We start from the raw sequence: 220,718 nt of genomic DNA, 5'->3' as shown, positions 1-220,718 counted from the left end.
CTTGAGAGCGGGTCTCGGCCGGGTCGGCGGCCCAATCGGTTTCCAGCATCTCGCGGCGTCGGGCGCGCAGGTAGAACCACAGCGACCCGTAGACCACCGTGAGCACGACTGCCGCCATGATCAGGAACCGCGCCAGTGCGAACATACCCACCCTCCTGAAAATGAGGTGATACGGGTGGCGTGAAAAATCAACGGGGAATGCGGTGAAACGCGGTGTCACAACGGGAAAAGGCCGCGGGTGTCACCAGACCGCCGTCTTCCAGCGGCGGGGGGCGGTGCTGACGACCAGCAGCAGGACAGGTCCCCATATCAGCACCGCGCTGGCGCCCAACCGCAGGAAATACCCCAGAGAGGCGCTGGGGGCCTGTCCCAGCAGGTCCCATACCCGCGCGTCCTCGATCGTGTAGAGAAGCGCGAATCCGGCCGAGGTCAGCAGCCAGACCAGCAACCCCGAGATCACGGTTGTCGCGGCCAGGGCGCCCAGGCTTTCGGGCAGGACAGCCTCGACCGCACGTGTGACAAGCGCGGCGACAAGCATGAGGCCCAGCACGGGCAGGAGAAGCTGCAGGATCATGTGGACAAGGATGGGGGCGAAGCGCCGCGTATTCAACGGGCAGGATATTCCCGACCTTGCCTGCTCCGGCGCCCGGCGTCAGGGTGTGGCCAGGAATTGACAGGGAGAATTACCGTGACCCGGACCTTTGCCGTATTGATGCTGACCGCCTTTGCCCTGCCCGCGCAGGCCGACGATGTCTCGGACCTGATGGAATCGGCGCTGAAAGCCTACGAGGACGGAGATATTCAATACGCCCTCGACGAACTGGACATGGCGCGGGCCAAGCTGCTGGAAATGAAGACCGCCAGCCTTGGCAGCTTTCTGCCAGAGGCGCCCGATGGCTGGACGCGTGAAATCAACACCGAGATGAACAAGGGGCTGGCCATGATGGGTGGCGGCGTGGGCGCTGAGGCGACCTATACCGATCCCGATGGCGAGCGGATCAAGATCACGCTGATGGCCGACAACCCGATGGTCATGAGCATGTCGGGCATGATCGCCAATGCCGCGATGATGGGCATGAAGACAGAGCGCATCCAGCGTCAGAAATTTGCCATTCAGGATCGGCAGATGATGGCGCTGATCGCCAATCGCATCCTGGTCCAGACCGATGGCGACCCGGAAAAGACCCGCCCCCTGCTGGACATGATGGATTTCGCCGAGATGTCCCGGTTCGGGCTCTGACCGGTGCCAGAGGAAAGGATGGGTTGAATCAACCCATCCTGCCGGCGTTTCAGCCCACCACGTTGAATTCCGGACCGTAGGGATAGCCGGTGATGTTCTCGGCGCCGTCCTCGGTGATGACAAGGATATCGTGTTCGCGATATCCGCCGGCGCCGGGCTGGCCTTCGGGGATCGTCAGCATCGGCTCCATCGAGATCACCATGCCCGGTTCCAGCACCGTGTCGATGTCCTCGCGCAGTTCCAGGCCGGCCTCGCGCCCGTAGTAGTGCGACAGCACGCCGAAGGAGTGGCCGTAACCGAACGTCCGGTACTGCAAGAGGTCGCGTTCTGCAAAGAAGGCGTTGATCTTGTGGGTCACCTCGGCACAGGACACGCCCGGTTCGAGCAGGCTCATGCCGTATTCATGCGCGCCGACATTGGCCTCCCAGACCTTCAGGCTGGCGGCGTCGACCTCACCCACGAACAGCGTGCGTTCCAGCGCCGTGTAATAGCCCGAGATCATCGGGAAGGTGTTGAGCGACAGGATATCGCCGCGTTCCAGCACCCGCCCGGTGACCGGGTTGTGCGCGCCATCGGTGTTTATCCCGGACTGGAACCAGACCCAGGTGTCGCGGTACTCGGCCTCGGGGAACCTCTTGGCGATTTCCAGTTCCATCGCGTCGCGACCGGCCATTGCCACGTCGATCTCTCTTGTGCCCGGCTTGATCGCGTCCCGGATGGCGTAGCCGCCGACATCGGCCACCTGGGCGCCGTGGCGGATCAGCGCGATTTCGGCAGGTGACTTGTGCATCCGCTGGCGCATCGTGGCGGGGGCGATGTCGCTGGTAAGGGCCGGGGCAAGAAAGCCGTCCATCAGCGCCTTTTGCGCCAGGGTCATGTGATCGCCCTCATAGCCCAGCCTTTTGCCGGTGCCGGTGACAGAGGCGATGGCACGCCAGTAGTTGTTCCGCTCCCAGTCGGTGTAGGTGATGTTGTCGCCGTGGCAGCGTCGCCAGGGCTGGGCGGCGTCGATCCCGGCGCTGATCGTCACGCTTTCGGTCGGGGTCACGACAAGGCCGTAGGGACGGCCGAAGCTGCAGTAGAGAAAGCCCGAGTAGTAGGCGATGTTGTGCATCGAGGTGAAGATGGCGGCATCAAGCCCGGCCTCCGCCAGTGCCGCGCGCAGACCGGCAAGCCGGGCCTCGTATTCCTCGGGTGCGAACGGCAGGCACTTCTGGCCCTGGTGAAAACGATAGTGTTGGGGACGTTCCATGAAACCCTCCTGAGGCGCGGCGGAGCCTTCCTCTACCGCGCTGGCAAAGCAAGGTCCCGGCGTTCAGGACGGGTGGGGGGCTGAAAGTGGCGACGCCATCGCCTGCCCAGGTTCAGGATGCTGCGTTGCGGCGGCACTGGCAAGCCCCAATTTTCAGGAAAGCCCTCGGCCGGTTGGTTGCTTCAGAAACGCACGCCAGACGTTTGCACGTGATTCAAGCGCGGGAGGGTGCGAGGGGCCAGCCCCTCGCGCTCCCCGGAGTATTTTGGGAGAGAAGAAACGGGGGCCGCTTTGCGGCGCGTGGTCAGACCTCGCCCCAGATCTCCTCTGCGCAGCGTACCACCAGTTCCAGCTTGCGCCGTTGGTCGTCAGGTGTGATCGCGTTGCCATGTTCGGTGGAGGCAAAACCGCATTGCGGGGCAATTCCCAACTGGTCGATGTCGGCGTATTGCGACACTTCGTCGATCTTCGATTTCACCCAGTCCACCGTTTCAAGTTCCGGCGATTTTGTCGTGATGAAACCCGGCATGACGCGCTGCTTGCCCTTGGGCAGAAGGCGCAGCGGCTCCAACCCGCCGGCGCGCTCGGTGTCGTATTCCATGAAGAAGATGTCGACCCCGGTGGAAAAGATCGCCTCGGCGGCCAGGTCGTAGGCGCCGGCCGCGGCATGTGTCGACTGGAAGTTGCCCCGGCACATGTGCATCCCGATCACCATGTCCGTGGGCCGGTTGGCGATGGCGTTGCGCAACATCTCGGCGTATTTGCCGATAAGCCAGTCCGGGTCCAGACCGGCCCGTTCCTTCTCGGCCCGGTGTTTCGGATCGCAGAGATAGGCGAAAAAGATGTCATCCATCTGCAGGTAGCGGCAGCCCGCGGCGTGAAAGGCCATGACCGCCTTCCGGTAGGTGCGGGTGATGTCGGCAAAGAGCACCTCGAGATCTTCGTAGGGGTCGTGCCGCACGCGCGCCGGGTCCAGCCGGAAATGCAGGCAGGACGGCCCGGGGATCGAGATCTTGGGGCAGACAGCGCTGTGATCGGCGACAAAGCGGAAATGGTCCAGCATCGGGTGATCGTCGGGGAAATCCAGCGGGCCGGTGATGGCCGGGAAGACGCCGGGTGTCTTGACTCCCTGAAAGCTGAAGCCTTCGCCCTTGCCTTCTTCGATCTCGTAGTTGGTCAGCATTCCCATGAAATCATAGTGCCAGAAGGCGCGTCGCGCCTCGCCGTCCGTCACCGCCTTCAGGCCCAGGTCTTCCTGCATGGCGATCAGCTTGGGGATCTCGGCGTCCTCGACGGCCTTCAGGTCCGCGCCGGTGATTCCCTTGGCACGCGCCTCGGCCACCGCCTGTGGGCGCAAGAGGCTGCCGACATGATCGGCGCGGAAGGGGGGTATCGGTCTGTCGGTCATGCTCTGTCCTCCCGGAATGTCCGGACAAAGAGTGCCCGGGATCTGCCATCATTGAAACAGGGACGGCGGGGGTCAGCTCCCGGCGGGTTTCAGCCAAATCTTGTATTCCAGCACCGCACCGGCGCCGCGGGCCGTGCGCAGCTTGTCCCGCATCAGGGCATAGGCGCGCTGCGGATCGCGGTGGTCTTCCCAGTTCTGGCCATCGACATCGGCGCCGATGATTTCCCAGCCGACCTCGCGCACCGGTTCGCGGAACCGGGTCGCCACGGCCTCCATCATGTGAACGCCTTCGCCGAATTTGAGCGCGTAGCGCGCCAGCGCATCGGCACGGGCGGCGTCCAGCCAGGGCGTGCCCTTGCCCGATTGCGCGGCCCGGCGCCAGGCCTTGAGGTCTGCCTCCGAGGGGCCGCCGGACGGAGAGAGGAAATCGGGGGCAAAGGCCCGGGGATCACGCGGTCCGATCATTCGGGAAACAACTCGAAAATGGTGGAATGCAACAGCTGTGGGCGGGCGCCGAATCGCACCGCGGCGCTGTCCGTGGCAGGCAGGAGTTGGACCTCCTGACTGCCAGTATCTTCGGGTTCGCGGAAAGCGTGATATGCGCCGCGGGTCTCACACGCTCAAGCAGATGTATTTCAGCTCAAGGAAATCCTCGATCCCGTGGTGGCTGCCCTCACGGCCAAGACCCGACTGCTTGACCCCGCCAAAGGGCGCGACCTCGGTCGAGATGATGCCCGTGTTGACGCCGACGATGCCGTATTCCAACGCCTCGGCCACCTTGTAGACCCGGCTGAGATCCTTCGCGTAGAAATAGGAGGCTAGGCCAAAGATCGTGTCGTTGGCCATCTCGATCACCTCGTCCTCGTCCTTGAACCGGAACAGCGGCGCCATCGGGCCGAACGTCTCCTCTTGCGCGACCTTCATGTCCTGGGTGACGCCGGTCAGGACCGCCGGAGTGATGAAGGTGCCGTCCTGCACCTCTCCGCCCTGCAAGAGGGTGCCGCCGTGGTTGGTGACATCCGCGATATGCTCGCGGACCTTGTCGACGGCGGCCTGGTTGATCAGTGGGCCAAGATCGGTTCCTTCTTCCAGCCCGTCTCCGACCTTCAGCTTCGCGACCGCCGCGGCCAGTTTCTCGGCAAAGGCGTCATAGACACCGTCCTGGACATAGATCCGGTTGGCGCAGACACAGGTCTGGCCGTTGTTGCGGAACTTGCAGAGGATCGCGCCCTCGACCGCCGCGTCCAGGTCGGCGTCGTCGAAAACGATGAAGGGCGCGTTTCCGCCCAGTTCCATCGAGCATTTCAGCACCTGGTCCGCCGCCTGTTTCATCAGGATGCGCCCCACCTCGGTCGACCCGGTAAAGGTCAGCTTGCGCACCTTGGGGTTCTCGCAGAATTCCTTGCCCACGTCGGACGACCGCGAGGAAGTGACGATATTGAAGACCCCCGCCGGAATGCCCGCGCGCTCTGCAAGCACCGCCAGCGCGGTGGCCGAAAGCGGCGTTTCGGCCGCGGGCCGCCCGACAAAGGCACAGCCGGCGGCCAGGGCGGGCGCGGCCTTGCGGGTGATCATGGCGTTGGGGAAATTCCACGGCGTGATCGAGGCCGCGACGCCGACGGGTTGTTTCAAGACAGTGATGCGCTTGTCGCGCTGGTGGCCGGGAATGGTCTCGCCATAGATCCGCTTGGCCTCTTCACCAAAGAACTCGATGAACGCCGCGCCATAGGCGACCTCGCCCTTGGCCTCGGCCAGCGGCTTGCCCTGTTCCGCGGTCATGATCAGGCCAAGGTCATGCTGGTTTTCGATCAGCAGGTCGAACCACTTGCGCAGGACGGCGGCGCGTTCCTTGCCGGTCCATTTCGCCCATTCCTTCTGGGCGGCAAATGCGGCCTCGATGGCCTCACCCACCTGCGCACGGGTCAGGTCCGCGACCTCTGCGATTACATCGCCGCGCGCCGGGTTGGTGACGTCGAAAGTGGCATCTCCGTCGATCCAGCGGCCATTCACATAGGCGCGGGCCTCCAGAAGGCCGGGATCGGACAGAAGGCTCTTCAGATTGGTGGCATCGTCGCGCATTCTCAGTATCCTCCGTTCAGGTCTGGCATAGGCTGAACACCCTGTGCGCGGGAAGTATAGGGCCAAAATGGAGAAAGACATGGACCTCGACGACGCATACGCCAATGCCGCCCACATCGCAGGGGCCGAGTCCTACCCGCCGCGCTGGGCCGCCGAGGCCGAGGCCTATCGCAAGCGGCTGGCCGTCACGGGCAAGGCGCGGCTGGGGCTGATGTACGGGCATGGGCCGCGCCAGGCGCTGGATCTCTTCCTGCCGGAGAGGCCCCCCGAAGGTCTGGTGGTCTTCGTTCATGGCGGTTACTGGCTGCGCTTCGACCGCTCCAGTTGGTCGCACTTCGCAGAAGGCGCGCGGGCGCGGGGCTGGGCGGTGGCCATGCCGTCCTACGATCTCTGTCCCAGGGTGCGGATTTCCGACATCACCCGCCAGGTGGCGCAGGCTGTCGCCGTCGCTGCGGCCGAGGTCCCGGGGCCGATCCGGCTGGGCGGGCATTCCGCCGGCGGGCACCTTGTGGCGCGCATGGGTGCGGTTCTGGCGCCCGACCTGCTGTCACGGGTGGCCCATGTCATGCCGATCTCGCCGCTCTCGGACCTGCGTCCGCTGATGCAGACCTCGATGAATGTGGATCTGCGCATCGACGCGGGCGAGGCGCGTGCCGAAAGCCCGATCTACGCCCCGCCGCCACCCATGCCGGTGACGGTCTGGGTCGGGGGCGACGAACGGCCCGCCTTCCTCGACCAGGCTAAAAAACTGTCGCAGGTCTGGGATTGCGGCCTGGTGGTGGACGAGGGCAAACATCATTTTGACGTCATCGACGGGTTGGCGGATCCCGATAGCCGAATGGTGGCGCGCCTGCTCGACATTTAACGTGGCCAAGGTGTCGGCACGGGGTATTTCAGCAGAGAGCAAGCCAAGAGCGCGCGCCTGTGGCTTCTTCTCTGCGAAAATACTCCGGGGGTGAGGCCAAAGGCCGAGGGGGCGGAGCCCCCTTTCAGCATCCTCTCCGCGGCGCGACGAAAAACTCATGAAAAAACGGGTAAGGTATCCAAGGATTGCGTCTCGCCCTGCGTCTCACTCATGTGATGCGCATGAATGTCAGCGATGAATCCCTTGCCCGTGCGGCGGCAGACGGTGACCGGCAGGCCTTTGCGCTGCTGGTCGAACGGGTTTACGACCGGGTCTATGGCTACGCCGTGAAACTGACCGGCAGCCGGACCGAGGCCGAGGACCTGGCGCAGGATCTCTGCGCCGCGCTGCCCGCAAAGCTGCAGAGCTTTCGGGGCGAGGCCAAGCTGACGACCTGGCTGTATCGCATCACGGTGAATGCCGCCCGGGACCGGTTCCGGCGCGCGGCCACCCGCGCCCGGGCCGCCGATGGCTGGGGCGACTGGGAACTGGCGCGCCAGGCCGAAATGGCCGAGACGGCAGAGCGCGTGGATTGGTTGATGCAGGCCATGACCTGCCTCACCGTCGATCTGCGCGAAACCCTTGCGCTCGTCCTGGACGGGGTGACCCACAAGGAGGCGGCGCAGATCCTCGAGGTCTCCGAAGGTACCGTCAGCTGGCGGATCTCGGAGGCAAAGAAGAAACTGAAGGCGATGCAGGAGGCCGAGGCATGAGCGACGATCTGGACGATCTGAAACGCGCATTCGACGCAGGCCTGCCCAAGGCCGACCCCGACAAGCGCGCCGAGGCGATCGCCTTGGCGATGAAAAACTTCGACCGCGTCCAAGAAAGCGAAGCGCTGGCGCGTCAGACCTCTGAACCCACCCGAGAGGGGGGCTTTTTCAGAGGAGCCAGACAGATGCTTGCCAATATTTCGAACCGTGGATTTCTGACCGCCACCACCGCCATTGCCGCCATTGCGATGGTGGCCCTGATCCCTGTCCTCCGTGACAGTCAGCCGCCCGAACCGGAATTGTTCATACCGGGCGAAGATGCGCGGACCGTGCTCGAGACCGGCCCCGTGGCCGATCCGGCCCCGGTGGTCGAAGAGATCCCGGACACCGCGGATGTCCTGACCCGCGATGCGCCGGTCGTCTCGACCAACCGAAAGTTCGACCCCTCGGTGCGCCAGTCCGGGCCGGTCACGAAAGGCCGCCCGATGGCGGAACCCTCGCCGCAACCACCGGCGCCGGCCGCAGGCGCCGCGCGAAACCGGACCATCGCCCCGGCATCGCCCGGGGCGGGTGGCGGGATCAGCCTGGAAACCGGGGTTCTCAACTTCAAGCGCAGCGCTCCGGCGCGGCTGCCGACCCGGTGATCGTACAGCCCGCCCCGAATACCGAAACCTTCCCCGAGGCCGATGACAACCCGATCAAGGTCACCGCGGAAACACCTGTCTCGACCTTCTCGATCGACGTCGACACGGCCTCTTGGGCCTTTATCCGCAATGCGCTGAACCGGGGGCAGTTGCCGCCGAAGGACGCGGTGCGGATCGAGGAGATGGTCAACTATTTCTCCTACGATTACCCGGCCCCCGAGGGGGATGCGCCCTTTGCGACCCATGTCGGTGTCAGCGACAGCCCCTGGGTTGAGGGTACACAAATTGTACACATCGGGTTGCAAGGGGTCCTGCCGGAGGCGCGGCCGCCGATGAACCTGGTGTTCCTGGTGGACACGTCCGGTTCGATGAACAGCGCCGACAAGCTGCCGCTGCTCAAGCAGAGCTTTCGCCTCATGCTGGGCCAGCTGGGAGAGAATGACACCATCGCCATCGTCACCTATGCGGGCAGCGCGGGCCTTGCGCTGGAACCCACCAAGGCGACGGAGCGCGAGACGATCCTTGCCGCGCTGGACCGGATGCACGCGGGTGGCAGCACCGCCGGGCAGGCGGGCCTGCAACAGGCCTATGCCACTGCCGCGCAGATGGCCAAGGACGGGGCCGAGGATGCGGTCAGCCGGGTGATCCTGGCCACGGATGGCGATTTCAACGTCGGCATCAGCGATCCCGACGCCCTCAAGGACTTCATCGCCGACAAGCGCGACGCGGGCACCTACCTGTCGGTGCTGGGCTTTGGCCGCGGCAACCTTGACGATGCGACGATGCAGGCGCTGGCGCAGACCGGCAACGGCATCGCCTCCTACATCGATACGCTGGCCGAGGCGCAGAAGGTGCTGGTGGACCAGTTGACCGGCGCGCTGGTGCCCATCGCCGATGACGTCAAGATCCAGGTCGAGTGGAACCCCGCGCTGGTCTCCGAATACCGCCTGATCGGCTACGAGACCCGCGCGCTGAATCGCGAGGATTTCAACAATGACAAGGTGGACGCGGGTGAGATCGGTGCCGGGCACCAGGTGACGGCGCTCTACGCGATCACCCCCGTAGGCTCGCCCGCCCGCATGACCGATCCGCTGCGGTACGCGGCGGGGGACGCGGCGCCGGTGGCGGATGACACGGGCGAACTGGGCTTTCTGCGGTTGCGCTACAAGGCGCCCGGCGAGGACGAGAGCCGCCTGATCGAAACGCCGATCATGGCCGATGCAGCCCCGCTGGCCGAGGCGGACTGGGCGCTGGCCATCGCCGGCTTTGGCCAGGTCCTGCGCGGGTCCGACCTGATCGGAGACTGGAGCATGGGTGATGCCATCGCGCTGGCGCAGGGCGCCCGTGGCGAGGATCCCTTTGGCTACCGGCAGGAGGCGATCACCTTGATGCGTCTGGCCGATAGCCTGAACCGCTGAGGCCGCGCAGGCCGAACAATGCCCGCCGGCCAATTCTGGTCGGCGGGTTTCAATTGATCGCCCTGCCTTGCGGTCCTCATTCGGCGGTGCGGATTCCCCAGGTCTGATAGGCTGCCAGGGCCTCGTCGCAGGGTTCCAGCGACAGGACCTTGATCTGATTGGCATCACTGCGACCGGACCGTGTGGCCTCGGCGACGGTGAAACACATGTCCGGTGCCGACTGCGGCGTGATCGTGCCCTCTCCGGAAAACACGAAGTTCTGCTTTGCGACGTCGTCGCAGGCGGTCAGTTCCAACGCGCTGCCTGCGGTGACCGAAGGCGCCACCACACAGACGTCAAAGGTCGGCATATGCAATTTGCCGTCCGCGAACCGATCGCTTTCAAAGGTTTGATCATAGCCCAAGGCTCCGCCCGGACTGTAGCAGGTGTGCCCCTGCAAACCATCATCGGGATTCGCATCGCGCTCGCGGCCCTTGGCGATATCCAGGCAATAGCCGTTCTGTTTGTTGTCCAGCTTGTCGATAAGATAGATTTCGACAGGCTCGGCCCATGCCGTTGTCGTTGCGGCAATCGCAAGGCTGAAGCCGGTCAGTAGCGCGGTTTTCATCATCGTCTTTCCTCATCAAAACGGCGGAAGCGTGAACGCTTTCTGCGTTCACGCTTCATGGACGACTTAAACGTAACAGCCGGTCGGTTCCGTCGAAAAAAATTCAAAAGATTTCGCGACACAGGAAATGCGGGTTCGGACAGGAAATCGGTTTCATGGCTTTGTCAAAGAACCGTCACGCCCTTGTTACCTCTCGACGCCTATCCCCCCGAGTACCTATCAACAGGGGGACACCATGCATTTCCGCGCCCTCTGCCTGACGAGCGTTCTGGCCCTTGCCGCCAGCGCCGCCACGGCAGACATGAATTTCAATCGCATCGCCTCGTTTGGCACCTACCTGAACATGGCCGATGGCGAAGACCTTTCCCGCACAACCTCGGCAGAGATCATTGCTGCCACCGCAGACGGCATGACGCTGGTCTACACCGACAGCCCGCTGGGCGTGATCGGCCGCATCGACATCACCGATCCCGCCAACCCGGCGCCGCTGGGCAACGTGGCGCTGGACGGTGAACCGACCGCCGTGGGCATCGTGGGCAGCACCGCCTTTGTTGGCGTCAACACCTCCGCCAGCTTCACCGACCCTTCGGGCCACCTGGCCGTCATCGACGTGATGTCTGGTAAGATCTCCGCCACTTGCGACCTCGGCGGTCAGCCGGATTCGGTTGCCGTGTCCAATGACGGCACCCGCATCTCCGTGGCGATCGAGAATGAGCGGGACGAGGACCTGGGAGACGGCCGCGTCGGCCAGTTGCCCGCCGGTTTCCTGGTCATCGGTGAGATCAAGGACGGCGCGCTGGCCTGTGACGACCTGGTCAAGGTCGAGCTGACGGGCCTTGCCGATGTCGCCCCCGAAGACCCGGAGCCCGAATTCGTCGATATCAACGACCTTGGCGAAACCATCGTCACGCTGCAGGAAAACAACTATCTGGTCGTGGTAGGCGCCGACGGTTCCATCATCAGCCATTTCTCTGCCGGTGCCGTCGATCTGGACATGATTGATACGCTGGACGAACGTGGCTCTCTGAACTTCGACAAGTCGCAGAAAGGCCGCAAGCGGGAACCCGATGCCGTCAAGTGGATCGACAGCGATCATTTCGCCATCGCCAACGAAGGCGACATGGACGGCGGCTCGCGCGGCTGGACCATCTTCTCGAAAACCGGCGAAGTCGTCTATGAATCCGGCGTGTCCTTCGAACACGCGCTGATCCAGATCGGCCACTACCCGGACAAGCGGTCCGACGCCAAAGGCGTCGAGCCCGAGTCGATCGAAACCGCTGTCTTCGACGGCACGCCGATGGTCTTCGTCGGATCCGAGCGCGGCTCTGCCGTGGGCGTTTACGACGTGACCGACCCGGCCAACCCGGTTCTGAAACAGATCCTGCCTTCGGGCATCGGGCCGGAGGGCTATGTCGCCATCCCCGAACGCAATCTTCTGATCTCGGCCAACGAGGAAGACCTGATCGAGGACGGCGGCGTGCGCGCGCATGTCATGATCTTCGAATACCAGGACGCCGACGCGATGTACCCGACGCTGACCTCCGAAGGTGCAGAGCAGCTGATCGGTTGGGGCGCGATCTCTGGCATGGTGGCAGATGCGGACGGCATCGTCTGGGCCGTGAACGACAGTTTCTACGGCTTCCAGCCCTCGATCTTCAAGATCGACACCACGCAGACCCCGGCGCGCATCGTGGACGTGATCCGCATCCACCGCGCCAACGGCGACGCCGCGCAAAAGCTGGACCTCGAAGGCATCACGCTGGACGGCAATGGCGGTTTCTGGGTCGCCTCCGAAGGCCGGACCGAACGCGGCATCCCGCACGCAATCTACCATGTCACCGCCGATGGGCTGATCAAGACCAACTCGGCCGAGATCATGATCCCCGCGGAACTGACCGCCGTCGAGAAACGCTTTGGTTTCGAGGGGATCACCCGCGTCGGTGACACTCTGTGGATGGCCGTGCAGCGTGAATGGGCCGACGATCCCAAGAACCACGTCAAGCTGGTCTCGTACAACATCGAGAGCGGTGAATGGGGCGCGGTTCTCTATCCCAAGGCCGAGCCGGACACCGGTTGGGTCGGCCTGTCCGAGATCGTGGCGCATGGCGACTTCATGTATGTGGTCGAGCGTGACAACCAGATCGGCGCCAACGCCGTCACGAAAAAGGTCTACCGCATCCCGATGGGTGACATGGAACCCGCCGCGCTGGGCGGAGAACTGCCGGTCGTGTCCAAGGAAGAAGTCCGCGACCTGATCCCCGACCTTGCCAGCTACGGCGGCTATATCGTGGACAAGGTCGAGGGCCTGGCGATCTTCCCCGATGGCACGGCCTGGCTCTCCACCGACAATGACGGCGTGGATGACAGCTCGGGCGAGACCTTCTTCTGGATGTTCAAGCTCTGAGAGCAGGCTCCGTCCTGACTAGGAACGCCCTGCAGGAGACTGCGGGGCGTTTTCGCATGGATAGGGCGGGGTGCTCCTCCCTTTCATCGCGCCTTTGCGCATATTGATTGAGAGGTTCCGTGTCTTTCCGCTACGCGTCAGTAGGTCTGGCGCTTTCGGGTGGAGAAGACATTTTCCGCGAAACCCTCACGACACTCGTCGCGGGTGATGTTCTGAATGCACGCGACCTCGCGCCCGTCCGTGGCAGGATCGGTACCGAAAGGATCATGGTGGTCGAGGGAGGGTTTGTCGTCGATGCTTCGGTCCTGCCCCGCGTGGCCACAGGTTACCTCAAGGCACCCACGATGAGGGTCGGCGACCGCGCCGCCGTCATCCTGCTGGACGCGCATCCGCTACGATGCCCTGCGCCCCCGGTTTCTTCTTGGCAAAAAATCTGGGGCGAAGGACCGAAGCTTACCCCGGATGAGACAGCAATTCCGGCAGGGCTTCTGCCAGCAGGTCCCAGACGATGCGCACCCGCGGGCTGGTCCGCAGCTCGCGATGTGCAACCAGCCAGATCGGAAAGCGAAAGGTCACGTCCGGGAGAACGCGCCGCATCTCGGGCGCGGCGTCGCCCAGCCCACATGGCACTGTGCCCAGCCCGACGCCCCTGCGCGCCATTTCCCAATGGACCGTGTGCGAAGAGGTCAGGACGGGGAACTGCGCGGGTGTCACCGGGATCCCCCGCTTTTGCAGGGCTTCCATGAACTGGGTGTTGTCGGCAAAACCGATGAACTCCGCGCGGGCGAGGTCGGTGGGATCGTGAATTGGCCCCACCCGTTCCAGGTAGTCGACGGAGCCGTAGAACGTGCCCTCGTCATCGCCCACGCGCTTGGCGATCAGGTCCGGTTCCTCGGGGCGGGCGTTGCGGATGGCGATATCGGCCTCGCGCCGGCGCAGGTCGCGGATCTCGTTCGAGGCGACAACCTCCAGCGTGATCCCCGGGGCCAGGTCACGCAACCGGCGTGCAATGCGGGGCATCAGCCAACTGGAATAGACCTCTGACGCGGTGACGGCCACATGCCCGGAGGCCGCCTGCGCCTGGCCCGACGCGGCCAGGGACACGCCCACTGCCGCCTCACCCATGGCGCGTACATGGCCCATCAATTGCGTGCCGGCCTGGGTCAACACCAGCCCCCGCCCGACCCGTTCGAACAGCACCAGCCCCAGTTCTTCTTCCAGCGCCGTGACCTGCCGTCCCAGCGTCGGCTGGGTCATGCCCAGCGCCCGCGCAGCAGCAGAGAGCGACCCCTCCTCGGCGGTTACGAGAAAGGCCCGTGCGCGGTTCCAGTCAAAGGTGACAGAGCGCCAATCCATGCAGGATTGCATGGCGATGGTGGCCGAATTGTCAATAGCCAGCCCGTCGGGCATCAAAAAACGCCCCGGACACATGCCCGGGGCGCACTACTCACACGAGGGTCTTGGGATCAGTTGACGGCTTCTGCGTCAACGACATCCTTCTCTACCATTTGGGCCTCCGGCTTGGCGATTGCAATGCGCCGGGGCTTCAGCGCTTCGGGGATCTCGCGCTTCAGGTCGATGTGCAGCATGCCGTTTTCATGCGTCGCCCCCTGGACCCGGACGTGGTCGGCCAGGTGGAAGCGGCGTTCAAAAGCGCGGGTCGCGATGCCACGATGCAGGAAGGACTTGCCTTCGTCGTTGTCGGCCTTGCGGGCCGAGACCACCAGCGCCTGCTCCTTCACCTCGACCGACAGGTCCTCGTCGGCGAAACCGGCCACGGCAATCGAGATGCGGTAGGCATCATCGGCAGTCTTTTCGATGTTGTAGGGGGGATAGCCCGGCTGCGCGTTGTCGCTGGCCAGAACGCGGTCCATCAGGTCGGCAATCTGGTCGAAACCGACAGTGGCACGGTAGAGCGGGGCAAAATCGAAATGTCGCATGGAATCCTCCGTTTGAGCGATACCTGTCTGTGGTGCGCCTTCCCTCTTGGGACAGGCGTCGTAAGCACCGGAACCCTGTCATAGGCGTCCCGGTGCAATTGAAATTGGGAAGCGTTCGGAGCGGTTTCAAGACCCTCAGGGCCGGATGAAACGCGCCCCTGTTTCGCGACGGTCGCCTGCGGCCAGGCGGTCGACACCCGCGCCGGGATTGCGGTCCGCGGCAAGCGCGGTCTTCAGCGCGTCCAGCGGCGCGCCCAGGCCGCTGGCCAGGGCAACGGGCCTGCCATTGGCCTGCGCCTTGGACGAGACCACGGAAACGATCTGCGTTACCCCGTCCTGCAAGCGAAAGACCGGAGAGCCGGAGGCGCCGAAATCCACCACGCAGGACAGCACCAGCATCCCGTCCTGTCGTGCCAGAACCTCGCAGGTTTCCTGCAAAGACGGGGCTTCTGACCTGTCGCGGGCATAGGACACCACGCCCACCTCTTCGCCCCTGGATGGACCGGGGCCGACGCTGAACGGGGAAATGGTGGTGTTGCGGATCGGGTGCTGCAGCTCGATCAGCGCCAGGTCGTGACGGACACGATCCGTGCTGGCCTGCGCGCCATAAACGAAATCCGGATGCGGCACCGCCTTGCGCACCAACCGGTAGGCCGCCGCGCGCCCGTTGCGCCACCCGGCGAGGAACTGCATGTCCTCGACCGAGACGCGGTTGCCGGTATCGGGATCATAAAGGCAATGCGCCGCCGTCAACACCAGGTGGGGCGCGATGAGCGCACCGGTGCAAAAGGCACTGCCGGCGATTTCGATTCGGCCGACCGCCTCCCATCCGCGGCCGTCCTCGGCCGACTCCATGCTGAACAGGCCCTGCGCGCTTGCCGCGTTGCCCAATACCCAAAGAAAGAAAACCAGAAAAAGCCGCACTGCACCGTTATCCTATACCTTTGGTTATAAATTCGCATCGGATCTGGGCAAAATTGAGGCAATGTCGACCTGAATTCAGACTGTTCTTGTCAGGTCAACGACCGCGGCTTCGGTCCCCCGGTGGCCCAGTCCAACAGCTCGACGGTGTGCACGACGGGCAGGTCGGTTCCGCTGCCGATCTGCATCATGCAGCCGATGTTCCCGGCGGCGATGACCTCCGGTTTCCTGGCTTCCAGCGTGCGCACCTTGCGGGCTTTGAGCTTGGCCGAAATCTCGGGCTGCATCAGGTTGTAGGTGCCCGCGCTGCCGCAGCAAAGGTGGCTGTCCGTGGGTTCCACAACCTCAAATCCCGCGCGTTTCAGCAGGTCCTTGGGCGCCGTCTTGACCTTTTGCCCGTGCTGCAGGGAACAGGCGGCATGGTAGGCGACACGCAGCCCCTTGGCCGCGCCTTCGGGGATGTCCAGCCGGGTCAGCAACTCGCTGATGTCCATCGCGATCCCGGCGACCCGCGCCGCGTCATCGGCCAGGTCGTCCTGGGCGAACATATGGCCGTAGTCCTTGACCGTGGTGCCGCAACCCGAGGTGTTGATGACAATGGCGTCCAGGCCCTCGCCATTCATCTCGACCGTCCAGGCGCGGATATTCCTTGCGGCGGTTGCGTGGCTCTCGCCGGTCTTGCCCATATGATGGGTCAGCGCCCCGCAACAGCCCGCGCCTTTCGCAACCACCACTTCGCAACCCAGCCGGGTGAGCAGGCGGATCGTGGCATCGTTGATGTCGGTGTTCAGCGCCTTTTGCGCGCACCCGGTCATCAGCGCCACGCGCATCTTCCTTTCGACCTTGGGCTGGAAGCTCTGCGGATCGTCATTGCGGCTGACCGGCGGGATCTTGTCGGGCGCCATGTCCAGCATCGCCCGCAGCCGTGCGTCCGGGACCAACCCGCGGAAAGGCTTGCCCATCTTGGCGGCCAGCAGTGCCATCCGGAATCGTCCGGGATAGGGCAGGATCCGCGCCAGCAGCCAGCGCAGGGCCTTGTCGTGCCAGGGGCGGTCATAGTGCTTCTCGATATAGTCGCGGGCATGATCGACAAGATGCATGTAATGCACCCCCGAGGGGCAGGTCGTCATGCAGGCCAGACAGGACAGGCAGCGATCGATATGCTTGACGGTGTTCTCGTCCGGCACACGCTCGTTTTCCAGCATGTCCTTGATCAGGTAGATGCGACCACGGGGGGAATCCAGTTCGTCGCCCAGCACTTGGTAGGTAGGGCAGGTCGCGGTGCAAAACCCGCAATGCACGCAGCTGCGCAGGATCTGGTTTGCGCGCGCCGTGCCCGCGTCCTTCAGTTGCTCTTCGGTGAAATTCGTCTGCATGTCAGTCCATCACTTGGGCCAGGGCGAGGCCAAACCAGGGGAGCGCGCAGGCCAGCAGCGCGCCGCGTTTCGTCCATCGGCTGTTCGCCGCACCGGCCAACCGTCGCCGCAGGGCCTGCGCCACCATGACCACCGCCAGCACCCAACCGGTCCAGAGCGCGGCAAGCGAGGCCAGCGCCGATCTCTCTTGCAGGTACAGCGCCAGTCCAGAGGCCAGGAAGACCGCCAGCGCAAGCCCGATCAGCGCGCCCGGAGTGTCGGGCAGTTGCAGCAGCACCGCACCCAGCAAGGGCGCCGCGACAAAGCCCATGACAAATAGGATCAGGGCCGGATTGGCCATCAGGTCATGATCCCGGGGTTCAGCATGCCGCGCGGATCGAACCGGGCGCGGATGCCCGCGCTGAGCGTTGCCAGCGCAGGCGGTTCCGGCTGGAACACCGGCAGGTTCAGCCGCGTCTGTTCCGAGGCCCGGATCAGCGTCGCGTGCCCTTTCAACTCTTTGGGACGCAGATCGGTGCCCGGTGCGCATTCCACCCAGATCAACCCGCCCCCCCAGTCGTAGAGCACCCGTTCGACCGGATGCGCCGCGCGCAACCGGGCCAACAGCCCCGGCGCCTCGCTGGGCCTGACGGAAAACTTCCATACATCGCCGCCGGTGCCCTGCATGATCTCCACGTCCCGCACCCAGCGCCAGAGCGCGCCAACCCGGTCCGGGTCCGTCTCCACCCGTATGGAAAGGTCGGAAAACATGTCCTGCAACCGCCCGGTGCGGTAGGCGACGGACCCGGCAAATCCTTCGAGCCGCAAGAGCGTCAGCGGCTGCTCACCCGGTCCACCCGGCGCATGGGCCGCACCCGTCACCTCAAAGGGCGAAGTCAGCGCCCGGCTCATCACCTCTTGCGCGTCCGCCTCGTCCAGACCGTCGATCAACAGGGTGGCGGCGGTTTCCGGCACCGGCAACACCTTAAGGCTGACTTCCGTCAAGACACCCAGGGTGCCCCAGCTGCCGCACATCAGTTTGACCAGATCGTAGCCGGTGACATTCTTCATCACGCGCCCGCCGTTCTTGATCACCTGCCCCGCGCCATCTACGAACCGCACGCCCAACAGGAAATCCCGCGCCGCCCCGGCCTGTACCCGGCGCGGTCCGCTGACATTGCCGGCCACCACGCCACCGATGGTCGGTTCGCCAAGGGTCCCCAGCAGCCCGCGATGATCCATCGGCTCAAAGGCCAGCCGCTGTCCCTCCGCCGCCAGCGTCGCCTCGATCTCGGCCAGCGGGGTGCCCGCCTGCGCCACCAGCGTCAGTGCACCCGGTTCATAAAGCGAGATACCCGACAGGCCGCTCGTCTCCAGAACCTCCGCCGCGGTGGTCACGCCGATAGCCCGCGTCCCGCCTCCACGGATGTGAAAGGGCGCGCTGGCGCCGGTGATCACCTCGGCCAGTTCCGCTTCGCTCTCAGGTCTCATGCGCCACGCTCCTGGCTACTTCTCTGCAAAAATACTCCGGGGTGTGGGGCTGGCCCCACTCCCTCACTCCGCCGCCAGCGCGAGGCTCCGGCGTCCTTCCGACGCGGCCAAGGGGAAAACCTTGGCCGGGTTCAAGAGCCACGCCGGGTCAATGACGTCCTTGACCGCCATCTGCGCCTCCAGGTCGGCCGGATCGTACTGGTCCACCATCAGGTCCCGTTTCTCGATGCCCACGCCATGTTCACCGGTCAGACAGCCGCCTACCTCGACACAAAGCTTCAGGATCTCGGCGCCGAAGGCCTCGCAGGTTTCCAATTGTCCCGGCTCATTGGCATTGAACAGGATCAGCGGGTGCATGTTGCCGTCGCCGGCGTGGAACACGTTGGCCACGTCCAGTCCGAATTCCCTGGACATCTCGCCGATGCGGCGCAGGACGTAGGGCAGCGCGCTGACCGGGATCGTCCCGTCCAGGCACATGTAGTCGTTGATGTTGCCCATCGCGCCAAAGGCCGATTTCCGGCCCAGCCAGATCCGCGCCGCCTCGTCGGCGCTCTGTGCCTCGCGCAGCTCCACCGGGTCGTGGCGCCGGGCGATCTCAAGGATCAGGCCCAGCTGTTCGTCGATTTCTGCCGGGCTGCCTTCGACCTCGACGATCAGCAGCGCCTCGCAGTCCGGGTATCCCGCCTTGGCGAAATCCTCGGTCGCGCGGATGCAGGGCCGGTCCATGAACTCGATCGCCACCGGCAGAACGCCCGCCTTGATGATGTCAGAGACGCATTCCCCCGCGACCTCGTTCGAATCAAAGCCCATCAGCACCGGCCGCGCGCCCTCGGGCTTGCGCAGGATGCGCAGGGTTGCCTCTGTCACGACGCCCAACTGCCCCTCGGAGCCGCAGATCAGCCCCAGCAGATCCAGTCCGCCCGCATCCAGATGTGCGCCGCCGATCTCGACCACGGTGCCGTCCATCTGCACCATCGTCACGCCCAGCAGGTTGTTCGTCGTCACGCCGTATTTCAGGCAATGCGCCCCGCCCGAGTTCATCGCGATGTTGCCGGCAATCGCGCAGGCCAGCTGCGACGAGGGGTCGGGGGCGTAAAAGAAATCCTCTTCCTCGACGGCGCCGGTCACGCTCAGGTTGGTGCGCCCGGTCTGCACGCGGATGACGCGGTCGGCGTAATCCACCTCCAGCACCTCGTTCATGCGCGCCACGCCCAGGATCACCGAATCCGCCGTCGGCAAAGCGCCCCCTGCCAACGAGGTGCCCGAGCCGCGTGGCACCACCGGTACGCCCTCTTCGTGGCAGACCTTCAGCACCGCGGCGACCTCTTCGGTCGAGGAGGGCAGCACGGCCGCCAGCGGCGGGCAGCGATAGGCGGTCAGGGCGTCGCATTCATAGGCGCGCGTCTCCATCTCGTCCTCGATCACCGCGTCGGCGGGCAGGACGCTGCGCAATCGCTCGACGATCCGCGCCTTGCGGGCCAGGATGGCGGGGTTCGGGTCGGGCATCTGCATTTCAGGTCTCCTCGGCCACCGCGGCATCGGGGCAATTGGTAAGAAGATATAACCAAAATCGCCATTGCGCTACAGTGAATCGCGCTGCGGTGGCGCGGCATCTTGCCATTTATCCGGCTACAGGGTCAGGTGCGCGCATGAGTTGGGTCAAGATCATTCATCTTTTGTGCGTCATGGGCTGGATGACCTCCATCTTTGCCGTGCCGCGCGCGATCATCTACTGGAAGCGTGAGCACGCACGCCTTGGCGAAAACGGACCGTTGGGTGATCTGACGTTCCGGCTCTACCGGTTTTCCTTCGGGCTTGGCGTGATCGCCATCATCACCGGCGTCTGGTACGGGCTCTGGCTGGGCTGGCCCGCCTGGTTGCACCTCAAGGCCACGCTGGTCGTGTTGCTGGCGGCGCATTACCTCTGGACCGGGCGGCTGGTGCGGCGGGCACAGCGCGGCGTCTTTACCGAAAGCGACATGTACCTGCGCATCTTCAACGAGATCAGCGTGATCGGCACCATCGCGATCCTCTGGGTCGTCGTGGCCCAACCCTTCTGATGACCTGGGAGACTCTGCGCGCCGGGTTTACCCTGTGGGACGTCGCCGCGCTGACGCTGCTGGCGCTTGCGTGGCAAGGCGCGGGCTGGATCATCGAACATCCGCCCCGGCGTCGGCCCTCGACCTCGGTGATCATGGCGGACTATCGGCGCGCCTGGATGGAGGTCTTTGTCACCCGCGATCCGCGTATCTTCGATTCGCAGATCGTGAGCAATCTGCGGCAAGGCACGGCGTTTTTTGCCTCGGCCAGCATGATCGCGATCGGTGGCGGCTTTGCCCTGATCGGCAATGCCGATCGGCTGCGCGGCGTGGCGCAGGACCTGGCGCCCTCGGTTGATCCGGTGGTGGTGCTGGAAATCAAGGTCATGGCGATGATGCTCTTCGCCGCCACCGCCTTTCTGAAATTCGTCTGGTCACACCGGCTGTTCGGCTATGCCTCCGTGCTGATGGCGGCGGTGCCGAACGAACCGGATCACCCGGCGGCCTACCCCCGCGCCCGCAAGGCGGCCGAGATCAACGTGACCGCCGCGCGCAGCTACAATCGCGGCCTTCGGTCGGTCTATTTCGGGATCGCGGCTTCGGCCTGGCTGGTGGGGGCCTGGCCGCTGATCGTGGCGACGCTCATTGCCCTTGCGGTGATCCTGCGGCGAGAGTTCACCTCGGCGTCGCGCGAGGTCCTGCTGGAAGACACCGACAAGATGGAATGACCTCTCCCTCCGCGCTTCGTGATCCACAGCGCGGCACAAGGCTGCTAGGCTGATCGCATGAAACACGTTGCAGCCTTTCTCCTTTTCACCACCCCCGCTCTGGCCGATCCGCCCCGGATCGAGGCCGTCGAGGCCAGCCAGGGCAATGGCACCTGGCGTTTTTCCGTCACGCTTTTCCACCCGGACACGGGGTGGGACCATTATGCCGATGGCTGGCGTGTGGAACTGCCCGATGGCACCGTTCTTGGCACGCGGGAGTTGTTGCACCCGCATGTGAACGAACAGCCCTTTACCCGATCGCAGTCCGGCATCGTGATCCCCGAGGGCACGTCCCAGGTCATGATCCGGGCAAAATGCTCGGTCGATGGCTGGTCCGCCGAGCCGGTTCCCTATTCGCTGCCGTAGGGCGAGGCTCGCCCCGCCCGTCGCTTTGGCAAGGTCTCAGCTGCGGCCCTCGCGCATCCAGGCCCCGACGATCAGCCCGGCGGCCAGCAGCAGCACCAGCCACTCCGGCGCCAGCGGAGTCTGTCGCACGTCCAGCGTCTCGTAGGCCTCGCGCGGGGTCAGCCCGATCCAGCCGCGCCCGGCGGCGGGCCGCCCGGCGCGGACCTCGCGGATCGATGGCAGCCCCTCTTCCAGGCGCATGACACCGCCGCGCATCTCGTCGATGATCGGCGCCAAGGCCGCGCCAGATGCGATGGTCTGGACAAACTCACGCGGGGCCGAGGGGCCAAGGCCCACCACCGCCGACAGCGCGTTTTCCTCCAGCCGGTAGAGGCCGATCTGGGGGCCGTCGTAGATCGCCTCGTAGCGACCCGGGCTGACCTCTTCCAGCGGCACCTGAACCTCGTCGCCATCGGGCGTGGTCACGATCACGTCGCCGACAAATTCGTTCAGGGTGCGGCGCACGATCCGCATCGTCTGTCCGGCAGGTTCCGCCCAGAGTGCCTCTTCCTCCAGCTCGGGTTCCTTCATCATCCAGTGCGCCAGCCGCCGCAGCAGGTCCAGTTGCGGCCCGCCACCCTCGTAGCCCCGGCTCCACAGCCAGGCCTGGTCCGAGGCCAGCAGCGCCACGCGCCCCTCTCCTACGCGGTCCAGCACCAGCAAGGGACGGTCGTCGACGCCGGACATGACCACGTCGCCCTTGATCGGCTGCACCTCGATCTGGCGCAGCCAGCGGCCCCAGTCATCCGCGCCCGAAAGGCCCGATGTCACCGGGTGGCGCTGGCCCAGGTCGGTCACGGCTGGCTTGTACCCCTGGTCGACCACCCGCGCCGTCGGTTCCGCAGGCAGGATGTCCGCCAGCGGCGAGCGGTAGATCGAATCCGCCGAGGCGAAATCCGGCCCGGCGGCGACCAGCACGGCGCCGCCCTTCTCGACATAGTTGCGCACGTTGTCGAGGTAGATCGCCGGCAGGATGCCGCGCCGCTTGTAGCGGTCGAAGATGATCAGATCGAAATCGTCGATCTTGTCGAGAAACAACTCGCGCGTCGGAAAGGCGATCAGCGACAATTCGTTGACCGGCACGCCATCCTGCTTTTCCGGCGGGCGCAGGATGGTGAAATGCACCAGGTCGACCGAGGAATCCGATTTCAGCAGGTTGCGCCAGGTGCGTCCGCCCGCGTGCGGCTCTCCCGAGACCAGCAGAACGCGCAGCCGGTCGCGCACGCCGTTGATCTGGATCAGTGCCTTGTTGTTGCGATCCGTCAGTTCTCCATCCGCCTCGGGCACTGTGAACTCGATCACGTTCAGTCCGCCGTGGGGCAGGGTGATCGGAAGGGTCAGGTCCTCGTCGATGGGGACGGTGAAACGCTCGGCCTCGTCGCCATCGACAGAGATCAGGATATCGGTCCGGGTATCGCCGGGGGCGGCGCCGTTGTCCTCGATCCGCAGGGTCAGTTCGACCTCCTCGCCGAGGATGGCAAAGGACGGGGCGTTGCGCACGATCAGGCGGCGGTCCCAGTCATCCTCCTTGCCGGTCATCAGCAGGTGCATCGGCGCGGGAAGGTCCGGCGCGCGTTCGAGGTCATGCAATCGCCCGTCCGACAGCAGCAGGATACCGGCGATGCGCCCGCGCGGTTCCTCGGCCAGGGCATTGGACAGGGCCGTCATCAACAGCGTGCCGGCGTCGCCTTCTCCGTCCGGGACGGGAATGCGGCGCACCTCGGTGTTGGGACGCGCGTCAAGCTGTGCCTCCAGCCGTGCGGCGGCCTCGGTGGTGATGTCGGCGCGTTCGGCCAGTTGCTGCGAGGCGGTCTCGTCCACCAGCATCAGCACGATGTCCGAGAGCGGTGCGCGGTCCTCGACCTGGTACGACGGCTGCGCCAGCGCGCCCACCAGCACCACGCCCGCCAGAAAGCGCAGGGCCCAGCCCGACAGCCCGCGCCACAGCGCCAGGCCCGTGCCCAGCAGCGCCAGCGCCGCCAGTACGGCAATCGCCGCCCAGGGCAGCAGCGGGTCGAATACGATCTGTCCGTTCATGTCTGCTCTCGCTTATTGGCCCAGGCGGTCCAGCAGGGCGGGGACATGGACCTGGTCGGATTTGTAGTTGCCCGTCAGGACGTGCATCACGAGGTTCACGCCGAACCGATAGGCGATCTCGCGCTGGCGTTCCCCGGCAAAGCCGCTGCCGATGGGCACCAGGGGATTGCCGTTGCCGTCCATCGCCCAGGCGGCGGCCCAGTCGTTGCCGCCGATGACCACCGGTGTCACGTTGTCGTTGAGATCGCGAAAGGGCATGCCCTCGATCAGTTCCGCATCCGGCGGTGCGGCCTCGACCCAGACCTCGCGGCCCGCATGACGACCGGGAAAGGCGTTCAGCAGGTAGAAAGTGCGGGTCAGGACGTGGTCCTCGGGGACGGGCTCCAGCGGGGGAATGTCCAGCGGCGCGGCCAGTTGTTGCAGCTTGCGGCCCTCTGGCGTCGCGCTGCCAAAACCCGAGATATCGGCATCCCGCGTGTCGAACACGATCATGCCGCCCGTGCGCAGGTAGGTGTTCAGCTTGGCATAGGCCTCACGCGATGGCGTCGGCTGGCCGGCGGTTATCGGCCAGTACAGCATCGGGTAAAAGGCCAGTTCGTCGGATTCCAGATCGACGCCGACCGGCGGGTTCGGTTCGACCGAGGTGCGAAAGAACAACGTGTCGGACAGGCCCTGCAGCCCGGCCTTTGACAGGTCGTCCACCGTGCTGTCGCCGGTGATCACATAGGCCAGCACCACCTCGCTTGCGGCGGCGATGGCGGCGCGATCTTCCGGCGTCTGGGCCTGCCCGTGCTGCGGTGCCAGCATCAGTGCGCCCAGAACCACCCCGGCGGACACCGCGCCGCGCAGCCGCCCCGAAAGCGCCAGGGAAGCGATCACATCCGCCAGCAACAGCGCGATGGCCGCGGCCAGCAGCCAGCCTGCCAGCGGTTTTTCCTGCGGCTGAAGGATGCCCTCGACCGGGATACGTTCGGGCCAGACCATCGGGGTCATGTCCATGTCGGCGGTGACGACGTTGCGCGCCAGGCTGCGGTCCTCGCCCTGGTAGACGCCGGGACGCAGCTCCGGCCCCAGCGGCGCGGTGACAAGATCGGGGCCGTCGACACCGGGCAGGGTGCTGGCCTCGCGCGGGCGGCCAAAGGCATCCAGAACGCGGATCGGCTGCCAGACGGTGCCCTCCATGTCCTCGATCTCTGGCTGGGCGGCGGCAGAGGAGACCGCCAGCCGTTCCAGCATCTGAACGAACAGACCCGACAGCGGCAGGCTGGACCATTCCGCATTTGCGGTGACATGGAACAGCACAACCTGCCCCTGGCCCACGGATTTGCGCGTCACCAACGGCGTGCCGTCCGACAGTTGCGCGACCACGCGCGTCGCCAGCGTCGGGTCGGGCTGGGCCATGACCTGGCTGTTCACGGTCACGTCGTCGGGGATGTCCAACCCGAAGAACGGGCTTTCGTCCGGGAAGGGCGCCAGCGCCTTGGGCTCGCCCCAGCTCATGGCGCCGCCCACTGTCCGGCCCCCGGCGCGAAGGCGCACGGGCATCAGGGGGTCCTCGAGGTCGCGGCTGATGTCGGAGGCCGCCAGCTTTGGCCCGGCAAAGCGCAGCAGCATCCCGCCCTTGTCCAGCCACTCCAGCACGGCCTCTTCCTCGGCGGGCGACAGGGTGGCGACGTCGGCCAGTATGATGACGTCCGGGTTGGCGGGCAGGATGTCCAGCAAGGCGCCGTCCAGCAGGTCGGCGGTCGGCTCCAACGCCTTTTCAAGGTAGTGCAGCGGCGACAGCAGCTCCAGCCCTTCGCGGTCGGTCGCGCCGGCGATCAGGGCGACCTCGCGGCGGCGCAGGCTGTCGTCCGGCAGGGTGACGGCCCCGGCACTACGCGCGCCCTCGATTTCGAACCGTTCGATGCGGGCGCGCAACTCGGCGGGCAGGGCGATCTCGGTGATCGATTCCATCATCCCGGCCTCGAAGGTCAGCGTGTTGCGGGTCAGCACGGCGGGATTGCCCGCCGGGTCCTTGCCATGCCCGGCCAAGGTCACCTCGGCCTCCGGGCCTTCGCGCAGGCGGCGCGCGGTGATCAGCAGGTTGCCCTCGGACACCTGCGCGGGCTCCAGCGCATAGAGCGTGCGCGGCGCTTCGAAGACGGTCACGCGGCCCCGGGATTCCAGCGCCGTCAGCAGGTCCTCGCGCCCCTCGCGGGCGAGGGCATCCGACATCCAGTAGGTGTCGAACCCATCCTCGGGCAGCAGTTCGATGGCGCGGGCGATGTTGTCAGCGCTGGGTTGCCAGGGTTCCGGCAGGATGCCCGACAGCCGCGTGCGCAGCACGTCGGCGCTGAGGAACTGGACCTGTTCGGGATCGGTCAGCCGCATCACGGCCACGGGCCGCGTATTGCGCCCGGCCTCGGCCAGCAAGCCATCCAGCGCGATCATCCGCCCGCGCCAGTCGGCGGCAGAGGCCCAGCTGGCGTCCATCACCACCAGCAGCGGCCCGTCGCCGGCTGCCTCGGTGTCGTTGTCGGGGTTCAGCACCGGCCCGGAGAGGCCCACGATCACCGCGGCCACCGCCAGCATCCGCAGCAGCAAGAGCCACCAGGGCGTGCGGTCGGTCACCTGTTCCTCGTCCTTGAGGCCCAGCAGCAGGACAACGCCCGGGAACAACCGCCGGATCGGTGCCGGCGGCACCGCCCGGAGAATGATCCAGAGGATGGGCAGGGCAAGCAGGCCCAGCAAGAGCCAGGGTGTCGTGAAACCGATCAGGCCGAAAAGCGTCATCCGTGGCTCCCGTCCAGCGCGCGGTATACCCATAGCAGGGCGGATTGCGCGGTCTGGTCCGTGTGATGGGTCAAGTGCTGCCAGCCCGTCAGCCGACAGATCGCGTCCAGCCGCGCCTTGCGCTCGGCCAGCCGCTGCAAATAGGTCTCGCGCAGGTCACCGGCCTTGAGCGTTTCATGCCGCATGGTCTGGTTCACGCTTTCGAAAATCGTGCGCCCGTCAAAGGGAAAGGCCTCCTCGGACGGGTCCAGAACCTGCAAAAGCACGCCCCGAACGCCGCGGTCGGCGGCCTTGGTCAGGGCTGCTTCGACCGGTTCGACGTCGCTCAGGAAATCCGACACGAACAGCGCCTTTGCGTTCGGCAGCATGCCGCGTGCCTCGGGTTCGGCGTAGTCGTCCTCGCCGTCCTCGGAAAACATCTCGGCCAGTCGCAGGGTCTGCATGTCGCCCCGGCGCGGCGGCAGGCGCCAGCCGGTCAGGCCGACACGTTCGCCGCCGCGGATCAGCAGGATCGAGGTGGCCAGTGCCACCAGCCGCGCGCGGTCGGCCTTGGTCGGCAGGTTCTTGTGGCTGGAAAAGCGCATCGAGGCGCCGGGATCGACCCAGACCTGCACGCTTTGCGCGATCTGCCATTCGCGTTCGCGCACGAATTGTTCGTCCCCGCGCGCCGACCGGCGCCAGTCGATGGAACGATAGCTGTCGCCGGGCTGCAGCGTGCGGTATTGCCAGAAATCATCGCCAAGCCCGGCGCGCCGCCTGCCGTGGTCGCCCAGAAGGACGGTGCCGGCAAGGTGTTCGGCGCGGGCCAGCAGGGCCGGGAAACGCCCGGCCTCTTCCTGGGCGCGGGTGCGCAGATGGGCAACGGTGGCTGTCACGCCGCGGCCTCGGTCCGGCGCAGCCCCTCGGCGACCTCGTCGATCAGTGCGCCCAGATCCTCACCCCGCGCGCGGGCCGAGAAGCTCAGCGCCATGCGGTGCACCAGAACCGGCTTGGCCATGTCCAGGACATCCTCGGGCGACGGCGCAAGGCGGCCCTGCAACAGGGCACGGGCCCGAACGGTCAGCATCAGCGCCTGCGCGGCGCGCGGGCCGGGGCCCCAGGCGACGATATCCTTGACGCGCTCCGGCGAGGACGGATCAGAGGGGCGGAACGCCCGCACGAGGTCGAGGATCATCTCGACCACCGCATCGCCCACCGGCATCCGGCGCAGCAGCGTCTGTGCGGCGATCAGTTCCGCGGCGGTGAACACCTGGTGCGACTGTGCCTCTTCGGTGCCGGTGGTGGCCAGCAGGATGTCCTTTTCCGTGCCGCGATCCGGGTAGGCCACGTCGATCTGGACAAGGAAACGGTCAAGCTGCGCCTCGGGCAGCGGATAGGTGCCTTCCTGTTCGATCGGGTTCTGCGTGGCGAGAACATGGAACGGCGCCTCCAGCGCGCGGGTCTGCCCGGCCACCGTGACCTGCTTTTCCTGCATCGCCTGCAACAGGGCCGACTGCGTCCGGGGGGAGGCGCGGTTGATCTCGTCCGCCATCAGCAACTGGCAGAAGATCGGGCCTTCGATGAACTTGAACGTGCGCTCGCCATTCGCGCCGGTTTCCAGCACCTCGGAGCCGAGGATGTCGGCGGGCATCAGGTCCGGCGTGAACTGCACCCGGTTGCCGTTCAGCCCCATGACCGTCGACAGGGTTTCCACCAGCCGCGTCTTGCCAAGGCCCGGCAGGCCGATCAGCAGCGCGTGCCCCCCGCACAGGAGCGACGACAGCGTCAGGTCCACGACCCGTTCCTGTCCGATGAAGCGCGCGGTGATCGACTTCTTGGCCTCGGCCAGCTTGTCCTCGAGCGCCTCGATCTCGGCGACCAGATCCTCGGCCGCGTCTGCGTGATCGGACATGTCATCTCTCCATTGCATACTATCTCTTTGCGCAAGTATGTATCGACTGGGAAGGGAATGGCAAAAACTATGAGCGGACAAAATCTCGTGACCCCGTCTGCCGACGGCCTTGCCGCCTCGGCCAGAGAGGCCCGCAAAGGCAAGGGCCTGCCGCCCGTGCACAAGTGGAATCCGCCCTTCTGCGGCGATCTCGACATGCGTATCGCGCGTGACGGGACGTGGTTCTACCTCGGCACACCCATCGGCAGATTCGAGCTGGTGCGCCTGTTTTCCTCGATTCTGCGCAAGGACGGGGATGATTATTTTCTGGTCACTCCGGTCGAGAAAGTGGGGATCACCGTCGATGACGCGCCCTTCGTGGCCGTCGATTTCGAGGCGGAGGGCGAGGGCGAGTCGCAGGTGCTGACCTTCGAGACCCATGTGGGCGATTTCGCCGCGGCGGGTCCGGAGCACCCGATCCGGGTGGAACGCGATCCCGAGACGGGCGAGCCGTCGCCCTACGTCCTGATCCGGGCCAACCTCGAAGCGCTGATAGACCGCAAGAGCTTTTACCGGCTGGTGGATCGGGGCGCACATCACGATGGCTGGTTCGGGGTCTGGTCGTCCGGGCGGTTCTTCCCGATCATTCCCTCGGGCGAACTGGGCTGACACCGCGCCCCTGCGGCGTCTTTCGGCAGGACAGCAGGCGGGCAGCGTGGTAGAGGCTGCCGCGAACCCCTGGATATCCCCCGGAAACGGAACACAGACGCCATGACCGACAGCAAACGCATCGTTCTTTCCAGCGACCACGCCGCCATCGACCTGCGCCAGGCCATCGCCCGGCACATCGAGGCGAAGGGCTGGGAGGCGGTGGACATCGGCCCGACATCGCCCGAAAGCACCCATTACCCCGAACATGGTGCCGCCGCGGCGTGCAAGGTGGCCTCGGGCGATTGCGCCCTCGGCATCATCCTCTGCGGGACCGGGCAGGGCATCATGATGGCGGCAAACAAGGTGCCGGGCATCCGCTGCGGGGTCTGCGCCGATCCGTTTTCCGCCCGCATGATCCGTGCGCACAACGACGCGCAGATCCTGTCGCTGGGCGCCCGCGTCGTGGGGGAGGGGCTGGCGCTGGAAATCGTGGATGCCTTCCTGGAAACCGAATTCGAAGGCGGCCGCCACGGCACCCGGGTCGACATGATCAAGGCATTGGAAGCCTGAGCCCAAGCGCCGGGCCGGGCGGTCAGTCGCCCAGTTTGGCGTGCACCTCGTCCAGGTCGATTTCACCCACGGGCAGCTTGTTGCCCGGGTTGTCGAAATCGTATTTGAACAGGTCGAAATCCCGGCCATAGATTTCCTTGACCAGGTGCATCGACAGATCGTCGAAGTAATCCTCGACCGGATGCGTGCGTTTCGGCCCGTGGCCCTCGGATTCGTTGAACCGGGGAATGGCGGTCAGGTCGATCGGGTGGGGCGTCTGGATGTGGTCCAGCACGTCCTGCATCCCCTCGTTGAACTTTTCCGTCCAGATGATGCTGTCATAGCGCCCGCCGTTCACGATGAAGGTGCCGACATGGCCTGAGATGGCCGACCAGTGGATGTCCGGCTCCATCGGGCGGCGCCAGCGGATTGTGTCGCGCGCAAACAGCAGGAAACGTCGGAAACTGCGCACCTGGTCGAATTGGAACCCGTTTTCAGGATCGCCCACCTCGACCCCGTATTTCTGCATGAGCAGCGGGACCATGTTGCCGCGATAGCGTTTGCCATTGCGCTGGATGCCGCAGATCTTGTCGAAAAAGCTGGACAGGACGCGGCTATAGGGGTTCCGCACGCAGGTGAAGGCGTAGGCGCTGCGCGTTTTCACGTTGGCGCTGATGATCGGCTGACTGTGGTCCTGCGCCCATTTGTGCAGGCCCTGCCTGGCGTCGTGGATGTCACCGTCGAAAAAAGCGCCGTGGTCCGAATAGTAGAGGATCTGCCCGATCGTCGAGCAGGCGCATTTGGGCACGACGCGATACAAGACGCTTTCGCTCTCGGTCATCCATGTGCCGGGAAACCCCATCCGTCTTGCCTCCTTGCCGCCTGCCGTGGCGCATCCCGGCGGAAAATCCGCGCAAAGCAGGTTTATTCAACAGAAATTCACCTCTATCAACATAAACAATCGGGCGAAATTGGGGCGATTGGTTCTCTGGATGGCGAAAATTGCCTTCATCCTTTTGTGTCACAAGGATCCTGACGCCATCATCAAGCAGGCGCAGAGCCTGACGGCCGTGGGCGACTACATTTCGATCCATTTCGACGCCCGCGCCGGGGCCGAGGCGTTTGCCCGCATCAAGTCGGCGCTCAAGGGCAATCCCAACGTGACCTTTGCGCGACGGATCAGGTGCGGCTGGGGGGAATGGAGCCTTGTGCGCGCCACGCTGAACGCGGTCGAGGCGGCCGTGGGCGCCTTTCCGCGTGCGACGCATTTCTACATGGTCTCGGGCGATTGCATGGCGATCAAGTCCGCCGAATATGCCCATGCCTTTCTGGACCGGCGCGAATGCGACTACATCGAGAGCTTCGATTTCTTTCGGTCGGACTGGATCAAGACCGGCTGGAAGGAAGAGCGCCTGATCTACCGCCACTGGTTCAACGAACGCACCCAGAAGCGCCTGTTCTACGCGATGTTCGAGGTGCAGAAACGGCTGCGCCTGACGCGAAAGATCCCGGACGATATCGAGGTCATGATCGGCAGCCAGTGGTGGTGCCTGCGCCGTCGCACGATCGAATGGATCCTGGATTTCGTGAAGACGCGCCGCGACGTGGTGCACTTTTTCGCAAGCACTTGGATCCCGGATGAAACCTTCTTTCAGACCCTCGTGCGCCATCTCGTGCCCGAGCAAGAGATCGAAAGCCGCACGCTGACCTTCCTGCTGTTCACCGACTACGGGATGCCGGTGAATTTCTACAACGATCACTACGACCTGTTGATGAGCCAGGATTACCTGTTCGCACGCAAGATCAGCCCCGAGGCAACCGAGTTGCGCCGCCGGCTGGGCGTGCTCTATGCCGCCGAAACGGCGCGGTTCCAGATCTCGAACGAGGGTCCGTCGCTGTACCGTTTCCTGACCGAACGCGGCCGGACGGGGCGCCGCTTCGCGCCACGCTTCTGGGAGACCGAAAGCAGCCTGGGGCGCGAACGCGAATTGCTGATCGTGATCTGCAAGAAATGGCACGTCGCCAAGCGGCTGACCGACCGTATCCGCCAGATGACGAACATTCCCTGCATCGAGTACCTGTTCAACGAAGACAACTGCCCCCTGCCGGACCTCGGCGGCATCCAGTCCACCATGGCCAAGCGGCATCGCCACCGCCGGGCCCTGATGCGTATGCTGTACGACTACTACGAGAGCGACCGGCTGGTGATCTGCATGGATCCGGCCAACCTCGATCTGCTGGAGGATTTCGGCCGCGACCGGGCGCAGACGCGGATGCTGGAGATCGAGTGTCACTTTTCGGACGCCGACCTGGCCGGTCATGCCATGCGTTCGGGGCTTGCCGGTGAGCGGACCCCGCCGGAAGCATTGGCGCGTTTGCTGCCCACCGTCCGCAATGATCTGCTGCACGAAAGCGACCGCATCCGGGACGCCAAGTTCGACAACCACCTGCGCCTGCGCGAAACAGACCCGCGCGAGGCCCATGCCCGGGCGGTGGCCGGCTTTCTTTCGGTGCCGGCAAGTGTCGCGCAGGAGATCGTGGCACTGGATCGGTTTTTCGCGGATTGAGCCACCGCGGCCCAAGAAAGCGGTGGCGTTCTCTGCTGCAGGAGCTATGCCAAGAGCAAGATCCGTCCCGGCGGCCGGGGCAGGGCTTCCACCCGACACTACAGCAGCAGGACGCGCGGCATGGCCTATACCTACGACCCGAAAAACATCTTCGCCAAGATCCTGACCGGCGAGATCCCCAACAAGACGGTGCTGGAGACAGAGCACACGCTGGCTTTTCGCGACATCTATCCGCAGGCGCCGGTGCATGTGTTGGTGATCCCCAAGGGCGCCTACGTTTGCTACGACCATTTCGTGCAAGAGGCGACGGATGCCGAGATCCTGGATTTCAACCGGGTGATCGGCGAGGTTTGCCGGATGGAAGGTCTGGAGGCCGGAGGCTACCGGCTGATTTCCAACGCGGGCAGAGACGGCGTGCAGGAAGTGCCGCATCTGCACGTTCATATCCTGGCGGGGCGTCCGCTGGGCCGGATGCTGGCAAAGTCGTAATCCAAAGGCGCGCCTTTCGGCGCACAGGACGTCTTGCCCGTCGGTCTCCGGCCTGCGGGCTCGGGGTGTGTGGGGAGCCGCCGCCTCTGGCAAATGGCTGGCAGACGGATGACGCATGCCAGGAGTATTTTCCGGAGAGAAGAAGCAGCGGGGTTTCTTCTCTCTGAAAATACTCAAAAATGATCCGGCGCGTTCAGGCCGCCGTGCTGCCGGTGAGGGCGAGGAAGACATCCTCGAGGTCCGGCTCCTCGGTCCTCAGCTCGCGGATGCGGATCCCGGCGGATTGGACCGCGGCCAGCACCTCTTCGGCGCGGGTCTGGGTCGACCGATAGGTGAGGGCGAGACTGCCGTCGGAGCGGGTCTCGGCTTCGATGCCTTCGGCCTGCGGCAGTTTCTCCGGCGTTTCTTCGGGCTGGATCACCATGGTGCGGGCGTCGAGCCGCCCCAGCAGGTTCGAGGTGCTGTCCTGCGCCACCAGCTGTCCGTGGTTGATGATGGCGATCTCGTCGCACATCTCCTCGGCCTCTTCGAGGTAGTGGGTTGTCAGGATGATGGTCATGCCGCGTTCGCGGTTGAGCTTGCGGACGTTGGTCCAGAGCATCTGGCGCAGCTCGATGTCGACGCCCGCCGTGGGTTCGTCCAGCACCAGCACCTGCGGTGAATGCACCAGCGCCTTGGCCAGCAGGAGGCGACGCCGCATGCCGCCCGACAAGGTGCGGGCATAGGCCTCTGCCTTGTCGCTGAGACCGACCATCTCCAGGATCTCATCGGTCCGGCGCTGCGATTTCGGCACGCCGTAGAGCCCCGCCTGCACCGCCAGCGCGCCGCGCGGGGTAAAGAACGGATCGAGGTTGAGTTCCTGCGGCATGACGCCGATGGCGGCGCGGCTTTGTCGTGGGTTGCGGTCCTGGTCCCAGCCCCAGATCTGCACCTGGCCGGCGGTCTTGATGACCAGCCCGGCCAGAATGTTGATCAGCGTCGATTTTCCTGCGCCGTTCGGTCCCAGCAGGCCGAAAACCGAGCCCGCAGGCACGTTCAGGTCGACGCCTTTCAGCGCCTGTTTGCCGCCTGCATAGGTCTTGGTCAGGCCCTCGATGCGGATTGCGGCGTCATTCTGCCCCTTGTCCAACGGCTTGCTCCCCTTCTCCGCTTTGGTCATAAGGCAAATAGGCCAGAGCATCGCGAAAGGGAACCAGATGACGACCCAAGCGCCCGAGACCAAGATTGTCGAGAGCTATCGCATCGCCTGTGACGGCGGTGAAGGGGCCCTGGGCCATCCCCGGGTCTGGTTGCAGATCCCGCTTGAGACCGGTTTTGTCGAGTGTCCCTACTGCGACGCGAAATACGTCCACAAGGATTTCGAGGGCAAGGCCTGAGCGCCAGTGTGACGCGCGTCACAGGATCTGTGCGCGGGTGGTGATTGGGGCGGCGCGCCGCGCGCCTTATGTAGTGGCAAACCGATGAGGAGTTTGCCATGACTTTCCGACCTGTCACCTCTCAATCCGCCGCGCAGCCCACGATGGAGGGAGCCGGCGTGCACCTGCACCGCGTCTTCGGCTTTGGCGATACAAGCGAAAGCGATCCCTTCCTGTTGCTCGACGATTTCCGCAACGAGGATCCGGCGCATTACCTGAAAGGCTTTCCCTGGCACCCGCACCGGGGGATCGAGACCATCACCTATGTGCTGGAAGGCGAGGTGACGCACGGCGATTCCCTGGGCAACGAGGGGGTGCTGGGCGCGGGTTCCGTGCAATGGATGACCGCAGGGTCGGGCATCCTGCACCAGGAAATGCCGCGCGGGAACGCCAAGGGGCAGATGCACGGCTTTCAGCTATGGGCGAATCTGCCCTCCTCGCTGAAGATGACGGCGCCGCGCTACCAGGACATCCAGGGCGCGGATATCCCCGAGATCATCGACGATGACGGCACCCGGGTGAAGGTTGTCACGGGCTCTTTCTGGGGCAAGCGCGGGCCGGTCGACGGAATCGCCGCCGATCCGCTGTACCTCGATGTATCGGTGCCGCCGAACGTGACCAAGGTGCTGCCCATCGACACGCGGGCGAATGCCTTTGCCTATGTCTTTGCCGGGGCCGGACGTTTTGCCGAGGCCGCGGATCCGATCGGCGTGCGCGTCGAGAAGGAGTTCGGCGGGCAAGAGGTCAACATCCGCGACATGTCGGGCAACCGCACGCTGGTGCGCTTTGGCAACGGCGACGAGGTCAAGGTGAGCGCGGGACCGGAGGGGGTGCGCTTTCTGCTGGTCGCGGGCAAGCCTATTCAGGAGCCGGTGGCCTGGCACGGGCCCATCGTGATGAACACCCAAGGCGAGTTGCGCAAGGCCATGCAGGACCTGCACAACGGCACCTTCATCAAGCCCGCGCATTGATCCGGGGCGAGGGGCGTGTATCGCGCCCCTCACCGTCGGTCACGAAGCGCTTACCCTTTCGTGCCAAGGTATTTGCATTCGATCGTGGTGCGGATACCCTGACCTCATGATGGCGAAACGGGACATTTCCAACGCCCTGCCTGACCGGGTAGAGCGGGACTACAGCCCGGCGGAGCGGGCCAGTGACATGGCCGTGCACATGGTTGCGCTGGTGCTTGCGCTGGCGGCGGTGCCGGTTCTGATCACGCTGACCGCGGTCTGGCGCGGGGACGCGGCGGGGATCGTCGGTGTTTCGATCTACGGCGGCACGCTGATCGTGATGCTGACCGCCTCTCTGCTGTACAACCATGTCGGGCGCCCGCACCTGACGGATCTGTTCCGGCGGCTCGACATGTCGGCCATCCACCTGAAAATCGCTGGCACCTATACGCCTTTCGCGCTGTTGTCCGGCACCGGGTCCGGCCTGCTCGCCGCGGTCTGGAGCGCGGCGGCCGGGGCGGCGGCCGTGACGTTGTTCAAACGCCGTCTGCCCGCCGGGCTGGCGGTGCTGATGTGCCTCGGCACTGGCTGGGCGGTGGTGATCGGCGGCTGGGACCTGCTGGCGGCGCTGCCGCTGTCGGTCTGCGTACTGATGGTGGTGGGTGGCGTGCTCTATTCCATCGGGACGCCTTTCCTGATGGCCTCGCGCCTGCGGTTTCACAACACGATCTGGCACGGCATGGTGGTCGCGGCCTCCATCGTCTTTTTCGTGGCCGTCTTCCTGGCTGCCGCCGTGCCGCATCCTGTGGTGGCGGTGCGCTAGGGCTGAAATCCGCTGCTGGCACCCCGCCGCGGTTCGTGGCACATCATGCGTGACATGACCTGAGCGGGAGACGACACATGGCCAGCACTTTCGGCAAGGGATGCCACCTGCATCTGATCGACGGTTCGGCCTATATCTTTCGGGCCTTCCACGCCCTGCCGCCCCTGACCCGCAAAAGCGACGGCCTGCCGATCGGTGCGGTCAGCGGGTTCTGCAACATGCTGCACCGCTACGTCGAAGGGAACACGGGCCCCGATGCGCCGACCCATGTTGCGGTGGTGTTCGACAAGGGCAGCCACACCTTCCGCAATGACCTGTACGATCAGTACAAGGCAAACCGCGACGAGATGCCAGAGGATCTGCGCCCGCAGATTCCGCTGACCCGCCGGGCCACCGAGGCCTTCAACATCGCCTGCAAGGAGATCGAGGGATTCGAGGCCGACGACATCATGGCCACGCTGGCCTGCCGCGCGCGGGAGGCCGGCGGGCGGGTCACGATCCTGTCGTCGGACAAGGACCTGATGCAGCTTGTCGGCGACGGCGTCGAAATGCTGGACCCGATGAAGAACAAGCTCATCGACCGCGAAGGCGTGATGGAAAAATTCGGCGTTCCGCCGGAACGGGTGGTCGACGTGCAGGCGCTGGCGGGCGATTCCGTGGACAATGTGCCCGGGGCACCGGGCATCGGAATCAAGACGGCGGCCCTGCTGATCAACGAATATGGCAGCCTCGAAGACCTGCTCGACCGGGCCGAGGAGATCAAGCAGCCCAAGCGCCGCCAGACCCTGATCGAGAAACGCGACCAGATCGAGCTGTCCAAGAAACTGGTCCAGCTGGACGAGGGCATGGACCTGCCGTTCACGCTGGACGATCTCGAGGTGCGCGACCCGGAACCCGAGGTGCTGCTGGGCTTTCTCAAGGAGATGGAGTTCCGCACCCTGACCAAGCGTATCGCCGACGGTTTGGGGGTCGAGGCGCCGGTGATCCCAGACACCACGCCAGAGGGGGCCAACCCCAGGGACGAAGACCCCGACTGGCCTGCCATCGACCCCGAACGGTATGAAACCGTGGCCGATATGGAGGCGCTGCAAAAATGGATCGACCGCGCGAACGAGCGCGGCACCGTGGCCTTCGACACGGAAACCACGGGCCTGAACGAGATGACCTGCGACCTTGTCGGCATCTCGCTTTGCGTCGACCCCGGCCATGCCTGCTACATCCCGCTGACCCATCGCGGCGAAAGCGGCGAGGGTCTGTTCGAGTCGAAGGACCTGACAGAGGGGCAGATCCCGCTGGAGCAGGCCCTTGAGGCGCTGAAGCCGCTGCTGGAGGACCCGGCGGTGATGAAGATCGGCCAGAACATGAAATACGACGCCAAGGTCATGGCGCGCTACGGTGTGCAGATCGCGCCGATCGACGACACCATGTTGATGTCCTACGCGATGAACGCGGGGCTGCACGGGCACGGGATGGATGCGCTGGCGGAACGCTACCTGTCGCACACCCCGATCCCGATCAAGGAGATCATCGGCAGCGGCAAGAGCCAGATCACCTTCGACCAGGTGCCGATCGACAAGGCCACGCGCTATGCCGCCGAGGACGCGGACATCACCCTGCGGCTGGCAAAGGTCTTCAAGCCGCAGTTGCACCGCGCCAGGGTCACGCGCGTCTACGAGGGGCTGGAACGCCCGATGGTGCCTGTGCTGGCCCAGATGGAGATGACCGGTATCAAGGTCGACCGCGAGGTGCTGCGCAACATGTCCAGCGCCTTTGCCCAGAAGATGGCGCAGCTGGAAGAGGAAATTCACGAGCTGGCCGGCGAGAAGTTCAACGTCGGCAGCCCTGCGCAACTTGGTGAGATCCTCTTCGACAAGATGGGGCTCGAGGGCGGCAAGCGCGGCAAGACCGGCAAGTATTCCACCGGGGCCGACATCCTCGAAGACCTGGCGACGGAACACGAATTGCCCCGCCGCGTGCTGGACTGGCGGCAGGTCAGCAAGCTGAAATCGACCTACACCGACGCCCTGCAGGAACACATCAACGCCGATACGGGGCGGGTGCACACGTCCTATTCCATCGCGGGCGCGAACACCGGGCGGCTGGCCTCGAACGATCCCAACCTGCAGAACATCCCGGTGAGGTCAGAGGAAGGGCGCCGCATACGCACCGCGTTCATCGCGCCCGAAGGGCAGGTTCTGGTCAGCCTCGACTATTCCCAGATCGAACTGCGCATCCTTGCCCACATGGCCGGGATCGACGCGTTGAAACAGGCGTTCCGCGAAGGGCAGGACATCCACGCCATGACGGCGTCGGAAATGTTCAACGTGCCGCTGGACGAGATGACGCCGGACATTCGCCGTCAGGCCAAGGCGATCAACTTTGGCGTGATCTACGGAATTTCCGGCTTTGGTCTCGCGCGGAACCTGCGCATCCCGCGGGGTGAGGCGCAAGGGTTCATCGACCGCTATTTCGAACGCTTCCCCGGCATCCGCAAGTACATGGACGCGACGGTGGAATTCGCCAAGGAACACAAACGGGTGGAAACCCTGTTCGGCCGCCAGATCCACACGCCAGAGATCGCCGCCAAGGGGCCGCGTGCGGGCTTTGCCAAGCGCGCGGCGATCAACGCACCGATCCAGGGCACGGCGGCGGATATCATCCGGCGCGCGATGATCCGGATGCCGGATGCCATCAAGGGTCTGCCCGCCAAGATGCTGCTACAGGTGCACGACGAACTGCTGTTCGAGGTCGAAAAAGACGCGGTCGATGACCTGATCGGTGTGGCCAAGGAGGTCATGGAAGGTGCCTGCGACCCGGTTGTGAAGCTGGACGTGCCGCTGGTGGTGGATGCCGGGCAGGGCGACAACTGGGCCGACGCGCACTGATGCCGGCGCGTTACCTCTGCGCGATCCATTGCCCCTCCACGGCGCGCACGATGCCCTGCGCATCCACCGTCAGGTTTGAGGTCGCGCCGCTCGCTTGATCGACCGTCGCGTACCTGTCCTTCGCCACCCGCCGGAGGGCGAGGCGCAGAGGTGTCAGACGCGCCAGTTCCAGGTCCAGATTGGCGAGATCGACGGCGGCCTCTTCCCCGATGCCCAGCGCGAGACGGCGGATCGGCAGGGTCAGCGCAGCGGGGGTAAAGCCAAGGTGGATATCCTTGGCGCCGGCGACCTCCGGGGCATGTGCCCCGTTCAGCAGCCAGTCATCCGCTGCATTGCGCTGGATGAAGATGCGGGAGCGGGCGCCGATACGGACACGGTGCGTCGTCCCGTCGCTGCGGGCGCGGATGCGATAGCGCAACGCGGTCCAGTCCGCATCCGTTGACGACCCGTCGATCAAAAAGCCGCCTTCGGCCTCTGCGAAACGGCATGCGTCGTTTCCCGGTCCGTCCTGGCGGACCCACAAGACGGCGAACGCTCCTGCGATCATGGCTGTGCCTCCCCTTGGGAGCAGAGTCTAGCACGTTGCGCTTGCCATGGCGCCAATCAGTCCAGCGATCCCTCGGGGGCCTGGATCAACCCCCTGCCGCAATCGATGTAAGAGGCTGCCGGGCACATCGGCTCGAAGGTGGCAGAGCGGACCAGGCGGGTGGCCAGCGTCCGTGCCGTCACGGCCTCGTTCTCGGCACGCATCTTTTCGACCCAGAGCGCGGCGATCCCCACCGCATGGGCCAACGCCATCGAGGTGCCGTTGAGCGGGCGCAGGCCTTCGGCCGGGCCGGCCGAGATGATGCCCACGCCCGGTGCCACCACGGCCGCGCCCGCGTTGGTAAAGGGCGCGGGGCAAAACCCCGCTTCGCCCGGCCCGCAGGCGCCGACGGCCAGCACGCCCGAAGCCGCTGCCGGGGCAACCGGGCCGGTCTCGAAATCGGTTGCGATGGTGCGGAGAGAGTCGTTGCCGACGGCGCCCAGCATCAGCGGAACCTGTCCGCCGCCGATCATCTGCAACAGCATTTCACAAATGCGCAGGTTGCCGCGATAGGCATGGATGGCGGCCGCAGTGGCCAGCGGTACCGGATAGCCTTCCTCGACAAGGGACTCGATCTGGGCAGCAGTATCGAAGGCCAGTGCAAAGCCGACGATCTCCGCCTTTTTCTGCAAGGCCCAGAGCAGCGCGTTCAGGAAATCCTCGGACCGGCCGCGCCCGCTGTCTGTCAGCACCTTGCCGACCAGCAATTCGCTGATCCCGCGCGCCACGCCGATGCGCGTGCCGCCCAGGTCGCGGCCCAGCACCGTCCCCGCCATATGGGTGCCGTGGCCGTTGGCATCCGCGATGCCGGTTCCGGCGAAATCCCGTGCTGTCACCGCGACCCCGGCAAAGCAGGCGTGCCCGGCGTCGATCCCCGTGTCCAGCAGCGCCACACGCGCCCCGGCGCCCGACATCGGGGTCCAGTCCGCCCGGGTGGCCCGCAGTCCCCAGCCCGGAACCATGTCGCAGGCACGCAACTCGTCCATCGGTTCGGGCGTCAGCAGGCGGGTTGGCATGGCGGGCTGGATGGTCAGAAGATCGCGGTCGCCGGCGGTCTCGCGCAGGTCGGAGGGCGTCAGTTCTTTCACCTCGATCTGCGGGTCGGCGGGGGCGTCGGGATCCTCCGGCGCGATACCGGAGCCAAGCGGCACGCGTGCCCTGCGCCAGTTCCGGGTCTTGTCTCGCAAAAGGATATATCGCGTCATGTACCGCGCCCCGGACAATCCAACCCTTGTGGATTAGGCTAGCGATACGGGATGCGTGGCGGAACGGCACTTGCGTGAATGCCGCGTGAAATCGCCATGAAATCAGACGGGCGCCGGCCAAAGTCGACCAGTCAGGCGCCCGAAACGTCTTGACCGGGTCAGATCAGGCCATGCTGGCGGAAGAGGTCCAGCAGGCTGGTTTCCGGGCGCGGTCCCATGTGGCTGATGACCTCGCGTGCGGCGACGCTGCCCATGCGGGCCGCCTTTTCCATGTCCGCGCCGGTGGCCAGTCCGAACAGGAACCCGGCGGCAAACTGGTCGCCTGCGCCGGTTGCGTCCACGGGCACGATCTTTTCCACGCTGACATCGGTGCGTGTGCCTTCGTGCAGGATCGAGACACCGTCACCGGAGCGGGTGCAGACCACCAGCGGGCAAATCTCGCCCACGGCGCGCAGGTCTGCGTCCAGGTCGTCGTTCTGATAGAGCGAGCGAATTTCGTCTTCGTTGCCGATGACAAAATCCATGTCGTGTTCGATCAGCTTCAGGAAGTCCGCGCGGTGACGTTCGACGCAGAAGGGATCGGAAATCGCGATCCCGGGCTTGCCGCCCGCCGCCTTGCAGGCACGCGCAGCCTTGAGAAAGGCCTCTTTCCCCTTGTCCTTGTCGAACAGGTAGCCTTCGAGGAACAGGATCTCGGCCTGGCCCGCCACATCCTCGGATACGTCATCCGGGCCCAGTTCGGCGGAAATCCCGAGGTAGGTGTTCATCGAGCGTTCGCCATCGGGCGAAACGAAGATCATCGACCGCGACGAGGGCAATTCGCCACCCGGAACCGGATCGTTTACAAAGTCGATGCCCTCGTTCTTCATCGCCGAGGCATAGAATGCGCCAAGGTCGTCATCCGCGACACGTCCGATAAAGGCGGTGCGCGCTTCCAGGTTCCCCAGGCCCGCGATCGTGTTGGCCACCGATCCGCCCGGTGTCTGCACGCGGTTGCCCATCGCCTCGTAAAGCGTTTCGGCGCGGTCGCGCTCGATCAGCTGCATGATGCCTTTCTCGATGCCCATGTCGGCCAGAAAGGCGTCCTCGGTGCGGGCGATCACGTCGACGACGGCGTTGCCGATGCCGACGACCTGGTATTTCTTCATGTCGTCTTTTCCTCGAATGGACAGAGGTCGTTGATGAGGCAGGCCTTGCACTTGGGCTTGCGCGCGACGCAGATGTACCGCCCGTGCAGGATCAGCCAGTGATGGGCGTGTTGCTGGAAATCGACCGGGATGTTGTCCTCGATCGCGCGTTCCACGGCGACCACGTCCTTGCCCGGGCAGATGCCGGTGCGGTTGCCGACGCGAAAAATATGTGTATCCACGGCCTGCGCCGGGTACTGCCACCACATGTTCAGCACCACGTTGGCGGTCTTGCGGCCGACACCCGGCAGGCTTTCCAGCGCGGCGCGGCTGTTGGGCACCTCGCCGCCGTAGTCCTCGACCAGGATCCTGGCCATCTTGATGACGTTCTTGGCCTTGTTGCGATACAGGCCGATGGTCTTGATATGGTCTGTCACGCCCTCTTCGCCCAGAGCCAGCATCTTTTCCGGTGTATCGGCGATCTGGAACAGCTTTTCGGTGGCCTTGTTGACTCCCGCATCCGTCGCCTGTGCCGATAGCGCCACCGCCACGACCAGCGTGTAGGCATTGACGTGGTTCAGCTCGCCCTTGGGTTCCGGTTCGGACTCCTGAAAGCGGGAAAAGATCTGCCGGATCGTATGATAGTCAAGCTGCTTGGCCATGCGTTCCCCTATGCCCGCAATGCCCCCGTGCCGCAAGTCGCCCCGCTCACCAAGGTGTGAGGCATTTTTTCGCCCGCGTTATTGATAATGAATATTCATTATCATACTTGAGCGTCATCGAACCGGAAGGACTCGCCATGCCCCGCCTGACCAAGGACCAGACTCGTCGGAAACTGCGCAATGCCGTGGTGTATGAGGCGGTGGACAAGGGCTTTGCCGCCTTGTCCGTGGCGGACGTTGTGAAACGCGCGCAAGTCTCTGCCGGGACGATCTATGTGCATTTCGAGAACAAGACCGACATGCTGCAACAGGTCTACATGGAGCTGAAAGAGGAGTTCCACGAGACCATCACCCGACGGCGGGACACCACGCCGACCGCCGCGATGATCCGTGCGATGTGGTTCGACATGTTCGACTGGATCGCCGATCACCCGCGCGAGTTCCTGTTCCTCGACTTTGGCGCCGCGGCGCATCTGCTGACCAAAGACCAGCAGGCCAAAGCGGACAGCTATGCCGAGGATATCGCGGCGCTTCTGCGGCGCGGGGTGCAGGATGGCACCCTGGCCCCGCTGGATACAAAACTGCTGTCCCTGTTGCTGACCGCGCCTGCCATGCAAATGGCGCGCGGGGCGGTGATGCGGGGCCAGCCAATACCGCGCGACAGCATCGAGCAGACCTTTGAGCGGGTCTGGCTGTCGATCGCGGCCTGAATTCCAAAGGACATGAAAATGAGCAAGATCATCCTCGTCACCGGCACCTCCACCGGGCTGGGCATTTCCATCGCCGTGCAGGCCGCGCAGGCGGGCCATACGGTCTATGCCACCATGCGCAACCTCGGAAAACGCGCGTCGCTGGATCAGGCGGCCGCAGAGGCGGGCGTCACGCTGAACGTGCTGCCGCTGGACGTGCAGGACATGGCCAGCATCGAGGCCGCGGTCTCGCAGATCATCGCGGATCACGGGCGCATCGACGTGCTGGTGAACAACGCCGGGCAGGGGTTCGTTCGTACCGTCGAACAGGCGTCAGAGGCGGACATCACCCGCGTGACCGACATCAACTATATGGGCGTCGTGCGCACCACAAAGGCGGTGATCCCGCACATGCGGCATGCACGCGCCGGGCACATCGTGAATGTCACCTCTGTCGGCGGACTTGTCGGGCAACCTTTCAACGAGATCTACTGCGCCGCGAAATTTGCGGTCGAAGGGCTGACAGAGGCGATGGCCGCCTATCTGACCCCGGCTTTCGGCATCCGTTTCAGCGCTGTCGAGCCCGGCGGAATCCAGTCCGAATTTGCCGCAACCGTGTTGAAACAGGTCGAGGAGACCGGCGGCATGCTGGAGGATGAATACCTGCCGATCCTGCAAACCTATATCTCTGGCGCGCAGTCCCGCATGGGGGCAGACGCCTACCAGACACCGGACCAGGTGGCAGAGGTGATCATGGGCGTCATCGCGGCAGAGACACCGCCGATCCGCGTCCGTACCTCTGAGTGGGCAGAGGACCTGACCCGGTTCAAGACCGCAGCCGATCCCGACGGTCTGACACAGCAGGAGATGGTGGTCGGCCGCTTCCTTGCGGCCCTCTGACATCAAGACCACCGGCGCCGAGCGGAGCCGATGTCGGTGTCTTCACCGCCAGTGACATCCTCGTCGCCGGGGAATGGCCCCTCGCTCCAAGGTTGGTTCATATGCACCGCCGCTCTATCGCCTTTCCGCAATATTCGGATCGCTTGCCCGCGGCGACAGGGCTAATCTGCGGCGCAAGGAGAGACAGCCATGCCCAAGGACGACGATCAGAGCTATCACTACCAGGTCATGCGCCGCGCCATCGAGGCGGTTGACCTTCTGGGTCCGCAGGCCACGCTGGACCAGATTGCAGGCGAGGTCGGCATGAGCCCGGCGCATTTCCAGCGCCTGTTCAGCCAATGGGCGGGGGTGTCTCCCAAACGCTACCAGCAATACCTGACGCTGGGCCATGCAAAGACCTTGCTGGCCAGTCGCTTCACCACGCTGGAAACCGCCCATGCCACGGGCCTGTCCGGCGGCGGGCGGCTGCACGATCTGTTCCTTCGGTGGGAGGCAATGAGCCCCGGCGACTATGCGCGCGCGGGCGCCGGCCTGACAATCTACTGGGGCTGGTTCGAAAGCCCCTTTGGTCCGGCCCTGGTCATGGGCACCGACAAGGGCATTTGCGGCATCGCCTTTTCCGCCGAGACGACAGAGGCAGAGGCGATGGAGGACATGCTGGCGCGCTGGCCCCGGGCGGATTTCGTCGAGGATCCTATGCGCCTGCGACCCTGGGCGCTGGCCGCCTTCGGCGTCAAGGCGGACGGGCCGGTGCCGCTCTACCTGATCGGGGCGCCTTTCCAGATCAAGGTCTGGGAGGCGCTGCTGCAGATCCCCTCGGGCCATGTCACCACCTATTCCGAAATCGCCGAGGCCATCGCGCACCCCAAGGCGGTGCGCGCGGTCGGGACGGCCGTGGGGCGCAACCCGATCAGCTACCTGATCCCCTGCCATCGCGCCCTGCGCAAATCCGGCGGTCTGGGCGGTTATCACTGGGGGCTGCCGGTCAAGCGGGCCATCCTTGCCTGGGAAGCGGCAAGATTGGAGGCTTGAGGTCTTAACATGCTGTAAAGAAATGATGTTTCGCGCGCGAAACACGCGCGCGCCGGGGCCATGCGCGGAGCCTTGCCGATTTTCCCGGTGACAGGGCTGGGGTTTTGGCGGATGTTATTGCATATCGACAGTGAAAGACCCCATTCAAGTGGGGCAAACCTGAAAAGAGGCTACACATGATCCGGGCGAAATCCGCGATTCTCATCTCTGCCGTGGCGGTCATCGGCCTGTCGGCCTGCACCACGGGCAACCCGAACGATCCCAACCGCCAGACCAAACAGGGTGCCCTCGTGGGTGCCGGTGTGGGCGCGGTTGCAGGCCGCCTGCTGGGCGGTGGCGACAAGGGCGAGCGTAACCGGGCGACCGTCGCGGGTGCCCTGGTGGGTGCCGCCGCGGGGGCCGCCATCGGCAACCAGCTGGACAAGCAGGAAGCCGAACTGCGCCAGCAGATGGGCGACAACGTCAGCATTCGCAACACCGGCGACCGGCTGATCGTGACCATGCCGCAGGACATCCTGTTCCCCACCGACAGCGCCAACCTGCGCCCGACGCTGGTGTCGGATCTGCGTGACGTGGGTCAGTCGCTGCTCGCCTATCCGAACACCACCGCCCAGGTGATCGGCCACACCGACAGCGACGGTGACGCCGCCTACAACCTCGACCTGTCGCAGCGTCGCGCGCGCTCGGTCGCCAACGTGCTGATCTCCGAAGGCGTGCCCTCGTCGCGCATCTCGGTCATTGGCCGCGGTGAGGATCAGCCGGTGGCATCGAACCTGACGCCCGAAGGCAAGGCCCAGAACCGCCGGGTCGAGATCGTGATCCTGCCCAACGCGTGACTGCACAGGGGCTGTGCCCCACCTTTGAGAGACAAAAGAGCGCCGCGGCTTGCCGCGGCGCTTTTGCGTGGTAGGTCAGGGTCAGACAAACAGGAGACCGATCATGCCCGAACCCACCCTTGTCGGCCTGTGTGGCGTTCTGCGCGCCGACAGCAGCAACCGCAAGCTGATGTTCGAGGCCGCCCGCCTCTTTGAACCTGCCAGTTTCACCGAGCTTGACCTGCGGTTCCCGCTGTTCGACGAGGATATTCAGAACGGTGAGGGCATTCCCGCCGCCGTGCAGGCCGCCGCCGATGCCATCGCGGGTGCGGACGCGGTTCTTGTGGTGACGCCGGAGTACAACAAGGGCCTGTCAGGGGTGCTCAAGAACGCGCTGGACTGGATCAGCCGGACCGAGGGCACGCCCTGGCGGGACAAGCCGGTCGCGCTGATGTCGGCGGCGGCGGGCCGTGCCGGGGGCGAGCGGGCCCAGAACATGGCCCGGCTCTGCCTCAATCCCTTTCGCCCGCGCCTGCTCACGGGACCGGAGTTCATGCTGGCGCAAAGCCGCAAGCAGTTCGACGAAGACGGGCGGCTGACCGACGAACGCGCGCTGAAATTGCTGAACGACCAGATGCAGGAACTGCGCCGCGAGGTCGTGCGAATGCGGGGCTGAGGGCCTCAGCCCGGATCGGGGGCAGGGTTGGAAATCTCGATCAGGTTGCCATCCGGATCGCGGATGTAGATCGACCGGATCGGGCCGGTGGCGCCGGTGCGCGTCAGCGGTCCTTCCTCGATCGTCACGCCCCGGGCTGCAAGATGCGCCTGCCACGCCGCCAACGGCGTTTCGCTGAGAAAGCACAGGTCTGCGGTTCCGGGGCCTGGCGCGCGGGCCTTGGGATCGAATTCCTGCCCGGCGGTGTGCAGGTTGATCTTTTGCCGGCCGAATTTCAGCGCCCATCGGGTGCTGCCATCGGCGGGGGTGAACCGCTCTGCCTGCATCCCCAGGACGGCTTCGTAGAACCGACGGGTTGCGGCGGGATCGGCGACGGTCAGCACGAGGTGGTCGAGCGACTGGACGACAGGTGGCATGGCTGGAATAACCCCGGCAAAATCAAGGAGCGTGACCCATGAAGACTGGCCCGGCGGCCGAGCGCCGTCAAACAGACGTGATGGATCCGGACCGCGCCCGCGCCCTGCAAGCGGCACTGGACCTGCCCGTGACCATCGACGCGGGCACCCCTCTGCCGGCCTTCTTTCACCAGATCTATTTCTGGGATGCGCAGCCGCCCGGCGTGCTGGGCCGCGACGGTCATCCACGCGTCGGCACCGGCCTGATCCCCGACCTGGGACTGCCGCGCCGGATGTGGGCCGGGGGAGCGTTGCAGTTCCATGCGACGTTGCGCGCCGGGCAGATGGCGGAAAAGGTCTCTCGGGTGGTGGACGTGACCCGCAAGGACGGGCGCAGCGGTCCGCTGGGCTTTGTCACGCTGGCGCATGAGATCTGGCAGGGCGGGCAGCTATGCGTGACGGAACGGCAGGACCTCGTCTACCGCGAGGATCCAGACCCGTCAGCGCCGCGCCCGGTGCCGCCGGAGGCCCCGACCGGAGAGGAGGCCAGCCGCGAGATGGGGTTTTCCGAGACGCTGCTGTTCCGGTACTCGGCGCTGACCTTCAACGGCCATCGCATCCACTACGACGTGGAATACGCGCGGGCGGTCGAGGGCTATGGCGGATTGGTGGTGCATGGCCCGCTGCTGGCGCAGGGGCTGTTGCTGTTCGCGCAGGACAAGGCGCCCGTGCGTGGCTTCAGCTTTCGGGCGACCGCGCCCCTGATGCACGACGAGCGCGCCACCCTGTGCCGCACCGGAGACGACCTGTGGGTGCGCGGCCCGGATGGACGGCAGTGCATGCGGGCGACGGTGGAACACTGATCGGCACGACCGGGGCGACGCCCCGGCCAGGGCGGCTTAGCAGCCGGTGCCGTGCAGGACGACGCGCATCGTCTTGACCAGAACGCGCAGGTCGTTGATCAGCGAAAGCTGGGCGAGGTAGGCGGTGTCGAAACCGGCGCGTTGGGCAAAGGAGCTTTCGTTGCGCACCGAAATCTGCCAGTAGCCGGTGATCCCCGGGCGCAGCGCGTAATAGGCGGTGCCGGGATAGATGTCCTGCTGGCAGGGCATCATCGGGCGCGGCCCGACCAGAGACATGTCCCCGCGCAGCACGTTGAACATCTGCGGCAGTTCGTCGATCGAGGTCTTGCGGATCAACCGCCCGATGGCGGTGATGCGCGGATCGTTGCGCAGTTTCTGCGTCCGGTCCCATTCCGCGCGGGCGGCGGGTGTCTTGTCCAGGTATGCGCTGAGCCGGGCTTCGGCGTCAGGCACCATGCTGCGCAGCTTCCAGATGTTGAACACCCGTCCGTTCCGGCCCAGGCGTTTCTGCGCGTAAAAGGGAGAGTGCCCGTCGCGTGCGATGAGCAGGGCAAATACCCCGACGATCAAGAGGATAGGCAGGGCGCCCAGTATCACCAGCGCCACGTCGAGCGCCCGTTTGAAGACGTCGCGATAAAGTGCGGGGCCGTTTTCGGCGTGCAGCGCCTCATCGATCAGCTTTTCGAACCTGGCCGTTGGTAGCGGCTGGCGCAGTTGTAGTGTCAAGATGACCTCCCGAGTCATGCATCGACGAGAGCACAGCGAATTGGTCCGCGTTCATCGCTGGTTCACGCATAGCTCCGCCATGACACGCCAAGGCGTGTTTCCCCGGGCAGAGGGGCTGATCGCCCCCGCTATGTCATTGAATGGCGATGCGCCGAAGGCGCAGCAAACCTATCGAGATACCCCCATTGCGGAAGCACCAACCCCCAAGTGCCGTTCATTTAAATTGCGACGAAAGTTTGTCCCAATCGTTCGACGAAATTCTTATGACTTTACCCCGTTGTTCCGTCAATCTGCGCCAGAGAGTGCAACCAAGAGGTGAATGGGGTGTTTGCGGAGGTATCTGAAATGCGGGGAAAAAACCGGCCGCGAGCTCAAAAATGACGCGGGGCCTAGCGGTGTTTTCGGTGGAGGCAGTCAGGATTGTTTCCCTTTGGTGAAACATGCGCAGTGAAACAATCTCATGGCGTTTTTCCAGCCTGTGTTTCCGGGTCGCGAACAGTCTCGGAAAATAGCGGGATAGGGCCGGTGAAACCGCAAAATTGACGCTGCGCAAATCCGGCAGAGGCGGACATGTTCATTCTGCTGGAAACAATATCGATAACTTGCCCTTACGGAAGGCGGCGGCCCGCGGTTTTTGATCCGGATTCTGCTGCATCGGATATATTCGACAATTATAAGGTGAGTTGTGAAACTCACGGATTGTTACAAAAGTGGGGAAATCGAGAGGCCGGGGTCTTGACCTTGCCCGAATCACACCCCGGCGGCGCCACTGATTCGCCCGGATTGGTCACAAAGTTGCCGAATTTTGGCCCCGGGCCGGGGAAATATGGCGCGACAATCCAATCGTCGAGAGCCGCGGTGGAGAGGCCAGAGTTGAAAGCCCGTCAGGGCGCGGATATGTCGATCCGGCAAGCGGATCGGGACGAAAGGGCGCACTGTGACCAACCATCTCTACAAGGGTGATCTGCCGGATGACCTGGACCTTGGCCCGGTCGTGGCCATCGATTGCGAGACGATGGGGCTGAACCCGCACCGTGACCGCTTGTGTGTCGTGCAGTTGTCGAGCGGCGACGGCAATGCCCACCTGGTGCAGATCGCCAAGGGGCAGACCGAGGCGCCCAACCTCGCGCGCCTGCTGACCGATCCGCAGGTCCTGAAACTGTTTCACTTTGGCCGTTTCGACATCGCCGCGATGTACAATGCATTCGGCGCGCTAGCCGCGCCCGTCTATTGCACCAAGATCGCCAGCCGCCTTGTGCGCACCTATACCGACCGTCACGGCCTCAAGGCGCTGACACAGGAACTGCTGTCCGTCGACATCTCGAAACAGCAGCAGTCCAGCGACTGGGGCGCGGCCGAGCTGACCGAGGCGCAAAAGGACTATGCCGCATCGGACGTGCTGCATCTTCACCGGCTGCGCGATGCGCTGGATGCGATGCTGGACCGCGAAGGGCGGACAGGGATCGCCCAGTCCTGTTTCGATTTCCTGCCGACCCGGGCGATCCTCGACCTGCAAGGATGGCCGGACACCGATATCTTTGCCCATGCCTAAGAGGGGATGAACATGCGCCGGGGAGACGGGCTTTACTCGCGAGTGATCGCCTGGCTGAAGATCCTTCTTCCCCTGGTGGCGCTGGCCATGCTGTCGACACTCTTTTTTCTGTCGCGCTCGACCGAGACGTTGCAGGACGTGCCCTTTGTCGAGGCGCTGCAACGTGATGTGGCGCGGGAGCAGGTGAGCGCACCGTATTTTGCGGGAACCACCCCCCAAGGCGACGTGTTGACCATGACCGCGCGCAGCGTACGGCCCGAAGGTGACGGCCAGATCATTGCCGACGAGCTGGAGGCGCTGATGCGCCTGACCGATGGCAGCGAGTTGAGACTGGACGCCGTGGAGGCAATTCTGCGTGACAAAAGCCAGTCGGCGTACTTGCAAGGCGGTGTTCGCATCGAAAGCTCGCAGGGCTATATCCTGCGCACAGAGGGGCTGATGTCGCGGCTGGATGAGATCGAGGCGGAAAGCATCGGCCCGGTCGAAGGTGAGGGCCCGGTGGGTCGGTTCGAGGCCGGCCATCTGAGGATCGCGCCCAGCGGAGAAGAGGGAGCGGTGCAAATGGTGTTTTCCGGCGGCGTGAAACTGGTATATCAACCGCCGAAAGAAGAAAGTGCTGCCGAATGATCCGTCACCTGCTTGCCGTCATGCTTTTCCTCGCGCCACTCGGCGCAGCTGCGCAGGGGGCCCAGGTGGCTTTTGGCGGAATGCAGCAAGACACCCGTGCCCCGGTCGAGGTGACCGCCGACACGCTGCAGGTGAACCAGGCTGACGGAACCGCCCTGTATACCGGCAACGTGGTGATCGCCCAGGGGCAGATGCGGCTGGCGGCCCCCCGGGTGCTGGTCGTCTACTCGAACGAGGCGGGGCGGATCCGGCGAATGGAGGCCACGCGCGGCGTGACTCTGGTCAGCGGCTCCGAGGCGGCCGAGGCGCAGCGCGCGGATTATGACATCGAGGCAGGGCAGGTCGTCATGACCGGCAATGTCCTGCTGACCCAAGGGCCCAGCGCGCTGACCGCCGAACGCATGGTCGTCAACCTCAGCGATGGCACCGCGCAGCTTTCCGGCCGGGTGCGCACCGTGTTGCAGCAGGCGCCCGACGGCGAAGGACAGCCCTGATATGACCCGCCCCGACCTGAGCGTGACCGAAGGCGACAGTGGCCTTCGCGTCGAACACCTGCGCAAGAGCTATCGCAAGCGCGTCGTCATCCGCGACGTCAGCCTGCGCGTCGACCGGGGCGAGGTGGCGGCGCTGCTGGGGCCGAACGGTTCTGGCAAGACGACATCCTTCTATGCCATCGCCGGTCTGGTGAATCCCGAGGGAGGGCAGGTGCTGATCGACGGGCGTGATGCCACCTACCTGCCGATGTACCGCCGGGCGCGGCTGGGCATCGGTTATCTGCCGCAGGAAATGTCGATCTTTCGCGGCATGAGCGTCGAGGACAACATCGGCGCGGTTCTGGACATCGCCGAACGCAATGCCCACCGCCGCCGCGAGCGGCTGGAGGAACTGCTGGGCGAGTTTTCGATCGAGCATCTGCGCCGGGCCCCCGCGCTGGCCCTGTCCGGGGGCGAAAGGCGGCGGGTGGAAATCGCGCGCTGCCTGGCGGCGAACCCCAAGTACCTTCTGCTGGACGAACCCTTTGCCGGGGTCGATCCGATCAGCGTCGGCGACATCCGCCACCTTGTCGCGGATCTCAAGACGCGCGGCATCGGCGTGTTGATCACCGATCACAACGTGCGTGAGACGCTCGAGATCGTGGATCGGGCCTATATCCTGCATGATGGCAAGGTCCTGATGTCGGGCACGCCGCAGGAAGTGGTGCAGAATGAAAACGTCAGGCGTGTCTACCTGGGTGAAAATTTTCGCTTTGGTTGAAAAGGCGGTCATCTCCGCTTGACAGCCGCCGTGGACAGATTGTCGCTGCATCGGGCACGCTCTGCCTCCGGTTTCCATTGACAGACCCGCCGGTTTCCTCGTCAAATATGGGAATGGTGCTATCGATCACGGCATTGCGTGTTGGCGGGCTCCTCGGTTCCGAGGCGGTCCGCGTGCATTCCGCGATCCGGTACTACCTTCCCTGAACCTTGTGACGCCGTGACGGGGGCTTGTCCTCCGTGTGGCGTACGGGTGCATAAGAAAAGGACAGATCATGCGCTATCAGATCACGGGAAAACACATCGATATCGGCGATGCGCTTCAGGTTCATGTCACGAATGAACTGGGCAGCGTGCTGGACAAGTACGGCCAGCGTCCGACCGACGCGACCGTTGTTTTCTCAAAGGCGGCCCATGAATATGTCTGCGAAGCGATCGTTCACCTGTCGAGCGGGCTGAACGCTGCCGCCAAGGGACATGCGACGGAAATCTATGCAGCTTTCGAGGCCTGCGCGGAAAAGATGGACAAGCAGCTTCGTCGCTACAAGCGCCGGTTGAAAGACCATCACAAGGACCGGGCCGAGCCTGTTGAAACTTTCGGGGCAGCCTCGTATATCCTCGCCACCGAAGCGGAATCGGGGGAAGACGAACCCGAAACGCTGCAGCCGATCATCGTGGCGGAGATGCAGACCAAGATCCCGTCGCTCTCGGTTGGAGAGGCCGTGATGCAGATGGAATTGGCCGGTGCGCCTGTTCTGGTGTTTCGCAACGAAAAGAAGGATGGCGTGAACGTCGTGTATCGCCGGGAGGATGGCAACATCGGCTGGATCGATCCGTAAAGATCAGCCAAACGCCGCCAGACCGGACCGTTCGGTGTTCGCACCTTAGCTACAGGCATTGCTCATGAAATTTGTCGATCTCATCTCGCCGTCTGCTGTCAAAGTCGTTTCCTCGACTTCCAGCAAAAAGCGACTGATGCATGACATTTCGGACCTCGCGGAGAGCGCCTATGGCGTCAATGCGCCTCGTATCCTCGAGGCGCTGATGGAGCGTGAGGCCCTGGGGCCGACGGGTGTCGGCCACGGGGTGGCGCTGCCCCATGCGCGGATTCCGGGCATCGACAAGGTCGCGGGCGCCTTTATCCTGCTGGACAAACCCGTCGATTTCGACGCGGTCGACCGGCAACCCGTGGACATCGTCTTTGCGATCTTCGCTCCCGAGGAAGCCGGGGTCGAACATCTCAAGGCGCTGGCGCTCGTCTCGCGCAGCCTTAGGGACCAGGGGCTGTGCGCCAAGCTGCGCGCAAACCCCGAGCCCTCCACGCTTTACACCATCCTGACAGAGGCCGAGGCCTCCAAGGCCGCCTGAGACATTTCCGCGACAGCCGCGTTAGGTCAGGAATTCCCCCGTTGGCGCCGATGCGCCGGCGGGGTATCTGATCTGTATCCATCACCCCGACAACAGAGGAGGGCCGCACATGACCGGATCTATCGTCACCGCTTCCTCCTTGGATCGTTCGGGCCGCTGATTTCCTGCGCCTGCGGGCGCGCCTCCATCCCCCCTTGGACGATCCGCCTTTGCGGCCCCCTAGCGGGCCGCCTCTCATGATTTGAGAAAGACGGACCTATGGGCAATTCCCCCATCGCGGCACGCGCGCGTGTCTGCGAATTCTATTCTGACGGCGCCTGGATCGAAGGACGCGCCGTCGATCAACTGAACGAGGTTGCCGGCTGGCCCGGCATGGCCGCCGTGGCCGGCTTCCCCGACCTGCATCCGGGCCGTCATGGTCCGGTCGGTGGCGCCTTTCTGGCCGACCGCATCTATCCGCAACTGATCGGCCCGGACATCGGTTGCGGCATGGCGCTGTACCGGCTCGACCTGCCGCGCCGCAAGCTGAAGCTGGACAAGGCGGCACGACGGCTGGAGGTGCTGGAAGATGGCGCCGAAGCCGACGAGGCCCGCGCCGCGCTGGCCGGAACGCCGGCCGAAACCCTGGGGCCGCAGGGGCTGGGCACGCTGGGCTGTGGCAACCATTTCTGCGAGTTGCAAGTGGTGCAGGAGGTGCACGACACGACAGCGGGCCTTGCGCCGGGTGATCTCTGCCTGCTGGTGCAAACCGGCTCTCGCGGGCATGGGGCCGGGGTCTTCACCGGGATCGAAGACAGCTGGAAAACCGGCTTTCTGCCCGGCAGAGCGGCGGCGGAAAGCTATGTTTCCCTGCATGATGCCGCGCAGGTCTGGGCGCGGATCAACCGGGCTTTGCTGGCGCAGGCGGCGGCAGCGGCGCTGCGCTGCTCGGCCGACCTGATCTGCGATGCGCCGCACAACCACCTCGAAGCGCGCGATGACGGCTGGCTGCACCGCAAGGGCGCGGCGGCGCCAGATCGCGGTCTGGCCCCTCTGGCCGGCTCGCGCGATAGCCTGAGCTACCTCATGGCGGTGCCCGACGGGCCGGCAGAGGCGCTGGGTTCGGTCTCGCACGGGGCGGGGCGTCGCTATGACCGCGCCGCCATGCATGGCCGTATCCGCCGGGTGAAATCGGAACTGGAGGCAATGCGCCAGACCCGGTTCGGCGGGCGCGTGATCTGCGCCGACCGAGACCTGCTGATCGAAGAGGCGGGCACGGCCTACAAGGACGCGGCTGCGGTGCTCGGCGATCTTGAGGCTTTCGGCCTTGCGCTGGGGGCGGCGTCGCTGGCGCCGCTCATCACCTTCAAGACCTGCAAGGGAGGCCGCTGATGGTGACGCTGTTGATTTCCAGCGGCAACGGGCCGGGCGAATGCCAGCAGGCGGTGGGCCATGTCCTGACCCGCCTGGCGGACGAGGCAGAGGCGCATCGCGTGACGCTGGACGTGGCCGAACGCGCAGGGCGCCACGGCCCGGTCTCGGCCATTGCCGTGCTCACCGGCCCGGGGGCCGAGGCGCTGGCGGCGCGCTGAAAAGGTGTGCTGCTTTGGCGGTGCCCCAGCACCCTGCGTCCCCGTCACAAGCGCAAGAACTGGTTCGTGCAGGTGTTTCGCCTGCCGGGCGCGGCGCGCGGTGAGAACATCGACCCGCGCGACGTCGAGATGACCGCGATCCGTGCCGGTGGCCCCGGCGGCCAGCACCAGAACAAGACCTCCAGCGCCATCCGTGCGCGTTGGGGTGCATATGCGGTGGTGGTGCGTGATCAGCGCTCGCAGCACCAGAACCGGCGTCTGGCGCTGGAGCGGCTGCAGGCACTGGCCGATGCGGACGCCGCCGAGGCGCAGGCGGCGCGGGACGGCAAGGCGCACTGGCTGCATCACCAGTTGCAACGAGGCGACCCGGCGCGCGTTTTCGAGGGGCCGGGATTTTGCGAACGGTGAGGCAACGACCCCCGCATGATACCCCTCTTCGGTTATACCTCGGGGGTGAGGCCGAAGGCCGGGCGGCAGCGCTCCCTTCACGCCCAGTCGTCGAAGCCGAACATGGTATAGTCGCGCTGGTAGGCCTCGCGCCCCAGCGTCTCGATCCGGTCGTCGTAGATCTGGGCCAGGGAAAACGGTGCGCGGTTTGGCACCGGCTGTGGATCCGGAGGGGTGCCGTGACCCACCTGCAGCGCAAGCGCAGGCAGGTAGGCCTGCATCTCGTCCTCGCGCACGATCATGTCGGGGAGAGTGAATTCGGCCATGCCCTGCAGGCATTGTGCCTGCGTTGCCCAGTGGCCGTCCACACGCACCGCCGTCTGGCCGTTGAGGTTCGCCTTGACCCATGCCAGCCAGGCGGTGAACGCTTCGCGATGGGCGTCTACATCGTAGTCCGGCCCGGGCTCCCCCTCGGGGATGGGAAGGTTGTGCGCCCGGCGCAGCACCTTGCGGATGCCCTGGAACCCGCCCTTTTCCGTGGTCAGGATCTTGGAGCAAAAGGCGTCATGTGCACGCGCTAGCGGATGCCGGATCACGGTAAAGCTGCGGTGGCCCGGTCGGTCGCGTTTCCAGGCGCGCAAGCTGCTCTGCGTGAACTTGTCCACCAGTTTGCCCGTGCCGACACCGTCCAGGGCCGCCAGCCAGTCCTTGATCGCGCGTTCGGGGCCGGAGCGGATCGGCATGTACAGCAGGGGTGTCTCGGCTGCGGCGATGTAACTGGGCACCACCGGCCCGCGGCGTGGCTCGAAATTGGGTGTCCGGGCCAGGTTGAAACGGTCCAGCCGGGCAAGGCTCTCGGCCATCTCCTCATAGTTTTCGACCTTCTCGGCGGTGGGCTGCGGGTTCTGCCGCTTTAGTGCGGTGTTGAGGCTGTCGAGCCGCGCCTCCACCCCCAGCCATCGTGCCAGCCCGTTCATGACGGCGACGTCCTGCAGATCCTCGTAGGCGACGTAAAAGGCCGTCTGACCGGTGGTTTGCAGAGCGTTCAGCAGCCTGATCTGAAACTCCTGCAACTCGGCCAGATGGGCCTCGAACTCCTCGGCGTCAAATCGCGCCAACCCATCCTTGCGTTTCTTGACGTTGGTCAGTTTCCATTGGCCGGTGGCCTGGGCGATCTTCTTGGAGACATAACTGTCGGCGGGGTTGCGCGTCAGCACGATCTTGGCCACGCGCGGATCGGCCAGCAGCCTGTCCAGCACGCGTGGATCGTGATCGTGGAAAAAGCGGAAGCCCCCTAGGCCGTCGCTGCCGGTGCGGATGCGGTCGACCAGGCCATGAGGATCGCGGTCACGCTCTTGCTGCGTGATGTCCAGGATGTCCGAGGCGTTGGGATAGCCGATGAAATGCGGGTTGAACGCCTCTCCGTGACAGGTCAGCCCGTCAAAGGCGTTCAGGTTCGCCTCCAGGAAATTCGACCCTGTCCGCATCTCGGCGAAGATCACGAAACAGTCGAAAGGCCGGGGCATAGGGCGTTATTTCCTGACAAGATAGGGTTTGCGGGTCTTGCCGCGATGCCGCCGGGGCAGGGGATCGACCGGGAAATCGCCCATGAGATAGGGGTGCATCCCTTCGTTCTTGAGGTCCTGCAAGAACTGGCCAAAGCCATTGAGCCGGACCAGGCGCGGGGCTGCGGCCAGGCCGCGGTTGTTCCTTTGCCCGATCTCGTCGATCAGTGTCTGCAGGGGTTCCATCGGGGCCTCGATGAAATCGGCCATCGTCCATGTGCGGATGCGGGCCTTGACGTCCGGCTGACGCAGTTCGTCCAGCATCTGTGCCTCGATCTTTTGCAGGCGCGCGGCCTCGGCCCTCACTTCGGCGAAATCGCCGCCCGACTGGAACAGGGGCACCGCCCATGCGCCAGTAATCACGCTGATCTGGGCGTTGGGGTCACGCGCCATGTGCCACAGGATCTTGGGGTTGTCGCGCGGCCCGTACTGGAAACACTGGCGTTCGCCGCGCGTGTTCCACAGCAGGTTGGTCAGAAAGGCCTTTGGGTTGGCATCCCGCAGGTTCGCATTGTCCGACAGGGCCCCGGCGATGACGGTTTCGCCGCCGGCAAAGTCCGCCCGGTCCGGTGCAAAGAGATGCCCGTGCACCTGCGCGCCGGTGGCCTTGGCGAGCCAGCTCTCGAAGCCGTCGAAAAGCTCTGCAAACCCTTGGAAGACAGAGTATTTCCCGGAAGTCACGCCGTTTTCCCAACCCCGGTTGGGAAACCGGCTTTGCATGTAGAGGCCGGGGCGGCCACGGGTCCGGCGATCGACCGCCTTGGCAAAGATCCGGTCGATCTTGCCCGGGTTCGGTTCCTGCCGCTGGTGGTCGCGGTTCGGCTGGGTGAGAAAGGACTGGTACAGGCGGTCCGCATGCGGCCAGATCTTGCGCGCGACGAAACAGTCGGACCGGCGCAAAAGCTGCAGGTGGTCATCGTAGAAGATGTGCGGCTTGCCCTGGAAATCGAACTTGGACAGGGTCAACGACCGGCTCTCGATCCGCGTGGAATACAGTCGCGCCAGCGTCTGGAAATAGCTTTCGTCCGGAATCCAGACGCGGCGGAAATACCGGTCATACCGGGGGCGCTGCGGGTCCTGAAGGATCGCTGTCAGGGTCTGCCGCGTCAGGCACCACCACTGGCTGCCCATGTGCGGCACCAGCCCCGCCGGGATTCGGCGGGCATATCCTGTCGCCCGTTGCAGTTCGACGAACTTGTCGAAGAGATAGCGGTTGTTGCGCCAGGAAAACGGGAACAGCAGCGTGAAGCGTTCATGATCCAGCCCGCCGACCGTCCAGGGCACATCCGCCGTGGTGGCGCTTTCGATGAAGTCGGTGCGCGGGCGGTCTGCCAGATAGGTGCGCAGGTCGGCCACGGGGCGCAGCGGCAGGCAGGAGCCGGACGAGAGGTAGACGTGCTGGACCTCGGGAAAGCTGTCCAGCATCAGCTGGGCGGCGTCCTGGCTGGCGGCGACAAGGCCCCAAGTGCCCCATTCACATCGGTGGCGCCTGGAAAAGCGCACGTCGGGCATATCGGCCAGCGCTTTCCGGAACGCCTCGAGCGCGGGCTTGCTGACCTTGGCGTCGACATGGATCACCACCGGGCAGCCGCCCGCCGCCCAGTGCCGTGCCACCTGTTCCGCCCGGTCAAAGGCGGTGTGGACCAGCATGACGATACCGACGCTCACGCCCAGTTGCCCTTGGACATGAGGCCGAGGATCTCAAGCTGGCGCCAGTTGATGTAGCGTTCCGACCACTTGCACCAGAGCTCCGGATTGTCGCGCACGCCTTCGGCATAGGCGATGTATTCTCGGCTGGCGCCGTAGTGCTGGCCGCGCGTCAGCTCTTCTTCGGCCTTGTCGGCGAAGGTGGACAGGAATTTCGTGTGCAGCAGGATGCCGCTGGCCTTTTCCCCACCCCATTCGTCGTAGACCTGGTTCAGACCGCGCGGCAAAAGGTTGTGCGTGGAGGAGACATAGGCATAGCGCCGGTCCCATTTCACCAGCGGGATCTTGTTCAGCGCCGGTGCCAGCGCGGGCTTGTCGGCAAAGAACATCCGCGCGCGTGGGCCGCCCTGGATCCAGAGATTGCCGAACTTCGGGTTCTTGCTGATCGTGTAGTTCCCGGCATCGAACCAGTTTGCGATTTCCAGCGGGTCCTGCCCGGCCTCGTAGGGGTGCTGGTCGATCCGGCCCTTGGGGTACATGTCCAGCAGCATGGCCGAGAACGACTTGATCGAAGAGGCATCCAGCCAGTCGGTCAGCGCGCGCAGCGGGCGCGTGTCACAGAAGGGGTAGAGAAAGAATTCGTCCGGATCGACGGTCAGCGCCCAGTGGCCGTGCGCGTGCTTCAGCAGCAGCCAGTTGAGCCAGTCCATGCCGAAACGGGCCCGCTTGTAGCTGGCGCGCGTGGTCCAGACAGAGACATCCGGCTGTTCGGCGAGGTAGTCCGCAGAGCCGTCGGTCGAGTCGTTGTCGACAAAGAAGAAATGACCCACCCCCATCTCGCGGTAGTAGCGCAGGAACCAGGGCAGGCGGACAGCTTCGTTCCGCTGGGTCGAGAACAGCAGAATGTCCGAGGGCCGGATTTGATCGGTACGGTCGGACAGCGGGCGCAGTTCCCGCCGCTTGCGGAAGGCGCGGATACGCCAGCGTTTTCGCTGCAGCCGCAGCCGGTATGCCTGCAATGCGCCCAAATTCGTGCCTCTTCAACCGCGCCGATGGGGCGCCCTGGGATCGGCTGCTATCAGGTCAGGGTTAAGACCGTTTTGAAATGCGCCTCCCATGTCGGGGGCGCAAAGCGCGGCGCCTTTACGGCGCGGGTCCGTCCTGCCTGATGATCTGCTGCCATCCGGCTTATCTCGTTGAGCCATAGATAGTGATCGGCAACATCTGCGTAAACGGGAATGTCGCCCAGGACTTCCCAGTAGACCGGGAGGTTGTTCAGCAGCAACGGTACGCCAAGCGCCGCCGCCTCGACCGGGGGCAGGCCATAGCCTTCGGCCAGGCTGGGAAAGAGCAGGCCGGCGCTGCCTTGCAGTAGCGCGCCTACCTGCCCGTCATCCAGCCCGGGCAGTTCGTGTACACGGGGCGGATGCGCGTCAAGGCGCTGAAAAACCGCGTGGTTTTCCCAGCCCCGACTGCCGCAGATCAACAGGTGAGCCCCGGGCATGTCTTCCCAGAGGTCCAGCAGCAGGGCGTGGTTCTTGCGCGGTTCGATGGTACCGAGGGTGACGAAATAGGGCGCGGTCCACGGACCATCGGGCGCCTGTGTCGGCTCTGTCAGGTCGAGGCCCAGGGGGGCCGAGATCGTCTGCGGCAGGCGCTGTGCCGGCAGGTGCCGGGCCAGGTCTTCCTCTGTCCGGCGCGAATTGCAGACCAGCAGATCGGCCCGCGCGGCGCGGTTCAGGAACAGGCGGAACCGGTGAGCCGCCCCGGGGCGCTGGTACTGCGGCACGTCCAGCGGGATCGTGTCGTGGATGAACACGGTCACCCGGGCGTCGATACCCTGCAGCGCCGACAGGACGCGATCCGTCAGGTTCGTATGGCCGGTGTTCACGTAGGTGATCCCGCGCGGCAGGTGGCGGCGCAGCATGGTCGACAGTCGCAGCGGCAGGCAGCGCGCCACGCAAAGGCGTCGCAGGTCGGATTCTGCCCGCGCGCGCATCGGGTCCAGCCCGCGTTTGATCCGTGACAGCCGGTCGGTCTCACCCCAGTTGCCTGTCGCGATCCGGACGCGCAGGGCGGCACAGCCCTGCGCATCCAGCAGCACATAGCCTAGAGATGTGCGTATCAGTCCCCAGAGAGGGCCATGCCGCAAGAGATGGGTGAGATAGGCAAATTCAACGCGGTCGACGCCGGTCATGGGGCGGCCCGCCCGGCTGATCAGACGGGTCAGGTCCAGCAGGCGGTCAGTTTCTGTAGTGGCCATGTTTGTGCCAGTACCACGCGTCGGCGATCATCTGCGGCATGGTCGAGCGGTGCGGCTCCCATCCCAGGTCCTCGCTGGCGCGGGTCGAGCCGGAGACGAGCTTGGTCGCATCCCCCGCACGGCGCGGCCCGTCGGTGCAGGGGACGGGCATGTTCGTCACCTGTCCCGCCGCCTCGATCACCTCGCGCACGGAAAAGCCGCGCCCGGTGCCCAGGTTGAAGGCCCGGCTGCCCTTGCCGTCGCGCAGCCAGCGCAGGCCCAGCACATGCGCATCGACCAGGTCCATGACGTGAACATAATCGCGGATGCAGGTGCCGTCCGGGGTATCATAGTCCGTGCCATGCACGGTCAGGCCGGGGCGCTTGCCATCCACCGCCTCCAGCATGACCGGGATCAGGTGCGTCTCGGGGCGGTGATGCTCGCCGACCTCGCCCTCGGGGTCGGCGCCGGCTACATTGAAATAGCGAAAGATCACCGATTTCAGGCCGTGCGAGGTCTCGAAATCGCGCAGGATGTTTTCTACCGCCCGTTTCGACGCGCCATAGGCGTTCAGCGGGTCCTGCGGGGTGTTTTCGTCCAGAACGACGTTGTCATGTTCGCCGTAGGTCGCGCAGGTCGAGGAAAAGACGAAATCCAGGCATCCGGCTGCGCAGGCGGCCTCGATCAGGGTCAGCGAGCCTTCGACGTTGTTGCGCCAGTACAGGCCCGGCTTGGCCATCGCCTCGCCGACCTGTGACAGGGCGGCGAAATGCATGACGGCGATGGGCTGCCACTTGGCGAATACCTCGTCCAGGCGGGCACGGTCCGACAGGTCGCCCTTTTCGAAAGGCCCGAACTTGACCGCGTCCTTCCAGCCGGTGACGAGGTTGTCGTAGGTGACGGGCGTGTAGCCCGCCGCTCGCAATGCCTTGCAGGCGTGGCTGCCGACATAGCCTGCCCCGCCTGTCACCAGTACCTGCGTCACGAAGTTATTCCGCCGCCTTGCGGGTTACGGCCAGTTCGTCGAGATAGGCGCCCAGGTCATCCTTGAGGTCGTCGCGGGCCAGGCCAAAGGCGACGGTCGCCTGCAGGAAGCCGGCCTTCGAGCCGCAATCGAATCGCTGGCCGTTGAATCGGTAGCCGTAGACACCGCCGCCGTTGATTTCCTTGGCGATGGCATCGGTCAACTGGATCTCGCCCCCGGCGCCGGTTTTCGGGTTTTCAAGATGCTTGAACACTTCCGGAGACAGGATGTAGCGCCCGATCACGGCCAGGTTCGACGGAGCCTCGTCGGCCTTGGGTTTCTCGACCATACCCTGCACCTTGACGATGTGGCCCATGTCCTCGGAACAATCGAGCACGCCGTAGGCGTTGACCTTGTCGCGCGGCACTTCCATCGCGGCGACCATGTTGCCGCCGGTCTCGGCATAGGCTTCGACCATCTGCTGCAGGCAGGGCTTTTCCGCAGCGATCACGTCATCGGGCAGCATCACGGCAAAGGGCTGGTTGCCGATGAGCCGACGGGCGCACCAGATCGCGTGACCGAGGCCCAGGGCCTTGTGCTGTCGGATATAGGCGATCTCGCCAGAGTCCATGTTGGTCGACAGCAGGATATCCAGCAGCTTGTCCTTGCCCTTTTGGCGCAATTGCTCTTCGAGCTGGGGCGCCACGTCGAAATAATCCTCCAGCGCGCCCTTGCCGCGCGAGGTGACAAAGATGAATTCCTCGATTCCGGCGGCGCGGGCCTCGTCGATGGCGTATTGCACCAGGGGCCGGTCCACCAGGGTCATGATTTCCTTGGGAACGGATTTGGTGGCCGGGAGGAAACGGGTGCCAAGCCCCGCCACGGGAAAGATCGCCTTGGTGACTTTCGTGTTCATTACAGTCTCCATATGTCCTTGCCTTCGGGCCGATCAGAGCCTGGCCTTGCGGCTTTCATACCTTAGGGCAGGGCAAAAACCTTGGTAAAGTTGTGTTCGCAATATGTCATTGAGGGCCTTTCGGACCTACGATGGCGCATTAGCTTCGCGCTTTCTGAATTCGCATAATCTCTGACGAGACGCGAGAAGAAAAGAACCACGGCCGAATGGCGGGGCCCTCGCGCACGCTTTGACCGAAGGTGCCGCCCGATTGCAGCCATATCCCCTCGGGGGTGAAAGTTACCCGGTGGCGCCGCGCCGTGGGCGAAAACACGAACAGGCTGACGATCGTGCCGCCTTCCACGGCTTTCGCCGCCTCGGCACGCAGACGGGCGGACTGCCAGGGGCGCCCCGAAAGGTGCAGCCGCGGTGCATCGGGGTGACCGGGATAGGACAGGAAAGGACGTGCCGGCGGAGGCATGGGCGGGGTGCTGCCGAAGAGGCGGGTCGCGCCCTCCTTTCCGCCCCGCCGCAGCCCCCGCATCAGCCGTATCACGTCTCCCGGATCCAGCGGCCCGCGCTGCATGAAACGCAACAGCCTTTGGCGCTGGGCGCGGACAAAAGCCCTCCAGGCGGGTTTGCGCGCCTTCTCGGGGCAATGCTTGCGCAGAAAGATCATCTGAGACGCGCCGATCTGGGTCAGGTCGCGCGGGCTGCGGTCCCTGGCGCGGCGCGGACTTTCGGCAAAGCCGTGATGCACCTGCGCCAGCGGCACCAGCGGTCAGGTGTCCCCGGGCGGCAAGACGCAGGTTCGCGCCTTCTCGGGGCAGGTCCGTCAGGTCCCCGTCCAGGTAGAACCGAAAAGCCGGGTCGAATCCGCCCATCTCTGCAAGCACGGACCGGCGCACCGCCATGTTGGTGCCTTCGGTCTTGATGGCCTGGCCTTCGGGCGGGGTGGGGACAACGGCGTCGTCGCCGGGCAGGTCCAGGTCATGGGCGGTGCCGGTCACGTCGACCGTCCGCGCCCGCCACTGGTACGAGATGCCGTTGCGCCCGATCACATAGCCGCCGGCGCAGGCCACGCGGGTGTCCGCAAAGGGCGCCACGAGGTGCCGGAGCCAGAGCGGTTCCGGTACTGCGTCATCGTCGACAAAGGCGACAATTTCACCGCTCGCCGCACCGATGCCCAGATTTCGGGCGCTGGAGATATTGGCCTCGTCGTATGGAACCAGCTTGATCCAGGGGGCATCCGGGCGGCTGGTCACCGCCTCTGCCCCGGCGGGGCAGGCGATGACGACCACCTCGAACGGGGCATAGTCCAGTTGCGCCACGCCGGTCAGGCACCGCATCAGCGCCGCCGGGCGGTCCCGGCTGACGATGACGATGCTGACCGGCGGGGTCACTTTGGCTCAGGCCTCTTTCAAGTCCACCCCCGGGGCGTAGGCGATGAAGAAGGGGTTGGCGAACCCATCCTTGCCGTAGGCCAGCGGGGTGTGGTCGTCGAACCGGACCACCCGGCCGCCCGCGCCATGCAGGACGGCATGACCGGCGGCGGTGTCCCATTCCATCGTGCGGCCCAGGCGCGGGTAGAGATCGGCCTCGCCGGTGGCGACAAGGCAGAATTTCAGAGAGGAACCGGCGCTGGTCATGTCCTTGACGTCATACTTGGCGATGTAGTCGTCGGTGGCCTGGTCGCGGTGCGATTTCGACGCCACCACCATCAGCTTGGAGTTGTCGGGGTCGGTGACGCTGATCGGCGTGGTCTCACCGGTTGTTTCCAGGTCGAAGGGGCCGGTTTCCTCGACCGACTTGCCGACGCTGTCGGTGAAGAACATGCGGCCCTTGGCGGGGGCATAGACGACACCCCGCGTCGGCACGCCATCCTCGACCAGGGCGATGTTCACGGTAAAGTCGCCGCGGCGTTTGATGAATTCCTTGGTGCCGTCCAGCGGGTCGACGATCAGGAAGGTCATCGCTGAGACATCGTGGCTGTCGGCCTGTTCCTCGGTCACCAGCGCCACGTCCGGGAAGGCCGCGCGCAGGCCTTCGGAGATCAGCGCGTCGGCGGCCTCGTCCGCGACGGTGACGGGGCTGTTGTCCGACTTCACCATGACCTCGAAGTCGTCGGAGTTGTAGATCTCCATGATCTTTTCGCCCGCCTGCAGGGCCAGTCGGCGCATCACGGTGGTCAGTTCGGAATAGTTCATGACAAGGCTCCAGACCGCGCGGGCCCCGCGCGGGTTTATTGATTTGAAAGCTTGCGGGTCTTATGCTGCCCACAACCAAGAACGACAAGTGTGCGCTCGATTGCAAGGACGCACCCGGAGCAGGCAAGATGTTTCAGGCTTCAAGACCGCGCTCCCGGTTGGGATCATTCATCTACATCCTTGAACTGATCTACCACAATTCCGTGCGCGCGGTGCGCAAGACGCATGGAAATGCCTTCATCGCGATCTTCATGAACATGCTGCAGACGATCATCTTCGTTCTGGCGTTCTATTTCATGTTCCAGATCCTCGGGATGCGCAGCGCGGCCCTGCGCGGCGATTTCCTCGTCTACATCATGACCGGCGTCTTTCTCTTCATGACGCACACCAAGACGCTGGGCGCCGTCGCCGGCTCCGAAGGGCCCGCCAGCCCGATGATGCAGCATGCGCCGATGAACACGGCCATCGCCATCGCCTCGGCGATGATCTCGACGCTCTACATCCAGATCCTGTCGCTGATGGTGATTCTCTTCGTCTACGACGTGGCTTTCAACCCGGGCGTCATGCAGGAGATCCACGATCCCATCGGCTGCATGGCGATGATCCTGCTGTCGTGGTTCTCGGGCGGGGCGATCGGGCTGGTTTTCCTGGCGGCCAAGCCCTGGTTCCCGACGCCGGTCAGCATCATCTCGACCGTGTACCAGCGCGCCAACATGATCGCGAGCGGCAAGATGTTCGTGGCCAATACCCTGCCCAGCTACATGCTGGTGATGTTCGACTGGAATCCCCTTTTCCACACCATCGACCAGTCGCGGGGGTACGCTTTCGTGGATTACAACCCCCGGAATTCCGACTCGGAATATGCTTTGTACCTGAGTATCATCCTCGTAATGATTGGTCTCATGGGTGAGTTCTACACCCGCAAACACGCTTCGGCCTCGTGGAGCGCGCGCCGCTGACGCACTCTCTCTTCCGGGCCGGGGCGCGGCTATAAGGACGAGAGTAATGAATAGATTTGCAGCCATTTTCATTTGCCTTGCAGGGGCAGCTTCGGCGCAGGATTTCCCGGCGCTCTACAATGTCACGGGGGTCGATGACGGCGATGTGCTGAACATGCGCACCCGCCCCACCGAGAACGGCACCGTGATCGGCGCGCTGGATCATGATGCCCGGCTGGTCGAGGTGATCGAGGAAGACGACGGCTGGGGCCGGGTCAACGTCGCTGGCCTGTCCGGCTGGGTACCGCTGGAGTCGATGGAGCGCCAGGAGGGCACCGAGCTGCCCGCGGGTTACCAGTTCAAGTGTTTCGGCACCGAACCGTTCTGGAGCGCGACCGTGGTTCAGGACGACAAGCTGACCTTCACCCGACCGGATGACGACGACAAGGTGTTCAGCGCCTCGAACCTGACCACCGCCACCAGCCGCGATCACCCCTTTGCCCTGCTGGGCGCCAAGATGGGCGAACATGTGACCTTGGTCATGACGCATGAAATCTGCACCGACGGCATGTCCGACTACAAGTTCGGCTATTCCGGCGCGGTGGTGATCGGCGGCTATGAAACGCAGGTCTACACCGGCTGCTGTTCGCTGGACGTGAACTGAGGCGGGGGCGGCGATGCTTAGGGGTCTGCTTGCACTGCTGGTCCTTGGCACCGCCGCCGCGGCCCAGGACAGCTATCCGCGCCTGCATGACGTCGTGGGCGTGGCCTCTGACGACGTGCTGAACCTGCGAGCCGGGCCGAGTGCGGGGCACGACAAGGTCGGCGAACTGGCCTTTGACGCCCGCGCGGTCGAGGTGGTCCGGGCCGAGGGCAACTGGGGCCTCGTGAATACCGGAGAACAGCCCGGCTGGGCCTCGCTGCGCTATCTCTCTCCGCGTGCAGACGGCGATCTGCCCAATGTCCGCCGCGTGACCTGCGGCGGTACGGAACCCTTCTGGGATGTCGAGGTGTTCGCGGGACAGGACGCCTTGGTCCGGACACCGATGAACTACGAATCCGGCGACAGGTTTTCCGTCGGCCTGTTCCAGAGGGCCTACAACCCGTTGGAAAAGTACGTCCTGCAGGGCACGGACGGCAGCCGCGACCTGGCGCTTGTCGTGGCGGGGGCCTATTGCGACGACGGCATGTCCGACAATGAATTCGGGCTGGATGCGACATTGATCGTCACTGGCGCGGATGGATATGTCTATTCCGGCTGCTGCGCGCTGTCAGACTAGGACCGCGGCCCGAATGCTCAGGTCACCACCCGCAGCGTCAGGTTGATGCGCCCGCCGTTCGGCAACAGCGTGGACGAGCCGAAGCGGATCCGGTCCACCCCGTGAAATGCCAGCCGGGCCTCACCCCCCATCACCACCACGTCCCCGGATTTCAGCCAGATCGACGAGGTCTTGCCGCCGCGGTCCACGTTGCCCATGCGAAACAGCCCCTCGTCCCCCAGCGAGACAGAGATCACCGGGCAGGAGAAATCGGCCTCGTCCTCGTCGCGGTGCAATCCCATGCGGGCGCCCTCGCTGTACCAGTTGATCAGGCAGCATTCCGGCAGCCGCGCACAGCCCGAGACACCGCGCCAGATTGTCAGCACCTCTTCGGGGATCGGCGGCCAGTCCATGCCGTCCGGGTGGCGCCGTTCATAGCGATAGCCCTTGCTGTCGCTGTACCAGCCAAATGTGCCCGCGGCGCTCATCCGCACCGACATCGGCCCGCGCCGCGTGCGTGGCGTGAACAGCGGCGCCCGTGCCAGAACCTCGCGCAGGCGGTCCACGAGGGCCTCCTGCGCCGGGCGGTCGAGAAAGCCGGGATGTATGACAAAGCCTTTTTGCGTGATCGCATCGGTCATGTGGCGGTTGTCAAGGAAAGCGGGCCGGATGCCAACCGATGTTAACGAGAAAGCCGTCAAATGCAGTCATCAGGACGCTTGCAGGCCCTCATGGCCCTCCTTATATGTCCTCCGAACGCCGGGCACGCCCCTTGCAGCGTGCCCGGCGACCACCATACGGGGCTGGATGCCGTAGCGGGTCCGTCGCCTCGTGACATCGCCTTGAGAATGAAAGGGATCGAAACATGGGTAAAGTGATCGGTATCGACCTCGGCACCACCAACTCCTGCGTGGCCATCATGGATGGTTCCCAGGCCCGCGTGATCGAGAACGCCGAAGGTGCACGCACCACCCCCTCCATTGTCGCCTTCACCGAAGATGAGCGACTCGTCGGCCAGCCCGCAAAGCGGCAGGCCGTGACCAACCCGGAAAACACCGTTTTCGCGGTCAAGCGCCTGATCGGCCGCCGCGTCGGTGACCCCGAGGTCACCAAGGACAAGGACATTGTCCCCTACAAGATCATCGACGGCGGCAACGGCGACGCCTGGGTTGAAACCCGTGGCGAGAAATACTCGCCCTCGCAGGTTTCGGCCTTCACGCTGCAGAAGATGAAGGAAACCGCCGAGAGCTATCTTGGCGAGGAAGTGACACAGGCGGTCATCACCGTCCCGGCCTACTTCAACGACGCCCAGCGTCAGGCCACCAAGGACGCCGGCAAGATCGCCGGTCTGGAAGTGCTGCGCATCATCAACGAGCCGACGGCCGCCGCGCTGGCCTATGGTCTCGACAAGAAGGATTCGAAAACCATCGCGGTCTATGACCTTGGCGGCGGTACCTTCGACGTGACCATCCTGGAAATCGACGACGGCCTGTTCGAGGTGAAGTCGACCAACGGTGACACCTTCCTGGGTGGTGAAGACTTCGACATGCGGATCGTCAACTATCTGGCGGACGAGTTCAAGAAAGAGCACCAGGTCGACCTGACCAAGGACAAGATGGCCCTGCAGCGCCTGAAAGAGGCGGCGGAAAAGGCCAAGATCGAACTGTCCTCGGCGACCCAGACCGAGATCAACCAGCCGTTCATCTCGATGGGCTCCAACGGCCAGCCGTTGCACATGGTGATGAAGCTGACCCGCGCCAAGCTGGAAAGCCTCGTCGGCGACCTGATCAAGAACTCGATCAAGCCCTGCCAGGCCGCGCTCAAGGATGCCGGCATCTCCAAGGACGAGATCGACGAGATCGTTCTGGTCGGCGGTCAGACCCGTATGCCCAAGGTCATCGAGGAAGTGACCAAGTTCTTCGGCAAGGAGCCCCACAAGGGCGTGAACCCGGACGAGGTCGTCGCGATGGGCGCCGCCATCCAGGCCGGCGTGCTGCAGGGTGACGTCAAGGATGTGGTTCTGCTGGACGTGACCCCGCTGAGCCTCGGCATCGAGACACTGGGCGGTGTCTTTACCCGCCTGATCGACCGCAACACCACCATCCCGACCAAGAAGTCGCAGATCTTCTCCACCGCCGAGGACAACCAGTCGGCCGTGACGATCCGCGTCTTCCAGGGTGAGCGCGAGATGGCCGCGGACAACAAGATGCTGGGCCAATTCAACCTCGAGGAAATCCCGCCGGCGCCGCGTGGCATGCCGCAGATCGAGGTGACCTTCGACATCGATGCCAACGGCATCGTCTCTGTCGGTGCCAAGGACAAGGGCACCAACAAGGAGCAGAAGATCACCATCCAGGCCTCGGGCGGTCTGTCGGATGACGACATCGAGCGCATGGTCAAGGAAGCGGAAGAGAACGCCGACGCCGACAAGGCCCGCAAGGAGCTGGTCGAGGCGCGCAACCAGGCCGAAAGCCTCATCCACTCGACCGAGAAGTCGATCGAGGAACATGGCGACAAGGTCGATCCCTCGACCGTCGAGGCGATCGAACTGGCCGTGGCCGCGCTCAAGGACGATCTCGAAAAGGACGACGTCACTGCCGAGAAGCTCAAGGGCGGGATCCAGAACGTGACCGAAGCGGCCATGAAGCTGGGCGAGGCGATCTACAAGGCCCAGGCCGAGGAGGGCACTGACGCCCCCGAGGCCGCCGATGACGCCGCGGGTCCGGGCGACGACGACATCGTCGACGCCGATTTCGAGGATCTCGACGACAACAAGCGGGCCTGAGGCCAGCGCCCTCGGAACCAATCTGGGGCCGGTCCGGACACCGGGCCGGCCCCATGACGTTCCGCAACGAGGAGGACGACCATGTCCAAACGAGACTATTACGACGTACTCGGCCTCGCGCGCGGTGCATCGGCAGACGAGATCAAGAAAGCCTACCGCAAGAAGGCCAAGGAACTGCACCCGGACCGCAACGCCGACAACCCGGACGCCGAGTCGCAGTTCAAGGAGGCCAACGAGGCCTATGACGTCCTGAAGGATGCCGACAAGAAGGCGGCCTACGACCGCTTCGGCCACGCGGCCTTCGAAGGCGGCATGGGCGGCGGCCCGCGTCCCGGCGGTGGCATGGGTGGCGGCAACGCCGATTTCGCCAGCGCCTTTTCGGACGTCTTCGACGATCTCTTCGGCGATTTCATGGGGGGCCGCCAGGGGGGGCGCCAGCGTGCGGCCCGCGGGGCTGACCTGCGCTACAACCTGCGCGTGACGCTGGAAGAGGCTTACAACGGCCTGCAAAAGACGATCAAGGTGCCGACCTCGATCCAGTGTGATGAATGCAATGGTTCGGGCGCCGAAGGCGGGGCAGAACCGACCACCTGCCCGACCTGTTCGGGCCTGGGCAAGGTCCGCGCGACGCAAGGGTTCTTTACCGTGGAACGGACCTGTCCGACCTGTTCGGGCCTGGGCCAGATCATCAAGAACCCCTGCAACAACTGCGGCGGCGCGGGCCGGGTGCAGAAGGAACGCGCCCTGTCGGTGAACATCCCCGCGGGCGTGGAAACGGGCACCCGCATTCGCCTTGCGGGCGAAGGTGAGGCCGGGATGCGGGGTGGCCCTCCGGGCGATCTTTACATCTTCATCGAGGTCGAGCCGCACAAGATCTTTGAACGTGACGGCGCCGAACTGCACTGCCGCGTGCCGGTTTCGATGACCGTGGCCGCGCTGGGCGGTGACATCGAGGTGCCGACGATCGACGGCGGACGCTCGCGCGTCAAGATCCCCTCGGGGAGCCAGTCCGGCCGCCAGATGCGCCTGCGCGGCAAGGGCATGCCGGCGCTGCGCGGCGGGGCCGCCGGTGACATGTTCATCGAGCTTGCGGTGGAAACCCCGGTCAACTTGACGTCGAAACAGAAGGAACTCCTGCGTGAGTTCGAATCCCTGGCCGAAGACAACAACCCGGAATCGCACAGTTTCTTCACCTCGGTGAAGAATTTCTGGGACTCCATGAAGGGGTGATCTGACGCACCGCGCTCCGCGCGGCGAAGCCTCCAGTGGAGGGTTCGGTCAGATCACGGGGCGCTCCCGACGTGACAGGCGCCATGCACGGGCCGTGCGTGGCGCCTTTGCGTTCGCAGATTGTTCAGGTTCGTTAACCAACTGTTCACTTCGGTGTACCACCATCGCAGGCATGACCCGAGGACCGCATTTCTCCGACTCACAGGCTGCTCTCTTCGATCATGACGAGGCACCCGCCCGGCCCGGACCGGGGGCGCAGAAATTGCCGTCCTACATCCGGGATCACCGTGCGCGCCTGCGCGAGAGGTTCCTGATCGGCGGCGCCGAGGCACTGCCGGACTACGAATTGATGGAACTGGTCCTGTTCCGGGCCATCCCGCGGCGGGACGTCAAGCCACTGGCGCGCCTGCTGCTGGAAACCTTCGGGGATTTCAACGGTGTCGTCTCGGCCCCCCTGCATCGCCTGAAAGAGGTCAATGGCGTCGGAGAGGCCGTCGTGACGGAGCTCAAGATCGTCGAGGCGGCCGCGCACCGTCTGGCGCGGTCGCGGGTCCTGCGCAAACAGGTGGTCAGCAGCTGGGACGCGCTGATCGACTATTGCCAGACCACCATGTCCCACCGCGACACCGAACAGTTCCGGATCCTGTTTCTCGACCGCAAGAACGTGCTGATCGCCGACGAGCCGCAGGCGCGCGGCACAGTCGATCATGTGCCCGTCTACCCGCGTGAGGTGGTGAAACGGGCGCTGGAGCTCAACGCCTCGGCGCTCATCCTGGTGCATAACCACCCGTCCGGCGATCCGACACCCAGCCAGGCAGATATCGACATGACGGCACAGATCCAGGTGGCGGCCGATGCCTTGGGCATCACGCTGCACGATCACCTGGTGATCGGGAAATCACGAGAGCTGAGCTTCCGCAGCGAGGGGCTTCTCTGACGGTCCCCTAGCGGACCCAGACCTCGACCCGCCGGTTTACCTGGCGCCCCCAGGCGCTGTCGTCGCAGGCCATCGGCAGGGCCTCGCCAAAGGCCCGGGCGCTGATCTGCACCCGGTCCAGGTCAGCCGTTTCGGCCGCGTCCTCGACCGCTGTGCGCACGGCCTCGGCCCGTCGCCGCGCGATGTCCAGATTGGCCGCCGCCGGTCCCACCCCGTCCGAGAAGCCGACAAAGACAAGCTCACGTCCGTCATGGTTCCCGGCCTCCAGCGCGCGGGCCAGGGCCAGGACGTTGGAGCGGGACTGCGCGTCCAGCTTTGTCGATCCGGTTTCGAACCGGAAGGTGGTTGTCAGGCGTTGCATCGGCCCAAGCGTAGCCACCATGTCCTGCAGGGCCGCCAGCCCTTCTTCGCCCTCTGCGACGGCGATGGCATTGGCCAGGCGGTTGCCCTGCAGATCCAACGCAACTTCCTCGGGGGCCTGGTCGATGAAACCGGCCTTGCGGATCGTGATCTGGGCCGACGACCCGTGCGAATAGGCCAGGAAATCGCGCGCCAGCTTGGGCAGGCGCCGCGCGGGGATATACAGGAACATCGGCGCCGTCAGCGGATAGTCCTCGGTCTTGATGCTGCGCCGCGCCGCCCGCAGGGTAAAGCCGCAGGCCCCGGCCAGCACCAGCGGCCGGGTCACGCCCGTCTCGGCATAGCTGGCCAATCCCAACCCGAAGGGATCGACCGCCACCGCGCGGACAAGCGCGGTGTTGCTGTCGTGGCGTCGTGCGCCGTCAACCAGTTCCAGGCGTGCGGGGCGCAACAGGCGGTCCTGCAAGCCCTGCACCATGCCAGAGCCTTCGCCCCGCAGGTGCAGCGTGATCGGCGCATCCGGGCCGCCCAGATCGGACCAGTTGGTGATCCGACCCGATAGCACATCGACCAGTTGCGCGATCGACAACCGGTCAACCGGATTGCGCGGCGACACGATCGGTACCGCCGCATCCAGCGCCAGCACGCGAGAGCGGTTGGGCGCCGTCAGGTTCCCAAGTCCCGCCGCGCGGGCGCGGGCCGCCTCCTCGGGGCGGATTTCGCGCAGGGCCATGACGATATCGGCCTCGTCCGCCAGCAGGTCGGCAAAGCCGTTGTCGGTGTTGGTGACGCGAAAGGTGAACCGGCCAAGGACACGCCCGCCCGGTTTGCGCAGGGCATAGACGGTCCCGCTGGACGTTCCGATACGCTCTGCCTGCAACCCGCTGCGGGCGGCAAAACCCTCGACCAGGGCAGGCATCAGCCCGTGGCCGACACTGGCAGAGCCGGAAATCGTCACTTCCGCGACATAGTCGGTCAGGGAAGGGCAGCCGACACCGGTGCAGGTCACGCCCGAGCCGTCGACGGTCAACTCGCCAAAACGCGTTTCGATTCGGTAGAACTCGCCGTCGAACCCCAGCAGGTTGCCGGACAAGGCGATGCTGCCATCCCGCGATTTCAGCGTGATGTCCTGTGCCAGGGCGCAACCGGCCTGTATGAAAAGGAAAAGTGCGGCGAATACCGCCGCACGACTGATCGACATGAAGTCACCGTTACCCGACTGTCATCTGGCGGCGATAGTCATGTCTTCGACAAGGTTTTTCAACACCAGAAAGTCGCCCAGGGCCTCGCAAGAGGGCATCTGCAGCGTCAGGTCGCGGGCGCGAAGATCGCCGCCTTGGCGGATGTCCAGCGTCTGGGCCTCGACCTGGGTCTCGCAATTGCCTGCCGTCACTTCGGCCTCGACCGACAGCAGGATCTCCCCGCCGCGCCTGGCGGTGCCGGCGGGGAATGAATAGACCTCGGCGAACAGGGCTTCGGGTATGTCAGCGCTCCCCAGGCGGGACAGGAAACCGCCTTCGCCCTTGGCCGCGGCGGTCAGGTTGCCGGCATGGGCGGCCCAGATGTGGCCATCGGTAAAATAGCCCGCATCGAATTCTCGTGCATGCAGTTGCAGCCCGGCGTCGCCTTTCCATTGAACGACGACGCGATCATAGAACGGCAGAGAGCTCACGGCGGTTGTGGCCAGCGCGGCCTCGCCGTTGGCAAAGCTGGCGATAAAGACGGCTTGCTCGGCCAGGGCGGGCACAGACACGGAGAGCGATCCGTCTGGCTGTAACACGTCGGTGAACATCATGCCCTGATGGTGGATCGTCACCCGTTCGCTGGCGCGACAAGGAGCGATCAGCTCGACGTCGACAAGCGCGCCAGCGATGGGTGTCGCGCTCATCGTGATGTCGCAGGAAAACCCGGCCGCCGCCGACGCCTCGGGGAGGTCAGCCTCGGGCAGATCCCCCTCTGCGGCGGCCTTGATCACCACCGGGGCCTCGGGCAGGTGCGCCTCGGGCGGCCTGTCGGCAGGGATCATGGGCAGGGCAAGGGCCGCTGACGTCTGCTTGATTTCCGAGATTTCCAGCCTGGTATCAGCCGCCTTGCCGCCCTGCTGTGGCAGGGAAAAGCCGTATTGCATCACGTAACCGGTCCCAAGCGCGCAAACCAGGGTTGCGCCGCCGAGGAGATAGCTGGAAAGCCGGACCATGATGAAGACTCCTGTCCCTTGTTCTCAGTCTTTAACATGAGAGGCAAACATGGCGCGCATTGGGCACGCAGGCGGAGTCATTGAGGCGTAAATCGGGCGGGCGGCCCGCCGGGGGCCGCCGCGTGGGGTCAGCTGAACCGACCGTGGCAGTGCTTGAACTTCTTTCCCGACCCGCAGGGGCAGGGATCGTTGCGACCGGGGTTCCCCCAGGTTTCGGGGTTGTTCTCGTCAAAGCCCTCGGCCACGGCCTCGGGGGCCGGCGCATCGCCTGCCGGCACGGCGGCAGAGGGCGCCGGGGCCGCGCTTGCGGCGGCGCGGTCCATCTGGCGCTGCATCTCATCCTGCTGGCGGCGCATTTCGGCGATCATCGCCTGCTGTTCCTCTTCGGACATCGGGCGCACCTTGCTGAGCTGCTCGGTCACCGTCTCGCGCAGCCCGTCCAGCATGTTCTGGAACAGCTGGAAGGATTCGTTCTTGTACTCGTTCAGCGGGTCACGTTGCGCATACCCGCGGAAGCCCACGACCGACCGCAGGTGTTCCAGCGTCAGCAGGTGTTCGCGCCACTTGCCATCGATGGTTTGCAGCAGCACCTGCTTTTCGATCTGGCGCATGGTGTCCGGGCCAAAGGCCTCGGTCTTCTCGGCCATCATCTCGTCGCTGGCTTCTTCCAGACGCTCGCGGATCACCTCCTGGTCGACGCCGTCCTCCTCGGCCCAGCCGATGATGGGCAGGTCCATGCCCAGCTTTTCCAGCACGGCGGCGTAAAGCCCCTGCGTGTTCCACTGGTCGGCGTAGGCCTTGGGCGGGGCATAGGCATCCACCAGTTCCTCGATCACCTCGTGGCGCATGTCCGAGGTGATCTCGCTGACGTCCTGCGATTCCATGATCTCGCGTCGCTGGCTGAAGATGACCTTCCGCTGGTCGTTCATCACGTCGTCGAACTTCAACAGCTGCTTGCGGATGTCGAAGTTGCGCCCCTCGACCTTGGCCTGCGCGCGCTCCAGAGACTTGTTCACCCAGGGGTGAACGATGGCCTCGCCTTCCTTCATGCCCAGGCCCGACAGCACCTTTTCCAGCCGTTCCGAGCCGAAGATGCGCATCAGGTCATCTTCGAGGCTGAGGAAGAAGGAGGACCGCCCCGGGTCGCCCTGACGGCCTGAGCGGCCGCGCAGTTGGTTGTCGATGCGGCGCGATTCGTGGCGTTCGGTGGCAAGAACGAACAGGCCGCCCGCCTCCTTGACCGCCTGTTCGTCGGCCTCGTGCTGGGCCGCGATCTCGGCGCGGATCTCGTCGGGGTGGCGGTCGGGGTTGGCGGCGATGGCTTCCATGATCTGGAATTCCACGTTGCCGCCCAGCTTGATGTCGGTGCCGCGGCCCGCCATGTTCGTGGCGATGGTGATCGCGCCCAGCTTGCCCGCGTCGGCGACGATCTGTGCCTCCTGCTCGTGCTGGCGCGCGTTCAGGACGTTGTGCTTAAGCCCCGCCTGCGTCAGCATCTGGCTCAGCATCTCGGATTTCTCGATCGAGGTGGTGCCGACGAGGACCGGCTGGCCCTTTTCATGGGCTTTCTTGATCTCTTCGACGATGGCGGCGTATTTCTCGGCGCCGGTGCGATAGACGGCGTCGTCCTCGTCGATCCTTGCAATCGGCAGGTTGGTCGGCACCTCGACCACGCCCAGACCGTAGATCTGGCTGAATTCCTCGGCCTCGGTGGCCGCCGTCCCGGTCATGCCGGACAGCTTCTCGTACAGGCGGAAATAATTCTGGAAGGTCACGCTGGCCAGCGTCACGTTCTCGGGCTGGATGTCGCAGCCTTCCTTGGCCTCGATCGCCTGGTGCAGACCGTCCGACAGGCGGCGGCCGGCCATCATCCGGCCGGTGAACTCGTCGATCAGAACGACCTCGCCGTCGCGGACGATGTAATCCTTGTCCTTGGTGAACAGCTTGTGCGCCCGGATCGCCTGGTTGACGTGGTGCACGACGGTGGTGCTTTCCGGGTCATAGAGGCTCTGTCCCTCCTCAAGCAGGTCATGCGCCTGAAGCATCTGCTCGAGGTACTCGTTGCCCTCGTCGGTAAAGGTGACGTTCCGGGTCTTTTCATCGACGGTATAGTGATCCTCGGCCAGTTCCGGGATCAGCTTGTCGATGGACAGGTACAGCTCGGACCGGTCGTCGGATGGCCCCGAGATGATCAGCGGCGTGCGCGCCTCGTCGATCAGGATCGAGTCGACCTCGTCGACGACAGCAAAATAGTGGTCGCGCTGGAACATCTGGTCCAGCTCTGACTTCATGTTGTCGCGCAGATAGTCGAAGCCCAGCTCGTTGTTCGTCGCGTAGGTGATGTCGCAGGCATAGGCCTGTTTCTTTTCCTCGTCCGGCTGGCGCGGGTAGACGACGCCGGTCGTCAGACCTAGCGCGCCGTAGACGTTGCTCATCCACTCGGCGTCCCGCTTGGCGAGATAGTCGTTGACGGTGACGATATGCACGCCCTTGCCGGTCAGGGCGTTCAAGTAGGCGGGGAAGGTTGCGACCAATGTCTTGCCCTCGCCGGTCTTCATCTCGGCGATGTTGCCCTGGTGCAGAAAGATCCCGCCCATAAGCTGCACGTCGAAGGCGCGCAGGCCCAGGGCCCGCTTGGCGGCTTCGCGGCAGTTGGCAAAGGCCTCCGGCAGCAGCGAGTCCAGGCTTTCGCCCTTTTCGATACGCTCCTTGAACTCTTCGCTCTTGGCGATCAGACCGGCATCGTCGAGTTTCTCGAACTCCGGTTCCAGCGCGTTGATCTTTTCCACCAGCGGACGTGTGGCCTTGATCTTACGGTCGTTCGGCGTGCCGAACACCTTGCGCGCGATTTTTCCCAGCATGGTCTGATGTACCTGTTTCCAGCGTCAAGTGCGGCATCTGCTTGCCCGCCTCGCACATGAGCCATATGACGGAACGAAAAGACCGGCCTCGCAGAGCCTTTCGGGCATGTAAGGGGACGGCTGTAGAGTGTCAACGCCGCCCAGGGACGCGGCACCGAATCAAGAGGAAGAACCGATGTCGAAAACCCTCATGAAACTCTCGGCTGCGGCGGTCGCCCTGACCCTTGCCTTGCCGGCCCTCGCGCAGGACGCCGAGGCCGACAAGCCGGCCGAGATCACCATCGACACCGTCGTCGCCACCGTCAACGGCAAGGACATCACCTTTGGCCACATGCTGATGGCGCGCGTCGGGCTGCCCGAGCAGTTCCAGCAGGCGCCGACCGACCAGCTCTGGGAAGGGCTGCTGGAACGGTTGATCCAGTACGAGACCATGGCTCAGTCCGACAAGAGCGAGGAAACTCACCGGGTCAAGCTGGCGTTGGACAACGAAGAGCGCGAGCTGCTGGCCGCCGAGGCGATGCGGGCCGTGGCCGAAGGTTCGGTGACCGAAGAGGCCGTCGAGGCCGCCTACAAGGCCGATTACGTCGATGCCGACCTGGGGGTCGAATACAATGCCTCGCACATCCTGGTCGAGACCGAGGAAAAGGCCAAGGAACTGATCCAGGAACTGGCCGACGGCGCCGATTTCGCGGAACTGGCGCGTGCCAACTCCACCGGTCCGACCGGTCCCAACGGCGGCTCGCTGGGCTGGTTCGGCAAGGGCCGGATGCTCAAGGCCTTCGAAGACGCGGTGGCCGCGATGGAGCCGGGCGCCGTCTCCGACCCGGTGCAGACGCGTTATGGCTGGCATGTCATCACCCTGAACGAGACCCGGACGATGGATGCCCCGCCGCTGGAACAGGTTCGCCCCGCGATCGAGCAGAAGCTCAAGCAGGACGCGGTCCAGGCCTATATCGAGGAACAGACCGAGGCCGGTGAGGTGACGCGGCTCGATTTCACGGACATCGACACGTCGATCCTGAACAACTTCGACCTGCTGGGGGACTGACCCGATGCCTCCCCGGTCTCCGCTTGCTCCCGCAGACTTTCCCGCGCTCCCGGTCATCGGGGGCGCAAGGTTCGCTATCGCCGAGGCCGGGGTGCGCTACACGGGGCGCCCGGACGTGATGCTGGCACTGCTCGATCCGGGCAGCGTCGTGGCCGGGGTGTTCACCCGCTCGGCCACGCGGTCGGCCAACGTGCTGGACTGCCAGGCCAAGATCGGCGCCGACAGCGCCGAAGGCGCGGCCATCATCGTCAACTCGGGCAATTCCAACGCCTTTACCGGCAAGGCCGGTGAAGGCTCCGTCTCGGCCATCTGCGCGGCAGTGGCGGCGCAAACCGGCCTGCCGGCATCGCGTGTCTTCACCTCCTCGACCGGGGTGATCGGCGAACGCCTGCCGCATGACCGCATCACCGCCAAGCTGGACGAACTGCACGGCGCCCTCTCGCCCGCGGGGCTGGCAGATGCCGCCCGTGCCATCATGACCACCGACACCTTTCCCAAGGCGGCGACGGCGGAAATCGACGTCGATGGCAAACCGGTGCGAATCGCCGGGATCGCCAAGGGCTCGGGCATGATTGCGCCCGACATGGCGACCATGCTGGTGTACATCTTCACCGACGCGCGCATCGGCCGCGCCGATTTGCAGGGACTGGTGTCGGAACTCAACGCCAAGACCTTCAACAACATCACCGTGGACAGCGACACCTCGACCTCGGACACGCTGCTGATGGCGGCGACCGGTGCGTCCGGCGTCGACGTGACCTGGAACGCAGACTTCACCCAGGCGCTGTACAACGTGATGCTGGACCTGGCGCACCAGGTCGTGCGCGACGGCGAGGGGGCGACGAAATTCGTCACCGTGCATGTCTCCGGCGCGGCCTCGGATGCCGATGCCCGGACCCATGCGCTGGCCATCGCCAACTCGCCGCTGGTCAAGACCGCCCTTGCCGGAGAGGACCCGAACTGGGGCCGCATCGTCATGGCCGTCGGCAAGAGCGGCGCCGCGGCCGACCGGGACAAGCTGTCGATCCGCTTTGGCGACACCCTTGTCGCCAGCGAAGGCTGGGTCGCCGAAAGCTACCGCGAGGAGGATGGCGCCACCTATTTCAAGGGGCAGGAAATCGACATCAACGTCGATATCGGCCTTGGCGCCGGACAGGCCACCGTCTGGACTTGCGACCTGACCCACGGCTACATCCAGATCAACGCGGACTACCGGTCCTGACCAATCCGTTGCGGCCCCTGTTTCTTCTCTCCATAAATACTCCGGGGAGCGCGAGGGGCTGGCCCCTCGCTCCCTCCCTCGCCAGCCAGAGCAGGTTTCCATGAAGATCATTCTCGTCTCCGCCGTCGCCCTGATCGACGCCGACGGCCGCGTCCTCCTCGCCCAGCGGCCCGAGGGCAAGAGCATGGCCGGCCTCTGGGAATTCCCGGGCGGCAAGGTCGAAACGGGGGAAACGCCCGAGGCCGCACTGATTCGCGAGTTGCACGAGGAACTGGGGATCGAGACCTGGTCCAGCTGCCTCGCGCCCCTGACCTTTGCCTCGCATGGCTACGATGACTTCCACCTGCTGATGCCGCTGTTCGCCTGCCGCAAGTGGGGCGGGATTCCGCAGTCGAAAGAGGGGCAGGCGCTGAAATGGGTGCGCATGCAAGAGTTGCGCGACTACCCCATGCCGCCGGCCGATATTCCCTTGATCCCGATCCTGAGGGACTGGCTTTAGGCAAGCCTCGTTGACCTTTTTTCCATCACTTTGTAGCGGGCAATTGCCGGTTGCCCGCGATTTCCGCGCCGATGCCTGTTTTTCGGGCTAAGTATCGCGAAACATAGACAAAGGGACTATGGCATTGTTGCCGCGACCGTTGTAATTTGCCCACAACTCAAACAACCGGAGGTGCGTCATGCTCAAGACAATCGTTATCGGAAGTTGTGTTTCGGTTCAGGGCCTCGTGGAAAAGACATTCCCCGATGGCCGCATATCGGTGCGCGTCGGCGACAACCTGTTCGTCGGCAAACCTGCCTGAAAGGTCCTCCGGGTGCCTTCACCCGGGTCGTAGTCAGTTCGCGGGGGCAGAGGGCGACTCGGCCCCTTTTTTCATGCGCATCGCTTCGATTTCACAGGCCATGTCCTCCGAGAGATCGGACAGAGCGTCGGCCTCGAGGCCGCGCTGCGCCTCGATCCGCAGGGCCGTCAGGTTGGCCTGATAGCGGCGGGCCAGCCGCGCTGTATCCGCGTCCTCCGGCAGCTCTCCGGCCGCTTTCGCGGCGTCGAAGATCGCCCGGAACTCGCCTGTCATCTTGTCGAGATAGTGACGTGACTGCACGGCCAGCGCAGCCTCGCCCTCTGTTGCGTCCAGCATCGTGCGGACCACCATGCAGGCGCGCCGCTTGGGATCGTCCGCCTCTGCCTTGGCAAACGAGCGAAGGAACTCCGCCAAAGCGGTCAGAGGCGATGCATGGGCCGTCTGCAGGTCCGCAAGGGTCTGCCTGTTGCGCTGGTAGTAGCGATCAAGCGCCAGCAGGAACAAGGCCTCCTTGCTCTTGAACGCGGCGTAGATGCTGCCGGGCTTCATCTGCAGGGCAGCCTCCAGGTCCTTCAGGGACGTCGCGTGATAGCCCTTTTTCCAGAACAGGGTCAGCGCCGCATCAAGCGCGGTATCGCGATCATATGGCCGTGCTCGTGTCATGGGCGACACATATAGGCGGTCCTGCTCCCTTTGTCCTGCGTTTGTCATGCTCGCTCACGTTTGAGTGAACACTCAAAGCCAGCATTGAGTGATCGCTCAAGTCAACTATGTTCCCTGCACAGACGGCACATCAAGCCAATCCAAAGGAGACAAAGATGACCGAATTCACCCTGCACGACGAAACCTCCGCACCCGAAGAGTCCAAGCCCCTGCTGGAAAACTCCAAGGCTGCCTTCGGCCGTCTGCCCGGCCTGCATCGGGTGATGGCAGAATCGCCGGCCTTGCTGGAGGGCTACCAAACCCTGCACCGGCTGTTTCAGAACAGCAGCTTTGACAAGGATGAGCTGACCGTCGTCTGGCAGGCGATCAACGTCGAGAACGAATGCCACTACTGCGTGCCAGCTCACACCGGCATCGCCAAGCAGATGGGCGTCGACGACGAGATCACCAACGCCCTGCGCGACGAAACGCCCTTGCCCACGGCCAAGCTGGAAGCGCTGCGGACCTTCACCCTGAAACTGGTGCGCCAGAACGGCTTCGTGGCGGACGAGGACGTGCAAGCCTTCCTTGATGCCGGCTACACCCACCAGAACATCCTGGATGTGATCCTGGGCTACAGCCAGAAGATCATGTCGAACTACACCAACCACCTCGCCCGGACGCCGGTCGACAAGGTGTTCGAAAAGTTCGCCTGGTCCAAGACCGACAAGGCGGCCTGAAACGGGCCAAGCCTCACAAGGCGACCAACGAAAAAGGCCGGCGAATTTCGCCGGCCTTTCCATGTGGTGCTATCAGCGGGATCAGTCCAGCGACCGTTCGATCTCTTGGCGTTCGAAGATCTCGATCACGTCGCCCGGACGGATGTCGTCGTAGTTCTCGAAGGCCATGCCGCATTCCTGGCCGGACTGCACCTCGGCAACCTCGTCCTTGAAACGCTTGAGCGTTTTCAGCGTACCTTCGTGGATCACCACGTCGTCGCGCAGCAGGCGCACGCCGGCGGAGCGGCGGGCAATGCCCTCGGTGACGAGACAGCCGGCCACCTTGCCGACGTTCGACACCTTGAAGACTTCCTTGATCTCGGCATACCCGATGAAGTTCTCGCGGATCTCGTTCGACAGCAGGCCCGAGGCCGCCGCCTTCACGTCGTCCACGAGGTCGTAGATCACCGAGTAATAGCGGATCTCGACGCCCTTCTGGTTGGCCGCGTTGCGGGCGGGCGCATTGGCCCGCACGTTGAAGCCGATCACCGGACAGCCGGAGGCCTCTGCAAGGCCCACGTCGGTTTCGGTGATGGCGCCCACGCCATAGTGGATGACCCGTACGCGGACCTCGTCGTTGCCGACCTTCTCCAGCGCCTGAACGATGGCCTCGGAAGAACCCTGCACGTCCGCCTTGACGATGACCGGCAGCTCGCTGACGTTCTCGTCTTCCTTGGCCTTCTGCAGCAGTTGGTCCAGCGTGGTGGCGGCACCTGCCGCGGCACGCTTTTCCTTGGCCAGGTTGGCACGATACTCGGCGATTTCACGCGCTTGCGCCTCGGTCTCGGTGACGTTCAGAACGTCGCCGGCCTCGGGTGTGCCGTTCAGGCCCAGCACCTCGACAGGCACCGAGGGACCGGCTTCCTTGACGCGGTCGCCCTTGTCGTTGATCAGCGCACGGACCTTGCCGTACTGCTCGCCGACGACAAAGACATCGCCCTGACGCAGGGTGCCGCGCTGAACCAGCACGGTCGCCACGGGGCCACGGCCCACGTCCAGCTGCGCCTCGATCACGGCACCTTCGGCGGCCCGGTTCGGGTTCGCCTTCAGTTCCAGGATCTCGGCCTGCAGCGCGATGGCTTCCAGCAGTTCATCCAGGCCCTGGCCAGTATGGGCCGAGACCTCGACGTCCTGCACGTCACCGGACAGTTCCTCGACGATCACCTCGTGCTGCAACAGATCGGTGCGCACCTTGGTGGGGTTGGCCGACGGCTTGTCGATCTTGTTGATCGCCACGATCATCGGCACCTTCGCCGCCTTGGCGTGGTTGATGGCCTCGACGGTCTGCGGCATCACCGCGTCATCCGCGGCAACCACCAGCACGACGATATCCGTCACCTGTGCCCCGCGCGAGCGCATCGAGGTAAAGGCCGCGTGGCCCGGCGTATCGAGGAAGCTCAGCACCGCACCGCTGTCGGTCGTCACCTGGTAGGCGCCGATGTGCTGCGTGATGCCGCCCGCTTCGCCGGCCGTCACCTTGGCATCCCGGATCGCGTCCAGAAGCGAGGTCTTGCCGTGGTCGACGTGGCCCATGATCGTGATGACCGGGGGACGCGGGTGCAGGTCTTCGGGCTTGTCCTCGACCTCCTTGATGACGTCCTCGACATCGGCGTCCGACACGCGCTGCACGCGGTGACCGAATTCCTCGATGATCAATTCCGCGGTATCGGCGTCGATCGACTGGTTCTGGGTCGCCATGATGCCGTTGTTCATCAGCGACTTGACGACATCGCCCACGCGTTCGGCCATGCGGTTGGCCAGTTCGGCCACCGTGATCGCCTCGGGCAGCTTGACGTCGCGCGTCACCTTCTCGCGCGCCTGTTGGCCGCCCATCGCCTTCTGGCGTGCGCGTTCCTGTTTCCGTTTCATCGCGGCCAGGGATTTCTGCCGGCCGCCTTCGCCGCCCGACAGGGCCTGGTTCAGGGTCAGCTTGCCCGAACGGCGTCCGCCGTCGCCACGGCCACGTCCACCACGACCGCTCTTCTGGTCGTCGCGGTCGGGGGTCCGGCGCGGGGCCTCGTCCTTCTTGGGCTTGGCGCGGGCCTGTTCGTCGGCCTTGGGCGCAGGCTGGGCGGCGGCAGCGGCAGCGGCCTTGGCCGCGTCCTCCGCCTCGCGCTTCTTGCGCTCTTCTTCCTCGGCCTTGCGCTTCAGCGCTTCCTCGGCTTCGCGCTGTTCGCGCTCTTTCTGTTCCTTTTCGGCGCGGAGGCGCTCGCGCTCTTCGGCGCGGGCCTTTTCCTCGGCCTCGCGCTTGGCGGCTTCCTCGGCCTCGCGTGCCTTGGCGGCTTGCAGCGCCTTCAGGCGGCGCTCCATCTCTGCGTCCGAGATGCCGGCCGGGCGCTTGCCACCCGAACCGCCGACCTGGCCGCCCTTGCCGCCACCCGCGCCGCTACCGGCGCCGGGCTTCGGGACGACGACCCGCTTACGCTTGGTCTCCACCACGACGTTCTTTGTGCGTCCGTGGCTGAAGCTCTGCTTCACACTGCCCGAACGGGCCCCGCCGCCACGCACGCCCAATGTCTTTTTGCCGTCGTTATCGCTCATAAAGCTTCTTCATCCTTTCCGGTGGCCCCTGCCACCGCGATCCGCGTCTGACGTGACGCGTACACCCTTCAAGCGCTGGGCTTCCTCTACAATACGCGGCACGAGTCCGCCAGAGCCAAGCGCGGCATGTATCACAGTTTGTCGGCCAAAGGCCATGCCCAGTTCATCTGCCGTCAGCCAGCCGATGTAATCGCCGCCATACGGCGTCGACAGTTTCGACTTGCCCCGACCCGAGCCGTCCTCCGCCTGGATCAGCACCGAGGCCTCTTCCATCTGCAACCAGGACTTGACCTTCTCGTAGCCCGAGATGGCCTGTCCCGACTTCCGCGCCAGCGAGATCAGGTCGATGACCCGCTTCGCCAGCATCTGTTCGATCAGATCGGACAGCCCGTCGGGGAGTTTCACGGGCTGTTTCATTGCCCGTGAGAAAAGCCCCTTTGCGGCTGCCTTGTCGATCGCCGCCCGGTTGGCCGATATATATACGCCTCGTCCGGGCAATTTACCAGCCAGATCCGGAACCATCCGTCCGTCCGGGCCCAGAACGAACCGGATCAGCCCGTCGCGGGGCTGCACATCGCCGGTGGCGATGCACTTCCGCTCTGGTCCGTCGTCGTGCGTCTTGGCCCGTCCGCCTCTCGTCATGCCGGTATCAGGCCTCCTGCTCTTCGGTCTCGCCGGTGTCGTCGGACAGGTCTGCGTCACCTTCCTCGGCCTCGGCCTCCAGCTCGGTGGGATCGACCCAGCCCAGCAGGACGCGCGCGGTCATGACCATGTTCTGCGCCTCTTCGAGATCGACCTCGAATTTCTCCAGCAGGCCGTCGTCCTTGACGCGCTGGCCGTCCACGGTGGTCCAGCCGCCGGCCAGTTCCCAGTCGGCGCAGGTGGCAAAGTCTTCCAGCGTCTTGATGCCGTCCTCGGCCAGCGCCTCGACCATCTGGGGCGTCAGGCCCTCGAAGTTCACAAGGCTGTCGTCGACGCCCAGTTCGCGGGCGTGTTCCAGCGCCTTGCGCGCCTGTTCTTCCAGAACGTCGCGGGCACGGGCCTGCAACTCGTTGGCGGTGTCCTCGTCCACGCCGTCGATCACCAGCAGTTCGTCGATCTCGACATAGGCCACTTCCTCGAGGTTGGTGAAGCCTTCGGAGACCAGGAGCTGGGCAAAGAACTCGTCCAGGTCCAGCGTGTCCATGAACAGCTTGGTGCGTTCCTCGAACTCGGCCTGGCGGCGCTTCGATTCTTCCTCTTCTGTCATGATGTCGATGTCGAGCGCGGTCAGCTGCGAAGCCAGGCGCACGTTCTGACCGCGACGACCGATCGCCAGCGACAGCTGCTCGTCCGGCACGACCACCTCGATGCGCTCGGCCTCTTCGTCCAGGACCACCTTGCTGACCTCGGCGGGCTGCAGGGCGTTCACCAGGAAGGTCGGCACATCCTCGTTCCACGGAATGATGTCGATCTTTTCGCCCTGAAGCTCGTTCACCACGGCCTGCACACGGCTGCCGCGCATACCCACGCAGGCGCCGACCGGGTCGATGCCGCTGTCATAGGAAATCACGGCGATCTTGGCGCGCGAACCGGGGTCGCGGGCGACGGCCTTGATCTCGATGATGCCGTCGTAGATTTCCGGCACTTCCATCTTGAACAGCTCGGCCATGAACTGCGGGTCGGTCCGCGACAGGAAGATCTGCGGGCCGCGGGTCTCGCGCCGCACGTCCTTGATGTAGCAGCGGATGCGGTCGCCGGGGCGATACGATTCGCGACCGATCTTCTCGTTGCGGCGCAGGATCGCCTCGCCACGGCCCACGTCGACGATGACGTTGCCGTATTCCTCGCGCTTGACGACGCCGTTGATGATGGTGCCGGCGCGGTCCTTGAATTCGTCGTACTGGCGGTCGCGCTCGGCCTCGCGGACCTTTTGCAGGATCACCTGCTTGGCCGACTGCGCCGCGATCCGGCCCAGTTCCACCGGCGGCACCTCTTCCGAGTAGACGTCACCCACCTGCGGGTCGGCCATGTACTGCTTGGCCTGCTCGACGGTCATCTCTGCCTGGTAGTTTTCCAGTTCCTCGTCCTCGACCACGGTGCGGACGCGGGTAAAGGTCGCCTTGCCGGTGCGCCGGTCGATCGACACGCGGATGTCCATCTCGGCGCCGTAGCGGGACTTGGCCGCCCGGGCGAGGCTTTCTTCCATCGCTTCGACGACCAGACCGGGGTCGATCATCTTCTCGCGCGCCACCGCCTCGGCGGTCTGCAGGAGTTCCAGCTGGTTTGCAGAGGTGATTGCCATTGTTATTGCTCCTCGTCCCGAGACTGTTCGGTCTCGATCTCGTCAAACTTGGTCTCGTCCAGTGTCGTGCCTGCGCCCTGGGCATCCGCCTTCTTGCGGGCCTTCAGCATGAGGCGGATCAGTTCGTCGGTCATCACCAGCTTGGCGTCGGTCAGCCAGTCGAATTCCAGCCCGATGGTGCCCTCGTCGAGGTTGATCAGGACCTCGCCGTCCTCGACCCCGGCCAGCACGCCGCGAAACCGCTTGCGGCCCTCGATCATCTCCGAGGTTTCAAGCCGGGCTTCGTAGCCCTCGTAGGTCTCGAAATCCTTCAGCCGGGTCAGGTGGCGGTCGATGCCGGGGCTGGACACTTCCAGCGTATAGGCGTCGATGATCGGGTCCTCGACGTCCAGCACGGCGCTGACGGCGGTCGAGATCTCGCCGCATTCATCCACCTCGATTCCGCCCTGGGGGCGTTCGGCCATGATCTGCAGCGTCGGCACCTGTCCACCCATCAGTCGGATGCGGACCAGTTCGAAACCCATGTCCTCGATCACGGGCTGCACGATTTCCGCAAGACGCTTGTCCATGCCGGTCTTTGCGATCAGGTCGGTCATTGGTCATTTGCCTTTCGGGCACAAAAAAACGGGCCAGCGGCCCGTTTGCGAAAGAACGATGGGCGCCGGGGCTGAACCTCGGCGCGCCGCTGTTGAAGCGCATATAGGCGAGCGCCGGACCGGACGCAAGCAGATTCGCGAAGGGAGGGCGCCGGGGCGGATGTCCTCCCCCGCGAAGGCGCCCCGGCGGTCAGGGTTAACAAAACCCTGCGCCTTTGTACGAAATGCAGGAATCGCCGTACGTTTTGTACAAAACGTACACAGGCGCGGGCTCAGGTCATGACGTCCGGGGCCGTTCGCCCGGTGCGTTCCGGCAGGCCGGTCAGCGCGTTCACCGCCGCCGCCAGGTCGCGCAGCGCCGCCTGAGTCTCGACGTTCAGATCACCCCCGGCGGGCTCGTAGCGTTCCAGGTAGACGCGGATCGTCGCGCCCTCGGTGCCGGTGCCCGACAGGCGGATCACCGCCCGGCTGTCGTCCTCGAAAAAGATCCGCAAGCCTTGGTTTTTGCTGACAGATCCGTCCACCGGATCGGTGTAGGAGAACTGGTCCGCGCGGGCGATCACCTTGGGCGGATTGCCGACCTCGGTGCCGGGAAGATCGTCCAGCCGGGCGTTCATGTCGCCCATCAGCCCCTCGGCGGCGGCGGCATCCACCGCCTCGTAATCGTGCCGCGAATAGTAGTCGCGCCCATAGCTGCGCCAGTGGTCCTGGAGGATCTCCGACACGGGAATCTTGCGTGCGGCCAATATGTTAAGCCACAAAAGCACCGCCCACAGCCCGTCCTTTTCGCGGACGTGATCGCTCCCGGTGCCGGCGCTTTCCTCGCCGCAAAGCGTGGCGCGGCCCGCGTCCAGCAGGTTGCCGAAGAACTTCCAGCCGGTCGGCGTCTCAAAGCTTTCGATGCCCAGTTTTTCCGCCACACGGTCGGCGGCACGGCTCGTCGGCATCGACCGCGCGACACCTGCCAGCCCGCTGGCGTACCCCGGCGCAAGATGGGCATTTGCGGCCAGCACGGCCAGGCTGTCCGAGGGCGTGACATAGACGCCCTTGCCCAGGATCATGTTGCGATCGCCGTCCCCGTCCGAAGCGGCGGCAAAGTCCGGCCCGTCGTCGCGCATCACCATGTCGACCAGCGGCTTGGCCCAGATCGGGTTCGGGTCCGGATGCCCCTTGCCGAAATCGACCGAAGGCACGCCGTTCAGCACCGTCCCCTTGGGGGCGCCCAGCATTCCTTCAATGATCGCAGTGGCATAAGGGCCGGTCACCGCGTGCATCGCGTCGAATTTCAGGGTAAAGCCCCCGGCGATCAGCGCCCGGATGGCGTCGAAATCGAACAGTTCCTGCATCAGCGAGGCGTAATCCGCCACCGGGTCCAGGATCTCGACCGTCATCTTGCCCAGCCCGGTTTCGCCCAGGATTCCCAGGTCCACGTCCGGCGTTTCCAGCGTGGTGTATTCGGAAATGCCCTGCGTCTGCTCGTGGATCGCCGCGGTCACGCTCTCCGGCGCGGGGCCACCGTTGGAGATGTTGTATTTCAGGCCGAAATCCGCCTCGATGCCGCCCGGGTTATGGCTCGCCGACAGGACAAGCCCGCCATCGGCACCGCGCTTGCGGATCAGGTTCGAGGCAGCCGGCGTCGACAACAGGCCTTCGCGTCCGACGATGCAGCGCGCGGCACCCTGTGCGGCGGCCATGCGAAGGATGATCTGGATCGCCTCGGCGTTGTAGTAACGCCCGTCCCCGCCGACGACGAATGTCCTATCCTCAACCCCGCCGATGGCGTTGAAGATCGACTGCACGAAGGCCTCGACATAGCCGTCCTGCATGAAGACGCGCGTCTTCTTGCGCAGGCCGGACGTGCCGGGTTTCTGGCCGTCAAAGGGCGTCAGCGGGCGGGTGATGGGCGTCATGGAAATGGTCCTTTCTAATCGGTCCCTCTGCGGTCCTTGGGCATGAAAGCGCGAATGCGGCTCTCGGGCAATGCTTCCTTGAGGCCATCGACCGCCACGGGCAGGCGGCGGCGCCAGTTCGGATGCTCGGCGATGGTGCCGGGCAGGTTCTGCGCCTCGAGGCAACCCAGCAGGTCGTCCAGTTGCAATGCCACCAGCGCGGATGGCGCGGTGCAAAGCCGGGCTTGCACCGCTTCGGTGATCCTGTCGATACGGGCCGCAGGCGGCAGGCCGCACAAGTCGCGCAGGCCCGCACGCTGCCGGGCGCGTTCATCGTGTCGCGCCCGGGTCTGGCTGCTGTTCAACCAGCCCATGCGTTGCCACCAGTCGATGTCCTGCCCGTACCAGAAGCCGCGTAGCGTCGGCGTGTCGTGGGTGCCGAAACAAGCCAGAGAGAAAGCGCGCAGGTCCTTGGGATCGCACAGTGTTCCGTCTTGCGCCGTCTCGTATTGCCAGACGGCATAACTCAGCAGCCCGGCGCGGTTCAGGGTCTCGCGGAAGCCGTCGGGCACAAGGCCAAGGTCCTCCCCCACGACCAGGCAGCGGGTCCGTGCCGCCTCGATGGCGATCACGGCAAGCAGGCTTTCGAATGGCTGCGAGACATAGCCGCCCGGGCTGCCGTCGTCGGGAATCCAGAAGCTGCGCAACAGGCCCAGCGCGTGATCCACCCGCAGGATGCCCGCCTTGGCCATCAGCTTGCGCAGCATGGCGCGCAGCGGACGGTATTGTGCGGCGCGCAGACGGGCCGGCGCATGGGCGGCCAGGTTCCAGGACTGGCCCTCGGGGTTCAGGTGATCGGGCGGAGCACCGATGGTGACGCCTTGGGCGATGGTGTCGCGATGCATCCAGACTTCGGCGCCGCCGGGCCGCGCGCCCACGGCCAGGTCAAGGTACAGCCCGAAGTCCATCCCGGCCTCGCGCGCGGTGGCCTGCGCGGCGTCGATCTGTGTCTCGGCCCGCCATTGCAGCCACTGGTGGAATTCCACGCCCTCGGCGGCGGCACGCGCGGCCTCGGGGCCGGGGCGGCGCAGGGCGTCGGGCCAGCTGCGGAAATCCTCGCCGTAAAGGGCGCTCAGTGCTTCGAACTGGGCAAAGGTATCCAACCGGGCACCGCCCTCGGCCCGGAAGCTCTGAAAGGCGCGGCGCTCGGGTTCCGGGGCGGCCTCGAATCGCTGGTATTCGCTGTGCAGCGCGCCGCGCTGGCGTCGGCGGTAGGTGACATAGTCGATCAGCTCATCCCGTGGTGTCGGCCCCAGTCCGGCGCGCGGCGCGATGTGATCGGTGCTGAAAAATCCCCGGTGCGTCGGGGAATAGGGGCTGGTCATCTCCTCGGCGGTCCAGCCCAAGGCGTGGATCGGGTTCAGCCCGAAGAATTGCGCCCCCGCCTGCGCCAGCGCCCGCAGGGCGGCGGGCAGGTCGCCATAGCTGCCCAACCCGCCGTTGTGCGCGGAACGCAGGCCATAAAGCGCGCCGCAAACGCCCCATCCCTTGGCCCGCCCGGTGAGATCCTGAACGGTTGGCGCATGGGCGGGGGCCGCCAGCACCAGCGATTCGGAATGTCGGTCCGGCGCGGCAACATGCAGAGTGAAATACCCCATGCCCAGCGGCGCCATGTCGATGCTGTCGCCGGCCCTCCCCGCCTGCACCTCGGCGCCACTTTCGTCCAGCAGCATCCAGTCGCAGGGCGACGGGACGGGCAGGGACAGCGGCTTGCCTGCGCGGGCCAGGATCTCGGTCGGCACGGGATTCTCGTCCTGCCGGGCGCGCAGATGGTCCAGCGCTTCGGTCACCGCGGCGGGCGTATCGGCCGCGACACCCATGCCCCCGAGAAGCGCGCGCAATGTCTCCGGGGCGGCGGCGTGTTCATGACCTTGCAGATCGTGAAAGCCGAGATGAACGCCATAGGCCTTCGCCAGGTCGCGCAGGTCCTCATCGGCTCCGGTCATGTCGTCTTCTCCGGATGGCGGACAAAGCCCGCGACGCTGAATGCGGCGACACTGACGGTCGCCTCGGTGATGTCCTGCGGGGTCTGGCGGGACGTCGAACTGTCGATCTCGCGCCGCCAGATACCGGCGGTCCGGGGCAGTTCCAGCACTTGATCGCTGCCCTCGCGGTTGAAGGCCAGCAGGACTTGCTCGGTGTCGGCGCAGCCTGACGGACTTTCGGCACAGCCGCGCAGCAGCAGGCAGAGCGAGGTCAGCCCCGGATCGCGCCAGTTGAGCGCGCTGCCGTCAAAGGCCCGCCACTCCACGTCCGGTTTTCCGTCCTTGCGCTGGACACCGTGCAGGAACCTTCCCTGCCGCAACACGCCGTGCGCCTTGCGGAAAGCGATCAGTGCGGCGGTGAAATTGACCAGGTCCTCGTCCATTGCCGCCCAGTCCAGCCAACTGGTCTCGTTGTCCTGGCAATAGGCGTTGTTGTTGCCGCCCTGCGAGTTGCCGCCTTCATCACCTGCCAGGATCATCGGCGTGCCCTGAGACAACATCACCGTGGCCAGCATGTTGCGCACGCGCTGTCGGCGGGCCGAGAGAATCGCCTTGTCCTCCGTCTCGCCTTCTTCGCCCAGGTTGTCCGAGTGGTTGGCGTGGTGGCCGTCGCGGTTGCCCTCGCCGTTGGCCTCGTTGTGGCGCTTTGAGTAGGCGGTGACATCGGCCAGGGTGAACCCGTCGTGGGCGGCGGCGAAATTGACAGAGGCCCAGGTGCGTCGCCCACGCGTATCGAACAGGTCGGCCGTGCCCAGCAGGGCCGAACCAAGGTCCTGCGCCGCGTGTCCGTCACCGCGCCAGAAACGCCGGACGGTGTCGCGAAAGCGGTCGTTCCACTCGGCGAATTCCGGTGGGAACTCGCCCAGCCGATAGCCGCCATGCCCCAGGTCCCACGGCTCGGCGATCAGCTTGACCTCTGCCAGCAGCGGGTCCTGCCTGAGCGCGTCCATGAACCCGCCATTCCGGTCGAAGCCCTGTCGTTCGCGCCCCAGCGTGGTGGCAAGGTCAAAGCGGAACCCGTCCACGCCCATGCAATCGACCCAGAAACGCAGGGAATCCAGGATCAGGCGCAGGACAAAGGGATGATCCGTGTTCAGCGTGTTCCCGGTGCCGGTGTCGTTGACGTAGAACCGCGGCTGGCCCTCGACCAGCCGGTAGTAAGAGGCATTGTCGAGCCCGCGAAACGAGAAGGTCGGCCCAAGCTGATCGCCCTCGGCAGAGTGGTTGTAGACCACGTCCAAGATCACCTCGATCCCGGCCGCGTGGAACTTGTCGACCATCCGGCGAAAGCCCGCCACGCCAGCAGGGCCAAGATAGCGCGGTTCGGGGACAAAGAACCCGGCGGTATTGTAGCCCCAGTAATTAATCAGCCCGCGCCCGGTCAGCGCGTTTTCCGACCGGATCGCCTGCACCGGCAACAGTTCGACCGTAGTGATGCCCAGCCGGGTCAGGTGGTCCAGCATCGGGTCCGATGCCAGCCCCTCGACCGTGCCGCGCAAGGCCTCGGGCACTTTCGGGTGGCGCATCGTACTCCCGCGGACATGGGTTTCGTAGATGACCGTGTTGCTCCATCCGCGCCGCAGTCGCTTGCTGCCGGTGGGATAGTCCGCCGGGTCCCAGACCACGGATTTCGGCGTATGGGGTGCGCTGTCGGACGAGTTGAACGACAGATCGGCATCTGCCGAACCGGTGCTGTAGCCGAAGGTGGCAGGATGCGTGCTGAACGCACCGTGCAGGGCGCGGGTATAGGGATCGACCAGCAGCTTGTTTGCATTGAATCGATGGCCGCGTTCTGGGGCAAAGGGGCCGTGGACGCGATAGCCATAGAGCGTCCCGGGCTTAAGCCCGGCCACATACCCGTGCCAGACCGGGCCGCGCCGTTCAGGCAGCGACAGCCGCTGCACCTCGGTTTTGCCATCTGGCGAGAACAGGCACAGGTCGACCCGCTGGGCATGATCCGAGAAGAGCGCGAAGTTGGTGCCTTCACCGTCAAAGACGGCGCCCAGCCGGTTTGGCCGGCCGGCGCCGATCCCGTATGTGCCGCCCTTGGTCTTGGTCATGCGCAGAGGGTCTCGTACATCCGGACATAGTCGCGGGCCGAGCTTTCCCAGCCCACGGGTTGACGCATGGCCGCCGCCTGCATCTGTTTCCAGAGGTTCCGGTCGGAATAGGCGGCGATGGCGCGGGCTATCGCATCCTCGATCCCGGCGACGGAGACATCGTCAAAGACAAAGCCCGTGGCCACGCCCGCCGCCAGCGCCGCGTGGTTGGCGTCGATCACCGTGTCGGCCAGCCCGCCGGTCCGCGCCACCACCGGCAAGGTGCCGTAGCGCAACCCGTACAGCTGCGTCAGGCCGCAGGGTTCGAACCTCGAGGGGATCAGGATCGCGTCAGAGCCGCCCTGCATCAGGTGCGACAGCGCCTCGTCATAGCCGATCTCGACCCCCACCTTGCCGGGAAACTGCGCGGCGGCGCCACGGAAGGCCCGCTCCAGCTCCGGATCGCCCGAGCCGAGCAACGCCAGCTGCCCGCCGCCCGCGACCAGCGCGGGCAGGGCGCCGGCCAGCGCGTCCAGCCCCTTTTGCAGGGTCAGGCGGCTGATGACGCAAAAAAGCGGGCCGTCATGATCGGGGTCCAGCCCAAGCCGCTCTGCCAGTGCGGCGCGGTTCTTGGCCTTGGCCCCCAGCCGTTTCAGGCCGTAGGTCGCGGGCAGGGCAGGATCGCTCTTGGGGTTCCAGGCTTCCAGGTCGATGCCGTTCAGGATGCCGGTCAGATCAGAGGCCCGACCCGCCAGAACCCCGTTCAGACCCATGCCGAACTGCGGTGTCAGGATCTCGCGCGCATAGGTCGGGCTGACGGTCGTGATGTGATCGGCATAGACCAGCCCGGCCTTGAGAAAGCTGACATCGCCGTAGTATTCCAGCCCGCCGGGGTGGAACCAGTCGCTGCGCAACTGCAGGTCGCCCATGACATGCGGGCCAAACCGGCCCTGGAAGGCGATGTTGTGGATGGTGATGACCGACTTGGGCGGTGTGCGTCCATCCTGTTTCAGATAGACCGGTGCCAGCGCGGCCTGCCAGTCATGCGCGTGCAGCACGTCCGGCACCCAGCCGTCCAGCCCGTCGAAACTGATCCGCGCCGCCGCTTGTGCCAACGCGCCGAATCGACGGTGATTGTCGGGCCAGTCCTTGCCATCGGCGCCGGTGTAGGGTGCGCCGGGCCGGTCGAAGAGCTGCGGCGCGTCCAGTAGAAGCAAGGTCAGGCCCTGGGCCTGAACCTCGACCAGCCGCCCGGTGCCTCCGGGCAGGTCGCCAAAGCTGGCCACCTCCTTGCCCTTGGCCAGCAAGGGGAACAGCGCCGGGTAGGCGGGCAGGACCGTCTTGACCTCGACCCCCAGCGGCGCCAACGCGCCCGGCAGGGCACCCGCCACGTCCGCGAGCCCCCCGGTCTTGACGAAGGGCGCACATTCCGAGGTGACCATCAGCACCTTCATGGGTTTACTCCAGGTCTTCGATCATCTTGCGCGTGATCAGGCAGATGCCCTGTTCCGTCCTGCGAAAGCGCTTGGCGTCCAGTTCGGGGTCCTCACCCACGACCAGCCCCGGCGGGATCTGCACCCCGCGGTCGATGATCGCGTTCTTGACATGCGCCCGTCGTCCGACCTCCGAGTAGGGCAGGGCGACGACGCCTTCGAGTTGCGAATAGGAATGCGTCTTGACCCCGGTGAACATCAGGCAGCGATACAGTGACGAGCCAGAGATGATGCAGCCGCCCGACACCATCGACGACACGGCCTGACCACGCCGGCCTTCCTCGTTGTGGATGAACTTGGCCGGGGCCGTCAGTTCGGAATAGGTCCAGATCGGCCAGTCGGTGGCGTAGAGGTCCAGCTCGGGCTCGAAATCGGTGAGGTCGATATTGGCCTGCCAGTAGGCATCCAGCGTGCCGACGTCGCGCCAGTAGGGCTTTGTCTCCAGACCGGCCATCACGCAGGACCGGCCGAAGGGATGGGCCACCGCGTCGCCCGAGGCGACCAGCCCGGGAATGATGTCCTTGCCGAAATCATGGCTGGAATTCGGGTCCTTGGCATCCGCCTCCAGCAGGTCGCAGAGGAAATCGGTCTCGAAGACGTAGATCCCCATCGATGCCAGGGAACGGGTCGGATCGTCCGGCATGGTCGGCGGATCGGCGGGCTTTTCGACGAAGTCCAGGATCTTGTCGTTCTCGTCCACCGCCATGACGCCAAAGCCCTTGGCCTCTTCGCGCGGCACCTCGATACAGCCGACCGTCACCTTGGCGCCGGACACCACATGCTGTTCGATCATGTGGGAATAGTCCTGCTTGTAGATGTGGTCCCCGGCGAGGATCAGGATGTACTTGGGCTCGTACCCTTTGATGATCGAGATGTTCTGCGTGACCGCGTCGGCGGTGCCCTTGTACCAGTTTTCCTCGTCCAGCTGCTGTGACGCCGGGAGAATATCCAGCCCCTCGTTGCGTTCGGCCCGGAAGAAGGACCAGCCGCGTTGCAGGTGGCGGATCAGGCTGTGTGCCTTGTACTGGGTGGCAACGCCGATGCGGCGGATGCCAGAGTTGACCGCGTTCGACAGGGCAAAGTCGATGATCCGGGTCTTGCCGCCGAAATAGACCGCGGGTTTGGCACGGATGTCGGTCATTTCTTTCAGGCGCGACCCGCGTCCGCCTGCCAGGACATAGGCCATCGTTTGCTGGGCCAGTCTGAACCTGTCGTATTCCATGTGATCCTCCCCCGTTGATTGGCGCCCGGTCACTCCCCCCCGGACAGTTGAAAGAACACCGTCGCCAGCGGCGGTACGGTGATCTCGATCGAATAGGCGCAGCCGTGTGCGGATTCCGCCGTGGCGGTCACGCCGCCCGGGTTGCCCTGGCCGCTGCCGCCATATAGCGGCGCGTCGGTGTTCAGGCGTTCGTCCCAGTGGCCCGCATGCGGTACGCCGATCCGGTAATCATGCCGCGTCACCGGGGTGAAATTCGACACCATCAGCACCGGCGCCTCGCCCTCGTCGCCCATGCGTATCCATGTGAAGATGGATTCCGCCGCGTTGCCACCATCGATCCAGCGGAAGCCCTCTGCCTTGCTGTCAAGTTGGTACAGCGCGGGTGTGCCCCGGTAGAGCGTGTTGAGATCGCGGACCAGCCGCTGCATGCCCTTGTGTGGCTCCTGCTCCAGCAGGTGCCAGTCGAGGCTGCGGTTGTGGTTCCATTCCTCCCACTGCGCGATCTCGCCTCCCATGAACATCAGCTTCTTGCCGGGGTGTCCGTACATGAAGCCGAAATAGGCGCGCAGGTTCGCGAATTTCTGCCAGTCGTCGCCCGGCATCCGCGACAGCAGCGACCCCTTGCCATGCACGACCTCGTCATGGCTGAGCGGCAGCACGAAGTTTTCGGAAAAGGCGTAGTGCAGCCCGAAGGTCATCTTGTCGTGGTGGTATTTGCGGTTGATCGGGTCCTCGCCCATGTAGCGCAGGGTGTCGTTCATCCACCCCATGTTCCACTTGAAGCCAAAGCCCAGTCCGCCGGTATCGGTGGGCGCGCTGACGCCCGGAAAGGCGGTGGATTCCTCTGCCACGGTCATGATGTCCGGGTGGGCCGCGTAGACCTGTTCGTTCATGTGCCGCAGAAAGGCGATGGCCTCGAGGTTCTCGCGCCCGCCGTGCTGGTTGGGAATCCATTCCCCGTCCTTGCGGGAATAGTCGCGATACAGCATCGAGGCCACCGCATCGACGCGTAGCCCGTCGATGTGGAACTCCTCCAGCCAGAAACGCGCGTTGGCGATCAGGAAATTCGCCACCTCGGTGCGGCCATAGTTGTAGACCAGCGTGTTCCAGTCCGGGTGATAGCCTTCCTTCGGGTCGGAATGTTCATACAAGGCCGAGCCGTCGAACCGTGCGAGCCCGTGGCTGTCGGTGGGGAAATGGCCCGGCACCCAGTCGATGATCACACCCAGGCCGGCGCCATGCGCGGCCTCGACAAATGCCCGGAAATCCTCGGGCGTGCCAAAACGCGAGGTCGGGGCATAGAGGCCCACGGGCTGATAGCCCCAGGAGCCACCGAAAGGGTATTCGGAAATCGGTGTCAGCTCGATATGGGTAAAGCCCATCTCGGCGGCGTAGCGCACCAGTTCCTCGGCATGTTCGCGGTAGGACAGCGGCCGGTCGCCGTCCTCCGGCACGCGGCGCCAGCTTTCCAGGTGGACCTCGTAGATCGCGATCGGCTGGTCGATGCGGTGTTTCTGCCAGCGCGTCGCCATCCAGCCGTTGTCCATCCACCAGTGCTGGCCCAGATCGCGGACGACAGAGGCGGTGTTGGGTGGCAATTCGGCACCGAATCCCACCGGGTCGGCCTTGAGCGGCAGGAGCATCCCGTTGGCGTCCAGCAGCTCGAACTTGTAGAGCGCCCCCTCACTCACGCCGGGCACGAAGATTTCCCAGATGCCGGTTGGTCCACGGCGGCGCATGACGTGGCGGCGGCCGTCCCATTCGTTGAAGTTGCCAACCACCGACACACGCGCAGCGTTGGGCGCCCAGACGGCGAAATGTACGCCCCATGTCCCGGCGTAAGAGGTCAGATGTGCCCCCAGCGCGCGCCAGAGCTGCCCATGTGTGCCTTCGCCCAGCAGGTACTCGTCGACCTCGCCCAGCACGGTGCCGAAGGCATAGGCGTCTTCCTCTTCCCAGCTCTCGTCGCCGCGCGACAGGCGCAGGCGATAGTCATAACGCCCGGCAATTCCCGGCAGGATGCCATCGTACAGCCCCGGCGCGCCCTCGACCGGGTCCAGCACCGCCAGCAACATGCCACTGTCACGCGCCAGAACCTCGACCCGATCGACGTTCGGGTAGAAGACCCGCACGCATTGGCTACCGTCCGGCAGGGTGTGTTGGCCAAGCACAGAGAACGGGTCGCCGTGGCGTCCCTCGACGATGTCTCGTGCCGTGCGTTGGTCGAGAGGGGCTGTCATGCGCTTTGCTCCAGTTGGCCGTCAATGGCGCTATGCACGTTCCAGATGTCACGCGCGTAACCCCGGATCGTTCTGTCGGAGGAAAACCAGCCGACGCTGGCGGTGTTGCTCAGGGCCATTGCCGCCCAGGTCGACTGGTGCTTGAAGGCCTCGTCGGCGCGGCGCTGGGTGTCAAAGTAGCTGTCGAAATCGCAGGATACGAGGAAATGGTCGTGATCCCAAAGATTTCCGACAATTCCGTGATAGCGCCCCGGTTCCTGCGGAGAGAAGCGCCCCTCGGCAATCTGGGCCAGCACCTTTTGCATCCGCGGGCTTTGTTCGATGGCGGCGCGGGCATAGCCGTGGTGATTGCGGCGTTCGATCACCTCTTCGGCGGTCAGGCCGAAGAGAAAGAAGTTTTCCGCCCCGACATGTTCACGGATTTCCACGTTGGCGCCATCCAGCGTGCCGATCGTCAGCGCGCCGTTCAGGGCGAATTTCATGTTGCCCGTGCCGCTGGCCTCCTTGCCGGCGGTCGAGATCTGTTCGCTGAGATCCGCCGCCGGGATCAGCAGTTCGGCCATCGTGACATTGTAGTTGGGCGGATAGACGATCTTCAGCAGGTCTTTCGTCACCGGATCGTTGTTCAGCACCGCCGCCACGTCGTTGATCAGGCGGATGATCTCCTTGGCGACGTGATAGCCCGGCGCGGCCTTGCCGCCGAAAATCTTGACCCGCGGTGTCCAGTCGGCGCCGGGGTTCGCGTGCATCTCGTTCCAGAGCGCGATGGTTTCCAGGATGTTCATCAACTGGCGCTTGTATTCATGGATGCGCTTGATCTGGACGTCGAACATCGCGTTCGGGTCGATGGCGATGCCGCAATGATCCTGGACCCAGTGGGACAGGCGTTCCTTGTTGACTCGTTTGGCCGCCATGAAGGCACGCAGGAAGTCCGGGTCGCCTGTGCGGCTTCGCAGCGCGCCCAGCTGCTCCAGGTCCGCAGCCCAGCCCTCGCCGATTTCCCGGGTGATGAGGTCGCTCAGTGCCGGGTTGCAACCGTGCAGCCAGCGGCGCGGCGTGATGCCGTTGGTCTGGTTCACGATGCGGGTGGGGTGGATGCGGTGCAGGTCGGCAAAGACGGTGGATTTCACCAGGTCGGTGTGCAGCGCCGAGACGCCGTTGACCTTGTGCGCCATGATGAAGGCCAGCTCGCCCATGTTGACGTTGCCGTGGTCCAGGATGCGCGGGCTGCCCGGATATTGCGCTTGTTGGTCGGCTTCGATGGCGCGGATGATTTCCAGGTGGCGGGGCAGCACGCGACCTAACAGCCATTCGGGCCAGCGTTCCAGCGCTTCGGGCAAGAGCGTGTGGTTGGTGTAGCCCAGGCAGCGGCGGGCAATGTCGATGGCCTCTGGCATCTCCAGTCCATGCTCGTCAGCCAGGATGCGCACCAGTTCCGGTCCGGCGATGGCCGGATGTGTATCGTTGAGCTGGATCGCCGCGGCCTCTGGCAGCTGGCGGATGTCGTCGTGATCGATGAAAAAGCGGCGCAGCAGGTCCTGGATCGACGCGGCGGTAAAGAAATACTCTTGCTTCAGGCGCAGTTCCTTGCCGCTTTCGGTCGTGTCGTCCGGATACAGAACCCGGCAGATCGTGCGGGCCAGTGCCTCGGACCGGCTGGCGGCAAGGTAGTCGCCCCGGTTGAAGCTGGCGAGGTCGAATTCCTTTTGCGGTCGCGCCGACCAAAGGCGCAGCGTGTTGCCCCAGCGCCCCTGCCAGCCGACAACGGGTGTGTCGAAGGCGGTGGCGATCACGGTTTCATGCGGATGCCACTGGGCCTTGCCTTCATGGTGATGGACATGGCCGCCGAAGCAGACCTTGTAGTTCACCTCGGGGCGTTCGAATTCCCAGGCGTGGCGCTGTTGCAGCCAAGTCTCCGGCTTTTCGATCTGCTGACCCTCGACGAAATCCTGTTCGAACAGCCCGTGTTCGTAACGGATGCCAAAGCCCATCGCGGGGATCCCAAGCGTGGCGAGGCTGTCCATGAAGCAGGCCGCCAACCGGCCCAGACCGCCATTCCCCAGCGCCGCGTCCGGTTCGTCCTTGACCAGCTGATCATAGTCCTGGCCCAGTTCGGTCACTGCGGCGCGGGCTTCGTCGACAAGGCCAAGATTCGCGGCCACGTCTTCGATCAGGCGGCCGATCAGGAATTCCATCGACAGGTAATAGACGCGCTTGGCGTGGCGGTCGTAACTGGCCTTGGTGCTCTGGAACCAGGACTCCATCATCCGGTCCCGCAGGGTCAGAGACAGCGCCATGCGCCAGTCGTAGATCGCGGCATGCTCGGCGTCCTTGCCTAGTGAGCAACGCAGATGTGCGAGGATGTCGTCTTTCATTGGATCGGTCCTGTCCTTCGGGCGGCGGTGTGCGCGCCACTGATCCGTGTCACGCCTGTTATCGCTAACGACAGTTTCCAGGCATTGGCCAGACCTGACTTGGAGCAGCGTGAACCCGCGAGCGCCCTGTTGCAAGCAGGTCCCTAAAAAAGGCCGTCCCCTGCCTGTTTCGGGGGCGGCCATGCGGATTCTATGCCGCGGCCTTGGGCACAAGTTGCTGTTCCTCGACGGGGGGCGGTTCCATCGCGCCGGTCATGATGGCCACGGCATCCGACATCGAGATCTTGGCCGGATCGACCACGGCGTGCCGTTTGCCCAGCCGGTGAATGTGGACGCGATCGGCCACCTCGAAGACATGCGGCATGTTGTGGCTGATCAGGATGATCGGGATGCCCTTGGCGCGTACGTCCTGGATCAGCTCCAGCACCCGGCGGCTTTCCTTGACCCCCAGCGCGGCGGTTGGCTCGTCCATGATGATGAACTTGCGGGCAAAGGCCGCGGCGCGGGCCACGGCGACGCCCTGGCGCTGACCGCCGGACAGGGTCTCGACCGCCTGGTTGATCGACTGGACAGTCATCAGGCCCAGCTCGGTCAGCTTGTCGCGGGCGAATTTCTCCATCGCCCTCTTGTCGAGCTGGCGAAAGACGCTGCCCATGATGCCGGGTTTTCGCAATTCGCGCCCGGCGAACATGTTGTCCGCGATGGACAGGGCAGGCGACAGGGCCAACTGCTGGTAGACGATCTCGATCCCCATTTCCCGCGCCTGCAGGGGCGAGGTGAAATGCACCGGCTTGCCTTCGATCCTGATTTCGCCTTCGTCGGCCTGCACGGCGCCGCAGATCGCCTTGACGATCGAGGACTTGCCGGCCCCGTTGTCGCCGATCACCGCCAGCACTTCGCCGGGGAAAAGATCGAAATCGGAGTGGTTGATCGCGGTGACGTGGCCATAGCGCTTCACGATCCCGCGGCCTTGAACGATAGGTTGCACAGTCATTATCCCGACACCTTCCGGATCCATTGGTCGACAGAGACGGCCGCGATGATGAGCACGCCGATGAGCAGGTAGGTCCACTGCGCGTCCGCGCCGAGCAGCCGCAGGCCAAGGGTGAACACCCCGACGATCAGTGCCCCGAAGAGCGAGCCCAGGACCGAGCCGCGACCGCCGAAGAGCGAAATGCCCCCGATCACCACGGCGGTGATGCTTTCGATGTTGGCCAACTGGCCGGAGGTGGGAGAGACGGAACCGATGCGCCCGATCAGGGCCCAGCCGGCAAAGGCGCAGATCAGGCCGGAAAGCGCGTAGACCGAGACGAGAACCTTGTTCGCTTCCATCCCCGACAGTTCTGCGGCTTCCTTGTCATCGCCCACCGCGTAGACATGCCGGCCCCAGGCGGTCTGCGTCAGGGCATAGGTCAGCACGGCAAAGAGGATCAGCATGAAGATCGCGCCGAATGTCAGGCGTGCGCTGCCGATCTGGATCACGTTGCCGAAGAACTGCAGGATCGGGGCGTGCTCCGAGATTTCCTGCGAGCGGATGGTTTCGTTCGCCGAATATAGGAAGTTGGCGGCCAGAACGATCTGCCACATGCCCAACGTCACGATGAAGGGAGGCAGTTTCATCCGCGTGACCAACAGGCCGTTGATGGCGCCGATGCCGGTGCCGACCGCCAGGCCGCAGATCACCGCGAGGCCCGGAGGAATACCATAGCGAAAGGTGAACTGTCCCATGACGACGGAACTCATGACCATGATGGCGCCGACGCTGAGGTCGATGCCCGCGGTCAGGATCACCAGGGATTGCGCCGCAGCGACGATGCCGACGATCTGCACCTGTTGCAGGATCAGCGTCAGAGCGAAGGGCGAAAAGAACTTGGAGCCCAGCAGCAGCCCGAAGACGATGATGGACAGGACCAGGACGATCAGTGGAACCAGGGCCGGATTCGTATGCAAACGGTGCTGGAGGTTGTAGACGAAACCTTCCCGCTTTTCGAATTCGGCCACGCTCTGCGTGGCTTCGGACAACGACGACTCGTAGTCCTGCCCCTTCGAGGCAGACTCTGACATGGGGGTCCTCCCGTCTATGTAGGTGCGTTCTGATGCGCGTTTTGAACCAGCCTAATCGATCGGATGGCTTCGCGTCTATTGGCAAGGGGGCGGGCGCCGCCCCCTTGTTCTTGTTTCAGGCGGTGGGGATCAGCCCCAGCAGAGGTCCATGCCTTCCTTGACGGAGATCGAGTCGACGCCCTCGACGGGTTCGTCGGTCACCAATGCGACGCCGGTGTCGAAGAAGTCCTTGCCCTCGGTCGGCTCGGGCTTCACGCCCTCGTCGGCCCAAGTCTTGATCGCCTCGATGCCCAGGCTGGCCATCATCAGCGGGTACTGCTGCGAGGTGGCGCCGATCACGCCGTCCGCGACGTTCTGCACGCCGGGGCACCCGCCGTCGACCGAAACGATGAGCACGTCATTTTCGCGCCCGATGGCCTTGAGGGCCTCGTAGGCGCCGGCGGCTGCGGGCTCATTGATGGTGTAGACCACGTTGATGAAGGGATCCTGTGCCAGCAGGTTCTCCATTGCGCGGCGGCCGCCTTCCTCGTTGCCCTGGGTCACGTCGTTGCCGACGATCCGGGGATCGTCTTCGTCGCCCCACTTGTTCGGATCGCCCAGGTCGATGCCAAAGCCCTGCAGGAAGCCCTGGTCACGCAGGACGCCCACGGTCGGCTGCGACACAGCGAGATCCAGCATGGCGATCTTGGCGTCGGCGGCGTCGTCGCCCAGCTTGGCAGCAGCCCATTTGCCGATCAGTTCACCGGCCAGGAAATTGTCGGTGGCAAAGGTCGCGTCGGCGGCGTCGATCGGGCTCAGCGGGGTGTCCAGCGCGATCACCAGGATGCCTGCGTCGCGCGCCTGTTGCACGGCGGGGACGATGGACGAGGTGTCCGAGGCGGTCAGCAGGATGCCTTTGGCGCCATCGGCGATGCAGGTCTCGATCGCCTGAACCTGGGTTTCATGATCGCCGTCGATCTTGCCGGCAAAGGATTTCAGCTCGATGCCCAGTTCTTCGGCCTTGGCGGTCGCGCCTTCTTTCATCTTGACGAAGAAAGGGTTGGTGTCGGTCTTGGTGATCAGGCAGGCGCTGATCGAATGGCTGGCGGCGCTTGCCCCGCTGGCCAGAGTGGCGGCGGTCAGGGCAATGGCCGAGCCAGTCAGAAGCTTTTTCATGATATCCTCCCAGAGTGTCTTTCGACGTATCGCGGGGCCCTCGCGTAGTTAACTTGGCCCGAGGGCAGGTTTGCCGGCCCCATGCTTTCTAGAAAGCCGATTCGGACCGAGGCTGTCAACATTAATAAATCCGATTTATTTATTGTTGACAGGGGGCCGCTCAGCGTGGAGTCTTTCAAGCAGCCGACACTGGCCGCAAAAAGAGAACGGACCCGATGAAACTGGACCGCAGCAAGGGGGAGGAGATGGCCGCAGCGCTGCCTGCGGACGGTGTTCGCGGCTCCAATCAAAGCGGAGTGCGCGCCCACAACGAGCGCCTTGTCCTGTCGCTTGTCCGCCAGTTCGGTCCGTTGGCCAAGGCAGAGATTGCCCGGCGAACGGGGCTTTCCGCGCAGACCGTCTCGGTCATCATGCGCGCCCTGGAAAAGGAGGGCCTGCTCGAAAAGGGAGAGCCCGTGCGCGGCAAGGTCGGCCAGCCCTCGGTGCCGATGGGACTGGCGCAGGGCGGCGCCTACTTCCTTGGGCTGAAGGTCGGTCGTCGGTCGCTGGACCTCATCCTGACGGATTTTCATGGCCACGTCGAAGGCCGGGTGCACTTGTCACACCGATATCCGACGCCTGAAAGCGTCGTGACCTTTGCCAACACTGCCATTGCACAACTGCTGGATCAGTTGCCCCCGGAGAACCGCAAGAAGGTTTCGGGACTGGGAATCGCGACGCCGTTCCGACTTTGGGACTGGGCTCGTCCTCTGGGATTGACCAGCTCCGAGATGGAGGCCTGGCGCGACCGCGACATCGCCGCCGAGATTGCCAACACTTGGGATTTCCCGGTCTATCTGCGCAATGACGGCTCAGCGGCCTGCGGTGCCGAACTGGTCTTTGGAGACCAGAACAAGCCGCGCGACTTTCTGTATTTCTTTGTCGGCTTTTTCGTCGGCGGCGGGATTGTAATCGACAACAACGTCTTTACCGGGCGTAGTGGCAACGCGGCAGCACTGGCCTCGATCCCGATCGGCATCAAGGGGGCAAAGGTGCGACAGCTGGTCGATGTCGCCTCGATCCATACGCTGGAACAGATGGTGGTCGAAGAGGGCGGCGACAGTCGACTGATCTGGGACAGCCCGACCGAGTGGAACCTGCCCGGCGACGTTCTGTCTACCTGGGTGGAAAAGGCCGCCGAAGGGCTGGCCTATGCGACGCTTTCGGCGTCTTGTCTGATCGACTTCGAATGTGTGGTGATTGACGGTTGGCTGCCCGATTCCGTCCGCACTGCCCTTGTCGAGCATACCTTCCAGCGACTGAACGAGATTCGCGTTGCGGGGATAGAGATGCCCGACCTGCGCGAAGGCAGCATAGGCCGAGATGCACGTGCGCTGGGCGCTGCCAGCCTGCCCTTGTCGGACAAGTTCCTTGTCGACCGGAACGCCTTTCTCAAGGGGTAAGCCCGAAGGGTTGGTGGTTTACTCCTCGCTGCCGATCGGTCGACGTGGCGCGCTTGCGCTTTGAGCGAAGCGCTGAGGTCTCTGTCCCTAAATTGGAAAGCCTTGCCAGCTTGACAAGAAACGGCATGTCCGAACAATCGATCTTTCTTCCCCGGGCAGGGGGTGCGGTCACTCGTTATGTCTTGAGAGTTGGTGCCCAGGAGAGGACTCGAACCTCCACGACCGAAGTCACTGGTACCTGAAACCAGCGCGTCTACCAATTCCGCCACCTGGGCATCAGGAGCGTGAGGCAGGCGTTTAAAGGTGGTGCGAGGGGGTGTCAACGGCCATTTTCAAGAAATCTTCGCGCGGCAATGCGGCGCCTTGCGGGCGACGCGTCGCGCCGGTATTCCTGCCGGGCAAGCTGGCTACAGGAGGGCGTGCCCCATGTCCAAACTCGTCACCATCTATGGCGGCTCGGGATTCGTCGGACGCTATATCGCCCGTCGCATGGCCAAAGAGGGCTGGCGCGTCCGTGTCGCCTGTCGCCGCCCGAACGAGGCGATCTTTGTCCGCCCCTATGGCGTCGTCGGCCAGGTCGAGCCGGTGTTCTGCAATATCCGCGATGACGACAGTGTCCGCAGCGTGATGCAGGGCGCCGACGCTGTGGTGAATTGCGTCGGCACTTTCGACAAGGGCGGAAAGAACAACTTTGACGCCGTCCAGCACGAGGGCGCGGAGCGCATCGCACGCATCGCTGCCGAGGAAGGCGTGACGCACATGGTGCATGTCTCTGCCATCGGCGCCGATCCCAACGGCAACAGTCTTTATGCCAAGAGCAAGGGCAAGGGCGAAGAAGGTGTCCTTGAGCACATGCCGCAGTCCGTGATCCTGCGCCCTTCGGTGATCTTCGGCCCCGAAGATGCCTTCTTCAACCGCTTTGCCTCGATGACGCGCATGGGGCCGGTGCTGCCGATCGTTGGCGGCGGAACCAGATTCCAGCCGGTCTATGTGGACGACGTGGCCCAGGCCGCGGTCAAGGGCGTGCTGGGACAGGCAAAGCCGGGCATCTACGAGCTTGGCGGCCCGGATGTCATGACCTTCCGCGAGTTGATGCAGGTCATGCTGGACGTGATCCGTCGCCGTCGTTTTGTGGCGAACATTCCCTTTTTTGCCGCCGGCGTCATCGGGTCGGTTTCGGATTTCGTGCAAAGCATCTCGCTGGGTTTGATTCCCGCGCAGATCACAGCCGATCAGGTTCGTAGCCTGCGCCAGGACAACGTCACGACCGAAGGCTCCAGGGGATTCGCCGACCTGGGGATTTCGCCGATGTCGGTACAGGCGGTGCTGCCGGACTATCTCTGGCGTTTCCGCCCTTCGGGCCAGTACGAAGCGATCAAGGAATCGGCCCAGAACCTGCGGTCCCAATGACAGGGAGCCGCGGCTGAAACCCGTCAGCCCCTCGCCGTCAATGGTGAAGGTCTGGCTTTTGCGCATATGGCCCCAGCGTGAGGGCGGCATGAACCGCAGGTCGTCCTGCTCAAAGGTACTCGGACAAAGCTGCGGTTCGTTTCGGGGGTGCCAACGCGCTGCCGTCTTTAGTTTGAAGCAGCGCGCCTTGATCTAGCGGAAGCGCGCTGCGTTTTCGGCTGCGGCCGCCTCTGTATCACCTTTGCCAAAGGCTGAGGGACGCGGCTGAGGGAGTTGGAGCGCCTCCTGCACCCGCGGCATGGCGTCCAGCCTGTCAAACCAGGCTTGCAGGTGCGGAAGTCCCTCGACGCTCACCGTTGCCCAGAAATGGCTGCGGGCCCATGGATAGGTGGCGATGTCGGCGATCGACAAGGCGCTACCCACAAGCCAGTCGCGCCCTGCCAGCCGCGTGTCGAGCACTTCGAGAAGGCGCCGGCTCTCCTTGACGTAGCGGTCGATGGCATAGGGCACCTCGTCGCCGTTCGGCTTGGCGATGCGCTGAAAGAACATGGCCTGACCCATCATCGGGCCGATCCCGCCCATCTGGAACATCAGCCATTGCAACGTCTCGGAGCGTTCCTTGGGATCATGGCTTAGAAAACGGTCGTATTTCTCTGCGAGGTACCAGAGGATCGCGCCGCTTTCGAACACCGGGAAATCACCTGCACCGCGATCCACGATGGTCGGGATACGCCCGTTCGGGTTCAGCCGCAGGTAGTCGGGCGCCTTCTGTTCCTTCTTGCCAAAGTCGATCGGCACCAGTTCGTAGTCGATTTCCGCCTCGTGCAGGAAGATCAGCGGCTTCCAGCCGTTCATGGTGTTGGCGGTGTAGAGAACGATGTCAGGCCGCTTCATTTGCCAGCCCTCCGAATGTCGTGGCAAGGTGGAGTTCGAAGCGCGAGAGATCGCCTTCCACGTCGGGGTTCTTCATCACGTCGAAGGCCCCAAAGCTCGGCAGTGGGGTCATGCCAAAGAACTTGGCGTTCAGATGGACGGGCCGCAGGAGGTCGTCGAGGGACATCCCTTCGAAAAAGGGTTCGTCGGGATCATCAAAGGCTTCGGCCGGCGCATTCAGCGTCGCCGAGATCATGTAGCGCGTGCCGGCCAGTTTACCGCCCATGCCGTAGTTTGCCTTGGGCGCACTGGCAGAACGGCCATCGCCGTCGCTGAGCCGTCCGTCCATCCCGACGGTATAGACTTCGTCCATGTACTTCTTGAACGACCAGGGCACGCCCATCCAATTCACCGGGAACTGGAGGAGGACCACATCCGCCCACAGATGATTTTCGACCTCCGCTTCGACGTCGTAGCCCTGCGCGACAATGGTCAGCCGGACCTCGTGCCCTTGCGCTTCCAGGGTCGTCTTGGCGAGGTTAGCGAGAGTCTCGTTGAGTGCGCCCGGGGCAAAGGCGTAGGGCTGGGCGCCGTTCAGAATATGTATCTTGGTCACTTCGGATGTCCTTCTCTGGCTGCGCCCGCTTGACACGAGCAGGCTCGGCGACGAAATGCGTCTTCAAGGATGCAAAAGCAACTAGTATACTTTTTGTAACCTGATTGAGCGAACAGACTGCGGAGGCGACCTTGGACGCAAAGATCGAAGTGGATGCAAAGGGCCGCCGCAGCGCGAGCGAGGCCTGCCTGGAACCCTGCGCGATCGAGCGGGGCATGCGGATCATCGGGGGCAAATGGACCGGGTCCATCCTGTGGCATGTCAAGGATGGCCCCGTAAGGTTCAACGATCTGGCGAGAATGATCGGCGGTGCGTCAAAAAAGATGATCACCGAACGCCTGCGTCAGCTCGAAGATCAAGGCCTGGTCAGGCGCGAGGTGCGGGACACGGCCCCGATCACGGTTGTCTACGAGATCACGGATTTCGGACGGACAGCGCTCGGCTTCTTGGATGAACTTCGCAAATGGGCCGAGGAGCTTCCGCCGTCTGGAATTGAGGGCAAATGACCATGGCAAAAGCAGGGGCGCGCCCTTCAGGCCATACGCCGCGTTCCAATGTCGCAAGAGGGACTCAACGCAGCCGATTTGCTGCCAATGACTGTCACGGGCGCCGCTGAAGCTCTGCCAGAAGCGGGCCATTGTAGCATCCCGGGGGTGGAGTGCCGCTCAGCGAGGTCTGGCGAGACAGCCATTCCTCGCAGGCGTCCACCAAGGCGCATCCCCGACAGGCGGTGACCATGGAGGCGTAGGCGCCCGGCGCCAGGCTGCCGTCATTCAGAGCATCGGTGAGGTTCACGCCCATGACGCGCGCGACGCTGCGTGTCATGAAAAAGTGCCGGGCTGGATCACCAAGCGTCAGTTCCATTTTTCTTCTCCGAGGACGTGATGCCTTCCATCGCTTCTTGCAACGCGGCAAGGCGTTTGCGGTTCAGACAATTGCCGGGAAAGCTGCGGGTGTCGTCCACCGGCTTGTTCAGCCACTGGTCGCAGCGCTGGGACCAGCCGCAGCCCCGGCAGCACGTGACGATGCCTGCCCAGTCCTCTTGGGAAAGCAGCCCGGCGTCCGTCGCGCCGACCAGATCGACACCGGTGGCCTTGGCCATCCGCTGGACCAGCCAGTAATGTTCGGTTTCGTCCCCCAAGACCGTGGGGCGGGTCGGGGCGGGGCGCGTTCCGTCCATCTCTCAGCCCTCTTCGAGGGTTTGGAACAGGTCCGAGTTGCGGCAGAACCCGGGCGCTTCGGTCCCGCCGTGCTCGCGTTTGGCCAACCAGTGCGCGCAGGTCTCGGGCGATGCGCAGGACGTGCAGCGCAATACCGCGTCTTCCAGTTCAGAGACCGTCAGCTTGCCGCGCATGATCCGTTCTTCAAGGTCTATGCCGCGGGCCTGCGCCATGTCGTCGACCAGCGCCGCATGGCGTTTCAGTGTCGCTCGGCTCTGCATTGATCCGTCCCCTCTGTCCTCTGTTGTCGAGGGGCAGAATGGCAGAGTGGGCGCGCCGTCACCTTGACTCAGGTCAACGCAAGGTTGACCAGGGATCAGGCCTCACTGCTGGCGAAGGGCCTTCTCCGTCTCGGCCACGATCTTGAGGCGGGCGGCATTGGGCGGGTGGCTTCCCAGGAACCTGTTGCCGGGGTCGGGGATGCGCGCGAAAAACTCTGCGCCGCGCAGCGGGTCAAAGCCGGAGCGATAGGTGATGATCGTGCCCAGCTGGTCCGCTTCCAGTTCGAACTCCTTGGAGTAGGTGCGTGCGCCCACAGCCGCGCCCAGCTGTTCGGCATCGCGCACGGCATCGGCCTCGGCCCCGCTGATGGCGGCGATTCCCGCAAAGACCACGGCGCCGATCGTGGCGCTTTGCCGGGTCTTGGCCAGATGGTCCAGGATATGATGCGCGGCCTCGTGCCCCATGACAAAGGCCAGTTCGTCCGCATTCCGCACCGAATTGATCATGCCGATGTTAAAGGCGAGGATCGGTCGGCCATAACGGTCGACGGTCTGGAAGGCATTGGGCGGCAAATCGGCCCGGTCGTCGATCACGATCTGGAAATCGCAGTTCAGCCCCCGGGTCCGCTGGCGGCATTCGCGTTCCGCCACAGGCTCGACCGTCTGCACCACCTGCACGAATTGCCGGGCAGCCCGGTTGGCGCGCTGCTGGGCTTCGGAGCCGCCAAGGGTGCTGGGCGCCGGGGCCGGCAGGGGCGCGGCGCAGGCGGACAGCAGCGCTAAGGCGATGAGCGGCAACAGTCGGGTCATGGAAGGTCCGGAAAAGATTTGTGCAGAGTTACCCTAAGCTGCCGCGACCTTCTGTTCCAGCCGGTCGCGATCAATTGGCAGTGTTGCGCCGGTGACCTACCTTTCACGGCATGACCGACAAGCCGACCGTGATCTACAACGACAGTTGCCCAATCTGCTCGCGCGAGGTGGCAGGTTATCGCCGCATGGCGGAACGTGACGGCGTCGAACTTGGGTTTGCCGGGTTATCGGAGGGCGCACATGCAGACCACGGGCTGACCCGCGACCAGGCAGCCCGCCGGTTCCACGTGGTCAAGGACGGCACCCTTTATAGTGGCCTGCCCGCCTTTGCCGTCCTCTGGGCAGAGATGCCGCGCCTGCGCTGGCTGGCCCGGCTGGTGCGCCTGCCTGGTCTGAGCCACATTCTGGGCGCTGCCTACGATCATCTCGTGGCCCCGGCGCTATATGCCCTGCACCGGCGGCGCCAGCGTCGCGCCGAATCGGTTTCCGGTAAGGGGCGCGCGGGCTAACCTGACAGCATGTACAGCGTAGAACATGATTTTGACGCCACCGTCGTGACCCTGGTGGACGAAGGTGGCCCGCCCCTGCAAGAGGATGTCGTCATCTCCGGCTTTGAGGATTGCATCACGGTCGAGCAATACGACCCGCGCACCGACAGGATGCAGCGGATCACCCTGTCGATCTCGCAGATGCAGGACCTCGTGGCGGCGGTCAACACGCCCGAAGGCGTCTATCGGCGCAAGGATTGAAACCCGGCTCAGTCGGTAATCCGGAACAGCTTGTCCCGCGCGGTCTCTCCGCGAACCAGTTCCAGCCGCGATTTCGGTACACCCAGCGCCTTTGCCAGCAGCTTGGTGACCGCGGCATTGGCCTTGCCGCCCTCTGGCACCGTCGTGACCGTGACGCGCAGGCTGTCGCCGTCTCGGATGACGGCGTTGCGGGATGCCTTGGGCGTGACGCGCACGGCCAGCGTGGCGCCGGCCACGGCAAGGTCCGAGAGATCGGGCTGTTTCATGCCCTCCGCATAACGGCTGTGCCGAGATGTGCAACATTCCCGGTTGAAACCCGGGGCCGGTGGCCTGACATATCGGCGGACGAAGACAGGAGACGCCATGCCCACCCCGAATCCCGCCGCGATGGAATTTCTGCTGAGTCGCCGGTCGCGTCCGGCCAAGACGCTGAAGGCACCGGGCCCCGACGATGCCGCCCTGATGCCGCTGTTGACCGCCGCGGCCCGCACCCCGGATCACGGCAAACTCGAACCCTGGCGTTTCATCGTGCTGCGGGATGCCGCGATGCAGCGCATGGCCGAAGCCGTGGCCGATTGCGGCGAACGACTGGGCAAGAGCGACGAGGACATTGCCAAGGCGCGCGACGCCTGGGAGCGCAGCCCGCTCTGCGTCGCCGTGGTCGAGGTACAAAAGGAAAGCCCCAAGATCCCTGCGCTGGAACAGACCTATTCGGCGGGGGCGACCTGTCTCGCGCTGCTGAACGCGGCGCTGGCCTCTGGCTGGGGCGCGAACTGGCTGTCGGGCTGGGCCAGCCATGATCGCGGCTTTGTCGAAGACGCTCTGGGCCTTGCCCCGAACGAAAAGATCGCGGGGTTCATCCATATCGGCACCGAAAGCGCCGCGCCGCCCGAACGTCCGCGGCCCGACATGGACCAGATCGTCAGCTGGGTGTCGGAATGATCGTTGACGCCGTCAGCCGCGCCATCGCGCAAATGCCCGATCCGCGATTTCGCGGTGTACTATTGCGTGGAATCGGGATCACGCTGGCGATCCTCATCGCTGTCAGCATGACCGTGATCTGGGGTTTGGGCTGGCTGATCGGCGATTCGATCACTTTGCCGTGGATTGGCACAATCGAATGGCTCGACACTGCGGCAAGCTGGGCTGCTGTCCCGGTCATGCTGGTGCTGTCGGCATTCCTGATGGTGCCCATTGCGTCGGCCATCACGTCGATGTTTCTCGAAGAGGTGGCTCAGGCCGTCGAAGACAAGCACTATACGGGCCTGGGCCCCGCCACCCCGCCCAGCTTTGCCGATAGCCTGATCGACTCGCTGGGGTTCCTTGGCACGATGATCCTGGCCAACCTGTTTGCGCTGGTGCTGTACTTGCTGTTTGCGCCACTCGCGCCGGTGATCTTCTGGGGATTGAACGGGTTCCTGCTGGGACGGGAATATTTCACGCTGGCCGCCATGCGCCGGGTCGGTCGCCAAGAGGCCCGCAAATTGCGCCGTCGCCACCTTGTAACGATCTGGGCCGCAGGTGTGCTGATGGCAATCCCGTTGACGATTCCGCTCGTCAACCTGCTGATCCCGGTTCTGGGTGCAGCCACCTTCACGCATATCTTTCATCGGGTCGGGCGCGGGTAGCCGAAACCCGCGCTCAAACCTGTCTCAGCGCGATCTTCCCATTCGGCCCGGCCAGCACCTGCCAGCCGGCGGCCCACATCTGGTAAAGTGCCGCGCAGGCGGCGGCGCGTTCGGCGGGCATCAATGGGCCGGTGACCCAGTCGCACAGCTCATAGTAATTGCCGGCGGTGGCATACAGCGGCTCTTTCAGGAACAGCTGCGCCGCCAGCAGGGGCACGTCATCCTCGGCCAATGGCGCCAACAGATTGCCTGCGAACAGGTCCTCGATCCCCGAACACGCCGTCAAATCGAACGGTGCGTCGACGCCAATCACCTGCGGATCTTCCCAGACCAGCGGCGCTACCAGAACAACCTGTTGAACCGCCTCTTTGACACGCCCAATCCGGCTTTTGGCCTCATCCAGAGTCATCGCCGCTGTGGGCGTGGTCAGGTATTGCTCCAGACGCCATGCCATTTCTGCGCCGTGTGGCATGAGGTGCAGGCAATCCGCCCGGGTTGGCGGAGCAGCCCGAGACAACCCGAAAACCAACCGCCAGTCCTCGCAGATATGGTTCGGTGGCGAAGACGGACGCACGAACTCTTCGCGATCCGCCAGCACGGGATCTGCGTCGAACAGGTCATGCCACGCCAGTTGCCAGTCGCGGTGCATTTCCCGGATGCGCGCGTTTTGAGAGGCGCGCATCCTCTCCGCCTCAGCAGGCTGTGGCTGCTGCGATTTCCGGCCAAACAGTCCGCGCCACATCATTCGACGTGGGATGTCCCGTCCATCCGGTCAAACATCCAGCCGTCGATGTCGCGCACCGTGATGACCTCGAAGACGATGATCGAGGCGATCACCGCCCAAAGCGCGAAGGCGATGCCGGTGGTGATCCAGGCCTTGCGCTTGAGGTTGTGCACCTCCGGGCTGCCGGCATGGGTGCCGGGCACCACGTCGCCCAGATCGCCCTGGGTCTTCAGCCGGATCGGGATGACGCAGAGAAAGGTCATGAACCAGATCACGGCAAAGAGGACGAGGGCCGAGGTGATCCCCATCAGACCTGCTCCAGTTCCACGAGGCAGCCGTTGAAGTCCTTGGGGTGCAGGAAGAGCACGGGCTTGCCATGTGCGCCGATCTTCGGCTCTCCCGTGCCCAAAACGCGGGCGCCGGTTTCCTTCAGGTGGTCGCGCGCGGCAAGGATGTCCTCGACCTCGTAGCAGACGTGGTGGATCCCGCCCGAGGGGTTCTTGTCCAGAAAGCCCTGGATCGGAGAGTTCTCGCCCAGCGGATAAAGCAGCTCGATCTTGGTGTTCGGAAGTTCGATGAAGATCACCGTCACGCCGTGATCGGGTTCGTCCTGCGGTTCTCCGACCTTGGCCCCCAGCGCGGTGCGGTACTGTGCGGCGGCGGCCTCTAGGTCGGGCACGGCGATGGCAACGTGATTCAGGCGTCCGATCATCTGTCTCTCCATGTCTGGCTTTGTCAGAGGTTATGGCGTGACGACACAGACCGGACAAGCCGGTGCGACCCTTAACCGCTTGTTCACCTTGTCGGGGCCAATCTGACAGGCGACTCGATGAGGAGCCCCGACATGGACGACTATGATCAACTCTCCCCGCACCTGCGCCCGACCGCGACGCGGCCCCTGCTTGGGCTGACCATCCTCGTGGTGGAGGACAGCCGGTACTCCTGTGATGCGATGCGCCTGCTGTGTCTGCGGTCCGGGGCGCGCATCCGCAGGGCGGACTGTCTGAAATCGGCGCGCCGTCACCTGCAGGTCTACCGGCCCAGCGTGGTGGTCATTGACCTGGGGCTGCCGGATGGATCGGGCGCCGACCTGATCGCCGAACTCAGCACGACCTGTCCGCGCGTTGATGTCCTGCTGGGCACCAGCGGCGACACCTTCGCCGAAGAAGTGGCGCTGGCCGCCGGGGCCGACGGTTTTCTGGGCAAGCCGATCTCGTCGGTCGCCGCCTTCCAGAACGCCATCCTGTCGGTCCTTCCCACCGAACGGCGGCCAACGGGCCCGCGCCTGGTCAGTGACGATCCCGTGGTGCCTGATCCCTTGTCCTACCGCGATGACATGGCCCATGCGGCGGATGTGCTCTGCGATGCGCGCAATCCGCAGACCTTGGCCTATATCACGCAGTTCCTGGCCGGGGTCGCGCGCAGCGCGGGCGATGGCGTGTTGCAGCAGGCGGCAGAGGACCTGGCCGATGCCCGCGCCGCTGGCCGTCCGGTCAAGCCCGGCCTAGACCGAGTGTCCGCCCTGGTCCAGGACCGCGTGGCCGACCGTATGGCGATCTGACCGTAGCCGCCAGCTACAGCAACAGGCCCGGGTCACTTCCCATGTCGAGCCCGGGAAAGACCGTGGTTTCCAGCGTGCTGCGCCCGATGCCGAATTGTCCGTGCAGCAACCAGGCCAGATGCGTCCGCAGGTCGCGGGTGGGTCTCAGATCACGCCCTTCGTAAAGCGCGCCGTCGTCCAGGCCGGGCCAGTCGGTGACGACGCGGCCCCCGCGCAAGGCACCGCCGGCCAGCACCATCGCGCCGCCAGTGCCGTGGTCCGTGCCCCCTGTTCCGTTCCAGCGCGCGGTACGCCCGAACTCGGTCACAGCAGCCACCGTCGTTTTGCCCCAGGCCTCTGGTCCCAAGGCCGATTGCAGGGCCAGAAGCGAATCCGAGAGTTGTTCAAGCGACCGGGGCAGATGGCGCTCCTGCGACTTGTGCGTGTCCCAGCCGGTCAGAGAGTAACAGGCGATCCGCGCTGCATCCCGCAATTGCGCACCTGCAAATTCGGCCAGCACGCGGCCCGGTCGGTTCCTGTCGCGCGGCGCCATCATGTCGTCGCGCATCGCGGCCATCATGTCACCGGGGCTGCCGGAAAAGGCCAGTTCGTCACCATCTCTGCCCGCCAGCGCAAAGGCGCTCTCGAGCGCCGCGGCCATTGCGGGATCGGACTGCATCACCCGTCGGGTCAGCAGGATGGCCTGTGGCGACAGGCGCAGGTCCGCCTCCGGGGTCCAGCGGCTCACCGGGGCAGGTCCCGACAGGATGCGAAACGGCTCACCGCCGATGGCATAGGCGGTCTCGGCGCTGGCCCCGGGCAGGTGCTGGACAAGTCGGTTCAGCCAGCCGTCATCGGGCAGAGGCGCGTCCGAGGCGGCCACGCCTGCCTCCAGCAGATCCTGGCCGTCGAAATGGCTGCGCTTGTCGCGGTAGGGGATCGAGACCGCATGGGCAAAACCCAGGTCTCCCGCCTGCCAGAGCGGGCGCAGGGTGGCGAGGGCGCCATGCAGCGCGAAGCGCCCGTCAAGATCGAAGGCGTCGCCGTTCATGTCCGGGCCCGGACGGCCCAGGGCGGCGAAATCCGGATCGCCATAGGGTGCCACCACGTCCAGCCCATCCATGCCGCCGCGCAGGATGATGACCACCAGCCGGGCATCGCCCGGCGTCGCGGCAAAGCTGACCGGCGTGACCAGCGGGCTGGCGGCCAGTGAGCAGCCAAGGGCGGCGCTGCGGGCCAGGAAACTGCGTCTGTCCATCGCTCACATCCTTTGAAACGCGGGGGAGGCCAGCACCACGCCGATGCCGTCGGCGCGGGTCTCGGCTGCGCTAGCGGCGAAACGCACCTCGGCCGGGACGCGTGATCCCAGCGCGGTTTCCACGAAGTCGCGCGGATCTGGCAGGGCCCCCAGCAGGGCCTGCGGAATGGTGAACCCCCACTGCAGGCGGGCGGCCAGCCCCTGCGGCGTCAGCCAGGCGTCGTCCGCCTCTGGTAATCCGTCCGGCCCGGGTGGCGTCTGCCAGACCTGTCCCATAAGGCGCATCGGCTGGAGCAGGGCGATGCCGAACCGCTTGCCCAGGATGTACTGCGGAATATCCAGCGCGCGACAGGCGGAGGCGATGAAATCCAGCGGCTGCTTGGCATTGCCCGGACGTGGGTCCCAGGCGGCGGGGTGACCCAGCATGGCCCGGTAGACCGCCATCAGATCCCCGTCCGTATCCAGCCAAGCGGTTTCCATCGCGCGGAGCAAGTCCGCGTCGGGCGCATCCGCCACGAAGTGCACGGCCAGTTTGCCTGCGACATGGCGCGCCGTCGCCGGATGTCGGGCAAGGTCACGCAGGGCATCGTGGATGTCCTTCAATCGGGCGGGGTGATCGCCGCCATAGCTCTTGCCCAGCACTGTTTCGGGGCCCGGTTCGGCCAGAGGGCGGCGGAATTCCGTGCCGCCTTCCGTGGTAAAGGCCAGCCCGGTCAACAACTCTGCCAGTTCGCGCACGTCGGTCTGCGTATAGGGGCCGTCGACCCCCAGCGTGTGCAGTTCCAGCACTTCGCGGGCGAGGTTCTCGTTCATGCCCTTCTTGCCGGGGTATTTCAGCGCCTGCGGCGAGTTCGGCCCGGCCGAGGCGTGCTGGTCGAGGTAGTGCAGCATCATCGGATGCGTCACGGCCGCGATCAACAACTCGTCGAACCGGCCGGCCAGGTGCGGTCGGATGGCCGATTCGACGTAAGGCGACCCCGCTTCGGCCAGAACATTGGTCTTGCCCCGCGTGGTGAAGTGATCGGCCCAGAAGCTTTCCAGCCGCTCGCGCAGAGGCGTCTGGCTGTTCACGCGGCGGGTGACATGGGTCACCAACCACTCCGCCTGCATCTTGCGGGCATTGCGTTTCAACCGCCGGATCTGGTCGATGGCCAATTCCTCGGCCTCCGTGCCGCGTGTCAGGTGGCGGATACGGCCCAGCGCATGGGCGCTGGCGACCATGTCCCGGGAAAAGGCGTCGAAGGACATGATCGGAAAGATGTGCGCCATCCGATCGGGGGCGGTCAGCCCGGCGAGCAATTCCCGGACCGAGCTGGGCGCGGCAATCCGGGGAGATCGGCCACAGCCAAAGCGGATATCGGCAAGAACGGGATCGAACATCTTGCGGCCTCAACGCTGTCGAGGCCCCTATACCTTATGCGGGGCGCGCTTGCATCGCCCCGCACAATGTTGTGTCCGGCGCCTCGGCGGAAAGGTGCCTTGTCGCCGGGTCAATCCTGCGGAATGACGCGCAGGGAAAGCTCCATCAGCTGATCCGACGACGGTTCCGACGGTGCGTTCATCATCAGGTCTTCGGCGCGCTGGTTCATTGGGAACATGATGACCTCGCGGATGTTCGCCGTTTCGGCCAGCAGCATCACCATCCGGTCGATGCCCGCGGCACAGCCGCCGTGCGGCGGGGCGCCATAGTGGAAGGCGTTGTAGAGCGCACCAAAGCGGTTCTTGACCTCGTCCTCGCCGTAGCCGGCGATTTCGAAGGCCTTGAGCATGACCTCGGGCTTGTGGTTCCGGATCGCGCCCGAGACCAGCTCGTAGCCGTTGCAGGCCAGGTCATACTGATAGCCCAGCACCTTGAGCGGATCGCCCTGCAGCGCTTCCATCCCGCCCTGCGGCATCGAGAAGGGGTTGTGTTCGAAATCGACCTCTCCGGTTTCCTCGTCTTTCTCGTAGATCGGGAAATCCACGATCCAGGCAAAGGCAAACCGGTTGGGGTCGATCAGCTTCAGTTCCTCGCCCAGCACGTCGCGCGCCTTGCCCGCGATACGCTGGAAGCTGGCGGGCTTGCCACCCAGGAAGAAGGCCGCGTCGCCAACGCCAAGGCCCAGTTGTTCGCGGATCGCTTCGGTGCGCTCGGGACCGATGTTCTTGGCCAGCGGGCCGGCGGCTTCCATGCCGTTCCCCTGATCACGCCAGAAGATGTAGCCCATGCCCGGCAGGCCCTCTTTCTGGGCCCAGGCGTTCATCCGGTCACAGAACTTGCGGCTGCCGCCGCCGGGCGCCGGGATGGCGCGGATTTCGGTGCCGTCCTGTTCCAGCAGCTTGGCGAAGATGGCAAAGCCCGATCCGGCGAAATGCTCGGACACGACCTGCATCTCGATCGGGTTGCGCAGGTCGGGCTTGTCGGTGCCGTATTTCAGCGCGGCCTCGGCATAGGGGATCTGCGGCCAGGAGGCCGGGTCATCCACGGTCTTGCCTTCGCCGAATTCCTCGAAGACGCCCGCGATCACCGGAGAGATCGTATCGAACACGTCCTGTTGTTCGACAAAGGACATCTCCATGTCCAGCTGGTAGAAATCGGTGGGCGAGCGGTCGGCGCGCGGGTCCTCGTCGCGGAAACAGGGCGCGATCTGGAAATACTTGTCAAAGCCCGAGACCATGATCAACTGCTTGAACTGCTGGGGGGCCTGCGGCAGCGCGTAGAACTTGCCCGGATGCAGGCGCGACGGCACGAGGAAGTCGCGCGCCCCCTCGGGCGAGGACGCGGTGATGATCGGCGTCTGGTACTCGCGGAACCCCTTGTCCCACATGCGGCGGCGGATGCTGGCCACCACGTCGGACCGCAGCGTCATGGATTTCTGCATCGCCTCGCGACGCAGGTCGAGATAGCGGTACTTCAGGCGCGTTTCCTCGGGATACTCCTGGTCGCCGAAGACGATCAGCGGCAGTTCCTGCGCCTCGCCCAGCACCTCGATGTCGCGGATGTAGACCTCGATCTCGCCGGTGGGCAGCTTGGGGTTCACCAGGCTTTCGGCGCGGGCCTTCACGGTGCCGTCGATGCGGATGCACCATTCGCTACGCACCTTCTCGACCTGGGCAAACACCGGGCTGTCGGGATCACACAGGACCTGCGTCATGCCGAAATGGTCGCGCAGGTCGATGAACAGCACGCCGCCGTGGTCGCGGATGCGGTGCACCCAGCCGGCCAGCCGGACGGTATCACCCACCTGGTCCTTGGTCAGATCGGCACAGGTATGGCTGCGATAGGCGTGCATGTCGGGCCCCTTTTATATGCGCAAAAGTCAGGCGCCGATACATCCCGAGGGGCGAGGGAAGTCAAGGGAGACGGCTTTATTTGGTGAGAATCACCTGAGTCTGCTAATCATCAATGCCGGGAGGACGCGCCAAAACGTCGCAAAGGGGTTTTGCCATGTGGGAGTCGCTGTTTCGAAACATGATGCGCCGGATGCTGCGGCGCGGCCAATTGACCGTGACGCTGCCGGACGGGCGGTCGGAAACCTATGGGCCGGGCGGCGGGCCCGAGTCCCATATCATCTTGACCGAACCGGACACTCTGCGCCGGTTGTTGCTGCGCCCCGGGCTGTCGCTGGGGGAATGCTACGCCGAGGGCACGCTGCAGATCGAAGGCGATGACCTTGAGGGCCTGTTGTCGCTGTTCGTTCCGAACGGGAACATCGCGCAAATGCCCCTTTGGTACGAACTGCCGCGCAAGCTGCAGGGGGCGCTGCGGGGTTTCCTGCAACGCAACACGCCTTTCACGGCCCGACGCAACGTGGCGCATCACTACGATCTCTCGGATGACCTGTACCGGATCTTCCTCGATGCGGACATGCAGTATTCCTGTGCCTACTGGCCAAGGACCGACATGACCCTTGAAGAGGCGCAGGACGCCAAGAAGGCGCATATCGCGAACAAGCTGATGATCGAGCCGGGGATGCGGGTGCTGGACATCGGCAGCGGCTGGGGCGGCATGGCGTTGACGCTGGCGCGCGACTACGGTGCGCAAGTCACCGGTGTGACCCTGTCGGAAAACCAGTTGGCCACTGCGCAGGCGCGGGCGCAGGTCGAGGGGCTGGAGGATCGGGTGCGCTTCCTGCTTCTGGACTACCGCAAGCTGGAAGAGCGATTCGACCGGATCGTAAGCGTCGGCATGCTGGAGCACGTCGGCGCCCCGCATTACCGCGAGTATTTCGGCAAGGTGCGCGACCTGATGGCCGAGGACGGCGTCGCGCTGATCCATTCCATCGTCAAGAACGGCCCGCCGCGCCCCAACAATTCCTGGATCGACAAGTACATCTTTCCCGGCAGTTACGCGCCCTCCGCCTCCGAGGTCTATCGCGCGATCGAGGACAACTGGCTGCACCAGTGCGACGACGAGGCCCTGCGCATCCATTATTCCATGACCCTGCGGGCGTGGCGGGAACGGCTGGAAGAAAACCGGGACCGGGTTGTCGAGATGTTCGACGAACAGTTCCTGCGCATGTGGCGCTTTTATCTTGTCTCGATGGAGGTCTCGTTTAGGCAGGGCAACCTGCATGTCCAGCAATGGCAACTGGCCAAGTCCATGTCGGCGGTGCCGATCATCCGCGACTACCTGTATCCCGCGACACAGAGCGACTGGATGCGGGCGGCGGAGTAGCGGTGGTGCGGTCTCAGAACGGACGCTCGACGTTGCCAGAGTAGAAAAATACCCCGAGCCCGAGCGCGAACAGGATCACCCCGGCAATGGAATGCAGCAGCACCGCCTCGGCGAAACTGCCGCGCCGCTCGTAGGACCAGGCAAAGGCGAGGCCGCCGAAAAAGGTCATGCCGGCGACGATCCAGCTCCAGTACATCAGGTGGGCAAAGGAAAAGAGCGCGGCGTTCAGCACCAGCGGGGGCCACGTCCCTCCCGGCAGAAGGCCGCCGTAGCGGCGAAAGAACAATGGCCGAAAGACCAGTTCCTGCGGCAAGGCCGACAGGAATGGATACAGCGCCGCGATCATCAGCATCAGCGCGGGATTGATGCGGATCAGCGCAAAGGCTGACTCTGGCGCGGTCAGTCGCAGAACCACGTAGCCCGTGATCGCCGTCACGGCCGCGAACCCCGCCACCAGCCACCAGTCGACTTTCGCGGCGCCGATCCCCAGCGACCGCCACGCGAATCCGGGCGTGACATGCAGCAGGACAACCCCCAGCGCGGTAAAGCCGAACAGCAGCGGGAACATCATGTCGGCGGGAAAGGCCAGCGCGATGACCGCCGGAATCACCACGAAGAAACAGGCGAACTCGACCCGGAGCCAGAGGCGCCGCGCCTCTGCCCCGTCGTCTTCCGGCAAAATGGCCATGACCGCCGCTCCCTTGTCCTGTACCTCGATGTCAGATAGGCGCCCTGTGTCGCCGTACCACCCCGTTCGAGGCTTGCGCTTGAACCCGCGCTGCGTATAACGCCGACAATTTGCCAACAGTGTCCCCCGGAAACGCGCCTTGCCGGGGCCCAGACGGAGCTGCCCGATGCCCAAGCGTACCGACATTCAGTCCATCATGATCATCGGAGCGGGGCCCATCATCATCGGGCAAGCCTGCGAGTTCGATTATTCCGGTGCCCAGGCCTGCAAGGCGCTGCGCGAAGAGGGCTACCGGGTGATCCTGGTGAACTCGAACCCGGCCACCATCATGACCGACCCGGGCCTGGCCGATGCCACCTACATCGAGCCGATCACTCCGGAAGTCGTGGCCAAGATCATCGAGAAGGAACGCCCGGACGCTTTGCTGCCCACCATGGGCGGGCAGACCGGCCTGAACACATCTTTGGCGCTGGAAGAGATGGGCGTGCTGGAAAAATTCGGGGTCGAGATGATCGGCGCCAAGCGCGAGGCCATCGAGATGGCCGAGGACCGCAAGCTGTTCCGCGAGGCGATGGATCGGATCGGCCTGGAAAACCCCAAGGCCACGATCATCACCGCTCCCAAGAAAGAGAATGGCAAGAGGGACCTCGAGGCCGGCGTCGCCCTTGCCCTGGAAGAACTCGAAGAGATCGGCTTGCCGGCCATCATCCGCCCTGCCTTTACCCTGGGCGGGACCGGCGGCGGCGTGGCCTACAACCGCGAGGACTATATCCACTATTGCCGGTCGGGCATGGATGCCTCGCCCGTGGGGCAGATCCTCGTCGATGAAAGCCTGCTGGGCTGGAAAGAATACGAGATGGAGGTTGTCCGCGACAAGGCGGACAACGCGATCATCGTCTGTTCCATCGAAAACGTCGACCCGATGGGCGTGCACACCGGCGACTCGATCACCGTGGCGCCGGCGCTGACGCTGACCGACAAGGAATATCAGATCATGCGCAACGGCAGCATCGCCGTCCTGCGCGAGATCGGCGTCGAGACCGGCGGATCAAACGTGCAATGGGCCGTGAACCCCGACAACGGCCGCATGGTCGTGATCGAGATGAACCCGCGCGTGTCGCGGTCCTCGGCGCTAGCCTCCAAGGCGACGGGCTTCCCGATCGCCAAGATCGCCGCGAAACTGGCCGTGGGCTATACGCTGGACGAGCTGGACAACGACATCACCAAGGTCACGCCCGCGTCCTTCGAGCCGACCATCGACTACGTCGTTACCAAGATCCCGAAATTCGCCTTCGAGAAGTTCCCCGGCTCTGAACCCTACCTGACCACGGCGATGAAGTCGGTGGGTGAGGCAATGTCCATCGGCCGGACCATCCACGAATCGCTGCAAAAGGCGCTGGCGTCGATGGAATCGGGCCTGACCGGCTTCGACGAGGTCGAGATCCCCGGTGTCAGTGTCGATCCTTGGTCGACCGCCCCGGAAAAGGCCGCCGTCATCAAGGCGATCAGCGAACAGACCCCGGACCGGATGCGCACCATCGCCCAGGCCATGCGCCACGGGCTGACGGACGACGAGATCCACGGCACCACCATGTTCGATCCCTGGTTCCTGGCCCGCATCCGCGAGATCGTGGACGCCGAGCAGGAGGTGCGTGCCAACGGGTTGCCGCAGGACGCCGAGGCGATGCGCGCACTCAAGATGATGGGCTTTACCGATGCCCGCCTGGCAAAGCTGACCGGCTTTGCCGAAAAGGACGTGCGTGCACGGCGGCAGGCGCTGGGCGTCACGGCTGTCTTCAAGCGGATCGACACCTGCGCCGCAGAGTTCGAGGCGCAGACCCCCTACATGTATTCCACCTACGAAGAGCCTCTCATGGGCGAGGTGGAATGCGAGGCACGACCCTCTGATCGCAAGAAAGTCGTCATCCTCGGCGGCGGCCCCAACCGGATCGGGCAGGGGATCGAGTTCGACTATTGCTGCTGCCACGCCTGTTTTGCGCTGACCGACGCGGGCTATGAGACCATCATGGTCAACTGCAACCCGGAAACGGTCTCGACCGACTACGACACCTCGGATCGCCTGTACTTCGAGCCGCTGACCTTTGAACACGTCATGGAGATCCTGACGAAAGAGCAGGAAAACGGCACGCTGCATGGCGTCATCGTGCAGTTCGGTGGCCAGACCCCGCTGAAGCTCGCCAATGCGCTGGAGGCCGAGGGCATCCCGATCCTGGGCACCACGCCCGATGCCATCGACCTGGCCGAAGACCGCGAGCGGTTCCAGGCGCTGGTCAACCAGCTGGGCCTGAAACAACCCAAGAACGGCATCGCCTCCACCGATGCACAGGCGCTCGACATCGCCGAAGAGATCGGCTTTCCGCTGGTGATCCGCCCATCCTACGTTCTGGGCGGGCGTGCGATGGAAATCGTGCGCGACATGGATCACCTGCGCCGCTACATCAAGGAAGCGGTTGTCGTCTCCGGCGACAGCCCCGTGCTGCTGGACAGCTACCTGTCCGGCGCCACGGAACTGGACGTGGACGCGCTGTGCGACGGCGAAAACGTCCATGTGGCCGGCATCATGCAGCACATCGAAGAGGCCGGCGTGCACTCGGGCGACAGCGCCTGTTCGTTGCCCCCCTATTCGCTGGACGCCGACGTGCTGGCCGAGATCGAACGTCAGACCCACGCGCTGGCCAAGGCGCTGAACGTGGTCGGCCTGATGAACGTGCAGTTCGCGATCAAGGCCAACGCGGCGGGCGAAAACGAGGTCTACCTGATCGAGGTGAACCCGCGCGCCAGCCGTACGGTGCCCTTCGTCGCCAAGGCGACCGATAGCGCCATCGCCAGCATCGCCGCCCGCATCATGGCCGGTGAGTCGCTGACGGCCTTCCCGAAGCGCGCCGGTTACGAGGCCAGCATCGACTACGATACCGACGTTCCGATGGCCGATCCGATGACGCTGGCCGATCCGAACATGCCCTGGTTCTCGGTCAAGGAGGCGGTTCTGCCCTTCGCCCGTTTCCCCGGTGTGGATACGATCCTTGGCCCGGAGATGCGCTCGACCGGCGAGGTCATGGGCTGGGACCGCAGCTTTGCCCGCGCCTTCCTCAAGGCGCAGATGGGGGCCGGTACCCACCTGCCGACAGAGGGAACGGTGTTCTTCTCGATCAAGGACGAGGACAAGACGCACCAGCTGATCGAGACCGCGCGGATTCTCGTGGATCTCGGCTTTACCATCGTGGCGACGGCGGGCACCGCGTCCTTCCTGGCCGCGCATGACATCGCCTGTGAGCTGGTGAAAAAGGTCTACGAAGGCCGCCCGAACATCGTCGACCTGATGAAGGACGGCAAGGTTCACCTTGTCATGAACACCACCGAGGGCTCGGCTGCCGTCGAGGACAGCCGCGAGATCCGCTCTGTCGCGCTTTACGACAAGATCCCCTACTTCACGACCGCCGCCGGGGCACATGCCGCTGCCTTGGCCATGAAGGCGCGCGAAGAGGGTGAACTGGTGGTGAAGTCGCTTCAGGGGTAAGGACAAGCTAATACAAAGGCGTTAGGCCAATTCCTTGGGCGGGCAAGCAACACTGGTGAAGTGATCGACAAGGGAACGATCCGGCTATTGGTCGGGTTTGCCTTTGGCTTTTTCGGCACTCTTGTGCGACGTTCTCGGGTTTGATTGCAGATGCATTCCGTGGACGGGTTCACCGGGTAAAATTCGCGTCCCGGTGCAACCCCATCGCGCTTACCGCAATATCTCATCGCAACGTAGGGTGCGCTGGTAAGGCGCGCCCTACCAACATCGGGCACTAACCGTAGGGGCCACCCCGCGATCCGCGTCTTCCGGTGCGGCCAGACGAACGATTGCCGCGGGCATACCCCCTCCACATCCCCTTCCGCCCCTGCTAAACCGCTCGCAAACGATCCTCGGAGGGCATTGCCGATGAAACCCGTCATTCTCACGATCCTCGACGGTTGGGGCCTGCGCGAGGAGGAGGCGAACAACGCCCCAAAGCTGGCCAACACCCCCACGATGGACCGGCTGATGGCCACCTGTCCCCATGCGACGCTGATCACCCACGGCCCCGACGTCGGCCTGCCGACCGGGCAGATGGGTAACTCGGAGGTGGGGCATACCAATATCGGTGCGGGCCGGGTGGTGGCCATGGACCTGGGCCAGATCGACCTGGCCATCGAGGATGGTAGTTTCTTTGACAACGAGGCCATCCTGGAGTTCGCCGACAACGTGAAGGCGGCGGGTGGCCGGGCGCATATCATGGGGCTGACCTCGGATGGCGGCGTGCATGCCCATACCGATCACCTGCTCGCAGCGGCCAAGGTGCTGACCGATCAGGGGCTGGATGTCCTCGTCCACGTCATCACCGACGGGCGCGACGTCGCGCCGACCTCGGCACATAACCAAGTGCAAGCCTTTGCCCTTGCCCTGCCGGAAGGCGCGCGCATCGCCACCGTATCAGGGCGCTACTACGCAATGGACCGCGACAATCGCTGGGAGCGGGTGGAAAAGGCCTATCGCGCCGTGGTTGATGCCAAGGCGGACGCCCTGGAAGATCCGTCCGAGGGCATCGCGGTCCGCTACGATCTCGACCAGATGGACGAGTTTATCGAGCCCTTCATCATCGAAGGCTACGAGGGCATGAAGCCCGGCGACGGGCTGTTCTTCATCAACTTCCGCGGGGACCGCGCGCGCGAGATCCTGTCTGCGATTGGCGACCCGGATTTCGATGGGTTCGAGCGCACGAAACCCGATCTTTCCGCCTTGCTGGGCATGGTCGAATATTCCGACCGGCACAACGAGTACATGACCACTGCCTTTCCCAAGCGCAAAATCGTCAACACGCTGGGCGAATGGGTGGCCAAGCAGGGCAAGACCCAGTTCCGTCTGGCGGAAACCGAGAAATACCCGCATGTGACCTTCTTCCTGAACGGTGGCAAGGAAGTGCCGGAACCGCACGAGGATCGGTTCATGCCCAAGTCGCCCAAGGTGGCTACCTACGACCTGCAGCCCGAGATGTCCGCGGGCGAGGTGACGGAGAAATTCCTCGGCGCGATCGACAGCGGTTATGACCTGATCGTGGTGAACTACGCCAACCCCGACATGGTCGGCCATACCGGCGACCTGCAGGCGGCAATGAAGGCCTGCGAGGCGGTCGACGCGGGGCTGGGGCAGGTGGTCGACAGGCTGGAACAGACCGGCGGCGCGTTGCTGGTGATCGCCGACCACGGCAATTGCGAAACCATGGTCGATCCTGAAACCGGCGGGCCGCATACGGCGCATACGACGAACCTGGTGCCGGTGGTCCTTTACGGTGCGCCCGACGTGGAAAAGCTGCGCGATGGGCGATTGGCCGACGTGGCGCCGACCCTGCTGCAACTGATGGACCTGCCGCAGCCCGAGGAAATGACCGGGGAAAGCCTGATCGCGTGAAACCGCTGGCGCTGATTCTCTGCCTTCTGGCCGCGCCGCTGGCCGCGCAGGACGCGGGGGACAAGGCGCGCGCGGCCGCCGAGGCGCTGGAGGCTGCTTCTGTCCTGCTGGACACCGCCGACGAGGCGCAGGACCGTGTGGCGGCTCTGACCGATACGGTGCGCGCCTACGAGGACGGGCTGACAGCCATGCGCGAGGGGCTGCGCGCCGCGACCATCCGAGAGACGGAACTCAGCCGCAAGCTGGCCTCGCAGGAGGCCGAGGTGGCGCGCCTTCTGGGCGCGCTCATGGCGGTGGGGGACCGTGCCGCGCCGCGCACGCTGGTGCATCCGGGCGGTCCGCTGGACGCGGCCCGGTCGGGGATGCTGGTGGCGGCGCTGACGCCCGGCCTTGCCGAGCAGGCGGCGGAACTGCGCGCCGATCTCGAAGAGGTCACGGCGCTGCGTGCCCTGCAACAGAACGCTGCGGACACCCTGCAGGAGGGACTGAGCGGCGTGCAGGCCGCGCGCACCGCGCTCAGCCAGGCGATCGCCGACCGCACGGACCTGCCGCGCCGCTTTACCGAGGATCCGATCCGGACCGAACTGCTGATCGCCTCGACCGAGACGTTGCAAGGGTTTGCCTCGGGTCTGGCTAAGATCACCGAGGATGAGACCGGCCCGCCTCTGCCGCTGGTTGCGGACCGCAAGGGCAGCCTGCCGTTGCCCGTGCGCGGGGTGGTCCTGCACGGGGCCGGGGATCGTGACGCGGCTGGGGTCTCCCGCCCCGGTGTCGTCATTGCCACCCGTCCCGGCGCGCTGGTGACCACGCCGACCGCCGCCACGATCCGCTATGCCGGGCCGCTGCTGGACTACGGGCTGGTCGTCATCCTCGAGCCACAGGCGGACCTGATGTTCGTGCTTGCCGGAATGGACACGGTGTTCGGCGAAACGGGGCAGGTTCTTGCCGCGGGCGCGCCTGTCGGGCTGATGGGTGGGCCTGCCGGCGATAATATGTCACCTTCGGGTGAGGGGGCTGGCGGAGCCCGTTCGGAAACGCTCTATATAGAGGTCAGAGAGGGCGACGTGCCCGAAGACCCACTGCGGTGGTTCACAACCGACAAGGGATGATTGAGGTATGAGGAAATTCGTGATGGCCGCCGTCGGCGGCACCCTGGCGTCCATCGTGGCGACGACCCAATTGGTGGGTCCGCTGCTGGCGCAGGAGGGCAGCCGTCCGGAAAGCGTCTATGAGCAGCTCGACCTGTTCGGTGACATCTTTGAACGCATCCGCGCGCAATACGTCGAGGAGGTCGACGAAAAGGAACTGATCGAGGCTGCCATCAACGGCATGCTGACCTCGCTCGACCCGCACTCCAGCTACCTTGCCCCCGACGATGCCGCCGACATGCGCGTGCAGACGCGCGGCGAATTCGGCGGCCTCGGGATCGAGGTCACGCAGGAAGACGGCTTCGTCAAGGTGGTCTCTCCCATCGATGGCACCCCGGCGATGGAGGCCGGTATCGAGGCCGGCGACTTCATCACCCATGTCGACGGTGAAAGCGTGCTGGGCCTGACCCTGGACGAGGCGGTGGACATGATGCGCGGGCCGGTCGGCTCCGAGATCGTGATCACCGTGGTCCGGGAGGGCGTCGAGGAACCTTTCGACGTGTCGATCATCCGCGACACCATCAAGCTGACCGCAGTCCGCTCGCGTACCGAGGGTGAGACCGTCGTGCTGCGGATCACCACCTTCAACGATCAGACCTTCCCCAACCTCGCCGACGGCATTGCCAAGCAGGTCGAAGAGGCGGGCGGCATTGACAAGGTCAACGGGTTTGTCGTCGACCTGCGCAACAACCCCGGCGGCTTGCTGAACCAGGCGATCATGGTGGCCGATGCCTTCCTCGACAAGGGCGAGATCGTCTCGACCCGGGGCCGCGACCCGGCCGATGGCGACCGCTACAATGCCCAGCCCGGCGACCTCACCGAAGGCAAGCCGCTGGTCGTGCTGATCAACGGAGGGTCCGCTTCTGCCTCGGAGATCGTGGCGGGGGCGCTGCAGGATCACCGACGCGCCATCGTCGTGGGCACCAAGAGCTTTGGCAAAGGGTCGGTCCAGACCGTCATGCCGCTGCGGGGCAACGGCGCGATGCGCCTGACCACGTCGCGCTACTACACGCCGTCGGGCCGGTCGATCCAGGCGCTGGGTGTTTCGCCTGACATCGTGGTCGCCCAGCCGCGCCGTGATCCGAACGCCGAGCCCGACGAGGAACCGGCGGCCAACCCCTTCACCCGCTCCGAGGCGGACCTGCGCGGCCGTCTCGATAACGATTCGTTGACGCCCGAGGAAATCGAGCAGATCGAGCTCGACCGGGCCAAGGCCGAGGCCGCTGCCCGCCTTCGCGAAGAGGACTACCAGCTGGCCTATGCCATCGACATCCTCAAGGGGCTGTCGGCACTGGGGCCGAACGACTGAGATTGAACGCCTCGGCGTATCCGGATCCGGCGGCCTTGGGGCTGCCGGATCTTTTCTTTTCCGGCCTTTGGGGTAGGGCACTACACCCGCGTACTGTGCTGGCCACGCGCGGGCTCAAACAGTTCGCGTTCTATGCAATGATTCGCAGCCGGAACAGCTGGCTTGGCCGGATCGGTTGCGCGGGCCGCTACTGGATGACGGTTTCATCGTGGCGTTGCCCTTGCCGACCTCGGGCGGGGCCCGGGTCGACCTGCCGTACTTCGACTAAACCGCCTGCACGGACAAGCTGCGATCCAGCGCCGCGGCGCTTGCGTTCAAGGCGGCGGCCTGCCGGCTGAGCGAACCGGAATATGCCCGCAATTTGGCACGTGACTTGCCCCCGCTTCTCAAGCGCGGCTAAATCGCGGCAACGGAGGATCTGCCATGACCAAGCGAAAGACAATGACCCCCGAAGACATCGCCGCCCTTCCCTATCGTCGCAATGTCGGCGTGATGCTGGTCAACGCGCAGGGCCATGCCTTTGTCGGCCAGCGCATCGACAGCGAGGTGCCCGCCTGGCAGATGCCCCAGGGCGGCATCGACAAGGGCGAGGACCCGCGCGAGGCGGCGCTGCGCGAGCTGGAAGAGGAAACCGGCGTCACCCGTGATCTTGTGACCGTCGAGGCCGAAACCGACGGCTGGATCGCCTACGACCTGCCGCATGACATCGTGCCGAAGATCTGGAAGGGCCGCTACAAGGGGCAGGAGCAGAAATGGTTTTTGCTGCGGTTCCACGGCACCGACGACCAGGTGCGGCTGGATGCGGACGACCACCAGGAGTTTTCGGAATGGCGCTGGCTGCCCGCCGACGAGGTCGTGGATCAGATCGTGCCGTTCAAACGCCCGGTCTACGCGCAGGTCGTCGATGCTTTCAGGGCCCATCTGTGATGCGCTGGCTCGGCTTGGTCCTGTCCCTGCTGGCGACCTCCCCTGCACTGGCGCTGTCCTGTCGTCCGGCGGATCCGGTGCGGGATTTCAAGGCGGCCGAAGAGTCCGGTGACCGCTGGGGCGTCGCCGTCGGGCGGCTCGATTTCGACGAGGGGCGCCTGCCCAAGGTCGACTGGGCGCGCCAGGACCGGGTGCCGCCAGAAACCGATCTGCGCGCCCAGTTCATCGGTCATTCCTTGGACATGGACGGTTTTGACACCGTGTTCCAGGCGAATGTCACCCTGCGGGTGTTCTGCTTCGGCCCCTGGTGCGCGCAACCCAAGAGCGGCGCACGCTACCTGGCCTTCATCAGGCACGAAAACGGCAAGCGCGTGCTGCAGGCGGACCCTTGCGGCAGTTGGCTGTACCCGAACCCGCAGAGGCGTGACCTGGACCGGGTCCACAGTTGTTTTGCCGGTGGCCACTGCGAGGAACGCGGGTTCTGATCCCCACGCTCTTGCTTCTTCTCTGTGAAAATACTCCGGGGGGTCTGGGGGGCTGGCCCCCCAGCGGGTCGCCCGGCCCGAGGCCGGGCGAAAACAGAAACCTCACCGCAGCCGCTTCAGTACCGATAGCGAGGCATAGCCGTCCGGCACCAGACCCTGGGATTTCTGGTACTGCCGCACGGCCTCGACCGTCAGTGGGCCGATCTTGGCGTCGATGCCCTCGGTGTCGAATCCGGCGGCGGTCAGGCGCTGTTGCAGCTCGATGCGTTCCTCGAAGGTCAGCGCACGGTCGCCCCGGGGCCATTTGCCCTGGATCGCTTTGCCTCCGGCGATGCGGTCGGCCAGGTGGCCGACGCCGATGACGTAGGCATCGGCGGTGTTGTAGGTCTCGATCACCTCGAAATTGTCGAAGACGAGAAAGGCCGCGCCGGTATGGCCGGCAGGCAGCAAAACGGAGGCGGGGCCGAAATCCTCGACCGGCTTGCCATCGGTGCCCGTGACCCCCAGCTCTGCCCACTCCGAGGGCAGGCGTGTGACCTCGCGTTTGGCCTGGAGATAGTCGAATCCCCGGGGCAGCCTGACCTCGACGCCCCAGGGCACGCCGGTCTTCCAGCCATTTGATTTCAGGTAGTTGGCGGTCGAGGCCAGCGCATCAGAGGGGTCGTCGCCCCAGATATTGCGCCTGCCGTCGCCGTCGTGATCCACCGAAAGCCGCTGGAAAGAGCCGGGCATGAACTGGGTATGCCCCATCGCCCCGGCCCAAGACCCGCGCAGGTTGGCTTGTGTCGTGTGCCCGTCCTGCAGGATCTTCAGTGCGTCGATCAGCTCTCCCTCGAAGAACTCGGCGCGGCGGGCGTCATAGGCCAGGCTGGCCATCGCCTCGATCACCGGGGTGCTGCCGCGAAAGGTGCCATAGGCGGATTCGAGGCCCCAGATCGCCACCACGATCTCTTTCTGAACGCCGTAGTCGGCTTCGATCTTTTCCAGCAATGCGCGATGCTTTTTCAGCGCCGCCTTGCCGTTGCGGATGCGCGTCGCCGAGGCGGCGCTGTCGAGGTAGTCCCAGATCGTCTTGGTAAACTCGGACTGGTTGCGGTCACGTTTCACCACCTTGCGGTCGAACTTTGCCCCCTTGAAGGCGGCGTCGAAGACCGCCGGCTCGATTCCCTGTTCCAGTGCACGGGGGCGAAACTCGCGGACCCAGGCGCGAAACCCGGCCTGCGTGCCGGTGATCCGGGCGGAATGGGCGGCCAGCGTTTCCAGAGCGGCAGGGCGCAGCATCGGGCGCAGAGACCCGGAAGGCGCCAGCATGCTGGCGGGCAGCGTGGCGGCGCGGCTGACCACCTCAAGCTCATCCTCCGGCACGCCGTTGACGATCAGCGGGCGGTCTTCCACCTCGGGCGCCTCGCCACGGCCAACAGGCCTGGGAGAGGCGGGAGCGGAGCGGTCTGTCGTACGGGCCTCCAGCTCGCCGCGGGCCACGGGGCGCAACGATACATCGACCGCCTCTTCCGCCACCAGCGGGGCCGAGAGGGTCAAGGCGATCAGCCCGGTTGTTGCGCGCCACATCATGGATCGGATCCTGCTGCTCTCTGATTTTCAATGAGATTAGCGTGCCCGGGCGCGAATGCGAAGCCATCCGCGACAGGGCATGCAAAATCCTGCCGCTCCGGCCTGATACATGTGCCTGCCGGCTGTCACCCTTTTGAGCGGCGTTTCCGGGTCACCTTGCGCTTGGTCTTGGCGTCCTTGGCTTTGGCCTTGGCCTGTTTGCGGCGGGGCGAGGTGCCGGGTTTCTTGCCACGGGGGCGGCCCTTGCCGCGCGAGAAACGTCCGCCTTGACGGCTTTCGTATTCCTCGTCGTCCAGTTCCAGAAGTTCGAAGGCGATGCCGCCGGTGACGGGCGCCGCCTCGACCAGTTTCACCCGTGCGCGCATTCCCAGCCCGATGATCCGCCCCGTGTCGCCCCCCATCAGGGTGCCGGCGTCGCGGTCGAAATGGAAATACTCGTTGCCCAGCGTGCCGATGGGCACCAGCCCGTCGGCGCCGGTCTCGTCAAGTTTCACGAAGATGCCGAACTTGGCGATGCCGGACACGCGGCCGGTGAATTCGGCGCCCAGCCGGTCGGAAAGATAGGCAGCCAGGTAGCGGTCGGTGGTGTCGCGCTCTGCCATCATCGACCGGCGCTCGGTGTCGGAGATGTGCTGCGCTGTGGCGTCCAGCCGCTCGATATCTTCCTGGCTGAGTCCGTCGTCGTCCCACTTGTGGGCCGTGATCAGGGCGCGGTGCACGATCAGGTCGGAGTAGCGCCGGATCGGCGAGGTGAAATGCGCGTAGTTCTGCAGCGCAAGGCCGAAGTGCCCGAAGTTCTTGGGGCTGTAATAGGCCTGCGTCATGGACCGCAAGGTGGCGAGGTTGATCAGTTCCGCCTCGCCGGTCTTGGCTGCCTGATGCAACAGCTGGTTGAGGTGGCGCGTCTTCAGCACCTGCCCCTTGGCCATGGTCAGACCGGCGGCCTGTGCCGTGTCGCGGAGAGATTCCAGCTTGTCCTGCGGCGGTTCCTCGTGCACCCGGAACAGCAGCGGCGTGTCCTTGGCGATCAGGGTGTCGGCGGCGGCGACATTGGCCAACACCATGAATTCCTCGATCAGCTTGTGCGCGTCCAGCCGGTCGGCGAAATCGACGGATGTCACCTTGCCGTCATCGTCCAGCGCGATTTTGCGTTCCGGCAGGTCGAGGTCCAGCGGCTGGCGGCGTTCGCGTGCCGACTTCAGCGCGGCATAGGCGGCGTAGAGCGGTTTCAGGACCGGTTCGAGCAGCGGGCCGCACTTGTCGTTGGGCTCACCGTCGATGGCGGCCTGCACCTCCTGGTAGCTGAGCGAGGCGGGCGAGCGCATCAGCGCGCGGTAGAATTTCTGCCCCAGCTTGTTGCCCTCGGCGTCGATGCGGATGCGCGCCGCGATACAGGCGCGCGGCACGCCTTCGTGCAGTGAACAGAGATCGCCGGATAGCCGGTCGGGCAGCATCGGCACCACCCGGTCGGGAAAATACGAGGAGTTCCCGCGCATCTTGGCCTCGCGGTCGAGCGCAGAGCCAGGGGTGACGTAATGGGCCACGTCGGCGATGGCGACCCAGAGAACGTGCCCGCCCTCGTTCTGCGGGTCCTCGTCCGGTTCGGCAAAGACCGCGTCGTCATGGTCGCGGGCATCGGACGGGTCGATGGTGATCAACGGCATGTTGCGCAGGTCTAAGCGGCCCTTGAGGCCGGCGGGCTTCATGCTGTCGGCTTCGGCCACGACCTTTTCCGGGAAATCGTCCGGGATGCCGTGCTGGTGGATCGCGATCAGGGACACGGCGCGGGGTGCGGTGGGATCGCCCAGCCGCAGCACGATGCGCGCCTTGGGCAGGCCCATGCGGCCCTTTGGCCCGGCCTGTTCCGCCTCGACCAGCTCGCCGTCCTGGGCGCCGCCGGTGGCATCGGGCAGGACCGACCATTCCTTGTCAGAACCCTTGTCGATGGGCAGGATGCGCCCGCCCTCGGCGCCCTTGCGGAAGATCCCCACCACCTTGCGGGGCGAGGTGCCGATGCGGCGGATCAGGCGGGCCTCGTAGTTGTGATCGGCGTGGTGCACCACCTGCAGACGGGCCAGGATGCGGTCGCCTTCGCCCAGGGCCGGGTCATTGGCGCGGGCGATGATCAGCACCGTGGGTTCGACCCCTTCACCGTGCCATTCCAATGGGCGGGCAAAGAGATCGCCGTTTTCGTCGGGCGCCTTGACCTGCAGCACGCTGACGGGCGGCAGGCGATCGGGGTCGCGATAGGTCTTGTGGCGTTTCTCAAGGTGCCCTTCGTCCTCCAGCTCGCGCAGGATGCGCTTGAGGTCGATCCGGTCAGCCCCCTTGATGCCAAAGGCCTTGGCAATGTCGCGTTTCGAGGTGAGGGTCGGGTTGGCGGAGATCCAGTCGAGGACATCCGCCTTGGTGGGCAGCTTGCTCATGGGGTTGGCGTATCATGGGCGCGGGGCGGCGTCATGTCGAAAGCGGTGGCACAGGGCCGTCCGTTCACTTGGCCCCTTGCAGGTCCCGGGCGGTGTCGACGTCCCGCAACATGTCCACAAGCGCGACCTTGCGACCGGCGACCGAGGCCCGCGTGTCGGCTAGAGCGTGCTCCGTGGACCAGCGGACGCCGCGGAACAGTCCTTGCGGAAACTGCCCCGCGTTTTTCACCCCAACCAGCCAGTAACCGCCGTCCTCTGCCGGGCCAAAGACCACCTCTGCCCCGCCCAGGGCGCGGAAGGCGCGCCAGATCGCGGCAGGGGTGATGCCGGGAATGTCGGCGCCGATCACGCAGACCGGACCGGGGGGCGCCGTCCGCATGGCCCGTGCCATGCGCGCCCCCAGATCGCCGCGGCCCTGCGGCAGGCGGGCGAGGTCCTCGGGCCAGCAGCGCGAGGCCATGCCGTCCCGGTCGGGGGATACCGCCAGCACGATCCGCCAGCGCGGATCGCGCAGGCGGCGCAACAGGCGCGCGCATTGGTGCCGGAACCACCAGGCGGCGGCCACGGTGCCGATATCGCGCGCCAGCCGGGTCTTGACCCGTCCCGGGCGCGGTTCCTTGACCATGACGATCAGGGTGCGTTGCATCGTCGGTGTCCCGGCAAGTGGCCCCGGGTCGGATCCGGGGCGGTTTTCCGTCAGGCGAAGTAGTCGCGCAGCATCCGGGTGTAGATCGCCTTGAGCTGATGCACATGCGCGATTTCGACCCGTTCGTCGACTGCATGCATGGTCTTGCCCACGAGGCCGAATTCCACGACCGGGCAGTGATCCTTGACGAAACGCGCGTCCGAGGTGCCGCCGGTGGTGGACATTTCCGGCGTGATGTTGGTCTCGACCGCGACGGCACGCGAGACAAGCTCGGACAGCGGCCCCGGCGGGGTCAGGAAACTCTCGCCCGAGATCTTGATCTGCACTTCGGTGGTGGTACCGAATTCGGCGTCGACCTTCGCCGCCTCCTGGCGCAGCCAATCGGACAGGCCGGCGCCGGTATGGGTGTCGTTGAACCGGATGTTCACCGTGCCGCGCGTCTGCGCCGGGATCACGTTGGTGGCCGGGTTGCCGGTGTCGATTGTGACGACGGCCAGGGTGGAGGGGTCGAAATGATCCGTGCCCCGGTCCAGTTCATGCGAGGCCAGCCGGTCCATCAGCCGCGCCATCGCGTGCATCGGGTTCACCGCGCGGTGCGGATAGGCGGAATGGCCCTGTTTGCCGGTGACGGTGAAATGGGCATTCATCGAGCCGCGCCGCCCGATCTTCATCATCTGGCCCATGTGGTCGGGGCAGGTGGGTTCGCCGACGATGCAGACGCTCATCTTTTCGTCGTGCTCGGACATCCAGTCGAGCAGGGCGGTGGTGCCATCGACGGACTCGCCTTCCTCATCGCCGGTGATGGCCAAGATCAGGGCGCCGTCCGGGGGCGTGTCACGCACGAAATCCACGGCGGCGGCGGCAAAGGCGGCGACACCGGATTTCATGTCGGTGGCGCCGCGGCCATAGAGGAACCCATCCTCGATCTCGGCGCCGAAAGGGGCGTGGGTCCAGTCGTCGGGGTTGCCGATGGGCACCACGTCGGTATGCCCGTTGAAGCCGAAGCTGCGGGCATGGCCCTTGTCGCCCCAGCGGGCAAAGAGATTGGACACGCCACCGCGATCGACACGGGTACAGGCAAAGCCCGCCCCTTCCAGAAGGTCCTGCAAGAGGACAAGGGCACCGCCCTCTTCCGGCGTGACAGAGGGGCATTGCACGAGGCGGGCGGTAAGATCGACCGGATCGGTGGTCATCGGCGGCTCCTTGGGTGTGACGTGGCACAGGGCTACCGCGCCCTGCCGCGCTTGGCAAATGGCGTGGGGCAGGGCGGTGTGCTAGGCCTGTTTCACGCAGGCAAGAGAGGGGCGGCTTGGGCTGGATTGCAGTGGCGGACGCAGGCGGACGCTGGCTTCGGCCGGACTGGAAAGACAGCGCGCCAGAGCGCCTGCTGCCCCGCGGCACGCTGATGGTCGAGATACCGGTCACGCGTGCCCCGCTGCCCGAGCGGATATTGTCGCTTGAGCGTGAGAGCCCTTGGCCGGGAAGCCTGTCACTGACGGCCCTGCCGGGCGAGGGGCTGGCGCTGGTGGTGACGCAGGGTGCCCAACTGGTTCAGGCGGTGCTGCCGCTGGATCTCGACGGGCGCGAGGGCAGCTTGCGGATCACCTATGCCTGGGACAGTCCGGCGCGGCGCGGGCGGTTCGCGGCGGAACGCACCGATGGGACGGTATTGGCGCTGCGCGAGGTCGAGGCGCCCCCGCCGATGCTGGCGGCGGATGCGCAGGGGCTGAATGGCGGGGGGCTGGCGCTCTGTGCGCTCAGCGAGGCGGTCGAACCGCTGGGGCCGGTGCCAACGCTGGCCGCGACGACCCGGGTCGAGACGCCGCAGGGCGCGCGGCCAGTGGACGCATTGGACCGCGCCGACACGGTCCTGACGCGGAGCGGAGAGGCCCTGCCGGTCCTGGCCCGGCTAGAGCGCAGCGTTCCGTCGCGCGGATCGTTCCGCCCGGTGCGCCTGCGATCGCCCTTTTTCGGGTTGCGCGCGGATCTTGTCGTTGCACCGGGGCAAAGCCTGGTCGTCTCGGGGACGGATGTTGCCTATCTTTTTGGCTGCGAGGCGGTGCTGGTGCCCGCCTCGGCCCTCGTGAACGGGCGGACGGCGGTCTTTGAGGACACCGGGCCGGTGGTGACATGGCACCAGCTGCTGTTGCCGGGGCACGAGGCGCTGCTGTCCGAGGGCGCCGGGATCGAAAGCCTCTACGTCGGGCGTCTGCGCCGCCGGCGCGAGGTGCTGCGCCAAACCCTGCTGGCGGAGGTGCCGCCGGGAATGATGCCGGAACATGGCGGCCGGGCGCTGAAGGTGCTGGCGCCCTTCGAGGCGATCACGCTGGCCGAGGCCCGCGCCGCCTGAAGATCAGTCGAAGAAGGGAGAGACCTGCGCCACGATGACGGCGTTTTCCGCCAGGGCGCGATCCATCAGCGCCGCTTCGTCGTCGTCGATCTCATGGCCCTGCGCCTCGCGTTCTTCGCGGGTGCCGTAGCCGGTGACATCCAAGGGCGCCATGTCGGCCTGTTTCAGGATCGCGACGGTTTCGCGCACGGCCTCTGCCTCGTCCACGCCGGAGGCATAGCACATCAGCCCCGCGCCGGTCGCCTTGTCGGGCAGCCCGTCGCCGGACTTGCGGCCGACCTCGACCAGCAGGGTGTAGACCTGTTGCGGTTTCTTGCCCGCCATTTCCGTGCTCCTTCGTGCCGTCACGCGCCGTGGGATGTGCCTTTGCGGGCGGGCTGTCAAGACAGGGCCTGTGGCATTCCGGCCACGGGGGCGTGAGACGTCAGGAAATCCTCACTTGGTCCGAATCGCGGGTCGGCGGTATCAGGGCGCATCCGAAACACCTCGACGGAAAGGAGGGCGCCCATGATGATCGACATGCCAGACGCCCTCGCGGGCCACATCCTTTAAGACCCGAACGCCCCAGCGCGGGGCTGATTTCCCAAGAGCGGCGCGTCATGCGCCGATGGTTTCATGGACAGTTTCCTGACAGATATGCTCACCCGGGCGGTGGGCAGCGATTTCTTTGCCGGTGGCCTGGCGCTGGGCGCCTTCGGGGCCGCGATCGGCATCCTGCGCATGGTCTATGGCATGGTGCGCGCGCAGGCGCGGCGCCGCTGGGCGGTGTCGCTGACCGTCGACAACCGGTCCGAGGCCTACCGGCATCTCTATGTCTGGCTGGACCGCAAGGGCGTGCTGCGGCGCATCCGGCAGGTGCAAGCCACAGGTGTCCGGGCGGGCCGGGCCGAGATCTTTGCCCCCGTCGAAGGGCGGCACTGGTTCCTGCACGGTGGGCGGATGTGTTCCTTTGAACGTGCGCTGCGGGAACAGACCCGTGTCGGCGGCGATGGCGGCCCGATGGAGGTGCTGACCGTGACCATGCTGTTCGGCCGGTCCGAGGTGCTGCGCGGTTGGATCGACGAAGGCGCAGCGATCTGCGCCGCCGAGGAAGAGCGCGCGCCGATCCTGCATGTCCTGCGGGGCGACTGGTGGGACCATGTCTGCGAGATGCCGCGCCGCGCGCTGGACACGATCCTGGCAGAGGACGACCGGATCGAGCGACTGCGCGACGACATGGCCTGGTTCTACGGCAACGAGCAGTGGTACCGGACGCGGGGTGTGCCTTGGCGGCGGGGCTACCTGCTGTTCGGGCCGCCGGGCACCGGCAAGTCCAGCGTGATCCGCGCCCTGGCCAGCGACCTGGGCAAGGACCTGGCCAGCGTCAGCCTGGCAAGCCCCGGGCTGACGGACGAGGATCTGCGCAGCGGCATGGCTTCGGCCCCCAAGGGCGCCTTCCTGGTGCTGGAGGACATCGACGCCAGCTTTGCCGGGCGTGGACAGGGCGAGGCTCGGTCGGGCATCAGCTTTTCCGGGCTGCTCAATGCCATCGACGGGGTGGCGGCACAGGAAGGGCGGGTGCTGGTCATGACCACCAACCACCCCGAGCGTCTGGACCCGGCGTTGATCCGGCCCGGGCGTGCGGACGTCCACCTTGAACTGGGCCCGGTTCCGGCCTCGGTCGCGGCGGATCTGTTCCGCCGGTTCTTCCCCGGCGAAGACGCTCTGGCAGAGCGGTTCGCCGAGACGCTGGGCACGCGCCGGGTGACACCGGCGGCGCTGCAGGGCTGGTTGTTGCGCCATGCGCAGGACCCGGTGGCGGCCTCGACGGCAGAGGGGCTGCTGCCCGGGGCCAAGGCGGTGGCCGCGGAATGAGGGCAGGGGCGCGGTGGAGATGGGACGCGCAAGCCAGCGGCGCCAACGCCATGGGCCGCCGCCCGGAAATGACGTCTCAGCCGCCGACCACGGCCAGGGCGACCGCCCCGCCGTAGATCAGGATCAGAAGCAGGCTTTCCAGCCCGATCTGCGCCGGGCCGTGGCGTTGTCGCAGGATCAATCCTGCCAGCAGGACGGCGGTCATCATCTGACCCGTCACCAGCCAGTAAAGGTCCTGCGTGCCTACCGCGTGATAGAGCGATCCCTCGCGGTAGGCCGTATCGGCGAAGACCAGGAAAAGCGTGTCGAAGGTATTGCCGCCGATGATCCCGCCAAGCGCCAGTTGCAGCGCCCCGCGCCGGGTGGCGGCCAGGGTTGTCACCAGTTCGGGCATCGAGGTGACGACGGCAGTGACCAGCGCGCCCACAAGCGTCGAGCCCAGGCCAAAACGCGAAATCAGCGTTCCGCCGATCTGGCTGATGATCCAGCCGCAGAGGCCCATGACCGCCACCAGCGCGGCAAATCCCAGTGCCGGTTTCAGCGCTGACCGTTGCGGTTCGCTGCTGTCCTCGGGCGTGTCGTTGCGGGTTTCCGGTGTCTGGACCGGCTTCCACATGGGCCGTTCGCGCAGCTTGGCCGTCAGGTGCAGCCCGCCGAGGTAGACCATGACCAGCAGGGGCGACGCCGGGTGAATGCCCCAGAACGCGATGTCCGGCCCGGCGATGGCGGCCAGCGGCAGGCAGAGCAGCAGGATCAGCAGAACAGACTGGAACAGGTTGGCGGGTTCGGCAGCGGCATGTTCGAGATTGGCCTTGCGATAGGTCAGGTCCGCCAGCGCAAGAAACAATGTCTGGGCCGCGATCCCGCCCACGGCGTTTGAAAAGGCAAAAGAGGCATCGCCCGAAGCGGCCGCATTGATCGAGACGATGGTGCCCGCCAGCGATGTCGCCGCACCCAAGAGGACCGCGCCGACCAGGGCCTCGCCCATGCGGGTGCGGTCGGCCAGAACGTCGGCCAGATCGGTGGCGCGGATCGCAGTGATCACGAGCACCGCCGCCGAACCGGCAAAGACCGCCAGAAGCGGCAGGAGAGAAAGGCTGGTGATCATGCCGGGCGGGGGAGGCGTGTTCTGGTCATGCGTCTAGAACCCGCCCGGCTGTCTTAGGTTCCGCGATCAGTCGCGGAGCAGTTCGTTGATGCCGGTCTTGGAGCGGGTCCGCTCATCAACGCGCTTCACGATCACGGCGCAGTAGAGGTTGAGGTTGTTCTTGGTGGGCATCGAGCCCGCAACCACCACGGAATAGGGCGGCACCTCACCCATGAAGACCTCGCCCGTCTCGCGGTCGACGATCTTGGTGGACTGGCCGATGAAGACGCCCATGCCGAGGACCGAGCCTTCGCGCACGATCACGCCCTCGACGACCTCGGAGCGGGCGCCGATGAAACAGTTGTCCTCGATGATTGTCGGGCCGGCCTGCATCGGTTCCAGCACGCCGCCGATGCCGACGCCGCCCGACAGGTGGACGTTCTTGCCGATCTGCGCACAGGAGCCGACGGTGGCCCATGTGTCGACCATCGTGCCCTCGTCGACATATGCGCCGAGGTTCACGAAGGAGGGCATCAGCACCACGCCGGGCGCGATATAGGCGGATTTGCGAACGATGCAGTTGGGCACCGCGCGGAAGCCGCCGTCTTTCCACTCGGTGTCGCCCCAGCCCTTGAACTTGCTGTCGACCTTGTCCCACCAGTGGCCGCCCTGCGGGCCGCCGTCCTGCTGTTCCATGTCCTTGAGCCGGAAGCCCAGCAGCACGGCCTTCTTGGCCCATTGGTTGACGTGCCAGTCGCCATTCTCCTGGCGTTCGGCCACACGCAGCTTGCCGCTGTCGAGCGCGTTCAGCGTGTCCTCGATGGCTTCGCGGGTTTCGCCGCCGGTCGAGGGCGTGATCTCGGCGCGGTTTTCCCAGGCAGCCTCGATGGCCGTTTCAAGTTGTGCGTTGGACATGCGGTCCTCTCCCCACGGAAATATCGTTCCGAAGCCCTATAGCGGCCTTGCCCGGGTGGGACAATCCTAACCGCTGCCGCAAGGGCAGGGAGGGGCGGAGCGCCTTCAGCCCAGCGGGTCGGGGGCGATGTTGCCGCCGCAGACCAGCACCGCCACGCGCTCATCCGGTTCCGGCACGTAGGCCCCGCAGCGCAGGGCGGCGAGCGCGGTGGCGCCGGCCGGTTCCACAAGCAGGCGGTGGGCCTGCCAGAGCGCGCGTTGCGCGTCGAGGATCGCGGCATCGGGGACGGTGATGACCGGCGTGTCGAACTGCTGTGCAAGGCCGAAACAGATGTCGCCAATGCGCCGCGCCCCCAGCGCGTTGGCCGCGACACCGGACACCGCCACGTCCACCGGTTTGCCTGCCGCTCGCGCGGCCTCCAGCGCATTGCAGGGGACGGGTTCGACGGCAACGATCTTGTGGGCCCCCTGTGCCCAGGCCAGCGCGCCCGCGATCAGGCCGCCACCGCCGACGGCGATCAGAACCGTGTCGGCCTCCAGTCCCTGCGCCTCCCATTCGCGCAACAGGGTGCCTTGTCCCGCCACGGTCAGCGGCGCGTCATAGGCGTGGATCTGCATGGCCCCCTGTTCCTCTTCGTAGCGGCGGGCCATGTCCAGCGCGTCGGCGTATTCACCGGGCACCACGGTCAGCTCGGCCCCGGTGCGTTCGATCAGGGCGATCTTGGCCGGGCCCGCGATTTCGGGGACGAAGATGCGCGCCCGGTGGCCCAGCCTTTGCGCGGCAAAGGCGACTGCCGCGCCGTGGTTGCCCCCGGAGGCCGCGACGACCCCGCCTGGCGGCACATCCGAGGCGCGCAGGGTGTTGAAGGCGCCGCGCGCCTTGAAACTGCCGGTGTGCTGGCATTGTTCCAGTTTCAGGCCAATGTCGCGGTCCCACAGGGCGTCGCTGTGCATGACCGGGGTGCGGACCGTGTAGCCTGCGATCCTGCCGGCGGCGTTTTCGATTTCCGATGTCCAGTCCATGTGCGGTCTCCTCCGGCAGTGGGCGCTGCCGGGCCGCGAGGGCACGCGGCAACTGGCGCTTCGGACCGGCAGGCTATAGTTCTGAGAAGAGGCGAACAAGGAGCCGCGACATGAAAGAAGACCGCCGCAGCCCGCTGCGCGACGCCAACCTCGACCGCAGCACGGCCGAGCACGTTCCGCAGACCCCGCAGACGCAATCGCCCAGCTATCGGCTGGCCTTTGCGGACGTGGATTTCATGGGGCAGGAGGAATTGCGCCCGGTGCGTCTGCAACTGGAACTGCTGAAGTTCGAGATGCTGATGGACCAGTACCAGATCGACTCGACCGTGGTGCTGTTCGGTGGCGCACGCATTCCCGCGCCCGCCGACAAGGACAAGGCGCGGACGCAGACTCTGGCCGACCTGTCCCGCTTTTACGACGAGGCGCGCGAGTTTGCCCGGCTGATGACGCGCAAGTCCAAGGAGACCGGCAACCGCGAATATGTCGTCTGCACCGGCGGTGGCCCGGGCGTGATGGAGGCAGGCAACCTCGGCGCCCATGAAGAGGGCGGCGTGTCCGTCGGCCTGAACATCGTGCTGCCGCATGAACAGGCGCCAAATGCCTATGTGACGCCGGAACTGGCCTTCAACTTTCACTACTTCGCCATCCGCAAGATGCATTTCCTGATGCGGGCCAAGGCGATTTGTGTCTTTCCCGGCGGCTTCGGCACGCTGGACGAACTGTTCGAGACGCTGACCCTGATCCAGACCGGCCGGATGCAGCGGGTGCCGATGCTGCTGTTCGGGCGCGAGTTCTGGGAGCGGATCATCAACTGGGATGCTCTGGCCGATGCGGGGACGATCAGCCACGAAGACCTGGACCTGTTCCGCTATGTCGAGAATGCGACCGAGGCGATGGAGATCATCGAAACCTGGGGGCCGCTGGACGCGCGGACGGACATTCCGGACCGCTGACGAATGCGGACGGGGCGGGCCTGACGGTCCGCTCCGGACGGGTCAAACTGACTGTGCGGCCTCGTCCAGGTCCGCCTTTTCCACCCAGCGCAGGATGACGGCGCGTGCGGCATTTTCGTCTTGGGTTTCGATCGCCTGGCGCAGATCCTTGAGCACGGTGGCCATTTCGAACTCCGAGAGGAAGCTCTCCTGCGCACGCAGGATCTTGGTGTGCGGCGTGGTCAGCATGTCGGGCGAGATCAGCAGCTCTTCGTGCAGTTTCTCACCCGGGCGTAGGCCGGTGATCTTGATTTCGATGTCGCCGCCCGGGTTGTCGTCGTCACGGACCGAGAAGCCCGCGCCCTCGATCATCTGGCGGGCCAGTTTACGGATCGGGACCGGGTCGCCCATGTCCAGAACGAAGACGTCGCCGCCACGGGCAAAGGACCCGGCCAGCAGGACGAGGCGCGCGGCCTCGGAGATCGTCATGAAAAAGCGCGTCACCTGCGGATCGGTCAGGGTGACGGGGCCGCCGCGGGCGATCTGTTCCTCGAAAAGGGGGATGACCGACCCGGAAGAGCCCAGAACGTTCCCGAAGCGTACCATCGAGAAACGGGTACCTGGGGTGCGTGCGGCCAGATCCTGGATGACAAGTTCGGCCAGGCGCTTGGAGGCGCCCATGACGTTTGTCGGGCGCACCGCCTTGTCGGTCGAGACCAGGATGAACCGGTCGACCCCGGCAGCACGAGAGGCCTCTGCCAGCACCTTGGTGCCCAAGACGTTGTTGCGCAGGCCCGTCATGACGTTGCGTTCGACCAGTGGCAGGTGCTTGTAGGCGGCAGCGTGCAGGACAACGTCGATGTCATGTTCGATCAGGACGTCGCGCATCAGCTGTTCGTCCAGCACAGAGGCCAGAACCGGCACGATTTGTAGCCCGTCGCCGATGTCGCGCAGTTCCTTGTCGATGTTGTAGAGCGCCAGTTCCGAGTGATCGACCAGCACGACACAGGCCGGTTTGCAGGCGATCAGCTGGCGGCAGAGTTCGGACCCGATGGAGCCGCCGGCACCGGAAACCAGAATGCGGCGGCCGGAATAGACATGGCTGACGCCTGGCAATTCGCTTTCCAGTCGGTTGCGCCCCAGCAGGTCCTGGATCGAGACGGGGCTGACCTGCTTGCGGATCTCGCCCTCGCCGACCATCGCGGCAAACGAGGGCAGGGCGTGCACCTCGCAGCCGATATGGCGCAGTTTATGTGCGATGCGGGCCAGCGCGGGCTGGCTGATCGACGGCATGGCCAGGACGACCCGGTCGATGTCCTTGTCCAACACGAGTTTCTTGAGGCTGGAAGGGGCATGCACGCGGAGACCCGAGACCATGAGGCTTTGCAGGGTCGGGTTGTCGTCGACGAAGGCAACCGGCAGGATCGCCTCGTCGTGGCGGAGCGCCGCGACCAGTTGCTGGCCGGTCTGCCCTGCGCCGTAGATAAGCACCCGCATCCGGTCCTTGCCGTGACGATAGACATACAGCGTGAACTGGCGCAGGGCGATCCGCCAGGTGGCCGACATGACCAGAAGCAGCAGCCCGAAGATGACAAAGGTGCCCAGGGCCAGACCGCCGTCCATGGCCGCATTCAGGACCAGGCCCAAAGCCGCCAGCAGGCCGGCGTAGGTCGCGGTGTGGATCACGCCGCGCATTTCATAGGCGTTGAGGGTGATGCGCGTCAGTCCCAGCCACCAGCCCAGGCCCACCGCCGTGACATTGAGGATCAGCACCAGCGGCAAGAGGTCCGAGACGGTCGTGCTGTCGGGGGTGACGGACGCGGAAAGGATAAGCGCCGCGAACAAGGCAAGCGGGACGACGATCGCGTCCATCAGGATGAAGAGTGCCTGTTTCTGCGCCCGGGACAATGCCGTCACGATCTTGTAGAACATTCAGCTCTGTCCCTCGCTGATGGCCTGTGAAGCTTATACCCGGAGGCGATCCATTTAGACGTGTGTCAATTTGGGTGGGTTCGCCTGTTACGAGTGCTCCGTTTTCTTAACTCATAGGTTACCGAACACCAATCAGGCAAGCTGCTTATTTCTGCAGTTGCGAGTACCGGCGGATTATCTCCTGTCCCGCGTGCCGGATTTTTGGGCGCATTCCGACGGTTCAGGCGGTCCTTTGCGCGGTTCTGAAGCGTTTGTGACGGCGATGGGGGCTTTCGCCCATGCTGCACCTGCGATACATACCGCGCCAGTCCGCCGGCGGGGCATTCCGCCTGTGTCCGGCGGCGCAGATCCAGAGGAGGGCCAGATGGGCTACCGTATTGTCGTCGTAGGCGCCACGGGCAACGTGGGCCGCGAGATGCTCAACATCCTCGCCGAACGGGCGTTCCCCGTCGACGAGATTGCCGTGCTTGCGTCGCGAAAATCGATGGGCACAGAGGTGAGCTTTGGCGACACGACCCTCAAGACCCAGGACCTTGCCACCTTCGATTTCACCGGCTGGGACATGGCGCTGTTTGCCGTGGGGTCGGGCCCGACCAAGGAGTTCGCGCCCAAGGCCGCGGCGGCGGGCTGCGTCGTGATCGACAACTCGTCGCTCTACCGCTACGACCCGGACGTGCCGCTGATCGTGCCAGAGGTGAACGCCGACGCCGTGATGGGCTATACCAAGAAGAACATCATCGCGAACCCGAACTGTTCGACCGCGCAGATGGTCGTGGCGCTCAAGCCGCTGCATGACCGGGCCAAGATCAAGCGTGTCGTCGTCTCGACCTACCAGTCGGTGTCCGGTGCCGGCAAGGAAGGCATGGACGAGCTGTGGGACCAGACCAAGTCGGTCTACAACCCCACCGACGAGGTCGCGCCGAAGAAGTTCCAGAAGCAGATCGCCTTCAACGTCATTCCGCATATCGACGTCTTCATGGAAGACGGCTCGACCAAGGAAGAGTGGAAGATGGTCGCCGAGACCAAGAAGATCGTCGATCCGTCGATCAAGGTCACGGCCACCTGCGTGCGGGTCCCCGTCTTTGTCGGGCACGCGGAGTCGATCAACCTGGAATTCGAGGACTACCTCGATGAGGATGAGGCCCGTGACATCCTGCGCGAGGCGCCCGGCATCATGGTGATCGACAAGCGCGAGGACGGTGGTTACGTCACGCCGGTCGAATGCGTCGGCGACTTTGCCACGTTCATCAGCCGTATCCGCCAGGACTCGACCATCGAAAACGGTCTGAACCTGTGGTGCGTCAGCGACAACCTGCGCAAGGGTGCGGCGCTGAACGCCGTACAGATTGCCGAGGTGCTGGGCCAGAAGGCGCTGAAGAAAGGCTGAGTCTCCAGATATAGAGACATTTAAAACCCGCGCGTTCTGCGCGGGTTTTTTTTATGTCAGATGAGTTGCCCCTTGTGGTGCTGCATCGCTTTGGGTGCACGCAAAGGGTTATTGCAGTATCTGCCCTATCCAACCTTGGCGTGCGCAGAGCTGATCTTGTGGCTTGCGTTGCGCGCAAATCCTTGACTCAGGTACGTTTTTGCCCAACCGTTGACATATTTCGACGCCACGATTTTATCACCGCCAAGGAGTGAAAGGATGTTTCGTACTGCCATTCCCCAGGCCAGTTGGCCGATTATTTCCCGCAGACCTGGCCTGCCCAGGCCCCTCGACAGCGAAGCGCTGTCACTCTTGCGATTGTTCCTGACACCGATCTTCGAACGGGCTTCGGGCTGGCAGGGCCTTTCGGAACAGCTTTCGCGCAAGGGATTTCGACTGGCTTTTCGCCAGGGTCACATGGTCATCCTGAACGACGCGGGCGAGGGGTTGTGCACCGGCTCCGACTTGGGCGTGCCGCTGGCCAAGCTTGCGGCCCGGATGGGACGGCCCTGCGTGCGAGCGCATCGCACCGGAGACACCGGAGAGTTGGACCTGCCCCGCGTCGCGGCGCGGACCGCCCGCACCTGAGGGCTGCGGAAACGAAAAGACCCGGACGCGGTGTGCGGCCGGGCCAGGAGCCAGAGTTTCCCGGGATGGGGTCAGACCGGGACGAATTGACCGGACTGGCCGTCCAGGTTCTTCAATTCGCCACTGCCGATATCGACCCATAGACCGTGCAGACCCAGCTTGCCTGCCTCGACGGCTTCGCGCACGAAAGGGAAGGTCATCAGGTTGCGCAGCGATACGGAGACGGCTTCGCGTTCGAGGGCGTGGGGCATGTCCACATCGCCTTTGAGCGCCTCGTAGCCGGGCCGCAGGATGTCCATCCAGCGCCCGACGAAGCTGCCGGTTTCTTCCAGCTCGGGGGCGCGCCCCTCGCACATGTCCAGGCAGCCCTGCACGCCGCCACAGTTGGAATGGCCCAAAACGATCAGATGCGCGACCTTCAGCGCCGTGACCGCGTATTCCACCGCCGCCGAGGTGCCGTGGTGCTGGCCGTCGGGTTCGTAGACGGGCACCAGGTTGGCGATATTGCGGTGAATAAAGAACTCACCCTGGTCCGCGCCGAAGATCGACGTCACATGGACACGCGAATCGCAGCAGGAAATCACCATCGCCCGCGGCCGCTGGCCCTCGTCGGCAAGTCGGCGGTACCACGCGCTGTTTTCCGCATGCGTAGTGGCCTTCCAGCCATGATAACGCTGCAGAAGAAATCCTGGCAGGGGGCGTGCGAATTCCATGAAATCCTCCGGTCGTCGCATTGGTCCAGTTCAACTACGATGAATTCAGCGGAAATTCGAGCGAAAACACATCTCTGGAATAACCTTTTGAGAACCCCGCTGCGGGCATGTTGCCGCCTGCGTGGGGCACTTGAATGGGGTGAGATGTGAAAGAGGTTACCTATCTGGCACCGGCAGAACGGCCCGCCGTTGATCCGGCACAGATCGAAACGCTGTGTACGGATCTTGGCAGACCGGCGGCCGAGGACGTGGTTTGCCGTGCGATGGAGGAATTGGCGCAGCGCATGTGCCATATCCAGACACAGGCCGTGAAAGGGCCGCGCGAGGACATGCACAAGGGGCTGCGCGCCCTGGCGGCGATCGCTGACCAGATCGGCCTGTGCTCGCTGAGCGAGGTGGCCCATGACGTCATGGCCTGTATCGAACTGGGCGACGCGGTGGCCGAGGCGGCGACATTGGCCCGGTTGGCGCGGGTGGGCGAACGCTCGTTGACCGAACTCTGGGATCTCAACGAGTTCACCGTCTGAACGGGACGATCCCGTGGCGTGAAATCCGCTTGCGGCGGACGGCGCAGGCAATAGGCTGGCGGCATCTTTCTACAGGAGCCTGCATGCCCGTGTCCTTTGCCACGCCCGATACCGCCACCCTGCCGCTTTACGTGATCGAAGCCGATGCCTTGCCGGCCTGGCTGGACGGACAGGATGCGCCGACGCGCGCCTGGGTCGAGGCCAGCGGCTTTGCCGGTGGGCTTGGCTCGGCGTTGATGCTGCCGGGGCCGGATGGCGCGCCGGTAGCGGCGCTTGCAGGCTTCGGCAATGCGGATGCGCGCGCGCGCCATCGGTTCCCGCTGGCCGGTGCGATCCCGGGGCTGGCGCCAGGCAGCTACAGGATCGCCTCGGGCCTGCCGCCGGAACGCGCGCCGATCGAGGCACTGGGCTGGCTTTTGGCCGGGTATTCCTACGATCGTTACCGTGAACAGGGCGGGCGTGCCCGAACGCTCGTCGCGCCCGAGGGCGTCGAGGCCCGCCGTATCGAAATCCTGGCGGAAGCCGAGGCGCTGACCCGGGATTTGGTGAACACCCCGGCGTCGGACATGGGCCCCGAGGCGCTGGAGGCCGAGGTGCGCGACCTTGCCAGCCGGTTCGGTGCCGAGGTTGCGGTCGTCGCGGGCGACGATCTGCTGTCGGCAGAGACATATTTCCCGATGATCCACGCGGTCGGTCGCGCTGCCGGTCAGGCGCCGCGGCTGATCGACATGCGCTGGGGCGCTTCGGGGCCGATGCTGACGCTGGTCGGCAAGGGGGTCTGTTTCGACACGGGCGGGCTTAATCTGAAACCCGGCGGTTCCATGGGGCTGATGAAAAAGGACATGGGCGGAGCGGCCAATACTATCGGGCTGGCGCAGGCGATCATGGCGCTGGACCTGCCGGTGCGCCTGCGCCTGTTGGTCCCGGCGGTGGAAAACAGCGTGTCCGGCCACAGCTTCCGCCCCGGCGACATCCTGCCCTCTCGAAAGGGACTGACGGTCGAGATCAACAACACCGACGCCGAGGGGCGCCTGGTGCTGGCGGACGCGCTGGCCTATGGCGACGAGGAAAAGCCCGACCTGATGATCTCGATGGCGACGCTGACCGGGGCGGCGCGCGTGGCCGTGGGGCCGGATCTTGCCCCTTTCTACACCGATGCAGAGGATTTCGCCGGGGCGCTGGCCGGGGCCGCCCCCGGGGCTGCCGACCCGGTCTGGCGGATGCCCTTCCACGCGCCCTACGAGATGATGATCGAACCCGGCATCGCCGATCTTGACAATGCGCCCTCGGGCGGGTTCGCCGGGTCGATCACTGCCGCGCTCTTCTTGCGCCGCTTTACCGGGCAGGCCGCACGCTATGCCCATTTCGACATCTACTCCTGGCAACCCAAGCCCGAGCCGGGTCGCGCCAAGGGCGGGCTGATGCAGGGACCACGAGCAATCCTTGATGCGCTGCCGCAGGTGCTGGGCCTCTGATGGACCGCCGGCTGACACCCTGCAATGGCCGGGTGGCCCATGTCTCGCTGCAGGGGCAAGTCGAGGCCCCGCGTTTTGTCGAGGGTGAAGTGCAAACGGTCACCACGCCCGTCGCCGACCTCTTGGCAGGGATTGGCGGAGCGCGGGACAGGCAGCTTCTGCGCGGCGACCTGTTCCGGGTGCTGGAACTGCACGAGAGTTGGGCCTTCGGCTTTGCCGAGAAGGATGGATATGTCGGCTGGATCGACCCGATGAACCTGGCCGGCGCACCGTCCGTGGCGCCGACCCACCGGGTGATCGCCGCGCGTAGCTATGGCAAGTCCAGCCCAGGCTTGAAGACGATGGGCACGATCACGCCGCTGTCTCTGGGCGCGCGCCTTGCAGTGACCGAAGAGCAGGACGGTTGGGCGCGCGTCGCCTGGTCGCGCGGACCGCTGTCGGAGGACCTCTTTGTGCCGGTCCAGCATCTGGCGCCGGTGGAGAGGTCCGAAACCGATCCCGTCGCGGTGGCCGAACGGCTGGTGGGCTCGCCCTACCTCTGGGGGGGCAACAGCAGCGATGGCATCGACTGCTCGGGCCTCGTCCAGATCGCGCTGCACGCCTGCGGCATCGATTGTCCCGGGGACAGCGACATGCAAGAGGCGCTGGGCCGCGCCCTGCCCTCCGCCACTCCTCCTGAACGCGGCGACCTGATGTTCTGGAAAGGCCATGTGGCCTGGGTCGCGGATCGTGACAGGCTGGTCCACGCCAATGCCTTTCACATGTCCGTCGCCTACGAACCCATCACAGCGGCCATCTCTCGCATCCAGCACCAGGGCGATGGTCCCGTCATCCGACACGCCCGCTTGACCAACTGACCGCCTCCTGTCTTCTTCTCGGTGAACAATACCCCGTGGAGGGCGAGGGGCTGGCCCATCGCCGCCGCAACGACTGGAGCCTGCAATGTCCGACCCGTTCTTTCACCCCGTCTCCGGTTTCGACCTGCCGCGTTTTGCCGGTGTTCCCACCTTCATGCGCCTGCCCCACCTGACGCCGGACCATCCAAGGTTTAAGGACGTTCAGATCGGCCTTGTCGGCGTGCCCTGGGACAGCGGCACCACCAACCGCCCCGGTCCGCGTCACGGCCCGCGCCAGTTGCGCGATGCCTCGACCATGATCCGCGCCCAGCACGCGGCGAACGGGATGCGCCCGTTCGAGGCGGCCAATTGCGCCGATCTTGGCGATGTCGGGCCGAACCCGGCGGATATCCCCGACAGCATGGCGCGGATCACGGCTTTTTATGCGCAGCTGCGGCCGGCAGGCATCCGGCCTCTAACGGCGGGCGGCGATCACCTGACCTCGCTGCCGGTCCTGCGCGCGCTGGCCAAGGACGGGCCGCTGGGCATGGTGCATTTCGACAGCCACACGGATCTGTTCCACAGCTATTTCGGTGGCACGATGTACACGCACGGAACGCCCTTCCGCCGCGCGGTCGAAGAGGGGTTGCTGGACCCGAAACGGGTGATCCAGATCGGCATCCGGGGCACGATGTACGACACCGAGGATCGGGATTTCGCCGCCGCCAACGGCATCCGCATCGTCCCGATCGAGGAGTTCTTTGCCCGGGGCGTCGCCGAGGTCATGGAAGAGGCGCGGGCCACCGTGGGCAGCGCGCCGTGTTACGTCAGCTATGATATCGACTTTGTCGATCCGACCTTTGCGCCCGGCACCGGCACGCCGGAGGTGGGCGGGCCGAACAGTTACCAGGCGCTGCAGGTCTGTCGCGAACTGGAAGGGCTGGACATCGTTGGCGCCGACCTGGTCGAGGTCTCTCCGCCCTTCGATCAGGCCGGCGGAACCGCCTTCCTGGGCGTGTCGATCATGTTCGAACTGCTTTGTGTGATGGCTGCAGGACGCAACTGACCGTCAGGGCAGTTCTGGCGTCATTCCATCGGGCTGTCGTTCCAGATATCCCAGTAAAGATACCATTCGCCGTCGTCGCTCTTTTTCCAGACAACGACGTACTTGCCGCCGATGTCGACCATGCCGCCGTTTCCGTCCGGGGCCTTGGCGGTCCAGACACCGTCTTCCATCGCAATGTCGTCGGTGAGTTCTTCGACCGCGACGCTGGTCAGCCGGAGGTTGGTGACCCCGGCGTCGATGAGACCGGTCCAGAGCGCCTCGGCTCCGGCGCGGGTCTCGACCCGATCCATGTCGTTGGGCAGCAGCAGGGCGTCCTCGGTATAGAGTGCGGCGGCGGCGGTTCCGTCTCCGGCATCAATGGCCGCTTCCAGCGCGTCGGCGCGGGCATCGATTGTGGCCTGTAGCGACATGTGGGATGCTGCGAATGCCTGGAACGGCAGTGCGGCCACGAACAGGGCCGACAGGGAAATAGGTTTCATTTAAGCCTCCCAATAAAAATTGATATGAAACGGACCCGTCCGGCGGGCGGCACTGGCAATAGCCTACCATACCATGAATTTGGGGTTGTGTCCTGCGCGCGGCCCGTGGAGCCGTATCGTGATGCGGGAGAACGCGAAAACCTCGGATAATCACCCCGACGACAAACGCACCCACATTTTTTGGTCCTGCGCGCGTCCGATCTCGGCTCTGGAATTGGAATTCAGCCGTATCAGTCGACCGGGCGGATCAGCTTGCGCTCCAGCACGCGCAGCACGGTCTTGAGGTCGTGGCCGCGTTTCAGGACCTGACCCTCCATCCCGTAGACCGCGTATTCGCCCTGTTTGTTGCGCAGCTTCGGGCGTTTCTCGATCCGGTAAAGCGGGTGTTCGGCGGTGCGGCGAAAGACCGAGAAGACGGCCACCTCGCGCAGGCTGGAAATCCCGTAGTCGCGCCATTCACCGGCGGCGACCATGCGTCCATAGAGCGATAGGATGACGTTGAGCTCGGCCCGCTGAAAGGCGACCACCTCATGCGCGGACCCCTGGCCGGGGAAGGGCGTCAAGCTGTTCATGCCCTCAGAGTTGCGCCCTTCGTCCAATAAATCAAGGGGGTGGATGGTGGCTCAGAAATTACTTGACCGACTGGTCGGTTTTGGGCAGTGTCGCGCCACCGAGGGAGGAGCGAGATGACACCGCAGCAACGTGCCGAGCGTGCGGCCGAGGCCATGTATGCCAAGGATACCGCGGCGCAGGAAATGAAGATGCAGATCGAGGCGGTGGGTCCCGGTCGGGCCGTGCTCTCGATGGAGGTGCAGCCGGCGCATCTGAACGGCCACCGCATCTGTCACGGCGGGATCATCTTTACCCTGGCCGATACGGCCTTTGCCTATGCCTGCAATAGCTACAACACCCTGACCGTCGCGCAGGAAAACCAGATCACCTTTCTGGCCCCCGGCCAGCTGGGCGAACGGTTGACCGCTACGGCCGCGGAACAGGCATTGGCGGGCCGATCGGGCGTCTATGACGTGACCGTGACCGGCGGGGACGGCCGCAAGGTGGCCCTGATGCGTGGCCTGTCGCGCACCGTGAAGGGCCAGCATTTCCCAGAAGACGAATTGATCCAGGAAGATCGCGCCTGACGCGCCAGCACTGCCGGAGGAGACCAGATGGAAGACCTCACCCCGTCCAAGGACAGCCTTGACCCGATCGAGATCGCCTCGCGCGATGAGATTGCCGCCCTGCAGTTGCAGCGGATGAAGTGGTCGCTGCGCCATGCCTACGACAACGTGCCGTTCTACAAGCAGAGCTTTGACGCGGCCGGCGTGCATCCGGATGACCTGACCTCGCTGGCGGACCTTGCCAAATTCCCCTTCACCGTGAAGACCGATCTGCGCGACAACTATCCCTTCGGCATGTTCGCGGTCCCGCGTGAGCAGGTGCGGCGCATCCACGCCTCGTCCGGCACCACGGGCCAGCCGACGGTGGTGGGCTACACGGAAAGTGACCTGGAAGCCTGGGGGACGGTGGTCGCGCGCAGCCTGCGGGCGGCAGGGCTGAAACCCGGCGACGTGCTGCACAACGCCTATGGCTATGGTCTGTTCACCGGTGGCTTGGGCATTCACTTGGGCGCCGACAAGCTGGGCTTGTCCACCGTGCCGATTTCCGGCGGCATGACCCAGCGCCAGGTGCGCCTGATCGAGGATTTCCAAGCCACGGGGATCACCGTCACGCCCTCATACGCGCTGTCGATCATCGACGAATACGCAGCGCAGGGCCGCGATCCGCGCAAGTCACCGCTGAAGGTGGGGATCTTTGGCGCCGAGCCCTGGACCAACGCCATGCGGCTGGAGATCGAAGAGGCCTTCGACATGCATGCCGTGGACATCTATGGCCTGTCCGAGGTCATGGGACCGGGCGTGGCGAATGAATGCGTCGAGACCAAGGACGGACTGCACATCTGGGAGGACCACTTCTACCCCGAGATCATCGACCCGGAGACGGGCGAGGTGCTGCCGGACGGCGAGCTGGGTGAGCTGGTCTTTACCTCGCTGACCAAGGAGGCCTTTCCGGTGATCCGCTACCGGACGCGCGACCTGACGCGCCTGTTGCCCGGCACGGCGCGCTCGATGCGGCGGATGGAAAAGGTGACAGGGCGGTCGGATGACATGATCATCCTGCGCGGCGTCAACGTCTTCCCGACCCAGATCGAGGAACAGCTGATGACGGTCAAGGCGCTGGCGCCGCATTTCCAGCTGGAACTGGACCGGGTCGACCACAAGGACGTCATGAAGGTTGTCGTCGAACCCTGGCCGCATTCCGTCGAAAGCGGGGCCGAGGCGGCGCGCGAACTGGCGGCCAAGGTCAAGCAAGTGGTCGGCGTCACCGTCAAGGTTCAGGTGGCAGAGCCTGGCGGCGTGGCCCGCAGCCAGGGCAAAGCGGTGCGGATCGTCGACAACCGGCCCAAGGCCTGAGGGCCGCCGGGCGACGCTTGCCGGGCCTTGCGGCCCGACGTCGCCCCGCCCACCGTCCCTCGAAAGGCGCCTGCGGCGCCTTTTTCCGTCCTTGACCAGGGGCGTCGAGTTTCCGATTGGCGACAAGACGGCGGTCTGCGGGCCTGAAATCCGACGCAACAGATGCAAAAACCGACTTGCCGAGTCCCTGACCCTGCCGTAGACGCGTCCGTGGGACACCCCTCCCCAACGAGGGGCATCTATCTGGAAGGTTAGCACAGCTATGGCACCCCAAGCACCGGCATCGCGGCCGGCTAATCCGCGTTTTTCTTCTGGCCCTTGCGCCAAGATCCCCACATTCACGCTCGACAAGCTGTCCGACGCCGCCTTGGGCCGGTCGCACCGCGCCGCCGTTGGCAAGGACAAGCTGAAAGCGGCCATCGAAGGCACGCGCGAGCTTCTGGGCATCCCGGCAGACTACAAGATCGGCATCGTTCCCGCGTCGGACACCGGCGCGGTTGAAATGGCCATGTGGTCGATGCTGGGCGCGCGCAAGGCGACGATGGTGGCCTGGGAAAGCTTTGGCGCCGGCTGGGTGTCCGACGTGGTCAAGCAGCTCAAGATCGACGCCGACGTGCTGGAAGCCGGCTATGGCGAGATCGTCGACATGGCGGCAATCGACTATGACACCGACGTTGTCTTTACCTGGAACGGCACCACCTCGGGCGTGCGTGTCCCCAGCGGCGACGTGATCCCGGCAGACCGTCAGGGCCTGACCATCTGCGACGCCACCTCGGCGGCCTTTGCGCAGGACCTGCCGTGGGACAAGCTGGATGTGACCACCTTCTCCTGGCAGAAGGTGATGGGCGGCGAGGCCGCGCACGGCATGTTGATCCTGTCGCCCCGCGCCGTCGAACGACTGGAAAGCTATACGCCGGCGTGGCCGCTGCCCAAGATCTTTCGCCTGACCAAGGGTGGCAAGCTGATCGACGGCATCTTTACCGGCGCGACGATCAACACCCCGTCGATGCTGGCGGTCGAGGATTACCTGGTGGCGCTGGACTGGGCGCGTGAAATCGGCGGCCTGTCGGCGCTGATGGCCCGTGCGGATGCAAATGCCAAGGTGATCTGGGATTTCTGCGATGCGCATGACTGGATCGCCAACCTGGCAGAGGATCCGGCGACGCGCTCGAACACCAGCGTCTGCCTGAAGTTCACCGATGACCGCATCAAGGACGGTGCCAGCTTTGCCAAGGCCGTGGCCAAGCGGCTGGAGGCCGAAGGTGTGGCGCTGGACATCGGCGCCTATCGCGATGCCCCGGCGGGCCTGCGCATCTGGTGTGGCGCCACGGTGGAAACCTCGGACATCGAGGCGCTGATGCCCTGGCTGGAATACGCCTTCGAGGCAGAGATCGCGGCGCAAGCGCAAGCCGCTTGACAGGTGCGGCGGGAAACTCCCCGCCCCGCCAAATTTCCAGACCTATCAATTCGCGTAGGGCGGGGGTCACCCCGCCTCTCCCCGCACATCCAAAAGGACCAGACACATGGCTCCCAAAGTTCTCGTCTCCGACAAGCTCTCGGAAACCGCCGTCCAGATCTTTCGTGATCGCGGCATCGATGTCGATTTCCTGCCCGACGTGGGCAAGGACAAGGAAAAGCTGGCCGAGATCATCGGTGATTATGATGGCCTTGCCATCCGGTCGGCCACCAAGGTGACGCCTTCGATCCTGGAACATGCCCACAAGCTCAAAGTGGTGGGCCGCGCCGGGATCGGCACCGATAACGTCGACAAGGAAGCGGCGTCGAAAAAGGGCGTGATCGTGATGAACACGCCCTTTGGCAACATGATCACCACTGCCGAACACGCCATCGCGATGATGTTCGCCTGTGCCCGCCAGATCCCCGAGGCCAGTGCCTCGACCCATGCGGGCAAGTGGGAGAAATCCAAGTTCATGGGGGTCGAACTGACCGGCAAGACCCTGGGCGTGATCGGCGCGGGCAACATCGGCGGCATCGTCTGCGACCGTGCGCGTGGCCTGAAGATGAAGGTCGTGGCCTACGATCCCTTCCTGTCGGAAGAGAAGGCCGACAAGATGCAGGTGGAAAAGGTCGAAGATATCGATGACCTGTTGAAGCGAGCCGATTTCATCACGCTGCACGTGCCGCTGACCGACCAGACCCGCAATATCCTGTCCAAGGAGAACCTGGCCAAGACCAAGAAGGGCGTGCGGATCATCAACTGTGCCCGTGGCGGGCTGGTCGACGAGGCGGCGCTGGCAGAACTGATCAAGTCGGGCCATGTGGCCGGCGCGGCCTTTGACGTCTTTGCCGAAGAACCGGCCAAGGAAAACCCGCTGTTCAACCTGCCCAACGTCGTCTGCACGCCGCACCTTGGCGCCTCGACCAGCGAAGCGCAGGAAAACGTCGCCCTGCAGGTGGCGGAGCAAATGTCGGACTACCTGCTGACCGGCGCGGTGCAGAACGCGCTGAACATGCCCAGCGTCACCGCCGAAGAAGCCAAGGTCATGGGCCCCTGGATCAAGCTTTCCGATCACCTGGGCAGCTTCATCGGCCAGATGACCGACGAGGCGATCAAGGCGATCAACATCCTCTACGACGGCGAAGCGGCCACCATGAACCTGGAGGCGCTGAACTGTTCGCTGATCGCGGGCATCATGAAGTCGGTGAACCCCGAGGTGAACATGGTTTCGGCGCCGATGGTGGCGCGTGAGCGTGGCATCAAGATCTCGACCACCAACCAGGAACAGTCCGGCGCTTTCGAGGGCTACATCAAGGTGACGGTCGTGACCGAAAAGCGCGAACGCTCGATCGCCGGGACGGTGTTCAGCGACGGCAAGCCGCGCTTCATCCAGATCAAGGGCATCAACATCGACGCTGAGGTTGGTCGCCACATGCTCTATACGACCAACAACGATGAACCGGGCATCATCGGTGCGCTGGGTCACACGATGGGCAAGAACGGCGTGAACATCGCGAATTTTACACTCGGCCGCAAGGATGCGGGCGGCGAGGCCATCGCGCTGCTCTATGTCGATGAGCAGGTACCGGCAGAAGCCCGCGCGCAACTGGCGGAAACCGGCCTTTTCAACCAGATCAAGCCGCTGGAATTCGACGTGGCCTGATCCCGGCCCCAGGCCTGATAGTCCTGACCCTCTCCCGCGCGCCGGGGGAGGGTTTTTCTTTCCTTGGGTCAGCCCTGTGCCCGGTACTCTGCGATCAGTTCTTCGAACTGGTCCATTGGCGGCCATGCCTCGTAGCTGTGCTGCGCCGGGATCTCGGCCCAGGGCAGGCGGGCGCTGGTCATGGTCTCGATGAATGGGGAAAACCAGCCGGTGTCGTCGAACATCGTCGGGCGGACGTTCACGAAGGCATCGATCCCGGTGATCCGGGTGAACATCCAGCTCATGCAATGCGGACAGGCCATGTGGTCCTGATCGGGGCCGTGGGTGCCGCATTCGACCGGCGTGCCCCGTGTCACTTCCAGCCCGTCCGCTGGGACCATGACGGTCAGGGAAAACGCGCTCGAGGACATCCTCTGGCAGCCCCGGCAATGGCAGGCGGCAGTCATCAGGGGCGGCTTGGTGATCCGGATGTGGACCTGGCCACAACGGCAGGACCCGTCGAGGGGCAGGGGAGGCATCGGCATGGCGTTTCCTTGGCTGTTTCCTGGCGGCACCCTAGGCGCATCCCGCTGATCCGGCCAGAGATCCGGTGCGACTGGTCCGGCCTCGGGGAACATGCTAGGCGGCGGACATGGGTGAGACGATTTATGCCATTGGCGACATTCACGGCCAGCTGGCCATGCTGGACACCGCGCTGGACCGCATCGAGCAGGACGGCGGGCCGGATGCGCGCGTGATCTTCCTAGGCGACTATGTCGACCGCGGGCCGAATTCGCGCGGCGTGATCGAGCGCCTGAGCCGGGGTCTGGTCGAGGGGCGCAACTGGGTTTGCCTTAAGGGCAACCATGACCGACTGTTCGAATGGTTCGTCGCGCCGCCAGCACCGCGCCAGGATCCTTACCTGCTGCTGGGCTACGACTGGTTCCATGAGCGGATCGGCGGGCTGGATACGGCCGAGTCCTACGGTGTCGACGTGCCCGAGCGGATCCGGCAAAAGGACCTTGCCGCCGAGTTCCGGGCTGCCGTCCCGCCGGAACACCTGGCCTTCTTGCAGGGGCTGAAGCTGATGCACCGCGAGGCGGGCAAGGTCTTTGTCCATGCGGGCATCCGACCCGGCGTGCCGCTGGATCAGCAGGACGAGGAAGACCTGTTGTGGATCCGGCAGGAGTTCCACGACGATCCGCGCGACCACGGGGCGCTGATCGTGCACGGGCATACGCCGGTGGATGCGCCCGAGCTGAAGCCCAACCGGCTGAACCTGGATACCGGCGCGGGCTACGGGCGCCCGCCGGGGGTTGCCGTCCTTGAGGACAGCGGCGCGATCTTCGCGCTAGGCGCGTCAGGCCGCGTCTACCTCGGCGGCTGAGGCCCTTTCCGGCTTGGGTGCCGGCTCTTGCAGGGCCAGCCAGGCATCGTATTGCGACAGAAACACCTTGCCGGTCAGCTCATCCAGGAAATGCGACCGTTTCAGCCGGTCCATCACCGGTCCCTTGACCTCGGACAGGTGGAGCTGGATGCCCATTTCCGACAGGCGCCGGTTCAGTTCCTCCAGCGTTTCCAGCGCGCTCATGTCGACCTCGTTGACCGCCGGGAACATCAGCACGACATGTTCGATCGGCTCGTCACATGTGACGCGGCCCAGAACGTAGTCCTCGAGGAAGCGGGCGTTGGCGAAATACAGGCTTTCGTCCACGCGCAGCGTCACGAGGTGCGGCAGGGTCTCGACCTTGTGGCGCTTGATATTGCGGAAATGGTGGGTCTCCGGTACTAGCCCGACCTCAGCCACATGCGGGCGCGACGTCTTGTACAGATGCAGCCCGATCGAGATCAGCACACCGGCTGAAACGCCCAGTTCCACGCCGAACCCCAGCGTCAGGACGATGGTGGCAAAGACGGCCGCGAAATCGACCTTGGAATAGTCCCAGGCCTTCTTGAGGATCGAGAAATCGACAAGGCTGAGGACGGCAACGATGATCGTCGCGGCCAGCGTCGCCTTGGGCAGGAAGAAGAGCAGGGGCGTCAGCAGCAGGGTCGCAACGGCGATGCCCACCGCGGTAAAGGCGCCTGCCGCTGGCGTGGCGGCGCCGGCGTCGAAGTTCACCACAGAGCGTGAGAAACCGCCCGTTACCGGAAAGCCGCCCGAGACCGCCGAGGCGATGTTCGAGGTGCCCAGGCCGATCAGCTCCTGGTCGGGCGAGATGCGCTGGCGCCGCTTGGCGGCCAGCGTCTGCGCGACGGACACGGACTCAACGAAGCCGATGATCGAGATCAGCAGCGCGGACATGAAGAGTTCATTCCAGAGGGCAGGCGAAAAACTGGGTGCGGTCAGCGGCGGCAGGCCCATCGGGATCTCTCCGACGATTTTGACCCCGGCATTTGACAGGCCAAACACCCAGGTGGCCAGCGTGGTGACGACAACTGCAGCCACCGGCCCGGCCTTGGTCAGGACGTCGGCCAGTTTTGGCGGAACGCCTTTCTTCAGTAGCAGCGGCTTCAGCCCCTTGCGGACCCAGAACAGGAATGCCAGCGCCGCCAACCCCAGGGCGAGGGTATAGCCGTTTGTGTTCCCCAGTTCCGCGAACATGGTGCGCATCAACTCGGTCAGGGTGTGCCCGTGCATGTCGATGCCGAAGATGTGTTTCAGCTGCGAGGCGGCAATCAGGACACCCGAGGCGGTGATGAACCCGGCGATGACCGGGTGCGACAGGAAATTGGCCAGGAAACCGAGGCGAAAGAGCCCCAGCAAGGACAGGATCACGCCAGAGATGAAGGCCAACGTGCCGGCGGCCAAGGCGATGTCCACCGGGTCGGACAGGCCCAGGTTGCCGATGGCGGCGGCGGTCATCAGCGAAACGACCGCCACGGGGCCGACGGCCAGCGCGCGGCTGGTGCCGAAGATGGCGTAGGCCACCAGCGGCAGGATCGACGCGTACAGGCCCATCTCGGCAGGCAGGCCCGCCAGCAACGCGTAGGCCAGCGATTGCGGGATCAGCATGATGGTCACGATCACCGCCGCCAGTCCATCGGCAGAGGCGGTTTCGCGATCATAGGTCCGCGCCCAGTCGAGAATGGGCAAGTAGCGGGTCAATTGACGTGGGAGCTTCATGGCGAATCCTGCTTTCGGGTCGGGTTTATCCCCGAGTCGCGTCTGGAAACCATATATATTCACAAATCAGAATTTAAAAGGGGCTGCGCGCGTGCGCCAGCAAGCTGTGCGGCAGCGAGCCATGGGCCGGCGCGTCTCGCCCCGGCCCTTGGCGGCCTTGAGCTTACCCGGCCGAGACGCTTTCCGGCTTGGCCATCCACTCTTTCCCGCGCAGCATGGCTTTCCAGTAGACCGGCGGCAGGATCTGTTCCTTCAGCAACCATGCGGCGCGCGTCGGCTTTGTGCCATCGATCACCCACTTGGGGAAGGAGGGCAGCAGCGCCCCGCCATAGCCGAACTCGGCCAGAACGATCTTGCCCTTCTCGACCGTCAGCGGGCAGGAGCCGTAGCCATTGTAGACCGCATGCGGGCTGAGGCCGCGGGTGTCCGCGACCACGTTCTCGGCCACCACGGGCGCCTGCATCCGCGCGGCTGCGGCGGTCTTGGCGTTGGGGGCATTCATGACGTCACCAAGGGACCAGATGTTGTCATAGGTCTTGTGCCGCAACGTGGCCTGGTCGACATCGACCCAGCCTGCCGCATCGGCCAAGGGCGAAACGCTGATGAAATCCGGTGCCACCTGTGGCGGACAGACATGGATCATGTCGAACGCGACCGTAACCTCGGTCGGGTCTGCGTCCGGTTTCGTCACCTTGAAAGTCGCCGTCTTGCCGGGGCCGTCCACGGCGATCAGGTTTTGAAAAAAGTTCAGCGTCGCATCGTACTTCCTGACGTAATCCATCAGCGCCGGAACATAGTCCTTGACCCCAAACAGCACGCCACCCGCGTTCATGAACTGGATGTCGATGTCCTTCAGCCGCCCGGTCCGGAACCAGTGGTCGCCGGAAAGATACATCGCCTTTTGCGGCGCACCGGCGCATTTGATCGGCATCGGCGGTTGGGTGAAGAGCGCACGCCCTTCTCGCATCTTGCTGACAAGTTCCCAGGTGTAGGGCGCCAGGTCATAGCGGTAGTTTGAGGTCACGCCGTTCTTGCCCAGCGTGTCCACCAGTCCCTCTACCCCATGCCAGTCCAGCTTTAGTCCCGGGCAGACGATCAGCCGGTCGTATTTCACAACGCGGCAACCATCGAGCACCACGGCGTTGTTTTCCGGCTCGAACGCAGCAACGGCGGACTTGATCCAGTGGACGCCCTGCGGGATCAGGCTGCCCATCGTGCGGGCCGTGGTCGCGGCCTCGAAGACGCCGCCGCCAACCATCGTCCAGCCGGGCTGGTAGTAGTGCACATCGGCCGGGTCCAGGATGGCGATGTCGAGACCCGGCTTGCGCGCCTTGAGGCTGGAGGCCACGGCGATCCCGGCCGCGCCGCCGCCCACGATGACGATATCGAACTTTGCGTCGCCCGTGTCCGTGGGGGTCTTGCCCCCGTTCACGATGCGCCGCACGACACCCGCCATGTCATAGCCGGCACCCTTGGTGGCGGCGAGGATGGTCGCTGGGGACAGCGTATTCGCCTGGCTCAGCGACCAGAGCGTCGCTGACCGCGTGCCGGTCCGGCAGTAGGCAAAGACCGGGCCGGGCAACTCGCGCAGCAACTGGCCAAAGGCCTTGGCGTCCGCGTCCCGGACCTTGCCCGAGGTCACGGGCTGATAGCGAGCCTCCAGCCCCTTGGCCCTTGCCGCGTCGGCGATTTCGTCAAAGGTCGGCTGATCGGCACCCTCGCCATCCGGGCGGTTGCAGATGATGGCGCGATAGCCCGCATCGGCGATCTCTTGCAGGTGATCTGCGGTGATCTGGGGAGAAACGGTGATGTCGTCGGTGATCTTGCGGAATTCCAAGGCCTGCGCCTCCTGCATGCGGGGAATCGGGTCATGCAATGATATACATTCATTTATCAGAATGCGTCATAGGCGAAACGGTCGCAGGCCGAGGACAGAAAACCGGCCCCATACCGCATAAAAACCGGGAGATGCTTCTCCCAAGGCACGAAAAATTGGTAAATTCGGTCGAACCGGCATGCGATTGGCATATTTTCGGGAAAATCCCCTGTCACACCGTTGTTACTCTCTACTCAGCCATAAGGCGAATAAACGGAACAGGGACACTTAAGATGAACGATAAGTTTGTCGTCGGATATGACGGCAGCGAGGCGGCGCGGCGTGCGCTGGATTTCGCGATGGAACGCGCCACGGCGCAGGGGGCGATGGTTGTGATCGCCCATGTGCTGGAATGGTCGCCTTATTCCTTCCTGACCCCGACCGAGTTGGAAGAGCGCCACATGCGCCGCAAGGAAGAACTGAACCGGGCCGAAAAATCGATCATCACCCCCGCCAAGACCGCAGTCGAGGGCAAGGGCGTGCCGGTCGAGACGGTTCTGCGCTATGGCCATATCGCCGACACGCTGTGCGAGATTGCCGAGAAAATGGAGGCGGCGCAGATCTTCATCGGTCGCAACGGGCATTCCCGTTTTGGCAGCCGGGTCTTTGGTTCCGTCGCCGGATCGCTGGTCCAGACCGCCCCGGTGCCCTGCACCATCGTCCCCTGAAGTGCCGTAGAACAGGACAACCGACATGAACAGATTGACACAACGTGCGGCGCTTGCCGCTGCGGCTTTTCTGCTATTTGCGGGCGCTGCCGCCGCGCAGGAGCAGACCATCGACGAAAGAATCAACGCGATATTCAGCGGCGCGACCGGCTGGTTTGTGAGCTTTATCTTCAGCCCCTTTCCCGGCACCAGCTTTCCCTGGATCGTCGCCTGGCTGGTGATCGCGGCGACCGTGTTCACCATCTACTTCGGCTTCATCCAGTTCCGGGCCTTCCCCCATTCCATCGCGCTGGTCAAAGGCGACTATTCCGATCCCGATGACGCGGGCGAGGTCAGCCACTTCCAGGCGCTGGCCACGGCGCTGTCCGGCACGGTCGGCCTCGGCAACATCGCGGGGGTCGCGGTGGCCGTGGGCATCGGCGGCCCAGGGGCAACCTTCTGGATGATCCTCGCCGGCCTGATGGGCATGGCGTCGAAATTCACCGAATGTACGCTGGGCGTGAAATACCGAAACGAGTTCGCGGACGGCCATGTTTCGGGCGGCCCGATGTATTACCTGACCAAGGGCTTTGCCGAGCGCGGCCTGCCGGGCGGCGGTATCCTTGCGGTGCTCTTCTCGATCTTCTGCATCCTGGGGTCGCTGGGCGGCGGCAACATGTTCCAGGCCAACCAGGCGCACCAGGCCATCACGGGCGTCGTCGGAGAATATCCCGGCTTCATCACCGGTCTGGTGTTTGCGGCTATCGTCTTTGTCGTGATTATCGGCGGGCTGAAGTCCATCGCCTCGGTGACGGAAAAGGTCGTGCCCTTCATGGCGGTGATCTACGTCGGCACGGCGCTGGTCATCCTGATCATGAACGCCGACATGATCGGCTGGGCCTTTGGCCAGATCTTTGCCGGAGCCTTTACCGGGCTGGGTGTCGCGGGCGGTATGGTCGGGGCGCTGATCCAGGGATTCAAGCGGGCGGCCTTCTCGAACGAGGCAGGCGTCGGCTCGGCGGCCATCGCGCACTCTGCCGTGCGCACCAAGGAACCGATCACCGAGGGTTTCGTGTCCTTGCTGGAACCTTTCATCGACACGGTTGTGATCTGCACCATGACGGCGCTGGTGATCATCATCACCCAGCAGTTGATGATCGACGAGGCGACGGGCAATTACATGCTGAACGAGGCCGGGACCGCGATCAAGACGGTCGGCGATACCTCGGGCGTGGGTCTGACGGCGGCGGCCTTTGGCAGCACCTTCAGCTGGTTCCCGACGATCCTGGCGATTGCCGTGATCCTCTTTGCCTTCTCGACCATGATCAGCTGGTCCTACTACGGCCTGAAGGCCTGGACCTTCCTGTTCGGCGAGGGAAAGACCAAGGAACTGGTGTTCAAGGTGATCTTCTGCATCTTCGTGATTATCGGCGCCTCGGCCAGCCTTGGCCCGGTGATCGACTTCTCGGATGCGGCGATCTTTGCGATGGCGGTGGTCAACATCATCGGCCTCTACTTCCTGATGCCGATCGTCAAGCGCGAGGTGAACAGCTATCTCGACCGCCTGAAAACGGGTGAGATCAAGAAGTTCAAGCACTGACGTTAGTCGGTCGAACGGAAAGGGGCCGCCCGATGGGCGGCCCCTTTTCATTGGAGGTGACGGGGTGCTTCACGCCGCGGCGAACCCCTTGTCCAGGGCTGTCAGGATGGTGTCGATTTCACCTTCGGTGACGGTCAGCGGCGGCGACATCAGGATGTTGTGCATGCCAAGGCGAACCATTGCACCGGCCTCGTAGGCGGTCTGGTGGATACGCTTCATCGTTTCACCGTCCGTCGGCGTCTTGGCTGCGCGGTCGCTGACGATCTCGATCCCGGTCATCAGCCCGTGGCCGCCGCGCACATCGCCGATGATGTCATGGCGTTCCGCCAATTTGCACACACCGTCATACAGTTGCTTGCCGCGTGCTGCCGCGTTGGTCTTGGTGTCCAGACGCAGGGTCTCTTCGAGGCAGGCTGTGACCGCCGCGGCGCCCACCGGGTGTGCCGAATAGGTGTAGCCGTGGTAGATCCCGCCATCGGCGCCCGCGTTTTCAAAGACCTCGGCCACCTTTCCCGACATCAGCGCCGCACCCACCGGGAAATAGCCAGAGGTGATGCCCTTGGCGGTGCTCATCATGTCGGGCTGCACGCCCCAGTGCCGCGCGCCCGACCAGTCGCCGGTGCGGCCAAAGCCGGTGATGACCTCGTCCGAGATCAGCAAGACACCATGCCGGTCGCAGACCTCGCGCATCAGCGGCATGAAACTGGCGTCCGGCACGATCACGCCGCCGGCGCCCTGGACCGGTTCCATGATGAAGGCGGCGATGGTGTTCGCGCCCTGGAACTGGATTTCGTCCTCCATCGCCTGCGCGATCAGTTGGGCCAGTTTCGCAGGGTCTGTTTCGTTGAACGGGTTGCGATACGGGTAGGGTGACGGCAGGTGGAAACAGCCGGGCAGGAGCGGCTCGTAGTTGATGCGGAAGCGGTTGTTGCCGTTGACGCTCGCGCCGCCAAAATGGGTGCCGTGATACCCTTTCTTCAGGCTGAGGAACTTGGTCCGCGTCGGTTCCCCGCGCAGGCGGTGATACTGCCGGGCCAGCCGCAGGCAGGTTTCCACGGAATCCGATCCGCCCGAGGTAAAGAACACCCGCTCCATCCCGTCGGGGGCAAAGAACTCCTGCACTGCGTAGGCGGCCTCGATCGCGGGCGGGTTCGAGGTGCCCGCAAAGGCCGAGTAATAGGGCAGGTCATAAAGCTGGTCCGCGATGGCCTGTTTAACCCGGTCGTTGGAATAGCCAAGGTTGACACACCACAGGCCCCCCACCGCGTCCACCGCGGTATGACCGTCGATGTCGGTAATGCTGCTGCCCTCGGCTCCCTTGATGATCTTGGGCGGGTTGGCCTGTGCGTCACCCGGGGCGCCCATCGGGTGCCAGAGCTGGCGGGCGTTGTTTTCCTTGAGAAAGTTCTCGTCCTTCATGGCGGCGACTCCGGCTGCGGGTTTTGATCAAATTGGCAGGGGCAGGGATAGCTGTCCAGTGGGCGGCTCGTCTTGGTGTCGTTGGGCGCGACACCCGCACGGTCCCCGATGCGCAAGAACCTGCCGTGTCCGGGTGGGGGAAATCAGACTGCCGCGCCGGGGCAAGCCCGCATAGCTTTGAACCGCGGGGCAACCCTGTCCCGGATTTTGATTGAGGAGATTACAATGCGTATCGCTTTGCTTTCGATGACAGCCCTTGTTGTCCTGGCCAATACCGTCGCGGCGGACACCCCGCCCTGCATACCCAAGGTCAGCCCTGGGCAACCGAAATGGACAACCTGTGTGCCGGACGAACTGCACGCTCCCAGCGGCCCCAAGACCGTGTCCGGCATGGGGCTGAGCGTCAAGAAATGATCGCTCGAACGGCCGTTCGCGGTCTGCCAAACGAAAAACGCCGCCCCAAGGGGCGGCGTCCTGTTCCGAAAGGCGACAGGCTCAGAAGCCGAGGCCTTCGTATTTCTTCTTGAACTTCGACACGCGGCCGCCCTGGTCGAGCATGCGGCCCGTGCCGCCGGTCCAGGCCGGGTGCACGGTGGGGTCGATGTCGAGCACGAGCGTGTCGCCCTCTTTGCCCCAGGTCGAACGGGTCTGATACTCGGTCCCGTCGGTCATCTTGACGGTGATCAGGTGATAATCGGGGTGCAGGTTCTTTTTCATATCGCGGGCTCCTTAGGCGTCAGCGCCGGCGCTCTTGTTCTTGAGCGGCTTGTAGGTGGTGTCCTCTGCGATACGGGCCGACTTGCCGCGACGCGAACGCAGATAGTACATCTTGGCGCGGCGGACGCGGCCACGACGGACGACTTCGATCGACTCGATGTTGGTCGAGTACAGCGGGAACACACGTTCCACGCCTTCACCGAAAGAGATCTTGCGAACGGTGAACGAACCCGCGATGCCCTTGCCGTTCTTGCGGCTGATGCAGACGCCTTCGTAGTTCTGCACACGGGTGCGGGTGCCTTCGGTCACCTTGTAGCCGACGCGCACGGTGTCGCCGGGCTTGAAATCGGGAATGCTCTTCCCGAGCGAGGCAATCTGTTCCGCCTCGAGCTGTGCGATCAGATCCATCTGACCTTCTCCTATGTTCGTCGCGGTTTTCCCGCGGAGATGTCTGGGCAGTGCTTTCTCCCCGACGGGATAAAGATGACCAGCTGTTCTTTGTTCGGGGCTGCCCGTCGCCGGACAACAAGGTCAATCGGTGCCGAGTCGCCCCGGCACCGAAAGATGCGTGTCCTTACATGCGTGCCGGATCTAAATCAAGGACCAAGACCCGCAGCCCGCAGAACGCGATGCATTCAGGCGCTTTGCGCGAATTCCGCGTCGTGGGCGGCCGCGCCGTCCAGCCGGGCGCGGATGCTGTCGGGCAGGAAACGGCGGCTGGAAATCCGGGGCAGGGCCATCTCGTGGATGAGGCGGTCTGCGCCGTTCAGTTCCAGGTATTCCTGGTAGTTGGCAAAGGCGCTACGCCCGGCGTAATCGACATAGGTTTCTGCCGGGGCGCCTTCGGCCAGCAGCGCCTCGTGGGTCTCTGTCTCGACATGGTAGACGGTGACGGTATGGGGCATTTCCGCCGGATTGGCCCAGGTGATGCCGCGCCCGTTCACCAGGGCAGAGGCGTTGACCACATGCCCGTCCAGAACCATGCCGTGGTCGCCGGTGACCACGAGGTCGCGCAGGGGCAGTCCGCCGCCCAGAGCCCCGGCGTGGATCACGACCAGGTGACCATCGGCCGGGCGCACCGGCTGGTGGCCGACCCAGCGCACCCGCGTGGTGCCGCCATCGGCCCGCAGGATCTTCTGACCGGCCGTCAGTGTTTCGACGGCGAAATCGCCGGTCGCGGTCGCGATCCGGGTGCCTGCTGCAAAGCAGTTGATCGTGCTGGCGGACGCCGTGGGCGAGGAAATGGGCTGCGTGACGGAGGTGCCGTGCAGCGACGAGAGGTCATCGATGCTGGAATCGAAGGGAATGTAGAAATCCCGGTCGTCCTGGAAAATGGCATATTCGTTGCCGTTGATCGTGATGGTGAAGGTGCTGAAGGAGAGCGTGTTGCTGCCCCACTGAAGGTAGTCGAAGCCTATGTTGACCTGGCCGTCATTGTTGCCGTCCACCACGGTCGTGTCCGAGGTGTAAAGCAAGTAACTCCCGGTTGGGGTCAGGGTCGAACCGGTGTCCGAGCCTCGGAAATACAGCATGTCGGTCGCTTGGAAGTTGGGCATTCGAGGTCACTCCTTTTGGGTATAATCTCTTTGGCACGAAGGCCTGTCTGATACGTGCGACAGGGCGCCCGCGGCAGGCGCTGCAAGTCGTTGATAAACGTGCGAGACGGAGCTCACACGGGGATGGTCTGATGTGCCGACGTTCTGTCAGGGCATGGGACGGATGGGCACGCGAGCGTGTGCGGGGGGGGGGCGTCCTGGGTCTTCAGGGTCGACGCGTGGGGCGCGTCAATGGCGCCGTTGCAGCACCTTCAGGGACATTGGTCCCCTGTGTGGCGAATGCGTCATGCGCTGGCCTGGTCTGGCAGTGCGGCCCGGCAAAACCGGGCGGGACGGGGTGGGGCAGAAATCCCCTCCACGATGGTAAAACATGGACATGGCTAACCCGAAACAATCAAGTTTTCAGCAAGATAGCCAAAAGCCTCCGAAAGTGAATGCCGAATTAACCTGCCGTAGCGTCAAGGGTTTGGGCGTTCAACGTGTCGAACATTGCACCAGCGTGGTGCCGTTCATGGTCTGCGCGTTCAGGTTCGCGGTCAGGACAACCGCCACGAAGGGATTGCCCTGCGCAAAGGACAGAGTATCGGCACAGTCGCCCAGTCCGTTGTCGGCCTCGATGGTTATGACGGTGTCGCCATAGTGCTGGTGGGACAGCGACACTTCCAGCAACTCCGGATCCTCTTCGAAGTCCGGGGTGATGATCCGAAAGCCCGCGATTTCGGGCCCCTGGAACCGCCATTCCACGGTGTGCTCCCAGGCAAGGGCCGGCACGGCGAGTAGGCAAAGGGCAAGAGTGGGGGCAAAGCGCATGACGGCTCTCCGAGACTGGATCGGGGTAGGCTGGCACGGGTCGTCCAACCTGTAAAGCGGTTCAGAGCGCCAGCTTGAAGCCGGTGTGGCTGCCCGAGAAGCCAAGGCTTTCATAGAACCGATGCGCCTCGCGACGGGCCGAGTCAGAGGTCAACTGGACAAGGGCGCACCCGCGGGCGCGACAGGTCTCGATTGCCCAGTGGAACATCTGCCGGCCAAGCCCCTCGCCCCGCGCCGCGCGGGCGATGCGCACGGATTCGATCTGGCCCCGCCAGGCGCCCTTTCGGGACAGGCCGGGCAGGAACGTGATCTGAAGGCAGCCCAGGATTTCCGTGTCTCGGACAGCTACGGCAAGCAACTGGTTCGGGTCCGCGTCGATCCCGGCAAAGGCCGAGACATAGGCCTGGTTCAACGGCAGAGAAGCGTCCTCGCGCCTCGCGCCAAGATCATCGTCGGCGAGCAGGGCGACGATGGCGGGCAGGTCCTCGGCGGTGGCGCGGCGAAAGCTGATCACTGGGTCAGTCGTCTTTCCCAAGATGGGCCTGCCAGAGATCCGGGCGGCGTTCCTGTGTCAGTTTCTCGGATTCCGCACGGCGCCAGGTCTCGACCGCGCCGTGATTGCCGGACAGCAGAACCGGCGGGATCGCCCGGCCCTGCCATTCGGCGGGGCGGGTGTATTGCGGATGCTCCAGCAACCCGTCGGAAAAGCTTTCCTCCTCGGCGGACTCGGCATTGCCCAGGACGCCGGGCAGCAGCCGGACGATGGCATCCAGCATGACTTGCGCGGCAATCTCGCCGCCGGTCAGGACATAGTCGCCGATGGATACCTCGGCGATGTTGAAATGGTCGATCACGCGCTGGTCCAGCCCCTCGAAACGGCCGCAGATCATGGTGATACCGGGACGAGTGGCCAGGTCGCGCGCCATGCCCTGCGTGAACGGCCGGCCACGCGGCGACAGGTAGACCAGCGGCGCCCCCGCGTGCTGGGTGGCGCGCGCGGTCTCGATCGCGGCGCCCATGACATCGGGGCGCAGCACCATGCCAGCGCCACCGCCGGCGGGGGTGTCATCGACGTTGCGGTGCTTGCCCTCGCCGAAGGCCCGCAGCGGAACGGTGTTCAACTGCCAGAGCCCGTCCTTCAGTGCCTTGCCGGTCAGGGACAGGCCAAGCGTTCCGGGAAAGGCCTCGGGGAACAGGGTGATGACCTGAGCGCGCCATGCGCGGGCCAGCTCTGCCTCCGGGTCCATCAGCTCGCGGGGCTTGAGCGTGGGGCGGATCGTCTTGCGTCCGTGGGATCGGGCCGGGGGGGACTTGTCTGTCATGGGTAAGGGCGTCCTGCTTTGACGCGCCCTTTAGCCCGAGCCGGGGGCAGGGAGCAAGGATGTGGCTTAATCTTAAAGATAGTCAGCCCGGTGCGGCGCGGCGACAAGGCCGCCCTGGGCGATGTCCCAGGCCGGACGCGGTCGAGGGGTGCGGCCTTCGAGCGAGACAAGGATGCATTGCGGGTCCGGCCAGCGGGCTTCGCGATTCAGCACGGCAAGCCCGTCCAGTTCCTCCGCAAGGGCGGGGGCACTGTCTCTGTCCGGCACATGGGCCAGTTCCTGGGTGCGGTAGATCCCGGCGTTGCAGTTGTCGATGATGCGGCGCACCTGCGCCAGAAAGTCGAGATCTCCGTCGATTTCGGCGTTCTGCAACTGTGCCTCCTCGGGCAGACGGGCAAGGTAGGCCGCGACCGTTGCCCGATCGCATTCGGGCTGGGTCACGCACCAGAGGGCCGCGCTGCGCTGCGCCGGGTCGGCCGGATCATGTTCCAGCACGATTCGATGCCACAGATCCTCGTCCACCGTTCCGAGGCTGTGCAGCGCTTCTGTCAGTGTGCGGGGCCGAGGGCTGGCGGCGAACATCAGAGCAGTGGCCTGAAAGGCGGCAAAGGCGCGGTCGTAGGCGACGCGGGCCTCGGCGATCCTTTCGATCTCTTCGCGCAGTTTCAGCACCACGTCGGGACGCTGGAACATCTGTGCGATGCGACCGGCCTCGCCGGGGCCTGCCTTCAGCAGGCGTTCCAGCTGGGTCAGTGCGATCGTCATGTCGCGCGAAAGCTCGGAAAGGTCCGTGACGTTCCAACTGTCCAGAATGCGCCCCAAAATACGTGCGATGGCGGTTTCGCGGGTCGGCGGGGCCTCGGGTTCGGCGCGCAGGTCCACGGCGGCGGCGAGCGTATCGGCCAGTGCCAGGCGTTGCTCCGCTGTCGAGGGCAATTTGGCGGAACGCCTGCGCAACGAGGCGCGACGCAGGAGCACAGGGCCGGACGGACGCGGGCGCGCCTTGCGTCCGCGCAACGAGGTCGTGAGCGCATAGAGGCTGCCTACCCCGCCGATGGCCAGGCCGATCGGTACGCCGATGGCAGAGGCAGGGAGCAGCGTGGCCAGAAAGGCCGGTCCAATGGCCACGCCTGCCAGTCCGAGTCGATACACGAATGCGTCCACGGTAATCCCTCAAATCCATTTCGAATGTGGCCAAAATTGGCCGAAAATTGCGGCTTGAACGTGGCGCGCGACGGCCCAATTCGCCCACTTTCCGTAGGCGGACGGCGACATTACCGGGTATTCTGGCGGGCCGTCTTCAAGTCGTGGGCAATCCTGCCGGGCGTGGCGCGGATGCGGTCAAAATCCGATTGGAAACAGGGCCAAAGCGAGTCACGGATGCAGGTTGCCGTGGCGCGTTCGGCATCAACTATGGCACGATACGCGCAGCCGATGCAGGCCGGGTGGTCAGTCGAACAGGCCTTCGGGCGGATCGGCCACGATCCGGCCCGCCGTCAGGTCGACCGTCGGAACCGCCGCCAAGGTGAAGGGCAGAAGCACCGTACTGGACTTGCCCGGAACCTGAAGTTCCAGCAGATCGGTGGCACCGTGGTTCTGCACCGCGCGGACCTTGCCCAGTTCGACGCCGCCGGTGTCGAAAACCGGCAGGCCGATCAGGTCGGCGTGATAATATTCGTCGTCGGGAAGGTTGGGCAGCCGGTCGCGCGGCGCATAGAGGCGCGTGCCCTTGAGGGCATCGGCCTCTTCCTTGGTCCGGACACCGGACAGATGAGCGGCAAAGCCGTTCTTGATTTCGCGGGTGATCTCGATGTCGAAGAGGCGCGCGCCATCTTCGGTGCTGAGCGGCGAATAATCGGCCACCGCCAGCGGGTCGGAGGTGAAACTCTTGAGGCGCACCTCGCCTTGGACGCCAAAGGCGCCTGCAATCGCGCCGACGCAGATCGTGTCAGTCATTGGGATATTCCGAAACAGACGCCATCACGGGCCTCGCCTCCCTTGTCCTCACAGCGATCATGCCATGTCAATTCGGAATAGAGAAACCCGGCGGTGAAGGCGATCACCAACAGGATGAAACTGCGCAACAGGCGAAACATGGGAAAAGGGGCAGGACGGCGGGGGTGGCCCGCCGTCCCGCTGACCGGAACTTATTCCGAGTCGGCGCCAGCCGCTGCAGCGGCTTTCTCTGCCTTCTCTTCAGCACGTTCCTGGGCCTTCTTGCCCGGGGTGCCCTTCTTGGGGTTGTTGCGCTCTTTCTTCTCGATCACGCCGGCGGCTTCGAGGAAGCGCGACACGCGGTCGGTGGCCTGTGCGCCTTCGCCCAGCCAGTACTGGATGCGCTCGACGTCCATCTTGACGCGCTCTTCGCTGTCCTTGGGCAGGAGCGGGTTGTAGGTGCCCAGCTTCTCGATGAAGCGGCCGTCGCGCGGCATGCGGCTGTCGGCGGCCACGATGCGGTAGAAGGGACGCTTTTTCGAGCCGCCGCGGGCGAGACGAATCTTGACTGCCATTTGTTTTCTCCTTTGTCGAATGGCTGAAGACGGGCAGGGCCGTCTTACGTCTGGTGTTGCTTGTGGTGCTGGATGACTTCCTGAATGACGAAATTCAGGAATTTCTTGGCGAACTCCGGGTCGAGGTCGGCCTGGGTCGCAAGATCCTGGAGCCGCGCGATCTGTTTTTCCTCGCGCGCGGGGTCGGATGGGGGAAGCTCGTGCTGCGCCTTGAGGACGCCCACGGCCTGAGTGTGCTTGAACCGTTCGGCCAGCGTGAACACAAGGATCGCGTCGAGCCGGTCGATGCTGTCGCGATGTTCCTTCAGCAATTCCGCTGCGCGGGTGACTGGATCGGTCATTGTGCGGTCCTTTCGGGCAAAACGGGGCAGGTCAGGTCAGTCAACGGCCCAGCCTTTCGGTTTGAACAGCGGATCCTGGTAATGCGCGATTTCCATCGCGACGCCATGACCGATCTGGCCGCGCAGATCCTCCTGGGAAGGGTGGCGATAGACCGCGTCGTTGCCGTCGATCGAAGGGGCGTCGGCATCCTTCTTGCAACCCAGGCGCTCGGCAAGTCGGATCGAGTCCAGGTTCTTGGGGTCGATGTAGCTGACGGCGCTTTCCCACCCCAGGTCATGATAGAAATACCGCCGCACCCTGTCGGTTGCCTCCAGCGCATAGCCCTTGCCGGCCTTGTCGGGCCAGATGATCCAGGCGATCTCGCGCTCTGGCCATTTCGCCGGGAACCAGCCGCCGGCCATGCCTACGGTTTCCGACGTCTCGCGCAGGTGGATCATCCACATGCCGAACCCGCGGATTTCCCAATGGCCGATTTCGGCGGCATAGAGCATCCAGGTCTCGTAGGCGTTCAGTGGCCCGCCCATGAACCGCGACCGGTAGGAGGCGAAGGTGGCCTTGAAATCGGGATAATCCTGGGGCGCCGGCCCGCGCAGGATCAGCCTTTCGGTTTCCAGGACAGGGATGTCGCGATGACCCATCAGGCGGCCTCCTTGTCGTGGCGGAAGACAAGGGTATCGTCGGACAGCGCGGCCTCTGCCTCGGCGTCGCGGCGGGCGGCAAGCCGGGTCATCAAGCTGATGCAGCGGTCGTTTTCGGGGGCGACATAGGACACGATGCTGTCCCAATTCAGCGCCTCGAAGGCATGGGCGCGCACTGCTGCGACCGCCTCGGTGGCATAGCCGTGGCCCTCGGCCTCGGCGGTCAGGAAGATGCCCAGCTCGGGCTCGGGGTCTTCGTATTCATAGCCGATCAGCGCAAATCCCGCCGAGGGCGTGGTGTTTGCGTCGATGGTCCAGAGCCCGAATCCATGCAGCAGCCAGCAGGCGCAATAGTTGGTGAAATCCGCCCAGGCGCTGGCGCGGTTCATGGGGCCGCCCATGTGGATCGCACGGTCGGAACAGAGGATCGTGGCGTAGGCGTCGAAGTCATAGATCCGCGGACCGCGCAATTGCAGGCGCCGTGTGTCGAGCACCGGCAGCCGACCACCCAGTCGGGCGGCGACGCGGGCCCCGGGCCCCGGGATGTGACGTTCGCAAGGGGCGATCATGGCTGTCCCCCGGTGTGGCGCCAGACTTCGGCCGGATGTCCCAGCAGTTCGGTGAAACGTTCCAGATGCGCGCCAAGCCGTTCGGCAACCCGGCGCGAGCGCATGTTGTCGGGGTGGATGTAGGAAATCAGCGGACCGAGGCCGCGCTCTGCCGCAGCCCAATCCCGCACGCATGCCGCGGCTTCCGTGGCATAGCCCCTGCCCTCGAAACCGTCGAAGACATGCCAGCCCAGTTCGGGTTCGTCCCACATGACGTGATTGACGAGGCCGACGCGACCGACCATTTCGCCCTGGTGCTCGACCATGAAGAAACCGTAGCCGCGCAGCGCCCAGTGACCGAAGCCCGAGAGAAACCCGCGCCACTGATCGAATTCGTCCGCAACCGGCCCGCCCACGAAACGGGCGCGCGCGGAGGCCATGAAACGGGCCACGACCGGAAAATCCTCTTCGCGCGGCGTGCGCAGGATAAGGCGGTCCGTTGTCAGTGAAATGGCCGGGATCATGCCAGCGCCTCCGGTCCGGGGTGGCGCCAGAGGTCGTCCTCGCCCATGTTCTCATTGTGGTAGGTGCGTTCGTAAACGGCCCCCAATCGTGTGGCCAACGCGGCGGACCGGGTGTTGCCGGGAACGATGTTTGACGTCAACGTGGTAAAGCCCAGGTCCTCGTAGGCCCAGCGGCGGGCGCGTTCGGCGGCCTCGCGCGCGATGCCCTTGCCTTCGAATCCGTCGAAAACCACCCAGCCCAGTTCCGGTTCGGGCCAGGTTTCAGGGTTCCAGATGCCGCAGATCCCGGCGGTTTCGCCGGTCTCTTTCACCTCGATCACGAAATAGCCATAGCCGTGCCAGTGCCAGTGGCCGACGTTCAAGGTGAACCAACGCCAGGCATCGCTGCGCTGGGGGATGTGGCCAAAGCCGTCGGCGCGCACAGGGTCCTGCAGGAAGGCGATGACCGCCTCGGCGTCGCGTTTTTCCGGTCCGCGCAGGATCAGGCGGTCGGTCTCCAGGCGGGGGGCATTGGTCAGGCTCATGCGTAGGCCTCCGGGCTGCCGTCCGTATCCGGCGCATGGCGGTACACGATGGTGTCTTCTGCGATTTCGCCCGCGGGCAGCGGCGCATCCGGGTCGTGGGTCGCACCAAGGCGCCGCGCCAGCGCGATAGAGCGGCTGTTGTCCGGCGCGATGTAGGACACCAGCGTCCGCATCCCCTGCGCCCAAGCCCAGATCAGCACGGCCATCGCGGCCTCTTGGGCATAGCCCTTGCCCTCACCGGTCTCCAGCAAGGTCCAGCCGAGTTCACACTCGGGGAAATGCGGCGGTTTGTTCAGCCCGATCTGACCGACAAATTGGCCGTCCCGGGTTTCGATCCCCCACGCACCGTGCCCCATGAGGTCCCACATCGCCACCTCGGACGCCAGCCAGCGCCAAGCCTGCACGCGCTGCATCGGGCCACCCATGAACCGCGCGCGCTCGGTCCCGAACAGATCACAAAGCTGTTCGAGATCGCCCATCGTATGGGCGCGCAGCGTCAGGCGCGGGGTATGCAGGGTCGGGGCGGGCACGGCTTATTTCTTCTTGCCCAATCCGGAAAGGCCGGGGGGCAGTGCCCCACCTCCAAGACCGGGCAGGCCGCCCTTGGCTCCCATCTGCTTGGCCGCGGCCTCCAGCGCCTTGGGGTCCATTCCCTGGGCCATTTCCGGCGGCAGGCCACCCTTGCCGCCGAACATGCCGCGCATGGCCTGTTTCAGCATGCCGCCTTTGCCCATCTTGCCCATCTTCTTCATCATGTCGGACATCTGGCGCTGCATTTTCAGCAGCTTGTTGAGGTCGGCAACCTCCATGCCCGCGCCCTTGGCGATGCGTTTCTTGCGGCTGGCCTGCAGGATCTGCGGGTTGGCGCGTTCTTTCTTCGTCATCGACTGGATCAGCGCGATCTGCTGGCGCAGCATCTTGTCGTCGATGCCCGCGCCGTCCATCTGCTTGGCCATCTTGCCCATGCCGGGCATCATGGACATCATGCCCTCCATGCCGCCCATCTTGATCATCTGTTCCAGCTGCATCTTGAGGTCGTTCATGTTGAACTGACCCTTCTGGAAGCGCTTCATCATGCGCTCAGCCTGTTCGGCCTCGAGCGTCTGTTGCGCTTTTTCGACCAGCGCGACGATGTCGCCCATGCCAAGGATCCGGCCCGCGACCCGGTCCGGCTCGAAGGTTTCGAGCGCGTCCATCTTTTCGCCAAGGCCGACGAACTTGATCGGCTTGCCGGTCACGGCGCGCATCGACAGGGCGGCGCCGCCGCGGCCGTCGCCGTCCATCCGGGTCAGGACGACACCGGTGATGCCGATGCGGTTGTCGAAGTTTTCCGCCGTGTGCACCGCGTCCTGACCGGTCAGGCCGTCGACCACGAGGATCGTTTCACGCGGGTTGGCGACGTCGCGCACCGCCTCGACCTGGGCCATCAGCTCTTCGTCGATGGACAGGCGCCCGGCGGTGTCCAGCATGTAGACGTCATAGCCACCAAGGCCCGCCTGCGTCTTGGCGCGCTTGGCAATGGCGACCGGGTCCTCACCCTTGACGATGGGCAGCGTGTCGACGCCGATCTGCTGGCCGAGGATGGCCAGCTGTTCCATCGCTGCCGGGCGGTTGACGTCGAGCGAGGCCATCAGGACCTTCTTGCCGTCCCGCTCTTTCAGGCGCCTGGCGAGCTTGGCGGTGGTGGTCGTCTTGCCGCCGCCCTGCAGGCCGACCATCAGGATCGGCGCGGGCGGGCTGTCGATGCGAAGCTTGCCCGGCTCACCATCCTCGCCGGCCAGGACGGCGATCAGCTCGTCATGGACGATCTTGACGACCTGCTGGCCGGGTGTGACGGACTTGGTGACGGCGGCGCCGGTGGCCTTCTTCTCGACCGCCTTGATGAACTGGCGCGCCACGGGCAGAGAAACGTCGGCCTCCAACAGGGCCACGCGAACCTCGCGCAGCGCGGTGCGGACGTCATCCTCAGAGAGGGCGCCCTGCTTGGTCAGACGATCGAAGACGCCGCCGAGGCGTTCGGAGAGATTTTCGAACATGGGGCGCAGGGCCTCCTTTTCCTTCGTATTGCGCCTCTCAAGTTAAGGGCGCGCGGCGTGCATCACAATCGGATGGGTCAAAGCGCGAGAGCCCCCGTGGGCGCAACGCGCTGACGGAGGGCGATCCCGGGCAAACCCCAAGGGACCGGAAGGCCATAGGACTCCCGGAGATGGAGTGCTGTTAGGGGAGACGGAGGCGTGAGTCAATATCCCGCAGATCAAGGGCCAAATGGTCACGTTGCCGAAAGGGAGGGGAATATGGCAACGAGCGCGGAACATCGCCCACAGCACAAAAAAGCCGCTCCGACATGCCCGCCACTTATCAGGTCTATCCGCGTCTGAACATCGTCCTGGTCCTGTTCCGGGGAAAGATCACCGTGGATCAGAACATGGAAACCTTGCTGCGATACCGGTCGGACCCGTTGTTCGACGGTGGACAGCATACGTTGCTGGACGTCATGGATTGCCAGTTCCCGGATGACTTTTTCGCCGAGACCGCGCGGCTGGCGCATCGGCTGAGCGCCTATCACGAGGCGCGCGACCCGCGGGCGCGCACTTCCATCTTTGCGCCGGGCAAGGTGAATTATGGCATCTGTCGTCTGTACCGGGATGCGGTCAAGGCCCAGAGGCCCTATCCGCTGGAGGTGTTCCGCGACCCCACGGACGCGCTGCTATACGCAGAGCTGGATCCGGGGGATCGCGAGGTTCAGGGACTGCTCGGACGGAGCACGCTGACGGCCGCGTCGTCCTGATCAGGCCGCGAGACGCGACAGGTCTTCCTCGGCGCGGGCTTTCGATGCCTCTGGGTCGATCATCTGGCGGTCCGAGCGGACAACCTGGACGTCGGTGATGCCGATGAAGCCCAGAACATGACGCAACCACGGGGTTGCAAAGTCGATCGGCCCATCGACCTCGGTGCCGCCCGAGGCAACCGTGATGATGGCGCGCTTGCCGGTCATCAGGCCCTCGGGGCCTTCTTCGGTATAGCGGAAGGTGATGCCGGCCCGGGCGATCTGGTCAAACCAGGCCTTGAAACCCGACGGAACGCCGAAATTGTAGATCGGCAGCGCGATTACCAGCGTGTCTGCGGCGCGCAGTTCCTCGATCAGCGCGTCGGACAGCGCAAGGCGGGCGCGCTGGTCCGGGGTGCGGTCGCCCTCAGGGGTTCCATTGGCCTCCAGCCAGCCAGTGTCGATCTGGGGCACGTTTTCCACCAGATCGCGCGAGACGACGGTGGCGGGATTCAGGCGCGAGATCACTTGGTCGGCCAACTGGCGGCTGACGGAATCCGTGACGCGGGCAGAGGCGTCGATGCGGAGAACGGTATCGGTCATGTGTCCGGTCCTTTCCAGGAGCGTTGAATTGGATGACCGATAACTTGACCATTGCATTTGTGAACGCAATGCCGCATCAAGCGCAAGTAATGTGCGCAAATGCGCAGTCTGCCAAGCGAGGTGCATATGGACAACTGGGATGAGATCCGCACGGCCTACCAGGTCGCGCGCCTGGGCACGGTCAGCGGCGCCGCAGAGGTGCTGGGCGTGCACCATGCCACGGTGATCCGCCATATCGACGCGCTGGAGGGGCGGCTGGGTGTCAAGCTGTTCCAGCGACATGCGCGCGGCTATACGGCGACCGAGGCGGGCCATGACCTGATGCGCGTGGCGCAGACCACCGACGACCAGTTGCAGCAGCTGGAGGGCCGCATCAAGGGGCGCGGCAACGAGGTGGCGGGCGATCTGCTGGTCACGTCGCTGGTGGCCTTCGCTCCGCTGTTGGTCCCGGCGCTGACCAGTTTCCGCGCGCAATACCCGGATGTGATCGTGCGTTTTCTGACCGACGACCGGGTGTTCCGGCTGGAATACGGCGAGGCGCATGTGGCGCTGCGCGCCGGTCCCGCGCCGCAGGAGCCCGACAACGTCGTGCAGAGCTTTGCCCGCCAGGACATCGCGCTGTACGCGCATCGCGACTACATCGACCGTCACGGGATGCCCGAGGACGAAGACGGTCTCAAGGATCATTTCTTCGTCTCTCATGACGATCCCGAAAGCCGCGCGCCCTTTGCGCGTTGGCTGCGCGGGCATGTGCCGGCGGACAACGTTGTCTTCCGCAGTACGGATACCCGCGTGCTCGAGGCCGCGGTGGCCGAGGGCGCGGGGATCGGCTTCATGGGTACGCGCGAGGCCGCGCTGCGCCCGGAACTGGTGCAGGTCATGCCCCCGCGCGAGGAATGGGCCTCGCCCCTCTGGCTGGTGACGCATGTCGATCTCCACCGGACCGCCAAGGTCCAGGCCTTCCTGTCGCATCTCAAGGCCTTCGCCGGAGAGGGATCGGCCCGATGAGCGAGGCGGGGCGTGGGCACCTCGCCATGCTGGGCTTTGCCATGCTGGTTTCGGGGTCGTTTTCGCTGGGGGCAATGGCGGCCCCCTTCATCGAGCCCGAGGTTCTGAACGCGGTGCGGTTCCTGTTGGCCGGCGCGGTGCTCTGGGGATGGGCGCTGGCGACGGGCAAGGTGACGCGAGCGGTCTTTGACGCGCCCTGGCGGTATTTTGTCTTGGCGGGGCTCTTCGTCGTCTATTTCGTGACCATGTTCGAGGGTCTCAAGACGGCGGCCCCGGTCAGCATGGCGGCGGTCTTTACACTGAACCCGGCCCTGACGGCGATCTTTGGCTACCTGGTCGTGCAGCAGATCACCACGGCCCGCATGGCGCTGGCCATCGTCATCGGCGGGATCGGCGCGCTCTGGGTGATCTTTGATGCCGACCTTGCGGCCCTGATGCGGTTCGAGGTCGGGCGGGGCGAGGCGATCTACTTCTGGGGCTGCGTCGCGCATGCCCTCTACGCGCCAATGCTGCGCAAGCTGAGCCGCGGGGAATCCGGTATCGCCTTCAACGCGGGCATCCTGACCGCCGGGTCGGTGATCCTGTGCATCTGGGCCGGGCCGGACCTGCTGGCGATGGACTGGGGCGCGTTGCCGATGATCGTGTGGTGGACGATCCTCTACGTCGCACTGGCGGCGACCGGCGTGACCTTCCTGATCCTGCGGTACGCGGCCCTGCGACTGCCGGCGGCCAAGGTCATGGCCTACACTTATATCGTGCCGTCCTGCGTGATCCTGTGGGAACTGGTGCTGGGGCGGGGCGTGCCGACGGCGATGGTCCTGCCGGGCGTGGCGCTGACCGCCTTCTCGCTGTTGCTGCTGCTCAAGGACGAGGAAAAGCCCGAGGAGGCGACCGCGGCCTGAGGCGCCCTTGTTTTGATGGCCTCAGGGTTTGCCATCGGGCGCCGGGGCCAACTCCTGTTCCAGGAAACGTTCGAAGCCGTCCAGATCGAACTGGTCGAACTGGCCGAAGGCCTGCATCCAGATGCTGGCCTCACGCAGGGCGTCCGGTTCCAGCTTGCACCATTTGACCCGTCCCCGCTTTTCCTGGCTGATAAGGCCGGCGCGGGTCAGGATGACGAGGTGTTTCGAAATCGCGGCCAGTGACATCTCGAACGGGTGGGCGACATCGGTCACTGCCATGTCGTCCTCCAGCAGCATCGACAGGATACGGCGGCGCGTCGGATCGGCAAGCGCGGCAAAGACGGTATCCAGCCGGTCGCTCATCTTGTCCCGGAACGGAATACAGCCGCCACGGTCGGCTGTCTGCTGCAATGGACGGGATTGGCGAACATGGGGGCGATCCTGAGCGGTTTGCGTCGGTTTGGGCGGGTCCTGACGAAAACTCAACCGAAAAGTTGAATTTGCATTTGCAGCATGTTTGCCGCCCGAATGGGCTGCGGCGGAATGACCGTCGTGCAAGGGTGTCGAATTTTTACCTTTAAAAGCAGTGTTTTGGGGCGCTTTTGTCCACTCTGCCATGCATGTTGACTCAACGCGCGCCCCGGCATAGCACCATGCCAACCCTGACCGGAGCCATCTGCACCGTGAGCGACCCCGACCCCAAGCGTAAGCTGGATGACCTGGACGCCAAGCTGAGCGCCTACAAGGCGGGACGCAAAGTGGAGAAGGCCCATCAGGAAGAACACTACTCGCAGGCCAATATCGCCTGGCGGATGGTGACGGAAATGGTGGCCGGTCTGGGGATCGGGTTCGGGATCGGATACGGGCTCGACGCTCTCCTGGGCACCACGCCGTTGCTGATGGTGGTGTTCTCATTGCTGGGCATCGCTGCGGGCATCAACGTGATGCTGCGGACGGCGAAAGAGGTCCAGGCGAAACAGGGTTCCGGACCGGAGTCCGGAACAGGCCCCGAGCGGGCCAAGGCGGACCGCCCCGACGGGGGCACGAACGACAGCGCCCGGTTGACCGGAGCGGATGAGGGGAAAAGAGATGGCGACTGAAAGCGCAGAAACGGCAGACGGCGGCCTGGTGTTCCACCCGATGGACCAGTTCATCGTCAAGCCGCTGTTCGGCCACGGCGAAGTGGGCATGTTCACCATCACCAACGTGACGCTCTGGCTGTTCCTGGCCATCGTCGCCGTTGTCCTGATGATGGTTGTCGGCACCTCCAAGCGCGCGATCGTGCCGTCGCGGTCGCAGTCGGTGGCCGAGCTGGCCTACGGCTTCGTCTACAAGATGGTCGAGGACGTGACCGGCAAGGACGGGCTGAAGTACTTCCCCTACATCATGACCCTGTTCATGTTCATCGTTTTCGCCAACTTCCTTGGCCTGATCCCGATGAGCTTCACCACCACCTCGCATTTCGCCGTTACCGTCGTTCTGGCGCTCTCGGTCTTCCTGACCGTGACCGTGCTGGGCTTCGTCAAGAACGGCGCCGGTTTCCTGAGCCTCTTCTGGGTGTCCAGCGCGCCGCTGGCGCTGCGCCCGGTCCTGGCCCTGATCGAATTGATCTCGTACTTCGTGCGTCCGGTCAGCCACTCCATTCGTCTTGCGGGCAACGTCATGGCAGGCCACGCCGTGATCAAGGTCTTCGCGGGCTTTGCCGCCATCGCTGCAATCAGCCCGCTGTCGGTGGTCGCGATCACCGCGATGTACGGGCTGGAGATCCTGGTGTCCTTCATCCAGGCCTATGTCTTCACGATCCTGACCTGCGTCTACCTCAAGGACGCATTGCACCCGCATCACTGACGCAGCGGCGGGGTGAGCCCCGCCCCACGCAAAGAACACCTCGATACAGAAACTTCCAATCGTAAGGAGATACACAATGGAAGGTCTCAACTTCATCGGCGCCGGTCTCGCAGCAATCGGTTCGGGCGCAGCCGCCATCGGTGTGGGCAACGTTGCCGGCAACTTCCTGGCAGGCGCCCTGCGCAACCCTTCGGCAGCTGCTTCGCAGACCGCCACCCTCTTCATCGGCATCGCATTCGCAGAAGCACTGGGCATCTTCTCGTTCCTGGTCTCGCTGCTGCTGATGTTCGCCGTCTGATCCACGGAACTTAACGATCCTTACGCGCGGGCGGTCAGGCACGCCTGACCGCCCGATGTAGAGACAAGTTCCGACGGAGGACAACATGGCGACCGAAACTCACGGGGCCGAAGCCGCAAGCACCTGCGTTGACGCCGGCGGCAGCGCCGTCGGGATGCCGCAGCTCTGCGGTGACTGGATCGGCAACCAGGTCTTCTGGCTGGTGATCACGCTGGTCGTGATCTACTTTGTGCTGGCCCGCATCGCCCTGCCGCGGATCGCGGCCGTTCTGGCGGAACGCCAGGGGACGATCACCAACGACATCGCCGCTGCCGAAGATCTCAAGCGCAAGGCAGAAGAAGCCGAAGCCGCTTATGACAAGGCGCTTGCCGATGCACGGGCCGAGGCCCAGACCATCGCGCAAAAGGCGCGTGACGACATCAAGGCCGACCTCGACGTCGCAATGGAAAAGGCCGACGCGGAAATCGCGGCCAAGGCTGCCGAGTCGGAGAAGGCCATCGCCGAGATCCGCGACAGCGCCCTTGCCAATGTCGAAGTCGTGGCCAAGGACACCGCAGGCGCCATCGTGGCGGCCCTGGGGGCATCCGCCGACGACGCCAAGATCGCCGCTGCGGTCGACGCGCAGTTGAAAGGGTAAGGTCATGAAGAAACTCATCCTTCCCGCAATCGCCGCATTGGCCGCGACACCGGCTGCCGCTGCTTCGGGTCCGTTCTTTTCGCTGGGCAACACCGATTTCGTGGTGCTGCTGGGCTTCCTTCTGTTCATCGCGGTCCTGGTTTACTTCAAGGTGCCGGGTCTGCTGATGGGTCTGCTGGACAAGCGGGCCGAGGGCATCCAGGACGAACTGGACGAAGCGCGCAAGCTGCGCGAAGAAGCGCAGTCGCTGCTGGCCAGCTACGAGCGCAAGCAGCGCGAAGTGCAGGGTCAGGCCGACCGTATCGTCGCCCATGCCAAGCAGGAGGCCGAACTGGCCGCCGAGCAGGCCAAGGCCGACATCCAGGCTTCGATCGCCCGCCGTCTGCAGGCTGCCGAAGGCCAGATCGCCTCGGCCGAGGCGGCTGCCGTCAAGGAAGTGCGCGACCGTGCCGCTGCCGTAGCCGTTGCCGCCGCGCGCAACGTGGTGGCCGAGCAGATGACCGCCGACAGCGCGGGCAAGCTGATCGACGACGCGATCGCAGACGTGAGCGCCAAGCTCCACTGATCGCGTCCCGAGGGACAGTGACGAGGCCCGGCCAGAGTGCCGGGCCTTGCGCGTTGAAGGCCCCGTCGGGGCCCAATCGCCGGCACAGGCGGCAAGACCGGTCCGCGAGAGAAATCGCGGCCGAACCAGGACAGAGGTTGAGGCGTGGCACATATCATCGTTGTGGGTAACGAAAAGGGAGGCGCGGGCAAGTCGACGATCTCGATGCATGTCGCGACGGCGCTGGCGCGCATGGAACATCGGGTCTGGACGCTGGACCTTGACCTGCGGCAGCAAAGCCTGGGGCGCTACCTGGCCAACCGCCGTGCCTGGCTCAAGAAGGAAGAGCGTGACCTGCCGGTGCCGGGATACATGGCCTTGCCAGAGGCCGATCCCACGGCGCTCGCCGCCGGTGAACAGGCCGCCGACAACCGTCTCAGCCGTGCCGTGGCCGAGCTGGAGCCCAAGTCGGATTTCATCATCATCGACTGCCCCGGCGCTTACACACGGCTGGCGCAGGTGGCGCATTCGCTGGCCGATACGCTGGTGACGCCCCTGAACGACAGTTTCGTGGATTTCGACCTGCTCGCGCGGATCGAGGGCGATGGCGAAACCATTGCCGGACCGTCGGTCTATGCCGAGATGGTCTGGTCGGCGCGGCAACTGCGGGCGCAGGCGGGGTTGAAGCCGATGGACTGGATCGTGTTGCGCAACCGGATCGGTGCCCAGCAGATGATCAACAAGGCCAAGATGGAAAAGGCGGTCGCGACCCTGTCGAAACGCATCGGCTTTCGCGTGGCGCCCGGGTTTTCGGAACGGGTGGTGTTCCGTGAATTGTTCCCGCGCGGCCTGACCTTGCTCGACCTGCGGGACATTGGCGTGCGCAGCCTGAGCCTGTCGAACATCGCCGCTCGGCAAGAGGTGCGCGACCTCGTAAAGTCGCTGAAACTTCCGGACGTCACGGTCAATTTCTAGGCCCACTGCGTTGGGACCCGTATAGGCCTGTGTTTCTTTGGGCCTGAAATACCTCCGGGGGTCCGGGGGCAGAGTCCCCGGCGCCGCCTTGGCGGCAAGGAAAAAGACCGGACCGACAGGTCCGGCCCATAAACTCTGCCGAGAATCCGAAGCGGCGTTACTCGGCCGGAACCGCCGCGGGGGCTGCCTTGGCAAAGTGCTGCCGGTTCAGGCGCAGCACCAGGGCGATGGCGACGACCTGCGATGCGATGGCCAGTCCGGTAACGCCCCAGTAGGCCAGGTCGAACTTGTCGACGACACCGGCGGCGACAAGGCCCTTGTTGGCAAAGAAGTGGATCATCACCGCAAGTGCCACGAAGGGACAGACCAGCGCGTAGGAACCCGGCGAGGTCTTGGTCCCCATCACGAAATCGCTGAAGTATCCCTGCGCCTTGAGCACCACGGCACCCAGACCGAGGAAGGCCAGCTGGATGCCCAGCAGGCGGGCAAGGAAGACCATCGTTTCACCGGCGTCGCCATGCGCATCAAAGGCTGAATGCAGCCCGTGCGCCTGGCGCAGGAACATGATGCCCAGCACGGTGACGATCGGAACGATGATCATCAGGGTCGGGCTTGCCTCGCGCGCGGTGCCGTGCTGCAACATCGAGGCGAAGGCAGTGATGCTGGCAAAGGCCGCGTACAACATCGCAATGGTGCCCAGAATGGTCGAGAGTACCAGAGCGATACCGACCGTCGTGGCGCTCGTGCTCATCGCAGCAGGGGCGGCAAAGCCGACGGCAATCATCGACACGGCAAAGGCCGGGGTGAGCTGCGCGAAAGAGTTGTGCGCGGTCACGTCGAACAGCCCGCCCTTGGCCAGAACGCGGCCCAGGAAATCCCCGATCATGCGGAAAGCAATCACCGCGATCAGGCCGAAGGCCACCATTGCCAACGGAAAAAGATATTCCACCACGCTCCACAGCCGGGGCACGAAGACCAAGCCGATGATGAAGCCGACGTTCACCGACATGGCCAGCGCCAGCGGCATCGCAAGCAAGGTGGATTCGGCGTTGGAATTTCGCAGTTCCGCGTAGGCCGGGGTTTTTCTGAAATCGTTGTAGGAGGTGAGGTTCCAGACCAGCGACTTGATGTTGAGGAAGGCAAAGCCGGCAATGCCGATCATCGCGACAACGATCGCGGCCTGCATGTAGGGGCCGCCGCTGGCCCAGGCGGTCATGATGTCTTCGAATACCGGGACGGGCTGACCTGGGTGGGGCACCCAGAACATGAGGAACATGAAGAAACTGACAGCGATGCCGCCGGCGCCAAGCGAGGCGAGAAAGTAGATCGGGGAATAGCTGTCTGCGGGTCTTTGTGCTGCGCTGGCCATGAGGGCCTCCTGTGACAGGCGGAAAACATTCATATGGTGGAATGTAATATGCATTCTGAATTCTGAATGTAAAGCGAGACTTGATTGCGTGCCATTGATGGCGCCCATTCGAGGGTTAACCACTTCGTAACCAAGTTCAGCTTAGATTAAGCAATGCGCGGTTTTCCCTGTGTTCTCCTTCTGCTCGGCCTCGTCGGATGCGCATCGGCGGGGCCGGGTTTTTATGGCGCAGAGAAACACACGCGCGAGGTCGAGGGATCGCGATTCATCCTTCGATTCCGGGGTCCCCTGGTCGAGGCCACGCGCAGGTCTCCGGAATGGATGCCCCGGTTCGCCGACGTCGCGCGCAAGGCCGGTATCGCGGCACAAATCGAAACCGGCTGTCGTGCAAAATGGGTCGAGGGTGACCCGGCCATGATGTGGATCGGCTTGTCCTGCGACGGAACACCTGCCCCAAAATTGCCCCGTCGGCCTCGAACACTCAAATGCGCCATTGATGAGCCCACGCGGCGCGGACCCCCGCGGGCCCTGGTCTTGGATTGCGGTGTGGGTCGGCGCTAGGCCGCAATATCTTGTGGAGAAGTGGCGTGATGCTGCCATATGGGGCGTCACTTCCTTGACTCGGCGCACCTCGAAAGCGCAGGTTGAGGGTCACATTCGGAATCGGACCCGGCCCATTGCGCTTTTCCAGACTCAGACTCACCGGCTTCAAAAGTTTCGTCGATCCGACGGATCTGATTATCAACGACGGGCTGACCGGCGTGGTCGGGCCGAACGGTTGTGGCAAATCCAACCTGCTGGAGGCGCTGCGCTGGGTCATGGGCGAAACCCGGGCCAAGGCGATGCGTGGCGGCGGGATGGAAGATGTGATCTTTGCCGGGGCCTCTTCGCGGCCGGCCCGCAACTTTGCCGAGGTCAGCCTGCATATCGACAACGCCGACCGGTTGGCCCCGGCGGGGTTCAACGACCACGACCACCTTGAGATCGTGCGCCGCATCACCCGTGACGTCGGCAGCGCCTACAAGGTCAACTCCAAGGATACGCGGGCGCGCGACGTACAGATGCTGTTCGCCGACGCGGCCACGGGCGCGCATTCCCCTGCGCTGGTCCGGCAGGGGCAGATCAGCGAACTGATCAACGCCAAGCCCAAGAATCGCCGCAAGGTGCTGGAGGATGCTGCCGGCATCGGCGGTCTGTACCAGCGTCGGCACGAGGCAGAGCTGAAGCTGAAGAACACCGAGGCCAACCTCTTGCGGGTCGACGACGTGGTCGAGCAACTGGCAGGACAATTGTCCGCGCTGGCCAAGCAGGCCCGCCAGGCGGCTCGCTATCGTGCCATCGGGACCGAATTGCGACAGGCCGAGGGCATGTTGCTGTATCGCCGTTGGCGCGAGGCCGACGATGCGCGAGCCGCGGCCGAGGCTGCGCTGCGCGAGACGGTGACACGGGCCGCGCAGGCGGAAACCACGGCGCGTGCTGCCGAAAATAACCGTGCCGAACGCGAAGAGACCCTGCCGCCCCTCCGCGAAGAAGAAGCGATCGCCGCCGCCGTGTTGCAACGGTTGATCGTTCAGCGCGATACGCTTTCCGATCAGGAAAAGCAGGCATTGGCCCGGATCGAGACCCTGAAGAACCGGATCGCCCAGCTTGTCCGCGACATGGACCGCGAAGCCGGGCTCAACCGCGACGCCGGCGAGACAATCGAACGGTTGGAATGGGAGGCCCGCGAGCTTGCCAAGGCCTCGGAAGGGCACGAAGACAGGCTGGCCGAAGCCCATGAAGCCGCGCGCGAGGCCTCGGGCGTTTTGCAGGCCCGCGAGGCGGAGCTGGAACAGCAGACAGAGGATGTTGCCCGCCTGTCCGCGCGTCACCAGTCGGCGCAGCGCTACCTTGCCGATTGCCGCAAGACGGTGGAGCGGAACGAGAGCGAGGCCGCCCGGGCGCGCGCCACGGTCGATACCGCCAAGGAGGCGCAGGCCCGCTCTCGCGAGGCGGCAGAGGCCGCACAGGCCCGACTGACGGAGGCCCAGCAGGCGGCGGAACAGGCCGAGGTGACCCTGACAGAGGCCGAGGCCGCCCGAGCCGATACCCAGGCACGCGAGGCGGAGGCGCGCGGAGAGCGTTCCGAGGCCGAGGGGCAAATGAACGCCCTGCGGGCCGAGGTGACGGCGCTGGCCCGCCTGCTGGACCGAGACACCGCCGAGGGCGGGCAGATCCTGGATCGGCTGCAGGTCGAACAGGGGTATGAAAAAGCCTTGGGTGCGGCGCTGTCGGACGATCTGCGTGCGCCCGAGGTCGAGGGCGACGGGCCGACCGGCTGGGTCGTGCTGGCGGCCTATGACACGACGCAACCTCTGCCCGAGGGCGCCTCGCCACTGGCGGGCCATGTTTCTGTGCCCGATGTGCTGGAACGCCGGCTGAGCCAGATCGGCCTGGTGGATGCGGAGGACGGTCCGCGCCTGCAGGCGCTGCTGAAGCCCGGTCAACGGCTGGTGACGCTGGAGGGCGATCTCTGGCGTTGGGACGGCTATCGCGCCTGGGCCGAGGATCAGCCTTCGGCGGCGGCCCTGCGGCTGGAACAGCTCAACCGGCTGGAGGGGCTGAAACAGGAAATGGCGCGCGCCTCGGCGCAGCTCGAAGGGACTCAGGCGGCGCATGAGGCGCTGGTGGCGCAGTTGAGCGCGCTGACAGAGGCGGACAAGGCGGCGCGCGCGGCGCGGCGCGCGGCGGATCAGGCCGTGACAGAGGCCACCCGGGCGCAAAGCCGCGCCGAGGCCGAACGCGACATGGCCGAAGGCAAGGTCGAAAGCGCCACCCTGTCGGTCAAGCGCTACGAGGACGAAGCCGGCGCGGCCCGTGGTCAGCTCAAGGAGGCCGAGCGGGCTCTTGCAGGCCTGGACGACCTCGAAGAGGCACGCGCCCGGGCCGAAGACATCAAGATGACCGTCGAGGCGGCGCGGATGACCATGATGGCCCGCCGTTCTGCCCATGACGAATTGCGCCGGGATGGCGAGGCCCGCAAGGGGCGCGCCCAGCAGGTGACAAAGGACCTGTCCGGCTGGCGTCACCGCTTGGAAACCGCCGAGAAACGCGCCACCGAACTGGCAGAGCGCAAGGCCGAGAGCGAAGCGGAACTGGCGCAGGCGGAAGAGGTCCCGGGCGAGCTGGAGGCGCAGCGCAACGAGCTGACCGGTGCGATGGAGGCGGCAGAGGACCGCAAGGCTGCGGCCAGCGATGCACTGTCGGAGGCCGAGAGCGCCCTGCGCGAGGCGATCACTGCCGAACGCGACGCCGAGCGGGTGGCCGGCGAGGCGCGAGAGGCCCGCGCGCGGGCAGAGGCACGGGCCGAGGCCGCCCGCGAAACCGTCGAAGTCGCGGCAGAGCGGATCGCCGACGAGTTGGAGACGACGCCGGAGGCGCTGCTGGCCCAGTTGGACGTGGACCCGGACCAGATGCCCGCCTCGGACAAGATCGAGGCCGAGGTCTCGCGCCTGAAACGCCAGCGTGACGCATTGGGCGCGGTCAACCTGCGCGCCGAGGAAGATGCGCGGGAAGTTCAGGAAGAGCACGACACGCTGGTGGCCGAGAAATCCGACCTCGAAGAGGCGGTCAAGACGCTGCGGTCCGGCATTGCCAGCCTGAACCGCGAAGGGCGCGAACGCCTGCTGACTGCCTTTGAACAGGTGAACAGCAACTTTTCGATGCTGTTCACCCATCTCTTTGGCGGCGGCGAGGCCAGCCTGATGATGGTCGAAAGCGACGACCCTCTGGAAGCCGGGCTGGAAATCATGTGTCAGCCGCCAGGCAAGAAGCTCTCCACCCTGTCACTGATGTCCGGGGGAGAACAGACCCTGACCTGCCTCGCGCTGATCTTTGCGGTCTTCATGGCCAACCCCTCGCCGATCTGCGTGCTGGACGAGGTAGACGCGCCATTGGACGACGCCAACGTGACGCGTTTCTGCGACATGCTGGACGAGATGTGCCGCCGCACGGACACGCGGTTCCTGATCATCACCCACCACGCGGTGACGATGGCGCGGATGGATCGGCTGTTCGGCGTGACCATGCAGGAGCAAGGGGTCAGCCAGCTTGTCTCTGTCGACCTCAAGCGGGCCGAGAGCCTGGTGGCCTGAACCGGGCACACAACCGCCTCACCTTTCCGTCAAAGGGTTTCCGCCGCGCGCCGATTGCGCCATGTAAGGCGGGTTGCTCCTTTGTCCCGGTTCCTTGCGACGGTATCACATGCGCCTCTTCCTCCTGATTGCCCTGACCATGGCGGCTTTTGCCGCGAACTCTGTTCTGAATCGGGCCGCGCTGGCCGGGGGCGGGATCGACGCGGTGAGTTTCGGCACAATCCGGCTGTGGTCCGGCGCGGTGACGCTGGTCCTGCTGGGGTTGGTGCTGCGCGGGCGGGTTGTGCTGGGCGGCGCCGGCAGGGTCGCCGGGGTTCTGGGGCTGGTTCTCTATATCTACGGGTTCTCGGTCGCCTATGTGGCGCTGGATGCGGGGCTGGGGGCGCTGATCCTCTTCGGAACCGTCCAGGTGACGATGTTCGGCGGCAGCCTGATCGGCGGAGAACGCCCGCCGGCGTTGCGTTGGGCGGGGGCGGCGTTGGCCTTTGGCGGCCTGGCCTGGCTGCTCTGGCCGGGTGGGGGTGTCGCGCTCAGCCTGGTGCACGGCGCGGCGATGGTCCTCGCTGGGCTGGGCTGGGGGATCTATTCGCTGGCCGGACGGCGGGCCGAGGATCCCTTGCTGGCGACCGGGGCGAATTTTCTGCTGGCGGCCCCATTGGGGTTCTTGTTGGGGCTGGGATTGCCTGTCAGCCCAGAGGCAGTGTCACCGGAGTTGACGGGCATTCTGTTGGCGGTGGTTTCGGGCGCGGTGACCTCGGGGCTGGGCTATGCGCTGTGGTATCATGTCCTGCCACAGATCAAGGGCAGCGTCGCAGCGGTGGCTCAGCTGAGCGTGCCGGTCATCGCCATGGCGGGTGGCATGGTCTTTCTGGGCGAGGCGCTGTCGCTGGATTTCGTCATCGCGGCCGCGGTTGTTCTGGGTGGCGTGGCCCTCTCGGTCTTGAAGAAATAACCGCCCGGATCAGCGCAGGATCGGCTCCAGCGGGTCATAACCGGGGCCCTCGCCCCAGGCGACTTCGGGCAGGCTGGAGGGTTTCAGGCGCAGGTGTGCCAGTTCCTCCCGTGCAAAAAAGCGGCGTTTGTGCACGACGCCCTCCGGGTCCTTCCAATCCTCTGAAAGCGTGCCAGAGGTGATGCGGGCACGAAAGAAGATCTCGACCTGGTGAAAGCCGCGTGCGGGGTCGTGGAATTCGTTGACGAGGCAGGGAGCGCCGACATCTACGCGCAGGCCGGTCTCTTCCAGCACCTCGCGGGCAAGGTTGTCCGGCAGGCTGGAGTGCGGCTCGACCCCGCCGCCGGGGGCGCACCACAGGTCCGAGGTGTTGCCGGGCCAGGCGTTGACCAGCAGCAGGCGGTTGTCCTGCAGGATCACGGCGCGGCAGGCGATGCGAGGGGCGGGCATTCATGCACTCCTTTCATGGCTTTTCTATGCGGTGGCGGGGCGCTATGCCAGCTGCATGAAATGGGTTCTCCTGTGTCTTGTCCTGCTTGCCCCGCTGCCTGCGCGGGCCGGGGATTGCGTTATCCTGCTGCACGGGCTGGCGCGGACGGAGTATTCGATGGTGCTTTTGGGCGCGGTTCTGGAATCGCGCGGGCACCGGGTCATCATTCCCGGATACGATTCGACCCGCTACCGGGTCGAGCATCTGGCCGAACGGACCCTGCCGGAGGCCGTGGCGCGCTGCGGATCGCAAACGGTTCATTTCGTCACGCATTCGATGGGGGGCATCCTGCTCAGGCACTGGCTGCGGGATCATCGTCCGCCGCGGCTGGGTCGGGTCGTGATGATGGGGCCTCCCAACGGCGGCAGCGAGATCGTGGACATTGCCGGCAGCTGGGAGGTCTTCGAGTGGATGAACGGACCGGCGGGCCAGCAGTTGGGCACCGGGCCGCAGGACCTGCCCGCGCGCTTGCCGCCGGTGGATTTCCCGCTGGGAGTGATTGCCGGGTCGAACACGCTGAACGCGCTGACCAGTTCGGTGATCCCCGGTGCGGACGACGGCAAGGTTTCGATCGCGTCGACCCGCGTCGCCGGCATGACCGATCACATCGTTCTGCCGGTCACCCATACCTTCATGATGCAGGCCCCCGAGGTCATGGTGCAGGTGGTGCGGTTCCTGGAAGAGGGGCATTTTCAGCCCGGCGCGGACTGGCGCTTGTTGCTGGACGAGGCGGACCTGGACTGCCTGTTGGGAGAGTGCGATGCCGATTGAGCTGGACCTTCAGGGCGCGCGAGTGTTGCGGCCCGGTGGCTGGGATCACGGACCGGTGTCGATTGCGGATGGGGTGATCGTCGACGGGCCGGTTGGGCGCAGCGTGGACCTGTCCGGCTATGACCTGCTGCCTGGAATCGTCGATGTGCACGGCGACGGGTTCGAGCGGCACATGGCACCGCGTCGAGGCGCGCTGCGGGAACGCGACGCGGGCATGGTGGCCTGCGCCGCCGAGTTGGGCGCCTGCGGGATCACCACCGCCGTGCTCGCGCAATTCTGGTCATGGGAAGGCGGGATGCGCGGGCCGGAGTTCGCCGAAGAGGTCTTTGCCGCCGTAAGTGCGGTGGCGCCGACCGTCCCGGTGGACCTGCGGCTGCAGATGCGTCTGGAGACGCATTTCACCGAGAGCTTCGAGGCGGCCGAGGCCGCGCTGGCGCGCTGGGGGATCGGCTATGTCGTCTTCAATGATCACCTGCCGCACGCGCGACTGGCCGAGGGGCGGCGCCCGCCGCGCCTGACCGGGCAGGCGCTGAAATCGGGCCGCAACCCCGAGGCACACCTGGCATTGATGACGCGCCTGCACCAAGCCGGGGCCGAGGTTCCGGGGATTCTGGACGCGCTCTGCGCGCGGCTTGCCGCACAGGGCGTGCGGATGGGCAGCCACGACGACCGGACGGCGGCGGGCCGGGCTACGTGGCGCGCGCGGGGCGTCACGGTGTCCGAATTCCCCGAGACGCTGGAGGCGGCCCAGGCGGCGCGGGACGCGGGCGAGCCGGTGGTCCTTGGGGCGCCGAACGTGGTGCGTGGGGCGAGCCATGCGGGCAATGTCTCGGCGCTGGAGCTGATCGGGGCGGGGCTTTGCGATGCGCTGGCCTCGGACTACCACTACCCTGCACCCGCGCGGGCCGCCTGGCGCTGTGTGGAACTGGGTCTGTTGGACGAGGCCCCGGCCTGGGCGCTGGTTTCAGAGGGGCCGGCGCGGGTGCTGGGCCTGGCGGATCGTGGGCGGCTGGACACCGGTCTGCGCGCCGATCTGGTGGTGATGGAACGCGAGGCGCGGCGTATCGTGGCGGTCTTTGCCGGCGGCGATCTTGCCTGGATGAGCGGGCCGGTGGCGGCGCGCTTTATGAGTTAGCGGAGCGCTGGCGCACACAGGGTGATTTGCGTTCAGGCCACGCAGGCCTTGAGGAGGGCGCTGTCCTCCTCAAACTCCTCCCGGAGGTATTTTAGGCCCAAAGAAGCAGCCGGTCAGTCCTTGGAGGCAAGGAAGTTCGCATGACCCATCTTGCGGCCCGGCTTGGTTTCGGCCTTGCCGTAGAGATGCAGGGCGCAGGCCGGGTCGGCGGCGAGCGTGGGGACGCGGTCCATGTCATCGCCGATGAGGTTTTCCATGCGGATGTCGCTGTGGCGGCTGCCGTCACCCAGGGGCCAGCCCGCGACGGCCCGGATGTGCTGTTCGAACTGGTCGGTCATGCAGCCGTTCTGGGTCCAGTGGCCGGAATTGTGCACGCGCGGGGCGATCTCATTCACGATGAGTCCGCCCGGTGTGACGAAGAACTCGACCCCCAGTACGCCGATATAATCGAGCGCGTTCAATATCTTGCCCGCTGTCAGAACGGCGTCGGTCAGGATGCGGTTGGGCAGGTTGGCCGGTACGGTGGTGGTGCGCAGGATACCGCCTTCGTGGACGTTCCGGCCGGGGTCGAAGGCGGCGACGCGGCCGTCGGTGCCGCGCGCGGCGATGACCGAGATTTCGCAGGTGAAATCGACGAACCCTTCGAGCACGGCGGGGGCGCCTTGCAGTGCGGCCAGCGCCTGTTCGGCGTCTTCGGGTCTGGTCAGCCGGGCCTGCCCCTTGCCGTCATAGCCGAAGCGGCGGGTCTTCAGGATCGACGGAGTCCCAATGGTTTCAATGGCTTGGGTCAGGGATTCCGCGTCGTCCACCGTTGCGAAAGGGGCGGTCTGCAACCCGAGGTCACGCAGGAAGGTCTTTTCGGTCAGGCGGTCCTGGCTGATGCGCAGGGCCTCGCGTCCCGGGTGGATCGGGCGGATCTGGTCCAGCGCGTCAAGCGCCTCGGTCGGGATGTTCTCGAACTCGTAGGTCAGAACGTCGACGGAATTTCCAAAGTTTTCCAGTGCCTTGATGTCGTCGTAGCCGGCCTGCAGGTGGAAGTTGGCGACATGCGAGGCGGGGCAATCGCCGCCCGGTTCAAAAATCGCGGTCTTGAAGCCGAGGCGGCTGGCCGCGACCGAGAGCATCCGGCCCAGCTGGCCTCCGCCAAGGATTCCGATGGTGCTGCCGGTGGGGAGTGGGGCGGTCATGTGGGTACCTGCAGTTTGTACGTTTTGTACGTTTTGTACGGCGTTTCCGACGTTTTGTACAAAGTCAGTCGCGCACCGGTTCGTCGGCGATGGAGGCGGAGAGATCGGCCCGCCACTGGTCGAGCCGGGCGGCGAGATCGGCATCCTGCAGCGCGAGAATCCCGGCGGCCATGAGCCCCGCGTTTTTCGCCCCGGCGGCGCCGATGGCCATCGTGGCAACCGGGAAACCGCGCGGCATCTGCAGGATGGAATAGAGGCTGTCGACCCCGTTGAGCGCGCGGGTCTGCACCGGCACGCCGATCACCGGCACGCGGGTCTTCGAGGCCATCATGCCGGGCAGGTGGGCGGCCCCGCCAGCGCCCGCGATGATGACCTGCAGACCACGGCTGACGGCTGTCTTGCCGTAGTCCCACAGCCGGTCCGGCGTGCGGTGGGCCGAGACGATGCGCGTCTCGTATTCCACCCCGAGCTCGTCGAGAATATCCGCCGCCTCGACCATTGTGGGCCAGTCCGACTGGCTGCCCATGATGATGCCGACCCTGGGACTGTCCATGCCTGCCTCCGCGTTATGCGGGTGTTGTTATAGGCGATGGGGACAGGGGCGCAATGGGGCGGCGCTCAGGCGATGATGTCGGGCAGGAGCCTGTCCTCGATCAGCGCGATCTTGTCTTTGAGCAGCAGTTTCTTCTTTTTCAGGCGCTGCAGCGTGAGGCGATCGGCGGTGCCGGTCTCCTGCAGCGCATGAATTGCCTCGTCGAGGTCGCGGTGTTCGCGGCGGAACACTTCCAACTCCACACGCAGAACGTCCTCGCTCTTCATGGCGATATCCGTGGGCGCGTTCATGAGCCTAATCCCTTGAGTGATACCCGGACCACAAACATAGCGATTCTATGGCATTGCGCATAGCCCCTTGCGCGGATTGTCCCCTGTGCCCATATTTCCGGTGCGGCGGTCGCCTTCGGGGGCCGCGGCGTGACGGTCGCTTGTGCAAAGGACGTGTCGATGACCAAACTGACCTTGGGATCTTATCCCCATATGCTCGGGTTCGAGCAGCTGGAGCGCCTGCTGGAGCGCACCGCCAAGACATCCGAGGGCTATCCGCCCTTCAACATCGAGCAGACTTCGGATCATTCCTATCGCATCACCCTGGCGGTGGCCGGGTTCCGCGAAGATGACCTGTCGATCACCGTCGAGGACCGCCAGTTGGTCATCCGGGGTCGGCAGCGTGACGATGGGTCGGATCGCATATTCCTTCATCGCGGCATTGCCGCGCGGCAGTTCCAACGCACATTTGTGTTGGCGGATGGTGTCGAGGTGGGCGAGGCTGTGATCGAGAACGGGCTGTTGCACGTCGATCTGACGATGAGCCGGCCAGAGACCGTCGTGCAGACGATCAAGATCAGGAAGGGGTAAGTACCATGCATGCCAAGTACGATTTTGACAAACTGGTCGAAGGGCGGACGGTTTATGTGCGCCCGGTGAAGACCGCGGACCTGCCCGATGATGTGCGCAAGCAGGCGGCCGGCCGTGACACGCTTTATGCCGTGCACCGCGCCGATGGAGAACGCCTGGCGCTGGTCAAGGACCGTTCGCTGGCCTTCGTGCTGGCGCGGCAGAACGACCTTGCGCCGGTGACGGTGCACTGATCCATTATCGGGCGGGGGCGACTTGCCCCTGACACGTATCGCAAAGCCCGGCGGTTTTCGCCGGGCTTTTCGTTTCCGGGCGGTCGTCTGGGCGGTCGTCTGGGCGGGATCAGCGGCGCGGGGGCCAGAGGCCGTACCTTTCCCAAAGCCATTGCGCGGCGGCGGCATTGGCCCTTGCGCGATCCGTGCTGTCCTGTAGCGAGGCCGGTCGGTCGAGGGGCGTGACGCGGGCGCGGGCGCGTGGCGCAAGGCGCAAGGGCGTGCCGGTCAGCGCGCGCATGCCCGACAGCCAGATGTCGTCGACCGGGCGGGCCTCTGCCGGGATGTCATGGGCGCGCAGGTCGATCATGCCGGGCCGGATCAGCACGCCGGAAAACCCCTGTGCGATATCGCTGTGCGGCGGGGCGGCGCCCTGGCGTTTCAACCGGTCGACGGACCAGCCCGATGCGGCCACCGCCTCACCTTTTCCGGAGGTGGCGCAGAGTGCCGCGAGCCAGCCGGGCTGATAGTGGCAATCGTCATCGCAATAGGCTAGCGCGTCCTGCGGAAAGGCGCGCAGCGCGGGCAGCAGCTTGGTCGCCGGGCCATGGTCCGTGTCGGACCAGAGCAGGGTGACGCCCCTGGGCAAGGGGGGCGGGGTGACCGGGCCGGGAAAGCGGGAGTACCGGCGCGGCAGGCACAGCACGACCCGCGCGGCGCCCTGTGCCAAGAGGCTGTCCAAGACCTCGGCCAGGGCGGCAAAGCGCGGCGGGATCGAGGTGAGGGTGATGGTCGTGCGGCTGGGGTCAGAAATTGAGATTGTAGTTCATCCGCAGTTTCATGTCGCGCGTGTCATCCAGGATGCGGCCGCCATCAAGGTCGAGCGTCAGCCGCCCTTTGCCCGCATCATAGGCAAACCCCGTGCCGACACGGGGGCCGGTATGGCTGGTTTCGCTGCCCAGCCCGTCGTCGAACCGATTGTATTCCGCCCCGAGGCTGACATAGGGCGTCAGCGCCGTGCCGATGTCGAAACTGGCGCGCGTGCCCAGCGAACCGGTCAGCCCGGTCACGGTCCGGGCGGTCAGCCCGCCGGCGGCGGGGTGATCCTCGGCAAGACCGGACACCCCGATGAAGGATCGGATGTCGGCGCTGCCCCAGGTGTAATCCGCATTGGCGGTCAACCCCGCGGCGCGGCGTTCTGCCCGGTAGGTGATGCCCCCGACGTCGTAATCGGGCCGCGCGAACAGCGCGTAGCCGGTGACGTTATATCGCTCGCCGATGCGGGACTTGAAATAGGGGCCGATGCTGAGTGCATCGCTGTCGACAGATATGCCGTAGATGTCGAGGTCGGACCGGCCCGCCGACAGGAAGAAGCCGAGGCGCGTCGCACCGCCGACCTCATAGTCGAAACCGAAGGTCAATTCACGCGCGCTGCCGTCGATGTCGCCGTCAAAGACGCGCCCTTGCAGTGCCGCCCAGCCGGTCATGCCCGCCTGGTCGCCGTAGGTGGACAGGAACAGCCCGTTGCGCGTGACAGAGGCCGGGCCGCCGCCCGAGAGGGTGCTGTTGATCGCGCTGCCGACAAAGCCCACCGATGTGCTGGCCGAGGCGAAGGCGCCCGTGCCCTGCGCGGCTTTGCGCCCCTGGCCCGCTGCGCCACTGCCGCCACCGCCACCGCCGCAGGACAGGGTGAAGGTATCGCCGGGCTGCGCAAAAGCCTCGACCCCGTAGTCGCCCGTCCGGGCAGCGGTGTGGCTGAACCCGTCGCAGGAGGTGCTGTTGAAGGCCGGGTTGCAGATGCCGTCATCCGTGCCGCCCTGTCCGCCGAATTCGATCGACACGGCCAGGGTGCCGGCGTCGGGTGTCGAGATGGTCAGCGACTGGCCCTGTTGCAGATTCACGGCGACATAGGCCGGGGCGGTATGCACAACGCCCTGAATCGTCGCGCAGTCCGGCGCAGCAGCCAAGGCGGGGCCGGATCCGATCAGGAGCGCGGCCAGTGGAATGAGGCGCAAGGGAATCATGGCATCACTGTAGCACGTTCAATGCTTGACAGTTTATCACGGAAGCCCGGGCGCTTCAGCCGTTGACCGGCTGGCGCCGCAGGGGCCCAGGTTTTTGTCACCTGCCAGAAATCCCGCAGCAACAGGCGCTTGCCCCGGCAGGACCGGCGGGGGCGGGGGGCTCGGTCTTGACAGCTTGCCCGTCGCCGGGCGTCACTGATCGAACGTCAGTCACGATGATCGGAGTCGCCCATGCCCGGATCGGGGACCAGATGGAGGTTCGCAGCGCTTGTGGCGCTGGGCCTGACCTTGCCCGGGTTGCGCGCAGAGGCGGCGGGCGATGCGCATGTGACCTGCGTGCAGGGACAGTTGCAGGCGCTGGGGTTCGATCCCGGACCGATCGACGGCCAAAGCGGCCCACGCACGCGCGGCGCCCTGCGTGCCTGGCTGGATACGCGCGAGGCCGGGGCGCGTGCTGTCTTTGAGACCCTGCCGCCTTTTGACAACCGTTCCTCCGTGGGATGGTGCCGCGAGATCGGGCTGGCCGACCCCGTGGCGGCGAACCTCATGCCCTCGGTCAATCCGCCCAGGATCCTGATCGGTCCCGAGGTGCACCCTGAGATCGCCGACCATGTCCTGACGGCCTATCAGGAGGCCGAGGAGTTCCTGGAGCGGCGGTATGGCGTGAAACTGGCCAGCCAGGTCAGCATAATCGTGGCGACCGAGGTCGAGGCCTGGCATCGCCTGATCGACGAGGCCGGGACGATGAAGCTGCAGAGCTGGGCGGCGATCCGGGCGCGCGGCAAGCGGGACTGCAACACCGAGTTCGGACTGGGCGCCAGCGCCTCACGCGACGGGCTGTCCTTTTGCGGCACCACGCTGGCCCTGAAGGAGCCGGGGCTGGCAGAGCTGTACCGCATGGTCCTGTCGGTGACGATGGCACATGAGGTGGTTCACCACGCACAGCGCGAGTTCAGCTATGACAAGGTGGCCCGCTGGGTGCGCAACCCGGACGCGGTGCGCCCGCGCATGGGGCCGGCCTGGATGGTCGAAGGCACCGCGCAAGTGATCGAGCTGGTCTTCATGGAGGAAAAGTTCGGTCGCGTCGCGCCTGCCCTGCACCAGATGCGCGCGCAGGCCGCCGGGTCGGAGCTGACCCCGCGCCAGATCCGGCTGGCGCGGCAGGTCCGCACGGTCGAGGCCTATGACGTTTCGGCCTATGCCGTGGCCATGCTGGTCGAGCGGTTTGGCGAGGAAACCCTGTTCCGTTTCTGGCGCGCGGTCGGCGAGACCGACAACTGGTACACCGCCTTCGAGCAGGTCTATGGCATGACGGTCGAGAGCTTTGAAACGCTTTATCCGACGTTGCGTGACGACGAGATGGCACAGCGTGAGTTCCTCGCCGACCGGGACATGAATGGCGATCACATCCTGGCGCATCGCCCGCTGACCGAGGCAGAGCCGGGGCGGTGATGCCTGTCAGCCCGGGCGGGGGTGGGAGGTAGGAATCCCCTGACTTGTTGACCGGACACGGAATTCCCTAAGTTGGTGCCAGACAGCATCCAGGGACCGGCATCATGATGATCAAGAAACTGATGTGTTCACTCACGTTTTGCCTTGCCGCCAGTATCGGCGCGGCAGAGGCGTCGGACCGGCATGTGAGCTGCGTGCAAAGGCAGCTGGCGACGCTGGGGATCGACCCGGGCGAGAACGATGGCACCAGCGGCGCGGGGACGCGGCAGGCGCTGGCGGAATTCATGCGCGGGCTGGTCGGCGAGGACGTGCAGGCGATCTTTGCCGGCTTGCCGGATTTCTCGGAACGGGCGGCGGTGGGGTGGTGCCGCGAGATCGGCGGATACGCCCCGCAGGCGGCGGCGCTGATGCCCTCGTCGGAACCGCCCCTGATCCTGACCGCGCCGAATATCCCGGATGAGGTTCGCGGCTATATCCAGCGGTCCTACGATGACGCGCGCGAAATGTTCGCGCAGGAATACGGCATCACGACCGCGTCCAAGCCGGTGCTGATCGTGGCCTTTGGGCGCGACGACCTGGAAAAGCTGTTGCTGGAGCCGGTCGCCGGCATTCCGGATCTGTCCGTCAGCGCGGCACGGGAAACCGCCGACGATCTCTGTATCGGGGTCGAGCGGGTGATGGGCAGCGCCTATCGCAACCGGATCGCTCTGTGCATGCCGCCCGAGCACCTGGACAGCGTGACCAGCTACGATATCTGGCGCGGGCGCTACCAGTACGTGATGCTGCACGAATACATGCACCATGTTCAGCGCGAGATGCTGTATGACAAGGTGGCCTACGATGAGACCGGGCGCCGCCGCATGGGGCCGCTCTGGATGGTCGAAGGCAGCGCCTATCTGGCGCAGATCAAGTCGCGCGGCGGCCCCACCCGCGAGGTGTCCGTGCCCATGCTGGCCGCGCTGCGGGCCCGGGACGAGGAAGAGGCCGTGCCGCTGGACTACATCCGCAAGAAGCAGTCGGTCCGTTCGGACGGCGAATATGCTGCCTCGAACCTGGCGGTGGCCGTGCTGGCCCTGCGCTATGGCGAGGACCGGATGGTGGAATTCTGGCGCGTGGCCGGAGAGATGGACGACTGGGAACCCGCCTTCGAGACGGTCTATGACATGAAGATGACCGATTTCGAGGGACTCTTCGAAGAGTTGCGTCACGACCAGGGCAAGCTGTTGAAATTCGCCCGGGGTCAGGAGCCCTACGGATTGGACATGAGGTTCGGTCCGATCAAGGGGGCCGGCCGGCCGGGGCACGCAGGACGGGGCAGCGTTCGGGGTTAAGGTTCCGGGCAACGCAGCGCGCTCTGCCGCCAATGAAAAAGCCCGGCGCGATGGCGCCGGGCTTTGTCGTCTTTCGGGGCGCGCGCGTCTTACTGCGCGGCGATCAGGCCCATGCTTTCCAGCTTGAGGATCACCTGGTGGGCGCAGTTGTCGACGTCGACGTTCTCGGTCTCGACCACCAGTTCGGCGTTCTCGGGGACTTCATAGGGGTCGGAGATCCCGGTGAATTCCTTGATCTTGCCTTCACGGGCGAGCTTGTAGAGACCCTTGCGGTCACGGCGTTCGCATTCCTCCAGAGAGGTGGCGACATGGACCTCGGTAAAGGCGCCGTACTGTTCGATCATTTCGCGCACGGCGCGGCGGGTCGCGGTATAGGGTGCGATGGGCGCACAGATCGCGATGCCGCCGTTCTTGGTGATTTCGGACGCGACATAGCCGATGCGCTTGATGTTAAGGTCGCGGTGCTCTTTCGAGAAGCCCAGTTCCGACGACAGGTGTTTGCGCACCACGTCGCCGTCCAGCAGCGTCACCGGGCGACCGCCCATTTCCATCAGCTTGACCATCAGCGCGTTGGCGATCGTCGACTTGCCCGAGCCGGACAGGCCGGTGAAGAACACGGTAAAGCCCTGCTGCGAGCGCGGCGGCTTGGTGCGGCGCAGTTCCTTCACCACCTCGGGGAAGGAGAACCATTCCGGGATTTCCAGGCCCTCGGCCAGGCGGCGGCGCAGTTCGGTGCCCGAGATGTTCAGGATGGTGACGTTGTCCTTGTCCTCGATCTCGTCGGCGGGCTCGTATTGGGCACGTTCCTGCACATAGACCATGTGTTTGAAGTCGACCATCTCGATGCCCATTTCTTCCATGTGCTCACGGAAGAGGTCCTGCGCGTCGTAGGGGCCATAGAAATCCTCGCCGGCAGAGTTCTTGCCGGGGCCGGCGTGGTCGCGGCCGACGATGATGTGGGTGCAGCCGAAGTTCTTGCGGATCAGGCCGTGCCAGACCGCCTCGCGCGGGCCGCCCATGCGCATCGCCAGCGGCAGCAGCGACATGGTGGTGGTCGATGCCGGGTACTTGTCCAGGACCGCCTCGTAGCAGCGCACGCGGGTGAAGTGATCGACGTCGCCCGGTTTCGTCATGCCGACGACGGGGTGGATCAGCAGGTTGGCCTGCGCGTCCTTGGCGGCGCGGAAGGTCAGTTCCTGGTGCGCACGGTGCAGCGGGTTGCGGGTCTGGAAGGCCACGACGCGGCGCCAGCCCAGCTTGCGGAAGTAGGCACGCAGCTCGTTCGGGGTATCGCGGCGGGCGCGGAAGTCATAGTGCACGGGTTGCTGGATGCCGGTCACCGGACCGCCCAGGTAGACCTCGCCCGCGGTGTTGTGCAGGTAGTTGACGGCCGGATGCGCCAGGTCGTCGGCGCCAAAGACCTTTTCGGCCTCGTTCGACTTGTTCGGCACCCATTTGTCGGTGACGGTCATGGTGCCCAGGATCACGCCTTCCTGGTCGCGCAGGGCAATGTCCTGACCGATTTCGATGCTGTCGGCAAAGTCCTTCTTGACGTCCAGCGTGATCGGCATCGGCCACAGGGTGCCGTCCGCAAGACGCATGTTCTCCACGACGCCGTTGTAGTCTTCCTCGCCCAGGAAGCCCTTGAGCGGATTGAAGCCACCGTTCATCAGCAGTTCCAGGTCGCAGATCTGGCGCGGGCTCAGGTCATGGCTGACCAGGTCGGCCGCTTCGACCTTCAGTTTCTGCGCGCTGTCGTAGGAAACGTACAGCTCGGGGATGGGGGCAAGGTTGTTCTGCATCAATTCGGTCCTGTGCTTAATGGGAACCAGGTTGCTGGAGGTGCCTGTCAGTTCGGCGTGGAGTGCGTCGTATTCCGCGAGTTTCCGGGCAAGAAACCGGTCCGTGAGCCGGTTCTTCTCGGCGGCCCCGCGAGAGGTCAGCGCGTAGGCGAACCTCTGGCGCCGGTCCGGCCCCTCGCGTTCGCTGATCTTGATGAACCCGGCCTCGGCCGCCGACCGCAGAAGCGCGTTCAACCGTCCAAGAGAGACACCCAGCGCGGAGGCGATGGCACGCTGCGACGACACGTCCGGCGCCACGTCAAGCTGGCGCAGGAGGCGGAAGAGCAGGCCTTCTTCATCCGATATGAGCTGTGCCTTGGAGGCGGGCATGGCGGGCGACTCAAAGTGTGTTCATCGCTGAACGCATCCCACAGTTTGCACCCGCAGAAAAGCCAAAATTCGCGAACATGGGGGATTTCCGCCAGCGTGACTCATCCGCAACGCAGGGATGTTGCCGTTCAGGACGGGCTGTTAAAGCCTTCGGGCAGGAAGCGGACCATTGCCTCTGGTCCCTTGGGGTCAAGCTGGAAGAGATGCGGGCGCTTGGCCAGGTAGCCGCGCCAGGTGCGGTCGGGGTGTGCGCTGATCTGTGCGCCATGTCGTACCCGCATTTTTGCACCAAGATCCGCGATCCGCATGCCGCGGCCATGCTGGCTGTGTGCGGCGATCATGCTGCGGATCTGCTGATCGAAGGTCGAGACTTCTTGTGCAGGGGCGGTGACCTGTTGTGCCGGGGTGGTGACCTGCAACTGGGTGAACCCAAGGCAGGCCGCCCGAAAGGTGGCGGGCGCCTTGGCCTCTCCGATGCCTTCGACGTCGTGCCCTAATTCACGCAGGCGCAATGCCAGGTGCGTGAAATCCCCGTCCGAGGAGGCAAGGAAAAAGGTGCGGTTGCACTCGTCCAAAGCCAGTTCCATCGCGTCCATGCACAGCAGGAGATCCGCGCCGTTCTTGCCGACACCGGCGTGGCATTGGCGATACCCGTGCGCCGTTTGCCAGCCGGTCGCCACCGTCAGGTTGCCGTAGACGCGCGCGACCGTGACACGACCCTTCCGAGAGGCGATGTGGATCAACTGCCCGGCATGTGCGGCACTGATGTTGTCGCCATCCACCAGCAGGGCGACGGAGGTATCGGGACTGGGTGCAAAACAATCTGGCATAACGAAACGGGGCACTGGTTTGAATACGGCAATGCCGAGAGCAGACCCCCGATTCGGACAAAGTGCAACCCGGACCCTGGAAACAATTCGGCCCCGGTGCGATACCGGGGCCGTTTGGCGTGTCCTGGGGTGTCGCCTCAGGCGCTTTCGGGTTCGTTGGCGGCCTCCGGAGCCGGCTCGCCCGCTGCGTCCTGTTCGGCCAGCCAGCGCTCGGCCTCGAGCGCGGCCATGCAGCCCATGCCGGCGCTTGTCACGGCCTGGCGGTACTTGTGGTCGGTCAGGTCGCCGGCGGCAAAGACGCCGGGGATCGAGGTGGCGGTGCTGTCGGGCTTGGTCACGACATAGCCGCCCATGTGGGTTTCCAGCGTGTCCTTGACCAGTTCGTTTGCGGGCGCGTGGCCGATGGCGACAAAGACGCCGGCGCAGGGGATCTCGGTGACCTCGCCGGTCTTGACGTGCTTGACCTTCACGCCTGTCACGCCCTTGGGCATGTCGTCGCCCACGACTTCCTCAAGCTGGTGGAACCAGAGCGGTTCGATCTTGGGGTTCTTCATCAGCCGATCCTGCAGGATCTTTTCGGCGCGCAGCTCGTCGCGACGGTGGATCAGCGTCACCTTCGAGGCGAAGTTGGTCAGGAACAGCGCCTCTTCCACGGCGGTGTTGCCGCCGCCGATCACCACGATTTCCTTGCCGCGATAAAAGAACCCGTCACAGGTGGCGCAGGCCGAGACGCCGAAGCCCTTGAAGGCCTCTTCTGACGGCAGGCCCAGCCATTTTGCACGGGCACCCGTGGCGAGGATGACCGCGTCGGCGGTGTAGGTGGTGCCGCTGTCGCCATGCGCAACGAAGGGCCGCTTGTCGAGCTCGAGCGAGCTGATGATGTCGCCGATGATCTCGGTGCCCATCGCGCGGGCGTGGGCCTCCATCCGGACCATCAGGTCGGGGCCCTGTACCTCGGTGTCGCCGGGCCAGTTCTCGACCTCGGTGGTGGTGGTCAGCTGGCCGCCGGGTTCCAGCCCCTGCACCAGGATCGGGTCCAGCATTGCCCGGCTGGCATAGACGCCCGCCGTATAGCCTGCGGGGCCGGAGCCGATGATGAGGACCTTGGTGTGGCGTGTCTCGGACATGGATGTTCTCCTTAGCGGCGCGTGCGGGGTCATATAGCGACAAGGTCGGGGTGAAAAAAGAGGGGGGACAGGGTGCCGCGCGATTGTGCCATGTCGGAAAAGAATCTTGCGCTTTGTTGAAATATTATTGCGCGGGGCGGGCTGGCTGCTATAACAATCGCGAATTACACGGGGGAGACTATGGCAGGTCACCGGCTTGATCCGATTGATCGCAAGATTCTGGCAGAACTGCAAGCGGATGGCCGAATGACGAACGTCGAGCTGGCCCGCAGGGTTGGTATTTCGGCGCCGCCCTGCCTGAGACGTGTGCGGGTTCTGGAAGAACAGGGCTATATCCGCGGCTACCACGCCGAGGTCGACAGCCGCGCGCTGGGCTTCGAGGTGCAGGTCTTTGTCATGGTCGGCCTGCAAAGCCAGGCCGAGGTCGATCTCAGCGCCTTCGAGGAACGCTGCCGCGCCTGGCCCTTGGTGCGCGAGTGTCACATGCTGAACGGCGAGGTGGATTTCATCCTGAAATGCGTCGCGCCCGACCTGTCGACCTTCCAGAGCTTTCTGACAGGCGACCTTTTGACCGCGCCGAACGTCGCCAGCGTCAAGACATCGCTGGTGATCCGCAACGCCAAGGACGATCCCGGCGTGCCCTTCGAAGTTCTGGAAGAACGGTTGAGCCGCACCGCCTGAGCGGATGCGGCCCCTTTTCCGAGAGGCCAGACGGTTGTGCCGCCTCCCGGTCAGACACCGACGAGATTCTCGACCACGTCGCGCGTCGTGCGCGTCATGCTGACCTGCCCGAAATCGTCCAGCGCCGCGATGTTGGGAAACATGGTCATGTAAAGGGCCCGCATGTTCTGTCCCAGTGACTGGCCCGCCGTATTTCCGGGGTGATAGGTTTCCAGTTCGACGCCGCCGATGCGGATGGTCGTGTGGCGCTGCACCATCAGGTGGAACAACTGCACCGTACCCATCGGCGTCACCTCGAGGAAACGGTCGCCATCCGCGTAGTCCTTGACCGGTGCAAGCACGCTGTTCTGGCCCAGCAGATCCTCCAGCCGGGGGTGGCGTATCACCATGCGCGCGGCGGGGCCCAGCAGCAGGTCCATCGGCGGATGCCCCATGCCGAAGGCGTCGGTGGTGATCCGCGTCATGTGTGTCAGCGTGGTCGCCTCGTCCTCGTGGCCGGGGACATAGGTCGTGGATCCGATCCAGGTAACAGGTTCGGATCCGCTGGCAGTCATGATGTAGTCGCCGGGCACGAGGTCCTCGATGGCGACCGGGCCGCGCACCGTCTCGATCAGGGTGCCGCGCGCAAAGGCGGATGCGCATTCCTCGAAAAGCGGGGAGGCGGGGGCGACATGCTGCGTGAATGAAACGGTAAGGTCGGGAAGCAGGGCGGCGACCTCGTATTTGCGCATGAGAGAGGCTGCGCGGCGAGGTCGCCCGTCCGGAGAGAACTCCCGTTCCGGGGACACCGGAATCGAGTGAGCCGGGTCGGCTGCCGGGGCAACGCCCGAAAGGCCGCGATGGAGGCGGGTCATGTGAACACCCTTTTCGGTTGGTCACATCCGTGTTGGCCCCCACCAACAACGACAGACGGAACTTAATCGTACGGAACTGACTGATGACGATAAGGCCGCAATGTCGCCGGTCTGTCAAAATTGGCGCGTTCATGGGCGGGTGGCGCGCGACAATGCGATGTCGGCGGTGAAATTGTCAGAGTGTCGGGGACATTGGCGCCACATTCCACCTGCCGCGAGGCGAATCGCAGCAGGTCGGATCTGTGGGGAAGGCGCCGCTGCGGGCACCTGGTGCCGGGTGCGAAATCGCCGGGAACGGACCCGTCAGGCGATTGCCGCGAAAGCCGATGGCTTCGACCTGGGGAGGCCGCTGCCGGGATGCGCGGTTCAGGCGCTCTTGGCGCTGGGATGGCGCGGGGCCCGTGCCTGTTCACGGCGGGCGGTCATGGCCGCACGCGGGGCGCCGCGTTCGAACGGCAGGCGTGGTGCGCCCTTGCGGGCGGTTTCCGTGATCGATGCGATAAAGCGACGCTGCGGTTTCATGACGGCTCCTCTGCTCTGCCTCTGGTCGTGCCTGTCGCTAGAATTTGCAGCGAATTGCGGCATCATTGGGACAATGGCGGGCCAACTGGCGAATTGTTTCCGGCAGGCGCCGGGGACCGCCGCTAGAGGCGGATGGCAGAGATCAGGCGGCCATAGTCCGCCTCGCCGGCATGGGTGGCACGGCGGTAGGAGTAGAACCGCTCGGGGTCGGAATAGGTGCAGTGACGGGTCCATTCCGCCTCGACACCGGCCTCGCGCAGGCGATGCATCCCGTAGGCGGGCAGGTCGAACATCATGCGGTCCCCTGCGCCACCGGCAAAGAACCGGCTGTTGCGCCCGTCTTCGATGATGAAATCCTCGAAGAATTCCGGCCCGACCTCGTAGGCGCGCTGGCTGATCGACGGGCCGATCACGGCGCGGATCCCCTCGCGCGCAGCGCCGAGGGCCAGCATCGCCTCGACCGTGGATTCCAGGACTCCGTCGCGCGCGCCGCGCCAGCCCGCATGGGCCGCGCCGATCACCCCTGCGCTGTGGTCGGCGAACAGCACGGGCTGGCAATCGGCTGTCAACACCCCCAGCGCAACGCCGGGCGTCGCGGTGACCAGCGCGTCGGCCTTCTTGCCGGAGGCGTCCTGCGGATCGGTCACGGTGACGACATCCGCCGAGTGCACCTGGTGCACGGTCAGCAGGCGGTCGGGCGCGGTTTCCATTGCGCTGGCCACCCGAGACCGGTTGATGGCAACGATTTCCGCCTGGTCGGAGGAGCCGGACCCGCAGTTCAGCCCCGAGAAGATTCCCGAGGAGGCGCCGCCCCGGCGCGTGAAAAAGCCGTGGCGCAGCGGGGAGAGGCTCAGCGAAGTGATGATCTCGAGCGTCATGGCGTGGCGCGCAGCTCCAGTCCGGGTGGGGGCGGGGAACCCTGTGGCAGCAGGGCGATGGTCTTGAACAGTGATCCCATTTCCGCCGGATGCGTCAACCGGCGATGTGCGGCAACATGGCTGTCCAGCGCCTCCCCGCTGAGTCGCTGCGCCAGCGCCTGGGCCCGCGCGGTGATCCCGAGACGTTCCAGGAAAATGCCCTGCGGGGTCAACAATGTATGGGTCGCGGGGACGGCAGCGGAGGCCAGCGCCTCGAAATCGACATGGGTGGTCAGATCCGCCTCGCCGGGGGTCGCCAGCGGCGAGACGGCCTGATGCCCCTTCAGGGCCTGCAGGGTGTCGCCAAGCGAGCGCCAGTCGCCATAATCGACGATCAGCGCCATGCCACCGTGCCGGGCGATTCGGGCGCCAAGGGTGGCGGCGATGGCCTGCGCAGGGGCGCATGTCTCGACGATATCGCCGTCGCGCGTGTCCTCGATCCGATGGGCCAGGCCGGGCTGCGGGGCTGGCGCGGCAAGGCCAAGCGCAAGTGCGCCGTCATCGTCCAGACCCACCACACGTTCCTGCCATGCGTCGCCTGCACGCTGGAACTGGCGCACCGGCAGCGCGTCGAAGAACTCGTTGGCGACCAGGAAGATCGGCTCTTCGGGCAGCGCGTCGACGCTGTCATGCCAGCTTGCCTGCGGCAGTCGGCTGGCCTGTTCGGCGCGCAACCTGGGCGAGGTTTCCACGAGATGCAGGCGGGCCGCGTCGTGAAAGCCGGGCACGCGGGCTGTGGCGCGCAGGATGTCGGCCATCAGGGTGCCGCGTCCGGGGCCAAGCTCTGCCAGGACAAAGGTCGCCGGCGCCCCCTGGTCCATCCAGCTTTGCGCCAGGCACAGGCCGACCAGTTCGCCGAACATCTGGCTGATTTCCGGCGCGGTGGTGAAATCGCCCGCGGCACCAAGCGGATCGCGGGTGCTGTAATAGCCGTGCTGCGGGTGCATCAGGCAGGCGGCCATGTAATCGGCCAAGGTCATCGGCCCATTGGCCGTGACCTGCCGGACAAGGATATCGCGCAGAGCAGTCAAGAGGCCGCGTCAGCCCTTGCCCGGCGCCCACGATGCAGGGCGAACCAGATCGTCAAGGCGCCGCCCAGGATCATCGGCAGGGTCAGCAGCTGCCCCATGGTCAGGCCGTAGCCCTCCACCTGCAGGGCAAGACCCAGCGGATTGCCCTCGGACTGGAACTGCGCGTCGGGCTGGCGAAAGAACTCGACGATGAACCGCCCGATGCCATAGCCCATGAAGAAGGTGCCCGCGACCGCGCCGGGCCGTTTCAGCCAGCCGCGCGAGACCATCCAGATCAGGACGAGCAAGAGCACCAGTCCCTCGAGCGTCGCCTCGTACAACTGTGAGGGGTGGCGCGCGCAGAGTTCCCCCAATGGCTGACCGCAGTCCTGTGCCAGCTGGCCGGGAAAGATCACCGCCCAGGGCGCGTCCGAGGGACGGCCCCAGAGTTCGGCGTTGATGAAGTTCGCCAACCGGCCCAACAGCAGCCCCGGCGGGGTCGCCAGCGCCAGCAGGTCAGAGGCCGAGGCCAGCGGAACCTTGTTGCGCGCGCAGAAGATCCAGACCGCCAGCACCACGCCGATCAGCCCGCCGTGAAAGGCCATGCCGCCCTGCCAGATCATCAGGATTTCCGCCGGATGCGTCAGGTAATAACCCGGCATGTAGAACAGGACGAATCCCAGCCGCCCACCCAGGATGATGCCGAGGATCACCCAGGTCAGCAGGTCCTCGATCTGGCGCGGGGTCATGGGCGGCGTGTCATTGGCCCACAGATGCGCGCGCCTGACCGCCCAGACGGCCAGCCGCCAGCCGATCAGGATGCCCGCGATATAGGCGAGCGCGTACCAGCGCAGGGCAAATTCGAACCCGAATAGCGCGATGGAAAAGACCTCTGACGAGAGGTCGGGAAAGGGAATGGCGGCCTGCATGCGTCCTGTTGCCTCTTGTCGCGCGGCGAAGTCAACCTTGAGGGTCCCGCCTTGTGGGACCATATAGGAACGGAATGCAACGCCGGAGTGACCCATGCAAACGCGAAACAAGGTTTTCGAGGATATCAGCCAGCTGATGACCAACGCCATGGGCGTGGCCCAGGGGGCGCGGGAAGAGGCGGAAACCGCCATGAAGTCGATGATCGACCGCTGGCTGGCGGATCGCGATTTCGTCACCCGCGAGGAATTCGACGCAGTCCGCGCCATGGCGCAGAAAGCGCGCGAGGAAAACGAGGCGCTGAAGGCGCGTATCGAGGCGCTGGAAAAGGGCTGAGGCCCACCCGCATCGGGCCGGATTGCCCGGAATTGAGATGAAACCTCTCAATTCCGGGCTGGCCCGGCGCAAGACTCTCATTCCTGCAAGCTTGTGGGGTTTCTGATCGCGGGGGTTTGACAGTCCGCCTCTCCTTGGCTTTCGTTCGCGCAAACGTGAGGAGGCGGGACATGTATCTGGGACTGGATATGGGAACCTCGGGGCTGCGGGCCCTGCTGGTCGATGGCAACGGCGCACCGGTGGGCAGCGCCGTGCGGGCCTATGAGCCAAAACATCCCCATCCCGGCTGGTCCGAGCAGGATCCGGCGGACTGGGTGGCGGCGGTGGATGGCGCTCTGGGCGAACTGAGCGCCGCACATCCGCAGGCCATGTCTGATGTTCGAGGCATGGGCGTGTCGGGCCACATGCATGGTGCCACGCTGCTGGATGACGGCGGCAGGGTGCTGCGCCCCTGTATCCTGTGGAACGACACCCGAAGCGCCGCCGAGGCGGCGGAGATGGACGCGGCCGAGGCTGTGCGCGACCTTTCCGGCAATATCGTCTTTCCGGGGTTCACCGCGCCGAAACTGCTTTGGGTGGCGCGCAACGAACCGGATGTCTTTGCCCGCACCTCCGCGGTTCTGCTGCCCGCCGCCTACATGAACTTTCACCTGACTGGCGAGCGTTTTGCCGACATGTCCGACAGTGCGGGGACGGCCTGGCTGGACGTGGGCGCGCGCGACTGGTCGGCGCGCCTGCTGGAGGTGTCGGGGATGCGCCCCGACCAGATGCCGCGCCTTGTCGAGGGCTGCGCAGCAGGGGGCACCCTGCGCCCCGACCTGGCGGATCGCTGGGGCATGTCCGCAGAGGTGATCGTGGTCGGCGGCGCGGGCGACAATGCGGCCTCGGCCTGTGGCGTCGGCGCGATGCGCGAGGGAACAGGGTTCGTTTCGCTGGGCACGTCGGGCGTGGTGCTGACCGGGCGCGACGGCTATGCGCCCTTGCCGGAAAGCGCGGTCCACACCTTCTGCCACGCGGTGCCGGGGCAATGGTACCAGATGGGGGTGATCCTGGCGGCGACGGACAGCCTGAACTGGCTGTCGCGGGTCACTGGGGCCTCTCCGGCGGACCTGTCGGCGGAGTTGGGCGATACGCTCGACGGGCCAGGGGCGCTGCGCTTCATGCCTTACCTGTCCGGCGAAAGGACTCCGCACAATGACAGCCGCATCCGGGCCGGGTTCCTGAACATCGACGTGGGCACCAGCCGTCGCGACATGACGCGCGCCGTGATGGAAGGGGTTGCCTTTGCCCTGTGTGATTGTGCCGAGGCGCTCAAGGCCTCGGGCGCGCGGCTGGACAGCCTGCTGGCCATCGGCGGCGGGGCGCAGTCGCGCTATTGGGTCGAACTGATCGCGACGGTCCTCGATGTGCCGCTGGCCTTGCCCGACAAGGGCGATTTTGGCGCGGCACTGGGGGCGGCGCGGCTGGCGATGGTGGGGGCCGGTGCCGGTACGGTGGAGGACATCATGGCCCCGCCGCCGGTGCGCGAGACCGTTGCGCCCAATGCGGCGCTGACGGGTGCCTACCGCGATGCCTATGCCGCCTGGCGCGAGATCTATCCGGCCGTGAAGGGGCTGACATAGGCACGGGATTTGTCGTCGGGCTGTGACACCATCCGGCAGGAGGGGCTGCGTAGGACCAGCGACCTGGCCTCGATCCTGTGCCGGGCGCTGAAGGGGGAAGCGGCTCAGGCCGACCCGCCGGCCTCGTCCACCTGGTGGATCCAGACCTCGAACCCGGTCAGGTCGTGGCGGCCGAAACTGTGGATCAGTGGCACGTCCGCCGCGTCGCGTCCGCGCGCGATAAGCACACGGCCAAAGCGGGTGTCGTTGTTGCGCGGGTCGAACACCCACCATTGTCCGCCAAGGTAGACCTCCATCCAGGCGGCAAAATCCATAGGGCGGATCGGCGCGGACTGGCCGATGTCGCTGACATAGCCGGTGCAATAGCGCGTGGGGATGTTCAGCGCCCGGCACAGCGCCACAGCCAGATGGGTGAAATCGCGGCAGACGCCGACGCCCTCGTTCAGGGCCTCGGCGGCGGTGCGTGTCGGGCGCGAGTGTTCATAGCCGAAGCGGATGTGATTGTGCACGAAGTCGCAGACGGCTTGCACCCGTGGCCAGCCAAGGGGCGTCTCGCCGAACTGAGCCCATGCGAAATCCGACAGCACGTCGCTTTCGCAGTACCGGCTGGGCAGCAGGAACCCCAGCGCCTCGACCGGCAGATGTTCCACGGCGTGTTGCTGCGCGTCATGCCCCACGGGATCGGAGAAACCGGCATCGAACAACGTGCCGTCCGTTGTGACGGTCATCCGGCCTTCGGGTGCCACCAGCCGGTTGCACCAGTTGCCGAACCCGTCTCGGTAGGCCTCGACCGGGACGCCGGGATCGGTCAGCAGCAGGTCGGGCCGTTCAAGATCGCTCGCACGGGAATAATGGACGTTCAGCAGGCAGATCATCGGCGTGGGCGCGGCCAGTTCGACGGAAATCCGGCACCCCAAGTTGATACGCATGGTCCCTCGTCCGGTTGAGGCCCGGGCACTTGGCGCCCCGCCTGTGCCCCCTACCCAAGCATCAATGGCCACTGGACGATAGTCATAGCGTCTTGCCGGGATGCTGAAAAAGCGGGCTGTGCCGAAAAAACCGACACTTCCGGTGCCTCAGGCTGCCGCGCGGCGCGCTGGCGGATTTGCATCGGCCCGGAGAGCCGCCAACAGCATACGACGCGACGAGATGCGCGGCAGGTTCATTTCCGGGATCAGCCGGTCCGCGCCGAACCGCGTCAGGTAGTCGGCATAATTGTCGAATCTGTGCCGTGACGCATAGTCGATAAAGCTTTCGGTCGGGGCACCATTGGCGAGCAGCACTTCATGGGCCTCGGTTTCGACATGGTAGACGGTAAAGGGAGAGGGCAAGTCGGAAAGCGGGATATGGGCGATCCCCGGTTGCCCCACCAGTGCACCGGCATTCACCAGCATCCCGTCCAGCACAAGTGCATGATCGCCGGTCACCATCAGGTCGGTCTCGGGCAGGGCCGCACCAAGGGCACCGGCGACGATGCGCACCGGTTCCAGCCCCTCGGGCAGGGCGCCGATGCGCGGGCGCAGGGACTTCTGGCCCAGCCAGAGCAGCGGCACGCTGCGCCCGTCGGCGGTCAGCAGGTGGTCGCCGGGGGCAAGGGTTTCGACCGGGCGGGGACCTTGCGGCGTGGCGATCTGCGTTCCGGCCAGGAAACAGGCAGCGCCGAGGGTGTTGGTGCTGAAGGGAATTGTCGCAGAGAAATCCCCAGTGTTATCAATGAAAATATCCGGTTCTGGCGCGCGATCGAGCAATGATTGGTAGACCGTATCCGTCGAAAAACTGGGCCCGGTTGGCGAACCGAAGTGGTCGATCGAAAGGCTTTCAGGGGTTCGAAGGTAAACCAAGTGGGCCGGGAAAAGGCTGAGAACGTTATCATCGCCCGATGCGTCCAGTCCGGGGATATTGCTATGCCCGACGGTAAAGAAACCGCCCGGTGATATGGTCCCGCTGAACAAATCGAAACCTAGGGCGAATAGGTCATTGCCGACGCTCACGGTGCAGCCGGCGAGATCGAACGCAGTGGCCCCGTTGTTGTGCAATTCGATCGCAATTTCGCCTGCGGAGGTGATTGCGACTTCGGAAATGATAATGGCCATATGTCCCTCGTTACCAACTCTCCCGGCGATCTGGTTTCGGGTGAAATCATGCCCTGGGTGCCGGAGATCGGGTTCAATAATACATAGATGTGGTTCAATTGAACATTAAAACGTCGGGCTACGCGGCGCTGGTGGTCAGGCTGGCCTGCGTACCGGAAACACCTGTTGTGCGATGCCAGCGAACAGCAGGTAGACAGATGTCACGACCAGCCCCCAATGGGCCCAGCTTTGCGGGTCGAAATCGACCCAGGCGGCCCAGCCGGCAAAAATCGTCCAGGCCAGCGCGATGGGCAGCGACAGCATCCGCCAGCGCGCGGTGCGCACCGGGTGGATGAATTTCAACGGCAGGAACATGGCCAGGGCCAGCGCGGCGACAAGCGCCAGGATCACCCAGAAATCCGGTTTGATGGCAAAGAGGACCAGCACCAGCATGTTCCAGCAGCCGGGAAAGCCCTGAAAGGAATTATCTTCTGTCTTCATCCGGTTGTCGGCGAAATACATGGCGCTGGAAAAGGTGATCAGGATGATCGCCACCCAGCCCGTCCACCCCGGCAGCAGCCCCGACTGGAACAGCGCGAAAGCAGGGATGAAGACATAGGTCAGGTAGTCGATGATCAGGTCCAGCAGCACGCCGTCGAACCGGGGGGCAAAGGTCTTGACGTCGTATTTCCGTGCCAGAGGTCCGTCCACGCCATCGACGGCAAAGGCCACCACCAGCCAGAGGAACATGAGCGACCAGTTTTCCTGTACGGCTGCCAGCATCGCCAGCATGGCAAAGACCGCCCCCGTGGCGGTCAGAAGGTGAACGCAGAGCGCACTGGTCTCGGGTTTCAATCGTGACGTCATGAAACCGTCATGGAGCAAATGCGCCCGGGTTGCAATTGTCCAGGCGCCGATGCCCGGCGCGGGCGCCGCTTGCATCATGCCGGGGCGGGGGACATATGCTAGAGATCCGAGACAGCCGGAGGATTTCATGCTCAGAGCTTTTGTTTGCCTAATTATGCTGGCGGTCCCGGCAGCGGCGCAGGACGTGCGCGTGCCGCAGAGCCCGGGTGAGATCAGCCTCAGTTTCGCGCCCCTCGTGAAAGAGGCAGCCCCGGCGGTGGTCAACATCTATGCCCGCCGCGTCGTCGAACAGCGCAGCCCCTTTGCCGGCGATCCCGTCTTTGGCGACTTCTTTCGCCAGTTCGAACAACGTCCCCGGGTGCAGAACTCGTTGGGCTCGGGCGTGATCCTCTCCGCCGATGGCATCGCGGTGACCAATTACCATGTCGTGGGCCAGGCGACGGACATTCGCGTTGTCCTGAACGACCGCCGCGAATTTGACGCCGAGATCCTTTTGGCGGACGAGGAATCCGACCTGGCCATCATGCGGCTGGCCGGGGCCGAGGACATGCCGCACCTGGATCTGCGTGACAGCGACACGGTCGAGGTGGGCGAATTGGTGCTGGCCATTGGCAACCCCTTCGGTATCGGGCAGACGGTGTCCTCGGGCATCGTGTCGGGGCTGGCGCGGTCGGGCACGGCGACGGGCAATGCGCGCGGCTATTTCATCCAGACCGATGCGCCGATCAACCCGGGCAATTCCGGCGGGGCGCTGATCGACGTGCGGGGCGAACTGATCGGCGTGAACACCTCGATCCTGACGCGTTCGGGCGGGTCGAACGGCATCGGCTTTGCCATCCCCTCGGGGCTGGTGGCGCAATTCGTGAAACAGGCACAGGAAGGCCATCGCCGGTTCCAGCGGCCCTGGGCGGGGATGGTCGGCCAGCCGGTGACGGCGGAACTGTCCGACAGCCTTGGCCTCGACCTGCCCGGGGGCGTGGTCATTGCCGAAATGCACGAGGACAGCCCCTTTGCCGCCGCTGGGCTGCAGGTGGGCGACGTTGTGTCCGAGGTCGACCGCGCGCCGGTGAACACGCCCGCCGAGATGCTGTTCCGCATGTCGATGCGCGGGATCGGCCGGTCGGCCGAGGTGATCTATGTGCGTCGCGGCGAGGAAAAGATTGCCACCGTGCCGATGATCGCCCCGCCCGATAGTCCACCGCGCGAGACCGTGGACCTGGGCGAGCGCACGGCTCTGCCGGGGCTGCAGGTTGCGCGGGTCAACCCGGCGGTGGTCGCGGAACTGGGGCTGCCGGTGGACTCCGAGGGCATCGTGGTGCTGGATCCGGGACCGTTTGGCGCCCAGGTCGGCCTGCAGACCGGGGACCGGATGCTGGGTGTGAACGGCCGCCGGATCGAGGCGCCGCGCGACGTGGACCGCCTGCTGCGCCGTCCCGGCCCGCTGGTCCAGATCGAGGTGTTGCGCGGAAACCGCCGTCTCCTCCTGCGCTTCCGGGCCTGAAAGCATGGCCGATCTCTTTGATACTGGTGCGGCAGAGTCCGCGTTGGCCGACAGCGCGCCGCGTCCCCTGGCCGACCGGCTGCGGCCCCGGCGCCTCGACGAGGTGATCGGCCAGCGCCAGGTGCTGGGCCCGGACGCGCCCCTGGGCGTGATGCTGGAGGCCGGCACTCTGGGGTCCATTGTTTTCTGGGGGCCGCCGGGGGTGGGCAAGACCACCATCGCGCGGCTGCTGGCGGACGCCACCGACCTGCATTTCGTCCAGATCAGCGCGATCTTTTCCGGCGTGCCGGAGCTGCGCAAGGTGTTCGAGGCGGCGAAACAACGCCGCCGCACAGGGCAGGGCACGCTGCTTTTTGTCGACGAGATCCACCGTTTCAACAAGGCGCAGCAGGACAGTTTCCTGCCCCACATGGAGGACGGGACCATCCTGCTGGTGGGGGCGACCACGGAAAACCCCTCGTTCGAACTGAACGCCGCTTTGCTCAGCCGGGCGCAGGTGCTGGTCCTGGAGCGATTGGGGGACGAGGACCTCGAGGCCCTGGTAAAACGGGCGGAGGGCGAACTGGGCCGAGACCTGCCACTTGACGCATCCGCCCGCGCCGCGCTGCTGGACATGGCCGATGGCGACGGCCGTGCACTGTTGAACCTGGTCGAACAGGTGACGTCGTGGCGGCTGGCAAAACCGCTGGACACGGACGGGCTGAAGACACGGCTGATGAAACGCGCCGCCGTCTACGACAAGTCCGGGGATGGCCACTACAACCTGATCTCCGCCCTGCACAAGTCTGTGCGTGGATCCGATCCCGACGCCGCGCTCTACTGGTATGCGCGCATGCTGGAGGCGGGCGAGGACCCGCGCTACCTGGCCCGCCGCATCACCCGCATGGCGGTCGAGGACATCGGCCTGGCCGACCCGCAGGCGCAGGCGGTCTGCCTGCAAAGCTGGGAAACCTACGAACGGCTCGGCAGCCCCGAGGGGGAACTCGCGATCGCGCAGGCGCTGGTCTACCTGGCGCTGGCGCCGAAATCGAACGCGGCCTATGTCGCCTACAAGGCGGCGCGGGCATCGGCCAAGAAGACCGGCAGCTTGATGCCGCCCAAGCATATCCTGAACGCGCCCACCGGCTTGATGAAGGATCAGGGCTATGGCGCGGGGTATGCCTATGACCACGATGCCGAGGACGGGTTTTCCGGGCAAGATTATTTCCCCGACAAGATGGAGCGCGCCAGCTTTTACGAGCCGGTGGAGCGCGGGTTCGAACGCGACCTGCGCAAGCGGGTGGATTATTTCGCGCGTCTAAGGGCGCAGCGAAAGGGCGATTAGGGCGGCGTTCACGGCATTGTGGTGGGTGGACGGGTGAAACATGCGGCCGAACGGCCTAGGATCCCCCTCACGACTTTCCCGAACCGCCGTGCCGACGGCCAAGGAGGAGACGCCGCCATGACCGCACCTTTCTACAATCGCCGCGCCTTTCTGGTATCCGCAGGGCTGGCCGGGGCCGCGCTGGCCCAGTCGCCCGGGCAGGTGCTGGCCGCCGGACTGGCGCCGACCCGGTCGATGCGGGGCGGCAGCAACAACTATCGGCCCGGGGCGCCCTTGGTCGAAAACCTGGGTCGCGGGTTCTTTGTCCGGGGCAAGGTGCTGCGCGCGGGCGATGGTGCGCCGCTGGAAAATTTGCGAATCCAGATCTGGGCCGCCACCGTTCTGGGCGGAGAGCGCGAGCCGCGCAATCATGGCAGCGTGCTGACCCGTGCGGATGGTTCTTTCGAGCTGGAAATGGAGCAGATCGTGCCCAATTTCGGCCAACCACACGCGCACCTCGCCTATGACGATGGCCGCTTCAAGACCGTCTTCCTGCGCCCGGTGATGCCTAGCGCCAAGGACACCTCGGTCACGGCGGATTTCGTCCTGCAGCCCGCCTGAGGCATGTCGGGCAGGGATGAACCCATGCGCGCGCAGCTGATCTGGGGGGCTGTGCTGGCGCTGATGGCGGTGCCGGTGGCACTGGCCGCCACAAGCCCCCTGCTGTCCTATCGCGGGGCGGCCTATATTGTCGGCGGCTTTGCGGGCATCTTTTGCCTTTCGTTGATGGTCTTGCAGCCGCTGCTGGCGGCGGGGTACTTGCCCGGGGCCGGTGGCCCGCGCGGGCGGCGATGGCACCGATGGCTGGGGGCGGCATTGACCGCCGGCGTGGTGCTGCATGTGGCCGGGCTCTATGTGACCAGTCCGCCCGACACGATGGATGCGCTCATGCTCGTTTCTCCGACGCCGTTTTCCGTCTACGGCGTGACGGCCATGTGGGCCGTGTTTCTGACAGCGTTGCTGGCCGGGCTGCGGCGGCGGATCGGGCTTGGGCCCCGCCTCTGGCAGCAGTTGCACGGGGTGCTGGCGCTGGTCATCGCCGTTTCGACGGTGATTCACGCGGTGCAGATCCAGGGCGCGATGGAACCGGTGACGAAATGGGCGCTGTGCCTGGCGGTGCTGGCCGCGACCGGGGCGGTCTTGCTGGACCTGCGCGTGTTGAAGCCGCTGCGCCGTTGGCGGCGGCGGACCAGCCGGCCCGGCCGCGCTTGACATCCGCGCCCCTCGCCGCCATGTCCGCGCGCATGACGCCCCTTCTGCAAGTTGCGCTGGGCGGCGCCCTTGGCGCCTCGGCCCGATACATGACAGGCATCGCCACGGCGCGCCTGCTGGGCAAGGGATTCCCCTGGGGTACGCTGACCGTGAACATCGTCGGGTCCTTCCTGATGGGCGTGCTGGTGGTGGCCCTTCTGCACCTCAGCGCCAACCGCTATGCGCCCCTGCTGATGACCGGCGTGCTGGGCGGATTTACCACCTTCTCGGCGTTTTCGCTGGATGCGATTACACTTTATGAACGGGGGCAGGGCGCATTGGCGGCGGTCTATGTCGCGGGGTCCGTGATCCTGTCGCTGGCGGCGC

The 220,718-nt window shown here is 65.0% G+C and carries 220 protein-coding genes, 1 tRNA gene and 1 pseudogene (2 of these 222 only partly in view); 100 read left to right on the top strand and 122 right to left on the bottom strand.

Going from position 1 to position 220,718, the window contains the following annotated elements; translation table 11 throughout:
* Positions 1-145 carry the 5' portion of a hypothetical protein gene (locus ACQY5B_RS22605; RefSeq protein ID WP_305967845.1) on the bottom strand. The gene continues 125 nt to the left of window position 1, outside the view, so only the first 145 of its 270 coding nucleotides appear in the window; it begins with the start codon at positions 143-145; its stop codon lies beyond the left edge, outside the window.
* A 96-nt stretch (positions 146-241) separates the two neighbouring features.
* The gene (locus ACQY5B_RS22600; RefSeq protein ID WP_305967846.1) at positions 242-574 is read right to left on the bottom strand and encodes a hypothetical protein; all 333 of its coding nucleotides are present in this window, start codon (positions 572-574) and stop codon (positions 242-244) included.
* A 114-nt stretch (positions 575-688) separates the two neighbouring features.
* Here ACQY5B_RS22600 and ACQY5B_RS22595 point away from each other — a divergent pair, with 114 nt between their 5' ends.
* The gene (locus ACQY5B_RS22595; RefSeq protein WP_420327259.1) at positions 689-1,240 is read left to right on the top strand and encodes a hypothetical protein; all 552 of its coding nucleotides are present in this window, start codon (positions 689-691) and stop codon (positions 1,238-1,240) included.
* 49 nt (positions 1,241-1,289) lie between these two features.
* On the opposite strand, the gene ACQY5B_RS22590 is transcribed toward ACQY5B_RS22595, so the two are convergent.
* From ACQY5B_RS22590 to ACQY5B_RS22575, 4 genes are all read right to left on the bottom strand, one after another.
* Positions 1,290-2,492 (bottom strand): aminopeptidase P family protein, encoded by a 1,203-nt coding sequence (locus tag ACQY5B_RS22590; RefSeq protein ID WP_420327261.1) that lies wholly within the window; start codon positions 2,490-2,492, stop codon positions 1,290-1,292.
* 304 nt (positions 2,493-2,796) lie between these two features.
* Positions 2,797-3,900: a 5-methyltetrahydropteroyltriglutamate--homocysteine S-methyltransferase gene (locus tag ACQY5B_RS22585; RefSeq protein WP_420327263.1), complete on the bottom strand. Its 1,104-nt coding sequence runs from the start codon at positions 3,898-3,900 to the stop codon at positions 2,797-2,799.
* Positions 3,901-3,972: 72 nt separating this feature from the next.
* Complete coding sequence (locus tag ACQY5B_RS22580) at positions 3,973-4,365, bottom strand: hypothetical protein (RefSeq protein WP_420327265.1); 393 nt, start codon at positions 4,363-4,365, stop codon at positions 3,973-3,975.
* Positions 4,366-4,512: 147 nt separating this feature from the next.
* The gene (locus ACQY5B_RS22575; protein WP_420327267.1) at positions 4,513-5,979 is read right to left on the bottom strand and encodes an NAD-dependent succinate-semialdehyde dehydrogenase; all 1,467 of its coding nucleotides are present in this window, start codon (positions 5,977-5,979) and stop codon (positions 4,513-4,515) included.
* Positions 5,980-6,058: 79 nt separating this feature from the next.
* Here ACQY5B_RS22575 and ACQY5B_RS22570 point away from each other — a divergent pair, with 79 nt between their 5' ends.
* The 4 genes from ACQY5B_RS22570 (at position 6,059) to ACQY5B_RS22555 (ending at position 9,658) form a co-directional block, all read left to right on the top strand.
* Positions 6,059-6,844, top strand: a complete 786-nt coding sequence (locus ACQY5B_RS22570) for a hormone-sensitive lipase (RefSeq protein WP_420327269.1) — start codon at positions 6,059-6,061, stop codon at positions 6,842-6,844.
* A gap of 221 nt (positions 6,845-7,065) precedes the next feature.
* The gene (locus ACQY5B_RS22565) at positions 7,066-7,596 is read left to right on the top strand and encodes an RNA polymerase sigma factor (RefSeq protein ID WP_420328580.1); all 531 of its coding nucleotides are present in this window, start codon (positions 7,066-7,068) and stop codon (positions 7,594-7,596) included.
* Positions 7,593-8,240: a hypothetical protein gene (locus tag ACQY5B_RS22560; protein WP_428400310.1), complete on the top strand. Its 648-nt coding sequence runs from the start codon at positions 7,593-7,595 to the stop codon at positions 8,238-8,240. Before ACQY5B_RS22565 ends, ACQY5B_RS22560 begins: the two co-directional genes overlap by 4 nt.
* Complete coding sequence (locus tag ACQY5B_RS22555) at positions 8,237-9,658, top strand: vWA domain-containing protein (protein WP_428400309.1); 1,422 nt, start codon at positions 8,237-8,239, stop codon at positions 9,656-9,658. Before ACQY5B_RS22560 ends, ACQY5B_RS22555 begins: the two co-directional genes overlap by 4 nt.
* Before the next feature lie 76 nt (positions 9,659-9,734).
* Here the strand turns inward: ACQY5B_RS22555 and ACQY5B_RS22550 are convergent, their stop codons facing one another.
* Positions 9,735-10,265 carry a DNA-directed RNA polymerase subunit beta family protein gene (locus ACQY5B_RS22550; protein WP_420327272.1) on the bottom strand — a complete coding sequence of 177 codons (531 nt, stop codon included), beginning with the start codon at positions 10,263-10,265 and terminating at the stop codon, positions 9,735-9,737.
* A 235-nt stretch (positions 10,266-10,500) separates the two neighbouring features.
* On the opposite strand from ACQY5B_RS22550, the gene ACQY5B_RS22545 reads away from it, so the two are divergent.
* Complete coding sequence (locus tag ACQY5B_RS22545) at positions 10,501-12,669, top strand: esterase-like activity of phytase family protein (protein WP_420327274.1); 2,169 nt, start codon at positions 10,501-10,503, stop codon at positions 12,667-12,669.
* A gap of 453 nt (positions 12,670-13,122) precedes the next feature.
* Here the strand turns inward: ACQY5B_RS22545 and ACQY5B_RS22540 are convergent, their stop codons facing one another.
* From ACQY5B_RS22540 to ACQY5B_RS22510, 7 genes are all read right to left on the bottom strand, one after another.
* Positions 13,123-14,025 (bottom strand): LysR family transcriptional regulator, encoded by a 903-nt coding sequence (locus ACQY5B_RS22540; protein ID WP_305967857.1) that lies wholly within the window; start codon positions 14,023-14,025, stop codon positions 13,123-13,125.
* Positions 14,026-14,135: 110 nt separating this feature from the next.
* Positions 14,136-14,609 (bottom strand): Hsp20 family protein, encoded by a 474-nt coding sequence (locus ACQY5B_RS22535; RefSeq protein ID WP_305967858.1) that lies wholly within the window; start codon positions 14,607-14,609, stop codon positions 14,136-14,138.
* 135 nt (positions 14,610-14,744) lie between these two features.
* The gene (locus tag ACQY5B_RS22530) at positions 14,745-15,533 is read right to left on the bottom strand and encodes a trypsin-like serine peptidase (RefSeq protein ID WP_371931720.1); all 789 of its coding nucleotides are present in this window, start codon (positions 15,531-15,533) and stop codon (positions 14,745-14,747) included.
* An 89-nt stretch (positions 15,534-15,622) separates the two neighbouring features.
* On the bottom strand, positions 15,623-16,906 hold the full coding sequence (gene glcF / locus ACQY5B_RS22525) for a glycolate oxidase subunit GlcF (RefSeq protein WP_420327277.1): 1,284 nt from the start codon (positions 16,904-16,906) through the stop codon (positions 15,623-15,625).
* Position 16,907: 1 nt separating this feature from the next.
* Positions 16,908-17,246, bottom strand: a complete 339-nt coding sequence (locus tag ACQY5B_RS22520) for a hypothetical protein (protein ID WP_420327279.1) — start codon at positions 17,244-17,246, stop codon at positions 16,908-16,910.
* Positions 17,246-18,376: an FAD-binding protein gene (locus ACQY5B_RS22515; RefSeq protein ID WP_420327281.1), complete on the bottom strand. Its 1,131-nt coding sequence runs from the start codon at positions 18,374-18,376 to the stop codon at positions 17,246-17,248. Before ACQY5B_RS22515 ends, ACQY5B_RS22520 begins: the two co-directional genes overlap by 1 nt.
* A gap of 63 nt (positions 18,377-18,439) precedes the next feature.
* Positions 18,440-19,888, bottom strand: coding sequence for an FAD-linked oxidase C-terminal domain-containing protein (locus tag ACQY5B_RS22510; RefSeq protein WP_420327283.1), 1,449 nt, complete (start codon positions 19,886-19,888; stop codon positions 18,440-18,442).
* Positions 19,889-20,025: 137 nt separating this feature from the next.
* Between ACQY5B_RS22510 and ACQY5B_RS22505 the strand changes: the two genes are divergently transcribed.
* From ACQY5B_RS22505 to ACQY5B_RS22495, 3 genes are read left to right on the top strand one after another with little or no spacing between them, the layout of a single operon-like run.
* Positions 20,026-20,436: a CopD family protein gene (locus ACQY5B_RS22505; protein ID WP_305967863.1), complete on the top strand. Its 411-nt coding sequence runs from the start codon at positions 20,026-20,028 to the stop codon at positions 20,434-20,436.
* Positions 20,436-21,143: a DUF599 domain-containing protein gene (locus ACQY5B_RS22500; protein ID WP_420327285.1), complete on the top strand. Its 708-nt coding sequence runs from the start codon at positions 20,436-20,438 to the stop codon at positions 21,141-21,143. The genes ACQY5B_RS22505 and ACQY5B_RS22500 overlap by 1 nt, the downstream gene beginning before the upstream one ends.
* A gap of 57 nt (positions 21,144-21,200) precedes the next feature.
* Positions 21,201-21,548, top strand: a complete 348-nt coding sequence (locus ACQY5B_RS22495) for a hypothetical protein (protein ID WP_420327287.1) — start codon at positions 21,201-21,203, stop codon at positions 21,546-21,548.
* Positions 21,549-21,584: 36 nt separating this feature from the next.
* Here ACQY5B_RS22495 and ACQY5B_RS22490 read toward each other — a convergent pair whose 3' ends face one another.
* From ACQY5B_RS22490 to ACQY5B_RS22475, 4 genes are read right to left on the bottom strand one after another with little or no spacing between them, the layout of a single operon-like run.
* Entirely contained in the window at positions 21,585-23,624 is a 2,040-nt protein-coding gene (locus ACQY5B_RS22490; protein WP_420327288.1) for a glutamine amidotransferase, read from the bottom strand.
* 12 nt (positions 23,625-23,636) lie between these two features.
* Positions 23,637-26,399: a DUF4159 domain-containing protein gene (locus ACQY5B_RS22485; protein ID WP_420327289.1), complete on the bottom strand. Its 2,763-nt coding sequence runs from the start codon at positions 26,397-26,399 to the stop codon at positions 23,637-23,639.
* A complete protein-coding gene (locus tag ACQY5B_RS22480; protein WP_305967868.1) occupies positions 26,396-27,274 on the bottom strand; it encodes a DUF58 domain-containing protein in 879 nt (292 codons plus the stop codon). The genes ACQY5B_RS22485 and ACQY5B_RS22480 overlap by 4 nt, the downstream gene beginning before the upstream one ends.
* Positions 27,271-28,290: an AAA family ATPase gene (locus ACQY5B_RS22475; protein ID WP_420327290.1), complete on the bottom strand. Its 1,020-nt coding sequence runs from the start codon at positions 28,288-28,290 to the stop codon at positions 27,271-27,273. The genes ACQY5B_RS22480 and ACQY5B_RS22475 overlap by 4 nt, the downstream gene beginning before the upstream one ends.
* A 69-nt stretch (positions 28,291-28,359) precedes the next feature.
* On the opposite strand from ACQY5B_RS22475, the gene ACQY5B_RS22470 reads away from it, so the two are divergent.
* On the top strand, positions 28,360-28,938 hold the full coding sequence (locus tag ACQY5B_RS22470) for a DUF1285 domain-containing protein (protein ID WP_420327291.1): 579 nt from the start codon (positions 28,360-28,362) through the stop codon (positions 28,936-28,938).
* 102 nt (positions 28,939-29,040) lie between these two features.
* Positions 29,041-29,490, top strand: coding sequence for a ribose 5-phosphate isomerase B (rpiB, locus tag ACQY5B_RS22465; protein ID WP_420327292.1), 450 nt, complete (start codon positions 29,041-29,043; stop codon positions 29,488-29,490).
* 22 nt (positions 29,491-29,512) lie between these two features.
* Here the strand turns inward: rpiB and ACQY5B_RS22460 are convergent, their stop codons facing one another.
* The gene (locus tag ACQY5B_RS22460) at positions 29,513-30,331 is read right to left on the bottom strand and encodes a sulfotransferase family protein (RefSeq protein WP_420327294.1); all 819 of its coding nucleotides are present in this window, start codon (positions 30,329-30,331) and stop codon (positions 29,513-29,515) included.
* A gap of 130 nt (positions 30,332-30,461) precedes the next feature.
* Between ACQY5B_RS22460 and ACQY5B_RS22455 the strand changes: the two genes are divergently transcribed.
* Together ACQY5B_RS22455 and ACQY5B_RS22450 are read left to right on the top strand one after the other, a co-directional pair.
* Entirely contained in the window at positions 30,462-32,036 is a 1,575-nt protein-coding gene (locus ACQY5B_RS22455) for a DUF5928 domain-containing protein (protein ID WP_420327296.1), read from the top strand.
* Positions 32,037-32,156: 120 nt separating this feature from the next.
* Positions 32,157-32,525 (top strand): histidine triad nucleotide-binding protein, encoded by a 369-nt coding sequence (locus ACQY5B_RS22450; protein ID WP_420327297.1) that lies wholly within the window; start codon positions 32,157-32,159, stop codon positions 32,523-32,525.
* Positions 32,526-32,718: 193 nt separating this feature from the next.
* Here the strand turns inward: ACQY5B_RS22450 and ACQY5B_RS22445 are convergent, their stop codons facing one another.
* Positions 32,719-33,684 carry an ABC transporter ATP-binding protein gene (locus tag ACQY5B_RS22445; RefSeq protein ID WP_420327298.1) on the bottom strand — a complete coding sequence of 322 codons (966 nt, stop codon included), beginning with the start codon at positions 33,682-33,684 and terminating at the stop codon, positions 32,719-32,721.
* Positions 33,685-33,721: 37 nt separating this feature from the next.
* On the opposite strand from ACQY5B_RS22445, the gene ACQY5B_RS22440 reads away from it, so the two are divergent.
* The 4 genes from ACQY5B_RS22440 (at position 33,722) to polA (ending at position 38,598) form a co-directional block, all read left to right on the top strand.
* Entirely contained in the window at positions 33,722-33,901 is a 180-nt protein-coding gene (locus ACQY5B_RS22440) for a zinc-finger domain-containing protein (RefSeq protein ID WP_219510978.1), read from the top strand.
* Positions 33,902-33,999: 98 nt separating this feature from the next.
* Entirely contained in the window at positions 34,000-34,911 is a 912-nt protein-coding gene (locus ACQY5B_RS22435; protein WP_305967876.1) for a pirin family protein, read from the top strand.
* Positions 34,912-35,017: 106 nt separating this feature from the next.
* The gene (trhA, locus tag ACQY5B_RS22430) at positions 35,018-35,713 is read left to right on the top strand and encodes a PAQR family membrane homeostasis protein TrhA (protein ID WP_305967877.1); all 696 of its coding nucleotides are present in this window, start codon (positions 35,018-35,020) and stop codon (positions 35,711-35,713) included.
* Between the two features lie 77 nt (positions 35,714-35,790).
* Complete coding sequence (polA, locus tag ACQY5B_RS22425) at positions 35,791-38,598, top strand: DNA polymerase I (RefSeq protein WP_420327300.1); 2,808 nt, start codon at positions 35,791-35,793, stop codon at positions 38,596-38,598.
* 10 nt (positions 38,599-38,608) lie between these two features.
* Here the strand turns inward: polA and ACQY5B_RS22420 are convergent, their stop codons facing one another.
* The 4 genes from ACQY5B_RS22420 to nth all read right to left on the bottom strand — a co-directional run bounded on the left by ACQY5B_RS22420 (position 38,609) and on the right by nth (position 42,178).
* Complete coding sequence (locus tag ACQY5B_RS22420; RefSeq protein ID WP_420327302.1) at positions 38,609-39,145, bottom strand: putative glycolipid-binding domain-containing protein; 537 nt, start codon at positions 39,143-39,145, stop codon at positions 38,609-38,611.
* Between the two features lie 56 nt (positions 39,146-39,201).
* Positions 39,202-40,389: a S8 family serine peptidase gene (locus ACQY5B_RS22415; RefSeq protein WP_420327304.1), complete on the bottom strand. Its 1,188-nt coding sequence runs from the start codon at positions 40,387-40,389 to the stop codon at positions 39,202-39,204.
* 158 nt (positions 40,390-40,547) lie between these two features.
* On the bottom strand, positions 40,548-41,537 hold the full coding sequence (locus ACQY5B_RS22410; RefSeq protein WP_420327306.1) for an adenosine kinase: 990 nt from the start codon (positions 41,535-41,537) through the stop codon (positions 40,548-40,550).
* A complete protein-coding gene (gene nth / locus ACQY5B_RS22405; RefSeq protein WP_420327307.1) occupies positions 41,534-42,178 on the bottom strand; it encodes an endonuclease III in 645 nt (214 codons plus the stop codon). Before nth ends, ACQY5B_RS22410 begins: the two co-directional genes overlap by 4 nt.
* Before the next feature lie 107 nt (positions 42,179-42,285).
* On the opposite strand from nth, the gene ACQY5B_RS22400 reads away from it, so the two are divergent.
* The 5 genes from ACQY5B_RS22400 (at position 42,286) to ACQY5B_RS22380 (ending at position 46,290) form a co-directional block, all read left to right on the top strand.
* Positions 42,286-42,888 carry a TetR/AcrR family transcriptional regulator gene (locus ACQY5B_RS22400; RefSeq protein WP_424976703.1) on the top strand — a complete coding sequence of 201 codons (603 nt, stop codon included), beginning with the start codon at positions 42,286-42,288 and terminating at the stop codon, positions 42,886-42,888.
* Positions 42,889-42,906: 18 nt separating this feature from the next.
* Positions 42,907-43,767, top strand: a complete 861-nt coding sequence (locus ACQY5B_RS22395) for an SDR family oxidoreductase (RefSeq protein ID WP_420327309.1) — start codon at positions 42,907-42,909, stop codon at positions 43,765-43,767.
* A 189-nt stretch (positions 43,768-43,956) separates the two neighbouring features.
* Complete coding sequence (locus tag ACQY5B_RS22390) at positions 43,957-44,799, top strand: methylated-DNA--[protein]-cysteine S-methyltransferase (protein WP_420327310.1); 843 nt, start codon at positions 43,957-43,959, stop codon at positions 44,797-44,799.
* A gap of 176 nt (positions 44,800-44,975) precedes the next feature.
* Complete coding sequence (locus ACQY5B_RS22385) at positions 44,976-45,635, top strand: YiaD family glycine zipper/OmpA-like lipoprotein (RefSeq protein ID WP_305967886.1); 660 nt, start codon at positions 44,976-44,978, stop codon at positions 45,633-45,635.
* Positions 45,636-45,738: 103 nt separating this feature from the next.
* Positions 45,739-46,290, top strand: coding sequence for an NADPH-dependent FMN reductase (locus ACQY5B_RS22380; RefSeq protein ID WP_420327311.1), 552 nt, complete (start codon positions 45,739-45,741; stop codon positions 46,288-46,290).
* 5 nt (positions 46,291-46,295) lie between these two features.
* Here the strand turns inward: ACQY5B_RS22380 and ACQY5B_RS22375 are convergent, their stop codons facing one another.
* A complete protein-coding gene (locus ACQY5B_RS22375; RefSeq protein ID WP_420327312.1) occupies positions 46,296-46,706 on the bottom strand; it encodes a VOC family protein in 411 nt (136 codons plus the stop codon).
* A gap of 38 nt (positions 46,707-46,744) precedes the next feature.
* On the opposite strand from ACQY5B_RS22375, the gene ACQY5B_RS22370 reads away from it, so the two are divergent.
* A complete protein-coding gene (locus ACQY5B_RS22370) occupies positions 46,745-47,548 on the top strand; it encodes an HTD2 family dehydratase (RefSeq protein WP_420327313.1) in 804 nt (267 codons plus the stop codon).
* 36 nt (positions 47,549-47,584) lie between these two features.
* Here the strand turns inward: ACQY5B_RS22370 and ACQY5B_RS22365 are convergent, their stop codons facing one another.
* Positions 47,585-48,274: a sugar transferase gene (locus ACQY5B_RS22365; protein WP_420327315.1), complete on the bottom strand. Its 690-nt coding sequence runs from the start codon at positions 48,272-48,274 to the stop codon at positions 47,585-47,587.
* 937 nt (positions 48,275-49,211) lie between these two features.
* On the opposite strand from ACQY5B_RS22365, the gene ACQY5B_RS22360 reads away from it, so the two are divergent.
* From ACQY5B_RS22360 to ACQY5B_RS22320, 9 genes are all read left to right on the top strand, one after another.
* Positions 49,212-49,826 (top strand): ribonuclease D, encoded by a 615-nt coding sequence (locus tag ACQY5B_RS22360; RefSeq protein ID WP_420327317.1) that lies wholly within the window; start codon positions 49,212-49,214, stop codon positions 49,824-49,826.
* A 42-nt stretch (positions 49,827-49,868) separates the two neighbouring features.
* Positions 49,869-50,453 carry a hypothetical protein gene (locus ACQY5B_RS22355; RefSeq protein WP_420327318.1) on the top strand — a complete coding sequence of 195 codons (585 nt, stop codon included), beginning with the start codon at positions 49,869-49,871 and terminating at the stop codon, positions 50,451-50,453.
* The gene (locus ACQY5B_RS22350) at positions 50,450-50,947 is read left to right on the top strand and encodes an LptA/OstA family protein (RefSeq protein ID WP_074621950.1); all 498 of its coding nucleotides are present in this window, start codon (positions 50,450-50,452) and stop codon (positions 50,945-50,947) included. Before ACQY5B_RS22355 ends, ACQY5B_RS22350 begins: the two co-directional genes overlap by 4 nt.
* Before the next feature lies 1 nt (position 50,948).
* Positions 50,949-51,707 (top strand): LPS export ABC transporter ATP-binding protein, encoded by a 759-nt coding sequence (gene lptB / locus ACQY5B_RS22345; RefSeq protein ID WP_420327319.1) that lies wholly within the window; start codon positions 50,949-50,951, stop codon positions 51,705-51,707.
* A 274-nt stretch (positions 51,708-51,981) separates the two neighbouring features.
* Entirely contained in the window at positions 51,982-52,545 is a 564-nt protein-coding gene (gene hpf, locus ACQY5B_RS22340; protein ID WP_305967895.1) for a ribosome hibernation-promoting factor, HPF/YfiA family, read from the top strand.
* 64 nt (positions 52,546-52,609) lie between these two features.
* Positions 52,610-53,074 carry a PTS sugar transporter subunit IIA gene (locus ACQY5B_RS22335; protein ID WP_305967896.1) on the top strand — a complete coding sequence of 155 codons (465 nt, stop codon included), beginning with the start codon at positions 52,610-52,612 and terminating at the stop codon, positions 53,072-53,074.
* A 258-nt stretch (positions 53,075-53,332) separates the two neighbouring features.
* Positions 53,333-54,445: an RNA ligase RtcB family protein gene (locus tag ACQY5B_RS22330; protein ID WP_420327321.1), complete on the top strand. Its 1,113-nt coding sequence runs from the start codon at positions 53,333-53,335 to the stop codon at positions 54,443-54,445.
* Entirely contained in the window at positions 54,445-54,645 is a 201-nt protein-coding gene (locus ACQY5B_RS22325; RefSeq protein WP_420327323.1) for a hypothetical protein, read from the top strand. The genes ACQY5B_RS22330 and ACQY5B_RS22325 overlap by 1 nt, the downstream gene beginning before the upstream one ends.
* A 66-nt stretch (positions 54,646-54,711) precedes the next feature.
* Entirely contained in the window at positions 54,712-55,053 is a 342-nt protein-coding gene (locus tag ACQY5B_RS22320; RefSeq protein ID WP_421917740.1) for a peptide chain release factor-like protein, read from the top strand.
* A 77-nt stretch (positions 55,054-55,130) separates the two neighbouring features.
* Here the strand turns inward: ACQY5B_RS22320 and ACQY5B_RS22315 are convergent, their stop codons facing one another.
* The 9 genes and pseudogenes from ACQY5B_RS22315 to cysQ all read right to left on the bottom strand — a co-directional run bounded on the left by ACQY5B_RS22315 (position 55,131) and on the right by cysQ (position 64,552).
* Positions 55,131-56,558 carry a nodulation protein NodH gene (locus ACQY5B_RS22315; protein ID WP_420327327.1) on the bottom strand — a complete coding sequence of 476 codons (1,428 nt, stop codon included), beginning with the start codon at positions 56,556-56,558 and terminating at the stop codon, positions 55,131-55,133.
* Between the two features lie 6 nt (positions 56,559-56,564).
* Positions 56,565-58,265, bottom strand: coding sequence for a DUF5927 domain-containing protein (locus tag ACQY5B_RS22310; RefSeq protein ID WP_420327329.1), 1,701 nt, complete (start codon positions 58,263-58,265; stop codon positions 56,565-56,567).
* Positions 58,262-59,248 (bottom strand): glycosyltransferase family 2 protein, encoded by a 987-nt coding sequence (locus ACQY5B_RS22305; RefSeq protein WP_420328582.1) that lies wholly within the window; start codon positions 59,246-59,248, stop codon positions 58,262-58,264. The genes ACQY5B_RS22310 and ACQY5B_RS22305 overlap by 4 nt, the downstream gene beginning before the upstream one ends.
* A gap of 74 nt (positions 59,249-59,322) precedes the next feature.
* The gene (locus ACQY5B_RS22300; protein WP_420327330.1) at positions 59,323-60,507 is read right to left on the bottom strand and encodes a glycosyltransferase family 4 protein; all 1,185 of its coding nucleotides are present in this window, start codon (positions 60,505-60,507) and stop codon (positions 59,323-59,325) included.
* Entirely contained in the window at positions 60,488-61,471 is a 984-nt protein-coding gene (gene galE, locus ACQY5B_RS22295) for a UDP-glucose 4-epimerase GalE (RefSeq protein WP_420327332.1), read from the bottom strand. The genes ACQY5B_RS22300 and galE overlap by 20 nt, the downstream gene beginning before the upstream one ends.
* Before the next feature lie 4 nt (positions 61,472-61,475).
* Positions 61,476-62,366: a UTP--glucose-1-phosphate uridylyltransferase GalU gene (galU, locus tag ACQY5B_RS22290; RefSeq protein WP_305967904.1), complete on the bottom strand. Its 891-nt coding sequence runs from the start codon at positions 62,364-62,366 to the stop codon at positions 61,476-61,478.
* Between the two features lie 139 nt (positions 62,367-62,505).
* Positions 62,506-63,120: a hypothetical protein gene (locus tag ACQY5B_RS22285; protein ID WP_428400354.1), complete on the bottom strand. Its 615-nt coding sequence runs from the start codon at positions 63,118-63,120 to the stop codon at positions 62,506-62,508.
* Between the two features lie 124 nt (positions 63,121-63,244).
* Positions 63,245-63,694: pseudogene (locus ACQY5B_RS22280) on the bottom strand (glycosyltransferase family 2 protein); the annotation flags it as partial.
* Between the two features lie 60 nt (positions 63,695-63,754).
* Complete coding sequence (gene cysQ, locus ACQY5B_RS22275; protein WP_420327336.1) at positions 63,755-64,552, bottom strand: 3'(2'),5'-bisphosphate nucleotidase CysQ; 798 nt, start codon at positions 64,550-64,552, stop codon at positions 63,755-63,757.
* Positions 64,553-64,680: 128 nt separating this feature from the next.
* Here cysQ and ACQY5B_RS22270 point away from each other — a divergent pair, with 128 nt between their 5' ends.
* From ACQY5B_RS22270 to ACQY5B_RS22260, 3 genes are read left to right on the top strand one after another with little or no spacing between them, the layout of a single operon-like run.
* Positions 64,681-65,511, top strand: coding sequence for an ABC transporter permease (locus ACQY5B_RS22270; protein ID WP_420327338.1), 831 nt, complete (start codon positions 64,681-64,683; stop codon positions 65,509-65,511).
* A 46-nt stretch (positions 65,512-65,557) separates the two neighbouring features.
* A complete protein-coding gene (locus ACQY5B_RS22265; RefSeq protein WP_305967908.1) occupies positions 65,558-66,154 on the top strand; it encodes a COG3650 family protein in 597 nt (198 codons plus the stop codon).
* 13 nt (positions 66,155-66,167) lie between these two features.
* Positions 66,168-66,770, top strand: coding sequence for an SH3 domain-containing protein (locus tag ACQY5B_RS22260; protein WP_420327340.1), 603 nt, complete (start codon positions 66,168-66,170; stop codon positions 66,768-66,770).
* Between the two features lie 17 nt (positions 66,771-66,787).
* On the opposite strand, the gene ACQY5B_RS22255 is transcribed toward ACQY5B_RS22260, so the two are convergent.
* Complete coding sequence (locus tag ACQY5B_RS22255) at positions 66,788-67,390, bottom strand: alpha-ketoglutarate-dependent dioxygenase AlkB family protein (RefSeq protein ID WP_420327342.1); 603 nt, start codon at positions 67,388-67,390, stop codon at positions 66,788-66,790.
* Positions 67,391-67,614: 224 nt separating this feature from the next.
* Here ACQY5B_RS22255 and dnaK point away from each other — a divergent pair, with 224 nt between their 5' ends.
* The 3 genes from dnaK to radC all read left to right on the top strand — a co-directional run bounded on the left by dnaK (position 67,615) and on the right by radC (position 71,701).
* A complete protein-coding gene (gene dnaK / locus ACQY5B_RS22250; RefSeq protein WP_420327343.1) occupies positions 67,615-69,534 on the top strand; it encodes a molecular chaperone DnaK in 1,920 nt (639 codons plus the stop codon).
* A gap of 81 nt (positions 69,535-69,615) precedes the next feature.
* Positions 69,616-70,764, top strand: a complete 1,149-nt coding sequence (gene dnaJ, locus ACQY5B_RS22245) for a molecular chaperone DnaJ (protein WP_420327344.1) — start codon at positions 69,616-69,618, stop codon at positions 70,762-70,764.
* Positions 70,765-70,936: 172 nt separating this feature from the next.
* Positions 70,937-71,701, top strand: coding sequence for a RadC family protein (gene radC / locus ACQY5B_RS22240; protein WP_043140504.1), 765 nt, complete (start codon positions 70,937-70,939; stop codon positions 71,699-71,701).
* Between the two features lie 7 nt (positions 71,702-71,708).
* Here radC and ACQY5B_RS22235 read toward each other — a convergent pair whose 3' ends face one another.
* From ACQY5B_RS22235 to secA, 3 genes are all read right to left on the bottom strand, one after another.
* Positions 71,709-73,262, bottom strand: a complete 1,554-nt coding sequence (locus ACQY5B_RS22235; protein ID WP_420327346.1) for a substrate-binding domain-containing protein — start codon at positions 73,260-73,262, stop codon at positions 71,709-71,711.
* Positions 73,263-73,283: 21 nt separating this feature from the next.
* The gene (locus ACQY5B_RS22230; RefSeq protein ID WP_420327348.1) at positions 73,284-74,258 is read right to left on the bottom strand and encodes a translocase; all 975 of its coding nucleotides are present in this window, start codon (positions 74,256-74,258) and stop codon (positions 73,284-73,286) included.
* Between the two features lie 128 nt (positions 74,259-74,386).
* Entirely contained in the window at positions 74,387-77,119 is a 2,733-nt protein-coding gene (gene secA, locus ACQY5B_RS22225; RefSeq protein WP_420327349.1) for a preprotein translocase subunit SecA, read from the bottom strand.
* A 175-nt stretch (positions 77,120-77,294) separates the two neighbouring features.
* Here secA and ACQY5B_RS22220 point away from each other — a divergent pair, with 175 nt between their 5' ends.
* The 4 genes from ACQY5B_RS22220 (at position 77,295) to ACQY5B_RS22205 (ending at position 80,189) form a co-directional block, all read left to right on the top strand.
* Positions 77,295-78,167, top strand: a complete 873-nt coding sequence (locus tag ACQY5B_RS22220) for a peptidylprolyl isomerase (RefSeq protein WP_305967917.1) — start codon at positions 77,295-77,297, stop codon at positions 78,165-78,167.
* 4 nt (positions 78,168-78,171) lie between these two features.
* A complete protein-coding gene (gene argJ, locus ACQY5B_RS22215; RefSeq protein WP_420327351.1) occupies positions 78,172-79,389 on the top strand; it encodes a bifunctional glutamate N-acetyltransferase/amino-acid acetyltransferase ArgJ in 1,218 nt (405 codons plus the stop codon).
* A 100-nt stretch (positions 79,390-79,489) separates the two neighbouring features.
* Positions 79,490-79,888 carry an 8-oxo-dGTP diphosphatase MutT gene (gene mutT, locus ACQY5B_RS22210; protein WP_420327353.1) on the top strand — a complete coding sequence of 133 codons (399 nt, stop codon included), beginning with the start codon at positions 79,490-79,492 and terminating at the stop codon, positions 79,886-79,888.
* Positions 79,889-80,066: 178 nt separating this feature from the next.
* Positions 80,067-80,189 (top strand): hypothetical protein, encoded by a 123-nt coding sequence (locus ACQY5B_RS22205; RefSeq protein WP_420327355.1) that lies wholly within the window; start codon positions 80,067-80,069, stop codon positions 80,187-80,189.
* 33 nt (positions 80,190-80,222) lie between these two features.
* Here the strand turns inward: ACQY5B_RS22205 and ACQY5B_RS22200 are convergent, their stop codons facing one another.
* On the bottom strand, positions 80,223-80,852 hold the full coding sequence (locus ACQY5B_RS22200; protein ID WP_420327356.1) for a TetR/AcrR family transcriptional regulator: 630 nt from the start codon (positions 80,850-80,852) through the stop codon (positions 80,223-80,225).
* A gap of 155 nt (positions 80,853-81,007) precedes the next feature.
* On the opposite strand from ACQY5B_RS22200, the gene ACQY5B_RS22195 reads away from it, so the two are divergent.
* Positions 81,008-81,571 (top strand): carboxymuconolactone decarboxylase family protein, encoded by a 564-nt coding sequence (locus ACQY5B_RS22195; RefSeq protein ID WP_305967922.1) that lies wholly within the window; start codon positions 81,008-81,010, stop codon positions 81,569-81,571.
* An 81-nt stretch (positions 81,572-81,652) separates the two neighbouring features.
* Here ACQY5B_RS22195 and infB read toward each other — a convergent pair whose 3' ends face one another.
* The 14 genes from infB to ACQY5B_RS22125 form a co-directional block, all read right to left on the bottom strand.
* Positions 81,653-84,151: a translation initiation factor IF-2 gene (gene infB, locus ACQY5B_RS22190; protein ID WP_420327357.1), complete on the bottom strand. Its 2,499-nt coding sequence runs from the start codon at positions 84,149-84,151 to the stop codon at positions 81,653-81,655.
* Positions 84,152-84,160: 9 nt separating this feature from the next.
* The gene (locus ACQY5B_RS22185; RefSeq protein ID WP_305967924.1) at positions 84,161-84,793 is read right to left on the bottom strand and encodes an RNA-binding protein; all 633 of its coding nucleotides are present in this window, start codon (positions 84,791-84,793) and stop codon (positions 84,161-84,163) included.
* A 7-nt stretch (positions 84,794-84,800) separates the two neighbouring features.
* Positions 84,801-86,435 carry a transcription termination factor NusA gene (gene nusA / locus ACQY5B_RS22180; RefSeq protein WP_420327358.1) on the bottom strand — a complete coding sequence of 545 codons (1,635 nt, stop codon included), beginning with the start codon at positions 86,433-86,435 and terminating at the stop codon, positions 84,801-84,803.
* Positions 86,436-86,437: 2 nt separating this feature from the next.
* A complete protein-coding gene (gene rimP, locus ACQY5B_RS22175) occupies positions 86,438-87,031 on the bottom strand; it encodes a ribosome maturation factor RimP (protein ID WP_420327359.1) in 594 nt (197 codons plus the stop codon).
* 272 nt (positions 87,032-87,303) lie between these two features.
* Complete coding sequence (locus tag ACQY5B_RS22170) at positions 87,304-88,941, bottom strand: alpha-D-glucose phosphate-specific phosphoglucomutase (protein ID WP_420327360.1); 1,638 nt, start codon at positions 88,939-88,941, stop codon at positions 87,304-87,306.
* Between the two features lie 14 nt (positions 88,942-88,955).
* The gene (gene malQ, locus ACQY5B_RS22165) at positions 88,956-90,926 is read right to left on the bottom strand and encodes a 4-alpha-glucanotransferase (RefSeq protein ID WP_305967928.1); all 1,971 of its coding nucleotides are present in this window, start codon (positions 90,924-90,926) and stop codon (positions 88,956-88,958) included.
* The gene (glgX, locus tag ACQY5B_RS22160) at positions 90,923-93,025 is read right to left on the bottom strand and encodes a glycogen debranching protein GlgX (RefSeq protein ID WP_420327361.1); all 2,103 of its coding nucleotides are present in this window, start codon (positions 93,023-93,025) and stop codon (positions 90,923-90,925) included. Before glgX ends, malQ begins: the two co-directional genes overlap by 4 nt.
* Positions 93,022-94,458, bottom strand: coding sequence for a glycogen synthase GlgA (glgA, locus tag ACQY5B_RS22155; RefSeq protein ID WP_420327363.1), 1,437 nt, complete (start codon positions 94,456-94,458; stop codon positions 93,022-93,024). Before glgA ends, glgX begins: the two co-directional genes overlap by 4 nt.
* A 4-nt stretch (positions 94,459-94,462) precedes the next feature.
* On the bottom strand, positions 94,463-95,719 hold the full coding sequence (gene glgC / locus ACQY5B_RS22150; protein ID WP_305967931.1) for a glucose-1-phosphate adenylyltransferase: 1,257 nt from the start codon (positions 95,717-95,719) through the stop codon (positions 94,463-94,465).
* Between the two features lie 29 nt (positions 95,720-95,748).
* Positions 95,749-97,959 carry a 1,4-alpha-glucan branching protein GlgB gene (gene glgB / locus ACQY5B_RS22145; RefSeq protein WP_420327365.1) on the bottom strand — a complete coding sequence of 737 codons (2,211 nt, stop codon included), beginning with the start codon at positions 97,957-97,959 and terminating at the stop codon, positions 95,749-95,751.
* Entirely contained in the window at positions 97,956-100,334 is a 2,379-nt protein-coding gene (locus ACQY5B_RS22140) for a glycogen/starch/alpha-glucan phosphorylase (protein WP_420327366.1), read from the bottom strand. Before ACQY5B_RS22140 ends, glgB begins: the two co-directional genes overlap by 4 nt.
* A 190-nt stretch (positions 100,335-100,524) precedes the next feature.
* Positions 100,525-101,328, bottom strand: a complete 804-nt coding sequence (locus ACQY5B_RS22135) for an ATP-binding cassette domain-containing protein (protein ID WP_305967934.1) — start codon at positions 101,326-101,328, stop codon at positions 100,525-100,527.
* On the bottom strand, positions 101,328-102,398 hold the full coding sequence (locus tag ACQY5B_RS22130) for an ABC transporter permease (protein WP_305967935.1): 1,071 nt from the start codon (positions 102,396-102,398) through the stop codon (positions 101,328-101,330). The genes ACQY5B_RS22135 and ACQY5B_RS22130 overlap by 1 nt, the downstream gene beginning before the upstream one ends.
* Positions 102,399-102,527: 129 nt before the next feature.
* Complete coding sequence (locus tag ACQY5B_RS22125) at positions 102,528-103,553, bottom strand: sugar ABC transporter substrate-binding protein (protein ID WP_305967936.1); 1,026 nt, start codon at positions 103,551-103,553, stop codon at positions 102,528-102,530.
* A gap of 215 nt (positions 103,554-103,768) precedes the next feature.
* On the opposite strand from ACQY5B_RS22125, the gene ACQY5B_RS22120 reads away from it, so the two are divergent.
* Entirely contained in the window at positions 103,769-104,995 is a 1,227-nt protein-coding gene (locus tag ACQY5B_RS22120; protein ID WP_420327367.1) for an ROK family transcriptional regulator, read from the top strand.
* 190 nt (positions 104,996-105,185) lie between these two features.
* On the opposite strand, the gene ACQY5B_RS22115 is transcribed toward ACQY5B_RS22120, so the two are convergent.
* Positions 105,186-105,270 (bottom strand) — tRNA-Leu (locus ACQY5B_RS22115).
* Between the two features lie 151 nt (positions 105,271-105,421).
* Here ACQY5B_RS22115 and ACQY5B_RS22110 point away from each other — a divergent pair.
* Positions 105,422-106,405 carry a complex I NDUFA9 subunit family protein gene (locus ACQY5B_RS22110; protein ID WP_420327369.1) on the top strand — a complete coding sequence of 328 codons (984 nt, stop codon included), beginning with the start codon at positions 105,422-105,424 and terminating at the stop codon, positions 106,403-106,405.
* A gap of 192 nt (positions 106,406-106,597) precedes the next feature.
* Here the strand turns inward: ACQY5B_RS22110 and ACQY5B_RS22105 are convergent, their stop codons facing one another.
* A complete protein-coding gene (locus ACQY5B_RS22105; RefSeq protein WP_420327371.1) occupies positions 106,598-107,299 on the bottom strand; it encodes a glutathione S-transferase family protein in 702 nt (233 codons plus the stop codon).
* Positions 107,286-107,894, bottom strand: a complete 609-nt coding sequence (locus tag ACQY5B_RS22100) for an NAD(P)H-dependent oxidoreductase (protein WP_420327373.1) — start codon at positions 107,892-107,894, stop codon at positions 107,286-107,288. Before ACQY5B_RS22100 ends, ACQY5B_RS22105 begins: the two co-directional genes overlap by 14 nt.
* Before the next feature lie 131 nt (positions 107,895-108,025).
* Here ACQY5B_RS22100 and ACQY5B_RS22095 point away from each other — a divergent pair, with 131 nt between their 5' ends.
* Positions 108,026-108,400 carry a winged helix-turn-helix transcriptional regulator gene (locus tag ACQY5B_RS22095; RefSeq protein ID WP_305967941.1) on the top strand — a complete coding sequence of 125 codons (375 nt, stop codon included), beginning with the start codon at positions 108,026-108,028 and terminating at the stop codon, positions 108,398-108,400.
* Between the two features lie 94 nt (positions 108,401-108,494).
* Here ACQY5B_RS22095 and ACQY5B_RS22090 read toward each other — a convergent pair whose 3' ends face one another.
* The 4 genes from ACQY5B_RS22090 to ACQY5B_RS22075 all read right to left on the bottom strand — a co-directional run bounded on the left by ACQY5B_RS22090 (position 108,495) and on the right by ACQY5B_RS22075 (position 110,145).
* On the bottom strand, positions 108,495-108,758 hold the full coding sequence (locus ACQY5B_RS22090; RefSeq protein ID WP_305967942.1) for a DUF6455 family protein: 264 nt from the start codon (positions 108,756-108,758) through the stop codon (positions 108,495-108,497).
* Complete coding sequence (locus ACQY5B_RS22085; RefSeq protein ID WP_305967943.1) at positions 108,739-109,074, bottom strand: DUF6455 family protein; 336 nt, start codon at positions 109,072-109,074, stop codon at positions 108,739-108,741. The genes ACQY5B_RS22090 and ACQY5B_RS22085 overlap by 20 nt, the downstream gene beginning before the upstream one ends.
* Before the next feature lie 3 nt (positions 109,075-109,077).
* Complete coding sequence (locus ACQY5B_RS22080; protein ID WP_420327374.1) at positions 109,078-109,335, bottom strand: DUF6455 family protein; 258 nt, start codon at positions 109,333-109,335, stop codon at positions 109,078-109,080.
* A 102-nt stretch (positions 109,336-109,437) separates the two neighbouring features.
* A complete protein-coding gene (locus tag ACQY5B_RS22075) occupies positions 109,438-110,145 on the bottom strand; it encodes a M48 family metallopeptidase (RefSeq protein WP_305967945.1) in 708 nt (235 codons plus the stop codon).
* 110 nt (positions 110,146-110,255) lie between these two features.
* Here ACQY5B_RS22075 and ACQY5B_RS22070 point away from each other — a divergent pair, with 110 nt between their 5' ends.
* Together ACQY5B_RS22070 and ACQY5B_RS22065 are read left to right on the top strand one after the other, a co-directional pair.
* On the top strand, positions 110,256-110,654 hold the full coding sequence (locus ACQY5B_RS22070; RefSeq protein WP_305967946.1) for a thiol-disulfide oxidoreductase DCC family protein: 399 nt from the start codon (positions 110,256-110,258) through the stop codon (positions 110,652-110,654).
* Positions 110,655-110,663: 9 nt separating this feature from the next.
* Positions 110,664-110,894: a DUF8831 family protein gene (locus ACQY5B_RS22065; protein ID WP_043140582.1), complete on the top strand. Its 231-nt coding sequence runs from the start codon at positions 110,664-110,666 to the stop codon at positions 110,892-110,894.
* 8 nt (positions 110,895-110,902) lie between these two features.
* Here ACQY5B_RS22065 and ACQY5B_RS22060 read toward each other — a convergent pair whose 3' ends face one another.
* Positions 110,903-111,160, bottom strand: a complete 258-nt coding sequence (locus tag ACQY5B_RS22060; protein WP_420327376.1) for a DUF167 domain-containing protein — start codon at positions 111,158-111,160, stop codon at positions 110,903-110,905.
* 97 nt (positions 111,161-111,257) lie between these two features.
* Here ACQY5B_RS22060 and ACQY5B_RS22055 point away from each other — a divergent pair, with 97 nt between their 5' ends.
* Positions 111,258-111,836, top strand: coding sequence for a nitroreductase family protein (locus tag ACQY5B_RS22055; RefSeq protein ID WP_420327378.1), 579 nt, complete (start codon positions 111,258-111,260; stop codon positions 111,834-111,836).
* Positions 111,833-112,522 carry an EI24 domain-containing protein gene (locus ACQY5B_RS22050; protein WP_420327379.1) on the top strand — a complete coding sequence of 230 codons (690 nt, stop codon included), beginning with the start codon at positions 111,833-111,835 and terminating at the stop codon, positions 112,520-112,522. The genes ACQY5B_RS22055 and ACQY5B_RS22050 overlap by 4 nt, the downstream gene beginning before the upstream one ends.
* Positions 112,523-112,535: 13 nt before the next feature.
* On the opposite strand, the gene ACQY5B_RS22045 is transcribed toward ACQY5B_RS22050, so the two are convergent.
* From ACQY5B_RS22045 to mce, 3 genes are read right to left on the bottom strand one after another with little or no spacing between them, the layout of a single operon-like run.
* On the bottom strand, positions 112,536-113,204 hold the full coding sequence (locus ACQY5B_RS22045; protein WP_420327381.1) for a hypothetical protein: 669 nt from the start codon (positions 113,202-113,204) through the stop codon (positions 112,536-112,538).
* Between the two features lie 59 nt (positions 113,205-113,263).
* Entirely contained in the window at positions 113,264-113,554 is a 291-nt protein-coding gene (locus ACQY5B_RS22040; RefSeq protein ID WP_305967951.1) for a DUF1467 family protein, read from the bottom strand.
* Positions 113,554-113,958 carry a methylmalonyl-CoA epimerase gene (mce, locus tag ACQY5B_RS22035; protein WP_043140590.1) on the bottom strand — a complete coding sequence of 135 codons (405 nt, stop codon included), beginning with the start codon at positions 113,956-113,958 and terminating at the stop codon, positions 113,554-113,556. The genes ACQY5B_RS22040 and mce overlap by 1 nt, the downstream gene beginning before the upstream one ends.
* 132 nt (positions 113,959-114,090) lie before the next feature.
* Between mce and ACQY5B_RS22030 the strand changes: the two genes are divergently transcribed.
* Positions 114,091-114,807 carry a response regulator gene (locus ACQY5B_RS22030; protein WP_305967953.1) on the top strand — a complete coding sequence of 239 codons (717 nt, stop codon included), beginning with the start codon at positions 114,091-114,093 and terminating at the stop codon, positions 114,805-114,807.
* A gap of 13 nt (positions 114,808-114,820) precedes the next feature.
* Here the strand turns inward: ACQY5B_RS22030 and ACQY5B_RS22025 are convergent, their stop codons facing one another.
* The 3 genes from ACQY5B_RS22025 to aspS form a co-directional block, all read right to left on the bottom strand.
* Positions 114,821-116,044 carry a DUF1501 domain-containing protein gene (locus ACQY5B_RS22025; RefSeq protein WP_420327382.1) on the bottom strand — a complete coding sequence of 408 codons (1,224 nt, stop codon included), beginning with the start codon at positions 116,042-116,044 and terminating at the stop codon, positions 114,821-114,823.
* Between the two features lie 3 nt (positions 116,045-116,047).
* Positions 116,048-117,424, bottom strand: a complete 1,377-nt coding sequence (locus tag ACQY5B_RS22020) for a DUF1800 domain-containing protein (RefSeq protein WP_420327384.1) — start codon at positions 117,422-117,424, stop codon at positions 116,048-116,050.
* A gap of 110 nt (positions 117,425-117,534) precedes the next feature.
* The gene (gene aspS, locus ACQY5B_RS22015; protein ID WP_420327385.1) at positions 117,535-119,316 is read right to left on the bottom strand and encodes an aspartate--tRNA ligase; all 1,782 of its coding nucleotides are present in this window, start codon (positions 119,314-119,316) and stop codon (positions 117,535-117,537) included.
* Between the two features lie 155 nt (positions 119,317-119,471).
* Between aspS and ACQY5B_RS22010 the strand changes: the two genes are divergently transcribed.
* Positions 119,472-120,701, top strand: a complete 1,230-nt coding sequence (locus ACQY5B_RS22010; protein ID WP_420327386.1) for a class I SAM-dependent methyltransferase — start codon at positions 119,472-119,474, stop codon at positions 120,699-120,701.
* 13 nt (positions 120,702-120,714) lie between these two features.
* Here the strand turns inward: ACQY5B_RS22010 and ACQY5B_RS22005 are convergent, their stop codons facing one another.
* Positions 120,715-121,389 carry a CPBP family glutamic-type intramembrane protease gene (locus ACQY5B_RS22005; protein ID WP_420327387.1) on the bottom strand — a complete coding sequence of 225 codons (675 nt, stop codon included), beginning with the start codon at positions 121,387-121,389 and terminating at the stop codon, positions 120,715-120,717.
* A 166-nt stretch (positions 121,390-121,555) separates the two neighbouring features.
* Here ACQY5B_RS22005 and carB point away from each other — a divergent pair, with 166 nt between their 5' ends.
* From carB to ACQY5B_RS21975, 6 genes are all read left to right on the top strand, one after another.
* On the top strand, positions 121,556-124,927 hold the full coding sequence (gene carB, locus ACQY5B_RS22000) for a carbamoyl-phosphate synthase large subunit (protein WP_420327389.1): 3,372 nt from the start codon (positions 121,556-121,558) through the stop codon (positions 124,925-124,927).
* 408 nt (positions 124,928-125,335) lie between these two features.
* Entirely contained in the window at positions 125,336-126,841 is a 1,506-nt protein-coding gene (gene gpmI, locus ACQY5B_RS21995) for a 2,3-bisphosphoglycerate-independent phosphoglycerate mutase (protein WP_420327391.1), read from the top strand.
* A complete protein-coding gene (locus ACQY5B_RS21990; protein ID WP_420327393.1) occupies positions 126,838-127,950 on the top strand; it encodes a murein hydrolase activator EnvC family protein in 1,113 nt (370 codons plus the stop codon). Before gpmI ends, ACQY5B_RS21990 begins: the two co-directional genes overlap by 4 nt.
* A gap of 7 nt (positions 127,951-127,957) precedes the next feature.
* Positions 127,958-129,298, top strand: coding sequence for a S41 family peptidase (locus tag ACQY5B_RS21985; protein WP_305967962.1), 1,341 nt, complete (start codon positions 127,958-127,960; stop codon positions 129,296-129,298).
* A 441-nt stretch (positions 129,299-129,739) separates the two neighbouring features.
* Positions 129,740-130,225 carry an RNA pyrophosphohydrolase gene (locus ACQY5B_RS21980; protein WP_420328584.1) on the top strand — a complete coding sequence of 162 codons (486 nt, stop codon included), beginning with the start codon at positions 129,740-129,742 and terminating at the stop codon, positions 130,223-130,225.
* On the top strand, positions 130,225-130,710 hold the full coding sequence (locus ACQY5B_RS21975) for a hypothetical protein (RefSeq protein ID WP_420327394.1): 486 nt from the start codon (positions 130,225-130,227) through the stop codon (positions 130,708-130,710). The genes ACQY5B_RS21980 and ACQY5B_RS21975 overlap by 1 nt, the downstream gene beginning before the upstream one ends.
* 102 nt (positions 130,711-130,812) lie before the next feature.
* On the opposite strand, the gene ACQY5B_RS21970 is transcribed toward ACQY5B_RS21975, so the two are convergent.
* The 4 genes from ACQY5B_RS21970 to dapE form a co-directional block, all read right to left on the bottom strand.
* The gene (locus ACQY5B_RS21970) at positions 130,813-132,021 is read right to left on the bottom strand and encodes a lytic murein transglycosylase (RefSeq protein ID WP_420328586.1); all 1,209 of its coding nucleotides are present in this window, start codon (positions 132,019-132,021) and stop codon (positions 130,813-130,815) included.
* A gap of 386 nt (positions 132,022-132,407) precedes the next feature.
* Complete coding sequence (gene rnr / locus ACQY5B_RS21965; RefSeq protein ID WP_420327396.1) at positions 132,408-134,708, bottom strand: ribonuclease R; 2,301 nt, start codon at positions 134,706-134,708, stop codon at positions 132,408-132,410.
* A 64-nt stretch (positions 134,709-134,772) separates the two neighbouring features.
* Positions 134,773-135,354 (bottom strand): TIGR04282 family arsenosugar biosynthesis glycosyltransferase, encoded by a 582-nt coding sequence (locus ACQY5B_RS21960; RefSeq protein WP_306043588.1) that lies wholly within the window; start codon positions 135,352-135,354, stop codon positions 134,773-134,775.
* 50 nt (positions 135,355-135,404) lie between these two features.
* A complete protein-coding gene (dapE, locus tag ACQY5B_RS21955; RefSeq protein WP_420327398.1) occupies positions 135,405-136,547 on the bottom strand; it encodes a succinyl-diaminopimelate desuccinylase in 1,143 nt (380 codons plus the stop codon).
* A 116-nt stretch (positions 136,548-136,663) separates the two neighbouring features.
* Between dapE and ACQY5B_RS21950 the strand changes: the two genes are divergently transcribed.
* Positions 136,664-137,704 (top strand): Hint domain-containing protein, encoded by a 1,041-nt coding sequence (locus tag ACQY5B_RS21950; RefSeq protein ID WP_420327400.1) that lies wholly within the window; start codon positions 136,664-136,666, stop codon positions 137,702-137,704.
* Positions 137,705-137,707: 3 nt separating this feature from the next.
* Here the strand turns inward: ACQY5B_RS21950 and ACQY5B_RS21945 are convergent, their stop codons facing one another.
* The gene (locus tag ACQY5B_RS21945) at positions 137,708-138,028 is read right to left on the bottom strand and encodes a DUF8846 family protein (RefSeq protein ID WP_172431155.1); all 321 of its coding nucleotides are present in this window, start codon (positions 138,026-138,028) and stop codon (positions 137,708-137,710) included.
* 291 nt (positions 138,029-138,319) lie between these two features.
* On the opposite strand from ACQY5B_RS21945, the gene ACQY5B_RS21940 reads away from it, so the two are divergent.
* The gene (locus tag ACQY5B_RS21940; protein WP_420327401.1) at positions 138,320-139,558 is read left to right on the top strand and encodes an AAA family ATPase; all 1,239 of its coding nucleotides are present in this window, start codon (positions 138,320-138,322) and stop codon (positions 139,556-139,558) included.
* A 76-nt stretch (positions 139,559-139,634) separates the two neighbouring features.
* Here ACQY5B_RS21940 and ACQY5B_RS21935 read toward each other — a convergent pair whose 3' ends face one another.
* The 3 genes from ACQY5B_RS21935 to ACQY5B_RS21925 all read right to left on the bottom strand — a co-directional run bounded on the left by ACQY5B_RS21935 (position 139,635) and on the right by ACQY5B_RS21925 (position 142,583).
* On the bottom strand, positions 139,635-140,666 hold the full coding sequence (locus ACQY5B_RS21935; protein ID WP_420327402.1) for a sodium:calcium antiporter: 1,032 nt from the start codon (positions 140,664-140,666) through the stop codon (positions 139,635-139,637).
* A gap of 66 nt (positions 140,667-140,732) precedes the next feature.
* Positions 140,733-141,560, bottom strand: coding sequence for a 2,3,4,5-tetrahydropyridine-2,6-dicarboxylate N-succinyltransferase (gene dapD, locus ACQY5B_RS21930; protein WP_305967971.1), 828 nt, complete (start codon positions 141,558-141,560; stop codon positions 140,733-140,735).
* A gap of 105 nt (positions 141,561-141,665) precedes the next feature.
* Positions 141,666-142,583, bottom strand: a complete 918-nt coding sequence (locus ACQY5B_RS21925; protein ID WP_420327403.1) for a threonine/serine dehydratase — start codon at positions 142,581-142,583, stop codon at positions 141,666-141,668.
* A 110-nt stretch (positions 142,584-142,693) separates the two neighbouring features.
* Between ACQY5B_RS21925 and ACQY5B_RS21920 the strand changes: the two genes are divergently transcribed.
* Positions 142,694-143,536 carry an LOG family protein gene (locus ACQY5B_RS21920; RefSeq protein WP_305967973.1) on the top strand — a complete coding sequence of 281 codons (843 nt, stop codon included), beginning with the start codon at positions 142,694-142,696 and terminating at the stop codon, positions 143,534-143,536.
* Positions 143,537-143,578: 42 nt separating this feature from the next.
* On the opposite strand, the gene ACQY5B_RS21915 is transcribed toward ACQY5B_RS21920, so the two are convergent.
* On the bottom strand, positions 143,579-145,447 hold the full coding sequence (locus ACQY5B_RS21915) for a polysaccharide biosynthesis protein (RefSeq protein WP_420327404.1): 1,869 nt from the start codon (positions 145,445-145,447) through the stop codon (positions 143,579-143,581).
* A gap of 364 nt (positions 145,448-145,811) precedes the next feature.
* Between ACQY5B_RS21915 and ACQY5B_RS21910 the strand changes: the two genes are divergently transcribed.
* Together ACQY5B_RS21910 and ACQY5B_RS21905 are read left to right on the top strand one after the other, a co-directional pair.
* Complete coding sequence (locus ACQY5B_RS21910; RefSeq protein WP_305967975.1) at positions 145,812-146,834, top strand: aspartate-semialdehyde dehydrogenase; 1,023 nt, start codon at positions 145,812-145,814, stop codon at positions 146,832-146,834.
* A 258-nt stretch (positions 146,835-147,092) separates the two neighbouring features.
* Entirely contained in the window at positions 147,093-147,461 is a 369-nt protein-coding gene (locus ACQY5B_RS21905) for a hypothetical protein (protein ID WP_305967976.1), read from the top strand.
* A 71-nt stretch (positions 147,462-147,532) separates the two neighbouring features.
* Here the strand turns inward: ACQY5B_RS21905 and ACQY5B_RS21900 are convergent, their stop codons facing one another.
* Positions 147,533-148,174 (bottom strand): carbonic anhydrase, encoded by a 642-nt coding sequence (locus ACQY5B_RS21900; protein ID WP_420327405.1) that lies wholly within the window; start codon positions 148,172-148,174, stop codon positions 147,533-147,535.
* A 146-nt stretch (positions 148,175-148,320) separates the two neighbouring features.
* Here ACQY5B_RS21900 and ACQY5B_RS21895 point away from each other — a divergent pair, with 146 nt between their 5' ends.
* The 4 genes from ACQY5B_RS21895 to speB all read left to right on the top strand — a co-directional run bounded on the left by ACQY5B_RS21895 (position 148,321) and on the right by speB (position 152,078).
* Positions 148,321-148,701, top strand: coding sequence for a hypothetical protein (locus ACQY5B_RS21895; protein ID WP_305967978.1), 381 nt, complete (start codon positions 148,321-148,323; stop codon positions 148,699-148,701).
* 83 nt (positions 148,702-148,784) lie between these two features.
* A complete protein-coding gene (locus tag ACQY5B_RS21890) occupies positions 148,785-150,176 on the top strand; it encodes a leucyl aminopeptidase family protein (protein ID WP_420327407.1) in 1,392 nt (463 codons plus the stop codon).
* A complete protein-coding gene (locus tag ACQY5B_RS21885) occupies positions 150,176-151,033 on the top strand; it encodes a C40 family peptidase (RefSeq protein ID WP_420327409.1) in 858 nt (285 codons plus the stop codon). The genes ACQY5B_RS21890 and ACQY5B_RS21885 overlap by 1 nt, the downstream gene beginning before the upstream one ends.
* A gap of 85 nt (positions 151,034-151,118) precedes the next feature.
* Positions 151,119-152,078, top strand: coding sequence for an agmatinase (gene speB, locus ACQY5B_RS21880; protein ID WP_420327411.1), 960 nt, complete (start codon positions 151,119-151,121; stop codon positions 152,076-152,078).
* Between the two features lie 20 nt (positions 152,079-152,098).
* Here the strand turns inward: speB and ACQY5B_RS21875 are convergent, their stop codons facing one another.
* Both ACQY5B_RS21875 and ACQY5B_RS21870 read right to left on the bottom strand, forming a co-directional pair.
* Positions 152,099-152,557, bottom strand: a complete 459-nt coding sequence (locus ACQY5B_RS21875; protein ID WP_420327412.1) for a YybH family protein — start codon at positions 152,555-152,557, stop codon at positions 152,099-152,101.
* A gap of 230 nt (positions 152,558-152,787) precedes the next feature.
* Positions 152,788-153,129, bottom strand: coding sequence for a DUF2794 domain-containing protein (locus ACQY5B_RS21870; RefSeq protein WP_219510148.1), 342 nt, complete (start codon positions 153,127-153,129; stop codon positions 152,788-152,790).
* Positions 153,130-153,243: 114 nt separating this feature from the next.
* Here ACQY5B_RS21870 and paaI point away from each other — a divergent pair, with 114 nt between their 5' ends.
* The 4 genes from paaI (at position 153,244) to serA (ending at position 158,150) form a co-directional block, all read left to right on the top strand.
* Positions 153,244-153,696, top strand: coding sequence for a hydroxyphenylacetyl-CoA thioesterase PaaI (paaI, locus tag ACQY5B_RS21865; RefSeq protein ID WP_305967983.1), 453 nt, complete (start codon positions 153,244-153,246; stop codon positions 153,694-153,696).
* 27 nt (positions 153,697-153,723) lie between these two features.
* Complete coding sequence (paaK, locus tag ACQY5B_RS21860) at positions 153,724-155,028, top strand: phenylacetate--CoA ligase PaaK (protein ID WP_420327414.1); 1,305 nt, start codon at positions 153,724-153,726, stop codon at positions 155,026-155,028.
* A 262-nt stretch (positions 155,029-155,290) separates the two neighbouring features.
* Positions 155,291-156,445 carry a phosphoserine transaminase gene (locus ACQY5B_RS21855; protein WP_420327415.1) on the top strand — a complete coding sequence of 385 codons (1,155 nt, stop codon included), beginning with the start codon at positions 155,291-155,293 and terminating at the stop codon, positions 156,443-156,445.
* Positions 156,446-156,551: 106 nt separating this feature from the next.
* A complete protein-coding gene (serA, locus tag ACQY5B_RS21850; protein ID WP_305967986.1) occupies positions 156,552-158,150 on the top strand; it encodes a phosphoglycerate dehydrogenase in 1,599 nt (532 codons plus the stop codon).
* A 68-nt stretch (positions 158,151-158,218) separates the two neighbouring features.
* Here serA and ACQY5B_RS21845 read toward each other — a convergent pair whose 3' ends face one another.
* Positions 158,219-158,674 carry a GFA family protein gene (locus tag ACQY5B_RS21845; protein ID WP_420327417.1) on the bottom strand — a complete coding sequence of 152 codons (456 nt, stop codon included), beginning with the start codon at positions 158,672-158,674 and terminating at the stop codon, positions 158,219-158,221.
* A gap of 107 nt (positions 158,675-158,781) precedes the next feature.
* Between ACQY5B_RS21845 and ACQY5B_RS21840 the strand changes: the two genes are divergently transcribed.
* Entirely contained in the window at positions 158,782-159,516 is a 735-nt protein-coding gene (locus tag ACQY5B_RS21840) for a metallophosphoesterase family protein (protein ID WP_420327419.1), read from the top strand.
* On the opposite strand, the gene ACQY5B_RS21835 is transcribed toward ACQY5B_RS21840, so the two are convergent.
* Together ACQY5B_RS21835 and ACQY5B_RS21830 are read right to left on the bottom strand one after the other, a co-directional pair.
* Positions 159,490-161,256: a SulP family inorganic anion transporter gene (locus tag ACQY5B_RS21835; RefSeq protein WP_420327420.1), complete on the bottom strand. Its 1,767-nt coding sequence runs from the start codon at positions 161,254-161,256 to the stop codon at positions 159,490-159,492. The two genes, ACQY5B_RS21840 and ACQY5B_RS21835, sit on opposite strands and share 27 nt — an antisense overlap.
* 163 nt (positions 161,257-161,419) lie before the next feature.
* A complete protein-coding gene (locus ACQY5B_RS21830) occupies positions 161,420-163,093 on the bottom strand; it encodes a bifunctional protein tyrosine phosphatase family protein/NAD(P)/FAD-dependent oxidoreductase (protein WP_420328588.1) in 1,674 nt (557 codons plus the stop codon).
* 272 nt (positions 163,094-163,365) lie between these two features.
* On the opposite strand from ACQY5B_RS21830, the gene ACQY5B_RS21825 reads away from it, so the two are divergent.
* Both ACQY5B_RS21825 and ACQY5B_RS21820 read left to right on the top strand, forming a co-directional pair.
* Positions 163,366-163,800, top strand: a complete 435-nt coding sequence (locus tag ACQY5B_RS21825; protein WP_305967990.1) for a universal stress protein — start codon at positions 163,366-163,368, stop codon at positions 163,798-163,800.
* Positions 163,801-163,825: 25 nt separating this feature from the next.
* On the top strand, positions 163,826-165,379 hold the full coding sequence (locus ACQY5B_RS21820) for an alanine/glycine:cation symporter family protein (protein WP_420327421.1): 1,554 nt from the start codon (positions 163,826-163,828) through the stop codon (positions 165,377-165,379).
* A 69-nt stretch (positions 165,380-165,448) separates the two neighbouring features.
* On the opposite strand, the gene ACQY5B_RS21815 is transcribed toward ACQY5B_RS21820, so the two are convergent.
* Positions 165,449-166,798 (bottom strand): aminotransferase class III-fold pyridoxal phosphate-dependent enzyme, encoded by a 1,350-nt coding sequence (locus tag ACQY5B_RS21815; RefSeq protein WP_420327423.1) that lies wholly within the window; start codon positions 166,796-166,798, stop codon positions 165,449-165,451.
* Positions 166,799-167,023: 225 nt separating this feature from the next.
* On the opposite strand from ACQY5B_RS21815, the gene ACQY5B_RS21810 reads away from it, so the two are divergent.
* Entirely contained in the window at positions 167,024-167,212 is a 189-nt protein-coding gene (locus ACQY5B_RS21810) for a hypothetical protein (RefSeq protein WP_305967993.1), read from the top strand.
* Between the two features lie 81 nt (positions 167,213-167,293).
* Here ACQY5B_RS21810 and rpmE read toward each other — a convergent pair whose 3' ends face one another.
* The 17 genes from rpmE to ffh all read right to left on the bottom strand — a co-directional run bounded on the left by rpmE (position 167,294) and on the right by ffh (position 178,325).
* Complete coding sequence (gene rpmE, locus ACQY5B_RS21805) at positions 167,294-167,515, bottom strand: 50S ribosomal protein L31 (protein ID WP_043140792.1); 222 nt, start codon at positions 167,513-167,515, stop codon at positions 167,294-167,296.
* 12 nt (positions 167,516-167,527) lie between these two features.
* The gene (gene rplS / locus ACQY5B_RS21800) at positions 167,528-167,923 is read right to left on the bottom strand and encodes a 50S ribosomal protein L19 (protein WP_305967994.1); all 396 of its coding nucleotides are present in this window, start codon (positions 167,921-167,923) and stop codon (positions 167,528-167,530) included.
* Positions 167,924-168,150: 227 nt separating this feature from the next.
* Complete coding sequence (locus ACQY5B_RS21795; RefSeq protein WP_420327424.1) at positions 168,151-169,071, bottom strand: Hint domain-containing protein; 921 nt, start codon at positions 169,069-169,071, stop codon at positions 168,151-168,153.
* A 474-nt stretch (positions 169,072-169,545) separates the two neighbouring features.
* Positions 169,546-169,881 (bottom strand): hypothetical protein, encoded by a 336-nt coding sequence (locus ACQY5B_RS21790; protein WP_420327426.1) that lies wholly within the window; start codon positions 169,879-169,881, stop codon positions 169,546-169,548.
* 61 nt (positions 169,882-169,942) lie between these two features.
* Positions 169,943-170,395, bottom strand: coding sequence for a GNAT family N-acetyltransferase (locus ACQY5B_RS21785; RefSeq protein ID WP_420327428.1), 453 nt, complete (start codon positions 170,393-170,395; stop codon positions 169,943-169,945).
* A 4-nt stretch (positions 170,396-170,399) separates the two neighbouring features.
* Positions 170,400-171,203 carry a tRNA (guanosine(37)-N1)-methyltransferase TrmD gene (gene trmD, locus ACQY5B_RS21780; protein WP_305967998.1) on the bottom strand — a complete coding sequence of 268 codons (804 nt, stop codon included), beginning with the start codon at positions 171,201-171,203 and terminating at the stop codon, positions 170,400-170,402.
* Between the two features lie 72 nt (positions 171,204-171,275).
* Positions 171,276-172,355, bottom strand: coding sequence for a hypothetical protein (locus ACQY5B_RS21775; protein ID WP_420327429.1), 1,080 nt, complete (start codon positions 172,353-172,355; stop codon positions 171,276-171,278).
* 297 nt (positions 172,356-172,652) lie between these two features.
* On the bottom strand, positions 172,653-173,159 hold the full coding sequence (gene rimM, locus ACQY5B_RS21770) for a ribosome maturation factor RimM (protein ID WP_305968000.1): 507 nt from the start codon (positions 173,157-173,159) through the stop codon (positions 172,653-172,655).
* Positions 173,156-173,299, bottom strand: a complete 144-nt coding sequence (locus ACQY5B_RS21765; protein ID WP_305968001.1) for a hypothetical protein — start codon at positions 173,297-173,299, stop codon at positions 173,156-173,158. The genes rimM and ACQY5B_RS21765 overlap by 4 nt, the downstream gene beginning before the upstream one ends.
* Before the next feature lie 51 nt (positions 173,300-173,350).
* A complete protein-coding gene (gene rpsP / locus ACQY5B_RS21760; RefSeq protein ID WP_305968002.1) occupies positions 173,351-173,713 on the bottom strand; it encodes a 30S ribosomal protein S16 in 363 nt (120 codons plus the stop codon).
* Positions 173,714-173,757: 44 nt separating this feature from the next.
* Positions 173,758-174,054 carry a chorismate mutase gene (locus ACQY5B_RS21755; RefSeq protein WP_305968003.1) on the bottom strand — a complete coding sequence of 99 codons (297 nt, stop codon included), beginning with the start codon at positions 174,052-174,054 and terminating at the stop codon, positions 173,758-173,760.
* 36 nt (positions 174,055-174,090) lie between these two features.
* A complete protein-coding gene (locus ACQY5B_RS21750; RefSeq protein WP_305968004.1) occupies positions 174,091-174,693 on the bottom strand; it encodes a GNAT family N-acetyltransferase in 603 nt (200 codons plus the stop codon).
* On the bottom strand, positions 174,693-175,262 hold the full coding sequence (locus ACQY5B_RS21745; RefSeq protein WP_420327430.1) for a GNAT family N-acetyltransferase: 570 nt from the start codon (positions 175,260-175,262) through the stop codon (positions 174,693-174,695). The genes ACQY5B_RS21750 and ACQY5B_RS21745 overlap by 1 nt, the downstream gene beginning before the upstream one ends.
* Positions 175,259-175,765: a GNAT family N-acetyltransferase gene (locus ACQY5B_RS21740; protein WP_420327431.1), complete on the bottom strand. Its 507-nt coding sequence runs from the start codon at positions 175,763-175,765 to the stop codon at positions 175,259-175,261. The genes ACQY5B_RS21745 and ACQY5B_RS21740 overlap by 4 nt, the downstream gene beginning before the upstream one ends.
* Positions 175,762-176,289, bottom strand: a complete 528-nt coding sequence (locus tag ACQY5B_RS21735; RefSeq protein WP_420327432.1) for a GNAT family N-acetyltransferase — start codon at positions 176,287-176,289, stop codon at positions 175,762-175,764. Before ACQY5B_RS21735 ends, ACQY5B_RS21740 begins: the two co-directional genes overlap by 4 nt.
* Positions 176,286-176,819: a GNAT family N-acetyltransferase gene (locus ACQY5B_RS21730; protein ID WP_420327433.1), complete on the bottom strand. Its 534-nt coding sequence runs from the start codon at positions 176,817-176,819 to the stop codon at positions 176,286-176,288. The genes ACQY5B_RS21735 and ACQY5B_RS21730 overlap by 4 nt, the downstream gene beginning before the upstream one ends.
* 3 nt (positions 176,820-176,822) lie before the next feature.
* Entirely contained in the window at positions 176,823-178,325 is a 1,503-nt protein-coding gene (gene ffh / locus ACQY5B_RS21725) for a signal recognition particle protein (protein WP_420327435.1), read from the bottom strand.
* A gap of 308 nt (positions 178,326-178,633) precedes the next feature.
* Here ffh and ACQY5B_RS21720 point away from each other — a divergent pair, with 308 nt between their 5' ends.
* Positions 178,634-179,077 (top strand): hypothetical protein, encoded by a 444-nt coding sequence (locus tag ACQY5B_RS21720; RefSeq protein ID WP_420327436.1) that lies wholly within the window; start codon positions 178,634-178,636, stop codon positions 179,075-179,077.
* On the opposite strand, the gene ACQY5B_RS21715 is transcribed toward ACQY5B_RS21720, so the two are convergent.
* Complete coding sequence (locus ACQY5B_RS21715) at positions 179,078-179,659, bottom strand: FMN-dependent NADH-azoreductase (protein ID WP_420327437.1); 582 nt, start codon at positions 179,657-179,659, stop codon at positions 179,078-179,080. It abuts the gene before it with no gap.
* 126 nt (positions 179,660-179,785) lie between these two features.
* On the opposite strand from ACQY5B_RS21715, the gene ACQY5B_RS21710 reads away from it, so the two are divergent.
* Entirely contained in the window at positions 179,786-180,667 is an 882-nt protein-coding gene (locus ACQY5B_RS21710) for a LysR family transcriptional regulator (RefSeq protein WP_420327438.1), read from the top strand.
* Positions 180,664-181,569 (top strand): DMT family transporter, encoded by a 906-nt coding sequence (locus ACQY5B_RS21705; RefSeq protein WP_420327439.1) that lies wholly within the window; start codon positions 180,664-180,666, stop codon positions 181,567-181,569. The genes ACQY5B_RS21710 and ACQY5B_RS21705 overlap by 4 nt, the downstream gene beginning before the upstream one ends.
* 21 nt (positions 181,570-181,590) lie before the next feature.
* Here the strand turns inward: ACQY5B_RS21705 and ACQY5B_RS21700 are convergent, their stop codons facing one another.
* Positions 181,591-181,932 (bottom strand): ArsR/SmtB family transcription factor, encoded by a 342-nt coding sequence (locus ACQY5B_RS21700; protein ID WP_305968014.1) that lies wholly within the window; start codon positions 181,930-181,932, stop codon positions 181,591-181,593.
* Positions 181,933-182,252: 320 nt separating this feature from the next.
* Here ACQY5B_RS21700 and ACQY5B_RS21695 point away from each other — a divergent pair, with 320 nt between their 5' ends.
* From ACQY5B_RS21695 to ACQY5B_RS21670, 6 genes are all read left to right on the top strand, one after another.
* A complete protein-coding gene (locus ACQY5B_RS21695) occupies positions 182,253-182,669 on the top strand; it encodes an AtpZ/AtpI family protein (protein WP_420327440.1) in 417 nt (138 codons plus the stop codon).
* Positions 182,659-183,417, top strand: coding sequence for a F0F1 ATP synthase subunit A (locus tag ACQY5B_RS21690; RefSeq protein ID WP_305968016.1), 759 nt, complete (start codon positions 182,659-182,661; stop codon positions 183,415-183,417). The genes ACQY5B_RS21695 and ACQY5B_RS21690 overlap by 11 nt, the downstream gene beginning before the upstream one ends.
* Before the next feature lie 76 nt (positions 183,418-183,493).
* Positions 183,494-183,715 carry a F0F1 ATP synthase subunit C gene (locus ACQY5B_RS21685; protein WP_043140840.1) on the top strand — a complete coding sequence of 74 codons (222 nt, stop codon included), beginning with the start codon at positions 183,494-183,496 and terminating at the stop codon, positions 183,713-183,715.
* Positions 183,716-183,800: 85 nt separating this feature from the next.
* A complete protein-coding gene (locus tag ACQY5B_RS21680; RefSeq protein WP_305968017.1) occupies positions 183,801-184,352 on the top strand; it encodes a F0F1 ATP synthase subunit B' in 552 nt (183 codons plus the stop codon).
* A 4-nt stretch (positions 184,353-184,356) separates the two neighbouring features.
* Positions 184,357-184,917: a F0F1 ATP synthase subunit B gene (locus tag ACQY5B_RS21675; protein ID WP_305968018.1), complete on the top strand. Its 561-nt coding sequence runs from the start codon at positions 184,357-184,359 to the stop codon at positions 184,915-184,917.
* A gap of 144 nt (positions 184,918-185,061) precedes the next feature.
* Positions 185,062-185,871 (top strand): division plane positioning ATPase MipZ, encoded by an 810-nt coding sequence (locus ACQY5B_RS21670; protein ID WP_420327443.1) that lies wholly within the window; start codon positions 185,062-185,064, stop codon positions 185,869-185,871.
* Positions 185,872-186,028: 157 nt separating this feature from the next.
* Here ACQY5B_RS21670 and ACQY5B_RS21665 read toward each other — a convergent pair whose 3' ends face one another.
* Positions 186,029-187,240, bottom strand: a complete 1,212-nt coding sequence (locus tag ACQY5B_RS21665; RefSeq protein ID WP_420327444.1) for a TsoY family (seleno)protein — start codon at positions 187,238-187,240, stop codon at positions 186,029-186,031.
* 677 nt (positions 187,241-187,917) lie between these two features.
* Here ACQY5B_RS21665 and smc point away from each other — a divergent pair.
* Positions 187,918-191,373, top strand: a complete 3,456-nt coding sequence (smc, locus tag ACQY5B_RS21660; RefSeq protein ID WP_420327446.1) for a chromosome segregation protein SMC — start codon at positions 187,918-187,920, stop codon at positions 191,371-191,373.
* Positions 191,374-191,482: 109 nt separating this feature from the next.
* Complete coding sequence (locus tag ACQY5B_RS21655) at positions 191,483-192,325, top strand: DMT family transporter (RefSeq protein ID WP_420327448.1); 843 nt, start codon at positions 191,483-191,485, stop codon at positions 192,323-192,325.
* A 9-nt stretch (positions 192,326-192,334) separates the two neighbouring features.
* Here the strand turns inward: ACQY5B_RS21655 and ACQY5B_RS21650 are convergent, their stop codons facing one another.
* Complete coding sequence (locus ACQY5B_RS21650; protein ID WP_420327450.1) at positions 192,335-192,775, bottom strand: NUDIX domain-containing protein; 441 nt, start codon at positions 192,773-192,775, stop codon at positions 192,335-192,337.
* Between the two features lie 55 nt (positions 192,776-192,830).
* On the opposite strand from ACQY5B_RS21650, the gene ACQY5B_RS21645 reads away from it, so the two are divergent.
* Complete coding sequence (locus ACQY5B_RS21645) at positions 192,831-193,586, top strand: alpha/beta fold hydrolase (RefSeq protein ID WP_305968024.1); 756 nt, start codon at positions 192,831-192,833, stop codon at positions 193,584-193,586.
* Positions 193,576-194,721: an alpha-D-ribose 1-methylphosphonate 5-triphosphate diphosphatase gene (locus ACQY5B_RS21640; protein WP_420327452.1), complete on the top strand. Its 1,146-nt coding sequence runs from the start codon at positions 193,576-193,578 to the stop codon at positions 194,719-194,721. The genes ACQY5B_RS21645 and ACQY5B_RS21640 overlap by 11 nt, the downstream gene beginning before the upstream one ends.
* Before the next feature lie 113 nt (positions 194,722-194,834).
* Here ACQY5B_RS21640 and ACQY5B_RS21635 read toward each other — a convergent pair whose 3' ends face one another.
* From ACQY5B_RS21635 to ACQY5B_RS21625, 3 genes are all read right to left on the bottom strand, one after another.
* Positions 194,835-195,908, bottom strand: a complete 1,074-nt coding sequence (locus ACQY5B_RS21635) for a 5-(carboxyamino)imidazole ribonucleotide synthase (RefSeq protein ID WP_420327454.1) — start codon at positions 195,906-195,908, stop codon at positions 194,835-194,837.
* Positions 195,909-195,972: 64 nt separating this feature from the next.
* The gene (gene purE / locus ACQY5B_RS21630) at positions 195,973-196,461 is read right to left on the bottom strand and encodes a 5-(carboxyamino)imidazole ribonucleotide mutase (RefSeq protein ID WP_305968027.1); all 489 of its coding nucleotides are present in this window, start codon (positions 196,459-196,461) and stop codon (positions 195,973-195,975) included.
* A gap of 65 nt (positions 196,462-196,526) precedes the next feature.
* Positions 196,527-196,751 carry a YdcH family protein gene (locus tag ACQY5B_RS21625; protein WP_043140872.1) on the bottom strand — a complete coding sequence of 75 codons (225 nt, stop codon included), beginning with the start codon at positions 196,749-196,751 and terminating at the stop codon, positions 196,527-196,529.
* 159 nt (positions 196,752-196,910) lie between these two features.
* On the opposite strand from ACQY5B_RS21625, the gene ACQY5B_RS21620 reads away from it, so the two are divergent.
* Positions 196,911-197,321, top strand: a complete 411-nt coding sequence (locus ACQY5B_RS21620; RefSeq protein WP_043140874.1) for an Hsp20 family protein — start codon at positions 196,911-196,913, stop codon at positions 197,319-197,321.
* A 5-nt stretch (positions 197,322-197,326) separates the two neighbouring features.
* A complete protein-coding gene (locus tag ACQY5B_RS21615) occupies positions 197,327-197,554 on the top strand; it encodes a DUF1150 family protein (protein ID WP_043140876.1) in 228 nt (75 codons plus the stop codon).
* A 109-nt stretch (positions 197,555-197,663) separates the two neighbouring features.
* Here ACQY5B_RS21615 and ACQY5B_RS21610 read toward each other — a convergent pair whose 3' ends face one another.
* Together ACQY5B_RS21610 and ACQY5B_RS21605 are read right to left on the bottom strand one after the other, a co-directional pair.
* Positions 197,664-198,263: a hypothetical protein gene (locus tag ACQY5B_RS21610; protein WP_420327457.1), complete on the bottom strand. Its 600-nt coding sequence runs from the start codon at positions 198,261-198,263 to the stop codon at positions 197,664-197,666.
* Positions 198,264-198,339: 76 nt separating this feature from the next.
* Positions 198,340-199,557, bottom strand: a complete 1,218-nt coding sequence (locus ACQY5B_RS21605; protein WP_420327459.1) for an autotransporter domain-containing protein — start codon at positions 199,555-199,557, stop codon at positions 198,340-198,342.
* Positions 199,558-199,788: 231 nt separating this feature from the next.
* Here ACQY5B_RS21605 and ACQY5B_RS21600 point away from each other — a divergent pair, with 231 nt between their 5' ends.
* Both ACQY5B_RS21600 and ACQY5B_RS21595 read left to right on the top strand, forming a co-directional pair.
* Positions 199,789-201,009 (top strand): peptidoglycan-binding domain-containing protein, encoded by a 1,221-nt coding sequence (locus ACQY5B_RS21600; RefSeq protein WP_420327461.1) that lies wholly within the window; start codon positions 199,789-199,791, stop codon positions 201,007-201,009.
* A 104-nt stretch (positions 201,010-201,113) separates the two neighbouring features.
* A complete protein-coding gene (locus tag ACQY5B_RS21595; protein WP_420327463.1) occupies positions 201,114-202,340 on the top strand; it encodes a hypothetical protein in 1,227 nt (408 codons plus the stop codon).
* Between the two features lie 89 nt (positions 202,341-202,429).
* Here the strand turns inward: ACQY5B_RS21595 and ACQY5B_RS21590 are convergent, their stop codons facing one another.
* From ACQY5B_RS21590 to trxB, 3 genes are all read right to left on the bottom strand, one after another.
* Positions 202,430-204,511, bottom strand: a complete 2,082-nt coding sequence (locus ACQY5B_RS21590) for a bifunctional sulfate adenylyltransferase/adenylylsulfate kinase (protein WP_305968032.1) — start codon at positions 204,509-204,511, stop codon at positions 202,430-202,432.
* Between the two features lie 128 nt (positions 204,512-204,639).
* A complete protein-coding gene (locus tag ACQY5B_RS21585) occupies positions 204,640-205,356 on the bottom strand; it encodes an NYN domain-containing protein (protein WP_420327465.1) in 717 nt (238 codons plus the stop codon).
* Between the two features lie 122 nt (positions 205,357-205,478).
* Positions 205,479-206,468 (bottom strand): thioredoxin-disulfide reductase, encoded by a 990-nt coding sequence (gene trxB / locus ACQY5B_RS21580; RefSeq protein WP_420327467.1) that lies wholly within the window; start codon positions 206,466-206,468, stop codon positions 205,479-205,481.
* A gap of 180 nt (positions 206,469-206,648) precedes the next feature.
* Between trxB and ACQY5B_RS21575 the strand changes: the two genes are divergently transcribed.
* The gene (locus ACQY5B_RS21575) at positions 206,649-207,149 is read left to right on the top strand and encodes an Lrp/AsnC family transcriptional regulator (RefSeq protein ID WP_305968035.1); all 501 of its coding nucleotides are present in this window, start codon (positions 206,649-206,651) and stop codon (positions 207,147-207,149) included.
* A 50-nt stretch (positions 207,150-207,199) separates the two neighbouring features.
* Here ACQY5B_RS21575 and ACQY5B_RS21570 read toward each other — a convergent pair whose 3' ends face one another.
* From ACQY5B_RS21570 to lgt, 5 genes are all read right to left on the bottom strand, one after another.
* The gene (locus ACQY5B_RS21570) at positions 207,200-208,003 is read right to left on the bottom strand and encodes a Hint domain-containing protein (protein ID WP_305968036.1); all 804 of its coding nucleotides are present in this window, start codon (positions 208,001-208,003) and stop codon (positions 207,200-207,202) included.
* Between the two features lie 366 nt (positions 208,004-208,369).
* Positions 208,370-208,525, bottom strand: coding sequence for a hypothetical protein (locus ACQY5B_RS21565; RefSeq protein WP_420327469.1), 156 nt, complete (start codon positions 208,523-208,525; stop codon positions 208,370-208,372).
* Between the two features lie 122 nt (positions 208,526-208,647).
* On the bottom strand, positions 208,648-209,403 hold the full coding sequence (gene pgeF / locus ACQY5B_RS21560; RefSeq protein WP_420327471.1) for a peptidoglycan editing factor PgeF: 756 nt from the start codon (positions 209,401-209,403) through the stop codon (positions 208,648-208,650).
* Positions 209,400-210,473, bottom strand: coding sequence for a class I SAM-dependent methyltransferase (locus ACQY5B_RS21555; protein ID WP_420327473.1), 1,074 nt, complete (start codon positions 210,471-210,473; stop codon positions 209,400-209,402). The genes pgeF and ACQY5B_RS21555 overlap by 4 nt, the downstream gene beginning before the upstream one ends.
* On the bottom strand, positions 210,470-211,381 hold the full coding sequence (lgt, locus tag ACQY5B_RS21550; RefSeq protein WP_420327475.1) for a prolipoprotein diacylglyceryl transferase: 912 nt from the start codon (positions 211,379-211,381) through the stop codon (positions 210,470-210,472). The genes ACQY5B_RS21555 and lgt overlap by 4 nt, the downstream gene beginning before the upstream one ends.
* A 94-nt stretch (positions 211,382-211,475) precedes the next feature.
* Between lgt and ACQY5B_RS21545 the strand changes: the two genes are divergently transcribed.
* Positions 211,476-211,715: an accessory factor UbiK family protein gene (locus ACQY5B_RS21545; RefSeq protein ID WP_043140914.1), complete on the top strand. Its 240-nt coding sequence runs from the start codon at positions 211,476-211,478 to the stop codon at positions 211,713-211,715.
* A gap of 170 nt (positions 211,716-211,885) precedes the next feature.
* On the top strand, positions 211,886-213,337 hold the full coding sequence (gene xylB, locus ACQY5B_RS21540) for a xylulokinase (RefSeq protein ID WP_420327477.1): 1,452 nt from the start codon (positions 211,886-211,888) through the stop codon (positions 213,335-213,337).
* 104 nt (positions 213,338-213,441) lie between these two features.
* Here the strand turns inward: xylB and ACQY5B_RS21535 are convergent, their stop codons facing one another.
* The 3 genes from ACQY5B_RS21535 to ACQY5B_RS21525 all read right to left on the bottom strand — a co-directional run bounded on the left by ACQY5B_RS21535 (position 213,442) and on the right by ACQY5B_RS21525 (position 216,276).
* The gene (locus ACQY5B_RS21535; RefSeq protein WP_420327479.1) at positions 213,442-214,266 is read right to left on the bottom strand and encodes a transglutaminase-like domain-containing protein; all 825 of its coding nucleotides are present in this window, start codon (positions 214,264-214,266) and stop codon (positions 213,442-213,444) included.
* A gap of 147 nt (positions 214,267-214,413) precedes the next feature.
* Entirely contained in the window at positions 214,414-215,085 is a 672-nt protein-coding gene (locus ACQY5B_RS21530) for a Hint domain-containing protein (protein WP_420327481.1), read from the bottom strand.
* Positions 215,086-215,565: 480 nt separating this feature from the next.
* Entirely contained in the window at positions 215,566-216,276 is a 711-nt protein-coding gene (locus ACQY5B_RS21525) for a CDP-alcohol phosphatidyltransferase family protein (protein WP_420327483.1), read from the bottom strand.
* Between the two features lie 127 nt (positions 216,277-216,403).
* Here ACQY5B_RS21525 and ACQY5B_RS21520 point away from each other — a divergent pair, with 127 nt between their 5' ends.
* The 5 genes from ACQY5B_RS21520 to crcB form a co-directional block, all read left to right on the top strand.
* On the top strand, positions 216,404-217,777 hold the full coding sequence (locus tag ACQY5B_RS21520) for a trypsin-like peptidase domain-containing protein (protein WP_305968045.1): 1,374 nt from the start codon (positions 216,404-216,406) through the stop codon (positions 217,775-217,777).
* Between the two features lie 4 nt (positions 217,778-217,781).
* Complete coding sequence (locus ACQY5B_RS21515) at positions 217,782-219,101, top strand: replication-associated recombination protein A (protein ID WP_305968046.1); 1,320 nt, start codon at positions 217,782-217,784, stop codon at positions 219,099-219,101.
* Between the two features lie 117 nt (positions 219,102-219,218).
* The gene (locus ACQY5B_RS21510; RefSeq protein WP_305968047.1) at positions 219,219-219,701 is read left to right on the top strand and encodes a peptidase associated/transthyretin-like domain-containing protein; all 483 of its coding nucleotides are present in this window, start codon (positions 219,219-219,221) and stop codon (positions 219,699-219,701) included.
* A gap of 24 nt (positions 219,702-219,725) precedes the next feature.
* Complete coding sequence (locus tag ACQY5B_RS21505; protein WP_420327488.1) at positions 219,726-220,352, top strand: ferric reductase-like transmembrane domain-containing protein; 627 nt, start codon at positions 219,726-219,728, stop codon at positions 220,350-220,352.
* Between the two features lie 32 nt (positions 220,353-220,384).
* Positions 220,385-220,718, top strand: the 5' portion of a protein-coding gene (crcB, locus tag ACQY5B_RS21500) for a fluoride efflux transporter CrcB (protein WP_305968049.1). Its footprint extends 41 nt past the window's final position; only the first 334 of its 375 coding nucleotides appear in the window; its start codon is at positions 220,385-220,387; its stop codon lies off the right edge, out of view.

The sequence above is a fragment of the Antarctobacter sp. genome (assembly GCF_965277915.1).
Classification (GTDB): domain Bacteria; phylum Pseudomonadota; class Alphaproteobacteria; order Rhodobacterales; family Rhodobacteraceae; genus Antarctobacter.
Note: the sequence above shows the minus strand (reverse complement) of the source record. Positions and strands in the feature narration are given on the sequence as shown.

Bases quoted from the DNA above. Each gene is read 5' to 3' on its own strand.
- ACQY5B_RS21665 (WP_420327444.1), bottom strand. From the start codon at position 187,240: ATGGCCAGCGCAGCACAAAGACCCGCAGACAGCTATTCCCCGATCTAC.
- ACQY5B_RS22520 (WP_420327279.1), bottom strand. From the start codon at position 17,246: ATGGCCAATCCGGCCCTGATCCTATTTGTCATGGGCTTTGTCGCGGCG.
- ACQY5B_RS21890 (WP_420327407.1), top strand. From the start codon at position 148,785: ATGCCCGTGTCCTTTGCCACGCCCGATACCGCCACCCTGCCGCTTTAC.
- nusA (WP_420327358.1), bottom strand. From the start codon at position 86,435: ATGGCAATCACCTCTGCAAACCAGCTGGAACTCCTGCAGACCGCCGAG.
- glgB (WP_420327365.1), bottom strand. From the start codon at position 97,959: ATGACAGCCCCTCTCGACCAACGCACGGCACGAGACATCGTCGAGGGA.
- ACQY5B_RS22455 (WP_420327296.1), top strand. From the start codon at position 30,462: ATGGCGAAAATTGCCTTCATCCTTTTGTGTCACAAGGATCCTGACGCC.
- ACQY5B_RS22565 (WP_420328580.1), top strand. From the start codon at position 7,066: ATGAATGTCAGCGATGAATCCCTTGCCCGTGCGGCGGCAGACGGTGAC.
- ACQY5B_RS22265 (WP_305967908.1), top strand. From the start codon at position 65,558: ATGAATAGATTTGCAGCCATTTTCATTTGCCTTGCAGGGGCAGCTTCG.
- ACQY5B_RS22300 (WP_420327330.1), bottom strand. From the start codon at position 60,507: ATGGCCACTACAGAAACTGACCGCCTGCTGGACCTGACCCGTCTGATC.
- ACQY5B_RS22050 (WP_420327379.1), top strand. From the start codon at position 111,833: ATGATCGTTGACGCCGTCAGCCGCGCCATCGCGCAAATGCCCGATCCG.
- ACQY5B_RS21915 (WP_420327404.1), bottom strand. From the start codon at position 145,447: ATGTTCTACAAGATCGTGACGGCATTGTCCCGGGCGCAGAAACAGGCA.
- ACQY5B_RS22505 (WP_305967863.1), top strand. From the start codon at position 20,026: ATGAGTTGGGTCAAGATCATTCATCTTTTGTGCGTCATGGGCTGGATG.
- ACQY5B_RS22120 (WP_420327367.1), top strand. From the start codon at position 103,769: ATGAAACTGGACCGCAGCAAGGGGGAGGAGATGGCCGCAGCGCTGCCT.
- ACQY5B_RS21925 (WP_420327403.1), bottom strand. From the start codon at position 142,583: ATGGACTGGACATCGGAAATCGAAAACGCCGCCGGCAGGATCGCAGGC.
- ACQY5B_RS22110 (WP_420327369.1), top strand. From the start codon at position 105,422: ATGTCCAAACTCGTCACCATCTATGGCGGCTCGGGATTCGTCGGACGC.
- ACQY5B_RS22580 (WP_420327265.1), bottom strand. From the start codon at position 4,365: ATGATCGGACCGCGTGATCCCCGGGCCTTTGCCCCCGATTTCCTCTCT.
- ACQY5B_RS21985 (WP_305967962.1), top strand. From the start codon at position 127,958: ATGAGGAAATTCGTGATGGCCGCCGTCGGCGGCACCCTGGCGTCCATC.
- rpsP (WP_305968002.1), bottom strand. From the start codon at position 173,713: ATGGCAGTCAAGATTCGTCTCGCCCGCGGCGGCTCGAAAAAGCGTCCC.
- ACQY5B_RS21715 (WP_420327437.1), bottom strand. From the start codon at position 179,659: ATGACCGATACCGTTCTCCGCATCGACGCCTCTGCCCGCGTCACGGAT.
- ACQY5B_RS21920 (WP_305967973.1), top strand. From the start codon at position 142,694: ATGAAAGAAGACCGCCGCAGCCCGCTGCGCGACGCCAACCTCGACCGC.
- ACQY5B_RS22040 (WP_305967951.1), bottom strand. From the start codon at position 113,554: ATGGGGATCACCTCGGCCCTCGTCCTCTTTGCCGTGATCTGGTTCATG.
- ACQY5B_RS21520 (WP_305968045.1), top strand. From the start codon at position 216,404: ATGCTCAGAGCTTTTGTTTGCCTAATTATGCTGGCGGTCCCGGCAGCG.
- ACQY5B_RS22045 (WP_420327381.1), bottom strand. From the start codon at position 113,204: ATGCGCGCCTCTCAAAACGCGCGCATCCGGGAAATGCACCGCGACTGG.
- ACQY5B_RS22410 (WP_420327306.1), bottom strand. From the start codon at position 41,537: ATGAAGAAATACCAGGTCGTCGGCATCGGCAACGCCGTCGTCGACGTG.
- ACQY5B_RS21750 (WP_305968004.1), bottom strand. From the start codon at position 174,693: ATGGGTCATCGCGACATCCCTGTCCTGGAAACCGAAAGGCTGATCCTG.
- ACQY5B_RS22475 (WP_420327290.1), bottom strand. From the start codon at position 28,290: ATGTCCGATCACGCAGACGCGGCCGAGGATCTGGTCGCCGAGATCGAG.
- ACQY5B_RS22485 (WP_420327289.1), bottom strand. From the start codon at position 26,399: ATGACGCTTTTCGGCCTGATCGGTTTCACGACACCCTGGCTCTTGCTG.
- ACQY5B_RS22420 (WP_420327302.1), bottom strand. From the start codon at position 39,145: ATGATCGCAGGAGCGTTCGCCGTCTTGTGGGTCCGCCAGGACGGACCG.
- ACQY5B_RS22085 (WP_305967943.1), bottom strand. From the start codon at position 109,074: ATGGACGGAACGCGCCCCGCCCCGACCCGCCCCACGGTCTTGGGGGAC.
- infB (WP_420327357.1), bottom strand. From the start codon at position 84,151: ATGAGCGATAACGACGGCAAAAAGACATTGGGCGTGCGTGGCGGCGGG.
- speB (WP_420327411.1), top strand. From the start codon at position 151,119: ATGTCCGACCCGTTCTTTCACCCCGTCTCCGGTTTCGACCTGCCGCGT.
- ACQY5B_RS22105 (WP_420327371.1), bottom strand. From the start codon at position 107,299: ATGAAGCGGCCTGACATCGTTCTCTACACCGCCAACACCATGAACGGC.
- ACQY5B_RS22415 (WP_420327304.1), bottom strand. From the start codon at position 40,389: ATGACGCGATATATCCTTTTGCGAGACAAGACCCGGAACTGGCGCAGG.
- ACQY5B_RS22140 (WP_420327366.1), bottom strand. From the start codon at position 100,334: ATGAAAGACGACATCCTCGCACATCTGCGTTGCTCACTAGGCAAGGAC.
- hpf (WP_305967895.1), top strand. From the start codon at position 51,982: ATGCGCTATCAGATCACGGGAAAACACATCGATATCGGCGATGCGCTT.
- ACQY5B_RS21690 (WP_305968016.1), top strand. From the start codon at position 182,659: ATGGCGACTGAAAGCGCAGAAACGGCAGACGGCGGCCTGGTGTTCCAC.
- ACQY5B_RS22460 (WP_420327294.1), bottom strand. From the start codon at position 30,331: ATGGGGTTTCCCGGCACATGGATGACCGAGAGCGAAAGCGTCTTGTAT.
- ACQY5B_RS22390 (WP_420327310.1), top strand. From the start codon at position 43,957: ATGCCCAAGGACGACGATCAGAGCTATCACTACCAGGTCATGCGCCGC.
- ACQY5B_RS22170 (WP_420327360.1), bottom strand. From the start codon at position 88,941: ATGACGCCCATCACCCGCCCGCTGACGCCCTTTGACGGCCAGAAACCC.
- ACQY5B_RS22185 (WP_305967924.1), bottom strand. From the start codon at position 84,793: ATGACGAGAGGCGGACGGGCCAAGACGCACGACGACGGACCAGAGCGG.
- ACQY5B_RS21675 (WP_305968018.1), top strand. From the start codon at position 184,357: ATGAAGAAACTCATCCTTCCCGCAATCGCCGCATTGGCCGCGACACCG.
- nth (WP_420327307.1), bottom strand. From the start codon at position 42,178: ATGGCCAAGCAGCTTGACTATCATACGATCCGGCAGATCTTTTCCCGC.
- ACQY5B_RS21740 (WP_420327431.1), bottom strand. From the start codon at position 175,765: ATGATCCCGGCCATTTCACTGACAACGGACCGCCTTATCCTGCGCACG.
- ACQY5B_RS22540 (WP_305967857.1), bottom strand. From the start codon at position 14,025: ATGGATTGGCGCTCTGTCACCTTTGACTGGAACCGCGCACGGGCCTTT.
- ACQY5B_RS21835 (WP_420327420.1), bottom strand. From the start codon at position 161,256: ATGAAGCTCCCACGTCAATTGACCCGCTACTTGCCCATTCTCGACTGG.
- gpmI (WP_420327391.1), top strand. From the start codon at position 125,336: ATGAAACCCGTCATTCTCACGATCCTCGACGGTTGGGGCCTGCGCGAG.
- ACQY5B_RS22575 (WP_420327267.1), bottom strand. From the start codon at position 5,979: ATGCGCGACGATGCCACCAATCTGAAGAGCCTTCTGTCCGATCCCGGC.
- aspS (WP_420327385.1), bottom strand. From the start codon at position 119,316: ATGCACGCCTATCGCAGCCATACCTGTGCCGATCTGACCAAGGACCAG.
- ACQY5B_RS22065 (WP_043140582.1), top strand. From the start codon at position 110,664: ATGTACAGCGTAGAACATGATTTTGACGCCACCGTCGTGACCCTGGTG.
- ACQY5B_RS21570 (WP_305968036.1), bottom strand. From the start codon at position 208,003: ATGACCCGCCTCCATCGCGGCCTTTCGGGCGTTGCCCCGGCAGCCGAC.
- ACQY5B_RS21755 (WP_305968003.1), bottom strand. From the start codon at position 174,054: ATGACCGATCCAGTCACCCGCGCAGCGGAATTGCTGAAGGAACATCGC.
- cysQ (WP_420327336.1), bottom strand. From the start codon at position 64,552: ATGAACTATTCCGAACTGACCACCGTGATGCGCCGACTGGCCCTGCAG.
- ACQY5B_RS22055 (WP_420327378.1), top strand. From the start codon at position 111,258: ATGCCCACCCCGAATCCCGCCGCGATGGAATTTCTGCTGAGTCGCCGG.
- ACQY5B_RS21745 (WP_420327430.1), bottom strand. From the start codon at position 175,262: ATGATCGCCCCTTGCGAACGTCACATCCCGGGGCCCGGGGCCCGCGTC.
- ACQY5B_RS22375 (WP_420327312.1), bottom strand. From the start codon at position 46,706: ATGCCACCTGTCGTCCAGTCGCTCGACCACCTCGTGCTGACCGTCGCC.
- ACQY5B_RS22535 (WP_305967858.1), bottom strand. From the start codon at position 14,609: ATGCGACATTTCGATTTTGCCCCGCTCTACCGTGCCACTGTCGGTTTC.
- ACQY5B_RS21825 (WP_305967990.1), top strand. From the start codon at position 163,366: ATGAACGATAAGTTTGTCGTCGGATATGACGGCAGCGAGGCGGCGCGG.
- ACQY5B_RS22395 (WP_420327309.1), top strand. From the start codon at position 42,907: ATGAGCAAGATCATCCTCGTCACCGGCACCTCCACCGGGCTGGGCATT.
- ACQY5B_RS21765 (WP_305968001.1), bottom strand. From the start codon at position 173,299: ATGTTTCGCCTGTTGCGCAGTTTCATCCTGTTGGTGATCGCCTTCACC.
- ACQY5B_RS21975 (WP_420327394.1), top strand. From the start codon at position 130,225: ATGCGCTGGCTCGGCTTGGTCCTGTCCCTGCTGGCGACCTCCCCTGCA.
- ACQY5B_RS21970 (WP_420328586.1), bottom strand. From the start codon at position 132,021: ATGCTGGCGCCTTCCGGGTCTCTGCGCCCGATGCTGCGCCCTGCCGCT.
- ACQY5B_RS21810 (WP_305967993.1), top strand. From the start codon at position 167,024: ATGCGTATCGCTTTGCTTTCGATGACAGCCCTTGTTGTCCTGGCCAAT.
- ACQY5B_RS21650 (WP_420327450.1), bottom strand. From the start codon at position 192,775: ATGCCCGCCCCTCGCATCGCCTGCCGCGCCGTGATCCTGCAGGACAAC.
- paaI (WP_305967983.1), top strand. From the start codon at position 153,244: ATGACACCGCAGCAACGTGCCGAGCGTGCGGCCGAGGCCATGTATGCC.
- mce (WP_043140590.1), bottom strand. From the start codon at position 113,958: ATGATCGGACGCCTGAATCACGTTGCCATCGCCGTGCCCGACCTAGAG.
- ACQY5B_RS21980 (WP_420328584.1), top strand. From the start codon at position 129,740: ATGACCCCCGAAGACATCGCCGCCCTTCCCTATCGTCGCAATGTCGGC.
- ACQY5B_RS22380 (WP_420327311.1), top strand. From the start codon at position 45,739: ATGCCCGAACCCACCCTTGTCGGCCTGTGTGGCGTTCTGCGCGCCGAC.
- ACQY5B_RS22325 (WP_420327323.1), top strand. From the start codon at position 54,445: ATGGTGACGCTGTTGATTTCCAGCGGCAACGGGCCGGGCGAATGCCAG.
- ACQY5B_RS21595 (WP_420327463.1), top strand. From the start codon at position 201,114: ATGATGATCAAGAAACTGATGTGTTCACTCACGTTTTGCCTTGCCGCC.
- galU (WP_305967904.1), bottom strand. From the start codon at position 62,366: ATGAACACGAAAGTCACCAAGGCGATCTTTCCCGTGGCGGGGCTTGGC.
- ACQY5B_RS21700 (WP_305968014.1), bottom strand. From the start codon at position 181,932: ATGAGCGACCGGCTGGATACCGTCTTTGCCGCGCTTGCCGATCCGACG.
- ACQY5B_RS21645 (WP_305968024.1), top strand. From the start codon at position 192,831: ATGAAATGGGTTCTCCTGTGTCTTGTCCTGCTTGCCCCGCTGCCTGCG.
- ACQY5B_RS22500 (WP_420327285.1), top strand. From the start codon at position 20,436: ATGACCTGGGAGACTCTGCGCGCCGGGTTTACCCTGTGGGACGTCGCC.
- ACQY5B_RS21820 (WP_420327421.1), top strand. From the start codon at position 163,826: ATGAACAGATTGACACAACGTGCGGCGCTTGCCGCTGCGGCTTTTCTG.
- argJ (WP_420327351.1), top strand. From the start codon at position 78,172: ATGCCTCCCCGGTCTCCGCTTGCTCCCGCAGACTTTCCCGCGCTCCCG.
- ACQY5B_RS21790 (WP_420327426.1), bottom strand. From the start codon at position 169,881: ATGCGCTTTGCCCCCACTCTTGCCCTTTGCCTACTCGCCGTGCCGGCC.
- trhA (WP_305967877.1), top strand. From the start codon at position 35,018: ATGATGGCGAAACGGGACATTTCCAACGCCCTGCCTGACCGGGTAGAG.
- ACQY5B_RS21515 (WP_305968046.1), top strand. From the start codon at position 217,782: ATGGCCGATCTCTTTGATACTGGTGCGGCAGAGTCCGCGTTGGCCGAC.
- ACQY5B_RS22135 (WP_305967934.1), bottom strand. From the start codon at position 101,328: ATGACTGTGCAACCTATCGTTCAAGGCCGCGGGATCGTGAAGCGCTAT.
- ACQY5B_RS21885 (WP_420327409.1), top strand. From the start codon at position 150,176: ATGGACCGCCGGCTGACACCCTGCAATGGCCGGGTGGCCCATGTCTCG.
- glgC (WP_305967931.1), bottom strand. From the start codon at position 95,719: ATGGAATACGACAGGTTCAGACTGGCCCAGCAAACGATGGCCTATGTC.
- xylB (WP_420327477.1), top strand. From the start codon at position 211,886: ATGTATCTGGGACTGGATATGGGAACCTCGGGGCTGCGGGCCCTGCTG.
- ACQY5B_RS21870 (WP_219510148.1), bottom strand. From the start codon at position 153,129: ATGAACAGCTTGACGCCCTTCCCCGGCCAGGGGTCCGCGCATGAGGTG.
- malQ (WP_305967928.1), bottom strand. From the start codon at position 90,926: ATGACCGGAGCCGATGAGGACCTGCGCGACCTGGCGAAGGCCTATGGC.
- rnr (WP_420327396.1), bottom strand. From the start codon at position 134,708: ATGAGCAAGCTGCCCACCAAGGCGGATGTCCTCGACTGGATCTCCGCC.
- ACQY5B_RS22075 (WP_305967945.1), bottom strand. From the start codon at position 110,145: ATGACCCGACTGTTGCCGCTCATCGCCTTAGCGCTGCTGTCCGCCTGC.
- dapD (WP_305967971.1), bottom strand. From the start codon at position 141,560: ATGTCCAACGCACAACTTGAAACGGCCATCGAGGCTGCCTGGGAAAAC.
- ACQY5B_RS21615 (WP_043140876.1), top strand. From the start codon at position 197,327: ATGCATGCCAAGTACGATTTTGACAAACTGGTCGAAGGGCGGACGGTT.
- ACQY5B_RS22260 (WP_420327340.1), top strand. From the start codon at position 66,168: ATGCTTAGGGGTCTGCTTGCACTGCTGGTCCTTGGCACCGCCGCCGCG.
- ACQY5B_RS21940 (WP_420327401.1), top strand. From the start codon at position 138,320: ATGGACAGTTTCCTGACAGATATGCTCACCCGGGCGGTGGGCAGCGAT.
- ACQY5B_RS22510 (WP_420327283.1), bottom strand. From the start codon at position 19,888: ATGCAGATGCCCGACCCGAACCCCGCCATCCTGGCCCGCAAGGCGCGG.
- ACQY5B_RS22570 (WP_420327269.1), top strand. From the start codon at position 6,059: ATGGACCTCGACGACGCATACGCCAATGCCGCCCACATCGCAGGGGCC.
- ACQY5B_RS22090 (WP_305967942.1), bottom strand. From the start codon at position 108,758: ATGGAACTGACGCTTGGTGATCCAGCCCGGCACTTTTTCATGACACGC.
- glcF (WP_420327277.1), bottom strand. From the start codon at position 16,906: ATGCAGACGAATTTCACCGAAGAGCAACTGAAGGACGCGGGCACGGCG.
- ACQY5B_RS22445 (WP_420327298.1), bottom strand. From the start codon at position 33,684: ATGACCAAAGCGGAGAAGGGGAGCAAGCCGTTGGACAAGGGGCAGAAT.
- ACQY5B_RS22560 (WP_428400310.1), top strand. From the start codon at position 7,593: ATGAGCGACGATCTGGACGATCTGAAACGCGCATTCGACGCAGGCCTG.
- ACQY5B_RS21855 (WP_420327415.1), top strand. From the start codon at position 155,291: ATGGCACCCCAAGCACCGGCATCGCGGCCGGCTAATCCGCGTTTTTCT.
- ACQY5B_RS21510 (WP_305968047.1), top strand. From the start codon at position 219,219: ATGACCGCACCTTTCTACAATCGCCGCGCCTTTCTGGTATCCGCAGGG.
- pgeF (WP_420327471.1), bottom strand. From the start codon at position 209,403: ATGACGCTCGAGATCATCACTTCGCTGAGCCTCTCCCCGCTGCGCCAC.
- ACQY5B_RS22025 (WP_420327382.1), bottom strand. From the start codon at position 116,044: ATGGACAGACGCAGTTTCCTGGCCCGCAGCGCCGCCCTTGGCTGCTCA.
- ACQY5B_RS21815 (WP_420327423.1), bottom strand. From the start codon at position 166,798: ATGAAGGACGAGAACTTTCTCAAGGAAAACAACGCCCGCCAGCTCTGG.
- ACQY5B_RS21590 (WP_305968032.1), bottom strand. From the start codon at position 204,511: ATGCCCGCCTCCAAGGCACAGCTCATATCGGATGAAGAAGGCCTGCTC.
- ACQY5B_RS22205 (WP_420327355.1), top strand. From the start codon at position 80,067: ATGCTCAAGACAATCGTTATCGGAAGTTGTGTTTCGGTTCAGGGCCTC.
- ACQY5B_RS22005 (WP_420327387.1), bottom strand. From the start codon at position 121,389: ATGGCCATTTTGCCGGAAGACGACGGGGCAGAGGCGCGGCGCCTCTGG.
- ACQY5B_RS21545 (WP_043140914.1), top strand. From the start codon at position 211,476: ATGCAAACGCGAAACAAGGTTTTCGAGGATATCAGCCAGCTGATGACC.
- ACQY5B_RS22550 (WP_420327272.1), bottom strand. From the start codon at position 10,265: ATGAAAACCGCGCTACTGACCGGCTTCAGCCTTGCGATTGCCGCAACG.
- rpmE (WP_043140792.1), bottom strand. From the start codon at position 167,515: ATGAAAAAGAACCTGCACCCCGATTATCACCTGATCACCGTCAAGATG.
- ACQY5B_RS22470 (WP_420327291.1), top strand. From the start codon at position 28,360: ATGAGCGGACAAAATCTCGTGACCCCGTCTGCCGACGGCCTTGCCGCC.
- ACQY5B_RS22255 (WP_420327342.1), bottom strand. From the start codon at position 67,390: ATGACCGATGCGATCACGCAAAAAGGCTTTGTCATACATCCCGGCTTT.
- trxB (WP_420327467.1), bottom strand. From the start codon at position 206,468: ATGTCCGAGACACGCCACACCAAGGTCCTCATCATCGGCTCCGGCCCC.
- ACQY5B_RS21625 (WP_043140872.1), bottom strand. From the start codon at position 196,751: ATGAACGCGCCCACGGATATCGCCATGAAGAGCGAGGACGTTCTGCGT.
- ACQY5B_RS22070 (WP_305967946.1), top strand. From the start codon at position 110,256: ATGACCGACAAGCCGACCGTGATCTACAACGACAGTTGCCCAATCTGC.
- dnaK (WP_420327343.1), top strand. From the start codon at position 67,615: ATGGGTAAAGTGATCGGTATCGACCTCGGCACCACCAACTCCTGCGTG.
- ACQY5B_RS22600 (WP_305967846.1), bottom strand. From the start codon at position 574: ATGATCCTGCAGCTTCTCCTGCCCGTGCTGGGCCTCATGCTTGTCGCC.
- ACQY5B_RS22315 (WP_420327327.1), bottom strand. From the start codon at position 56,558: ATGCCCCGGCCTTTCGACTGTTTCGTGATCTTCGCCGAGATGCGGACA.
- ACQY5B_RS22195 (WP_305967922.1), top strand. From the start codon at position 81,008: ATGACCGAATTCACCCTGCACGACGAAACCTCCGCACCCGAAGAGTCC.
- ACQY5B_RS21705 (WP_420327439.1), top strand. From the start codon at position 180,664: ATGAGCGAGGCGGGGCGTGGGCACCTCGCCATGCTGGGCTTTGCCATG.
- ACQY5B_RS21605 (WP_420327459.1), bottom strand. From the start codon at position 199,557: ATGATTCCCTTGCGCCTCATTCCACTGGCCGCGCTCCTGATCGGATCC.
- ACQY5B_RS21960 (WP_306043588.1), bottom strand. From the start codon at position 135,354: ATGCAACGCACCCTGATCGTCATGGTCAAGGAACCGCGCCCGGGACGG.
- trmD (WP_305967998.1), bottom strand. From the start codon at position 171,203: ATGACAGACAAGTCCCCCCCGGCCCGATCCCACGGACGCAAGACGATC.
- ACQY5B_RS22020 (WP_420327384.1), bottom strand. From the start codon at position 117,424: ATGTTCGATCCCGTTCTTGCCGATATCCGCTTTGGCTGTGGCCGATCT.
- glgX (WP_420327361.1), bottom strand. From the start codon at position 93,025: ATGACCAAGACCAAGGGCGGCACATACGGGATCGGCGCCGGCCGGCCA.
- ACQY5B_RS22490 (WP_420327288.1), bottom strand. From the start codon at position 23,624: ATGAACGGACAGATCGTATTCGACCCGCTGCTGCCCTGGGCGGCGATT.
- purE (WP_305968027.1), bottom strand. From the start codon at position 196,461: ATGGACAGTCCCAGGGTCGGCATCATCATGGGCAGCCAGTCGGACTGG.
- rimP (WP_420327359.1), bottom strand. From the start codon at position 87,031: ATGACCGACCTGATCGCAAAGACCGGCATGGACAAGCGTCTTGCGGAA.
- ffh (WP_420327435.1), bottom strand. From the start codon at position 178,325: ATGTTCGAAAATCTCTCCGAACGCCTCGGCGGCGTCTTCGATCGTCTG.
- ACQY5B_RS21635 (WP_420327454.1), bottom strand. From the start codon at position 195,908: ATGACCGCCCCACTCCCCACCGGCAGCACCATCGGAATCCTTGGCGGA.
- ACQY5B_RS22515 (WP_420327281.1), bottom strand. From the start codon at position 18,376: ATGAGACCTGAGAGCGAAGCGGAACTGGCCGAGGTGATCACCGGCGCC.
- rpiB (WP_420327292.1), top strand. From the start codon at position 29,041: ATGACCGACAGCAAACGCATCGTTCTTTCCAGCGACCACGCCGCCATC.
- ACQY5B_RS22080 (WP_420327374.1), bottom strand. From the start codon at position 109,335: ATGCAGAGCCGAGCGACACTGAAACGCCATGCGGCGCTGGTCGACGAC.
- ACQY5B_RS22270 (WP_420327338.1), top strand. From the start codon at position 64,681: ATGTTTCAGGCTTCAAGACCGCGCTCCCGGTTGGGATCATTCATCTAC.
- lgt (WP_420327475.1), bottom strand. From the start codon at position 211,381: ATGCAGGCCGCCATTCCCTTTCCCGACCTCTCGTCAGAGGTCTTTTCC.
- ACQY5B_RS22230 (WP_420327348.1), bottom strand. From the start codon at position 74,258: ATGGTCCGGCTTTCCAGCTATCTCCTCGGCGGCGCAACCCTGGTTTGC.
- ACQY5B_RS22450 (WP_420327297.1), top strand. From the start codon at position 32,157: ATGGCCTATACCTACGACCCGAAAAACATCTTCGCCAAGATCCTGACC.
- ACQY5B_RS21910 (WP_305967975.1), top strand. From the start codon at position 145,812: ATGGGCTACCGTATTGTCGTCGTAGGCGCCACGGGCAACGTGGGCCGC.
- ACQY5B_RS22495 (WP_420327287.1), top strand. From the start codon at position 21,201: ATGAAACACGTTGCAGCCTTTCTCCTTTTCACCACCCCCGCTCTGGCC.
- ACQY5B_RS21655 (WP_420327448.1), top strand. From the start codon at position 191,483: ATGCGCCTCTTCCTCCTGATTGCCCTGACCATGGCGGCTTTTGCCGCG.
- ACQY5B_RS21795 (WP_420327424.1), bottom strand. From the start codon at position 169,071: ATGCCCAACTTCCAAGCGACCGACATGCTGTATTTCCGAGGCTCGGAC.
- ACQY5B_RS21935 (WP_420327402.1), bottom strand. From the start codon at position 140,666: ATGATCACCAGCCTTTCTCTCCTGCCGCTTCTGGCGGTCTTTGCCGGT.
- ACQY5B_RS21620 (WP_043140874.1), top strand. From the start codon at position 196,911: ATGACCAAACTGACCTTGGGATCTTATCCCCATATGCTCGGGTTCGAG.
- rimM (WP_305968000.1), bottom strand. From the start codon at position 173,159: ATGACTGACACGATCTGCGTCGGCGCGATTGCAGGCGCCTTTGGCGTC.
- ACQY5B_RS22220 (WP_305967917.1), top strand. From the start codon at position 77,295: ATGTCGAAAACCCTCATGAAACTCTCGGCTGCGGCGGTCGCCCTGACC.
- ACQY5B_RS21505 (WP_420327488.1), top strand. From the start codon at position 219,726: ATGCGCGCGCAGCTGATCTGGGGGGCTGTGCTGGCGCTGATGGCGGTG.
- ACQY5B_RS22010 (WP_420327386.1), top strand. From the start codon at position 119,472: ATGTGGGAGTCGCTGTTTCGAAACATGATGCGCCGGATGCTGCGGCGC.
- ACQY5B_RS21840 (WP_420327419.1), top strand. From the start codon at position 158,782: ATGGGTGAGACGATTTATGCCATTGGCGACATTCACGGCCAGCTGGCC.
- ACQY5B_RS22435 (WP_305967876.1), top strand. From the start codon at position 34,000: ATGACTTTCCGACCTGTCACCTCTCAATCCGCCGCGCAGCCCACGATG.
- lptB (WP_420327319.1), top strand. From the start codon at position 50,949: ATGACCCGCCCCGACCTGAGCGTGACCGAAGGCGACAGTGGCCTTCGC.
- ACQY5B_RS22585 (WP_420327263.1), bottom strand. From the start codon at position 3,900: ATGACCGACAGACCGATACCCCCCTTCCGCGCCGATCATGTCGGCAGC.
- rplS (WP_305967994.1), bottom strand. From the start codon at position 167,923: ATGGATCTGATCGCACAGCTCGAGGCGGAACAGATTGCCTCGCTCGGG.
- ACQY5B_RS22060 (WP_420327376.1), bottom strand. From the start codon at position 111,160: ATGAAACAGCCCGATCTCTCGGACCTTGCCGTGGCCGGCGCCACGCTG.
- ACQY5B_RS21600 (WP_420327461.1), top strand. From the start codon at position 199,789: ATGCCCGGATCGGGGACCAGATGGAGGTTCGCAGCGCTTGTGGCGCTG.
- carB (WP_420327389.1), top strand. From the start codon at position 121,556: ATGCCCAAGCGTACCGACATTCAGTCCATCATGATCATCGGAGCGGGG.
- ACQY5B_RS22130 (WP_305967935.1), bottom strand. From the start codon at position 102,398: ATGTCAGAGTCTGCCTCGAAGGGGCAGGACTACGAGTCGTCGTTGTCC.
- ACQY5B_RS22370 (WP_420327313.1), top strand. From the start codon at position 46,745: ATGAAGACTGGCCCGGCGGCCGAGCGCCGTCAAACAGACGTGATGGAT.
- ACQY5B_RS21845 (WP_420327417.1), bottom strand. From the start codon at position 158,674: ATGCCGATGCCTCCCCTGCCCCTCGACGGGTCCTGCCGTTGTGGCCAG.
- ACQY5B_RS22200 (WP_420327356.1), bottom strand. From the start codon at position 80,852: ATGACACGAGCACGGCCATATGATCGCGATACCGCGCTTGATGCGGCG.
- ACQY5B_RS21525 (WP_420327483.1), bottom strand. From the start codon at position 216,276: ATGACGTCACGATTGAAACCCGAGACCAGTGCGCTCTGCGTTCACCTT.
- glgA (WP_420327363.1), bottom strand. From the start codon at position 94,458: ATGAAGGTGCTGATGGTCACCTCGGAATGTGCGCCCTTCGTCAAGACC.
- ACQY5B_RS21565 (WP_420327469.1), bottom strand. From the start codon at position 208,525: ATGAAACCGCAGCGTCGCTTTATCGCATCGATCACGGAAACCGCCCGC.
- mutT (WP_420327353.1), top strand. From the start codon at position 79,490: ATGAAGATCATTCTCGTCTCCGCCGTCGCCCTGATCGACGCCGACGGC.
- polA (WP_420327300.1), top strand. From the start codon at position 35,791: ATGGCCAGCACTTTCGGCAAGGGATGCCACCTGCATCTGATCGACGGT.
- ACQY5B_RS22030 (WP_305967953.1), top strand. From the start codon at position 114,091: ATGGACGACTATGATCAACTCTCCCCGCACCTGCGCCCGACCGCGACG.
- ACQY5B_RS21945 (WP_172431155.1), bottom strand. From the start codon at position 138,028: ATGGCGGGCAAGAAACCGCAACAGGTCTACACCCTGCTGGTCGAGGTC.
- dapE (WP_420327398.1), bottom strand. From the start codon at position 136,547: ATGACCACCGATCCGGTCGATCTTACCGCCCGCCTCGTGCAATGCCCC.
- ACQY5B_RS21680 (WP_305968017.1), top strand. From the start codon at position 183,801: ATGGCGACCGAAACTCACGGGGCCGAAGCCGCAAGCACCTGCGTTGAC.
- ACQY5B_RS21875 (WP_420327412.1), bottom strand. From the start codon at position 152,557: ATGAAACCTATTTCCCTGTCGGCCCTGTTCGTGGCCGCACTGCCGTTC.
- radC (WP_043140504.1), top strand. From the start codon at position 70,937: ATGACCCGAGGACCGCATTTCTCCGACTCACAGGCTGCTCTCTTCGAT.
- ACQY5B_RS22350 (WP_074621950.1), top strand. From the start codon at position 50,450: ATGATCCGTCACCTGCTTGCCGTCATGCTTTTCCTCGCGCCACTCGGC.
- ACQY5B_RS21535 (WP_420327479.1), bottom strand. From the start codon at position 214,266: ATGCGTATCAACTTGGGGTGCCGGATTTCCGTCGAACTGGCCGCGCCC.
- ACQY5B_RS22385 (WP_305967886.1), top strand. From the start codon at position 44,976: ATGATCCGGGCGAAATCCGCGATTCTCATCTCTGCCGTGGCGGTCATC.
- ACQY5B_RS21710 (WP_420327438.1), top strand. From the start codon at position 179,786: ATGGACAACTGGGATGAGATCCGCACGGCCTACCAGGTCGCGCGCCTG.
- ACQY5B_RS22335 (WP_305967896.1), top strand. From the start codon at position 52,610: ATGAAATTTGTCGATCTCATCTCGCCGTCTGCTGTCAAAGTCGTTTCC.
- serA (WP_305967986.1), top strand. From the start codon at position 156,552: ATGGCTCCCAAAGTTCTCGTCTCCGACAAGCTCTCGGAAACCGCCGTC.
- ACQY5B_RS21720 (WP_420327436.1), top strand. From the start codon at position 178,634: ATGCCCGCCACTTATCAGGTCTATCCGCGTCTGAACATCGTCCTGGTC.
- ACQY5B_RS21640 (WP_420327452.1), top strand. From the start codon at position 193,576: ATGCCGATTGAGCTGGACCTTCAGGGCGCGCGAGTGTTGCGGCCCGGT.
- ACQY5B_RS22545 (WP_420327274.1), top strand. From the start codon at position 10,501: ATGCATTTCCGCGCCCTCTGCCTGACGAGCGTTCTGGCCCTTGCCGCC.
- paaK (WP_420327414.1), top strand. From the start codon at position 153,724: ATGGAAGACCTCACCCCGTCCAAGGACAGCCTTGACCCGATCGAGATC.
- ACQY5B_RS21575 (WP_305968035.1), top strand. From the start codon at position 206,649: ATGGCAGGTCACCGGCTTGATCCGATTGATCGCAAGATTCTGGCAGAA.
- ACQY5B_RS21685 (WP_043140840.1), top strand. From the start codon at position 183,494: ATGGAAGGTCTCAACTTCATCGGCGCCGGTCTCGCAGCAATCGGTTCG.
- ACQY5B_RS21900 (WP_420327405.1), bottom strand. From the start codon at position 148,174: ATGGAATTCGCACGCCCCCTGCCAGGATTTCTTCTGCAGCGTTATCAT.
- ACQY5B_RS21735 (WP_420327432.1), bottom strand. From the start codon at position 176,289: ATGAGCCTGACCAATGCCCCCCGCCTGGAGACCGACCGCCTGATCCTG.
- ACQY5B_RS22125 (WP_305967936.1), bottom strand. From the start codon at position 103,553: ATGAAAAAGCTTCTGACTGGCTCGGCCATTGCCCTGACCGCCGCCACT.
- ACQY5B_RS22440 (WP_219510978.1), top strand. From the start codon at position 33,722: ATGACGACCCAAGCGCCCGAGACCAAGATTGTCGAGAGCTATCGCATC.
- dnaJ (WP_420327344.1), top strand. From the start codon at position 69,616: ATGTCCAAACGAGACTATTACGACGTACTCGGCCTCGCGCGCGGTGCA.
- ACQY5B_RS22330 (WP_420327321.1), top strand. From the start codon at position 53,333: ATGGGCAATTCCCCCATCGCGGCACGCGCGCGTGTCTGCGAATTCTAT.
- ACQY5B_RS22235 (WP_420327346.1), bottom strand. From the start codon at position 73,262: ATGTCGATCAGTCGTGCGGCGGTATTCGCCGCACTTTTCCTTTTCATA.
- ACQY5B_RS21905 (WP_305967976.1), top strand. From the start codon at position 147,093: ATGTTTCGTACTGCCATTCCCCAGGCCAGTTGGCCGATTATTTCCCGC.
- secA (WP_420327349.1), bottom strand. From the start codon at position 77,119: ATGCTGGGAAAAATCGCGCGCAAGGTGTTCGGCACGCCGAACGACCGT.
- ACQY5B_RS22590 (WP_420327261.1), bottom strand. From the start codon at position 2,492: ATGGAACGTCCCCAACACTATCGTTTTCACCAGGGCCAGAAGTGCCTG.